The sequence below is a fragment of the Saccharothrix sp. S26 genome (genome assembly GCF_021390395.1).
Taxonomy (GTDB): domain Bacteria; phylum Actinomycetota; class Actinomycetes; order Mycobacteriales; family Pseudonocardiaceae; genus Actinosynnema.
The window spans coordinates 168657-398583 of record NZ_JAJUWT010000002.1 but is presented as its reverse complement, the minus strand read 5'-3'; the positions used below and the strand labels follow the sequence as shown (position 1 = coordinate 398583).

At 71.1% G+C, this 229927-nt stretch carries 219 protein-coding genes, 1 tRNA gene and 2 riboswitches (2 of these 222 only partly in view); of the genes, 84 read left to right on the top strand and 136 right to left on the bottom strand.

Going from position 1 to position 229927, the window contains the following annotated elements; genetic code table 11:
• Both LZG04_RS04355 and LZG04_RS04350 read right to left on the bottom strand, forming a co-directional pair.
• Positions 1-1820 carry the 5' portion of a S9 family peptidase gene (locus LZG04_RS04355; protein ID WP_233813326.1) on the bottom strand. 91 nt of this gene lie to the left of the window's left edge, so only the first 1820 of its 1911 coding nucleotides appear in the window; the start codon lies at positions 1818-1820; its stop codon lies beyond the left edge, outside the window.
• A 53-nt stretch (positions 1821-1873) separates the two neighbouring features.
• Entirely contained in the window at positions 1874-2884 is a 1011-nt protein-coding gene (locus LZG04_RS04350) for a TerC family protein (RefSeq protein ID WP_233813324.1), read from the bottom strand.
• A 315-nt stretch (positions 2885-3199) separates the two neighbouring features.
• Between LZG04_RS04350 and LZG04_RS04345 the strand changes: the two genes are divergently transcribed.
• Both LZG04_RS04345 and LZG04_RS04340 read left to right on the top strand, forming a co-directional pair.
• Positions 3200-6058, top strand: a complete 2859-nt coding sequence (locus LZG04_RS04345; RefSeq protein ID WP_233813322.1) for an alpha/beta fold hydrolase — start codon at positions 3200-3202, stop codon at positions 6056-6058.
• Positions 6055-6981 carry an ABC transporter permease gene (locus LZG04_RS04340; RefSeq protein WP_233813320.1) on the top strand — a complete coding sequence of 309 codons (927 nt, stop codon included), beginning with the start codon at positions 6055-6057 and terminating at the stop codon, positions 6979-6981. Before LZG04_RS04345 ends, LZG04_RS04340 begins: the two co-directional genes overlap by 4 nt.
• 148 nt (positions 6982-7129) lie before the next feature.
• Here LZG04_RS04340 and LZG04_RS04335 read toward each other — a convergent pair whose 3' ends face one another.
• Positions 7130-7483 (bottom strand): MmcQ/YjbR family DNA-binding protein, encoded by a 354-nt coding sequence (locus tag LZG04_RS04335; RefSeq protein ID WP_233813318.1) that lies wholly within the window; start codon positions 7481-7483, stop codon positions 7130-7132.
• A gap of 27 nt (positions 7484-7510) precedes the next feature.
• On the opposite strand from LZG04_RS04335, the gene LZG04_RS04330 reads away from it, so the two are divergent.
• Positions 7511-7903, top strand: coding sequence for a hypothetical protein (locus LZG04_RS04330; RefSeq protein ID WP_233813316.1), 393 nt, complete (start codon positions 7511-7513; stop codon positions 7901-7903).
• Here the strand turns inward: LZG04_RS04330 and uvrB are convergent.
• Positions 7896-10085 (bottom strand): excinuclease ABC subunit UvrB, encoded by a 2190-nt coding sequence (gene uvrB, locus LZG04_RS04325; protein ID WP_233813314.1) that lies wholly within the window; start codon positions 10083-10085, stop codon positions 7896-7898. The two genes, LZG04_RS04330 and uvrB, sit on opposite strands and share 8 nt — an antisense overlap.
• 95 nt (positions 10086-10180) lie before the next feature.
• Between uvrB and LZG04_RS04320 the strand changes: the two genes are divergently transcribed.
• Positions 10181-10837, top strand: a complete 657-nt coding sequence (locus LZG04_RS04320) for a hypothetical protein (RefSeq protein ID WP_233813312.1) — start codon at positions 10181-10183, stop codon at positions 10835-10837.
• Between the two features lie 7 nt (positions 10838-10844).
• Here LZG04_RS04320 and LZG04_RS04315 read toward each other — a convergent pair whose 3' ends face one another.
• Entirely contained in the window at positions 10845-12113 is a 1269-nt protein-coding gene (locus LZG04_RS04315) for a DUF5685 family protein (RefSeq protein ID WP_233813310.1), read from the bottom strand.
• Positions 12114-12221: 108 nt separating this feature from the next.
• Here LZG04_RS04315 and LZG04_RS04310 point away from each other — a divergent pair, with 108 nt between their 5' ends.
• Positions 12222-12734 (top strand): DUF402 domain-containing protein, encoded by a 513-nt coding sequence (locus LZG04_RS04310; protein WP_233813529.1) that lies wholly within the window; start codon positions 12222-12224, stop codon positions 12732-12734.
• A 136-nt stretch (positions 12735-12870) separates the two neighbouring features.
• Positions 12871-13389, top strand: coding sequence for a DUF402 domain-containing protein (locus LZG04_RS04305; protein ID WP_233813308.1), 519 nt, complete (start codon positions 12871-12873; stop codon positions 13387-13389).
• Here LZG04_RS04305 and coaE read toward each other — a convergent pair.
• From coaE to rpsA, 3 genes are all read right to left on the bottom strand, one after another.
• Positions 13365-14540, bottom strand: coding sequence for a dephospho-CoA kinase (gene coaE / locus LZG04_RS04300; protein ID WP_233813305.1), 1176 nt, complete (start codon positions 14538-14540; stop codon positions 13365-13367). The genes LZG04_RS04305 and coaE overlap by 25 nt on opposite strands.
• 28 nt (positions 14541-14568) lie before the next feature.
• A complete protein-coding gene (locus LZG04_RS04295) occupies positions 14569-15177 on the bottom strand; it encodes a hypothetical protein (RefSeq protein WP_233813303.1) in 609 nt (202 codons plus the stop codon).
• 140 nt (positions 15178-15317) lie between these two features.
• Positions 15318-16811 (bottom strand): 30S ribosomal protein S1, encoded by a 1494-nt coding sequence (rpsA, locus tag LZG04_RS04290; RefSeq protein ID WP_158851991.1) that lies wholly within the window; start codon positions 16809-16811, stop codon positions 15318-15320.
• A 192-nt stretch (positions 16812-17003) separates the two neighbouring features.
• Between rpsA and LZG04_RS04285 the strand changes: the two genes are divergently transcribed.
• The 5 genes from LZG04_RS04285 (at position 17004) to LZG04_RS04265 (ending at position 21949) form a co-directional block, all read left to right on the top strand.
• On the top strand, positions 17004-17834 hold the full coding sequence (locus tag LZG04_RS04285) for a class I SAM-dependent methyltransferase (protein ID WP_233813300.1): 831 nt from the start codon (positions 17004-17006) through the stop codon (positions 17832-17834).
• A gap of 10 nt (positions 17835-17844) precedes the next feature.
• Complete coding sequence (locus LZG04_RS04280) at positions 17845-18768, top strand: GNAT family N-acetyltransferase (RefSeq protein ID WP_233813298.1); 924 nt, start codon at positions 17845-17847, stop codon at positions 18766-18768.
• Between the two features lie 81 nt (positions 18769-18849).
• Positions 18850-19467, top strand: coding sequence for an ATP-binding cassette domain-containing protein (locus LZG04_RS04275; protein WP_233813296.1), 618 nt, complete (start codon positions 18850-18852; stop codon positions 19465-19467).
• Positions 19464-21359 (top strand): YhgE/Pip domain-containing protein, encoded by a 1896-nt coding sequence (locus LZG04_RS04270; protein WP_233813294.1) that lies wholly within the window; start codon positions 19464-19466, stop codon positions 21357-21359. The genes LZG04_RS04275 and LZG04_RS04270 overlap by 4 nt, the downstream gene beginning before the upstream one ends.
• Complete coding sequence (locus LZG04_RS04265) at positions 21356-21949, top strand: TetR/AcrR family transcriptional regulator (RefSeq protein ID WP_233813292.1); 594 nt, start codon at positions 21356-21358, stop codon at positions 21947-21949. Before LZG04_RS04270 ends, LZG04_RS04265 begins: the two co-directional genes overlap by 4 nt.
• On the opposite strand, the gene LZG04_RS04260 is transcribed toward LZG04_RS04265, so the two are convergent.
• The 4 genes from LZG04_RS04260 to LZG04_RS04245 all read right to left on the bottom strand — a co-directional run bounded on the left by LZG04_RS04260 (position 21946) and on the right by LZG04_RS04245 (position 25097).
• Positions 21946-22539, bottom strand: coding sequence for a hypothetical protein (locus tag LZG04_RS04260; protein ID WP_233813290.1), 594 nt, complete (start codon positions 22537-22539; stop codon positions 21946-21948). The two genes, LZG04_RS04265 and LZG04_RS04260, sit on opposite strands and share 4 nt — an antisense overlap.
• A complete protein-coding gene (locus tag LZG04_RS04255) occupies positions 22536-23132 on the bottom strand; it encodes an AAA family ATPase (RefSeq protein WP_233813288.1) in 597 nt (198 codons plus the stop codon). Before LZG04_RS04255 ends, LZG04_RS04260 begins: the two co-directional genes overlap by 4 nt.
• A 9-nt stretch (positions 23133-23141) precedes the next feature.
• On the bottom strand, positions 23142-24434 hold the full coding sequence (locus tag LZG04_RS04250) for a Gfo/Idh/MocA family protein (RefSeq protein WP_233813286.1): 1293 nt from the start codon (positions 24432-24434) through the stop codon (positions 23142-23144).
• Positions 24435-24503: 69 nt separating this feature from the next.
• Entirely contained in the window at positions 24504-25097 is a 594-nt protein-coding gene (locus LZG04_RS04245) for a TetR/AcrR family transcriptional regulator (RefSeq protein WP_233813284.1), read from the bottom strand.
• A gap of 67 nt (positions 25098-25164) precedes the next feature.
• Between LZG04_RS04245 and LZG04_RS04240 the strand changes: the two genes are divergently transcribed.
• Positions 25165-25674, top strand: coding sequence for a DUF1453 domain-containing protein (locus LZG04_RS04240; protein ID WP_233813282.1), 510 nt, complete (start codon positions 25165-25167; stop codon positions 25672-25674).
• On the opposite strand, the gene LZG04_RS04235 is transcribed toward LZG04_RS04240, so the two are convergent.
• Both LZG04_RS04235 and LZG04_RS04230 read right to left on the bottom strand, forming a co-directional pair.
• Positions 25599-26900 carry a hypothetical protein gene (locus LZG04_RS04235; protein WP_233813280.1) on the bottom strand — a complete coding sequence of 434 codons (1302 nt, stop codon included), beginning with the start codon at positions 26898-26900 and terminating at the stop codon, positions 25599-25601. The two genes, LZG04_RS04240 and LZG04_RS04235, sit on opposite strands and share 76 nt — an antisense overlap.
• 14 nt (positions 26901-26914) lie before the next feature.
• Positions 26915-27418 (bottom strand): GNAT family N-acetyltransferase, encoded by a 504-nt coding sequence (locus LZG04_RS04230; protein ID WP_233813278.1) that lies wholly within the window; start codon positions 27416-27418, stop codon positions 26915-26917.
• 77 nt (positions 27419-27495) lie between these two features.
• On the opposite strand from LZG04_RS04230, the gene LZG04_RS04225 reads away from it, so the two are divergent.
• Together LZG04_RS04225 and LZG04_RS04220 are read left to right on the top strand one after the other, a co-directional pair.
• Positions 27496-27951: a helix-turn-helix domain-containing protein gene (locus tag LZG04_RS04225; protein ID WP_233813276.1), complete on the top strand. Its 456-nt coding sequence runs from the start codon at positions 27496-27498 to the stop codon at positions 27949-27951.
• Positions 27952-28365: 414 nt separating this feature from the next.
• Complete coding sequence (locus LZG04_RS04220; RefSeq protein WP_233813274.1) at positions 28366-28728, top strand: hypothetical protein; 363 nt, start codon at positions 28366-28368, stop codon at positions 28726-28728.
• A gap of 13 nt (positions 28729-28741) precedes the next feature.
• Here the strand turns inward: LZG04_RS04220 and polA are convergent, their stop codons facing one another.
• Positions 28742-31417, bottom strand: a complete 2676-nt coding sequence (gene polA / locus LZG04_RS04215) for a DNA polymerase I (protein ID WP_308198940.1) — start codon at positions 31415-31417, stop codon at positions 28742-28744.
• Positions 31418-31469: 52 nt separating this feature from the next.
• On the opposite strand from polA, the gene LZG04_RS04210 reads away from it, so the two are divergent.
• Entirely contained in the window at positions 31470-31892 is a 423-nt protein-coding gene (locus LZG04_RS04210; protein ID WP_233813272.1) for a hotdog fold thioesterase, read from the top strand.
• 61 nt (positions 31893-31953) lie between these two features.
• Entirely contained in the window at positions 31954-32508 is a 555-nt protein-coding gene (locus tag LZG04_RS04205; protein ID WP_233813270.1) for a DUF4352 domain-containing protein, read from the top strand.
• Between the two features lie 25 nt (positions 32509-32533).
• On the opposite strand, the gene LZG04_RS04200 is transcribed toward LZG04_RS04205, so the two are convergent.
• The 7 genes from LZG04_RS04200 to LZG04_RS04170 all read right to left on the bottom strand — a co-directional run bounded on the left by LZG04_RS04200 (position 32534) and on the right by LZG04_RS04170 (position 39490).
• A complete protein-coding gene (locus LZG04_RS04200) occupies positions 32534-33238 on the bottom strand; it encodes an ABC transporter ATP-binding protein (protein WP_233813267.1) in 705 nt (234 codons plus the stop codon).
• Positions 33228-33968 (bottom strand): ABC transporter ATP-binding protein, encoded by a 741-nt coding sequence (locus LZG04_RS04195; RefSeq protein ID WP_233813525.1) that lies wholly within the window; start codon positions 33966-33968, stop codon positions 33228-33230. Before LZG04_RS04195 ends, LZG04_RS04200 begins: the two co-directional genes overlap by 11 nt.
• A gap of 32 nt (positions 33969-34000) precedes the next feature.
• On the bottom strand, positions 34001-35167 hold the full coding sequence (locus tag LZG04_RS04190; protein ID WP_267934867.1) for a branched-chain amino acid ABC transporter permease: 1167 nt from the start codon (positions 35165-35167) through the stop codon (positions 34001-34003).
• On the bottom strand, positions 35164-36126 hold the full coding sequence (locus LZG04_RS04185) for a branched-chain amino acid ABC transporter permease (RefSeq protein WP_233813264.1): 963 nt from the start codon (positions 36124-36126) through the stop codon (positions 35164-35166). The genes LZG04_RS04190 and LZG04_RS04185 overlap by 4 nt, the downstream gene beginning before the upstream one ends.
• A gap of 125 nt (positions 36127-36251) precedes the next feature.
• Positions 36252-37427: a branched-chain amino acid ABC transporter substrate-binding protein gene (locus tag LZG04_RS04180; protein WP_233813262.1), complete on the bottom strand. Its 1176-nt coding sequence runs from the start codon at positions 37425-37427 to the stop codon at positions 36252-36254.
• A 279-nt stretch (positions 37428-37706) separates the two neighbouring features.
• Positions 37707-38312 (bottom strand): ANTAR domain-containing response regulator, encoded by a 606-nt coding sequence (locus LZG04_RS04175; RefSeq protein WP_053718528.1) that lies wholly within the window; start codon positions 38310-38312, stop codon positions 37707-37709.
• A 215-nt stretch (positions 38313-38527) separates the two neighbouring features.
• The gene (locus LZG04_RS04170; RefSeq protein ID WP_233813260.1) at positions 38528-39490 is read right to left on the bottom strand and encodes a hypothetical protein; all 963 of its coding nucleotides are present in this window, start codon (positions 39488-39490) and stop codon (positions 38528-38530) included.
• Between the two features lie 224 nt (positions 39491-39714).
• Between LZG04_RS04170 and LZG04_RS04165 the strand changes: the two genes are divergently transcribed.
• The 3 genes from LZG04_RS04165 (at position 39715) to LZG04_RS04155 (ending at position 42820) form a co-directional block, all read left to right on the top strand.
• Positions 39715-41304, top strand: coding sequence for a thiamine pyrophosphate-binding protein (locus LZG04_RS04165; protein WP_233813258.1), 1590 nt, complete (start codon positions 39715-39717; stop codon positions 41302-41304).
• A 10-nt stretch (positions 41305-41314) separates the two neighbouring features.
• Entirely contained in the window at positions 41315-41824 is a 510-nt protein-coding gene (locus LZG04_RS04160; RefSeq protein WP_233813256.1) for a DinB family protein, read from the top strand.
• 171 nt (positions 41825-41995) lie between these two features.
• Entirely contained in the window at positions 41996-42820 is an 825-nt protein-coding gene (locus LZG04_RS04155) for a serine protease (protein ID WP_233813254.1), read from the top strand.
• Here LZG04_RS04155 and LZG04_RS04150 read toward each other — a convergent pair.
• Positions 42817-44091, bottom strand: coding sequence for a PI-PLC domain-containing protein (locus LZG04_RS04150; protein WP_233813252.1), 1275 nt, complete (start codon positions 44089-44091; stop codon positions 42817-42819). The two genes, LZG04_RS04155 and LZG04_RS04150, sit on opposite strands and share 4 nt — an antisense overlap.
• Positions 44092-44181: 90 nt before the next feature.
• Here LZG04_RS04150 and LZG04_RS04145 point away from each other — a divergent pair, with 90 nt between their 5' ends.
• On the top strand, positions 44182-44601 hold the full coding sequence (locus LZG04_RS04145; protein WP_233813250.1) for a CoA-binding protein: 420 nt from the start codon (positions 44182-44184) through the stop codon (positions 44599-44601).
• Here LZG04_RS04145 and LZG04_RS04140 read toward each other — a convergent pair whose 3' ends face one another.
• Together LZG04_RS04140 and LZG04_RS04135 are read right to left on the bottom strand one after the other, a co-directional pair.
• A complete protein-coding gene (locus LZG04_RS04140) occupies positions 44602-45786 on the bottom strand; it encodes an MFS transporter (protein ID WP_233813248.1) in 1185 nt (394 codons plus the stop codon). It lies immediately after the preceding gene.
• A gap of 73 nt (positions 45787-45859) precedes the next feature.
• On the bottom strand, positions 45860-46243 hold the full coding sequence (locus LZG04_RS04135) for a RidA family protein (protein WP_233813246.1): 384 nt from the start codon (positions 46241-46243) through the stop codon (positions 45860-45862).
• Between the two features lie 91 nt (positions 46244-46334).
• On the opposite strand from LZG04_RS04135, the gene LZG04_RS04130 reads away from it, so the two are divergent.
• Together LZG04_RS04130 and LZG04_RS04120 are read left to right on the top strand one after the other, a co-directional pair.
• The gene (locus tag LZG04_RS04130; RefSeq protein WP_233813244.1) at positions 46335-47135 is read left to right on the top strand and encodes an alpha/beta fold hydrolase; all 801 of its coding nucleotides are present in this window, start codon (positions 46335-46337) and stop codon (positions 47133-47135) included.
• 91 nt (positions 47136-47226) lie between these two features.
• Positions 47227-49227, top strand: coding sequence for an NACHT domain-containing NTPase (locus tag LZG04_RS04120; RefSeq protein WP_267934860.1), 2001 nt, complete (start codon positions 47227-47229; stop codon positions 49225-49227).
• On the opposite strand, the gene LZG04_RS04115 is transcribed toward LZG04_RS04120, so the two are convergent.
• From LZG04_RS04115 to recQ, 3 genes are read right to left on the bottom strand one after another with little or no spacing between them, the layout of a single operon-like run.
• Complete coding sequence (locus LZG04_RS04115; RefSeq protein ID WP_233813242.1) at positions 49196-49636, bottom strand: hypothetical protein; 441 nt, start codon at positions 49634-49636, stop codon at positions 49196-49198. The two genes, LZG04_RS04120 and LZG04_RS04115, sit on opposite strands and share 32 nt — an antisense overlap.
• A gap of 60 nt (positions 49637-49696) precedes the next feature.
• The gene (locus LZG04_RS04110) at positions 49697-50494 is read right to left on the bottom strand and encodes a pentapeptide repeat-containing protein (RefSeq protein WP_233813240.1); all 798 of its coding nucleotides are present in this window, start codon (positions 50492-50494) and stop codon (positions 49697-49699) included.
• Positions 50491-52293, bottom strand: coding sequence for a DNA helicase RecQ (recQ, locus tag LZG04_RS04105; protein WP_233813238.1), 1803 nt, complete (start codon positions 52291-52293; stop codon positions 50491-50493). The genes LZG04_RS04110 and recQ overlap by 4 nt, the downstream gene beginning before the upstream one ends.
• Before the next feature lie 618 nt (positions 52294-52911).
• On the opposite strand from recQ, the gene LZG04_RS04100 reads away from it, so the two are divergent.
• The 9 genes from LZG04_RS04100 to LZG04_RS04060 all read left to right on the top strand — a co-directional run bounded on the left by LZG04_RS04100 (position 52912) and on the right by LZG04_RS04060 (position 64629).
• Positions 52912-54417 carry an ATP-binding protein gene (locus tag LZG04_RS04100; RefSeq protein WP_233813235.1) on the top strand — a complete coding sequence of 502 codons (1506 nt, stop codon included), beginning with the start codon at positions 52912-52914 and terminating at the stop codon, positions 54415-54417.
• Positions 54414-55415, top strand: a complete 1002-nt coding sequence (locus LZG04_RS04095) for a PD-(D/E)XK motif protein (protein WP_233813233.1) — start codon at positions 54414-54416, stop codon at positions 55413-55415. The genes LZG04_RS04100 and LZG04_RS04095 overlap by 4 nt, the downstream gene beginning before the upstream one ends.
• Entirely contained in the window at positions 55412-58267 is a 2856-nt protein-coding gene (locus LZG04_RS04090) for a Z1 domain-containing protein (protein ID WP_233813231.1), read from the top strand. The genes LZG04_RS04095 and LZG04_RS04090 overlap by 4 nt, the downstream gene beginning before the upstream one ends.
• An 80-nt stretch (positions 58268-58347) precedes the next feature.
• Complete coding sequence (locus LZG04_RS04085; protein ID WP_267934854.1) at positions 58348-59688, top strand: DNA cytosine methyltransferase; 1341 nt, start codon at positions 58348-58350, stop codon at positions 59686-59688.
• 101 nt (positions 59689-59789) lie between these two features.
• Entirely contained in the window at positions 59790-60428 is a 639-nt protein-coding gene (locus LZG04_RS04080) for a very short patch repair endonuclease (protein WP_233813229.1), read from the top strand.
• A 13-nt stretch (positions 60429-60441) separates the two neighbouring features.
• A complete protein-coding gene (locus tag LZG04_RS04075) occupies positions 60442-61047 on the top strand; it encodes a hypothetical protein (protein WP_233813226.1) in 606 nt (201 codons plus the stop codon).
• An 88-nt stretch (positions 61048-61135) separates the two neighbouring features.
• A complete protein-coding gene (locus LZG04_RS04070; protein WP_233813224.1) occupies positions 61136-62617 on the top strand; it encodes an ATP-binding protein in 1482 nt (493 codons plus the stop codon).
• Positions 62618-62783: 166 nt separating this feature from the next.
• Positions 62784-63626, top strand: coding sequence for an AraC family transcriptional regulator (locus tag LZG04_RS04065; protein ID WP_233813222.1), 843 nt, complete (start codon positions 62784-62786; stop codon positions 63624-63626).
• Between the two features lie 124 nt (positions 63627-63750).
• On the top strand, positions 63751-64629 hold the full coding sequence (locus tag LZG04_RS04060) for a carbohydrate-binding protein (protein ID WP_233813220.1): 879 nt from the start codon (positions 63751-63753) through the stop codon (positions 64627-64629).
• A gap of 224 nt (positions 64630-64853) precedes the next feature.
• Here LZG04_RS04060 and LZG04_RS04055 read toward each other — a convergent pair whose 3' ends face one another.
• Positions 64854-65006 carry a hypothetical protein gene (locus tag LZG04_RS04055; RefSeq protein ID WP_233813218.1) on the bottom strand — a complete coding sequence of 51 codons (153 nt, stop codon included), beginning with the start codon at positions 65004-65006 and terminating at the stop codon, positions 64854-64856.
• 419 nt (positions 65007-65425) lie between these two features.
• Between LZG04_RS04055 and LZG04_RS04050 the strand changes: the two genes are divergently transcribed.
• Positions 65426-65626 (top strand): cold-shock protein, encoded by a 201-nt coding sequence (locus tag LZG04_RS04050; RefSeq protein ID WP_106613936.1) that lies wholly within the window; start codon positions 65426-65428, stop codon positions 65624-65626.
• A gap of 257 nt (positions 65627-65883) precedes the next feature.
• Here LZG04_RS04050 and LZG04_RS04045 read toward each other — a convergent pair whose 3' ends face one another.
• From LZG04_RS04045 to LZG04_RS04025, 5 genes are all read right to left on the bottom strand, one after another.
• Positions 65884-66363, bottom strand: a complete 480-nt coding sequence (locus LZG04_RS04045; protein ID WP_233813217.1) for a YbaB/EbfC family nucleoid-associated protein — start codon at positions 66361-66363, stop codon at positions 65884-65886.
• A complete protein-coding gene (locus tag LZG04_RS04040; protein ID WP_233813215.1) occupies positions 66360-66845 on the bottom strand; it encodes a hypothetical protein in 486 nt (161 codons plus the stop codon). Before LZG04_RS04040 ends, LZG04_RS04045 begins: the two co-directional genes overlap by 4 nt.
• A 23-nt stretch (positions 66846-66868) precedes the next feature.
• Positions 66869-68227, bottom strand: a complete 1359-nt coding sequence (locus LZG04_RS04035; RefSeq protein WP_233813213.1) for a putative T7SS-secreted protein — start codon at positions 68225-68227, stop codon at positions 66869-66871.
• Positions 68227-68526: a WXG100 family type VII secretion target gene (locus tag LZG04_RS04030; protein ID WP_233813211.1), complete on the bottom strand. Its 300-nt coding sequence runs from the start codon at positions 68524-68526 to the stop codon at positions 68227-68229. The genes LZG04_RS04035 and LZG04_RS04030 overlap by 1 nt, the downstream gene beginning before the upstream one ends.
• A 128-nt stretch (positions 68527-68654) precedes the next feature.
• Positions 68655-69149: an Rrf2 family transcriptional regulator gene (locus tag LZG04_RS04025; RefSeq protein WP_233813209.1), complete on the bottom strand. Its 495-nt coding sequence runs from the start codon at positions 69147-69149 to the stop codon at positions 68655-68657.
• 83 nt (positions 69150-69232) lie between these two features.
• Between LZG04_RS04025 and LZG04_RS04020 the strand changes: the two genes are divergently transcribed.
• The gene (locus tag LZG04_RS04020; protein ID WP_233813207.1) at positions 69233-69976 is read left to right on the top strand and encodes an SDR family oxidoreductase; all 744 of its coding nucleotides are present in this window, start codon (positions 69233-69235) and stop codon (positions 69974-69976) included.
• A gap of 48 nt (positions 69977-70024) precedes the next feature.
• Here LZG04_RS04020 and LZG04_RS04015 read toward each other — a convergent pair whose 3' ends face one another.
• Both LZG04_RS04015 and LZG04_RS04010 read right to left on the bottom strand, forming a co-directional pair.
• A complete protein-coding gene (locus tag LZG04_RS04015) occupies positions 70025-72211 on the bottom strand; it encodes an MMPL family transporter (protein ID WP_233813205.1) in 2187 nt (728 codons plus the stop codon).
• Between the two features lie 5 nt (positions 72212-72216).
• Positions 72217-72789 carry a TetR/AcrR family transcriptional regulator gene (locus tag LZG04_RS04010; protein WP_233813203.1) on the bottom strand — a complete coding sequence of 191 codons (573 nt, stop codon included), beginning with the start codon at positions 72787-72789 and terminating at the stop codon, positions 72217-72219.
• 616 nt (positions 72790-73405) lie between these two features.
• On the opposite strand from LZG04_RS04010, the gene LZG04_RS04005 reads away from it, so the two are divergent.
• The 3 genes from LZG04_RS04005 to LZG04_RS03995 all read left to right on the top strand — a co-directional run bounded on the left by LZG04_RS04005 (position 73406) and on the right by LZG04_RS03995 (position 76255).
• Entirely contained in the window at positions 73406-74053 is a 648-nt protein-coding gene (locus tag LZG04_RS04005) for a TetR/AcrR family transcriptional regulator (protein WP_233813201.1), read from the top strand.
• A gap of 96 nt (positions 74054-74149) precedes the next feature.
• A complete protein-coding gene (locus LZG04_RS04000) occupies positions 74150-75130 on the top strand; it encodes an acyltransferase domain-containing protein (protein WP_267934848.1) in 981 nt (326 codons plus the stop codon).
• An 18-nt stretch (positions 75131-75148) separates the two neighbouring features.
• Positions 75149-76255 (top strand): transposase, encoded by a 1107-nt coding sequence (locus LZG04_RS03995; protein ID WP_233813197.1) that lies wholly within the window; start codon positions 75149-75151, stop codon positions 76253-76255.
• A 36-nt stretch (positions 76256-76291) separates the two neighbouring features.
• On the opposite strand, the gene LZG04_RS03990 is transcribed toward LZG04_RS03995, so the two are convergent.
• The 7 genes from LZG04_RS03990 to LZG04_RS03960 all read right to left on the bottom strand — a co-directional run bounded on the left by LZG04_RS03990 (position 76292) and on the right by LZG04_RS03960 (position 84448).
• Positions 76292-77320: a ketoacyl-ACP synthase III family protein gene (locus LZG04_RS03990; protein WP_233813195.1), complete on the bottom strand. Its 1029-nt coding sequence runs from the start codon at positions 77318-77320 to the stop codon at positions 76292-76294.
• Positions 77304-79472, bottom strand: a complete 2169-nt coding sequence (locus tag LZG04_RS03985; RefSeq protein ID WP_308198938.1) for an MMPL family transporter — start codon at positions 79470-79472, stop codon at positions 77304-77306. The genes LZG04_RS03990 and LZG04_RS03985 overlap by 17 nt, the downstream gene beginning before the upstream one ends.
• Positions 79473-79651: 179 nt before the next feature.
• On the bottom strand, positions 79652-80155 hold the full coding sequence (locus tag LZG04_RS03980; protein ID WP_233813191.1) for a nuclear transport factor 2 family protein: 504 nt from the start codon (positions 80153-80155) through the stop codon (positions 79652-79654).
• Between the two features lie 5 nt (positions 80156-80160).
• Entirely contained in the window at positions 80161-80889 is a 729-nt protein-coding gene (locus LZG04_RS03975) for a DUF4386 family protein (RefSeq protein WP_233813189.1), read from the bottom strand.
• Positions 80890-80899: 10 nt separating this feature from the next.
• Positions 80900-82114, bottom strand: coding sequence for a cytochrome P450 (locus LZG04_RS03970; RefSeq protein ID WP_233813188.1), 1215 nt, complete (start codon positions 82112-82114; stop codon positions 80900-80902).
• Entirely contained in the window at positions 82111-83529 is a 1419-nt protein-coding gene (locus tag LZG04_RS03965; RefSeq protein WP_233813186.1) for an NAD(P)/FAD-dependent oxidoreductase, read from the bottom strand. The genes LZG04_RS03970 and LZG04_RS03965 overlap by 4 nt, the downstream gene beginning before the upstream one ends.
• A complete protein-coding gene (locus LZG04_RS03960) occupies positions 83516-84448 on the bottom strand; it encodes a prenyltransferase (protein WP_233813183.1) in 933 nt (310 codons plus the stop codon). The genes LZG04_RS03965 and LZG04_RS03960 overlap by 14 nt, the downstream gene beginning before the upstream one ends.
• An 83-nt stretch (positions 84449-84531) precedes the next feature.
• Here LZG04_RS03960 and LZG04_RS03955 point away from each other — a divergent pair, with 83 nt between their 5' ends.
• Positions 84532-84951 carry a hypothetical protein gene (locus LZG04_RS03955; RefSeq protein ID WP_233813181.1) on the top strand — a complete coding sequence of 140 codons (420 nt, stop codon included), beginning with the start codon at positions 84532-84534 and terminating at the stop codon, positions 84949-84951.
• A 23-nt stretch (positions 84952-84974) separates the two neighbouring features.
• Here LZG04_RS03955 and LZG04_RS42325 read toward each other — a convergent pair whose 3' ends face one another.
• The 8 genes from LZG04_RS42325 to LZG04_RS03915 are packed head-to-tail and all read right to left on the bottom strand — an operon-like array spanning position 84975 to position 92307.
• Positions 84975-86471: a PEP-utilizing enzyme gene (locus LZG04_RS42325; RefSeq protein WP_233813179.1), complete on the bottom strand. Its 1497-nt coding sequence runs from the start codon at positions 86469-86471 to the stop codon at positions 84975-84977.
• Positions 86468-87469 carry an NAD(P)-dependent oxidoreductase gene (locus LZG04_RS03945; RefSeq protein ID WP_233813176.1) on the bottom strand — a complete coding sequence of 334 codons (1002 nt, stop codon included), beginning with the start codon at positions 87467-87469 and terminating at the stop codon, positions 86468-86470. Before LZG04_RS03945 ends, LZG04_RS42325 begins: the two co-directional genes overlap by 4 nt.
• Positions 87466-88521, bottom strand: a complete 1056-nt coding sequence (locus tag LZG04_RS03940) for an SDR family oxidoreductase (protein ID WP_233813174.1) — start codon at positions 88519-88521, stop codon at positions 87466-87468. Before LZG04_RS03940 ends, LZG04_RS03945 begins: the two co-directional genes overlap by 4 nt.
• Positions 88518-89381 carry an ACP S-malonyltransferase gene (locus LZG04_RS03935; protein WP_233813171.1) on the bottom strand — a complete coding sequence of 288 codons (864 nt, stop codon included), beginning with the start codon at positions 89379-89381 and terminating at the stop codon, positions 88518-88520. Before LZG04_RS03935 ends, LZG04_RS03940 begins: the two co-directional genes overlap by 4 nt.
• Positions 89378-90103 carry a 3-oxoacyl-ACP reductase family protein gene (locus LZG04_RS03930; protein ID WP_233813169.1) on the bottom strand — a complete coding sequence of 242 codons (726 nt, stop codon included), beginning with the start codon at positions 90101-90103 and terminating at the stop codon, positions 89378-89380. Before LZG04_RS03930 ends, LZG04_RS03935 begins: the two co-directional genes overlap by 4 nt.
• The gene (locus LZG04_RS03925) at positions 90100-90801 is read right to left on the bottom strand and encodes a hypothetical protein (protein ID WP_233813167.1); all 702 of its coding nucleotides are present in this window, start codon (positions 90799-90801) and stop codon (positions 90100-90102) included. Before LZG04_RS03925 ends, LZG04_RS03930 begins: the two co-directional genes overlap by 4 nt.
• Before the next feature lie 5 nt (positions 90802-90806).
• Positions 90807-91973, bottom strand: a complete 1167-nt coding sequence (locus tag LZG04_RS42320; protein ID WP_233813165.1) for a beta-ketoacyl synthase — start codon at positions 91971-91973, stop codon at positions 90807-90809.
• Entirely contained in the window at positions 91966-92307 is a 342-nt protein-coding gene (locus LZG04_RS03915) for a phosphopantetheine-binding protein (RefSeq protein WP_233813163.1), read from the bottom strand. Before LZG04_RS03915 ends, LZG04_RS42320 begins: the two co-directional genes overlap by 8 nt.
• 236 nt (positions 92308-92543) lie before the next feature.
• On the opposite strand from LZG04_RS03915, the gene LZG04_RS42315 reads away from it, so the two are divergent.
• The 3 genes from LZG04_RS42315 to LZG04_RS03900 are packed head-to-tail and all read left to right on the top strand — an operon-like array spanning position 92544 to position 96093.
• Positions 92544-93356: a MaoC/PaaZ C-terminal domain-containing protein gene (locus tag LZG04_RS42315; protein WP_233813161.1), complete on the top strand. Its 813-nt coding sequence runs from the start codon at positions 92544-92546 to the stop codon at positions 93354-93356.
• Positions 93356-95515 (top strand): pyruvate, phosphate dikinase, encoded by a 2160-nt coding sequence (locus LZG04_RS03905; RefSeq protein WP_233813159.1) that lies wholly within the window; start codon positions 93356-93358, stop codon positions 95513-95515. The genes LZG04_RS42315 and LZG04_RS03905 overlap by 1 nt, the downstream gene beginning before the upstream one ends.
• Positions 95512-96093, top strand: coding sequence for a hypothetical protein (locus tag LZG04_RS03900; protein WP_233813157.1), 582 nt, complete (start codon positions 95512-95514; stop codon positions 96091-96093). The genes LZG04_RS03905 and LZG04_RS03900 overlap by 4 nt, the downstream gene beginning before the upstream one ends.
• Positions 96094-96203: 110 nt before the next feature.
• On the opposite strand, the gene LZG04_RS03895 is transcribed toward LZG04_RS03900, so the two are convergent.
• The 6 genes from LZG04_RS03895 to LZG04_RS03870 are packed head-to-tail and all read right to left on the bottom strand — an operon-like array spanning position 96204 to position 100691.
• A complete protein-coding gene (locus LZG04_RS03895; RefSeq protein WP_233813155.1) occupies positions 96204-96659 on the bottom strand; it encodes an SRPBCC family protein in 456 nt (151 codons plus the stop codon).
• A 23-nt stretch (positions 96660-96682) separates the two neighbouring features.
• Positions 96683-97840 (bottom strand): NAD(P)/FAD-dependent oxidoreductase, encoded by a 1158-nt coding sequence (locus LZG04_RS03890; RefSeq protein ID WP_233813153.1) that lies wholly within the window; start codon positions 97838-97840, stop codon positions 96683-96685.
• Entirely contained in the window at positions 97837-98538 is a 702-nt protein-coding gene (locus tag LZG04_RS03885; protein WP_233813151.1) for a maleylpyruvate isomerase family mycothiol-dependent enzyme, read from the bottom strand. Before LZG04_RS03885 ends, LZG04_RS03890 begins: the two co-directional genes overlap by 4 nt.
• Complete coding sequence (locus tag LZG04_RS03880; protein WP_233813149.1) at positions 98535-99203, bottom strand: hypothetical protein; 669 nt, start codon at positions 99201-99203, stop codon at positions 98535-98537. The genes LZG04_RS03885 and LZG04_RS03880 overlap by 4 nt, the downstream gene beginning before the upstream one ends.
• Positions 99200-100357, bottom strand: a complete 1158-nt coding sequence (locus LZG04_RS42310) for a beta-ketoacyl synthase (protein ID WP_233813147.1) — start codon at positions 100355-100357, stop codon at positions 99200-99202. Before LZG04_RS42310 ends, LZG04_RS03880 begins: the two co-directional genes overlap by 4 nt.
• Positions 100350-100691, bottom strand: a complete 342-nt coding sequence (locus LZG04_RS03870) for a phosphopantetheine-binding protein (RefSeq protein WP_267934838.1) — start codon at positions 100689-100691, stop codon at positions 100350-100352. Before LZG04_RS03870 ends, LZG04_RS42310 begins: the two co-directional genes overlap by 8 nt.
• A gap of 189 nt (positions 100692-100880) precedes the next feature.
• Between LZG04_RS03870 and LZG04_RS03865 the strand changes: the two genes are divergently transcribed.
• From LZG04_RS03865 to LZG04_RS03850, 4 genes are read left to right on the top strand one after another with little or no spacing between them, the layout of a single operon-like run.
• Positions 100881-101852 (top strand): TIGR03564 family F420-dependent LLM class oxidoreductase, encoded by a 972-nt coding sequence (locus LZG04_RS03865; RefSeq protein WP_233813144.1) that lies wholly within the window; start codon positions 100881-100883, stop codon positions 101850-101852.
• Positions 101849-102280 carry an SCP2 sterol-binding domain-containing protein gene (locus LZG04_RS03860; RefSeq protein WP_233813142.1) on the top strand — a complete coding sequence of 144 codons (432 nt, stop codon included), beginning with the start codon at positions 101849-101851 and terminating at the stop codon, positions 102278-102280. The genes LZG04_RS03865 and LZG04_RS03860 overlap by 4 nt, the downstream gene beginning before the upstream one ends.
• A 19-nt stretch (positions 102281-102299) precedes the next feature.
• Positions 102300-102677, top strand: coding sequence for a DUF4267 domain-containing protein (locus tag LZG04_RS03855; RefSeq protein WP_233813140.1), 378 nt, complete (start codon positions 102300-102302; stop codon positions 102675-102677).
• A 59-nt stretch (positions 102678-102736) separates the two neighbouring features.
• Positions 102737-103741, top strand: a complete 1005-nt coding sequence (locus LZG04_RS03850) for a copper resistance D family protein (RefSeq protein ID WP_233813138.1) — start codon at positions 102737-102739, stop codon at positions 103739-103741.
• Here the strand turns inward: LZG04_RS03850 and LZG04_RS03845 are convergent.
• The 3 genes from LZG04_RS03845 to LZG04_RS03835 form a co-directional block, all read right to left on the bottom strand.
• Positions 103731-104231: a transposase gene (locus LZG04_RS03845; RefSeq protein ID WP_233813136.1), complete on the bottom strand. Its 501-nt coding sequence runs from the start codon at positions 104229-104231 to the stop codon at positions 103731-103733. The two genes, LZG04_RS03850 and LZG04_RS03845, sit on opposite strands and share 11 nt — an antisense overlap.
• A gap of 1071 nt (positions 104232-105302) precedes the next feature.
• On the bottom strand, positions 105303-105587 hold the full coding sequence (locus tag LZG04_RS03840) for a hypothetical protein (protein WP_233813134.1): 285 nt from the start codon (positions 105585-105587) through the stop codon (positions 105303-105305).
• A gap of 247 nt (positions 105588-105834) precedes the next feature.
• Entirely contained in the window at positions 105835-107493 is a 1659-nt protein-coding gene (locus tag LZG04_RS03835) for a hypothetical protein (protein WP_233813132.1), read from the bottom strand.
• Between the two features lie 158 nt (positions 107494-107651).
• Between LZG04_RS03835 and LZG04_RS03830 the strand changes: the two genes are divergently transcribed.
• Complete coding sequence (locus LZG04_RS03830) at positions 107652-108224, top strand: NUDIX hydrolase (RefSeq protein ID WP_233813130.1); 573 nt, start codon at positions 107652-107654, stop codon at positions 108222-108224.
• Here the strand turns inward: LZG04_RS03830 and LZG04_RS03825 are convergent.
• Both LZG04_RS03825 and LZG04_RS03820 read right to left on the bottom strand, forming a co-directional pair.
• Positions 108192-109211 carry a tetratricopeptide repeat protein gene (locus LZG04_RS03825; protein ID WP_233813128.1) on the bottom strand — a complete coding sequence of 340 codons (1020 nt, stop codon included), beginning with the start codon at positions 109209-109211 and terminating at the stop codon, positions 108192-108194. The two genes, LZG04_RS03830 and LZG04_RS03825, sit on opposite strands and share 33 nt — an antisense overlap.
• Positions 109212-109514: 303 nt before the next feature.
• The gene (locus LZG04_RS03820; RefSeq protein WP_233813126.1) at positions 109515-109889 is read right to left on the bottom strand and encodes a hypothetical protein; all 375 of its coding nucleotides are present in this window, start codon (positions 109887-109889) and stop codon (positions 109515-109517) included.
• 151 nt (positions 109890-110040) lie between these two features.
• Between LZG04_RS03820 and LZG04_RS03815 the strand changes: the two genes are divergently transcribed.
• From LZG04_RS03815 to LZG04_RS03795, 5 genes are read left to right on the top strand one after another with little or no spacing between them, the layout of a single operon-like run.
• Positions 110041-110310 carry a helix-turn-helix domain-containing protein gene (locus tag LZG04_RS03815; protein ID WP_233813124.1) on the top strand — a complete coding sequence of 90 codons (270 nt, stop codon included), beginning with the start codon at positions 110041-110043 and terminating at the stop codon, positions 110308-110310.
• 20 nt (positions 110311-110330) lie between these two features.
• Positions 110331-110651 carry a WhiB family transcriptional regulator gene (locus tag LZG04_RS03810; RefSeq protein WP_308198954.1) on the top strand — a complete coding sequence of 107 codons (321 nt, stop codon included), beginning with the start codon at positions 110331-110333 and terminating at the stop codon, positions 110649-110651.
• The gene (locus LZG04_RS03805; RefSeq protein ID WP_233813120.1) at positions 110648-110977 is read left to right on the top strand and encodes a hypothetical protein; all 330 of its coding nucleotides are present in this window, start codon (positions 110648-110650) and stop codon (positions 110975-110977) included. Before LZG04_RS03810 ends, LZG04_RS03805 begins: the two co-directional genes overlap by 4 nt.
• A gap of 14 nt (positions 110978-110991) precedes the next feature.
• A complete protein-coding gene (locus LZG04_RS03800; RefSeq protein WP_233813519.1) occupies positions 110992-111762 on the top strand; it encodes a hypothetical protein in 771 nt (256 codons plus the stop codon).
• The gene (locus LZG04_RS03795; protein WP_233813118.1) at positions 111759-113876 is read left to right on the top strand and encodes an FtsK/SpoIIIE domain-containing protein; all 2118 of its coding nucleotides are present in this window, start codon (positions 111759-111761) and stop codon (positions 113874-113876) included. The genes LZG04_RS03800 and LZG04_RS03795 overlap by 4 nt, the downstream gene beginning before the upstream one ends.
• A 243-nt stretch (positions 113877-114119) precedes the next feature.
• Here LZG04_RS03795 and LZG04_RS03790 read toward each other — a convergent pair whose 3' ends face one another.
• Positions 114120-114671 carry a hypothetical protein gene (locus LZG04_RS03790; protein ID WP_233813116.1) on the bottom strand — a complete coding sequence of 184 codons (552 nt, stop codon included), beginning with the start codon at positions 114669-114671 and terminating at the stop codon, positions 114120-114122.
• Positions 114661-114984 carry a hypothetical protein gene (locus LZG04_RS03785; protein ID WP_233813115.1) on the bottom strand — a complete coding sequence of 108 codons (324 nt, stop codon included), beginning with the start codon at positions 114982-114984 and terminating at the stop codon, positions 114661-114663. The genes LZG04_RS03790 and LZG04_RS03785 overlap by 11 nt, the downstream gene beginning before the upstream one ends.
• 327 nt (positions 114985-115311) lie before the next feature.
• On the opposite strand from LZG04_RS03785, the gene LZG04_RS03780 reads away from it, so the two are divergent.
• Positions 115312-116466 carry a hypothetical protein gene (locus LZG04_RS03780; protein WP_233813113.1) on the top strand — a complete coding sequence of 385 codons (1155 nt, stop codon included), beginning with the start codon at positions 115312-115314 and terminating at the stop codon, positions 116464-116466.
• Positions 116467-116468: 2 nt separating this feature from the next.
• On the opposite strand, the gene xerC is transcribed toward LZG04_RS03780, so the two are convergent.
• From xerC to LZG04_RS03765, 3 genes are all read right to left on the bottom strand, one after another.
• Entirely contained in the window at positions 116469-117746 is a 1278-nt protein-coding gene (xerC, locus tag LZG04_RS03775; protein WP_233813110.1) for a tyrosine recombinase XerC, read from the bottom strand.
• Positions 117747-117812: 66 nt separating this feature from the next.
• Positions 117813-117886: transfer RNA gene (locus LZG04_RS03770), tRNA-Leu, on the bottom strand.
• A 68-nt stretch (positions 117887-117954) separates the two neighbouring features.
• The gene (locus LZG04_RS03765; RefSeq protein WP_233813108.1) at positions 117955-118236 is read right to left on the bottom strand and encodes a metal-sensitive transcriptional regulator; all 282 of its coding nucleotides are present in this window, start codon (positions 118234-118236) and stop codon (positions 117955-117957) included.
• 275 nt (positions 118237-118511) lie between these two features.
• Between LZG04_RS03765 and LZG04_RS03760 the strand changes: the two genes are divergently transcribed.
• On the top strand, positions 118512-118853 hold the full coding sequence (locus LZG04_RS03760) for an Lsr2 family protein (RefSeq protein WP_015104119.1): 342 nt from the start codon (positions 118512-118514) through the stop codon (positions 118851-118853).
• Positions 118854-118908: 55 nt separating this feature from the next.
• On the opposite strand, the gene pabB is transcribed toward LZG04_RS03760, so the two are convergent.
• The 3 genes from pabB to LZG04_RS03745 all read right to left on the bottom strand — a co-directional run bounded on the left by pabB (position 118909) and on the right by LZG04_RS03745 (position 122487).
• Positions 118909-120927, bottom strand: coding sequence for an aminodeoxychorismate synthase component I (gene pabB, locus LZG04_RS03755; protein WP_233813106.1), 2019 nt, complete (start codon positions 120925-120927; stop codon positions 118909-118911).
• A 118-nt stretch (positions 120928-121045) separates the two neighbouring features.
• Positions 121046-121987 carry a hypothetical protein gene (locus LZG04_RS03750; RefSeq protein WP_233813104.1) on the bottom strand — a complete coding sequence of 314 codons (942 nt, stop codon included), beginning with the start codon at positions 121985-121987 and terminating at the stop codon, positions 121046-121048.
• Positions 121984-122487, bottom strand: coding sequence for a SigE family RNA polymerase sigma factor (locus LZG04_RS03745; RefSeq protein WP_233813102.1), 504 nt, complete (start codon positions 122485-122487; stop codon positions 121984-121986). The genes LZG04_RS03750 and LZG04_RS03745 overlap by 4 nt, the downstream gene beginning before the upstream one ends.
• A gap of 118 nt (positions 122488-122605) precedes the next feature.
• Between LZG04_RS03745 and LZG04_RS03740 the strand changes: the two genes are divergently transcribed.
• From LZG04_RS03740 to LZG04_RS03725, 4 genes are all read left to right on the top strand, one after another.
• A complete protein-coding gene (locus tag LZG04_RS03740; protein ID WP_233813517.1) occupies positions 122606-123811 on the top strand; it encodes a metallophosphoesterase in 1206 nt (401 codons plus the stop codon).
• A 95-nt stretch (positions 123812-123906) separates the two neighbouring features.
• Positions 123907-125076: a type III PLP-dependent enzyme gene (locus tag LZG04_RS03735; RefSeq protein ID WP_233813100.1), complete on the top strand. Its 1170-nt coding sequence runs from the start codon at positions 123907-123909 to the stop codon at positions 125074-125076.
• A 55-nt stretch (positions 125077-125131) separates the two neighbouring features.
• A complete protein-coding gene (gene speD / locus LZG04_RS03730; RefSeq protein WP_233813098.1) occupies positions 125132-125545 on the top strand; it encodes an adenosylmethionine decarboxylase in 414 nt (137 codons plus the stop codon).
• Complete coding sequence (locus LZG04_RS03725) at positions 125542-126384, top strand: spermidine synthase (protein ID WP_233813096.1); 843 nt, start codon at positions 125542-125544, stop codon at positions 126382-126384. Before speD ends, LZG04_RS03725 begins: the two co-directional genes overlap by 4 nt.
• 53 nt (positions 126385-126437) lie before the next feature.
• On the opposite strand, the gene LZG04_RS03720 is transcribed toward LZG04_RS03725, so the two are convergent.
• On the bottom strand, positions 126438-128498 hold the full coding sequence (locus tag LZG04_RS03720) for a S9 family peptidase (protein ID WP_233813094.1): 2061 nt from the start codon (positions 128496-128498) through the stop codon (positions 126438-126440).
• 301 nt (positions 128499-128799) lie between these two features.
• Here LZG04_RS03720 and LZG04_RS03715 point away from each other — a divergent pair, with 301 nt between their 5' ends.
• The 3 genes from LZG04_RS03715 to LZG04_RS03705 all read left to right on the top strand — a co-directional run bounded on the left by LZG04_RS03715 (position 128800) and on the right by LZG04_RS03705 (position 130875).
• Positions 128800-129330 carry a hypothetical protein gene (locus LZG04_RS03715; protein ID WP_233813092.1) on the top strand — a complete coding sequence of 177 codons (531 nt, stop codon included), beginning with the start codon at positions 128800-128802 and terminating at the stop codon, positions 129328-129330.
• A 122-nt stretch (positions 129331-129452) separates the two neighbouring features.
• Entirely contained in the window at positions 129453-130172 is a 720-nt protein-coding gene (locus LZG04_RS03710; protein WP_233813090.1) for a hypothetical protein, read from the top strand.
• Between the two features lie 64 nt (positions 130173-130236).
• Positions 130237-130875 (top strand): hypothetical protein, encoded by a 639-nt coding sequence (locus LZG04_RS03705; protein WP_233813088.1) that lies wholly within the window; start codon positions 130237-130239, stop codon positions 130873-130875.
• A 67-nt stretch (positions 130876-130942) separates the two neighbouring features.
• Here the strand turns inward: LZG04_RS03705 and LZG04_RS03700 are convergent, their stop codons facing one another.
• The 9 genes from LZG04_RS03700 to LZG04_RS03660 form a co-directional block, all read right to left on the bottom strand.
• On the bottom strand, positions 130943-131548 hold the full coding sequence (locus LZG04_RS03700) for a malonic semialdehyde reductase (protein ID WP_233813086.1): 606 nt from the start codon (positions 131546-131548) through the stop codon (positions 130943-130945).
• Between the two features lie 79 nt (positions 131549-131627).
• A complete protein-coding gene (gene glyA / locus LZG04_RS03695) occupies positions 131628-132893 on the bottom strand; it encodes a serine hydroxymethyltransferase (protein WP_233813084.1) in 1266 nt (421 codons plus the stop codon).
• Between the two features lie 14 nt (positions 132894-132907).
• Positions 132908-134008 (bottom strand): glycine cleavage system aminomethyltransferase GcvT, encoded by a 1101-nt coding sequence (gene gcvT, locus LZG04_RS03690; RefSeq protein ID WP_374202786.1) that lies wholly within the window; start codon positions 134006-134008, stop codon positions 132908-132910.
• Between the two features lie 125 nt (positions 134009-134133).
• Positions 134134-134232: riboswitch (glycine riboswitch) on the bottom strand.
• A riboswitch (glycine riboswitch) is annotated at positions 134233-134320 on the bottom strand.
• Positions 134321-134382: 62 nt separating this feature from the next.
• On the bottom strand, positions 134383-134685 hold the full coding sequence (locus tag LZG04_RS03685; RefSeq protein ID WP_233813082.1) for a DUF3817 domain-containing protein: 303 nt from the start codon (positions 134683-134685) through the stop codon (positions 134383-134385).
• A gap of 15 nt (positions 134686-134700) precedes the next feature.
• Entirely contained in the window at positions 134701-135096 is a 396-nt protein-coding gene (locus tag LZG04_RS03680; RefSeq protein ID WP_233813080.1) for a hypothetical protein, read from the bottom strand.
• Positions 135097-135207: 111 nt separating this feature from the next.
• Entirely contained in the window at positions 135208-135696 is a 489-nt protein-coding gene (locus tag LZG04_RS03675; RefSeq protein ID WP_077006273.1) for a transcriptional regulator, read from the bottom strand.
• Positions 135697-135897: 201 nt separating this feature from the next.
• Complete coding sequence (locus LZG04_RS03670) at positions 135898-136059, bottom strand: hypothetical protein (RefSeq protein ID WP_181319924.1); 162 nt, start codon at positions 136057-136059, stop codon at positions 135898-135900.
• Positions 136060-136679: 620 nt separating this feature from the next.
• Complete coding sequence (locus LZG04_RS03665) at positions 136680-137804, bottom strand: CaiB/BaiF CoA-transferase family protein (protein ID WP_233813077.1); 1125 nt, start codon at positions 137802-137804, stop codon at positions 136680-136682.
• Complete coding sequence (locus LZG04_RS03660) at positions 137804-138928, bottom strand: acyl-CoA dehydrogenase family protein (RefSeq protein ID WP_374202785.1); 1125 nt, start codon at positions 138926-138928, stop codon at positions 137804-137806. The genes LZG04_RS03665 and LZG04_RS03660 overlap by 1 nt, the downstream gene beginning before the upstream one ends.
• 128 nt (positions 138929-139056) lie before the next feature.
• Between LZG04_RS03660 and LZG04_RS03655 the strand changes: the two genes are divergently transcribed.
• The 3 genes from LZG04_RS03655 to LZG04_RS03645 are packed head-to-tail and all read left to right on the top strand — an operon-like array spanning position 139057 to position 142831.
• Complete coding sequence (locus LZG04_RS03655; RefSeq protein ID WP_233813073.1) at positions 139057-139509, top strand: GNAT family N-acetyltransferase; 453 nt, start codon at positions 139057-139059, stop codon at positions 139507-139509.
• 56 nt (positions 139510-139565) lie between these two features.
• Entirely contained in the window at positions 139566-140768 is a 1203-nt protein-coding gene (locus LZG04_RS03650) for an acetyl-CoA C-acetyltransferase (protein ID WP_233813071.1), read from the top strand.
• Entirely contained in the window at positions 140768-142831 is a 2064-nt protein-coding gene (locus LZG04_RS03645) for a 3-hydroxyacyl-CoA dehydrogenase NAD-binding domain-containing protein (RefSeq protein WP_233813069.1), read from the top strand. The genes LZG04_RS03650 and LZG04_RS03645 overlap by 1 nt, the downstream gene beginning before the upstream one ends.
• Positions 142832-142958: 127 nt before the next feature.
• Here the strand turns inward: LZG04_RS03645 and LZG04_RS03640 are convergent, their stop codons facing one another.
• From LZG04_RS03640 to LZG04_RS03630, 3 genes are all read right to left on the bottom strand, one after another.
• A complete protein-coding gene (locus LZG04_RS03640; protein ID WP_233813066.1) occupies positions 142959-146348 on the bottom strand; it encodes a phosphodiester glycosidase family protein in 3390 nt (1129 codons plus the stop codon).
• Between the two features lie 101 nt (positions 146349-146449).
• Positions 146450-147442, bottom strand: coding sequence for an AraC family transcriptional regulator (locus LZG04_RS03635; RefSeq protein WP_233813064.1), 993 nt, complete (start codon positions 147440-147442; stop codon positions 146450-146452).
• A gap of 248 nt (positions 147443-147690) precedes the next feature.
• A complete protein-coding gene (locus LZG04_RS03630) occupies positions 147691-148236 on the bottom strand; it encodes a DM13 domain-containing protein (protein WP_233813062.1) in 546 nt (181 codons plus the stop codon).
• A 122-nt stretch (positions 148237-148358) separates the two neighbouring features.
• Here LZG04_RS03630 and LZG04_RS03625 point away from each other — a divergent pair, with 122 nt between their 5' ends.
• The 5 genes from LZG04_RS03625 (at position 148359) to LZG04_RS03605 (ending at position 152552) form a co-directional block, all read left to right on the top strand.
• A complete protein-coding gene (locus tag LZG04_RS03625) occupies positions 148359-148754 on the top strand; it encodes a hypothetical protein (protein WP_233813060.1) in 396 nt (131 codons plus the stop codon).
• Positions 148751-149851 (top strand): winged helix DNA-binding domain-containing protein, encoded by a 1101-nt coding sequence (locus tag LZG04_RS03620; RefSeq protein ID WP_233813058.1) that lies wholly within the window; start codon positions 148751-148753, stop codon positions 149849-149851. Before LZG04_RS03625 ends, LZG04_RS03620 begins: the two co-directional genes overlap by 4 nt.
• Before the next feature lie 73 nt (positions 149852-149924).
• The gene (locus LZG04_RS03615) at positions 149925-150308 is read left to right on the top strand and encodes a hypothetical protein (RefSeq protein WP_233813056.1); all 384 of its coding nucleotides are present in this window, start codon (positions 149925-149927) and stop codon (positions 150306-150308) included.
• Between the two features lie 77 nt (positions 150309-150385).
• Positions 150386-151483, top strand: a complete 1098-nt coding sequence (locus tag LZG04_RS03610) for a GNAT family N-acetyltransferase (protein ID WP_233813054.1) — start codon at positions 150386-150388, stop codon at positions 151481-151483.
• A gap of 37 nt (positions 151484-151520) precedes the next feature.
• On the top strand, positions 151521-152552 hold the full coding sequence (locus tag LZG04_RS03605; protein ID WP_233813052.1) for a LacI family DNA-binding transcriptional regulator: 1032 nt from the start codon (positions 151521-151523) through the stop codon (positions 152550-152552).
• 58 nt (positions 152553-152610) lie between these two features.
• On the opposite strand, the gene LZG04_RS03600 is transcribed toward LZG04_RS03605, so the two are convergent.
• The 13 genes from LZG04_RS03600 to LZG04_RS03540 form a co-directional block, all read right to left on the bottom strand.
• A complete protein-coding gene (locus LZG04_RS03600; protein ID WP_233813049.1) occupies positions 152611-154029 on the bottom strand; it encodes a GH1 family beta-glucosidase in 1419 nt (472 codons plus the stop codon).
• Positions 154030-154037: 8 nt separating this feature from the next.
• Positions 154038-154880 (bottom strand): carbohydrate ABC transporter permease, encoded by an 843-nt coding sequence (locus LZG04_RS03595; protein WP_233813047.1) that lies wholly within the window; start codon positions 154878-154880, stop codon positions 154038-154040.
• Positions 154877-155791: a carbohydrate ABC transporter permease gene (locus LZG04_RS03590; protein ID WP_233813513.1), complete on the bottom strand. Its 915-nt coding sequence runs from the start codon at positions 155789-155791 to the stop codon at positions 154877-154879. Before LZG04_RS03590 ends, LZG04_RS03595 begins: the two co-directional genes overlap by 4 nt.
• 65 nt (positions 155792-155856) lie before the next feature.
• Positions 155857-157128, bottom strand: a complete 1272-nt coding sequence (locus tag LZG04_RS03585) for an extracellular solute-binding protein (protein ID WP_233813045.1) — start codon at positions 157126-157128, stop codon at positions 155857-155859.
• 628 nt (positions 157129-157756) lie between these two features.
• On the bottom strand, positions 157757-160273 hold the full coding sequence (locus tag LZG04_RS03580) for an ABC transporter permease (protein WP_233813043.1): 2517 nt from the start codon (positions 160271-160273) through the stop codon (positions 157757-157759).
• A 4-nt stretch (positions 160274-160277) separates the two neighbouring features.
• Positions 160278-161030 (bottom strand): ABC transporter ATP-binding protein, encoded by a 753-nt coding sequence (locus LZG04_RS03575; RefSeq protein WP_233813041.1) that lies wholly within the window; start codon positions 161028-161030, stop codon positions 160278-160280.
• A 378-nt stretch (positions 161031-161408) separates the two neighbouring features.
• On the bottom strand, positions 161409-164402 hold the full coding sequence (locus LZG04_RS03570; RefSeq protein WP_233813039.1) for a helix-turn-helix transcriptional regulator: 2994 nt from the start codon (positions 164400-164402) through the stop codon (positions 161409-161411).
• Between the two features lie 11 nt (positions 164403-164413).
• Positions 164414-164602: a hypothetical protein gene (locus tag LZG04_RS03565; protein ID WP_233813037.1), complete on the bottom strand. Its 189-nt coding sequence runs from the start codon at positions 164600-164602 to the stop codon at positions 164414-164416.
• A gap of 181 nt (positions 164603-164783) precedes the next feature.
• Entirely contained in the window at positions 164784-167120 is a 2337-nt protein-coding gene (locus tag LZG04_RS03560; protein WP_233813035.1) for a chitinase C-terminal domain-containing protein, read from the bottom strand.
• Positions 167121-167223: 103 nt separating this feature from the next.
• Positions 167224-170079 (bottom strand): BTAD domain-containing putative transcriptional regulator, encoded by a 2856-nt coding sequence (locus LZG04_RS03555; RefSeq protein ID WP_233813032.1) that lies wholly within the window; start codon positions 170077-170079, stop codon positions 167224-167226.
• 372 nt (positions 170080-170451) lie between these two features.
• Positions 170452-171102, bottom strand: coding sequence for a DedA family protein (locus LZG04_RS03550; RefSeq protein ID WP_233813030.1), 651 nt, complete (start codon positions 171100-171102; stop codon positions 170452-170454).
• Positions 171103-171281: 179 nt separating this feature from the next.
• Positions 171282-171473, bottom strand: a complete 192-nt coding sequence (locus LZG04_RS03545; RefSeq protein ID WP_267934817.1) for a DUF397 domain-containing protein — start codon at positions 171471-171473, stop codon at positions 171282-171284.
• 17 nt (positions 171474-171490) lie between these two features.
• Complete coding sequence (locus tag LZG04_RS03540) at positions 171491-172339, bottom strand: helix-turn-helix transcriptional regulator (protein ID WP_233813025.1); 849 nt, start codon at positions 172337-172339, stop codon at positions 171491-171493.
• 166 nt (positions 172340-172505) lie between these two features.
• On the opposite strand from LZG04_RS03540, the gene LZG04_RS03535 reads away from it, so the two are divergent.
• Positions 172506-172829 carry a hypothetical protein gene (locus tag LZG04_RS03535; RefSeq protein WP_053715465.1) on the top strand — a complete coding sequence of 108 codons (324 nt, stop codon included), beginning with the start codon at positions 172506-172508 and terminating at the stop codon, positions 172827-172829.
• Positions 172830-173102: 273 nt separating this feature from the next.
• Here LZG04_RS03535 and LZG04_RS03530 read toward each other — a convergent pair whose 3' ends face one another.
• From LZG04_RS03530 to gndA, 3 genes are all read right to left on the bottom strand, one after another.
• Positions 173103-175307, bottom strand: a complete 2205-nt coding sequence (locus tag LZG04_RS03530; RefSeq protein WP_233813022.1) for a SulP family inorganic anion transporter — start codon at positions 175305-175307, stop codon at positions 173103-173105.
• Positions 175308-175619: 312 nt separating this feature from the next.
• On the bottom strand, positions 175620-176237 hold the full coding sequence (locus tag LZG04_RS03525) for a rhomboid-like protein (protein WP_233813020.1): 618 nt from the start codon (positions 176235-176237) through the stop codon (positions 175620-175622).
• 24 nt (positions 176238-176261) lie between these two features.
• Complete coding sequence (gene gndA, locus LZG04_RS03520; protein WP_233813018.1) at positions 176262-177701, bottom strand: NADP-dependent phosphogluconate dehydrogenase; 1440 nt, start codon at positions 177699-177701, stop codon at positions 176262-176264.
• 121 nt (positions 177702-177822) lie between these two features.
• On the opposite strand from gndA, the gene LZG04_RS03515 reads away from it, so the two are divergent.
• Positions 177823-178830 carry a LacI family DNA-binding transcriptional regulator gene (locus tag LZG04_RS03515; RefSeq protein WP_233813016.1) on the top strand — a complete coding sequence of 336 codons (1008 nt, stop codon included), beginning with the start codon at positions 177823-177825 and terminating at the stop codon, positions 178828-178830.
• 168 nt (positions 178831-178998) lie between these two features.
• A complete protein-coding gene (locus LZG04_RS03510; RefSeq protein WP_233813014.1) occupies positions 178999-180879 on the top strand; it encodes a ricin-type beta-trefoil lectin domain protein in 1881 nt (626 codons plus the stop codon).
• A 94-nt stretch (positions 180880-180973) separates the two neighbouring features.
• Here LZG04_RS03510 and LZG04_RS03505 read toward each other — a convergent pair whose 3' ends face one another.
• Positions 180974-182746 carry a sigma-70 family RNA polymerase sigma factor gene (locus tag LZG04_RS03505; RefSeq protein ID WP_233813011.1) on the bottom strand — a complete coding sequence of 591 codons (1773 nt, stop codon included), beginning with the start codon at positions 182744-182746 and terminating at the stop codon, positions 180974-180976.
• A gap of 69 nt (positions 182747-182815) precedes the next feature.
• Positions 182816-183436 (bottom strand): LysE family translocator, encoded by a 621-nt coding sequence (locus LZG04_RS03500; RefSeq protein ID WP_233813009.1) that lies wholly within the window; start codon positions 183434-183436, stop codon positions 182816-182818.
• 41 nt (positions 183437-183477) lie between these two features.
• Between LZG04_RS03500 and LZG04_RS03495 the strand changes: the two genes are divergently transcribed.
• Positions 183478-183984, top strand: a complete 507-nt coding sequence (locus tag LZG04_RS03495; RefSeq protein WP_233813006.1) for an Lrp/AsnC family transcriptional regulator — start codon at positions 183478-183480, stop codon at positions 183982-183984.
• A gap of 10 nt (positions 183985-183994) precedes the next feature.
• Positions 183995-185380, top strand: a complete 1386-nt coding sequence (locus LZG04_RS03490) for an aminotransferase class V-fold PLP-dependent enzyme (RefSeq protein ID WP_233813004.1) — start codon at positions 183995-183997, stop codon at positions 185378-185380.
• Here the strand turns inward: LZG04_RS03490 and LZG04_RS03485 are convergent.
• From LZG04_RS03485 to pyk, 3 genes are read right to left on the bottom strand one after another with little or no spacing between them, the layout of a single operon-like run.
• Positions 185370-185930, bottom strand: a complete 561-nt coding sequence (locus LZG04_RS03485) for a Uma2 family endonuclease (protein ID WP_233813002.1) — start codon at positions 185928-185930, stop codon at positions 185370-185372. The two genes, LZG04_RS03490 and LZG04_RS03485, sit on opposite strands and share 11 nt — an antisense overlap.
• Before the next feature lie 47 nt (positions 185931-185977).
• Complete coding sequence (gene tesB / locus LZG04_RS03480; protein WP_374202784.1) at positions 185978-186901, bottom strand: acyl-CoA thioesterase II; 924 nt, start codon at positions 186899-186901, stop codon at positions 185978-185980.
• 8 nt (positions 186902-186909) lie between these two features.
• Entirely contained in the window at positions 186910-188334 is a 1425-nt protein-coding gene (gene pyk / locus LZG04_RS03475) for a pyruvate kinase (protein WP_233813000.1), read from the bottom strand.
• 82 nt (positions 188335-188416) lie between these two features.
• Here pyk and LZG04_RS03470 point away from each other — a divergent pair, with 82 nt between their 5' ends.
• A complete protein-coding gene (locus LZG04_RS03470; protein WP_233812998.1) occupies positions 188417-188761 on the top strand; it encodes a VanZ family protein in 345 nt (114 codons plus the stop codon).
• A 24-nt stretch (positions 188762-188785) separates the two neighbouring features.
• Here the strand turns inward: LZG04_RS03470 and LZG04_RS03465 are convergent, their stop codons facing one another.
• Positions 188786-189442, bottom strand: a complete 657-nt coding sequence (locus tag LZG04_RS03465) for a DUF2461 domain-containing protein (RefSeq protein ID WP_233813509.1) — start codon at positions 189440-189442, stop codon at positions 188786-188788.
• A 93-nt stretch (positions 189443-189535) separates the two neighbouring features.
• On the opposite strand from LZG04_RS03465, the gene LZG04_RS42305 reads away from it, so the two are divergent.
• Positions 189536-191491 carry a helicase-associated domain-containing protein gene (locus LZG04_RS42305; RefSeq protein ID WP_308198932.1) on the top strand — a complete coding sequence of 652 codons (1956 nt, stop codon included), beginning with the start codon at positions 189536-189538 and terminating at the stop codon, positions 191489-191491.
• A 133-nt stretch (positions 191492-191624) separates the two neighbouring features.
• On the opposite strand, the gene LZG04_RS03455 is transcribed toward LZG04_RS42305, so the two are convergent.
• From LZG04_RS03455 to LZG04_RS03440, 4 genes are all read right to left on the bottom strand, one after another.
• On the bottom strand, positions 191625-191990 hold the full coding sequence (locus LZG04_RS03455) for a carboxypeptidase-like regulatory domain-containing protein (protein ID WP_233812996.1): 366 nt from the start codon (positions 191988-191990) through the stop codon (positions 191625-191627).
• Positions 191991-192072: 82 nt separating this feature from the next.
• Positions 192073-193002 carry a trypsin-like serine protease gene (locus LZG04_RS03450; RefSeq protein WP_233812994.1) on the bottom strand — a complete coding sequence of 310 codons (930 nt, stop codon included), beginning with the start codon at positions 193000-193002 and terminating at the stop codon, positions 192073-192075.
• A 198-nt stretch (positions 193003-193200) separates the two neighbouring features.
• Positions 193201-193368, bottom strand: coding sequence for a DUF397 domain-containing protein (locus tag LZG04_RS03445; protein ID WP_233812992.1), 168 nt, complete (start codon positions 193366-193368; stop codon positions 193201-193203).
• 9 nt (positions 193369-193377) lie between these two features.
• A complete protein-coding gene (locus tag LZG04_RS03440) occupies positions 193378-194238 on the bottom strand; it encodes a helix-turn-helix transcriptional regulator (protein WP_233812990.1) in 861 nt (286 codons plus the stop codon).
• Positions 194239-194342: 104 nt separating this feature from the next.
• On the opposite strand from LZG04_RS03440, the gene LZG04_RS03435 reads away from it, so the two are divergent.
• Complete coding sequence (locus tag LZG04_RS03435; protein ID WP_233812988.1) at positions 194343-194540, top strand: hypothetical protein; 198 nt, start codon at positions 194343-194345, stop codon at positions 194538-194540.
• 64 nt (positions 194541-194604) lie between these two features.
• Here the strand turns inward: LZG04_RS03435 and LZG04_RS03430 are convergent, their stop codons facing one another.
• The 3 genes from LZG04_RS03430 to dctA all read right to left on the bottom strand — a co-directional run bounded on the left by LZG04_RS03430 (position 194605) and on the right by dctA (position 202364).
• Positions 194605-196110: a glutamate synthase subunit beta gene (locus tag LZG04_RS03430; protein ID WP_233812986.1), complete on the bottom strand. Its 1506-nt coding sequence runs from the start codon at positions 196108-196110 to the stop codon at positions 194605-194607.
• Positions 196103-200641 carry a glutamate synthase large subunit gene (gene gltB, locus LZG04_RS03425; RefSeq protein ID WP_233812984.1) on the bottom strand — a complete coding sequence of 1513 codons (4539 nt, stop codon included), beginning with the start codon at positions 200639-200641 and terminating at the stop codon, positions 196103-196105. Before gltB ends, LZG04_RS03430 begins: the two co-directional genes overlap by 8 nt.
• A 352-nt stretch (positions 200642-200993) precedes the next feature.
• Positions 200994-202364: a C4-dicarboxylate transporter DctA gene (gene dctA, locus LZG04_RS03420; protein ID WP_233812982.1), complete on the bottom strand. Its 1371-nt coding sequence runs from the start codon at positions 202362-202364 to the stop codon at positions 200994-200996.
• Between the two features lie 143 nt (positions 202365-202507).
• On the opposite strand from dctA, the gene LZG04_RS03415 reads away from it, so the two are divergent.
• Positions 202508-203452 (top strand): TAXI family TRAP transporter solute-binding subunit, encoded by a 945-nt coding sequence (locus tag LZG04_RS03415; RefSeq protein WP_233812980.1) that lies wholly within the window; start codon positions 202508-202510, stop codon positions 203450-203452.
• Between the two features lie 917 nt (positions 203453-204369).
• Here LZG04_RS03415 and LZG04_RS03410 read toward each other — a convergent pair.
• Entirely contained in the window at positions 204370-205725 is a 1356-nt protein-coding gene (locus tag LZG04_RS03410) for a HAMP domain-containing sensor histidine kinase (protein ID WP_233812978.1), read from the bottom strand.
• Positions 205726-205800: 75 nt separating this feature from the next.
• Here LZG04_RS03410 and LZG04_RS03405 point away from each other — a divergent pair, with 75 nt between their 5' ends.
• On the top strand, positions 205801-206331 hold the full coding sequence (locus LZG04_RS03405) for a hypothetical protein (protein WP_233812976.1): 531 nt from the start codon (positions 205801-205803) through the stop codon (positions 206329-206331).
• 7 nt (positions 206332-206338) lie between these two features.
• Here LZG04_RS03405 and LZG04_RS03400 read toward each other — a convergent pair whose 3' ends face one another.
• The 8 genes from LZG04_RS03400 to LZG04_RS03365 all read right to left on the bottom strand — a co-directional run bounded on the left by LZG04_RS03400 (position 206339) and on the right by LZG04_RS03365 (position 213841).
• Positions 206339-207004, bottom strand: coding sequence for a response regulator transcription factor (locus LZG04_RS03400; protein WP_233812974.1), 666 nt, complete (start codon positions 207002-207004; stop codon positions 206339-206341).
• 5 nt (positions 207005-207009) lie between these two features.
• On the bottom strand, positions 207010-208011 hold the full coding sequence (gene lgt, locus LZG04_RS03395) for a prolipoprotein diacylglyceryl transferase (RefSeq protein WP_233812972.1): 1002 nt from the start codon (positions 208009-208011) through the stop codon (positions 207010-207012).
• A gap of 35 nt (positions 208012-208046) precedes the next feature.
• Positions 208047-208631, bottom strand: coding sequence for a Uma2 family endonuclease (locus tag LZG04_RS03390; protein ID WP_233812970.1), 585 nt, complete (start codon positions 208629-208631; stop codon positions 208047-208049).
• A gap of 150 nt (positions 208632-208781) precedes the next feature.
• Complete coding sequence (trpA, locus tag LZG04_RS03385; RefSeq protein WP_233812968.1) at positions 208782-209567, bottom strand: tryptophan synthase subunit alpha; 786 nt, start codon at positions 209565-209567, stop codon at positions 208782-208784.
• Positions 209564-210787, bottom strand: coding sequence for a tryptophan synthase subunit beta (gene trpB / locus LZG04_RS03380; protein ID WP_233812966.1), 1224 nt, complete (start codon positions 210785-210787; stop codon positions 209564-209566). The genes trpA and trpB overlap by 4 nt, the downstream gene beginning before the upstream one ends.
• Positions 210788-210808: 21 nt before the next feature.
• Complete coding sequence (trpC, locus tag LZG04_RS03375; RefSeq protein ID WP_233812964.1) at positions 210809-211618, bottom strand: indole-3-glycerol phosphate synthase TrpC; 810 nt, start codon at positions 211616-211618, stop codon at positions 210809-210811.
• A gap of 209 nt (positions 211619-211827) precedes the next feature.
• Positions 211828-212307, bottom strand: coding sequence for a Trp biosynthesis-associated membrane protein (locus tag LZG04_RS03370; protein WP_233812962.1), 480 nt, complete (start codon positions 212305-212307; stop codon positions 211828-211830).
• Positions 212300-213841, bottom strand: a complete 1542-nt coding sequence (locus LZG04_RS03365; RefSeq protein ID WP_233812960.1) for an anthranilate synthase component I — start codon at positions 213839-213841, stop codon at positions 212300-212302. Before LZG04_RS03365 ends, LZG04_RS03370 begins: the two co-directional genes overlap by 8 nt.
• A 95-nt stretch (positions 213842-213936) precedes the next feature.
• On the opposite strand from LZG04_RS03365, the gene LZG04_RS03360 reads away from it, so the two are divergent.
• Positions 213937-214551 carry a TetR family transcriptional regulator gene (locus tag LZG04_RS03360; protein WP_233812958.1) on the top strand — a complete coding sequence of 205 codons (615 nt, stop codon included), beginning with the start codon at positions 213937-213939 and terminating at the stop codon, positions 214549-214551.
• 7 nt (positions 214552-214558) lie between these two features.
• Here LZG04_RS03360 and hisI read toward each other — a convergent pair whose 3' ends face one another.
• From hisI to hisF, 3 genes are read right to left on the bottom strand one after another with little or no spacing between them, the layout of a single operon-like run.
• On the bottom strand, positions 214559-214912 hold the full coding sequence (gene hisI / locus LZG04_RS03355; RefSeq protein WP_233812955.1) for a phosphoribosyl-AMP cyclohydrolase: 354 nt from the start codon (positions 214910-214912) through the stop codon (positions 214559-214561).
• On the bottom strand, positions 214909-215286 hold the full coding sequence (locus tag LZG04_RS03350) for a hypothetical protein (protein WP_233812953.1): 378 nt from the start codon (positions 215284-215286) through the stop codon (positions 214909-214911). Before LZG04_RS03350 ends, hisI begins: the two co-directional genes overlap by 4 nt.
• Complete coding sequence (hisF, locus tag LZG04_RS03345; protein ID WP_233812951.1) at positions 215286-216059, bottom strand: imidazole glycerol phosphate synthase subunit HisF; 774 nt, start codon at positions 216057-216059, stop codon at positions 215286-215288. The genes LZG04_RS03350 and hisF overlap by 1 nt, the downstream gene beginning before the upstream one ends.
• A 328-nt stretch (positions 216060-216387) precedes the next feature.
• On the opposite strand from hisF, the gene LZG04_RS03340 reads away from it, so the two are divergent.
• The 3 genes from LZG04_RS03340 (at position 216388) to LZG04_RS03330 (ending at position 217815) form a co-directional block, all read left to right on the top strand.
• The gene (locus LZG04_RS03340; protein ID WP_033437808.1) at positions 216388-216591 is read left to right on the top strand and encodes a cold-shock protein; all 204 of its coding nucleotides are present in this window, start codon (positions 216388-216390) and stop codon (positions 216589-216591) included.
• Positions 216592-216674: 83 nt separating this feature from the next.
• The gene (locus LZG04_RS03335; protein ID WP_233812948.1) at positions 216675-217040 is read left to right on the top strand and encodes a PPOX class F420-dependent oxidoreductase; all 366 of its coding nucleotides are present in this window, start codon (positions 216675-216677) and stop codon (positions 217038-217040) included.
• A gap of 49 nt (positions 217041-217089) precedes the next feature.
• Positions 217090-217815 (top strand): Clp protease N-terminal domain-containing protein, encoded by a 726-nt coding sequence (locus LZG04_RS03330; RefSeq protein WP_233812946.1) that lies wholly within the window; start codon positions 217090-217092, stop codon positions 217813-217815.
• Here the strand turns inward: LZG04_RS03330 and priA are convergent.
• From priA to LZG04_RS03305, 5 genes are all read right to left on the bottom strand, one after another.
• Positions 217778-218512, bottom strand: a complete 735-nt coding sequence (gene priA / locus LZG04_RS03325; RefSeq protein ID WP_233812944.1) for a bifunctional 1-(5-phosphoribosyl)-5-((5-phosphoribosylamino)methylideneamino)imidazole-4-carboxamide isomerase/phosphoribosylanthranilate isomerase PriA — start codon at positions 218510-218512, stop codon at positions 217778-217780. The two genes, LZG04_RS03330 and priA, sit on opposite strands and share 38 nt — an antisense overlap.
• Positions 218513-218521: 9 nt before the next feature.
• Positions 218522-219157: an imidazole glycerol phosphate synthase subunit HisH gene (gene hisH / locus LZG04_RS03320; protein ID WP_233812942.1), complete on the bottom strand. Its 636-nt coding sequence runs from the start codon at positions 219155-219157 to the stop codon at positions 218522-218524.
• A gap of 178 nt (positions 219158-219335) precedes the next feature.
• Positions 219336-219806 carry a hypothetical protein gene (locus tag LZG04_RS03315; RefSeq protein ID WP_233812940.1) on the bottom strand — a complete coding sequence of 157 codons (471 nt, stop codon included), beginning with the start codon at positions 219804-219806 and terminating at the stop codon, positions 219336-219338.
• A gap of 9 nt (positions 219807-219815) precedes the next feature.
• On the bottom strand, positions 219816-220715 hold the full coding sequence (locus LZG04_RS03310; RefSeq protein ID WP_233812938.1) for a transketolase family protein: 900 nt from the start codon (positions 220713-220715) through the stop codon (positions 219816-219818).
• Entirely contained in the window at positions 220712-221407 is a 696-nt protein-coding gene (locus LZG04_RS03305) for a transketolase (RefSeq protein WP_233812937.1), read from the bottom strand. The genes LZG04_RS03310 and LZG04_RS03305 overlap by 4 nt, the downstream gene beginning before the upstream one ends.
• Positions 221408-221460: 53 nt before the next feature.
• Here LZG04_RS03305 and soxR point away from each other — a divergent pair, with 53 nt between their 5' ends.
• Entirely contained in the window at positions 221461-221922 is a 462-nt protein-coding gene (soxR, locus tag LZG04_RS03300; protein ID WP_233812935.1) for a redox-sensitive transcriptional activator SoxR, read from the top strand.
• A 51-nt stretch (positions 221923-221973) separates the two neighbouring features.
• Positions 221974-222489: an RNA 2'-phosphotransferase gene (locus LZG04_RS03295; RefSeq protein ID WP_233813507.1), complete on the top strand. Its 516-nt coding sequence runs from the start codon at positions 221974-221976 to the stop codon at positions 222487-222489.
• Here the strand turns inward: LZG04_RS03295 and LZG04_RS03290 are convergent.
• From LZG04_RS03290 to hisD, 5 genes are all read right to left on the bottom strand, one after another.
• On the bottom strand, positions 222461-223051 hold the full coding sequence (locus LZG04_RS03290) for a TetR/AcrR family transcriptional regulator (protein ID WP_233812932.1): 591 nt from the start codon (positions 223049-223051) through the stop codon (positions 222461-222463). The two genes, LZG04_RS03295 and LZG04_RS03290, sit on opposite strands and share 29 nt — an antisense overlap.
• A 144-nt stretch (positions 223052-223195) precedes the next feature.
• On the bottom strand, positions 223196-223351 hold the full coding sequence (locus LZG04_RS03285; RefSeq protein WP_233812930.1) for a hypothetical protein: 156 nt from the start codon (positions 223349-223351) through the stop codon (positions 223196-223198).
• Positions 223352-223951: an imidazoleglycerol-phosphate dehydratase HisB gene (gene hisB / locus LZG04_RS03280; protein ID WP_233812927.1), complete on the bottom strand. Its 600-nt coding sequence runs from the start codon at positions 223949-223951 to the stop codon at positions 223352-223354.
• On the bottom strand, positions 223948-225051 hold the full coding sequence (locus LZG04_RS03275; RefSeq protein ID WP_233812925.1) for a histidinol-phosphate transaminase: 1104 nt from the start codon (positions 225049-225051) through the stop codon (positions 223948-223950). The genes hisB and LZG04_RS03275 overlap by 4 nt, the downstream gene beginning before the upstream one ends.
• Positions 225048-226364 (bottom strand): histidinol dehydrogenase, encoded by a 1317-nt coding sequence (hisD, locus tag LZG04_RS03270; protein ID WP_233812923.1) that lies wholly within the window; start codon positions 226362-226364, stop codon positions 225048-225050. Before hisD ends, LZG04_RS03275 begins: the two co-directional genes overlap by 4 nt.
• 173 nt (positions 226365-226537) lie before the next feature.
• Here hisD and LZG04_RS03265 point away from each other — a divergent pair, with 173 nt between their 5' ends.
• The gene (locus LZG04_RS03265) at positions 226538-227851 is read left to right on the top strand and encodes a M14 family metallopeptidase (protein ID WP_233812921.1); all 1314 of its coding nucleotides are present in this window, start codon (positions 226538-226540) and stop codon (positions 227849-227851) included.
• On the opposite strand, the gene LZG04_RS03260 is transcribed toward LZG04_RS03265, so the two are convergent.
• Entirely contained in the window at positions 227832-228962 is a 1131-nt protein-coding gene (locus tag LZG04_RS03260; RefSeq protein ID WP_233812919.1) for an aminotransferase class V-fold PLP-dependent enzyme, read from the bottom strand. The two genes, LZG04_RS03265 and LZG04_RS03260, sit on opposite strands and share 20 nt — an antisense overlap.
• Positions 228963-229022: 60 nt before the next feature.
• Positions 229023-229927: the 3' portion of an ABC transporter substrate-binding protein gene (locus tag LZG04_RS03255; protein WP_233812917.1), read on the bottom strand. It continues 640 nt past the right edge of the window; only the last 905 of its 1545 coding nucleotides appear in the window; its start codon lies off the right edge, out of view; the stop codon is at positions 229023-229025.

Below are 229927 nucleotides of genomic sequence, written 5' to 3'. Positions count from 1 at the left end.
TCGCCGGGGAACAGCAGCATCTCGGCCTCGACGCCGTTGCGGCGCAGCGCGACGTACATCCGCTGCGCCTGCTCCAGCGGGCAGCGCCAGTCGTGCTCGGAGTGCACCACCATGAACGGCATGGTGATCTTCTCGGCGTAGGTCAGCGGGCTCATCGAGCGCTGCGCCTCCAGCCCCGGCCCGCAGTAGGCGTCGGTGAAGAACCAGCCGATGTCCGACGACCCGGCGAACGAGTCCCACGCGTTGACGGCGCGCTCGCTCCACGCGGCGCGGAAGCGCTCGCCGTGGTGCGCGGCCAGCCAGGAGGTCATGAAGCCGCCGTAGGAGCCGCCCATCACGCCCACGCGGTCGGCGTCGAGCTCGGGCCGCTCCAGCGCGACGTCCAGCACGGCGAGGATGTCGTCCACGTCGACCGTGCCGAAGCCGCCGATCACGGCCTGGCCGTGCGCTTGGCCGTACCCGGCGGACCCGCGCGGGTTGGGCAGCACGACCGCGTAACCGGCCGCGGCGTAGACCTGGGCCTCGTCGAAGAAGCCCCAGCCGTGGTACATGAACGGCCCGCCGTGCACGGCCAGCAGCACCGGGTGCGGGCCCTCGCCCTCGGGCAGCACGAGCCAGCCGTGCACCGGGTAGCCGTCCGGGGCCGTGCCGGTCAGCTCCACCGACGGCCGCAGCGGCACGGTCGAGCCGAAGTCGGTCAGCGTGCCGCCGCCGACCAGCTCCACCTCGCCGGGGTTGTCCGAGGTGGACACCACGGCCACGACCCGGTCGCCGTCGGCGGCGAACGACTTCACCTCGGCCCGCTCGCCCGCGAGCAGCTCCAGGTCGTCCAGCACGGCGTCGTCGGCGTCGAGCGGCACGCGGCGCAGCTCGACCGCGCCCCGGTGGCGCACCGCCACGAGCACGCCCGCGTCGGTCACCACCGGCGGGCCGGCGGCCTTCTCGCAGTCGACGGTCTCGGTGTCGGTGAGCCGCACGAGCCCGGCGCCGTCGAACCGCCACAGGCTCGTGTTGCGCGCGACGGGCGACGTGCCGGGCGCGTGCTCGGGCGAGTAGAACAGCACGCCGCCGCCGGGCAGCGCGACCGGGAGCATGGCCGCGCCGGGTGCGGCCACGACCAGCTCGGGCTCGCCGCCGGCGGCGGGCACGCGGTAGACGTCGTTGTGGAACGCCTCGGCCGCGCCGAGGTCGCGTTCGGCCAGGAACAGCACGGCCTCGCCGTCGGCGGTCCAGGCCGGGTCCGCGACGGAGAACGTGCCGTCGGTCAGCTCGACCGGCTCGGCCCCGGGCTCCAGGGCGTCGACGGTGAACAACCGGGCGTGCCGGTCGGCGGTGAACCCGAGGTCGTCGATCCGGTAGTCCAGCCGCGTGATGTGCCGCGGCGCCTCGGCGTCCGGCGTCGGTGCTTCCCCGCCCTCGACGAGCGGCGCGCCGTAGCGGCCGGGTTCGGCGACCCGCGAGGTGAACGCGATCCGGCGTGAGTCCGGCGCCCACACCGGCGTGCCCGCGCCGAGCCGCAGGTCGGTGAGCGCCCGCGCCTCGCCGCCGTCGGACGGCATCACGTGCAGCTGCGGTGCCTTGCCGCGCTCGGTGACGCGCAGGAACGCGACCCAGCGGCCGTCCGGGGAGATCCGGGGTGCCAGGTCGCGTTCCGCCCACGTCCACCGGCTCGTCCCGCCGCCGTCCAGGGCGACGCGGTGCAGCCCACCCCGGTAGGCGTTCGCGGCGACGTCGGGGGTGGTGACGTTCACCAGGACGAGGTCCCCTCGCACCGACACGGAGCCGGGCTGGGTCAACGACTGCAAGTCATCGGGGCGCACGCCTCAGCACGTTACCCCAACGATCCTTAGCAAGGCTCACGAGCTTTTGACGCTCACAGATGGTCACCGGGGGCGGCGACCTGCTTGACCGCCTCGGGGTGGCGACGCACCTTGACCAGGCTGGCGATCGTGGTGATGGCCAGCACGCCCACGATCACCGACAGCGACACCTCGATGCCGATCGTCGGCACGTGCAGCGGCTCACCGCCGTTGAGGAACGGCAGCGAGTTGGTGTGCAGCGCCTCCAGGATCAGCTTCACGCCGATGAAGCCGAGGATCACCGACAGGCCGATCGACAGGTACACCAGCTTGTTCAGCAGGCCGCCGAGCAGGAAGTACAGCTGCCGCAGGCCCATCAGCGCGAACGCGTTCGCGGTGAAGACCAGGAACGGCTCCTTGGTCAGGCCGAAGATCGCCGGGATGGAGTCGAGCGCGAACAGCAGGTCCGTGGTGCCGATGGCGACGATGACGATGAACATCGGCGTGACGAACCGCTTGCCGTCGATCTTCACGAACGACCGGCCGTCGCGGTAGCCGTCGGTCACCGGGTACACCTTGCGCACGAAACGCAGGGCGACGTTCTCCTTGTACTCCTCTTCCTCCTCGTTGTGGTCGGTGCGCGCCAGCTTGTAGCCGGTGTAGATGAGGAACGCGCCGAAGAGGTAGAAGACCCAGCTGAACTGCGCGATGACCGCCGCGCCGACGGCGATGAAGATGCCGCGCATGACCAGCGCCATCAGGATGCCGATCAGCAGCACCTTGTGCTGGTGGATCGCGGGCACCTTGAAGGTGGTCATGATGATCAGGAAGATGAACAGGTTGTCGACGCTCAGCGAGTACTCGGTGATGTACCCGGCGAAGAACTCGCCCGCGTAGACACCGCCCGAGAACATCCAGATGCCGATGCCGAACAGGATCGCGACAGCCACGTAGAAGGTGACCCACCGGGCGGCTTCGCCGATGGTGACCTCGTGCGGTTTGCGGTCGACGATGAAGAGGTCGATGGCCAACAGGACCATCAGGCCGGCGATCGTGGCGAACCACAGCCACACGGGGACAGACATTGATTAACCCTCCGGTGCATCGCGCGCACGCCAATGACCGGAGGTCTCCTCCGCCGGTGTGAAACCACCGACCGGCGGCACCGGGAACCTCACGCCAGGCTCCGTGCTGACGACACCGCCGCGAGGGAGTACTCCCCTCCACGCACACACAGTCTCACGCATGACCGCGGTCCCGCGCCAGCGGAGGTGATCAGACGCACCCGACCGGGCCGCGGGGACCAGCGGCTTTCGGTCAACGGAACCAGTCGGTTCCGCTGAGAGCGCGAGGCGGTGCTGACCGCTCGTTCTCAGCCAATCACGCCTAAGGTCAACTCCGTGGCCTCCCTCAACCGCCTCCGCGGCAGGTGGTCGCTCCCCGCGCTCGTCGTGCTGGTCGCCCTGGTGGGCGCCATCGTGGTCTTCACGCGCCAGGGGGACGACCCCGTCCCGGTGAGCACCCGCGAAGCGGTGATCGACGTGCCGGAAAGTCCGGACAGCGACCGCACCGTGCAGATCGACACCACCCTGTACCTGCCCGAACGCACACCCGCGCCCGCCATCCTGCTGCCGCACGGCTTCGGCGGCAGCAAGGCGAGCGTCGCCTCCCAGGCCACCGAGCTGGCCCAGCGGGGGTTCGTCGTGCTGGCCTACTCGGCGCGCGGCTTCGGCCGCAGCACGGGCCAGATCGCGCTCAACTCGCTCGACCACGAGGTCCGCGACGCGCAGAAGCTGCTCGACTGGCTGGCCACCCGGGAAGAGGTGCTCACCGACGGCGGCGGCGACCCGAAGGTGGGCGTGACCGGCGGCTCGTACGGCGGCGCGCTGGCGCTGTCGCTGGCCGGCGTCGACCCCCGGGTCGACACCATCGCCCCCGTCATCACCTACAACGACCTGGCCCAGGCGCTGCTGCCGAACTCGGCGCGGACCGACGGCGTGGACGGCGAGACCCCGGCGGCCGGCGCGTTCGCCGACGACGGCGTGTTCAAGCGGTCGTGGGCGGGCATCTTCTTCTCCGCGGGCCTGTCGGGCGCGGACGCGACCAACCCCGGCCAGGAGGCCGCCGAGCCCGGTCAGGACGACGACAGCCAGGGCCTGGACAACGCCGCCGCCGCGGTCACCGCGCCGCAGCAGCAGGCGGGAGACCCGCGACCGGCCGGGCCGGTCAACGGCGCGTGCGGCCGGTTCCAGGCCGACGTGTGCGCCGCCTACACCGAGGTCGCGACCACCGGCAAGGCCGGGCCGCAGACGCTGGAGGTGCTGCGCCGGGCGTCGCCGTCGACGGTGACGAACAAGATCACCCAGCCGACGCTGCTGGTGCAGGGCGAGCAGGACACCCTGTTCGGCCTCGACCAGGCCGACGCCAACGCCCGCCAGATCGCCGCGAACGGCGCGAAGGTCAAGGTCGTCTGGTACGCGGGCGGTCACGACGGCGGCTCTCCCGGCCCCGAGCTGCGCGGGCAGATCGCCGACTGGATGGAGTTCCACCTGCAGGGCAGGGGTGCCGACCCCGGCACCGGCTTCGAGTACACGGTCGTCGGCGCGTTCCGCAGCAGCGGCGCGCCGTCGTTGCGCACCGTGGTCGCGCCGAGCTACCCGGGCCTGGGCGGCTCGGGGGCGACGCAGCGCCGGGACGTGCCGCTGACCGGCCGCGAGCAGGTCGTGGTGAACCCCGCGGGCGGCAACCCCGCGTCGGTGTCCAGCCTGCCCGGCCTCGGGTCGGTGGTGGCGCGCTCCAGCTCGCTGTCGTCGCGGCTGGCGATCGACATGCCCGGCCAGGCCGCCGTGTTCCAGAGCGAGCCGCAGACCGCGCAGACGCTGCTGACCGGCTCGTCCACGGTGCGGCTGCGCGTGGCGGCCGTGCCCGGCCAGCCCGTGCCCGCCGACGGCGCGGTGCTGTTCGTGAAGCTGTACGACGCCGACGCCAACGGCGTGCGGACGCTGCCCGGCTCGGCGGTCGCGCCGGTGCGCGTGACCGACCTGCCCGCCGACGGCACGCCGGTCGAGGTGACCGTGACGCTGCCCGGCGCGGTGCGCCCGATCGAGGCCGACCACCGGCTGCAACTGGTCGTGTCGACCACCGACATGGCCTACGCCAACGCCGCGGAGCCCGCCGCCTACCGGGTCTCGCTGGCCGCGCCGGAGCTGTCGGTTCCGGTGGTGCCGGGCGTGAACGCGACCAGCGAGGTGCCGGTCGGCGCGCTGTGGGGCATCGCGATCGTGCTGGTCGTGTGCGTCATCGCGGCCGTGGTGGCGTGGTTCCGCCGCCGGCTGACCGCGGACGTCGACCCGGAGCTCGAGTCGGTGCCGCTGGTGATCGAGAACCTGACCAAGTCCTACCCCGGTGGGCTCACCGCGGTGAAGGACCTGTCGTTCCGGGTGGAGCACGGCCAGGTGCTGGGCCTGCTCGGGCCCAACGGCGCGGGCAAGACCACGACGCTGCGCATGCTGATGGGCCTGATCCGACCCACCGAGGGCGGGATCAGGGTGTTCGGCCACCGGGTCAGCCCGGGTGCGCCGGTGCTGTCGCGGATCGGGTCGTTCGTCGAGGGCTCCGGCTTCCTGCCGCACCTGTCCGGCGCGGAGAACCTGCGGCTGTACTGGGCGGCCACCGGCCGTCCGCTGGAGCAGGCGCACGTCGAGGAGGCCCTGGAGATCGCCGGCCTGGGCAACGCCGTGCACCGGCGCGTGCGGACCTACAGCCAGGGCATGCGGCAGCGGCTGGCGATCGCGCAGGCCATGCTCGGCCTGCCCGACCTGCTCGTGTTGGACGAGCCGACCAACGGGCTCGACCCGCCCCAGATCCACCAGATGCGCGAGGTGCTGCGCCGTTACGCGGCGGCGGGGCGGACCGTGCTGGTGTCGTCCCACCTGCTCGCCGAGGTCGAGCAGACGTGCACGCACGTGGTCGTGATGCACAAGGGGACGCTGGTCGCGGCCGGTCCGGTCGACGAGATCGCGACGGGCAGCGGCGAGGCGACCTTCCGGGTCGACCGGCCCGAGGAAGCCGCGACGGTGCTGCGCGGGCTGGCGGGCGTGCACGACGTGCACGTGGACGGCGAACAGGTCCACGCGAGCCTCAACGGCACCCCGCGTGCGACGGCGTTGCAGGCGCTCGTGGCGGCGGGCGTGGCCGTGGACCAGGCCGGCCCGCGCCGGCGGTTGGAAGACGCGTTCCTGGAGTTGGTGGGCGAATGAGCGAGAACGGTGTGCACACCGACCCGGCGGCGATCGCCGACCTGACCGACGCGGCGCGGGCCGAGCACTCGGCGGTCGCGGCGGACGGGTCGAAGGCCGGGTACCGGGCCGGGCGGACGTTGCCCGTGCGGGTGGAGCTGGTGCGGCAGTTGCGCCGCAGGCGGACGCAGTTGGTGCTGGGATTCCTGGTGCTGCTCCCGTTCATCCTGGTGGTGGCGTTCGAGCTGGGGCAGGCGTCGCCGAACCGGCGGGCGGGCGGGTTCGTCGACCTGGCCACGGCCAGCGGCGTGAACTTCGTGATCCTGACGCTGTTCGTCAGCGGCAGCTTCCTGTTGCCGATGATCGTGGCGCTGTTCTTCGGTGACACGATCGCGAGCGAGGCGTCGTGGTCGTCGTTGAAGTACTTGCTGGCCGCGCCGATCCCCCGGCACCGGCTGCTGCGCCGCAAGGCCCTGGCGTCCGGGCTGATGTCGGTGTTCGCGCTGGCGCTGCTGCCCGCGGTGGCGCTGGTCGTCGGCGTGGTCTGGTACGGGGCGGGCGAGGCGGTGTCGCCGACCGGTGAGGCCGCGTCGTTCGGGGCCGGGGTGTACGGGGTGGCGCTGGCCGTCGTCTACATCTCGATCCACCTGTTCTGGGTGGCCGGGCTCGCGCTGTACCTGTCGGTGTCGACCGACGCGCCGCTGGGCGCGGTGGGCGGCGCCGTGCTGGCGTCGATCCTGTCGCAGATCCTCGACCAGATCACGGCGTTGGAGGGGCTGCGGGACTACCTGCCGACGCACTACGCGTTGGCGTGGGCCGACCTGCTGTCGTCCGACGTGGACTGGTCGGGGATGGCGAAGGGCACGTTCTCGGCGCTGGCGTACGGGGCGTTCTTCACGCTGCTGGCGGCGCGGAAGTTCGCGCGCAAGGACATCACCAGCTGACGTCGTGCTTCGCCGGACGGCGCACCCGGGACGCTCCGGGTGCGCCGTTCGTCGTTACGGCCAGTGGAACTTCGCCGATCGGGCGGCGTCGGGTGGAACGTGATGACCAACGTCCACTGAGACCGGAGGCGGCCGGCACAGCCCTCCGCTAGGACAACGCCGGTCGCTTCGACTTCGGCAGTCTGGCCACGATGAGGTCGTAGGAGAGGTCCAGCAGTTCGCGCACCTCGTCGGCCGGGACCGCACCGTCGAGGTGGACCCGGTTCCACCCGTAGCGGCCGATGTAGGCGCTGACGGCGATGTCCTCCGGGTACCGCTCGCGCCACTGGCCGGCCTCTTCGGCGGTGGCGCCGGACTTTACGCCGACCGTGCCGCCGTCCAGGCCGATGAACGCGAAGATCTTGCCGCCGACCTTGCAGCACAGCTCCCCGTCACCGAACGGGTAGGTCTCCTCGGCGCCGGGCTTGGCGAGGCAGTGCTCGATCACGTCGTCCAACGTCATGGCATCACGCTCATCTAGGGTGCTCGGGTGACTTTCTACACGGACGAGGAAGGTCGGACGCTGCGCACGGCCGTCTTCGGTGCGATGGTGCTGGTGTCGACCGCGGAACCGGGTGCGTTGGACGAGGAGAGCCACGCGGGGATCCGGGCGATGACGGCGTTCCCGCCGCGGCTGCGGGAGGTGCTCGGGGCGGCCCCGCCCGAGCTGCCCGCCGGGTCCACGGCCGACGTGGAGGCCGGCGTGCTCCGGGCCCTGCGGCGCTCGGTGGACATCCTGGCCGCCAAGGCGCCCGAGGACGCCGAGGCGTTCCCCGCGACCGTGGTGGCGGTCTGCGAGGAGGTCGCCTCGGCGGACGGGCGCGTCGGCGCGGCCGAGAACGCCGTGCTGGGCCGGATCCGCGCCACCGTCACGGCTACTTGACGCCCGCCGCGTCCATGCCGCGCAGTTCCTTCTTCAGGTCCTGGATTTCGTCGCGCAGGCGGGCGGCCAGTTCGAACTGGAGCTCGCGGGCGGCGTTCATCATCTGGTCGGTCAGCTGTTGGACCAGGTCGGCCAGTTCCGAGCGGGCCATGGTGGAGGTGTCGCGGTCGGCCAGGACGCCCGAGCTGGTGCGGCCGGACGCGCCCGGGTCGCCGGTCGGCTTCTTGCCGCGCGAGGTGTTGCGGCCCGAGCCACCCGGGGCGATGGCGTCCTCGGCCTCGGCGTAGACCTGCTCGAGGATGTCGGTGATCTTCTTGCGCAGCGGCTGGGGGTCCAGGCCGCGTTCCTCGTTGTAGGCGATCTGCTTGGCGCGGCGGCGGTTGGTCTCGTCGATCGCGTGCTGCATCGAGTCGGTGATCCGGTCCGCGTACATGTGGACCTCGCCGGAGACGTTGCGGGCCGCGCGGCCGATGGTCTGGATCAGGCTGGTGCCCGAGCGCAGGAAGCCCTCCTTGTCCGCGTCCAGGATCGCGACCAGGGAGACCTCCGGCAGGTCGAGGCCCTCGCGGAGCAGGTTGATGCCGATCAGCACGTCGTACTCGCCCAGGCGCAGCTGGCGCAGCAGCTCGACGCGGCGCAGCGTGTCGACCTCCGAGTGCAGGTAGCGGACGCGGATGCCCAGTTCGAGCAGGTAGTCGGTGAGGTCCTCGGCCATCTTCTTGGTCAGCGTGGTGACCAGGACGCGCTCGTCGCGCTCGGCGCGCACCCGGATCTCGTGCACCAGGTCGTCGATCTGCCCCTCGGTCGGCTTGACCACGACCTCCGGGTCGACCAGGCCGGTCGGGCGGATGACCTGCTCGACGAACTCGCCGCCGGCCTGACCCATCTCGTACGGGCCGGGGGTGGCCGACAGGTAGACGGTCTGGCCGATCCGGTCGGCGAACTCCTCCCACGTCAGCGGGCGGTTGTCCAGGGCGCTGGGCAGGCGGAAGCCGTGCTCGACCAGGTTGCGCTTGCGCGACGCGTCACCCTCGTACATGCCGCCGATCTGCGGCACGGTCACGTGGGACTCGTCGATGACCAGCAGGAAGTCGTCCGGGAAGTAGTCGATCAGGGTCGCGGGCGCGGTGCCGGGACCGCGGTCGTCGATGTGGCGCGAGTAGTTCTCGATGCCGTTGCAGAAGCCGACCTGGCGCATCATCTCGATGTCGTAGGACGTGCGCATGCGCAGCCGCTGCGCCTCCAGGAGCTTGCCCTGGCGTTCGAGCGTGGCCAGCCGGTCGGCCAGCTCCAGCTCGATGTTGCGGATCGCCTTCTCCATGCGCTCCGGGCCCGCCACGTAGTGGGTGGCCGGGAAGATGCGCAGCTCGTCGACCTCCTTGACCACGTCACCGGTCAGGGGGTGCAGGTAGTAGAGCTTGTCGATCTCGTCGCCGAAGAACTCGACCCGCAGCGCCAGCTCCTCGTACGCCGGGATGATCTCCACGGTGTCGCCGCGCACGCGGAACGTGCCGCGGTTGAACGCGATGTCGTTGCGCGTGTACTGGACGTCGACCAACGCGCGCAGCAGCAGGTCGCGCTCGACCTCCGCGCCCACCTCCAGCTTGATCGACCGGTCCAGGTACGACTGCGGCGTGCCCAGGCCGTAGATGCACGACACGGACGCGACCACGATCACGTCACGCCTGGTGAGCAGGCTCATCGTGGCCGAGTGGCGCAGCCGCTCGACGTCCTCGTTGATCGAGGAGTCCTTCTCGATGTAGGTGTCGGTCTGCGGGATGTACGCCTCGGGCTGGTAGTAGTCGTAGTAGCTGACGAAGTACTCCACCGCGTTGTCCGGGAAGAACCCCTTCAGCTCGTTGGCCAGCTGCGCGGCCAGCGTCTTGTTCGGCGCCATCACCAGCGTGGGGCGCTGCACCTTCTCCACCAGCCACGCCGTGGTGGCCGACTTGCCCGTGCCGGTCGCGCCCAGCAGCACGACGTCCTTCTCCCCGGCGTGGATGCGCCGTTCGAGCTCCGCGATCGCCGCGGGCTGGTCGCCCGCGGGCTGGTAGTCGCTGACCACGCGGAACTTCCCGTCGGTGCGGGGGATGTCACCGACGGGACGATGCGACGAGTGCGCCTTGACCGGGATCTCGGTTGGGAATGCCACGGGTACGACGGTACGCCGGGGGTACGACATTTTCCGATCCGGCCCAGGTCAGGGGTCCGCGGGGCCGGTGGCAGCTTCCGGCCGCGGCGCGGCGGCGGGCCGGTCGGCGACGCCACACTGCGCTCATGCGTGCCCTCCCCTGGTTGTTCCTGGTCGTGCTGGCGGCCGTGTCCGGTTGCGCCCGCGCCGACGCGCCGGACCCCGAGCCCGACCTCATCGAGGAGTACTGGGAGTCGGCGTCGGTCGAGCACGACCGCCTCCCCGGCTACGGCGCGGCCCCGGAGGACCGGCAGGCCGACCTCGCCGCCCACTACTCGCCCGAACAGCTCGTGTCCCGGCTGATGAGCGTGTTCGAGTGCACCGACCGAGCCGACACCCGACCACGCGGCTTCGACACCTCCTGCGACCTCGGCCCGGCGGCTCAGCGCGCGGTGCGGGACGCGGGCGGCGACCCCCGGCACGTCTCCGGCCGCGTGCTGCTGGTCAAGCGCTCGGACGGCGGGCTGGAGCTGATGACCCTGTTCCTCGCCAACGGCAAGGCGATCGACGCCTCGGGCGGCACCTACTCCAGCCTCGACGAGTTCCGCGCGGGCAACGACCTGCTCGACGCCGACGACGTGATCCTGGCGCCGAGCGACCTCACCAAGACCGACGGCGACAACCGGCTCGTCACCGTCTACGGCCGCACGCCGTGGGACGGCAGGCCGTGGCTGCTCGGCGGTGCCGGCGTGGTGGTGCTGGTCGTCGTGTCACTGCTGGTCCGCCGCCGGGCGCGGTCGTGACGGCGGGTCAGCAGTTGCAGTCGCAGCAACCGCAGTCGCAGTCGCAGCCGGGTCCGCAGTCGCAGTTGCACCACGCCTCGCGCGGCTTGCCGCTGAACGGGCCGGGGTACGGGTCGCGGCAGCAGTACTGGCACGTGCCGCACTGGTAGAGGACGGCCAGGCAGCCCAGGAACGCGCCGCGGGTCACCGGCGGCCGGTGCAGCTTGGGCCAGGACCACAGGCCGCTGCCGGGCGGGGGCGGCTCGTCGGCCCGCCTGCGCTTCTTGCCGCCCTTCGGCGGGACGGGCGGACCACCGCGACCGGGGGCCGACGGTGGCGGCACGGGGCCGGGCGGCGGCACGGAGCCGGGGCCGTGCGGACCGGCGGGCGAACCCGGGTGGCCGTACGGGCCGGGACGGCCCTGCGGGTGACCGTGTGGACCGTGCGAGCGGGGGTCGCCGAACGCGCGGCGGATCGACTCCCGCACCTCGTGCACCAGCAGGACGTGCACGAGCCGGTCGTCGGCGAACTCCACCTCCGCCATGGCGAGCTTGATGCCCAGCGCCGCGTCCTCGCACAGCCGCCGGGCCTCCTCCAGCGTCGTGCCGGTGACGACCAGCGGGTTCCACGCGCCGGACGCCCGGTCGGCCGCCAGGTCCTCGACTGCGTCCAGCAGGTGCGCCAAGCGCCCGAACAGCCGTCCGACCTCGCGCAACGGGGCCGCGTTCGCCGGACGCCCGGCCAGCACCGCGGTCTGCGCCACGGCCTCGGCCGCCGCCGTCTCGGTCGGCTCGGTCACCGCCAGCACCGACGAGCCCAGGCCCGCGGCGGCCTCCACCGCCGACTGCCGCCGCACCGCGTCCACCAGCAGCGCCGTGTCGAACCCCAGGTCGAGCCCGGTTTCGGTCGCCTGCGCCGCCCACCGCCGCGCCACCTGCCTGCCCACGCCGCGCATCGGGGCCCGCGCGAACACGCCGTCCCGGTCGGCCACGTGGTCGCCGACCTTGGCCGACGCCAGCACCAGGGACACCGAGGCGGCCAGGCGCGCGCCCGCCCCCACGGCGACGTCCGCCGACTGCATCCCCCTCAGGGCGCACGGCCCCGCGGAACGCCGCGACCGACCCGACTGCGCCTCCACCAACGCGGAGATGACGAGGCCGTCGTAGTTGGTGACCACGCGGGCGAGGTGGCCGTGGTCGTCGCGCAGCGCCAGGCACAGCCCGCACAGGTGCGCCAGCCACGACTCCCGCAGCTCAGGGCCCAGGCGGTTGCGGCAGGGCCGGATGATGCCGAACATGGCGGGAAGAGTAAGCGATCATCCTACTTTCGGGTGACAGAAAGGAGCGATTCGACGGTGTCGGTGCCTAAGGTCGGCGCTGTGACGTCGAGCACCGCCGGGACCCGCATGCACATCCACCCGCCCAAGATCGAGTACTTCGACCTCGACGCGAAGAGCAACACCGATCCCAAGGGCCACCTGCGCGGGGTCGAGGAGTACCGGCTGACCCGGCACGGCCTCTACATGTCCCGCCCGGTGCCGGGCCACCCGCACCTGTCGCACTTCGAGTCGTGGCTGCTGCCCGCGCACGGCCTGCGCGTCACCCGCCAGTCGTGGCACCCGGGCCACGAGCGCGACTACGACCTGTACGTGGACGTGGTCGAGATCAGCTCCAGCGGCTCCGTGTGGAAGACCGTCGACCTCTACCTGGACCTCGTCGTGCGCACGGGCCGCAGCGTGACCGTGCTGGACACCGACGAGCTGCTGACCGCGCTCGACCACGGGCTCATCCAGGCCGACCGGGCGCAGTGGGCGCTGGAGACGACCTACCGCGCGGTCGCCGGGATCGCCGCGCACGGGCACGACGCCGTGCGCTGGCTCGCCTCCCTCGGAACGATCACCACCTGGCGTCGGCGGTAATACAGAGGGTCACACTCGCAGGTCAACCGCCATCCGAGTCCGTCACCCGATAGAGACCGCTTCCACCACAGACCGTGACATAACGAATCAAACCTGTTAGTTACCAAGGACACATCTGCGTCTACCCTCGGGTCACGTGGGAGCGGTCATCACACCTCAGCTCGTCGACGTGGTCGACACCGTCAGCGCAGTTCGCAGCTACTCCAGCGGCACGTCGCGGCACCTGTCCACGTGCCGGGTCGAGCCGTGGGGGCTGCGGCTGGAGTGCCCGACGCCGGAGGATCCGTTCTCCGATTCGGAGGTCACCTGGTTGATGCCCGCGCTCGGCCTCCGGCTGACCCACCAGCGGCCCCGGTCCCGGCACGCGCGCAGCGGCCCCAGCGTGCTCAGCGCGGTCCGCGTGCAGCGCGACGGCCGCACGTGGCGCACCACCGACCTGCTGCTCGGCCTGGCCGTGCCCGGCGGCACGACCGCGCGGATCGTGCGCTGCGAGGAGTTCGCCGCCGCCGTCGCCGGGCGGGTCCTCGGCCCCGGTGACGCCGACCAGGCGTTGCGCACCGTGCACCGCACCCTGGAAGAGGTCAGCCTCCACCGCCACGACCTCGGCACGTGGCTGACCCACCGGGGCATCTACGACGTCTGGCCGTCCCTGTAGAACGCGTCCACGCGCGCGGTCGCGGCGGCCATCCACGGCTCCTTGGCCTCGCCGTAGGCGAACCCGTCCGCGTCACCCCGGTGCTTGTCCGAGAGCTCCCGCTTGAGCGCCGCGTACTCCTCCCGCGCCGCCGCGTCCGCCCGCAGCCAGTCGCGGAACCGGATCGCCCAAGTCCACGCCGGACCGCCCTCCACCCGGACGTGCAGGTTCACCCGCCGTCCCGGGTCCGCGCCCGCGTGCAGCCGCTTGTGCCAGTCCTGCGGCGCGTCGCCCTCGTGCCTCACGGCGTCCTCGCCGACCCCCAACGACGGGAAACCGGCCTGCGCCAGCGCCTCCTCCAGCTCCGCGGCCTCGTCCAGCGACTTCACGCCGAGCTGGAAGTCCAGCACGTCCTTCGCCGCCAGGCCGGGCACGGACGTGGAGCCGATGTGCTCGACCGCGCGGCCGCCGGCGGCGAGCCGGATGCGTGCGGCGACCCGTTCGGCCTGGGCGGGCCAGGTCTCGTCATACGGCACCACGATCGGCGCGCCGGCGGCGTAGCGGCGCAGCCGGATGTTCGACTCGTACCGCACCAGCCGGTCCGCCCACAGCGCGTCCACGCGGGCCAGCACCAGGTCGGGCGTGCCCGAGTTGTCCAGCCACACGTCCGCCACGGCGCGGCGGCGACCGTCGTCGGCCTGCGCGGCGATGCGCCGGCGCGCGTCGTCCTCGGCCACGCCCCGGTCTCGCAGCCGGACCAGCCGCTGGTCCAGGTCCGCGTGCACGATCACCACCAGGTGGTACAGCGGGGCCATGTCCTTCTCCACCAGCAACGGGACGTCGTGCACGATGATCGCGTCCTCGGGCGCGGCGGCGATCAGCTCGCCCGTGCGGGCCGCGATCCTCGGGTGCGTGATGCCGTTGAGCGTGGCCAGGGCCCGTTCGTCGCCGAACACCTTCGCCGCGAGCGCGGGCCGGTTCAGCGCGCCGTCCGGGCCGAGGACGTCCGCGCCGAACGCCTCCACGACCTCGCGCAGGCCGTCGGTGCCGGGTTCGACCACCTCGCGGGCCAGCCGGTCGGCGTCGATCACCACCGCGCCGTGCTCGGCGAGCCTGCCCGCCACCGTCGACTTGCCCGACCCGATGCCACCGGAGAGCCCCACGCGCAACATGGCGACCAGCCTGCCACGCGAGGGATCTTCAGGCTCCCTCGATGGGGGTCATCGACTGCTGGGCCAGCGCCGCCAGGAAGCCGGCGATCGCGTCGTCCGGCAGCACGCCCGCCTTCGCGCGGGCCACGTACGTGGTCTTGCCCAGCGACCCGATGACCAGCCGCTCGTCCTTCGTGCTGACGAACTGGCCCTTCTTCTTGCCCACGTCGACCTCGCGGACCGTCGCGCCTTCCTTGCGCTCCAGGTCGACGCTCTCGGTGACGCGGGCGGCCGCGGTCGGCTCGTCGGTGTAGGCGGCCAGGCCGATGACGACCTGCGCGGCGCCGAGGGGCTGGCGCTCCGGCACGGCGTAGTAGCAGTCGATCTTGCCGGTGCGGCCCAGCGACGGCTCCGGGATGCCGATGATGGTCTTCAGCTCGCCGGGCAGCTCGCGGCCGAGCTTCTGGTGGAACACCTCGACCGGGACGACCAGCTCGCAGTCGTCGGGGATCGGCCGGTCCACCATCTGCGGGATCCGGCTGATCGTGGTCGGCGGCACGATCGTCGGGATCTGCGGCTGCGTCACGGGCTGCGGCTTCACCGCGGCGCAGCCCGCGCACACGAGCGCCACCATCGCCGCCACCACTGCCGTCCGCATGCTCATAGCATTCTCAACTTAGCGCACGCCAACGCCAACTCACCCCCGAAGGAGTGAACGACGATCGCCCCCCGCCCGAGGTGGGCGAGGGGCGATCGTGTCGTTCAGTCAACCGGCGAGGATCCGCCGGCCGGTGCTGCTCAGGCGCCGCCCGACAGCTTCTCGCGCAGCGCGGCGAGCTGCTCGTCGCTGGCCAGCGTGCCACCGGCCTGAGCCGGGGCGCCCGTGCTGGACGACGCGGCGGCCGGGGCCTCGCCACCGGACGAGTAGTTGGTCTCGCCCGCGGCCTCTTCCTCGGCCGCGGCGGCCTTGGCGACCTGCTTCATGTGGGCCTCGTAGCGCGTGTGGGCCTCGGCGTACTGCCGCTCCCACTCCTCGCGCTGCTTGTCGAAGCCTTCCTGCCACTCCTGGGTCTCCGGGTCGAAGCCCTCGGGGTAGATGTAGTTGCCCTGGTCGTCGTACTCGGCGGCCATGCCGTACTGGGTCGGGTCGAACTCGGAGTCGACCGTGAAGCCCTCGTTGGCCTGCTTGAGCGACAGCGAGATGCGGCGGCGGTCCAGGTCGATGTCGATGACCTTGACCATGACGTCGTCGCCGACCTGCACGACCTGCTCCGGGATCTCGACGTGGCGCTCGGCCAGCTCGGAGATGTGGACCAGGCCCTCGATGCCCTCGTCCACCCGGACGAACGCGCCGAACGGGACGAGCTTGGTGACCTTGCCCGGCACGATCTGGCCGATCGCGTGGGTGCGGGCGAACTGGCGCCACGGGTCTTCCTGCGTCGCCTTGAGCGACAGCGACACGCGCTCGCGCTCCATGTCGACGTCCAGGACCTCGACCGTGACCTCCTGGCCGACCTCGACGACCTCGGACGGGTGGTCGATGTGCTTCCAGGACAGCTCCGAGACGTGCACCAGGCCGTCCACGCCACCCAGGTCCACGAAGGCACCGAAGTTGACGATGGAGGACACGACGCCCTTGCGGACCTGGCCCTTCTGCAGCTGGTTGAGGAACTCGCTGCGGACCTCGGACTGCGTCTGCTCCAGCCAGGCGCGGCGGGACAGGACCACGTTGTTGCGGTTCTTGTCCAGCTCGATGATCTTGGCTTCGAGCTCGCGGCCGACGTAGGGCTGCAGGTCGCGCACGCGGCGCATCTCGACCAGGGACGCGGGGAGGAAGCCGCGCAGGCCGATGTCCAGGATCAGGCCGCCCTTGACGACCTCGATGACCGTGCCCTTGACGGGCTCGTCCTTCTCCTTGAGGGCCTCGATGGTGCCCCAGGCGCGCTCGTACTGGGCGCGCTTCTTGGAGAGGATCAGCCGACCTTCCTTGTCCTCCTTCTGGAGAACAAGAGCCTCGACCTCGTCACCGACCTTGACGACCTCGTTCGGGTCGACGTCGTGCTTGATCGACAACTCGCGCGAGGGGATGACGCCCTCGGTCTTGTAGCCGATGTCGAGCAGGACCTCGTCCCGGTCGACCTTGACGATGGTGCCCTCGACGATATCGCCATCGTTGAAGTACTTGATCGTCTTGTCGATGGCGGCGAGGAAGTCCTCCTCCGTCCCGATATCGTTGATGGCGACCTGCTTCGGCGCAGCGGCAACCGGGACAGTGGTGGTGTCGGTGGACATTAGGTAGGTGGCTCCGGTACGGATTGGGGTTTGTGGCCTGCGGGTTCAACGCTTGCGCGACAGGGCTCGCCCCACCGGGAAGACCGACTCACCTGGTGATCACCGATCAGGACAGCGCGAACCCACTACGCGGGCGATATCGTACGCGGCTTCGAGCCCGACGGGCAAACCGGCACCCTTGAATGGAGCAGTGTGTCCGACCAGCACGCGAGCGCCGAACTGGCGCTCGGCACCACCGGCATCGCCAAGCGGGGCGTGGACGCGGCCGAGTCGCGCGCGGCCAACCGCATGTGGTGGGACGCCGACGCCGACGACTACCACGCCGAGCACGGCGACTTCCTGGGCTCCGCCGACTTCGTCTGGTGCCCCGAGGGCGTCCGCGAGGAAGAGGTCGGCTACCTCGGTGACGTGCGCGGACGCCGCGTCCTGGAGGTCGGCTGCGGCTCCGCGCCGTGCGCGCGGTGGCTCGCGTCACAGGGCGCGCGCCCGGTGGCGTTCGACATCTCGGCCGGGATGCTGAGGCACGCGGTGGCGGCGAACGCGGCCACCGGCCTGGCCGTGCCGCTGGTGCAGGCCAGCGCCGACCAGCTGCCGTTCGCGTCGGGCAGCTTCGACGCGGCCTGCTCGTCGTTCGGCGCGGTGCCGTTCGTGGCGGACGTGGGCGAGGTGTTCGCGGAGGTGGCCCGGGTGCTGCGGCCGGGCGCACCCTGGGTGTTCTCCGTGACTCACCCGATCAGGTGGATTTTCCCGGACGACCCGGGGCCGGGTGGGCTGACCGTGACGCAGTCGTACTTCGACCGCACGCCGTACGTCGAGGTGGACGACACCGGCCGGGCGACCTACGTCGAACACCACCGGACCACCGGGGACTACGTGCGGGCGCTCGTCGGCGCGGGCCTGGAGCTGCTGGACGTGGTGGAACCGGAGTGGCCGGCGGGGCACACCCGCACGTGGGGCCAGTGGAGCCCGCTGCGCGGCCGCCTGTTCCCGGGCACCGCGATCTTCCGCGCCCGCAAGCCGTAGCCTGCCTGGCATGACCGTCGGTCAAGGGCTGATGGAGGCGCAGAGCGCGCGCTTCGCGAGCGTCGACCCGCTGCTGCCGGCGGTGGTCGCGCCGCCGGACGGCGACGTCATCACCGCCGCGCTGCCGGACGGCACGAGGGTCGCGGGCGTGCTCCAGCGCCAGGTGCACGACCGCCGGTCGCCCGCCCGGCTCTGGTCGGCCACCGAGGTGTGGGAGCTGACGCCGCTGCTGGGCAACGCGGGCGCGCCGGGCATGGACGCGCTGCTGCGGGCCTGGCGCAAGCGGATGGACCTGCTCGGGCCGGCGGAGCGCGACTCGGCGTGCGTGCTGACCTGGCCCAGCCGGGACGCCGAGGCGACCAGGGCGCTGCTGGACCACGGCCTGGTGCCGCTGACCGTGATCGCGGTGCGGCAGGCCCCTCCCCCGCCGGTGACCGGCGGCGCGACGATCCGCCGGGCCACGCCCGCCGACCTGGAGGCGGTGCTGGCGCTGGCGCTGGCGGAGCTGCGCTACTCGTCCATGGTCGGTTCGACGGTGCACCGGCCGGACGCGGCGGCGCTCAAGCGGCGGACGCTGGCCGAGCGGCTGGCCGCGGGCGGCCCGGCGTGGCTGGCCGAGCGCGACGGCATCGCGGTGGCGCTGGCCGAGTGCGCGGTGGTGACGTCGGAGCCGGGCAACTGGACGGCCACGAGGCTGCCGCCGGGCCGCTGGGGGTACGTGAACTGCGTCTCCGTGCTGCCGGGCGCGCGTGGCTCGGGGGTGGGTCGGCAGCTGATGGCGCACGCGCACGGCGAGCTGCACCGGCTGGGCACGGTCGGCACGTACCTCTACTACAACCCGCCGAACCCGCTGTCCTCGGTGTTCTGGCCGCGACAGGGCTATCGTCCACTGTGGACGATGTGGGAGGTGCGCCCGGCCGGGGCGCTGCGCTAGGCGTCACACCTCGTCGAGTTGCGAGGAACCCTCACCCGGATCACTATTTGAACTGACCGGTCAGTTCAAAGGAGGTCCGCGGTGCGCATCCACGCTCGGCGCGTCGGCGTCACCGGGCCGCACGGCCCGCTGCTCAAGCCCACGTCACTGCTGGTGGAGCCGGGTGAGCTGGTGCTGGTCGCGGGCGACCCCGGCGCCGGGCACACCGCGCTGGCCCTGGTGCTGTCGGGGCGCATGCGCCCCAGCACCGGCGAGGTCTCCCCCTCGGCCGCCGACCTGCGCAAGCACGTCGTGCTGGTGGACTCGCCGGACGTGAGCGAGCCCGAGGCGTCCTTGCCGCTGGCCGGCGTGGTCGGCGAGGAGCTGGCCGTCAACGGCGCCCGCAGCGGGCGCAAGGCGGTGGCCGACTGGCTGGTCGAGCGCGGCGCGGAAGAGCACCTGGACCACCGGTTCGAGCAGGTCCCGGCCGCCACGCGGTGCGCGCTGATGCTGGAGCTGGCCGCCGGCCGCCCCGGCGCGACGACCCTGGTGCTCGACAGCCCCGACCGCTACCACGGCGACCCGAAGGGCTGGGTGGAGCTGGCGCGCCGGCACGTGACGCCCGACCGGTCCGTCGTCGTCCTGTGCACCACCACCAGCGCCGCCGTGCTCGACGTGCCCGTCGCGCGCATCGGCGCGGACAACGAGGAGTCCGAGTGACCGCCCTCCGGATGGCGTTCAACGAGCTGCGCCGGGTCACCTCCGGCAAGCTGCCCAAGCTCGCCGTGCTGGCCCTGACGCTCGTGCCGCTGCTCTACGCGGCCCTGTACCTGTACGCCAACAAAGACCCGTACGCGCACCTCAACCAGGTGCCCGCCGCGCTGGTCGTGGAGGACGAGGGCGCCACCGCGAGCGACGGCACGCGCCTGGACGCGGGCCGCGAGGTGGCCGACGAGCTGGTCGACGGCGACCGGTTCGACTGGCACCGGGTGGACGCCGAGCAGGCCGAGGCGGGCGTGCGCGACGGCACCTACACGTTCGCGCTGACCTTGCCCCAGGACTTCTCGCGGGCCCTGCTGTCGTCCGGCGACTTCACGCCCCGGCAGGGCGTGATCGTGCTGACCACCAACGACGCGAACAACTACCTCGGCTCCACGATCGCCAACCAGGTCGTGGCCGAGGTGCGCCGGTCGGTGTCGGTGAAGGTCGGCGCGGAGGCGGCGGACAAGCTCCTCCTGGGCTTCTCCACGATCCGGCAGAAGACCGCCGAGGCGGCCGACGGCGCGACCAAGCTCGCCTCCGGCCAGCAGGACGCCTACGCCGGCGCGCAGCAGCTCGCCGACGGGACCGCGCCGCTGGCCGCCGGGGCGGCGCAGGTGTCGTCCGGCCTCACGCAGCTGCGCGACTCGACCGCGGACCTGCCGGTGAAGTCGCAGCAGTTGGCGTCGGGCGCGAAGCAGGTCGCGGACGGCAACGAGACCGTGGCCCGGACCGCCGAGGACTACGCCGCCAAGGCGCAGGACCTGGTCAACCGGCTGGACGCGGTCAACGGCGACGTGGCGGCGAAGCTGCGCGCGGCCGGGTTCACCGAGGAGCAGGTGCAACGCGTGCTCGGCGTGCTGGGCGAGGCGCGCCGGCCCGTGGACGACGCCAACGGCAAGGTGCAGGGCACGGCCGCGCAACTGCGCGCGCTCGCCGACGGCGCCAAGCAGGTCTCCGACGGCGCGGCGCAGCTCGCCGCGAGCACGCCCGCGTTGACCAGCGCCATCACCCGCCTCAACGACGGCGCGGCGCAGGTGTCGTCCGGCGCGGCGCAGGTGCGCGACGGCGCGGCCCGGCTGCGCGACGGCGAGGCGCAGCTGGTGGACGGCTCGAACCGACTGCGCGACGGCCTGGCCGCCGGCGTGTCGCAGATCCCCAACCCCGACGACCCGACCCGCGAGTCGACCGCGCAGACCATCGGCGACCCGGTGAACGTACGCGGGGTGAGCCAGACGTCCGCGGGCAGCTACGGCGCGGGCCTGGCGCCGTTCTTCCTCGGCCTGGCCACCTGGATCGGCGCTTTCGTGCTGTTCCTGCTGCTCAAGCCGCTGCCCAGGCGCGGGCTGGCGACCGGGCAGTCGGCGCTGCGGGTGGCGCTCGGCGGGTGGCTGCCCGGCGTGCTGCTGGGCGCGGCGCAGGTCGTGGTGATGTACGCGGTGGTCACGCTGGTGGTGGACATCCGACCGTCGCACCCGCTGGGCGCGCTGGCGTTCCTGCTCCTGGTGTCGGCGACGTTCGTGGCCGTGCTGCACGCGTTGAACGCCCTGTTCGGGGCGGTGGGCAAGTTCATCGGCCTGGTGCTGCTGATCCTGCAACTGGTCAGCGCGGGCGGCACGTTCCCGTGGCAGACGATCCCGGTGCCGCTGTACCCGCTGCACTACGGGCTGCCCATGGGCTACGCCGTGGACGGTCTGCGGCACCTCATGTACGGCGGGTCGCTGGGCGGCGTGGGCCGGGACGCCCTGATCCTGGTCTGCTACCTGGCGGGAAGCCTTGCCTTGGCGACGCTCGCCGCGTACAAGCAGCGGGTGTGGACTCCCAGCCGCCTCAAGCCGGAGCTGGCGCTGTGACCGGCCCGCGCCCCGGCCGCACCGCCGTGACCAAGCAGAAGCTGTTCGACGCCGCCCTGCGGCTGGTCGGCGAGCGGGGCGCGGCCGGCGTCACGGTGGACGAGATCGCCGCCGAGGCGGGCGTCGCCAAGGGCACCGTGTACTACAACTTCGCCAGCAAGGACGCGCTGGTCGACGCCCTGCTGCGGCACGGCGTCGACCTGCTGGCCGCGCGGCTGCGGGCCGCCGAGGAGGAGGCCGACACGTCGTCGGCGATGGCGTCGCTGGTGGACGGGATGCTCGGGTTCTTCGCCGAGTACCCGGCGTTCGGCCAGTTGCTGGTCTCCGAGCTGTGGCGCACGCCGGGCCAGTGGCACGACACGTTGAGCCTGCTGCGCGACGACATCGTGTCCATCGTGCGCGGCCAGATGCAGCGGCTGTCCGACGCGGGCCGACTGCCCGACGGCGTCCAGGTGGGCACGGCGTCGGCCGCGTTGTTCGGCACGCTGCTGGTGATCGCCCTGGACTGGCAGGTCTTCCAGCCCGAACGCAGCCGCGACGAGGTCCGCGAGTCGGTGTTGTCCCTCGTCCGGGGCCTGCGGCCGGGTTAGTGCCGCATCACCCACGTGTCGACCTCGCCGACCTGGTGGACCGACGGCGGGCGGCCGTCCAGGGCGCGGTGGACGGCGGTGAGGACGCCGGTCGAGGTTTCCTCGTGGCTGAGCCAGCGGGTGCTGTCGCCGTGGCAGGTGAAGCCCAGCACGACCTGTTGGGTCGGGTGGCCGTCCAGCGCCGGGTCGGGCAGGCCGCGGACCGGGTGGACGGCGCCGCTGTCGTGCACCTCGACCACCGGGGCGCGCGGTGCCAGCAGGGGTGCGATGGCGCGCAGGACCGCTTCCCGGTAGCTCGCGTGCACCCACGCCACCAGGAGGTCGGCGGGCCCGGTGACGACCTCGCGGACCCGGTCGGCCAGTTCGGCCGGTCTGGCCCAGTCCGCCGCCACGGCGATCCGCGAACCCTGCCCGGTGGTCGCGTGGGGCACGTGGGCACGCCCGCGCAGGGCCGCCTTGGCGGCGGTGCCCAGCGCGCCGTCGGGCCGGCGGCTGGGCAGGACCACCCGCCAGCCCTGCGCCACCAACTCGTCGGCGCACCCCTTCAGCATCCCCGTGCCGCCCAGCACCAACGCCGTCCGCTCGCTCATCGCACCGACTCCTCGCCGCGTTCGGCGGCCCGCCGCAAGGGGCCCGACCGCCACTGGTCGACCTCACGCTGCCCGCGCAGCCGCACCACGGCGACCCGGTCGGCGTGCTCACCCGCCAGCACCGCGCGGACCCGTTCGCCGGTGCGCGTGTGCGACTTCCACGCCCACCGCAGCAGGTGCTCGGGATCGGTGAACACCGTGCGCAGCGGCGGTTCGACGTTGCCGTTCCACAGCTGTCGGCGGCGCAGCCGGCGCACCACCGTCCGGACCGTCACCCGCCGCATCACCACGTGCCGCGGGTGGTCCAGCCACACCAGCGTGTCGGCGTGCTCCAGCAGCAGCGGCCGCGCCAGGCGGTACTGCCACTCGGTGACCCACGCCTCGCCCTTGACGAACCGGCGCACGTCGTCCTCGAACTCCGGCCTCGTGGTCCACTGTGGACCGTGGTACAGCGAGTCCATCTCCACATAGGACAGGCCGAGGACGCGGGCGACGGAACCGGCCAGGGTCGATTTCCCGGCACCGGACGTGCCCGCCACGAGCACCCGGCGCGGCGGGTGCGGCAACTCGTCGGCTGGTCCCAGGAGCGGCATCGAGCCAGGCTACCGCCAACCGGGGTCGAACAGCTCCGCCACGCGCACGGCCTGCCCGGTCTCCAGGCTCCGGTTCGCGGCGAACCCCGTGGCCAGCGACAACGCCCCGTCGCGGTGCGTGGCGCGGCGGCCGAGCGGGTCCGGTTGGCCGGGCGGCCCGTACAGCACCTCGGTCATCCGCGCGTCCGCGCCGCCGTGCCCGGCCCCGCCCGCCTCCAGCCCGACCTCGACGGCCCGCTCGAACAGGGGCTGCACGGTCAGCCGCACGTGCCCGGGTTCGGGGTTGGCCTCCTTGCCGTGCACGGCGGGCTGCTGGCCGCTGACCCAGCTGTTCTCCACCACCTCCAGCTCCAGCCGGCCGCGGCTGCCGTTGACCATCAGCCGGTAGCCCTCCCACGGCGAGTAGGCCGTCAGGTGGTAGGTCAGGTTCGCCCCGTTGGCGTAGCGGACCAGCACCGACATGTCGTCCTCAATGGACACGCCGGGCGCGAACGGGTTCTGGTCGCGGTGGTAGCCGTCGTGGTGCTCGGCGTCGAGGTAGAGCCGGCGCAGCCAGTCGTCGCGCTCGATGTGCAGCGCGAACGGGTCGTCCAGCGCCTGCGGGGAGCCGTGCACCCGGTCGTAGGGCCGGTGGTGGCCGTGGCGCTTGCCGTTCTCGTCGCCGTAGAAGAACAGCCGCCCCTGCGCGTAGACGACCTCCGGCGCCGCGTCGACCCACCAGTTGAGCAGGTCGAAGTGGTGGGTGGCCTTGTGCACCAGCAGGCCGCCGGAGCAGGCCTTCTCGCGGTGCCAGCGCCGGAAGTAGTCCGCTCCGTGACGGACGTCGAGCAGCCACTCGAAGTGCACCGAGCCGATCTCGCCGACCGCGCCGCCGGCCAGCAGCTCGCGGACCTTCTCGTGCACGGGGTTGTACCGGTAGTTGAACGTGACGGTGACGCGGCCGTCGGTGCGCCGCACCGCGTCGAAGACCTTGCCGACGCCCGTCGGGTCGACCGTCATCGGCTTCTCGGTCACCACGTCGCAACCCGCGTCCAGCGCCTCCACGATGTAGGTGTCGTGGTGGCGGTCGACCGTGCACACCACGACGACGTCGACCCGCTCGTCGGCGATCATCCGCAGGAAGTCCTCGGCGGCGTAGGTCGGCACCGGCCGGTCGAGGCGTTCGTTGTGCGCGGCCATGCGGGCGGGGTTGACGTCGCAGAACGCCACCAGCTCCCCCTGCTCCGCGTACCGGACGATCGCCTCGACGTGCAGCTCGGCGCGTGCGCCGGTGCCCACGACCGCGTAACGCCTGCGTGCCATGCGCGCCTCCTGGTAAGCGTTTTCCACCACGCTATCCCGCGCCGGCCGCACACCGTCAAGGGGCGATCCTCAGCCGTCGACCAACGACGCCAGGTGCCTGCGCAGCACGGCGCGCATGACGTCCGGCGTGGTGAGGTCGGGGTGCAGGACGCCGTTCACGGCGAGGCCGTCGAGGAGCGAGGTGAGCCGCTCGGTCTCCACCCCGGCATCCGGCACCCCGGACTCGGCCAGGACCTTGCCGACCAGCACGCGCATCCCCTCGTGCAACCGCCGTGCCGCCGGCCTCAGCGTCGACCGGGTGCGCGCGGCGGTGGTGAAGGCGAGCCAGATCTCCGACTCGTCGCGCCGGTCGGGGTCCAGCGGCAGCAGTTCGCCGAGCAGGTCCTCGACGGCCCGCACCCGCTCGTCGCGCGTCGTCGCCGACCGGGCCCGCGCGACGTGGGCGAGGACGCGCCGTTCGAGCCGGTCGGTGAGCTCCTCCAGCGCGAACCGGAGCAGCTCGTCGTGGTCGGCGAAGTAGTGCCGGACCGAGCCGATGGCGAGCCCGGCCTCGGCGGCGACGTTGCGCAGCGACGCCTGGTCGAGGCCGTGCCGGCGGACGACGCGGAACACGGCCTCGGCCACCTCGCGGCGACGGGCCTCGGGATCGACGACCTTGGGCACCGCCTCTTTCTAGCACATCCGTGCTAGGTTATTTAGCACAGGTATGCCATGAAACGAGGGGGGCGTCGTGCCGACTTGGGTGTTGATCGCCGTGGCGGTGGTCGCGGTGGTGGTGAAGCGGTTCTGCGGCGAGCGGGTGAACGCGCGCGACCTCGCCGGGCCGCCCGCGGTGCTGGTGGGGCTCGGGGTGTACGGGCTGGTGGACGTGCACCTGACCGCGGTCGACTGGGCGTGGCTGGTCGCGGGCTCGGCGGTCGGCCTGGGACTGGGCGTGGCGCGCGGCGCGACGGTCCGGGTCTTCACGCGCGACGGCGTGCCGTGGCAGCGGTACACACCGTGGACGCTGCTGGTGTGGGCCGGCTCGTTCGCCGTGAGCTTGGCGCTGGGCCTCGCCGCGTCCTCCGCCGGCACGCCCGCGGACGCCCGCCCGTTGACGCTGTCGATCGGGATCGGCCTGCTCGGCGAGGCGATCCCGATCGGCGTGCGCCTGCTGCGGTCCGCTCAGCAGGCCGGGAACAAACGGCGGGTGCTGTTCGGCTCGGTGTGGGCGGCGGGGTCGGTGAACCGGCAGCCGTAGTCCGGCGCGGCCACGGCGGCCGGGTCGTCCACCACGTCCGCGGCGGGCCGGCGGCCGGTGTCCGCCCACCGCACCAGGTCGTCCCAGGCCGCACCGACCTCGTTCGGGCTGAACTCGCAGTGGCCGACCGCGCGGATCGCCCGCTGCGCGAGCAGGTGGCCGCGGCCGTGGCGCTCGACGTCGCGCTCGTAGGCCTGCTCCATCGAGAACGGCACGAACAGGTCGCCCAGGCCGTGCAGCGACAGCACCGGCGCGGTCGGGCGGCCGGCGATGCGCGGCACCTCGGTCAACGTCGGCGTCACGCGGGCCTTCGGGTTCTCCGGCAGCACCCGCTGGACCACGCGGTTGACGTCGACCGGCGCGTTCGGCTCGTAGCGGGTCAGGACGTTGGTGGCGACCTGGCCGGGGTCGGCCGCCAGCCCTTCGCCGGCGGTCGGCACCGCGAGGCCGAACAGGAAGTCCTTCCAGTACGCGAGCGCGGGCGCGGCACCGGGGCGCGGGCCGCCGCTGCGGTTGGTCACGATCGCGGCGAACTGCGCGCCGCGCTCGTTCGGCGTGCCGGTCAGCCCGAGCTCGGCCTGGATGCGCGGCACCACCGCGGTCAGGTAGTCGGCGGGCGCGGGCCACGCGCGGATGCCGCTCAGCGCCTGCGCGGTGACGTTGTAGTCGAGGAAGAAGTCGACCAGCTCCTGGTCGCCCAGCACCCCGCACATCGGCAGGGCGGCCCGGTAGAAGCCGGGGAACTGCTCCAGCGACCGGCCGATGACGTGGCCGCCCATGGAGACGCCCGCGATGAACACCTCGCGCGGCCTGCCGACCAGCTCGCCGAAGTGCCGGGCCAGGGCGTGCGTGCTCAGGACGCCGGCCTTCACGTCGTAGCTGTTGGCGTAGTAGCTGGACGCGGCCCAGGCAAAGCCCTGGTCGAGCAGCTTCTGGCGCAGGCCGTAGGCGGGCGGGTCGACGGTGAGCACGGTGCTCGCGCCGCGGTAGCCGTGCGCCCACATGGCCAGGCGGCCGTTCCAGCGCGGCGGCACCTCGATGGTGTAGGCGGCGTGCTCGTGCACGCCCTGCAACACCCGTGACGGCTGCCCGCCGACCTGCGCGGGCGGCAACGGCGGGTTGTCGATGGTGTAGCCGGGCAGCGGCTGCTCGCCGGGCGGCGTCGAGGCCGCGGCCGGAGGAGCCAGCAGGACCAGGACGAGCGCCACGCCGAAGATCCGTCGCATGTCGCCCATTGTGCTCACCACCGCAGGTCGGCCACCAGCTCTTCGTGGGTCAACCGGTAGTTCAACGGATAGCTGACCCGCACCACGTCGTCCTCCTCGCGGGTCAGGCGCGCACCGGGGAAGACGCGGGCGACCAGGCGCAGCATCGGTTCGTTCTCGCCCAGGACGTCGCCGTGCAGCTCGGCGTAGCGCAGGTCGGTGGCCAGCCGCCCGAGGGCGTGCACGAGCTGGGTGCCCACACCCCGGCGCTGCCACGGGTCGACCACGGCGAGCGCGATCTCGGCGGTGTCGTCGCCCGTGGCGATCAGGCGGGCGATGCCTATGGGCGCGCGGTGGCACTCGGCGACGACGGCGACCTTGCGGCGGCCGTCGAGGTCGGTCAGCCGGCGGCGCATGGACGCGGTGAGGCGGGGCACCGGGGCGTGGAAGCGCAGGTAGCGGCTGTGCGCGGACAGGCCGTGGAACACGGTGTCGACGGCGTGGCCCGCCTCGGCGGCGTGCAGTTCGCGGACTCTCATGGCGGACGCCCCTTGGGTTCGGATTCCGAACCCTAGCTGGATCCGTTTTTCGAACGCAAGGGGTATCCTCGGACGGCATGGCCCACGTGAAGGTTGCCGACGAGCTGTGCACCGTGTCGCTGCCCGCCGCCCTGCTGGGCGAGCGGTGGACGTTGTTGCTGCTCCGGCAGGCGTTCCTGGGCACGCGGCGGTTCGAGGACTTCCAGACCTCCATGGACATCTCGCGCAGCGTGCTGACCGAGCGCCTGGGCACGCTCGTCGAGGAGGGCATCCTGCGCCGTGAGGCGTACAAGGACGTGCGGACGCGGTACGAGTACCGGCTGACCGAGAAGGGCCTGGACCTCTACCCGGTGCTGATGGCGCTGCGGAAGTGGGGCGACCGGTGGATGGCGCCGGAGGAGGGCCCGTCGTTCGGCCTGCACCACCGCACGTGCGGGGGCGACGTCGGCGTGCACGTGTCGTGCGAGGGGTGCGGCGCGGAGTTGACCGCGCGGGACGTCCGCGTCACGCCGCTGCGCGACGCACGGGCGTGACGCCAAGACCCGTTCCACGGCCGGGACGACGTGGTCGGCCGCCCGCACGTCCCTGGCGCTGAACGCGGAGACCCGCGTCGGCCAACCGGTCACCGCCGCGGCGAGCCACCGGGCGGCGCGCCGCGGCACGCCGATCGGCGGGGACAGCCGCGACCACCGGCGAACACCCGAGCCCCGAGGCAGGGCCGTCCGCACCACCCGTGCCAGTGACGCCCGCACCGGTCAACGGCACGAAAAAGCGTCACCAATCGTGTGCGTTACCGTGGCGGATCATCTCGTTCCGGTGATTTCACCGTTCTACCGGACAAGGGCTCGACACTCCATTCGGGCATTGCCGACCCGGAAAGGCGACTCCTATATTCGGTCGAGCTCGGCACGATAAACCGAGCATTCCCCCGACGAGGAGAAAAACCCATGATGAAGTCGGCAAAGGCGCTGGCGGTGACGGCACTGGGTCTCGCGCTCGCGTTCGGCCCGACGGTCGCCGCCTCCGCGGCGCCCGCCACGCCGGACACCGCGACCACCGCCTCGGCGAGCCCGCGGTCCGAGTACCTGGGTGGCGTGAACCTCTGGGAGTTCTGCCGGAAGCTGGGTCACCGCGACGTCACCAACGAGGCTCCGCACACCGTCTACACCTGGTACTGCGTCCGCGAGGACGACAGCCTCGAGGACATCAACATGTACGCCGCCTGTCAGTGGCAGCACAACAAGCAATGGGCCAAGCCCGCCTTCTGGGACCAGGACGACGAGTACAGCTGGTACTGCTACCTCGACTGATCGGGGCCCATTCTCAGTGGGCGGCGGCATCCCAGGAACGGCCGACGCCCACTGAGACGTCCAACTCCACCGACAATGCGTACGCGCCGCCCATCTGCGCGCGGACCAACGCCTCCACCTGTTCCCGCTCGCCCTCGGCGATTTCCAGCACGAGTTCGTCGTGCACCTGCAACAGCATCCGCGACCGCAGTCCCGATTCCCGCAGCGCCCGGAACACGCCGAGCATCGCGACCTTGATGATGTCCGCCGCGCTGCCCTGGATCGGCGCGTTCAACGCCATCCGCTCGGCCATCTCCCGACGCTGCCGGTTGTCGCTGGTCAGGTCGGGCAGGTAACGCCGACGGCCCAGGATGGTCTCGGTGTAGCCCTTCTTCCGCGCGTCCTCCACCACGGCGTGCAGGTAGTCGCGCACGCCGCCGAACCGGGCGAAGTACGCCTCCTTCTGCTCGCGCGCCTCCGCCGCCGAGATCCGCAACTGCTGCGCCAGCCCGTACTCCGACAGCCCGTAGGCCAGCCCGTACGACATGGCCTTCACCCGGCGGCGCTGCTCGGCGGTGACCTCCGAGGTCGGCACCGAGAACGCGCGGGACGCCACGAACGTGTGCAGGTCCTCCCCGCTGCGGAACGCCTCGATCAGGCCCTCGTCCTCGGACAGGTGCGCCATGATCCGCATCTCGATTTGGCTGTAGTCCGCGGTCATCAGCTCGGCGTAGCCCGGCCCGACCACGAACGCCTCGCGGATCCGCCTGCCCTCGTCGGTGCGGATGGGGATGTTCTGCAGGTTCGGGTCGGTGGAGGACAACCGCCCGGTCGCCGCGATCGTCTGGTGGAACGTGGTGTGGATGCGGCCGTCGTCGGCCACCGACTTGAGCAGCCCGTCGACGGTCGACTTGAGCCTGGTGACGTCCCGGTGCGCGAGCAGGTGCTGGAGGAACGGGTGCTGGGTGGCCTCGAACAGGTTCTGCAACGCGTCCGCGTCGGTCGTGTACCCGGTCTTGGTCTTCTTCGTCTTCGGCATCTGGAGCTCGTCGAACAGCACGGTCTGGAGCTGCTTGGGCGAGCCGAGGTTGATCTCCTTGCCGATCACCGAGTACGCGTCCTGCGCGGCCTGCTTCACGCCCGCCGCGAAGTGCGCCTCCAGCGCCGCGAGGTGCTCGGCGTCGATCGCGATGCCGACCGCCTCCACCTCGTCGAGCACCATCATCAGCGGCAGCTCCAGCTCCGCCAGCAGCGTCTCCTGGCCGGTGGCGACCAGCTCGGCGTCCAGCGCGTCGGCCAGCTCGGCCACCGCGAACGCCCGCACGATCGCCGCCTGCGCGGTCTTCTGCCGCTCCTCTTCCTCGTCGGCCAGCAGGGACAGCTGGCCGTCGTCGGGCTCCTCGGCCCGCAGCTCGCGCTTGAGGTAGCGCAGCGCCAGGTCGTCCAGCGCGAACGACCGCTGGCCGGGCCGCACCAGGTAGGCGGCCAGCGCAGTGTCGCTGGTCACCCCGCGCAGCGCCCAGCCGCGTGCCCGCAACGCCCGCAGCGGCAGCTTCAGGTCGTGCGCGGCCTTGGGCCTCGACTCGTCGGCCAGCCACGCGGCCAGCGCGTTCTCGTCGGCCTCGGTCAGCGCCGCGACCTCGACGTACCCGCCCTCGCCGCCGACCGCGGCCAGCGCCAGGCCCTCCAGGTCGCCGCCCGAGGCGCGGAACGCGAGGCCGACCCGGCCCGAGCGCGCGTGCGCGTCCAGCCACGCCGCCAGCTCGCCCGCGGGCACCGCGCCGCCGCTGACCGTGAAGCCCTCCTCGGCCTCCGGCTCGGCGGTGGACAGGGTGGAGAACAGCCGGTCCCGCAGCACCCGGAACTCCAGCTCGTCGAACAGCCGGTGCACGGCGTCGCGGTCCCACGGCCTGGCCTCCAGCTCGGCCGGGCCCACGGGCAGCTCCACGTCCCGCACCAGCTCGGTGAGCTGCCGGTTCAGCATGATGTTGGCCAGGTTGGCGCGCAGCGCCTCGCCGACCTTGCCCGGCACCTCGTCGATGTGGTCGATCAGGCCGTTGAGCGAGCCGAACTGGGTGAGCAGCTTCACGATCGTCTTCGGGCCGACGCCGGGGGTGTTGGGCAGGTTGTCCGACGAGTCGCCGCGCACCGCCGCGTAGTCGGCGTACAGCTCCGGCGGCACGCCCTGCTTCTCCAGCACCAGCTCGGGGGTGTAGCGGGCCAGCTCGGAGACGCCCTTGACCGGGTACAGCACCGTCACCTTGTCCGTGACCAGCTGCAACGCGTCGCGGTCGCCGGTGCAGATGAGCACCTCGAAGCCCAGCTCGGTGGCCTGGGTGGTGAGCGTGGCGATCAGGTCGTCGGCCTCGTAGTTGGCCTTGGACAGCACCGGGATGTTCAGCGTGCCCAGCACGTCCTCGATCAGGCTCACCTGGCCGCGGAACTCGTCCGGCGTCTCGCTGCGACCGGCCTTGTACTCGGCGTAGGCCTCGGTGCGGAACGTCTTGCGCGAGACGTCGAACGCCACCGCCACGTGCGTCGGCTTCTCGTCGCGCAGCAGGTTGATGAGCATCGACGTGAAGCCGTAGACCGCGTTGGTGGTCTGGCCCGTGCCCGTCTGGAAGTTCTCCTTGGGCAGCGCGAAGAAGGCGCGGTAGGCCATGGAGTGACCGTCGACCAGCAGCAGGCGGGAGGCTTCTGAAGTGCTCACGCGGCGAGTCTAGGGTGGGGGTCCGACAGTTCTGCACCGACTGGAGCAACCCGTGACGCCAGCACCCGAGGACATCCCCGGCGCCGACCAGGACGTCGCCCACGAGCAGCTGACCTCGAAGCTCGGCATCGAGATCACCCGATGGGATGCCGACCGGCTCGTGGGGACGATGCCGGTGAAGGGCAACCGCCAGCCGTACGGGCTGCTGCACGGCGGCGCGAACGCGGTGCTGGCCGAGACGCTGGGCTCGGTCGCGGCGGCCATGCACGCGGCGCCGGACCGGCTGGCCGTGGGTTTGGAGCTGTCGTGCACCCACCACCGGGGCGTCACCGAAGGCGTCGTCACGGGCGTGTGCACGCCGATCCACCGGGGCCGCAGCACCGCCACCTACGAGATCGTCATCACCGACGACCAGGGTCGGCGCGCCTGCACGGCCCGGCTGACGTGCTTCCTGAAAGATGCCCCGAAGGTGTGAAGGTGCGGTTCGGCCGCCAGGGGTGTGCAATTCAGGGTGACGCGGTGAGTCGGAGGTGGGCGTGCGGCGCGTGGTGGCGGTGATGGCCGTGGTGCTGGCGGCGGCCGGGTGCGGTGGCACCCCGGTGGTCGCGGGACCGGAGACGACGGCGACCTCGGCGGCGACCTACCCGGTGCCCCCGCAGACCGTGCGGCCGGACGAGAAGCCGCTGAAGATCCCCACCACCTCGGACGGCGACACGGCGTTCACGCTGCTCGGGCTCACCGCCGAGATGCCGACGCTGATCGGCAGCCACGCCGAGTTCCACGCCAAGGGCCAGTTCGTCCGGATCCGGCTGAGCGTGATCAACAACGGCCGCAGCAGCGTGTCGTTCGCCGCCCGCCGGCACGTGCTGGTCGACGACCAGCAGGTCGAGCACGAGGTGGACACGCAGGCCATGACCATCAAGCGGCAGCCGGAGACGATCGACCTGGGCGCGAACGTGCGCCTGGAGTACGACGTCTACTACGACCTGCCCAAGGAGGCCAAGCCGCTGGCCCTGCGCGTGTACGGCGGGCCGACGCTGACCGACCTGAAGGACGAGTCGAGCACGGAGATCCCGCTGGCCCAGCCGTAGCCGGGCCGGCGGGACCCCCGCACGCTCAGTGACCGCCGAGGTACGCCGCGCGCACCTGGGGGTCGTCCAGCAGCTCCGGCCCGGGCGCGCTCTTCACGACCCGGCCGGTCTCCAGCACGTACGCGCGGTGCGACAGCTTGAGCGCCTGCTGCGCGTTCTGCTCGACCAGCAGCACGGTCGTGCCGCGCTCGTTGATCGTCTTGATGATCTCGAAGATCTGCGCGATGAGCTTGGGCGCGAGGCCCATCGACGGCTCGTCCAGCAGGAGCACCTTCGGCTTGGTCATCAACGCCCGGCCGATGGCGATCATCTGCTGCTCGCCGCCGGACATCGTGCCGCCGAACTGGTTCTTGCGCTCCGCCAGCCGCGGGAACAGCTCGTAGACCTCGGCCAGGTCGGCGTCGAGCGAGTCCTTGCGGGTGTAGGCGCCCATCAGCAGGTTCTCCTGCACCGTCATGCCGGGGAACACGCCGCGGCCTTCCGGTGACTGGCCGATGCCCGCGATGACCCGCTTGTGGCCGGGCATCTTGGAGATGTCCTCGCCGTCGAACAGCACCTGGCCGCTGGTCATCGGCCGCAGCCCGGAGATCGTCTTCAGCGTGGTCGTCTTGCCCGCGCCGTTGGCGCCGATGAGCGAGACGATCTCACCGTCCTCCACGTGCAGGCTGATGCCCTTGATCGCGGCGATCTTGCCGTAGTGGACGTGCATGTCCTTGACCTCAAGAAGCATCTTCGGACACCCCCAGGTACGCCTCGATGACCTTCGGGTTGTTCTGCACCTCTTGCGGCAGCCCTTCTGCGATCAACTGGCCGAAGTCCAGCACCGCGACGCGGTCGCTGACGCCCATGACCAGGCTCATGTCGTGCTCGATCAGCAGCACCGTCCGGCCGCTGTCGCGGATCTTGCGGATCAGCGCCTGCAGCGATTCCTTCTCGGCCGGGTTCATGCCGGCCGCGGGCTCGTCCAGCAGCAGCAGCTTCGGGTCCGTGGCCAGCGCGCGGGCGATCTCGAGCCGCCGCTGGTCGCCGTAGGGCAGGTTCTTCGCGGTCTCGCTCATCCGGCCGGGGATGCCGACGAAGTCGAGCAGCTCCCGGGCCAGCTCGCGGCCGCGCTTCTCCTCCTTGCGGTGCCAGGGCAGGTTGAGCGTCGCGCCGATCGCACCGGTCTTGTGGTGCGCGTCCGCGCCCACCATCACGTTCTCCAGCGCCGACATGTTGTGGAACAGCCGGATGTTCTGGAACGTGCGGGCGATGCCCCGCTTGGTGATCTTGAACCGCTTGGTGCCGTCGATCCGCTCGCCGTTGAACAGCACCTGGCCCTCGGAGGGCTGGTACACGCCGGTGACCACGTTGAACACCGTGGTCTTGCCCGCGCCGTTGGGGCCGATCAGGGCGAAGATCTCCCCCGCGGCGATGCTGAGCTTCGCCTCGCGCAGGGCGACCACGCCGCCGAAGCGCATGGTCACGTTGTCCAGCTGAAGGGCGGGAGTGCTCACTTGGCCGCCTCCGTCGTCGAGACATCGGTGTCCGGACCCGCGACCTCGGCGCCCATGGTGCCCATGCCGCCGGTGCCCTCGTGCAGCTCGGCCTTGCGCCTGCGGGAGGGCAGCAGGCCCTCCGGCCGCAGGGCCATCATCAGCACCAGCACGCCGCCGAACAGCAGGATGCGGTACTCGGCCGGGTCCTTGCCCAGCGCGTCCTTCAGCCAGCCGACCTCGCGGAACCGCTCGGGCAGCCAGGCGATGACGAACGCGCCCAGCATGACGCCGGGCAGGTTGCCCGAGCCACCGAGCACGACCGCGGCGAGGATGGTCGCGGACAGGATGAACGGGAACGTGTTCGGCTCGATGAACACGGCCTTGCCCGCGTAGATGCCGCCGGCCAGACCGCCGATCATGGCGCCGATGGCGAACGCGAGCAGCTTGAACTTGAACGTCGGCACGCCCATCAGCTCGGCCGCGTCCTCGTCCTCGCGGATCGCCGCCCACGCGCGGCCGACCCGGCTCTTCTGCAACCGCACCGAGAAGATGATCACCAGCACGATGGCGATCAGCATCAGGTAGTAGTACGGCGCGGGCAGCACGCCGAACTCCACGCCGATCGACGGCATGTCGGTCGGGTGCGGCACGTTGGTGATGCCGCGCGCGCCGCCGATCTCGTCGCTGTTGTTCGCGGTGATGCGGACGATCTCACCGAAGCCGAGCGTCACGATCGCCAGGTAGTCGCCGCGCAGGCGCAGCGTCGGCGCGCCGAGGATGACGCCCGACACGGCGGCCAGCGCGATGCCGAACACGACGGTGGCCCAGTAGTTCCAGCCGTACTGGGTGCCGAAGTAGGCCACCGAGTAGCCGCCGATCGCGAAGAACGCGACGAAGCCGAGGTCGAGCAGGCCGGCCTGGCCGACCACCACGTTCAACCCGATGGCCAGCAGGATGTAGGTGCCGATCGGGTAGATCAGCACCGTGGTCCAGTCCGACCCGGGCGACATGAACTCGCCGATCACCGGCGCGGGCAGGATCAGCGCGAACACGATCGCGCCCAGGTACACCAGGTACCGCTGCCACACCTTGGCGTGTTCCCACCACTCGCGGGCGCCGTCGAACAGGGCGCCCACGCGCCTCAACGGGTTCGCGTTGCCAGTCACTCCGTTGCCTTTCATGCGCGGGCCTTCTGCAGGGATTCGCCGAGGATGCCGGTGGGGCGGAACATCAGCACGACCACCAGCACGGTGAACGCGATCACGTCCTTCCACTGCGATCCCAGGAAGATCGCGCCCCAGTTCTCGATGAGGCCGAGCACGATTCCGCCGAGCAGCGCGCCGCGCAGGTTGCCGATCCCGCCGAGCACGGCGGCGGTGAACGCCTTGATGCCGAGCACGAAACCGACGTTGAAGACGGTGTTCTCGAACTCCATGAGGTACAGCGCGCCCGCGACACCCGCCATCGCGCCACCGAGCAGGAACGTCACCCGCACGATGTTGTCGATGCTGACGCCCATCAGCACGGCGGCCTCGGGGTCCTGGGCCGTGGCGCGGATGCCGCGACCGATCTTGGTCTTGTTCACCAGGCGGTCCAGCGCGATCATCATGATGACCGCGGCGACCACCACGATGATGTGGTCGGTGCGGACGGCCGCGTTGCCGATGGTGAACACCGTGTCCCGGTCGACGATGCGCGCCGCGGACTGCTGGTTGCGGCCCGGCTTGCCGGTCAGCCAGGGGATGATCACGAGCGCGAACAGCTCTTGCAGGAACAGCGAGGCGCCGATCGCGGAGATCAGCGCGGTGAGCCGGGTGGCGCCTTTTCTGCGCAGCGGCCGGTAGGCCACGAGCTCCAGCAGCATCGCGGCGCCGCCGGAGATCGCCGCGGACGCCACGATGATCAACAGCATCACGCCGAACAGCGCGATCCCGGTCAGCGGCGACGCGGGCGCGATGGCCGTGATCACCACGAGCGACGTGAACGTGCCGATCATGAAGATCTCGGAATGCGCGAAGTTGATCAGACGCAGCACGCCGTAGACCATCGTGTAGCCGAGGGCGACGAGCGCGTAGATGGAGCCGAACACCAGCCCGCCCACCGTACTGGGCAGGAACTGGTTGAGGAAATCATCAAGCATGACAGGTTTGCCTCACGAGACGGGCGGGGAGAGAAACTTCGCCATAATGGTGGGGAGCGGGAGCTGTCGTTCCCACGACACTCCCGCTCCCCAGCGCGCCAGCTTGCTTACCTGATCCGTCCGGATCAGCCCTCGAGCTTCGCTTCCTCCGCGGCACCCAGCAGCTTCACCTTGCCGTTGACGACCTGGTAGATGAAGATCGCGTTGTTCTCGGGCTCGCCGTTCGCCTTGAACTTGATCGGCTTGGAGACGCCTTCGAAGCTGACGGTCTTCAGGAACTCGTTGATCTTCTCGCCGGTGGTGTTGCCGGCCTCGACGGCCTTGATGAACGCGGTCGCGGCGTCGTAGCCCTCGGTCGCGTAGATCGCCGGGTCGACGTTGGCGCTCTTCTTGTAGTTGTCGAAGAACGTCTTCAGCGCGCCGGTCACGTCGGGCGTCGGGATGTTGCACGGGCAGGCCAGGACGGCGCCCTCGGCCGCCTCGGGGCCCGCGCCGGTGACGAGCTGCTGGTCGAGCGAGCCGTCACCGGAGGCGAACGTGGTCTTCACGCCACCGTCGCGCAGCTGCTTGAGCAGCCGGCCGGCCTGCGCGTAGTAACCGCCGAAGACGATCACGTCGGGGTTCGCCGCGGCGACCTTCGTGACCGTGGACGAGTAGTCGGACGCGTCCTTGGCGAACTTGTCGCGCTCGACGGTCACGTTCGCCTTCTCGAAGGACTGGGCGACGGCGTCGGCCAGGCCGACGCTGTACTCCTGGTCGTCGGACAGGACGAACGCCTTCTTCGGGCTCTTCGCCTTCACCAGAAAGTCGACGATGCCGGGGCCCTGGTCGGCGTCGTTGGCGACGACGCGGTGCCAGTAGGTCCAGCCGTTCTCCGCGAGACCGGGGTTCGTGGCCGACGCCGAGACGCTGGGGATCTTGCTCTCCTCCAGCTGCTGGCCGATGGCCTTGGACTCACCGGAGAAGGCCGGGCCGATGAGGGCCGCGATCTTGTCCTGGGTGATGGCCTTCGTGATCAACGAGGTGGCCTGGTCGGCCTTGCCCTGGCTGTCGTACTGCACCAGCTCGATCTTGACCTTCGGGTTCTTGGCGTTGTACTCCTCGACCGCCATCACGGCCCCGTTCCGGGGCGGGATCACGATCGCCGCGTTCTCACCGGTGAGGTCACCCATGAACCCGATCTTGACCGAGGTGACGTCGCCACCCGCGTCGCCACTGCCGCCGCCTCCAGCGCAAGCCGCGAGCACCAGCGACGAAGCCGCCGCCAGCGCCAGAACTCGGCCGAGTCGTGCTCCTGACACCGGAATACCTCCCATGACACCAACCATCCCGCCGGTAGGCGGAGCCCTCACACGAGGGCGTGGGTTAGGGCAGGAACGTAGCTTCAGATGAAGTCGGTGAACAGGTGGTCTTACTGCTCTGTGTCCACATCGTGACGGTAGTCACCGGAAAATGGTCCAACGTTAACAAGCTTAAATCCAGCTCAAATCGCCGCAGGTCACAAGGTCAATGCGAACAGTAACCAAGAATGACCTCCAGCCACCGTCCGATACTCGAACGGGTATCACTGCCGGGGATACTCACCCGAAGTTTTCGATGACGGCTTCGGCCACGGCCTTCATGGTCGTGCGCCGATCCATCGCCGTGCGCTGCACCCAGCGGAATGCCTCGGGCTCCGACAGGCCCTGCTTGGTCATCAGCAGCCCCTTGGCGCGTTCGACGACCTTGCGCGTCTCCAGCCGCTCGGTGAGCCCGGCGACCTCGTTCTCCAGCGCCTGAAGCTCGGCGAACCGGCTCATCGCCAGCTCGATCGCGGGCACCAGGTCGCGCTTGGCGAACGGCTTCACCAGGTACGCCATCGCACCGGCGTCGCGCGCGCGCTCCACGAGGTCGCGCTGGCTGAACGCGGTGAGGATCACGACCGGGGCGATGCGCTTGCCCGCGATCACCGACGCGGCCTCGATGCCGTCGACCTTGGGCATCTTCACGTCCATGATGACCAGGTCGGGGCGCAGCTCGGTGGCCAGCGTGACCGCTTCGTCGCCGTCGGCGGCCTGCCCGGCCACCTCGTACCCCTCTTCGCGCAGCATCTCGACCAGGTCGAGGCGGATGAGAGCTTCGTCCTCGGCCACGAGCACGCGCCGGGGCGCGACCTCGGGCTGGGCCTCGGCAGCCTGATGGGTCACCGGGGTCCTCCTGACACTTCGACGGCGGCTCGACGCGGTCGCGTCGGACGAAACCGCAGTCTACCGGCGTGCGCCGCCCGGTCCGCGCGGTTGGGCCGTGATCACGGCCACCGGCGCCGACTTCGTCGGATCGGACGGCCCGGCTCCGCCGAACGCCGAGGGTGAACGCCTCCCCGGGCAGGTGTCACCCGCCCGGGGAGACTCGGCTCACCCCGTCATCGGACCGCCTGCGGCGGCTCCCACCACCCCGTGACGCCGCGCGGCCACTGCATCGCGGCCAGCGCGGGCTCGTGCTCGGGGTCGGGTCCCTCGACCTCCCGGAGGTACAGGTCGTACCACCCGGTGGACAGGCCGAGGCCGCCGCCGGCGCTGGGCGTCTCCGCGGCGCCGGGCAGGCCGAACACGGGGTGCAGCAGGCGGTCGGCGACGTTCGGCACGCCCAGGCTCGCGGGCCACTCGACCCACCACCGGTCGCCCTGCGCCAGCGCCCGCACCCACGGCGCGGCGCTGAACAGGTGGTACCTCCGCAGCACCGCGCTGCCCACGCCCGTCGGGTACGGCGTCTCGGCCAGATGGTCGCGCTCGACCGCGGTGAGCGGGCCGTCGATGAACGTCCCGCCCAGGTCGCGCCCCTCCAGCAGGTTGCGCACGTACTTCATCCCGTCGGCCCACGCCCGCTCGTCCACGCCCGCGAGGTGCACCGCCGCGTCCAGCCCGACCAGCCGCAGCTCCACCGACCGCGGGTGGTGGGTGACGCGCAGCCCCGGCACGCCCGCCACCCACGACTCGTCGTGGCGCGGCAGCAGCTCGTACAGCAGCGGGCCGAGGGCGTGCTCGGTGAGGTGCACGCGCGGGCGTTCGCCCGGCTCCATGGCGCGGAACGCGTGCGCCGGCCGCAACATGCTGGCGGGCGGGCGCAGTTGCAGGTGCCCGCCCGCGTCCAGGCCCGCGCGCAGCAGCACGCACTCCAGCGCGCGTTGGTCGTCGCCCTCGGCGTCGGGCAGGAACAGGCCGCGCACGTCGGCCTTGCCGCGCAGGGCGTCGACCACGCGTTCACGCCGGTCGTCGGGCAGGTCGTGCAGCACCGCCTTCACCGCGGGCACGGCCTGGGTGAGGTTCTCGCCGGTGTAGCTCCGGCGGAGGTCGACCAGTTGCTCGGTCAACGACGATCGCGCCATGGCAGTCCTCGCTCCCGCCGCCCGGCTCGGCGCAGACAAGGACGCGTCACGCGTCGGTCGATGGTCTTCGGTGGTACTCCATGAGCAGGGGTGCCCCCACCCCGCGGCGGATCGCGCCACCCGGGTGCCGGGGGGTGGCTCCAGCCTCACGTCTGCTCACGCACGCCGCTTCCGAAGATAGCGCACCGTTGCCCGGGAGGCGTCGCGTCCCTAGCGTCTGGCTCATGGTGAGCGGGGCGGAGCGGTTGCTGGGTGTGCTGGCCGCGCACGGCGTCGAGGTCGTGTTCGGGTTGCCCGGCGTGCACAACCTGCCCGTGTGGGAGGCGCTGCGCACCTCCGGCATCCGGCTGGTCGGCGTCCGGCACGAGCAGACGGCGGTCTACGCGGCCGACGGCTACGCCCGCGCCACCGGCCGGCTGGGCGTGGCGCTGGTGACGACCGGGCCCGGCGCGGCGAACTGCCTGGGCGCGACCGGCGAGGCGTACGCGTCGGGGTCGCCGGTGCTGGTGATCGCCACCGACATCCCGTCCACGCTGCGCCGCCCCGGCGAGTACCGGGGCACGCTGCACGAGACGCGCGACCAGCGGGCGATGTTCCTGCCGGTGGTGAAGGGCGGCTGGACGCTGCGGGCGGCCGAGTCGATCGGCGTCTACGCCGACAGCGCCGCGCTGCTGGCCGCCACCGCGCCGCAGGGACCGGTGTACCTGGGCGTGCCGACCGACTTCCTCACCGCGGACGCCGGCGTGTGGAACCGCATCCCGACCCGCGCGCCGTCCGTGCCCGACGTGACGCCGGGGGTGGAGCTGGTGTCCGCCGCCGAACGGCCGCTGATCTGGGCGGGCGGCGGGGCCGCGCGGTCCGGCGCGGGTGCGGCGGTGGGCGAGTTGGCCGCGCGGATCGGCGCGCCGATCGTCACCACCTACGGCGGGCGCGGCCTGGTCGACCACCCTCACGTGGTGCACGGGCCCGTGCACCTGCCGGAGGTCGGCGCGCTGTGGGACGAGGCGGACCTCGTGATCGGGGTGGGCAGCGACTTCGACGGGATGATGACCCAGAACTGGCGGCAACCCGCGCCGCCGCGGCTGCTGAACGTCAACGTGGAGGCGATCCGCAACTACCGGCCCGACGTGACGCTGCGCGGTGACGCGCGGGGGGTGGTGTCGGCGTTGGCCGCCGCCGTGCCCGCGCGGCCCGACGGTGGCGTGGCGGAGCGGGTCGCCGAGCTGAACGGCCTGGTGCGCAAGGCGGTGGAGGCCGACGAGCCGCGGGCCGTGCCGCTGCTGGAGGCGCTGGAGGGCCACCGGGTGGTGGCCGACATGTGCGTGGCCGGGTACTGGGTCGGCGGGTTCGGGCGGATCACCCGACCGCGCGCGCTGGCCTACCCGGTGGGGTGGGGCACGCTCGGCTTCGGGTTCCCCGCCGCCCTGGGCGCGGCCGTGACCGGGCGGGTGGTGGCGGTGTGCGGCGACGGCGGGTTCCTGTTCGCGGTGGGCGACCTCGCCACGGCCGCGCAGGAGCGGTTGCCGGTGACCGTGGTGCTGGTGGACGACGGCGGGTACGGGATGCTGCGGCACGACCAGGTGCGGGCCGGGCACGAGCCGTTCGGGGTGGACCTGCGGTCGCCGGACTTCGTGGCGCTGGCGGGCAGCTTCGGCGTCGAGGCGTCCGTTGTGGACGGTTTCGGCGCGCGGTTCCGCGCCCGGCTGGACGAGTACGCGGCGCGGTCGGGCCCGAACGTGCTCGTGGTGCGCGGTGAGGCGTTGAAGCCACCGGTGACCACGTCCCCGCGCTGGTACCGCCGCGAGGTGTCGTAGGGTATCGAACATGAGTTCGAATGAACGCGTGTGGCCCACGCCCGCCGCGCACGACGAGCTGCGGCTGCTGACCGAGTTCCTGACGTTCCTGCGCCTGACCGCCGTGTCCAAGGTGGAGGGACTGAGCTGGGAGGACGCCTCGGCGACGCCGATCCCGACCTCGCCGGTGGTGAGCGCGCTGGGCGTGCTGCGCCACCTCACGGCGGTCGAGCGCTGGTGGCTGTCGATCGAGGCGGGCGGCGTGGACCTGCCGTCGCTGTGGGGCGAGGACGCGGACGCGTCGTGGCGGCTGCACGAGGGCGACACGGTCGAGTCGGTCATCGCCGAGTACCGCGCCGAGTGGGCGCGCTCGGCGGCGGCGCTCGAGGGCCTGGGCCCGGATGACAAGACCCGCGGCGACCACGACGGCAAGGGCCGCACGGTCCGCTGGGTGCTGGCCCACCTGGTGCAGGAGACCGGGCGGCACGTCGGCCACCTGGACTTCCTGCGCGAGCTGGCGGACGGCGAGAAGGGCGAATGACCGGCCCCGCCTGGTGAACCCGACCGGGCGACCGTTGACGGCGAGCGGATCTGCCTGGGGCCCCTCGCGGCGCGTGGTCGGGTGTCGTCCCGAGGGCCCGTCGGGCGGGGCATGACGCTTGTGGGTGAACGGGCGTGCGGCGGTCGGTCGCGGCTGTTTGGATCAGCGTCCATGCGCCACCTGGTAGCGGTGCTCGCCGCGCTCGTGCTGTCCGTGTCCGCCGTGCCCGCCTCCGCCGCCCCGTCGGCTCCCCCGCGCACCGAGGTCGACTTCACCGGGACCGTGTCGTTGAGCGGCTGCTCGGGCGCGGTGGTCCGGCCGCCGTCCTACCAGCTCTCCGACCCGGCGCTGGTGATGACCAACGGGCACTGCGTGCGGTTCATGGAGCCCGATGAGGTCATGGTGGACGTGCCGTCGGACCGCAAGTTCACGCTGATCGCGGCGGACGGCGCGGGCAACCTCGGCACCCTGCGCGCGTCGGCGCTGGTCTACGCCACGATGTCGCGCACCGACCTCGCGCTGTACCGGCTCGGCACCACCTACGGCGAGGTGGAGGCGATGGGCGGCCGGGCGTTGGAGCTGTCGCCGGAACGCCCCGGCGACGGCATCGGGATCCGGGTGGTGTCGGGCTACTGGCGGCACATCTACCAGTGCGAGGTCGACGGTTACGTGCACGAGCTGCGCGAGGGCCGGTGGACCTGGAAGGGCTCGATGCGCTACACCGAGGCGTGCCGCACCAAGGGCGGCACGTCCGGCTCGCCCGTCGTGGACGCGACCACCGGCAAGGTGGTCGCGATCAACAACACCGGCAACGAGGACGGCGAGCGGTGCACGGACAACAACCCGTGCGAGGTCGACGAGCAGGGCAACGTGACCGTGCGCCGGGGCATCGGGTACGGCCAGCAGACCCACCTGGCGGTGGCGTGCCTGACCGGGCGCGGCCGGGTGGACCTGACCGCGCCCGGCTGCGGGCTGCCGCGTCCGGCCGGGAGCTAGAACCGCTCGGTCGACAGCGCCGCCACCGCGGCCATCGGGTCGCCCAGGTGGTAGTGGTCCACGGCCAGGTAGGTCGGGGTCTTGCGGGCGGCGGGCTCGCAGAACCGGCGGGCCCGGTCGGCGAGCTTGCCGTTGTCGGTGGTCGCGGTGGCGGTGACCGGGACGTCGCGGAAGTGGTTCATCACGAACAGCGGCCGGAAGCCCGGCTCGGTGCGGGTCAGCGGCGTGCTCCAGCGGCTGTGGCAGGACCAGTCGGACGCGCCCAGGCCGGGGCCCATGGACCAGTGGTTCTCCACCGTCCACTCCGGCTGGTACATCACGCCGAAGCTGTCGCGCGGCACCGCGTCGCCCGACCGGCCGTGGTCGGTGAAGATCAGCAGGCGGTCGTTCGCGGCGCGCAGGGCGTCCAGCGTCGGCCAGCCGTGGGTCCGCACGCCGGCCCGGTCCGGGCGGAACAGGACGTCCTCCAGGCCGGTGACGCGGCCCAGCTCGGCGCGCAGCAGCTCGGCGGGCGCGTAGTCCTCCAGGAAGATCGTGACGAACTCGCCCGGGTTGCGGCCCAGGAAGTCCACGATCCGCTGCACGTCCACCCACAGCGCGACCGGGCGGCTGACCCACGTGCAGCTGTTGTGGCACAGGATCGCGCCGTCCGGCGTCTGGTGCACGTCCAGCTGGAAACCGCGCACGCCGTCGCGGAGCTGCTGCTCGATGCCGCGGGCCTGGTTGGGCGCGAGGTTGACCAGCGGCGGGGCGAAGCCGCCGTCCACGCCGTTGGCGTAGGCATTGTGGGCGGTGAGGAAGGTGACCTGGTCCAGCCGCCGCTGCCCCTCCGGCGGGACGGGCGTGCGGCGCGGTGACACCGGGGTGAGGTACCACAGGTCGGCCCCCGTGCCGATGCGCACCTGGTCCGTGCCGGAGGCGATCAGGTAGCGGTCCGAGCCGGGGACCTTGAGCCGGTGGCGGTCGCCGTCGGGCAGCACGTCCCACTGGGCGTCGGCGCTGCCGCACGCCACCATCACCGCCTGGTCGCCGCTGCGGCCCAGGCACTGCGCGCCCTCGCGCAGCGTGCGGCCGGACAGGGTCCACTGCTGGTGGTCCTCGTCGCCCTTGGGCCTGCGCTGGAGCACGGAGGTGCCCGAGACGCCGGCGTTGAGGCCGGTGGTGGCGCTCTGCACGTAGTAGAGGCCGTCGGCGGGCGCGGCCTGGGCGGTGAGCGGTGTCGTCAGGGCCGCGACGAGCGCGGCGATCAGGGCCGGTCGGGTGGCGCGCATCAAGATGTCCTCTCGAAGGCTCCGCGGCGGCGGGCAGTCCACAGGGTAAACGCGAAATCCCTTCACGTCAGCCCGTCCTACGCTGGTGCCATGACCGAACCGTGGGGTGACCCCGACAAGATCCGCCGCATCCTCGCCGAGGGCGCGACCTGGGCCGTGGTGGGGCTGGCCGACCACCCGCAGCGCGCCGCCTACGGCGTGGCGAAGTTCCTCCAGCAGCGCGGCAAGCGCATCGTGCCCGTGCACCCCGACGCGCCCACCGTGCACGGCGAGCAGGGCTACGCGTCGCTGGCCGACATCCCGTTCCCGGTCGACGTGGTCGACGTGTTCCGCCGGTCCGAGGCGGCGGGCCGGTTCGCCGACGAGGCCGTGGAGATCGGCGCGAAGGCGGTGTGGTTCCAGCTCGACGTGATCGACGAGGCCGCCTACGAGCGGGCCACGGCGGCGGGGCTGGACGTGGTCATGGACCGCTGCCCCGCCATCGAGTGGTCCGCGCACGGGCCGCGCTGATCAGCGCCGGGCCGCCGGGAAACCGTGCGCGCGGGCGGCCACGACCACGACCAGTGCGGGCACGAGGAGCGCCAGCGCGCTCCACGGCAACGAACCCGCGCCGAGCCGGTCGAGCAGCAGGCCGCCCGCGACACCCCCGCCCGCCATGGCCGCGTTCCACAACGTGACCAGCAGGGCCTGCGCGTTGTCCGCGGCCTCGCCGCCCGCGTCACCGGCCGCCGTGGTCAGCAGGGTCGGCACGCCGCCGAACGCCAGGCCCCACAGCGCCACGGCCACGTGGACCAGGGGCGTGAGGGCCAACGCGGTCACCGCGACCGCGAACAGCACGGCGGCGGCGATCATGAGCACGCGCAGGCGGCGGTCGATGTGCGCGCCGACGACCCAGATGCCCGCCACCGACGCCACGCCGAACACGAGCAGCACCGCGTCGACCCGGTCGGCCAGGCCCAGCCGCGCCAGGTAGGCCGCGATGTAGGTGTAGAGGATCGTGTGCGCGAGCACGAACACCAGCGTCACGACCATCACCGACGCCACACCGGGCAGCGCGAGCGTCCGCCGGACCGGGATGCGACCGCCGCGCGGCTGACCGGGCCGGTCCGGCACGACCGCCGCGGTCCAGGCGAGCAGCACGACCGCCAGCGCCGTCATCGCCCAGAACGACGCGCGCCAGCCCAGCGCGCCGCCGAGGAACGTGCCCGCGGGCACGCCGAGCGACAGCGCGACCGGGATGCCGGCCATGACCAGCGCGGTGGCCTTGCCGCGCAGGTGGTCGGGCGCGACCCGGCGGGCGTACCCGGCCAGCAGCGCCCACACCACCCCCGCGGCCACGCCGGCGACGAACCGGGCCACGAGCGTGAGCGGGAAGTGCGCGGACACGGCGGTGACGGTGTTGGCCAGGGCGAACCCGGCCACCCCGGTCAGCAGCAAGCGCTTGCGCGGCCAGGTGGACGTCACGGCGGACAGCGGGATCGCCGCCGTGACCGTGCCGAGCGCGTAGACGGTGACGAGTTGGCCGGTCGTGGACTCGCTCACGCCCAGGCCCGCGCTCATGCCGCGCAGCACGCCGGCGGGCAGGGCCTCGGTGAGGACGGTGGTGAACGCGGCCGTGGCCAACGCGAGCAGCGGTCGCAGGGGCAGCTTGTCCGCGCTCGGCGCGGTGTCGGTGCGAGGTGCGGTGATGCGCATGCCCCGCATGGTCGAACCTGACACCGGTGGCACATTCAACCGGCGATCGGCGTGACCCGGCGCACACCCGCCGCTAGCGGGCCCGGCGGTGGGCCGTCACCTCGATCTCGATGCGCATCCTCGGGTCGGCCAGGCCGCACTCCAGCATCGTCGCGGCCGGGCGCACCTCGCCGAACGCCGCGCGCAGCACCGGCCAGCACGGCTCGAAGTCCTTCGCGTCGGGCAGGTAGTAGGTCACGCGCACCACGTCGGTGAACCCGCTGTCCGCCTCGGCCAGCGCCGCGCCGATGTTGACCAAACACTGCTCGGCCTGCGCCACCACGTCGTCGGGAATGGTCATGGTCGCGTAGTCGAAGCCGGTGGTGCCGGAGACGTGCACCCAGTCGCCGTCGACCACGGCCCGCGCGTAGCCGACCTGCTCCTCGAACGTGGAACCGGACAGGATCACTCGCCTCATGGCCTCACCCTAGGCCGCGCGCACCCCGATCCCGCAGCGGTTTCCGCTCGGTGATGGCGGGCGCGCGGAGCCGGTCAGTACCCTGCCGCCCATGCCGGTCGTCGCGCTCAACGGGATCAACCTCAGCTACCACGTGGAGGGCGAGGGCGACCTCGTCGTGATGGTGATGGGCACCGGCAGCCCGGGGCGGGTGTGGCACGCGCACCAGGTGCCCGCGCTGCGCGGAGCCGGGTTCCGGGTGGCGACCGTGGACAACCGGGGCATCCCGCCGACCGACGAGTGCGCGTCCGGGATGGTCATCGACGACCTGGTCGGCGACGTGGCGGCGTTGATCTCCTCGCTCGGCGGGCGGGCGCACGTCGTCGGCACGTCCATGGGCGCGCGGGTGACGCAGGAGCTGGCGCTGGCCCGGCCGGACCTCGTGTCGAAGGCCGTGATGCTCGCGACCGCGGGCCGCAACGACCCCGTGCAGACGGCGTTGTCACGGGGTGAGCGCGCGCTGCACGACCAGGGGATCACCCTGCCTTCGCAGTACTTCGCGGCGATGAACGCGGTGCTGAACCTGTCCCCCGCGACGCTGCGCGACCCCGTGGGCGTGCGGGACTGGCTGGACGTCTTCGAGTTCACCGGGTCCGCGGTGAGCAAGGGCGTGCGGGCGCAGATGGAGATGAACGAGTTCGACAACCGGCTCGACGCCTACCGCGCCATCACCGTGCCGTGCCTGGTGGTCGGGTTCGCCGACGACCGCGTGCTGCCACCGCACCTGGCGCGCGAGGTGGCCGACGCCATCCCCGGCGCGCGGTACGAGGAGGTGGCCGACGCGGGCCACTTCGGCTTCCTCGAACAGCCCGCCGCGGTCAACCGGCTGCTGGTGGACTTCCTCAAGGGCTGAGCACCGACCGTGACCGGTCGACCACGTTAACCCGCCTACCCCCGCGCCGCGAACGCCGTTACGGTCGATCGCGACCTTGGTGGGAGGGCACATGGACGCGCGACGGCTCGGCCGCACCACCCGCCTGGTCGCCCTGGCCGTGGTCGGCGGCGTGACCTGCCTGGTGCTCGTCCCCGTCGCGATTAACGCCGCCACCGGCGGTTCGGCGCTGCCGGTGCTCGGACCGCACGCCCGGTGGCTGTGGCCGGCGCTGGTCGCGCTGTCCGCGCTCACCGCGTGCCTCGCCGCGTGGGACCGGCTCCGCGCGCTGCTGCTGCGCCGGCGTCCCGCGCACCCGGCCAACCGGCGGGCCGCGCTGGACCGGGTCGAGCGGTTCGTGCGGGCGCGGGTGGACGGGTCGTTGGCCGAGCAACTGCGGCTCAAGCTCGGTGTCGTGCCCCGGGTCGGGCCGCGCCTGCCGGCCCGCCTGCGCCACCCGCTGGTCGTCCTCGGCGAGCCGGGCGCGGGCAAGACGACGTCGCTGCTGGAGCTGGCCGAGGCGCTGCTGGCGCGGGCCGCGCTCGACCCCGTCCGGCCGATCCCGGTGGTGGTGGACCTCGCCGGGTGGCGGCGTGACGACGACTTCGGCGTGTGGCTGCTGGACGTGCTGGCGCGGCGGTACCGGATCGCGCCGCGCGTCGGCCGGGCGTGGCTGCGCGAGCGCAACCTCGTGCTGCTGTTCGACGGGTTGGACGAGCTGGCGCCCGCCGACCGGGTCGAGTGCCTGGCCTGGATCACCGCGCTGAACGTGCCGCAGGTCGTGCTGTGCACCGCGAGCGACGAGCACGAGCACCTGCCCCGCCGCACCGTCGTGCGGGTGGAACCGTTGTCGCGCACCGTGGTGCAGGAGCTGATCGCCGCGTGCGCGCCGCGGTTGGACGGGCTGCACGACGAGCTGGAGAAGAACCCGGACCTGTGGGACGAGCTGCGCACGCCGCTCGCGTTCGGCCTGCTGGCGTTGGCGTACCGGGCCGGGCGCGCGGAGTACCGGGGCGTGCTGGACACCTACCTGGTGGAGTCGGCGGCCCGGGGCGCGGTACGTCCGGAGCGGACGGTGCGCGCGCTGCGGTTCCTGGCCCGCATCGCGCGGCGCAAGCACGACCTGCTGGCCCGGTCGCGGCTGCCGGCGCGGCACGTGTGGCTGGACTTCGTCGGGCCGGAGGTGGTGTGGCGGCTGTTCCGGCGGACCGCACCGGGCGCGTTGGCGGGTGCGGCGACGGCGTCGTGCTTCGTGGCGGGCGTGCGGCTGGGGCTGGTGGCGGCCGGGGTCGTCGCGGTGGCGGCGGTTCTGGTGCCGCGCAGCTCGTTCCGGGTGACCCGTGGCGATCCGAGCCGGGGAAACCTGTGGGCGGCAACGGGTTTCGCGGCCGGCGCGGTCGTGACCGGCGGGGTGGCGGCACTGGGCGCGCTGCTGGGCGCGCAGGTCGCGCGGTCACCGGCGGCGGTCGGGTACGGGGTGGTCGTCGTGGTCGCGTTGCTCGTCGGGTACGGCGTCACGCGTGACCGGTACTGGGCGGTGGTGTGCGCGCTCGTGCCCGCCGGGGTGATGGTGGTGACCGGGCCGTCGCCGGAGCTGCTGTCCGGGTTGGGCGTCGGGCTCGGGTCCGGCGCGGTGGTGGGCGCGTTCATCGGCGGTCTGCGCGAGGTGTGGCGCGGGGTGCGGGTCGGGCCGGTCACCGGGCTGCGCTGGCTGCCGGCGGCGGGCGCGGTCGGCGTGGGGCTGGCGGCGCTGGCCGGTGCGGGCGTGCGGCCGGCGGAGTGGGGCGCGGTGACCGGTCTGCTGGTCGGCCTCGCCGTCACGCCGATCGTCGACCGGCCGTGGCACCCGGTCGCCGAACTGCTCGCCCGGCCGCTCGCGCTGGACGAGCTCCCGTTGCGCCGCAAGGCGGTCCTGGCGTCCGCGCGGGACCGCGTGCTGCTGGTCGACGAGCACCGGTTCCCGCACGACCTGGTCCGCGACCACCTCGCCGGGTGCGACGCGGCGGAGCTGGCCGCGACCGTCGAGCGCCGACGCGGCGAGCTCAGGCCCAGCGGGTCCGGCCCCACGGCTTGAACACCGACAGCACGGTGTTGAAGGTGTAGAGCGCCAACGACACGCACGAGGCCGCCAGCACGTCACCGCCCGCCGTGCCCACGACGCCGTCCGCCGCCTCGTGCAGGCCCGAGCGCAGCGCGAACGTCGTGGCGACCACGGCGACGACGGTCAGCACGAACTTCACCAGCACCCACTTGTGCTTCACCAGGCCCCACTTCGTGCGCAGCGACAGCACCACGCCGGTGCCGAGCGCGCCCAGCGCCAGCGGCAGCACCACGAGGTCGCCGAGCAGTTCCATCGCCTGGTAGAGCTGCGGCGCGTCGAACGCCGCCAGAGCCAGCACGAGCATCCCCACCGTGACGCCCAGCCAGCCCACCGACGAGATGACGTGCAGCAGCAGCCACGTCTTGCGCGCTTTCGGTCTCATGGCGCACAGCGTGGCTTCGCCCACCCCGTCACCGCGTCGGCCCGGCAGCGGCTCCCGCGCCTACGCCCGACGACGTACCCAGTGCGCCGGGCGGGTCACCGACCCGGGCAGCTTCGTGGCCTCGTCACCCCTCGCCGCGTCCACCTGGGCCTGGGTGAGGAAGAAGCCGCCGGTCAGGTTCGCACCCGACAGGTCGGCCCCGCGCAGGTCCGCGCCGATGAAGTCGACCAGCCGCAGGTCCGCGTTCACCAGCTTCGCGCCGATGAGGTAGGCGCCGCGCAGGTTGGACGCCCGCAGGTTCGCGCCCTTGAGGTCCTTGCCGATCAGGTCCGCGCCCCGGCGGTTCTTGCCCTTGCCCCGGGTCAGCTCGCTGGCGCGCAGCAGCAGGGCGTTGGCGCGCTCCCAGTGCGGGCCGACGTCCAGCGTCCGCAGCTGTTCGGGGGTGCCGGTGGTGAGGTCCTCGATCGTCTTCTTCAGCTCGCGGACGGCGGGGTGCAGGGCGCGGGCCGGTTCCAGCCCCAGCGCCTCGGTGAGGTACCAGAGCAGCTCGTGCAACTGCCGCATGACCGGGAACACGTCGAACATCGCCTGGGCGGACGCCGGGTCGTCGCGCCAGCTCGTCCCGCCGAACGTCACCTGCGCCACCTGCTGGCCCGCGCCGAAGCAGTCGTACACCGTGCAGCCGGTGAAGCCGGTGTCCCTCAGCTTCGTGTGGATGCCGCAGCGGAAGTCGTCCCGCAGGTTCGGGCACGGCGTGCGGGCGGGTTTGTCGATCGCGAAGTCGACCGACTTGGCGAACGCGGGCACCACGCAGCACAGGGCGAAGCAGCGCGTGCAGTCGGCGCGGAGGTCGTTCATGCGCTCAACGTGTCCAGGATCTGCTGACCGTACTTGGCGAGCTTGTTCTCGCCGACGCCGCTGATCGCGCTCAGCTCGTCCAACGTCGACGGTGTGGTGGCGGCGATCTGCCGCAGCGTGGCGTCGTTGAAGATGATGTACGGCGGGACGCCCTGCTCGCGCGCCTGCGCCGTGCGCCACGTGCGCAGCTTCTCGAACACCGGTGCGGCCTCGGCGGGCAGGTCCACCGGCGCGCTCTTGGCCGCCTTGGCGGTCTTGACCTTGGCCGCGCGCTCCGGCTCGCGCCGCATCAGCACCTTGCGGCCCTGGTAGAGCACCTCGTCGCTCGCGGGGTTGGTGACGAGCATGGAGTACTCCCCCTCGATCGAGAGGAGGCCCTGCGCCAGGAGTTGGCGGACCACGCCGCGCCAGCCGCTCTCGTTCAGCTCCGTGCCGATGCCGAAGACCTTCAGCTGGTCGTGGTCGTGCTGGATGACCCTGGCGGTCTTGCGGCCGAGCAGGATGTCGATCGTCTGGCCCGCGCCGAACTTCTGCCCTCGCTCCTTGCGCAACCGCACGATCGTGGACAGCACCTTCTGCGCGGGCACGGTGCCGTCCCACGTCTCGGGCGGGGCCAGGCACGTGTCGCAGTTGCCGCACGGCGTAGAGGACTGGCCGAAGTAGTCGAGCAGTCGCACGCGGCGGCACTCGACGGTCTCGCACAGGGCGAGCATCGCGTCCAGGTGGGCCATGAGCTTGCGGCGGTGCTGCTGGTCGCCCTCGGAGTCGTCGATCATCTTGCGCTGCTGCACGACGTCCTGCAGGCCGTAGGCGAGCCAGGCGGTGGACGGCAGCCCGTCGCGGCCCGCGCGGCCCGTCTCCTGGTAGTAGCCCTCCACGGACTTCGGCAGGTCGAGGTGGGCGACGAACCTCACGTCCGGCTTGTCGATGCCCATGCCGAACGCGATGGTGGCGACCATCACCAGGCCGTCCTCGCGCAGGAACCGCGACTGGTTGCGCGCGCGGGTGCCCGCGTCCAGGCCCGCGTGGTAGGGCAGGGCCGGGATGCCGTTCTGGGTCAGGAACTCCGCGGTCTTCTCCACCGAGTTGCGCGACAGGCAGTAGACGATGCCCGCGTCGCCCGCGTGCTCGGTGCGCAGCAGCTCCAGCAACTGCTTCTTCGGCTCGTTCTTGGGCACGATCCGGTACTGGATGTTCGGGCGGTCGAAGCTGGACACGAAGTGCTTGGCGTCACCGAGGTTGAGGCGTTCGGCGATCTCGGCGTGCGTGGCCGGCGTGGCGGTCGCGGTGAGCGCGATGCGCGGCACCTGCGGCCACCGCTCGTGCAGGTGCGACAGCGCCAGGTACTCGGGCCGGAAGTCGTGGCCCCACTGGGAGACGCAGTGCGCCTCGTCGATGGCGAACAGGGCGATCCTGCCGCGTTCCAGCAGCCGGGTGGTCTGCTCGGTGCGCAGGCGCTCCGGGGCGAGGTAGAGCAGGTCCAGCTCGCCGGCCAGGAACTCGGCCTCCACCAGCGCCCGCTCGTCGGGGAACTGCGTCGAGTTGAGGAACCCGGCCCGCACCCCGAGGTCGCGCAGCGCGTCCACCTGGTCCTGCATCAACGCGATCAACGGCGAGACGACGACACCGGTCCCCTCACGCACCAGGGAGGGGATCTGGTAGCACAACGACTTCCCGCCCCCGGTGGGCATGAGCACCAACGCGTCCCCGCCCGAGACGACGTGGTCGACGATCTCCTGCTGGTCCCCGCGGAAGGACTCGTACCCGAAAATCCTTCGCAGCACCTCTTGCGAAGCCATCGCGCGATCCTAACGGACCCCTCCGACACTCCCTCCGGTCCGACCCTTGAACACGTTGCGCCGATGCCACCGGAAGTACCCCGCCGACCTCGGCCTGGGAGTCCGACCCCTGGCCGCCGTGCGCACCATCGGGCCTGATCGGAGCCTGCTGTCCGACGTCCTCATCGCCACACTCGCCCGCCGCGACCCGGTCGGTGACCCATTGCCGCAGCACGTCGACTCCGGCAAGAACTCGGAGCGAAAGTCGCACCGGTGCCGCCGCGAGGAGCCGACCGGACGCCGGGTCGTGCGAGAGGACGGACCGCGATGTGAATTCGTCTCGCCGCAGACTCCGAGACGAACCCTTGCCATCAGCGAGGAGTCGGATCAACGGACCCTTACCGACCTGGGTCGACACGAGCATCGCCGAGGTCAACTCCAGACCGAACAGACGACTCGCTGCTCATCAACGAACTGGGCGGGGCATTATAATGGACTGAGGCTCAGCCCGATACTCGAGTTGGCGACATCATCTTGGTAACTTCGGCTAACGAAAAGGCCACCGTCGGCTATATCGGGTACAGCGCGGCTTGTCGCACCAGCGAGCCGGTGCACCTGACAGGAGTAGGGGTGGAGCCTGTGACCGAGTGGAGCCTGACCGTACCGACCGAGGGAAGCATCGAGCTACCACCCGACCCTCGGGCGATGGACGCCATCGGTCGCAACCACTCGCTGCCGACGGCTCTCGCCGACCTGGTCGACAACTCGATCGACGCGGGCGCGACACATGTCCTCGTGCGAATCGTCAAGGTCGGCGAGCGCCTGACCTCGCTCTACGTGGTCGATGACGGAAACGGCATGTCGCCCGACGCGATCGACTCCGCGATGACCGTGGGCGGCCGACGTGAGTACGGCGACGGCGACCTCGGCCACTTCGGGTTGGGCCTCAAAGCCGCGTCGTTCAGCCAGGCCAGGATCCTGACGGTGATGTCGCGGAGCGCGGGCCACGAAGCGGTCGGACGGCGTTGGCGCTTGGCGGCCGACGGCGGCCGCAGCTTCGCCTGCGACGTGGTTCCCCGTCGATTCGCCGAGTCGGAACTGGATCGGGACTGGGGCGTCGAACTGCGTGGCAGCGGGACGGTGATCCGCTGGGACGACGTGGTCGCGTTCCCCGTCACCGACGACCCGCGTCGGACCGACGAGTTCATCGACCACATGATCACCAACGCGTGTCAGCACATCGGCATGGTCTTCCACCGATTCCTCGAACAAGACCGGTTGAGCGTCGACTTCGACGTGCACGAGGTCGACACCGGGTTCGTGGGACCACCGATCCCTGTCACGCCGCTGAACCCGTTCGGTTACGCGCGATCCGGTCGACCCGACTTCCCTCAGACCTTGACGGCCGAGGAAGGTGACCTGAAATTGGCCTTCCGCTGTCACCTATGGCCCGGTCAGTCGGGGAATCCTTCGTTCCAGCTGACCGGGAACCCGGTCAGCCACCAAGGGCTTTACTTCTACCGGCGGGACCGCCTCCTGCAAGCCGGCGGCTGGGAGGGTGTGCACGCGCCCAATCCGAAGCTCCGGCTCGCTCGGGTCGAGGTGGACATCGACAACGACATCATCGGCCTGTTCCGCATGAATCCGGAAAAGTCGCGGGTGAACGTCGGACCGGAGTTCGCCCGGTTGGCGGCCTCCGCCAGATCAGCCGACGGTATGAGCCTCGACAAGTACTTCGACCTGGCCGAGGCGGTGTACACCGAGTCGAGGAAGCGCTCGACCAAGCGGACGCCCATGGTGTACCCGGGCGCGGGCCTGCCGCCCCGCGTGCGCGATACGATCAAGCGCGAGATCCCGGAGAAATCCGGCGAGGAACCCATCGACATACGCTGGGACACGTTCACGGACGACCTACTGTTCCACGTCGACCGCGACAGGCGCACCCTATGGCTGAACAAGCGCTACCGCAGGATGCTGCTGGGCGGCAAGCACGGCGGCCTGAATGACCTCCCGCTGGTGAAGTCGTTGCTCTACCTTCTGGTCTCGAACGTGTTCGAGGGCAGTCACCTAGGACCGAAGGACAAGGACAACATCGCGCTGTGGCAGACGATCCTGACGGCTGCGGCACGGGCTGAACGCCAATGAACGCAGACCCGAGGATCGACGAGCGCCACGTCTCTGCCGAGAACTTCGACCGCATGCTCGACAGCGGGGTTCCTGTCACGCTCGCGGTCGCCGGGGCACCGGACACGTTCATCTTCATCGAGCCCCGGGTGCCGGAGCTCGGTCTGAGGGTCGCGGTCTCGGGCAAAGCGGACGCACCCGACACCAAGTTGCGCAACATCCTCGCGCGAATCGCCCTGCGTGACGGGAAGCAATTCTTCGAGGTGGTCGTCACCGCTCGGGACCTCTTCCACGACGCCTACCCGATCCTCTGCTCGGTAGCGGACCGGGTCCAGCTCGGCGGCCTGTCGCCCGCTCGGGCACTGCACGCGACCTTGGACCGCATGTCCTCGTTGTTGCGGACGCCCGAAGCCTTGACCCGGGAACGTGAGATCGGCTTGTTCGGGGAATTGCTCGTTCTCGGCGGTCTGATCGAGCGGCTGGGTGCCGTGAAGGTGGTCGAGGCATGGCGTGGGAGCTTGGCGGAGGAGCACGACTTCGGACTGCCCGAACTCGACGTGGAGGTCAAGACGACGACCTCCGAGTCGAGGACGCACTGGATCGAGTCGTTGACCCAACTGGTGCCCAAGGAAGGGCGTCCGCTCTGGCTGGTTTCGCACCAGCTCACCTCGGCGGGCGTGGGAACAGGGTCGAGCCTCCCCGGCCTCGTCGACGCCGTTTCCGCACAACTCGGCCCCGGTCGACACCAGGGCGACTTCGAGGACGCACTCGCCCGTTCCGGCTGGCGGGACGATTATCGGGAACGGCTGACCACGCGCTGGGCCCGGCGATCCGCGAGCCGCGGTTACCACGTGACCGGCCCCTTCCCGCGCCTCACTCCGGACGACCTGCGAGACCGGGGTGTCGTCATCGACCGCATACCGACGATCCGCTACCGGATCGATCTCGATGGCTTCGCGGACGAGGACAAGACGCCGGGCATCATCCGCTCGGCCTGCGACTTCCAAGGATGGACATGATCACCCCATTCGTCCGGGCCTACACCAGCGCGCTGCGCGCCATGGAGGGCGACACCCCACGAGCCCTGGTCAAGCGCGCCGCGTTGGAAGCCGAAGACCTCGATCCCGGCCTCGACGTGTCGGAAGGACGGCTGAGGGAGCACCTCGCAGTGGCCGATCCCAACGACAAGCTCCGGCTCGATCTGCACATGAACCTCGCCAAGTGGGACAACGCCCCAGTCGAGGGCAACTCTTGGACCACCGGCACCGAGCCGAACACGGAGGAGCGCCGGTCACGGGTGATCGAGGCGCTGGGGCTCGACTCGGAGACCGCTGCCGAGATCGCTCGCCACTTCCCCCTCGCCAAGGGCGACGGCACCACGGTCATCGCAGGCCCGTGGGAGCCGTGGTACACCGACGAAGTCAAGAAGGCGCGCGACTTCTACTGGGGACATTACGCCGACTACCTGCACAAACAGCGCCGTTGGGATGCCGACGCGATCGTCAACCTGGACACAGCGACCACGCGGGTCGTCGAGCGCCTGATCGACCCGTCCCGAGCTAAGGCGGGGCAGACAAAAGGGCTCGTGGTCGGGTACGTGCAGAGCGGCAAGACCGCCAACTTCACCGGTGTGATCGCCAAAGCGATCGACGCCGGCTACCGCCTCGTCATCGTGATGACAGGCACCACCAACATCCTGCGCGAACAAACCCAGCGCCGGGTGGACATGGAGTTGGTCGGCCGGGAGAACATCCTCCGCGGCAGCGACGAGAGCGACCCCGACGCGGCCCAGTTCATCGACTACCTGGACGACGAGGACTGGGTAGCCGACCGTTTCGTCCGGCACGGCGCGTGGCCGTCGCAGATCGGCAGGCCCGACATCCACCGGATGACCAACCGCAGATTCGACTACCGACGCCTCCAACAGGGACGATCCGCGCTGGAGTTCGAGCGTCGGGATCGCACGAAGCCGTTGTGGCACCCCGACAACCTGTTCACCAGCGACGCCCGTTTGATCATCGTCAAGAAGAACGCCAGTGTCCTCAACAACCTCGTCAAGGACTTGAAAAACACCGCGGACCGCCTGGAGAACATCCCCGCGCTGATCATCGACGACGAGTCCGACCAGGCGTCGGTCAACACGACCGATCCGCGGAAGTGGCTCGAGGACAAGAAGGACCGGACCGCGATCAACGAGCACCTGTCCAACCTGCTGGCACTGCTCCCGCGTGCCCAGTACATCGGTTACACGGCCACCCCGTTCGCGAACGTCTTCGTCGACCCGACGGACGCGGAGGACATCTTCCCCAAGGACTACCTCATCTCCCTGGAACGGCCGCTCGGCTATATGGGTGCGGAGGACTTCCACGACCTCGACCTCGACCCCGATGTCGAGCGGACCTTCCGCAACTCGAAGGAGATGGCGCACCTCCGACTGCTGGACGACCGCCAGGACGAGGACGACGCCGAACTCCAGGTGGCGCTCGACTCGTTCGTCCTCACCGCCGCCCTCAAGCTGTACCGGGAAGCTGAGGGCTCCGGTCCGTTCAAGCACCACACGATGCTGGTGCACGAAACGATGCGAAAGGCAGGCCAGCGGTCGCGCGCGGAGACCATCCAGGAACTGTGGCGGACTGCCGGTTACCTGAGTGGACGCGCCCACAGCCGGCTCCGGACGCTGTTCGAAGACGACTTCGCACCGGTGGCGGAAGCGCTCGATCTGAAGCACCCGATGCCATCGAAGTTCGACGACCTGACCCGGTTCCTGGGGGAGGCTGCCCGCAGGATCGCGCCCAACGGCAACCCCGTGCTGGTGGTGAACAGCGACAAGGACATCGAGCAGGAGGACTTGGACTTCGACAAGAGGTCCGTGTGGCGAGTGCTGGTCGGCGGGAACAAGCTCGCTCGCGGCTTCACCGTCGAAGGTCTCACCATCACCTACTACTCCCGCAAGGTCGGACACGCCGAAGCTCTGATGCAAATGGGGAGGTGGTTCGGCTTCCGCAAGGGGTACCGCGACCTGGTCCGCCTGTTCATCACCCCCGGCGTCCGGGACGCGTTCGAAGCCGCCTGCCGCGATGAAGAACACTTCCGGGAGGAGCTGCGCCAGTACGCCGTCATGGTCGACGGGCGCCCGCTGTTCACGCCCGAAGACATCCCTCCGCTCGTCGCCCGGCACGGGCTTCGGCCGACCGCCGCGAACAAGATGTACAACGCCAAACTGGTGGAGCGGCGAACCCGTACCAAGGAGCCGAGCTCGGGTTATCCGTTGCTCACCGATCAAGCAGCGCTCGACCACAACATCGACGCCTTCGTGCCGCTGCTGGAGGCCGCGCGGCAGGTCACCTCCCTCACGGACGGTCGCCGGTCCTTCGAAGCCTTCCTCGGTGAAGTGTCCCACGAGGACATGGTGTCCGTCCTGCGCGATCTGAAGTGGGCGACGCCGGAGACGTTCGCCGCAGACCTCGCCTGGATAGCGAGCCTGCCCAAGGAGCTGATCGACCGCTGGGACGTCGTGTTCCCCCAGCAGAAGACCGGCAAGCGGGTCAATCTCCGAGGCATCGGCGAGTTCACCGTCCACGGCCGGACCACGCTTGGAGACCACAGCATCCGCGGCAACTCTGAAACAGCGCACCGCGTCGCGATCGCCAGCATCCCGGGCAGGACTCCGACCTCGGGTTGTGCGATCGTCTACCCGGTGATGAAGAAGGACAAGCTCAAGCTAGACATCGCGACTGATGGCCACCCGACCGGCGTGGTCATGGCATTCAGGCTGCAACTGCCGGATGGCACGCTCCCGCTCGATCGCAAACCCTTGGTGTACCAGGTGGCCATTCCGGACAAGCCTTACTACGCGCTCGTCGACGCGTGAGCGAATCTTCTCGTCCTGCAAGGCGGACAACCCGCATACCTCGCGGTGACGACGGCCGACGGCGCGGTAGGCTCCCGCGCATGTCGGCTGAACCGGATCTGCCGGGACGCACGTCGGTGGAGCTGTTCGCGGGCGGCGGGGGCCTGGCGATGGCCGTGCACCGCTCGGGGTTCCGGCCGTTGCTGCTCAACGAGTTCGTCAGGTACGCGTGCGACACCCTCGAGGCCAACGTGGCTGCCCCGCGCGGCGAAGAAGAACGCATCCCCGAACCCGGTGAACGGATCCCCTTGGTTCGCGGTGATGTTCGCGACCTCAAGATGGGCTACCTCGAAGGTGCCGTCGACCTGCTCGCCGGCGGCCCTCCATGCCAGCCGTTCAGCTTGGGGGGCGTCGCGAAGGGCGACGAGGACAAGCGGAACATGTTCCCCGAGATGTTCCGCGCCATCCGGGAGATCAAGCCCAAGGCGTTCATCTGCGAAAACGTCCGCGGTCTGCTCAGACCCTCGTTCAGGCCTTACTTCGACTACATCACCCGCGAGTTGGAGTTCCCGTTCGAGGAGCGCGACCCCGAGGCCAGCTGGCTCCAGCACGACGCTATCCTCAAGCTGAAAGAGCAGCGCGGGAACGTCAAACCCACCGAACGGTACCAGGTTTTCACGTTTCCCGTGAATGCTGCCGACTACGGTGTGCCTCAGATTCGGAACCGCATCATCATCGTCGGTTTCCGAGGCGACCTGGACATCGACGCGGAGTTGCTACGACAGGCCGTCAAGCCGACTCATTCCGAGAGAGCGCTTATCCGCTCGATGCAGTCGGGCGAGTATTGGGAACGCCACAAAGGTATCGACCGGCGTACCGATGTACCGGAACATGTCAGGGAATACATCATGGGCAGGTCGGAGGCCGTCCTGCCGCTCGAGGAGGCTTCGGACGGGATGAAGCCTTGGCGGACCCTGAGGGACGCCCTGGCCGGTGACTCGGATACCGAACCGCTCCCCGATGTCCCCTGGACCCGACTGGACCGACGGCAGTACGACGACATGCCCAAGGAGCACATCGGCTGGCCGGATGCGGGCATCTACCCCGGCCACACGCCGAATTATTTGGATCGTCCCGCGAAGACGGTCAAGGCGGGTGTCCACGGTGTCCCGGGCGGCGAGTCGGTGATGCTGACCGACACTTTGATCGGCACCGATGCCGACGCTCCTCCCGTCAACAAACCGAGCGCCTACCCCTACCACCACCGGTACATGACGGTCCGCGAGACCGCACGGGTGATGACCTTCCCCGATGATTGGGAACTGTGCGGTCCTCGTGGCGAGCAGATGAAACAACTCGGCAACGCCGTCCCGGTCCTGTTGGGCGAGGTGTTCGCGAAGGCGGTTTCGACGGTTCTCGACGACGCCGAGAAACGACCGTGAGCCGTCAGTCCACGAGAGCTTGGAAACCCAAGGCCAACCGGGCGAGAGCACTGGTCGACGCCGAACAGGACAGGGCGGCCGGTGGCGCCCATCGCCGTGTCGTGGACCTGGGTTCCGGACGAACCGCTAAGGGCACCGTCGTGCTGAGGATGTCCGAGGGATCGGGGATCATCCGCGCGTACCTGCGGTGGCGGGACCAGGACCGCGCGATCTCGAGATCACTGGGTGCGGTCGAGCACGGCACGCGATCGGCGAACCTCACCGAAGGGTGGGAGAGGGCTCGCGCGCTGGGTCTGGTGCGCGACGAGGCGCTCCCGGACGAGTCGTGGGCGTCGTCGCGTGAGGTGCGAGCCTCGATGAGGGGTAATCGGGGTCGGGACACCACCCCCGAGCTTCGACTGCGCGCCGCGCTCCACGCCCACGGCCTGAGATATCGGGTATCGGTACGACCGCTGCCGGAACTGCGGAGGACCGCCGATATCGTCTTCACCAAAGAGCGGCTGGCGGTGTTCGTGGACGGCTGCTTCTGGCACGGCTGTCCAGAACACCACCGTCCGGCGAAGAAGAACTCCGAGTTCTGGGGGACGAAGATCCTCGACAACAAGCGACGCGACGCCGAGACCAACCAAGCCCTGATCGAGCACGGGTGGACGGTGATCCGGTGCTGGGAGCACGAGGATACGGATGCCGTCGTGGATCAGGTCGTCACGGCACTGGGTCGTGCCACAGCGCAGCGCTGAAGAAGGGGGATGCATGCCGGACATCACCGTACCGAAGGAAATCAGGGACTCCGTCATCCGCGAGCTCTACCGTCAAGTGGGGTCGTTGGACTGGGAAGGGGTGCCCGCCCGCGAGCGGACCGCCTACTACACCCGGTGGGTCGAGGACGAGGCGATCGGTGGGGAGTTGGCGGACTACTACACAGCGGAGGGCATGCGCGTCTGGCTTAAGGACGGCCCGTTGAAGGAGTACGCCCGAGCCCTCGAGAACATCGGCTCCTACGCCCCGTACGCGACGAAGAGACTGTCGCCTCCTGACGAGTTCATCGCCGAGTTGGTCGGTGACGAGTGGCGGATCAAGCCCGGCTCGGTCAAGGAGAAGCCGATGCACTGCTTGATCACAGACCAGGTGCGGGAACGCTACGTCTGTTGGGGTCGACCGCGCACATTCAGGGATCTGCTGTGGGCGGCGGTCAACAACGCGGTCACCGCACGGTCCAAGCCCCTCATCGTGGTGTACGTGACCGACGACCGGGAAGTCGAGGAGCGGCAGAAGCGACAGCACGAACGGATCGCGAGGCACTGCTCGTTGGATCTCGCTTACGTGCGTCGCCGCCTCGAAGCGCTGCCGCCGGCTTGACCGTTCCAGCCCGATTCGAAATCGTTCCACCTCTCGCCGGCCGTCAGATGACGGGCGTACTCACCTTGGAACCGTGCATGATGGCTGTATGGGGGAACTCTCGGGTGACGAGGCGAAAGCGCTTGCCGGCGGTTTGCGGCGGTTGGTGCAGGTGGCGGCGGGCCTCGTCGAGCAGGACGGCGACTCCTCGCCTTTGATCCGGCGGGTGCGGGAGCACCTCGGGTGTGAGTTGGCGCAGGTCCTGTCGGTCGCCACGCGGTTCGAGGTGTGGGAGCACGTCAACTTGCACCGGGGGGTCGAGGCGTACCTCGCGGAGCACACGCAGGCTGCCGAGTGGTTCGGGGTCGGTGGGCACCACCGCGGCCACGAGGACATCATGGGGATGCTCCTGGCGGCACGGCACTCCGCCGGGTACGCGCTCGGGTCGGCCGACTACGCGACGGCGGCGGTCGGGCCGGAGGACAGCGTCGAGGTCGTGCAGCTGGGGTTGGTGCCGACGCGCGCGCCCGACGGGACGCCGGTGCTGGTGGGCATCCGCGGGCCCAACGACTTCGGGCCGCCCGCGTGCCGGTTGGAGGTGCTCGCGGCCGATCGGGCGGCGGCACGGGCGGTCGGCGCGCAGGTCGAGCGGTTGATGCGGGAGCACGACGTGTTCCGGCGGCAGGTGCTGGCGTTCGGGGTGAGCGAGCACCGGGGCAACGAGCTGGTGACCTTCCTGCCCCGCCCCGCGCTGGACGCCGACGACGTGGTGCTGCCCGACGGCGTGCTGGACTCGATCGAGGAGCACGTCGTCGGCATCGCCGAGCACGCCGAACGGCTGCTCGCGGCGGGACAGCACCTCAAGCGCGGCCTGCTGCTGCACGGCCCGCCCGGCACCGGCAAGACGCACACCGTCCGCTACCTGATGAGCCGGCTGCGCGACTGCACGGTGATCCTGCTGACCGGGCAGGCGATGCGGTTGATCGGGCAGGCGGCGGCGCTGGCCCGGCGGTTGCAGCCGTCGATGGTCGTGGTGGAGGACGTCGACCTGGTCGCCATGGACCGGGGTTTCGCGGGCGGCGCCACGAACCCGCTGCTGTTCACCCTGCTCGACGCCATGGACGGGGTCGGGGCGGACGCGGACGTCACGTTCGTGCTCACCACGAACCGGGCCGAGGAGCTGGAACGCGCGCTGGCCGACCGGCCGGGACGGATCGACCTGGCGATCGAGGTGCCCCGGCCCGACGCGGACGGCCGCCGCAGGCTGGTCGAGCTGTACGGCCGGGGCGTCGACCTGCGCGCGGACCTCGGGCCGGTGGTCGAGGCGACCGAGGGCGTCACGGCGTCGTTCATCAAGGAGCTGCTGCGGCGGGCCGTGCTGAACGCGGTGCGGGCCGACGGCTCGGGCGGCGTGCCGGTGATCGGCGACGAGCTCGCGGACGTGGCACGCGCCATGGCCGGCGAACGCGCCTCGCTCACCGGTGTGCTGCTCGGCGGCGCGGAAGGCCCTCCGCCCTCGGGTGGCGGTCCGGGCGAGCCGCGCCCCGGCCTGGCCCCGCCGGGGCCCACCTCGACCAGGTACCGGTCCTGAGCGCCTGAGAGCCGCCCGGCGATTCCCACCACCTCCCGTCCCGTGCCATGGTGGTCCTGACCGAAATTGGTCTGGACCTTCAACGGAGAGGGGATCGGCGACGATGCGCGGCACGACCGTGTTACCGGGAACGCCCTGCCGAGCGCCACGCGACGGCGAGCTGCCCTTGCACCGGCTGGAGGTGCCGGTGCCCGACGCGCTGCCGTTCGCGGTCGGCACGTTCGAGACCATCGGCCCGATGTCGCGCGCGTCGTTCCCGCACCGGCACACGTTCCACGAGATCGTGCACGTCACCGGCGGCACCGGCACGCACGTGGTCGACCTGGCCCGCTGGGAGCTGCGCCCGCCGCACCTGTGCGTGATCGCGCCCGGCCAGGTGCACCACTGGGACGACGCCCGCGACCTGGAGGGCTCGGTGCTGCTGTTCACCGACGACTTCCTGCTCGACCACCCCGCCGACCGCGACCTGCTGCGCCGGCTGAGCGAACGGCCGTGGCTGACGCTGGACGAGCCGACGCACGCCCGGATCAGCCGGTCGATCGCCGAGCTGCACGACGAGTACCGGCGCGGCGAACCGGGCGTGGACACGGTGCTCCGCGCGCTGCTGCACGTCCTGGTGGTGCTCATCGTGCGCGCGGCCCGGCTGCCCGCGACACCGGCCGCCCCGCCGCCCGCCCGGCCCGGCGCGGTGGCGGAGGAGTTCGTGCGGCTGTCCGCCCGCACGGACCACCGCCTGTGGTCCGTGCGGGCGTACGCGGAACGGATCGGCGTCACCCCGGGCTACCTGACCGAGGCGGTGAAGGCGGCCACCGGGCGCACGCCGTCGCAGCTGGTCCGCCAGGCGCGCACGCAGGAAGCGCAACGGCTGCTGGCGAAGACCGAGCTGACCGTGCGGCAGGTGGGCCACCGGGTCGGGTTCGACGACCCCGCCTACTTCTGCCGCTTCTTCCGCCGCGAGACGGGCCTGAGCCCCGGCGGGTTCCGCCGCGCGGCCGGGCGTTCACAGTGAGCGCGACGCGCAACGCCGACCGCGAGGATCACCACGAACAGCGGTTCCAGTCCATCGTCCGCGGCCGGGCGCCGTCCGTACGTTCGTGGTGATTCCCCAACCGACGCCCCACGAGGAGCAAGGCATGGACGCACCCACGGACGGCGACCCCGGCACGACCGAGCAACCCCTCGGCGACGAGACGAACGCCCGCCCGCTGAGCCGCAAGACGGTGCTGCGCGCCGCGGTCGCCGCGGGGGTCGCGCTGCCGGTGGCGATGATGGGCGTGCCCGCGCTGGCCCGCACCATCGGCGCGAACGGCGGTCCGCTGGAGCTGACGCCGGCGTGCGACGACGGCGACGACCCGACCCCGCCGCAGACCGAGGGCCCGTACTTCAAGCCCAACTCGCCGCGCCGCACGTCGCTGGTCGACGCGAACACACCGGGCACCAGGCTGACCGTCACCGGCTACGTGTTCGGCCTGGCGTGCCTGCCTCTCGGCAACGTGCTGATGGACTTCTGGCAGGCCGACGTCAACGGCGTGTACGACAACACCGGCTTCCGGTTCCGCGGCCACCAGTTCACCAACCCGGACGGCACGTTCACGCTCACCACGATCGTGCCCGGCCTCTACCCCGGCCGCACCCGGCACATCCACGTGAAGCTTCAGGCGCCGGGACGGCCCGTGCTCACCACCCAGCTGTACTTCCCGGGCGAGCCGCGCAACAACACCGACACCATCTTCGACCCGCGGCTGCTGATGGAGGTGCGCAACGTCGGCAGCGGCCGTGAGGCGAAGTTCGACTTCGTGCTGAACGTGCCGCAGAGCACCACCACCCGGCCGACCTCCGGCACGACCACCACCCCGTCCTCGCCGGGCGGCGGCACGTGGGCGGTCGGCACGAACTACGCGATCGGCGCGACCGTCACCTACAACGGCGTCGGGTACGTGTGCTTGCAGGGGCACCTCGCCCAGCCGGGCTGGGAACCACCGAACGTGCCCGCGTTGTGGCGCGCGGAGTGACCGCGGCCCGACGCCCGTGAAGGGAACCCCTCGGTGTTGCGGAGGCGCCGGGGGGTTTCCCGCGCACAGGGGTGGGTGCGGGGGTCGCGCTGGGGTTCCCACCGCGCGTGGCCGCGGTCATGTTCGGCCCGGACAGCACGGCTCGCGATCGACGTGGACGACCTGGCGATCGGGACCGCGCCGCCGCCCGTCCCACCGGTGAGCCCGACCTGGGAACGCGCTGGTCAGGACGTGCGGCCGGTGCCCTGCGGCGGCACGTCGGCCGGCTCGCGGAACAGGTCGGTGTAGGACCGCTGCTCCTCGCGGCGGGGGCCGCTCGCGTCCTCGGGGCGGTCCGTGTCCGGGTGGCTGAACAGCACTTGGTACGTGGATGACATGTGGTTCCGACTTTCTCCGCGTCCCGTGCGTGCTCACGGCCGGCGGTGCCGGTCCGGAGCCCTCGCACGGCGCGAGGGTGTGGGGGTTCGCAAGACAGGAACTTCCCCGGTGACGCCCACGGTACACATCAGGGGGCGGTGACCGCCACAGCGTTACGCCGAAACCACTCGTCCACTGTAGACGTGCACCCGCCGACTCGAGTGACCTGGGTCACTGCGGACGGCTGCCGGGAACAAACCCCGGACGCCACGCCGTTGCACCGGGTGGTCGTCAATTTTGTGTCCGTGTTTCCATCGAAGTTTCGCGGGAATGATGTTGCGGACGAAGTTCTTCCTTTGGGTTGCCGGAGAAGTCTCGTCTGAAATCCGACCCGACGTCCCGACCGGGGCGACGCACCGGCACCGCCGAAGGAGAAATCATGACTCAGGGAACCGTGAAGTGGTTCAACTCGGAGAAGGGCTTCGGCTTCCTCGCCCGCGAGGACGGCCCGGACGTCTTCGTGCACTACTCGGAGATCGAGGGCAACGGCTACCGCAGCCTCGAGGAGAACCAGCGCGTCGAGTTCGACGTCAACCAGGGCCCGAAGGGGCCCCAGGCCGTCGGCGTCCGCGCCCTCTGACCCACCCCGCTTGCTCCTACCGGCCGTGACGCCGGCGGAGACCGTGAACCCGTCGCCCCCCGCTCCCGCTCCCGGGACCGGGGGGCGACGGGTTTCGCCACCCCTCGATCGGGACGACCGAACGCGGCGCATCACCCGTCCGGCGAAGTCTTCCGCTCCAGCGGTGGAAAACCACCGCTCCACAGTGGACCCGTCGTCGCGCCGGCCGGTGCCGCCCGCCGAACAGATTCACGCCGACGGCTGAACACCCCGCGCCCTCACCAGGCGTCGTGGCTCCGGTAGGCGGGCATCGGCTCCTCGTCCTCCACCGGCGCGACTCGCCGGATCACGCGGGGTGGCACGGCGACCGGTGGTTCGCCCGGCGGCTCGTCGCCGAACACCCGCCGGTCCTCGGCGAGCACCTGGTCGAGCAGCTTCGTGTCGCCCAGCGCGGAGCGGACGACCTCGGCCTGCCGCCGCGCCGCGTCCGCGCGGGCCAGCGCGATCACGCGCAGCGTGGCCGACGACAGCGCGGCCGGGTCCGTCGTGCGCACGGCCGGGCCGAACGAGATCGACTTCACCGCGCCGTCCGACCCGGCGACCACGCTCACCAGGCCGTCGCCGGAGGTCGCCGTGCCGACCACGTCCCGCAGCCCTTCGGTCATGCGCCGCAACGACTCCGCGCGCAGCCGGTTGTCGGCCGCGGCCGTGTCCAGTGCCTCGATGCGGCGCACGAGGATGTCGGCGGACTCCGTCACCGGGATGCCCCTTCGTCCGGTCGGATGGTCTTCAGGAACGCCTGGAAGTCGCCCACCAGGTCCTCGAACTGCTCGGGCGTCGCGCTGAGCACGATCTCCAGCACCGCCCGCCTGCGCTCGTCGCGCACGTCCGCCAGGGCCAGGAACACCTGGAGCTGCACCAGCTCCACCGGTCGCCCGTCGATCGGCGCGGTCAGCCGCAGCACCTGCGTGTAGCCCGACTCCAGCTCGTTGCGCCGGCCGACCTCCACCCGGCCGACACCGCGTTCCAGCCGGGCCGCGGCCTGCTCGGCGAGCTGCGCCAAGGTGGCGTCGTCCGCCCGGACCTCGCCGGTGATCGTGATGTTGGGGGTGAACCCCGCGCCGGGGGCCGGGCGCAGCGCGACGAACGCCGCCTGCGGCGCGCCGACCTCGTCGGGCGGCGCGGACAGCCACCCGTCGGGCAACGAGAACTCGATCGGCACCGGAAGGGTGGTGGCCATGGCTGGTGTCCTCCTGGGGTGGTTCATCGGCCGAACAGGCGGCCGATCGCGCGCCCGGCGTGCTCCACGCCGCGGCCGACGTCCTTGGCGATCTCGCCCACGTCGTCCGCGACGTCGACCACCGTCTCCACGACCTCGACCGGGTCGACGCTGACGTCGAACCCGACCTTGCCACCCACGCCGAACGCGAGCCCCACCGACCCTCCGACGTGGAACTTGCCGTCCTCACCCATACCGAACTGCCCGCTGGCGTGCCCGCCGATGCCCGCCCACGCCTCGCCGTTCACGCCCGCGCCGACGCCCGCCACCTCCGCGCCGGCCTGACCGGACACCTTGGCCCCCGCGAACGCCTCGGCGTTGCCCTTCGCGCCCAGCACGCCGATCGAGCCCTTGACCTCGCCGGCGACGCCGATCGTGCCCTCGGCGCTGCCGGACACGCTCGCGTGCTGCCCGAGCTTGATCTCACCGTCGGCGTACCCGCTGGCCAGGTAGGCACCGGCGTGCGCGCCGACGGAGACGCCCGCGTAGCTCGCGGTCGCCGTGTACCCGGCGTCCGCGCCGAGCACGGACCCGCCGATGCGGCCCTGCCCCGAGAGGGGCCCGGCCGTGAAGTCGCCGTCCTTCTCGCCGTGCGCGACGTCGACATGCCCGTCGTCGCCCCACTCGCGCTCGTGCAGGTCGATGCCGATCTTCTCGGCGATCTCCCCGAGCGCGTCGGTGAGCAGGCGCTTGGACTCGCTGCCGGACTTGCTCTCGTACGAGCGCCCGTCGACGCCGTACTGCCAGCCGCCGGTGTCCTCGCCGTCCTCGTCCTTCTCGCGATGCGCCGCGCCGAAGGTCTTCTTGCCGAACGACTTCTTGTAGCCGCCCTTGCCGTCGGACTCCCAGCCCAGCGCCTTGGCGACCACGTCGCCGATGCCGGCCAGGCCGTGCCGGGCGTCGTCGAGCACCTTCTGCGCCTGGGCCGTGCCCGCCTGGCCGGGATCCTGGAACGGGCCGGGCGTGCCCGAGAGCGCCGCCACGGCGTGCTCGGCGGCGGCCAGCCGGGTCGCGGCCTGCGCTTCCAGGTACAGCTCGACGGCGCGTTGCGCCTCGCGCTGGCTCGCGACCAGCGCGTCGCCGTAGTCGGCCAGCAGCTGCCCGCCCCCGCCGAGGTCCTCCCCCGCCTGGGACCACCGCGGCGGTTCGGCCCGCAACGCCGACCGGAACGCGCCACCGGCCGCGCCGCTCCAGCCGCCCGGGTCGATCCGGCCCAGGTCCTCGCCGACGGCGACGACCATCCGCAACGTCCGCACGACCTGCCGCAGGTCGCCGGAGATCAGCTCGGGCTCGCCGGGGACGAGCGCCTTGGGGTCGGTGGTCTCGCCGAGCCGTGCCGCCATCAGGACACCGGCCCGTGCGGGTTGAGCCGGCCGAAGACGTCCGCGCGCTCACCGTCCACGTCCACGTAGGACGTTGCGGCCGCACGCAGCCCGATGGCGTGCTCCTCCGCTTCTTGGCGCAGCCGCTGCACGTGGGCGCGCATCTCCTCGATGAACGACTCCCACGCGCCGGCGACCCCGGCGTGCCCGTACTCGCCGCTGGGACCGCACCACACCATGCCCGCGGTCCTGTCGCCGACGTCGCCGATCTGCCCGGCCGCCCGCCGCAGCTCGTCGGGCACCGCCCCGAACCCGCTCATGTCCGCCTCACCTGTCCACTCGGCACCACGCCGTCAGACGGCGCGGGCCCGTCGGCCGTTCCCAGGGGTACACCTATAGCGGTAGGCGCAGCGCCCGCGCAGACGTTCGGCGGAATCCGGTTCGCGGGTCAGGGTGCCCGGCGGGGTGCGGGCGCCATCGCGGCGAGGATGCCGCGGGTGCGGGCCGGCGCGGTGGGCGGCAGCTCGGCGAGCACGTCGGCGAGCGACTCGGCGGCCAGGGTGCGCCGCCACGCGTCGTGCGCGTCGGCCATCTTCGCGGCGAGCACGCACGTGTCCCGGCAGTCCTGCGGCGGCAGCGCACCCCGGCCGCGTTGCCGGATCTCCTGGCACTCGTACGGCGAGGTAGCGCCGTCGACGGCCTCCACCACCTGGAGCAACGTGATCTCCGAGGCGGGGCGGGCGAGCCGGAAGCCGCCGCGCGGACCGGTCGTGGCGGCCAGCACGCCCGCCTTCACCAGCGCCTGCAACTGCTTGGCCAGGTAGGGCGCGGGCAGGTCGTAGTACGCCGCGAGCTGGGCCGCCGACGCGGTGGCCCCCGGTTCGAGCTGCGCCAGGGTCGTCGCGCAGTGCAGTACCCACTCCGTGCTCACAGGCAGCTTCACCCGGCCAGTCTATCCAAGATATTGCGGATCTGTTTAGTCCGAGATACGTTCGCGGTGGACACCGGAAGCGGAAAGGGATCGTCATGCGGATCGCAGTCGCCGGGGCGACCGGCAACATCGGCTCACTCACCGTCGCCGTGCTGGAGCGCGAAGGGCACGAGGTCGTGCGCATCAGCCGCGCGGCCGGCGTGGACCTGCTGTCCGGCGAAGGGCTCGACGCGGCGCTGAACGGGGTCGACGCGGTGGTGGACGCCGTCAACGTGCCCTCGGCGGACCGCGCCGAGACCGTGCGGCTGTTCAGCACGATGACGCGCACCCTGCTCGACGCCGAGGCGCGGGCGGGCGTGCGGCACCACGTGCTGCTGTCGATCGTCGGCATCGCCGACATCGAGGGCAACGTGCACTACGCGGGCAAGCGCGAGCAGGAACGCCTGGTCACCGAAGGTCCCGTGCCGTGGACGATCGTGCCGGCCACGCAGTTCCACGACTTCGCCGAGATGGTCGCGGGCTGGACCGAGCAGGACGGTGTCGCCACCATCGCGCCGCTGCTCGTGCAGCCGATCGCGCCGCAGGACGTGGCCGAGGTCCTCGCCGAGGTCGCGGTCGGCGAGCCGCGGGGGCGTTACGCGGACGTGGCGGGACCGGAGACGCAGGACCTGGTCGACATGGCCCGGCGCACGCACCAGGCGCGGGGCCGGGACGTGCGCCTGGTGCCGACGTGGTCGGGCGTGTTCGGCCCGGAGATGGCCGGGAACGCGCTGCTGCCGGGCGCGAACGCCCGCATCGCGCCGACCACGTTCGAGGAGTGGCTGGCCAAGTCGGTGTGAGGGCCGGGACCGGTCCGGCGCCTCGTCTCGGCGCCGGACCGGTCGCGGTCACCGGGTCGCGTCGACCAGCACCTTGCGGTCCTCCTCCAGCGCCGCGCCCTCGACGTCGAGCGCGGGCAGGCGGCGCAGCCACTTCGGCAGCCACCACGCCTTCTCGCCCAGCAGGGCCAGCGCGGCGGGCACGAGGACCATCCGGACCACGAACGCGTCCACCAGGATGCCGATGGCCAGCGCGAACGCGATGGACTTCATCGGGCCCTCGCCCGCGGGCACGAAGCCCGCGAACACCGAGAACATGATCAGCGCGGCGGCCACGACCACGGGCGCGGCCTGGCGGAAACCGGTGCCGATCGCGGCCGGCGGCGGCTTGCCGTGGTGGTGCGCCTCGTGCATCCGGGACACCAGGAAGATCTGGTAGTCCATGGCCAGGCCGAACAGGATGCCCACCATCAGGATCGGGGTGAGGCTGAGCAGCGGCCCGGTGCCGTCGAGGTTGACCGCGTCGGCCAGCCACCCCCACTGGAACACCGCGACCGTCGCGCCGAGCGACGCGCCGATGGTGAGCAGGAAGCCCAGCACGCCCACCAGCGGCACCAGGATCGACCGGAACACCAGCACCAGCAGCACCAGGGCCAGGCCCACGACCAGCGCCAGGTAGACCGGCATGGCCTCGTCCAGCGCGACGGCGACGTCCACGCTGACCGCGGTCGCGCCGGTGACGTAGGTCGTCGCGCCGTCCACGTCGGCCAGCCGGGCGCGCAGGTCGGTGACCAGCTGCTCGGTCTCCGCGGTGGCCGGGCCCGACTTCGGGATCACGGTGAGCATCGCGGCCGTGCCGTCGGCGTTGGGCGTCGGGGGCGTGACCAGCGCGACGTCGTCGGCGGTCTGGATGGACGGCACGGCCGACGCGGCGGTCGCGGCGGCGTTCCCGCCCTCGAAAAGCACGACCAGCGGGCCGTTGAAGCCCTCGCCGAAGCCGTCGGTGAGCAGCTTCTCGGCGCGCGCCTGGCTGGAGTCGGCGGGCGGCGCGGCGACCAGCGTCGTCTCCATCGACAGCACCGGCACGGCGATCGCGCCCAGGCCCACCACGGCCAGCAGCAGCGCGACGACCCGGTTGCGGGTGACCGCGCCGATCCAGCCGCGGAAGAAGCCGCGTTCGTGCGCCTCGGCGTCTTCGGGGGTCCTGGCGGGGGTCTCGGTGGAGGTCTCGGCGGGGGCGGTGCGCTGCTTGCGCGGCAGCACGCGGCGGCCGAGGTAGCCGAGCACGGCGGGCACGAGCGTGACGGCGACGAGCACCGCGACCACGATCGTCAACGCGGCGGCGACCCCCATCTGGGTCAGGAACGGGATGCCGACCACGGCCAGGCCGGCCAGCGCGATGACCACGGTCAGGCCCGCGGTCACGACGGCGGAACCCGCGGTGCCCACGGCCGTGCCGATGGCGTCACCCACGTCCCGGCCCCGGCGCAGCTCCTGCCGGTAGCGGTTGATGATGAACAGCGCGTAGTCGATGCCGACCGCCAGGCCGAGCATCGCGGCCAGGATCGGGGTGGTGGACTGCAGGTCCATGAAGCCGGTGGCGATGGTGACGCCCAGCGCGCCGATGCCCACGCCGACCGCGGCGGTCAGCAGGTTCATGCCGGCCAGGACGAGCGAGCCGTAGGTGACCGCGAGGACCAGCAGCGCGATGATCACGCCGATGACCTCGGCGGGGCCGCCGACGTGCGGCGGGGCCTGGGTGGCCTCACCGGTCGCCTCGACGGTCAGCCCGGTCACGCCCCGCGTGGCGTCGAAGAGCGCGGTGCGCTGCTCCTCGGTGACGTCGCCGGGCTCGGCCTCGTAGGTGACCGTGCTGTAGGCGACGTCCTGGGCGGCGTTGACGGTGGGTGCTTTCGGGTCGAGCGGGTTGCTCGCCGACGTGACGCCGGGCAGCGTCCCCAGCTCGCGCACCAGCTCGGCGACCTTGGGCGCGTTCTCGGGCGAGGTCACCCGCTGCCCGTCCGGCGCCCGCACGACCACGCGAGCCGTCGCGCCGCCGCCCGCGCCGAACTCCTCGGAGATCTTGTCCAGGGCCGTGGTGGACTCCTGGCCGGGGATGGAGAACGACCCGGAGGTCGTGCCGGCCAGGGTGCTCGCGCCGAGCGCCGTGCCGCCGAGCACGAGCAGCCACAGCAGGACGACGACCAGGCGGCGGCGGTGCGCGCCGAAGCCGAGTCGGTAGAGCAGACGTGCCATGGGGGTCAGGCCTCCGGGTGGGATGGGTCGCGGTGCCCGAGCGCGTCGAGGCAGGTGGCGATGATGTGCGGCCGCCACGCGGTCTTCTCGCCCGTGTGGTTGGCGGCCAGGCTGAGCACGGCCAGGGCGCTGAGCATGCCGATGACGCGGACCAGCCGTTCGGTGTCGCCGGTGCCCTCACCGGTGCCGAACACGGCGAGCACGTGCTGCGACAACGCGTCCAACCGCTCGCCGTCCACGTCGTCGGCGCCCAGCGAGCTGATCGCCCGGGTCTCCAACGCGATCAACCCGGGCCGGTCCAACGCGAAGTCGACCAACAACTCCACCGCCCGCCGGTCCCGCCGCGGTCCGGCCGGCACCTGTGCCGCCTGGTCGAACAGCGCCCGGCTGTGACTTCGCCCCACGTCCCGCGCGGCCTCGAACAACGCCTGCTTGCTGGGGTAGTGGTGCAACAACCCGGCCTTCGACAACCCGACCGCGTCGGCCAGGTCCTTCAACGACGTGTGATCGAACCCGTGCCGTGCGAACAACCCGGCCACGCGGTCCAGCAACTGGTCGTCGGTCAACGCTCGAGCCATACCTCCACGTTACGCAACAACCAACCGATCCGGTCGGTATCCCGACCGATCCGGTAGGTGCGTTCCATCACTCCCGGATCGCACAGCCCAACCCGTTCGGAACCACGTGCGGGGCCACGACGACAGCGACGACCCCTGACCGTCACGAGGCGCGGCGGACTGGGTCGAGCCGGCGGAGCTCGACGCCGGGGACCGGCCAGGGACCACGAGCGGTCGGTGGCCGGGTGCCACCGCCAGGACCACCGCGAAGGTGGCCGGCCCGCACCCCACCAGACCACCGGTCTTCCTCGAGTGCTTCGGAGGCGCGGTTCCGGGCCGTCGAAGTCGTCCGCGGGGCGGACTCCCACCGGTCATCCGGAGTGGACAGAGCGAAGACCTTGTGGCGCCGAGGTTCCGCGTCCGGCCGACGGACGGCACGTGCCGCGAACCCACCGGATGCAGCAGCGGCGGCTTTGCCGTTCGACCCCACGACGAAGGCCCCTTCGGTCATGATGGGACGCCCGGCCAGTCGGGCGAACGTCGGAGGCCGATGCCCGACAACCACAGAAATAGTGATCTGCGCCACAACGATCGGCCCTACCTGACAGGTGTCAGGTTCGGGGTTAAGCTCATTCCGATGTCCGAACAGCAGAGGCGTGGCCAGTCGACTTCCCGCTTGTCGTTCAGCGAGCGAGGAGCGGTTATCCGTGCCGCGGCGACCGAGGTCTTCGCGGCACAGGGGTACGACCAGGCCTCAATGCGGAAGATCGCGCGCGCTGCCGGCATCACCACGCCGGGGTTGTACGACCACTTCAAGTCCAAGACGGACCTGTACATCAGCGTTGTGCAGCACCATGCCGGGGCCCTGATCAGCCACTGGGCCGACCCGGCGGACGCCACCACGATGGAGGAGCTCTTCCATCGCACCACGGAGGTGTTCTTCAACTGGATCGCCGACAACGAAGCCGGTTGGCGCATCCTCTTTCTCGACAAACCGGCCGATCAGGCCGCGAAGGACGTGCACGACCAGGTCGAACGGATGGCCACCGAGGCGATGGCCATGCTCCTGCACAAGATGCCGCCGCTCGACCTGCCGAGCGAACTCGAACGTGAGCGTGCCACTCGCGCACTCGCGGAGTCGATCCAGGGGGCCGGCAACGCGTTGGTCGCCTGGTGGTGGAAAAACCGGGACGTACCAAAAGAGACGATTGTAAGGTTGAACTCCGAACTCGTGTGGAACGGGCTCAAGAACCTCGTCGATCCCAAGAAGGACCAGACCGACTGAGTTTCCTCGGCGCGCTCCGCTGAAGATCGCTTGGAAAACCGTTCGACGGACGGTGTCTTCAGCGTGCACGAAACATGCGGCTGTTGGGGAGACCGTATGTCTGGGCAGAACGTTTCGCTGATCTTTCCGGGCCAGGGCGCTCAGCACCACGGAATGGGTGTGGGGCTGTACCGCGACGAGCCGGTTTTCCGGGCCGCGATGGACTCGTTCTTCGCGGCGCTCGACACCGACGGTGACCAGTTGAGGGACGAATGGCTCTCGGCTGTTCCCGGTCCGCTCTTCGACGACGCGTCACGGGCGCAACCGCTGCTGTTCGGACTCGGCTACTCGCTGGGTGCGGCGGTCATCGCGCGTGGTGTCACGCCGTCGTCGTTGATCGGGCACAGCGTGGGTGAGCTGGCCGCCGCGGCGGTCGCGAAGGTGTTCGACGTCGGCGACGCCGGCCGCATCATGGCCGGGCGGAGCCGGGCCATGACCAAGACCGTGCCCGGTGGCATGGTCGCGGTCGCCGGCGCGGTCGGTGACGTGGTGCCCCACCTCGTCGGTGACGTGGTGGTCGGGGCCGTCAACACGCCACGTCAGGTGGTGCTGACCGGTCCCGCGGAAGAGCTCCAGGCCGTGGTGCGGGCGTTGACCGCCCACGGGTTCGCATGTCAGCCGGCGCGTGCCCGGCAGGCGTTCCACAGCCCCGTCTGCGCCGGGGCCGCAGTCGAGTTCGAGGCCGCGTTCGACGGTGTGCGGCTGTCCACGCCCGAGATCACCGTCGTGTCGACGAGGACCGGCCTGCCGGTCGGTCCGGAGCAGGCGCGGACGCCCGAGTTCTGGGCCGCGCAGCTCGCCCTGCCCGTCCAGTTCTGGGCGGCGCTCGACACGCTGCTCGCCGTGGACGGCACGCACGTGCTGCTCGAGGCCGGGCCGGGAGGGAGTTGCGCGGCGATGACGCGCAGGCATCCCGCCGTGCGGGAGAAACGCGCGAAGGTCCTCCCCCTCCTGCCCCCAGCGGGCCAGGATCCGGGCTTGGACGTCGATGTCTTCGACAGAACCTTGACGCAGTTGGCGACAGTTCTGCACGTCTGATCAGATCCTGGGGGAAAAATGACTTCGACCGAGGCCCACGATTACGAACGATGGCTCAGGAAGGTCTACAACGAGATCGCGGTGAACTTCGGCAGGGCCGAACCGCGCCGCCGGATGTGGACCTACCTGCTCGGCCTCCCCAGCGCCACCAGCGAGGGCCGGCGCAACGGCAACCAGTTCGGCACCTACGACGGCGAGCAGCGTGCCGACGGCGTGCAGCGACTGTTGACCAGCGCCCAGTGGGACGAGGAGGCCGTCCGCAACGACCTCCGCGCGATGATCACTCGGATCGGCGGTGCTTCCGGCGGAGCGCTCTTCGTCAGCGAGGTGGCGTTCCCGAAGAAGGGCAGCCAGGCGGTCGCCGCGGAGCGCCAGTACTGCGTCGAGACCGAGAAGCACGAGAACTGCCAGATCGGGATAATCCTGTTCTACCTCACGGCGAGCGGCCAGGGGTTCGTGCTCGACCGCGACCTGTACCTGCCCAAGATCTGGGCGGACGACCGGGCGAGGCGTTGGCGCGCGGGCATACCGGACGACGTCGTGTACCGCAGCAAGTCGGTCATCGCGGCCGAGATGGTGGAACGCACGATCCGCGCCGGCATCGTGCCGCGGTGGGTCGGGCACTCGATCCAGTGCCCGGACAAGCAGACGTTCCGGCGGATCATGCAGCGCAACCAGGTCCCGCACGTCATGTCGGTCACGCCGGGCGAGCTCTCCCGGTTACGGCCGGATCGCGCGGACGGTCCCGGTGCGCCGCGGACGGTCGGCGGCACACCGGTGCGGGAGACACTCCTGTGCGGCGGCACCTCGCTGTCCCGGTCGCGGCTGGCGAGCCCGACACCCGAGGGCTTCGGCAACTTCCACGTCGTCGCCTCGGGTGAGGAGCAGGCGCATTACCTCGCGTTCACCAGGCAGGACACCAAACTCGCCGAGATCGCTCCGGTGATCGAGGTGCTGCGCAACTCGCGCGCCTACTGCCGCAAGGCGAAGCAGGAGATCGGGCTCGGCTACTACGAGGTGCGCAGCTGGCGCGGCTGGTACCGGCACATCACGTTGGTGATCGCCGGGTACACGGCGCTGGAGATGGCTCGCGCCGAGTCACAGCTCTCGCTCGTCCACGTGTGACGGAGTCCCAGCACGCCCCTCGTGGCGTGCTGGGAGCTACCAGGCAGGAACCGAACGGACCTCGACCACCGCGCAGGACCACGAGAATCCCGCGCCGGTGCCGACCAGCAGGCACAGCTGGCCCGGCCGGGCCTTGCCCGACGTGACCAGGTGGTCGAGCCCCGCGATCTGGTCCCCCGCACCGAGATGCCCCACCTGCCGGGCCCACGGCCACGTCGACCTGTCCGGGTCGACCCCGAGCCTCCGGAAGAGCCCCAGGTCCAGGCGCCGCCGCCCGAACGCGGGCAACACGAACCAGTCGATCTCGTCGAGCTTCACGCCGGCGTCGGCCAGCGCCTTGTTGACCACCTCGTCCTGACCGGCGTCGACCCTGTCGATCGCGAACTGCATGCCGACGCGCTCGACGAACTGCTGCTTGCGCGTCTCGAGGCTCATCGGCTGCGGTGCCACGTGGGCACCGTCCTCGAACGGGTCCGTGCCGCGGTGCATCTGCTCCAGGTCCGCGTCGGACACCATCGCGAGGGACAGCAGCCGGGCCAGGCCATCCTTCTTGGACAGCAGAACCGCCGTTCCGCCGTCGGCGTAGACCGTGCCGGGATCGGTGTTCCAGCGGTCGAACCCCGGCGGGCAGAACTTGTCGCCCGTCGTCACGAGCACGAGCGCGTCGTCCGCGCACCCCGCTAGGTGGTGCCGGCCCAGGTGGATCGCCGCCATGCCGCCATTCGACATCTGCCGCACGTCGATCGCCGGAGCGCGTCCGCCGACGGACTCGCGCTGCACGAACGACGCCGCGGGCCACATCTCCCGGCCCTGGTAGTACATGTTGGCGTGCAGCACGAGCTCGACCCGGTCCGCACCGCCGCCGTTGCGGGCCAGCGCCTCGCGTGCCGCCCACGCCGCCATCTCCGCGGGCGACTCGTCCCCGGCCACCCTGACCGCCTCGACCTGGCAGCGGCGGAAGCTCTTCTGGTGGAACAGTCCCGCGTGGACGGCGCTCTCGGCGTCGACGGCCGGCGGGAGCCAGACCGCCGTGGCCGCGACGAACACGTCACCGTTCGGCGGCATCGGTCAGCACCTTCCGCTCCCGCCGGGCCCCCGGCTCGTCGTCGATGGACTCGGAGAGGTGGACCTTCGCGTGCAACCGGCGCAGGAAGCCCGGCGCCCACCAGTTCGCCCTGCCCATCATGGACATGAGCGCGGGCACGAGCGCCGACCGGATCAGGGTGGCGTCCATCAGGATCGCCAGCACGATGCCGAGGCCCGCCATCTGGATGATCGACACCTTCGAGGCGATCAGGCCGGCGAACACGATCGCCAGCAGCAGGGCCGCGGAGGTGAACACCGCGCCCGTCTTCTTGATGCCCTCGACGACGGCGAGGTTGTTGTCGCCGGTGCGGTCGTACTCTTCCTTGATCCGCGCCACCAGGAACAACTCGTAGTCCATCGACAACCCGAAGGCGGCGCAGAACATCAGCACCGGCATGGCGTTGTCGAGGTACCCGGACGAGGTGAACCCGAGCAGGCCCTCGAGGTTGCCGTCCTGGAAGCCCCACACCATCACGCCGAACGTGGCGGTGAGGCTCAACAGGTTCAGGAACAGCGCCTTGATCGGCACGACCAGGCTGCCGGTCAGCAGGAACACCAGCACCAGCGTGAAGATCATGATCAGTGCGAGCGCGATCGGCAGCCGCTCGGCGATGACCTGCTTGTTGTCGACCAGCCGGGCGGACTCGCCGCCGACCAACGCGCCGTGCTCCCGGCCTGCCGCGCGGATGCTCCCGACCGCGTCGGCGGCCTCGCCGGAGAAGACCTCGATGTTCGGGCGCAGCAACACCGTCAGGTACGAGGACTTCTCGGTGGACGTGGCCTCGCGGATGCCCGGCACCGGGGTCCCGAGCGCGCCCTTCTCGTAGATGCCCTCGGCACCGCGCACGATGCTGACCTGCGAGATCGAGGAGATCTTCGCGGCCAGCTCGCCGAGCGCCCGCTGGTCGGCCTCGTCGCGGCCGAGGTCCGGCAGGTAGACGCTGACCGGGAAGGCCGTGTTGCCGGAGAAGTTGTCACGGATCTGCCGGCCGACGTCGCGCACCGACGCGTCCTGCGGGAGCACCCTGTCGTCGGACTTGCCGATGGCGATGTGGAAGAACGGCAGGGCGAGCAGCGCCAGGCCGACGACGCCCACCGCCGCGACCGGGAAGCGCCGGCGGATGGTCCAGCGGGACAGGCGTTCCCAGCTGCGCTCGCTGGGGTTGATGGACGGCAGCCGGTGCAGCGAGCCCTTCTCGACGTTGTGCCCGAGCAGCCTGAGCATCGCGGGCAGCACGACCAGGGCGCCGAGCATCGCGACCAGGACCACCGGCACCGCCGCGTACCCGAAGGACCGCAGGAACGGCAGGGGGAACAGCAGCAACGTGCCGAGCGAGAGCGCGACGGTGATGCCGCTGTAGAGCACGGTCCGGCCGGCCGTGCGCATCGTCCGGCTCACCGCGTCGGGAACCGCGTGCCCGTTGGCCAGTTCCTCGCGGTACCGGGTGACCATGAGCAGGCCGTAGTCGATGCCGAGGCCGAGGGCCAGGGCACTGGTCAGGTTCAGCGAGAAGATCGAGACTTCGGTGAACTCGGTGAGCGCGCGCAGCACGAACAGCGTCGCAGCGGCGGACAGCGCGCCCATCGCGATGGGCAGCAGGGCCGCCACGATGCTGCGGAACACGAACAGCAGCAGGATCATGCTGATCGGGATCGCGATCGCCTCGGCGATCAGCATGTCCGCCATGATCTGGTCCTGGATCGCGCGGAACACCTCGGCGTTGCCGCCGATCTGCACCTTCACCGCGCCCTGCCGCGAGTCGTAGCGCTCGTGCATGCCGCGCAGCCACTCGCTCTTGTCGTTCTGCGAGCCGTCGAGTTCGACGATCACGATGGCGGACCTGCCGTCGTTGCTGCGCAGACCGCCCTGCTGCGGGTTCTCCCAGTAGCTGACGACCGACTTGACCGCGCTGTCGTCCTTCAAGTCGGTCGCGACCCGGCTGCCCGCCGCGGCGGCCTCCGGATCATCGACGGAACCGGAGCCCGCCGTCACCAGGAACACGGCGTCCGACTCGCCGACTTTGAAATCCCGCTTCAGCTCGTCGGTCGTCGCCACCGATTCCGTGCCGTTGGCGTCGAATCCACCGCCCGAAAGATGGGGAATGACCCCGACACCTGTGACGAGTGTCACCAGCAGGATTGCGGCGGCGGAGAAGAGGACGACTTTCGATCTCTTTTGCCCAAGATCTTTCACGTGACTCAGCCGCTCCCCTGCCTGGCCTGATCGTGATCAGTAGTCAGTTGACGACGCTACCGGCCACCGCCGCCACGACTCCAGCCCGAAATGCGCTCCCACAGCCATATACGCAGTTAGGTTCCGCGCTTCCCGGAGCGCTTCGCCGACACCGCCACCTTGAGGTTGAACGCGCCCGTCATGATCTTCTCGACAATGCTTCCGGGCGGCGGCAGCAGTTGCAACTGCTGTGCGAGGTCCATGCTGTCCATATAAGCGTCCATCCGGGTGATGAGACCGTTCTCGACGGTGAAGAACTCGGCCATCCGGGCGGTCCACGGCCGACCGTTGGCGCTGAGCCCGTTGAACTTCCCACCGGTGAAGGTGCCGGCCAGGGTGACCTGGACGGCCACCCGCCCGGCGCTGTCGGAGACGATGGCGTCGATCGTCGTCCGCGCGTCGGGAAACGCGCCGTAGAACGACCGCAGGTGCGGGCCGAGCTCGGTCTTGGCCCGCATCTCGCCCTTGAGCGGCAGGAACTCCACGCCGTCGGGGTGCCAGCACGCGAGCACGCCGTCGATGTCGTGCCGGTTGTACGCCTCGTAGAGCCGCTTCACCACGGCGATCGCGGGATCGGTCACGGTGGTCACCCCCTCACCGCCGAGGGAGCGACCGGGCTTTCTGCGGCCGCGCGCACCTGGCGCACACCGGCAGCGAACAGCCACACGAACCCGAGCATCGAGAACAGCAGGAACATCAGCGTGGTCACCAGGAACGACGACCCCAGCAGGTAGATCAGGCAACCGGTGACGAGGCCGCCGAGTCCCGCGGTCACGCCGAGCATGCCGATCCAGCGCGGGTAGAACGCGTCGCGCAGCATCGCGAGCGAGTACAGCGGCATCGCGACGCCGAAGAACAGCGCGTACCACAGACCGAGCATCGCCAGCAGCAGCAACAGGATCAAGTACGCCACCGGGTACGCCGCGGCTTTGCCGGCCTCGTCGGCGGCGACGTAGAAGTCCGCGATGTGCTTGGTGGTGAAGCCGTCGACGCCCATCAGCACGATCATCACGGCGGCCGAGAGGATCGCCGAGCCGTTGGCGTAGCGGACGAGGTCGGGCCGGTCGACGTGCTTGAGCGTCCTGCCGATCGCGAGCATCGCGAACATGTCGAGCACCACCGCGATCGAGATGCCCAGGTGCAGCGGGATCCACAGGTTGCCGGACTCGTGCACCTCCTTCATGAACGGTTCGGTGGGCACGTCCTGGTGCGGGTGCAGCATGTTGACGACGACGGAGAGGACCGTGCCCCCGATCGCGAGCCAGCCGCCCAGCTTCAGCTCACGCGCCGTGATCTTTGACCCAGAAGCAGACACTGTCAGCCTTTCATCCCAGCGTGAGCGGGAGCTTGTCGAGGGAACGGAGGATCGCCGTGTCGCGCCACACCGGTTCACCACCGATGCGGACGTCCGGGAACCTCTTCGCCAGCGCGGAGAACACGATCTCCGCCTCGGTCTTGGCGAGCGCGGCGCCCAGGCAGAAGTGCGGGCCGTGTGCGAACGTCATGTGCCGGTTGGCGTTGGCGCGGGTCAGGTCGAGGCGGTCGGGCTCGGGGAAGACGCCGGGGTCGCGGTTCGACCCGCCGAGCAGCACCACGACCATCTCGCCCTTGCGGATCGTCGTGCCCGCGACGTCGATGTCCTCCATCGCCTTGCGGGCGGTGACCTGCACGGGCGCCTCGTGGCGCAGCAGCTCGTCGACCGCACCGGAGACGATGCCCGGCTCGCGCCGCAACCGCTCGAACTGGTCGCGGTTGGTCAGCAGCGAGTGCACGCCGTTGGCCAGGTGGTTCATGGTCGTCTCGTAGCCGACCGTCACCAGCAGCACGCACATGAAGATGATCTCGAAGCTGTCCGACGCGCGTCCCTCGGCGTGCGCCTGGATCAGCGCGCTGACGAGGTCGTTGCGCGGCTGGTCGAGCCTCGACTCGAGGATGTCGACGAACCGGTTGCTGATCTCCAGCATCGACTCGCCCGCGAGGTTCACCCGCTCGCTCGGCGCGTCCCACTCGAGCAGGCCCGCGAGCGCCCAGCCCTTGTCGTAGAAGAACTTCTGGTCCTCCGGGGTACTCGCGCCGAGGATCTCGGTGACCACCCTGATCGTCATCGGGTAGGCGAGGTCGCTCATGAACTCCATCTCGCCGCGGGTGCCGAGCGAGGCGTCCAGCAGCTCGTTCGCGATCTGCTCGATGCGACCGCGGAAGTTCGTCACGATGCGCGGCGTGAACGTCGTCGAGACGATGCTGCGCAACCGGCGGTGCGCCGGGTCGTCGAGGAAGTAGTAGAAGCCCTGCATGATCTGGTCGACGGTCTCGTTGGCCGCGTGCTGGCGCTCCAGGAAGTTCGACCCCGGCCGCACGTGCCACTTGCTGCTCTTGAGCACCTCGACCACGTCGTCGTAGCGCGGGACGACGTACGCGTTGAAGCCCTCGTGCCAGAAGATCCGGTGGTTCTCCCGCAGCTCCTGGTACTTGGGGTACGGGTTCTTCCGGAACTCCGGGTCGGTCAGGTCGAAGTCGACCGTCTCCACCACCGCGCTCATGATGTCTCCTCCTGCTTCAGGTCCCCTGCCCACACCTCTCCGCCGGACCGCGCTGCGGCCGCGCCTCCCGCGGGTTTGGGCAGCGGGGCGTACTTCGGCCGCCGCATCAGGTACTGGCGTTCGATCTCCATGCCGATCCGCTTCGCGACGATCCCCAGCACCCGCGGCACCGTGAACCGCCGGTCGCGCACCAGGAGCCGAGCCGCCTTGAGCATCAGGCCCGGTGTGAGCACGGCGTACGGGGACGCGCGGTGCGAGAGCACCTCGTCGATGAACATCTGCCGCACCCGGTCGTCCGCCGCGATGCAGCGCAGCATCTCGCGCTCCAAGGGGTCCATGTCGCCCGCCTTCGCGAGGTCCCAGGCGAGCCAGTACATCGGGGTCGCGTCCCGGTCGCGCCACTTCCACCACGCGCGCATGGCCTTGTCCACGGCGGCGGTGTCACGGAAGTCGACCGCGGACAGGTCCGCCGCCATGCGTTCGGCCTGCCGCAACGCGTCCGAGATGCCCTGTCCGACCGTCGGGTCCTTGAAGTGCCCGGAGTCACCGACGAGCGCCCAGCCGGGGCCGGCCGACTCACGGAAGTAGCCGGGCACGTAGGCGGTGCCGACGAGCGAGCTGACGCGCCTGGCCCGGGCCAGGAACGGCCGCAGCGGCACGCACGCGGCCACCGCCTCGTCGTAGCTTTCGGGCAGCCTGCGCTTGAACGCGGCGAAGTGCTCGAGACCGGGTGACACCATGACGGTGAACCTGTCGCTGTCGGACTGGAAGCCGAGCGTCAAGTCGGGGCCGGTGCGGTAGTGGTGCACGGCGGCGGGGCCCTCCTCGACAGCGCCCTCGTAGTCCGCCCAGTACACGAACCGCTGGTTCTCGGTGACGTTGTAGGTGCGGGCGCCGACCAGGTCGCTCACCTTGGAGTTGCGGCCGTCCGCGCCGACCAGCAACGTCGTCGCCACGACCTCGGTGGCGCCCGCCGACTTGAGCTGGACACCGCTGACCCGGCCACCCGCGTCCTTCAGCACGCCGACGAGCGAGGTGCGCAGCCGGACGTCAACGCCCTCCTTCTCGGCGATGTCGACGAGGAACTTGTCCAGGAGGTTGCGGCTGATGCTGATGCCACCGGGCGGCCAGTCCTCGTGCGCCTTGACCACCGAGTCGAGGCTGATCCCGTCGTAGATCGGGCGCATCGCCGTCAGGAACGGCGCCCCGGTGCTCACGAGGTCGTCGAGGATGCCGAGCTTCTGCATGCACCGCACGCCACTGACCTGGATCAGGTGGGTGGACAGCGTGTCGCTCGGGAACTTCACCCGGTCGACGAGCATGACGGACACGCCGGCACGGGCGAGGTGGATGGCGAGCGAGGCGCCCGCGATCCTGGCTCCGACGATGACGACATCCGGGTCATGCGAGGACATTCACGACCACCAACCCGAGAACGGCGAGGCGCAGGGCGAAGAAGCCGTAGTTGCGCTTGTTGCGCCACTGGCCCCGCAGCCCGTTGCGCAGCACGTAGAACTGGAACGCCCAGGCGGGCAGGAGGGCGACTACCGCCCAGTGACTCATGACACCGAACGCGACGGCGCCGATGGTCAGCAGCCACGTGGAGCAGAAGACGACCGCCACGAAGACCTTGTTGCCCCGCACGGAGGTCAGTGCCGCGACCGTCCGCCGCCCGACCTTGCGGTCGTCCTCGGCGTCGGCGCTGTTGGAGCAGATCAGGACCTGCACGAGCCAGGTGCCGAACAGGATCCCCTGCACGACCGCGACCGCGTCGAGCCGCTGCAACGACGCGGCGTACGGCAGCCACACGCTGGCCGCGAGCGTCACGCCGGTCAGGGTTTCGCCGCCACCGACGATCCGGTAGCTGAAGTTGATGCCGGCCGAGTACTGTGCGCCGAGCACCACGACGCCGAGGCCGCCGACGAACGCCCACCATGGCCGGAAGTCGGCCACCACGGCGAACCCGACGATGCAGGCCACGGCGAGCCCCGCGGTGACGAACGCGAAGGTCTGCGCCTGCCGCACGGTGAGGTGCCCGTGCACCAGCGGTTTGACCTGGCTGCGGTTGCGTTCCGGCGCGTAGTTGCGCAGGTCGCTGCCGTCCTTGAAGCCGGTGATGTCGTCGAACGCGTGGGTCGCCCACATGCCGACCGCGATGGCCGCGAAGAACAGCAGGCACAGCAGGCTCGACCGCACGTCGAGCACTCCTGTGCCGATCACCAGCGACCAGGCGAGCACCGGGCCGAGCCAGATCTCGAACAGGCTCGCCTTGCCGAGTCTCGCGAACGCCCCGACCCGTTGCGCCGGGGACAACACGGCTGACGAGGTCGTCATCGTACCGGTCCTTTCCGCAAGAGCATTCCCATGCCCGCACTTGTGCCGGTCCGACGGCGCCTTCCCGGCCTACAGTCGGTCTCGTGAACCAACACCTCCGCGCCGCCGCCGCCGGACTGGCGGGCACCGCCGGCTACACGTTGCTCAGCAGGGCGTTGAAGGCTCGCGCCGCCGACCACCACGAGTCCGTGCAGCCGGTGACGGTCGCCGCCGCGCTCACCACGGGCGCCGAGGTGCGGCCCCGCGGCCCGCTGAACTTCGCGCTGCACTGGGGCTACGGCGCCTGGGGCGGTGTCGCCCGCGGGCTGCTCGAGCGGCGCGGCCTGAGCGGCTGGCGCGCCGAGGCCGCCCACCTCGCCGTGGTCTGGTTGCCGTGGCGGCTGTTGCTGCGCGCCAAGCGCGGGCACCGCACCAGGCCGTCCGCCCTCGCGCTCGACTTCGCCAAGCACTCGGTGTACGTCCTGGTGACCGGCGCGGTGCACCGCGGGATCAGGCAGCGGTGAGGCGGTCCTCGGGGTCGGCATGATCAGCTCGCCGCCTGCTGCGCCCGCGAGATCGTGACGGCCCCGGTCCACCCGTCGACCACGGCGTGCTTGCCGAGGTCGACGTCGGGCACGGAGACCCCTGCCACGAAGGGGATGCCGAGCTCGCGGCAGACGATGGCGACGTGCGAGAGCACGCTGCCGTACTTGCTCACCACGCCGTCGGGCAGCACTGCGAGGACGTAGTTGCCGTCGACGCGGTCCCCGACGACGATGCGGCCCTCTTCACCGTCGCTTTCCCGCACCAGCGTGCCCTCGGCCCAGCCGGGGGCGAGCGCGGTGCCGGTGTCCGCCGCCGTGCGGCGGGGACGCCGTGCCTCGGTCAGGCCGCGGCTCTGGTGGTGCAGGTCGGTCGGGTAGTCGAGCGCGGCCGCCTCGGCGAGCTCCTCGGAGCGCTGGGCGGCGAGCCGCTTGCGCTCCACGGAGCCGGCCGACCGGAGCTCGTGCACGCCGAGCATCGCGGCCTCCTCGGGCTCCGCGCCGAACGCACCGCGGTCGAGCAGGACGCGGGTGCAGTGCAGCGCCCGCAGCCCGATCTCCTTGGACTTCTCCCGCTCCCCCAGCCCGAGGCCCATGAACTTGACCATGCGCTCGTAGACGGGGCCGAGAGCGGTGCCGAACGGCACGCCGACGTGGTCGGGCACGACCTCGGGCCTGGCCTGGGCGGGCTTGGCCCGCAGCAGCGACGCGGCGGACGAGAGGCTGGCCGAACCGAACCGGGCGAACGCCGGGGTCGCATCGGCGACCTCGTAGTTGTTCATCCGGTCGAGGTCCACGGTCAGCGCGCCGGCACCGGCACTGCTGTTCTGACCGTCGTCCTCGCGGTGCGCGCTGGCGCGCAACAGCTCCAGCGCGGTGCCCTCGTCGTACTGCGTCTGCAGGATCCGCTTGGCGGCCGCCGACGCGACGAACGCGACGCAGGTCGTGCGGATGTGCAGCGCCCACGCCGACCGTCCCGCGCGGATGGCCGCCTCGACCGCGACACCGCTCTGCCAGGCGCCGCCGGATTCGACGGCGTCCATCGTGGCCTGCTCGGCGGCGGCGAGGTCGGCGTGCGCGCGGCCGAACGCCTCGGCGTTGGAGGCCAAGAACTTGAGCCCGCCCGCGAGCCTGCTCAGCCGGTGCAACTGGCTCGGGCGCTTCTCCCGCTTCACGTCCGGTGCCGGGCCACCGAGCAGCAACTCCCAGATGTCCTCGGGAGCCACCAGCGGCAGTTCGTCCGCGAGCCGCTCGACCGTCGTCATGTTGAAGAACGGTCGGAAGCCGAAGTAGCTCACGAAGTGCGGACGCGCGCCGCGGGGGCGTTCGCGGCCGAACTTGTCGGCAGCGGCGCGGAAGCCCTGCTCCATGCCCGCGCCGATGATCGACCAGGTGAGCGGTGACAGCAGTTCCGGAGCGACCTCGCGGAAGTTGTGGCCGCTGTGCACCGAGTTGCGGTCGGTGAACGGCGTGTCGAGCGAGAAGCTCGGAAGAGTGGTCACGGCAGACGCTCCCGCAGTCGAGAGAATTCGTAGTCGAGCGCCTCCACGAGGTAGCTCCTGTCGGCGGGTGCGGTGACCCTGCCCGTCTCGAGCAACTCGTCGAGGCAGCGCAGCTCGAGGTCCCACACGGCGTTGCAGTAGTCGAAGACCTCGCGCTCCATCGGCAGGTCGAGCCAGCTCGGCCGGACGATCGCGCCGATGGCGCGGGCGAGCCTCGCGCTGCGGATCCGCTTGGCCCGCACGCCGAACCTCGCGTTGATCAGGTCGAAGATCTCCGCGTAGGTCGGCGACTTGGGGTCGACCGCCCACACCGACGACCCACCGGTGCCGAACCGCACCCGGTCCACGATCACCTGGGTCGCGAAGTCCAGCGGGCACGACCAGTAGCGGTTGGACCCGACCACCGGCAGCGGCCAGCCGCCCGCGAGCAGCCGCAGCAGTTCGAACAACGCCTGCGGTGGCGCCGAGCGGTCCGCACCGTCCTGCGTGGCGACGACGTGGCCGGCGCGCACGATGTCGACCGGCAGGCCGGACGCCTTCGCGAGCTTCTCGCCGTGCAGCTTCGCCCACTCGTAGAAGTTGCGGTGCCGCATGGTGTCCGGGATCAGGTCGCTGCGCAGCCGCTGCTTCACGTCACCGACGGCGAGCAGGCTGGACACCAGCACGACGTTGCGCAGGTTCGGGCACGCCTGGGCGAACCTCAGCACGCCACGCAGCGGTACTACGTGCTCCGCCTGGGCGTCCGACAGCGAGATCGACAGGTTGAACCCGCCGGTCGCGACGACGATCGAGGTGACCTCGGCGGCGAGCGACGAGGCCTCGTCCTCGGCCAAGCCGAGACCGGCCCGGCGCGCGTCACCCACGTGCACCTTGGCGTAGGACTCGATGTGCGGGGCCGGCCTGCGCACGAGGCCGTGCACCTCGAGGTCGTGGCCGGCCGCGGACTCGGCGAGCGCCGATCCGAGGTGGCCACCGGCTCCAACGATCAGGACGCTCATGCAGGCCACCCCGCGTAGTAACTGCCGATCTTCGGCGGATCGTCGTGCAGCGGCATGCCCAGCGTCTTCACCAGGCTGCGCACGGAGACCTCGCGGCCCAGGCCCGTTCCGGTGTAGACGGTCCGGGAGGCGAAGTACCGCAGGCCGATCACCGCGGCGTTGCGCGGGTGCTCGTCGAGCCGGTCCGCCTGCAGCGAGATCGCCTTGAGCCAGTTCGGGGGCATCCGCACCGGGCGCGGGAACGACTGCGGTTCGCGTTGCGCCGCGACCGACGCCTCGCGGATGAACGACTCGACGAACGGCGCGGCCGCCGCCTGCCCGATGTTGTGCACGTCGACCAGGTCCTGCTGGGTGCCGTCGACGAGCTCGACGAGCCTCGCGGCGACGAGGTCGCGCGGGCAGACGTCGAGGCGGGCACCCGTGCTGTACGGCAGGACCTTGAACCAGCCGCTGGTGATCAGCCTGGCGAGCGGGACCTTCTTGGCACCGCTGCCACCCTCGCCGGACACGGGGTCGAGGTCGCCGGACAGCGCGGGGATGCGCGCGATCACCGACGGCACGTCGTACTTGCGTGCGGCGCGGGCCACGGCCCACTCGCCGCGCAGCTTGCTGCGCTCGTACTTGGTGAGCTTCTCCTTCTCCTCCAGGAGGACCTCGCCGACCTCGTCGCCGGACTCGTAGCCGACGTAGAGCGAACCGGCGTGCACGAGCTTCGCGCCGAGCCTGCGGGCCAGTTCCGCACCCTGCTCCGCGCCGTCAATGTTGATCTTGGCGAGTCGCGACCACGGTGCCGACCACGCCACGTCGCCCGCGACGTTGAGCACGACGCGCACACGTCCGCGCAGGTCGTCGACCTGGCGATCGGTCAGGCCCCAGTTCGGCAGCCTCAGGTCCCCCTCCACCGCCTCGACCTCGGCGCCGCTGCGGCGGGCGAGGGACCGGCCGCGCTGCTCGAAGTCCCGGCCGCGGATCACCGCGACGACGGGCTCGCGCAGCCTGCGGAGCACCGCCAGGCCGAGGAAGCCGGTGCCCCCGGACATCAGTACGGTCATTGCGCTGCCTCCAAAGCAACGAACTTCACGATGCTCTCCCGCTTGGCGAGCCTCGCGAGGGTGGTGCCCGGACCCGCGTCCCACAGCTGTTCGACACCGAGTCCCCGCACCGTCCGCGTCGCGTCCAGCCAGCGGACGGGCAGCAGGAGCGCGCGGATGACGAGCTCCCGGATCAGAGCGGGGTCGTCGTGCACCTGCCCGTCCACCGAGGACACGAACGGGACGCTCGGCGCCCGGAACTCGACGGCCTCGACCGCTTCGCGCCACCGCGGGATGGCGCCGTGCATGAGCGGGCTGTGGAACGAGCCGCCGATCGGCAGCACCTCCACGAGGGCGCCGATCTCCTTGGCCACCTCGACGCACGCCTCGACCGCGGCCACGTCACCGGACAGCACGGTCTGTCGACTGCCGTTCAGGCCGGCGATCTCGATCACACCGCCGGAGCGCGCCACGGCCTGCCGGCGCAACCACTCCACGCCAGTGACGTCGGTGCCCATCACCGCGATCATGGAGCCGCGGCGCTCGGCCTGCTGCGCGTGGCAGATCTCGCCGCGTCGCTGCGCGAGCACGAAACCGTCGTGCGGGTCGAGCACGCCGGCGAACGCCGCGGCGGTGAGCTCACCCAGGCTGTGGCCGAGCACGACGGGCACGCCGGCGGTGCCGAAAGCCGCCTCGGCCGAGGCGATTCCGGCCGCGTAGGTCGCGGGCTGCGACACCGACGTGTCGCCGAGGTCGAGCGACTCCGGGTCGGTGGCACCCAGGAACTCCGCCACCAGCGGGTGCGCGCGGTGCTCGCGCAGCGCGGCGACCGTGGCGTCCTTCTTGTTGCCCTGTCCGGGGAAGGCGATGCCGGGGATCATGAGATCGACAGCCCTCCGTCGATGGAGAGCACCTGGCCGGTCATGTAACCGGCGTCGAGGAGCAGGCCGACGCCCTCGGCGATCTCGTCCGGCGTGCCGAAGCGGCGCACCGCGGTGCGGTCGAGGAAACCCTGGCGGATCGCGTCCGGGACCTCGTCGGTCAGCCTGGTCTCCATGAAACCGGGCGACAACGCGTTCACCGTGACGTTGCGCTTGCCGCACTCGAGCGCGAGCGACCGGGTGAAACCGATGACGCCCGCCTTCGACGCGGAGTACGCGGTCTGGCCGCGGCTGCCGATGATCCCCGCGGGGGAGACGACGTTGATGATCCGGCCCCAGCGCCGGCTGAGCATGCCGGCGACGACGGCGCGGCACGTGTGGAACGTGCCGATCAGGTTCGTCTGGATGGTCGCCTGCCAGTCTTCGACGGACTGCGTCGCCATCAGGCCGTCCCGCCGGATCGCGCCGGAGTTCACCAGCACCGACACCCCACCGAGCTCCGCGGTGACCTGCTCGTTCATCACGCGCACGGAGTCCCAGTCGCCGACGTCCGCGCGGACCACGGTGGACGGGTTCGTCAGGTCGGCCTGCACCTTGCGGGCGCCGTCCTCGTTGCCCGAGTAGTGCAGCGCGACCCGGAAGCCCCTGGCGTCCAGCAGTTTCGCGATCGAGGCGCCCAGCGCGCCGGACGCTCCGGTGACGAGTGCGACGTCCTTGCTCACGTCGTCCCGCCCACCAACGCGGTCCGGGTGGCCGCGATGTAGTCCTGCATCGCGGCCAGCGCCGTCGTGCCGGCGGGGTGGTTCGCGGCCGAGCGCACGAGCTGACCGGCCTTCCTGGTGCCGTCGCCCTTGGCCAGCACGACCGCCGCCGCGGACGAGTCACCCTCGTGCGCGAGGAGGTGGTGCTCGCCGTCGGGCATGTCGTACGCGACGACCATGGCCACGTCCGCGGTGCCGTCCGCGATCGTCGAGATCGCCACCGAGGTGATCATCGACAATGAGTCGGCCCCGCCGATGTAGTGCATGCACGGACCGCGGAACCCGGTGGTGATCGCGATGTTGCAGATCGGGTTGTTCGGCATGCGCCGCAACCAGTCCGTCGGGTTCGCCGGGTGCGTGTAGAAGTGGCTGAGCCGCTCGACGCGGTCCTCGGACTCCACCTCGGCGTAGTCCGGCACCGGCACCGACGGGTCCCAGCTGCTCACCGTGAAGAGGGCGAACCGCTCCGGGTCACCCTGGCCGAAGCGCCTGTTCAGCTCGACGGCGGCCACGTACGGCGCGTAGAACGTCCGGTCCAGCAACCGCCGGACCGGTCGCTGGCCCACCTTCTTCGAGTATTCGACGAGATCTTCCGGCAGTTCGTCGGCACCGAGTGCGGCGACGACCGAGAAGTCGTCCGCATTTGCGATTTCACGCACGCCGTTCACCCCCTGCCGATCACGAGCGACGCGTTGTGGCCGCCGAATCCGAAACTGTTGTTCACGATCTTGTCGAGCTTCATCTCGCGCGCACCGTTCGGGATGTAGTCGAGATCGCAGCGCGGATCCGGGTTGACCAGGTTCACCGTCGGCGGAGCGATCTGATCGCGCAGCGCCAGCACGCAGAGAACCGTTTCCACGGCACCCGCGGAAGCCATGCTGTGCCCCAGCACGCCCTTTACCGAGCTGACCGGGATCCGCTCGGCGACCTCGTTGCCGAACGCCTGGCGGATCGCGAGCGTCTCGCACCAGTCGTTGTCGCGGGTGCTCGTGCCGTGCGCGTTGATGTAGTCGATGGCCGACGGGTCGAGCTCGGCGTCGTGCACGGCGCGGCTCATCGCGTACTGCGGCCCGAGCGCGTCCGGAGGGGAGGCCACCATGTGGTAGGCGTTCTGCGAGAACCCGAAGCCGTCGATGGTCGCGAGGCGGTCGGCGCCGCGCGCTCGGGCGTGCCGCTCGGACTCCAGCACGACGAACGCCGCGCCTTCCGCCAGCAGGAACCCGTCGCGGTTGGCGTCGAACGGGCACGACGCCTCCTCGGGCGGGCAGTCCCTCGCGGTCATCGCGTAGAGGCTGCAGAACGAGAAGTAGTCGATCTCGCGCAGCAGGCTGTCCGTACCGCCCGCGATGACGACGTCGGCCTCACCGGAGCGGATGAGCTTCGCGGCGGAACCGACGGCGAGCGCTCCACCCGCGCAGGCGCCGTAGAGCGCCGTCGTGCGCCGGGCACCGGTGGTCTCGGCCACCGCGCCGACGATGTCGGCGACCTTGCCCAGCTGCGCCGGACGTCCCGGCCCGGGCATCTGACGCTCGCCGTGGGTCGCGACGACCGCGATGTCGACGCCGGCCTCCGCACCGAGCCCCGCGTGCCGCATCGCCTCGCGAGCGGCGTGCTGACCGAACGCGATGGCGTGCGAGCCGTCGAGCGGCGCGGACTCGAGCGTCGGCACCGGGGCACCGACCCGCGTGGCCGCGTCGAAGAGCGGGAACCGCTGCAGGTACTGGCCGAAGCGCTTGCCGGCGGCGACGGCGTCCCACGTCTCCTCGGCGGACCAGCCCCCGGGCGTGACGGCCCCCAGCCCGGTGACCCAGACCGCGTCGCCGCTAGACACCGGCGCCCACCCGGTCGGCGATGAACTCCACGATGTTGCCGACCGACAAGCGGCGCGAGACCTCCGCCAGCTCCTGGTCCGACAGCTGACCACCGGTGCCGACGTCCGGCAGGAACCGCGCCAGCTCCGTCAACAGGTACTTGACCTCACCGTCGTTCACACCGATGCCGAACTCGCCCTTGAGCGCCAGGATCAGCTCCAGCAGGTCCAACGAATCCGCGTCCAGGTCATCCACCAAACGCGAGTCCAGCTCAATCGAGTCGGCGTCCAACTCCAAATGCTTCGCCATCTGGGTGCGCAGACGCTCGAAGATCTCGACACGAGTCACAGACATGGTGATTCTCCACCCCACGTACGACAATTGACACCGGCACGAGGAGTAGCCGGTACCGCGTACTAAACACCGCGCCGAGCAAGGGACTCAAACCTAGCTCCGCACTTAGGGGCAATCGCTGCTACAACCGCAGATACTGCCATCCGGGGCCACATCCGCACTTGTGGCTTCCCTGCCGTGTCGGGATTGGACGACCCTGACGGCCACTTCGAAATCCTTACTGCTGGGAGCTGCTCGTGGTGAATCGCCGATCGCTCGCCGGACGCCGGTTCTCGATCCCCGCGCTCCGCGTCGATGCCGGTGAGAGCGCTTTGTACGCCGCCGCCGTCGGTGACGAACCGAAGAGCGGCACCGCACCCGCGTTCTACGCGGTGCGCCTGGTCGCACCGCTGTGGCGGCTCATCTACCAGGCCCCGGAGCTCGGGACGGCCGACCAGCTGGTGCTGCACGCGGAGCAGAAGATGTTGTTCCACCGCGACATCCGCATCGACGAGGTCCTCGACGGGCACGCGGAGGTGCGGGACGTCGTCGGCTTCGGCTTCGGCGACGCGGCCATCATCCGGTGCTCCCTCGTGGACAGCGCCGGCTGTTCCGTCGTCACGATGGAGAGCACGCTCGCCGTCCAGGGCAGCAGCGGTTTCCCACCAGACCGGCGGCGCTTCACCCAGCCGGCCAGGAAGGACCTCGCGGTGGAGCTGAGCCAGTACTTCGGCGAGGAGACCCCGCAGCGGTACGCCGACGCGGCCGACGACCACAACCCGTTGCACCTCGACGACGAACTCGCTCGCCAGGCGGGGCATCCGCGCCGGATCGTGCACGGCATGTGCACGCTCGCGACCGGCATCAGCGGGCTGGTCACCAAGCTCCGCCGGAACCCGGACGCGCGGCTGTCCTACGTGCGCGCCCGGTTCACCAAGCCGGTGCTGCCGGACACCGCCGTCGACTTCACGGCGCACCGCTCCGGTTCGCCGAACACCTACCTCGTGTCGGCGAAGCACGGGGGCAAGGCCGTGCTGAAGAGCACTTGGTTCCGGATGGCGGGTCAGTGATGACGACCGGTCCGTACAGCGACTACCTCGGCGTTCCCGAGCTGCTGGGTTTGCAGCGCCCGCGGACCGACGTACCCGACGAGTACCTGTTCATCGTGACGCACCAGGCGCTGGAGCTGTGGTTCGCCGAGGCGCTGCACGAGATCGACCAGGTCATCGACGCGATGGGGCACGATCGGTTGACGGCCGCGCGCCACGGCGTGCGACGGCTGCACCGGATCGTGCGGTTGTGGCTCGCCCACATCGACGTGCTGGACACCATGCCGGCCAAGGAGTTCGCGGCGTTCCGGCCGGCCCTGGGCAACGCGAGCGGCCTGCAGTCGGGGCAGTTCCGCGAACTGGAGCTCGCGTCGGGGCTCGCCCGCGACGGCGTGCTGCGGATCGCGCGGGCCGTCGGCTCCGACGACGCGAACGTGCGCCGCCGGGCCGGGAACGCGTCGCTGCGGCGGGCGTTCCTCGACCTGCTCGACCGCGCCGGGACCACGGTCTCGCAGCTGTACCGACCGGAAGCGCCCGATGACGAGGTGCGCGCACTCGCGGAGGACCTCGTCGAGTACGACATGGTCTTCAGCCAGTGGCGTTACCGCCATTACCTGATGGTGCTGCACGCGATCGGCGTCGCGCCGGGAACTGCCGGCAGCGAAGGTTTCTCGTACCTGAGGAAGACCCTGGACAAGTGGTTCTTCCCCGAGCTCTGGAGCGCACGAAGCATGTCAGAGAAGCCGCCACCGGCGGCCGTCCCCCTCGTGGTCCCGCTCGACGGGTCCGTCACGGCCGACCGCGCCGTGCTGGGCGGCAAGGGCTGGGGCCTGCAGCAGATGAACCAGCTCGGCATCCCGGTGCCGCCCGCGTTCACGCTGACCACCCGCGCCTGCGAGGACTACTTCCTCCACGACCGCGTGCTGACCGACGAGGTCTGGACGCAGGTGCTCGGCCAGTTGGAGATGCTGGAGCGGCGCTCCGGGTTGCGGTTCGGCACCTCGCCGTCGCTGCTCGTGTCCGTGCGGTCCGGCGCCCCGGTGAGCATGCCGGGGATGATGGACACGATCCTCAACGTCGGCCTCACCCACGCGAGCGCGGACTGGCAGGTGGAGCAGCTCAGCGCACCGCTGCGCGAGGCGTTCCCCGACCTGCCGACGCTGGTCGCGCTGGACGCGGAGGGCTGCCGCGCGGAGGCGCTGGCACAGCTGCGCTCGGCGATCTGCCGCATCTTCGACTCGTGGCACAGCGATCGCGCGCGGACCTACCGGCAGGCCAACGCGATTCCCGACGACCTGGGCACCGCGGTCACCGTGCAGGCGATGGTGTTCGGCAACCGCGACGAGCTCTCCGGCACGGGTGTCTACATGACCCGCAACCCGATCACCGGTGAGGCCGCGCCGTTCGGCGAGTGGCTGCCGCGGGCCCAGGGCGAGGACCTGGTCGCCGGCAAGCGCACGCCGTTGCCACTGGCCGAGCTGAGCAACCAGCAGCCGGAGGTCTACCGGCAGCTGATCGCGATCGGGCAGCGGCTCGAACGCGCGCACCGCAACGTGCTGGAGATCGAGTTCACGGTCGAGTCCGGCGAGCTGTTCCTGTTGCAGGCCCGCAACTCCTCCAGCTCCGCGGTCGCCGCGGTGCACTGGGCGGTCGACCTGGTCCACGAAGGGCTGATCGACATCTCGGAGGCGCTGTCCCGCGTGCCCGCCGACTGGCTGCCCCCGACCACCGAGGACGCCGCCGTGGACGCGTCCGCCGTCGACGCCGTCGCGACGGGTCTCGGTGTGTCACCGGGCTTCGCGACCGGCTGGGTGGTCGACGACGCGGACGAGGCCGGCGACTTCGCCGACATCGGCAAGCCGGTGATCCTGGCCCGCCCGACCACCAGCCCGCACGACATCCACGGCTTCCTCGTCGCGGGCGCCGTCATCACCGAACGGGGCGGCAGCACGTCCCACGCGGCCGTCGTCAGCAGGCAGATCGGCCTGCCGTGCGTCGTCGGCTGCGGTGACGGCGTGGTGAAGAAGCTGCTGGGCAAGTTCGTCTCGGTGGACGGCTCGACCGGTGCCGTGTACGAGGGTGACCTCACCACCCGGCGAAAGGCGGCCCCACCGTCGCCGCAGATCGCATGTCTCCTTCGCTGGCGCAGCGAATCACAACCGGGGGAAGTCCTGTCATGACCACGACCGAAGAGTTCGACACCGCGGTGCTGTACAGCCTGCTCCTCAAGGGCAGGGCGAGCACGTCGAGCATCGCCGCCGCGATCGGTGCCACCGAGGACGCCACCGCCACCTTGCTGGAGGCGAGCGCCGCGAAGGGCCTGGTGCTGCTGCGCACCGGTCGGATCAGCGGCTGGCTGCTCACGCCCGAGGGCAGGGCGCACGTCGGCGACCGCATCGACACCGAGAAGTCCGCGGTGGACAGGGCGACGATGGGCGCGCTGTACGACGATGAGTTCCTCAGGCTCAACAGCCGGTTCAAGGAGCTGTGCACGCACTGGCAGCTCAAGGGCGGGAACGTCGAGTCCGAGCTGACCCGGATCCACGAAGCGAACCTGGTGCTGCTGGAGCGGTTCACCACGAGCGCCCCCCGGTTCGCGCGGTACGTCCCGCGGTTCGTCGGGGCGTACGACCGGTTCAGCGGTGGTGACGCCACGGCGCTGCTGCAACCGATGCGCGAGTCGTACCACGACGTGTGGCTCGAACTGCACGAGGACCTGTTGATCCTGCTGGACCGCCAGCGCGAAGAGGGCGACTAGGCAGGACTGGGCGACTGTGCGGAGAAGGCCCCTCGGTGATCACCGAGGGGCCTTCTCCGTCCGGCTCGAACCGCAGCTGGCGAGGGCACTTCTCCTTGAACGGCGAGAGCTCACCCCGAACGGGACTCCAGGAACGCCTTGGCCTTCGCCAGCTCGTCCGGTACGTCTTTGGCCAGCCACTTCCCGAAAGGCCGGTCGAGCAACCAGGCCAACGCCGGCGGGAACGTGAACGTCACCCGCCGCGTCACCCAGGTCCCGCCGTCGGCCTCCTCGAAGAGGAAGAACGCCGCGAAGGCCGCGATCTTGTCGGTGAACGCCGGCTCGGCGCTCCCGATGTCGATGCGCGACCTGTCGTCGGACAGCACGACCTTCTGCTTCGTCGCGGGACCGGGCAGTCCCAGCAGTGCGGGTCGGAACTTGAACGTCACGACGTTCCCGTCCCGCTTCACCCAGTGGATCTTGCCGAGCTTCGCGTCGACCTTCTGGTACTGCCTCAGGTCGAGGATGAACTCGATGATGTCCCCCGCAGGCCGGGCGATGTGCGCCCGTGCCTCGCCGTATGCCATGACCTACCTCCCCCTGCGCGTGGTCATGGCGTCGACACTACCCGTGACGCACCGGGCACGGGCGCGCGCTTGATCCGCTTGGCCGTCTTGCGCGCGATCAGGCCGATCTCGCGCAGGTGCCCGGTCAGCGGCGACGCGAACCCGACGAAGTGCAGGCCCTGGTCGGCCCAGTGCTGGTTCTCCTTGCCGTACTGCGGCGGCACGCCCCGGTCATCGAGCACCCCGAGCTGCCCCAGCACGTCGGCGAGCCCGGTCCGGTAGCCGGTGGCCGCGATGACCGCGTCCGCCTCGACCTGCCTGCCCGACTTGGTCACGACGCCGCGGTCGTACAGCTCCACCACTTCGTCGACGACCCCGACCCTGCCGGCGCGGACGGCGGGCACGAACACGCCGTCGTCCACGGCCGGGTTGACGCCGGTGCGCTTGAGCCTGCTGAACATGCCCTCGGTCGGGCGGCCGAGCGGGGTGTCGCCCAGGTCGCCCACGGACAGCCACTGGATGAGCCTGCCACCGAGGTCCTGCACCGCGGTCGGGGCGTGCCGGTTCGTGACCGACAGGCCCTGAAGCGGGATGTTGTACAGCTCGCGCGGCAGGAAGTTCGGCGGTGTGCGGACGGCGACGACGAGCTCGCCGGTCCTGCGCGACAACAGGTCCACCGCGATGTCGACACCGGACACACCGGGGCCGACGACGAGCACGCGCTTGCCCTCGAACGGCTCGGTGCGCCGGTAGTCGGCGGCGTGCAGCAGCTCACCGCGGTAGTCGTCCCGCCCTGGCCAGTCCGGGATGACCGGCTTGCCGTACAGCCCGGTCGCGACCACCACGTGCGCCGCCTCGAAGTCACCCTGGTCGGTGACGACGCGCCAAGGCGAGCCGCGTTCGACCCGCAGCACCTTCACCCCGGTGCGCACCTGGTCCCTGATCGGCGCGGCGTAGGAGTTCACGTACTCGACCAGGTCGTCGCGACCGACCCAGCGGCCGTAGCGCTTCGGCATCGGCTGGCCCGGCATGTGCGAGAGCCACCGCACCGAGTTGAGCCTGAGGTTGTCGTAGCGGCTCGCCCACGAGTGGCCGACCTCGGCGTTCTCGTCCAGCGCGATCGCCTCGACACCGTTGTCCCGCAGGCACCTCGTCACCGCGAGCCCGGCGACACCGGCACCGATCACGACGGTGTTCGTCATGCGTCCACCTTGCGGTAGATGTTCACGTTCTCGTCCAGGCCGAGCGGCCGTGGGTCGATCCGGCCGGTCGCGGCCAGCACGAAGTCGAGCGGGTCACCGGTGACGACGTCACCGCCACCGCGCACGGGAAGGCTTTCGACGCCGTCGAGTTCGAGGGTCGCGGGGCCCCAGCCCCACAGCCCGAGGGTCTCGGCGAGGTGGACGACGCTCGCGCGGAGTCCCGTGCCGCGGTCCGACGGGCGGCCGGTGGCGTGCCGGATGTCGTCGCCGTGCACGTAGAGCTCGTACCAGAGCACGAGAACTGCGCGGCGCAACGGTCCCGGGAACCCACCGGGTGCCCTGGCGACCCACGCGTCGTCGTCGAACCCGGCGAGCACCTGGCCGCACAGCCGGCCGGCGCGTTCCAGTTCCTTCGCCACCTTCGCCGGGTCGCGGTCGCGGCGGTCGGCCGCCTGGCGCGCGGTGACCTCCGGCAGGCCCTGGCCCTGCATCCGGCCGACGGCCACGTCGGCGAACAGGCCGGCGACGTGACCCGCGACGTCGCGGACCTCCCAGCCCTCGCACCGGCTCGGCGCGGTCCACTCCTGCTCGCCCAGCGACCGCACGAGGGATCCGAAGTTCTCGCAGTACTCCGCGATCCCGGCCATCACCTCGGTGCGGGGCAGCACGATCGGTGGCACGACCTGGCGCTGCCTCACGACCGCACCCCGATCGGGAGTACCAGCTCCAACGCCTCGAGCGCGGTCCGGCGTTCGCCGGCGACCGCGTCGACGAGTTCGAAGAGCCTCGGCAACACGTCGGGCCCGTCCTCGGCCGCGGTCAGCGAGATCGCGGCGGCCGTGCTGGGCGCGCGGTCGGACGGGTTGTTGCGATCGGTCTCGGCGACGTCATAGGCGACGACGAGCGCGAGCTTGGCCGCACCGGTCCGCAGGTCGTAGGCCGCCGCGGCGAGCGCCTGCGCGAGCGCGTCGGCGTCACCGACGAAGTGGGCGTTGGGGCCTCGGAAGCCCTCGACGATCGACACCTGGCACAGCGCGTTGTTGGAGAGCATGCGCAGCCAGCCGGTGGGGTTCGCGTCCTCGAGGATGTGCCTGCTGAGCCTGGCGTACTCGTCGCGGGAGCCGTCGGTCGGGAACGGCTGGTCGGGCATGTCGCCGTCCCACCCGCTCACGGTGTAGAGCGCGACGTCCTCGGGCGGGCACACCGGATTTCGCCGGTACACCGCGGCGACGGCCGCGAACGGGCCGTAGGACACCGCGTCGAGGAATCGCAGGATCTTGCGCGAGGCGAACGCCTTGACCTGCCCGCGCACGTCGTCCTGTTGTTCGGCCGCTGAGCAGACGGCCGCGACCTGAATGTTCATGACACCCGCCCGAAAATCAGGGAGGCACTGTGCCCACCGAACCCGAAGCTGTTGCTCAGCACGTGGTCGAACTCGATCTCACGAGCCTTCAACGGCACGTAGTCCAAATCGCACAGCGGATCCGGCTCGTACAGGTTCGAGGTCGGAGAAATGATTCCCGAACGCAGTGACTGGATGCTCAGCACCGCCTCGATCGCACCACACGCACCCATTGTGTGGCCGATCTGGCTCTTGTTCGAGCTGACCGGGAGAACGTCGGCGTGCGCGCCGAACACCTCGCGGATCGCGATCGTCTCCGACGAGTCGTTGTCCTTCGTGCTCGTGCCGTGAGCGTTCACGTAGCCGATGGCGGACGGGTCGAGCCGTGCGTCGCGCAACGCCTCGCGCATCGCGTCCGCCGGGCCTCGGCCGTCCGGGGGCGGCGCGAACATGTGGTAGGCGTTCTGCCGCAGGCCGAAGCCCTCCAGGACGGCGAGCGGCTCGGCTCCGCGGGCCCGCGCGTGCTCCTCCGACTCGAGGACCAGGAACGCCGCGCCCTCCGCCAGCACGAACCCGTCGCGCCGCACGTCGAAGGGGCAGGACGCCTCCTCGGGCGGGCACTCGCGCGTCGACATGACGTAGAGGCTGGAGAACGAGAAGTAGTCGAACGGCGTGACCAGCGCGTCGCAGCCGCCCGCGAGCGCGGTGGTGGCGCGGCCGCTCCTGATCAGCTTCGCCGCCGTCCCGATCGACTGGGCGCTGCCGGCGCAGGCGCCGTAGGGCGCGCTGTAGCTGCCGGCACCCGCGGCCTTGGCGACCTCGGAGGCGATGTCGGACACGCCAGTCACCCGGCCGGAGCCCTCCGGCGTCGGCAGCCTGCGCTCACCGTGGTTCGCGACGATCGCGGTGTCCACGGCGGCGAGACCGGCCCTGTCCATCGCCTGCCTCGCCGCGTGTACGCCGTACTCGAGCGAGAGCGAGTGCTCCGGGAGCGAGGACTCCTTGCCGGGCACCATCCCGGCGACCCGGCTCGACGAGGTGAACGTGGTGAACCGCTCGACCTCGCGGATGCAGGACTTGCCCGCCGAGACCGCGCTCCACGTCTCCTCGACGGACCAGCCCCCGGGCGTGACGGCCCCCAGCCCCGTGACCCAGACCGCGTCGCCGCTAGACACCGGCGCCCACCCGGTCGGCGATGAACTCCACGATGTTGCCCACCGACAAGCGGCGCGAGACCTCCGCCAACTCCTGGTCCGACAGCTGACCACCGGTGCCGACGTCCGGCAGGAACCGCGCCAGCTCCGTCAACAGGTACTTGACCTCACCGTCGTTCACACCGATGCCGAACTCGCCCTTGAGCGCCAGGATCAGCTCCAGCAGGTCCAACGAATCCGCGTCCAGGTCATCCACCAAACGCGAGTCCAGCTCAATCGAGTCGGCGTCCAACTCCAAATGCTTCGCCATCTGGGTGCGCAGACGCTCAAAGATCTCGACACGATTCACAGACATGTGGACTCACCTTCGGCAACGACGAAACACCACGACACAGCAGTCGACTAAACACCGTCCTCATCGGGAGCTCAAACCTACCTCCGCACTTGTGCTCAATCGGCTCTACAACCGCAGATAGCCCAGTCCGGCACCACATCCGCACTTGCCACTCGGCTACCTCCGACAAACGCACTAGCTTCGGCACTCGTGCGAATCGGCATCAATATCGACGGCGGTCGACGGCTCGACGAGCTGGTGCGCAAAGTCGTCGACGCCCACGAACGCGGGTACGTCAGCGCGTGGCTCCCGCAGAGCCCCGGCAGCGGACCGCGCCACAGCGGCGGCAACCGGAAGAGGCGCCACCAGCTCTTCGGCTACGACGCGCTGACCGCGCTCGCGGTCGCCGGCACCCGGATCTCGGGGATGGAGCTGGGGACGTGCGTCTTGCCCACGTTCCCGCGGCACCCGATGGTGATGGCGGAGCAGGCGCTCACCGTGCAGGCGTCCTACGACGGTCCGGTGACGCTGGGCATCGGCGTGTCGCACCGGCACGTCGTCGAGGACCAGTGGGGCTACACCTACGACCGCACCGCGCACCGGATGCGCGAGTACGTCGAGGTCCTCAACGAGCTCTTCGCCACCGGCACGGTCTTCTACGAAGGTGACACGGTCACCGCGCGGGGGGCGCTGTCCTTCGACGTGCCGCGACCGATCCCGATCCTCGTGGCCGCGCTCGGCCCCCGGATGCTCGACGTCGCCGGCTCCCTGACCGACGGCGTGATCACGTGGATGACCGGGCCGAAGACCCTGGAGGAGCACACGGTTCCGCGCCTCACGGCGGCCGCGTCGAAGGCCGGTCGCCCGCAGCCCCGCGTAGTGGCGAGCCTCCCGGTGTGCGTCACGGACGACGCGAGCGCGGCACGGGACTTGGCGCAGCGGATGTTCCTCATCTACCGCGCGCTGCCGAACTACAAGGCCATGTTGGACAAGGAGAACGCCGAGCACGGCGGTGACATCGCGCTGGTCGGTACCGAGGACCAGGTGGCGGGCGCCCTCAAACGGCTCGGTGACATCGGCGTCACGGACCTCAACGCGCTGGTGATCGGTTCCGAGACCGAGCAGGAACGCACGCACGCGGTGCTCACGTCGTCGACCACCCGCGAGGAGACCCCGAGATGACCGACCAGAACACCGTGGCGTTCCACGAGATCAAGCAGGCGATCACCGGACTGGACGCCGACGGCGTCGATGCCTACGCCGCCGACCGCCCCGGCGGGGCGCAAGCCCTGCTCGACCTCGTGTTCGCCAACCTGCCCGGCGCGTTCCTGCCGGAGCGGGCGGGAGACCAGAACATCAGCTTCCAGTACGTCATCACCTCGGGCGGCGAGATCCACCGCTACCACGCGGTGGTCAGCGACGGCGTCTGCACGGCGGGCCGGGGCGACGTCGAGTCGCCGAACGTCACCATGACCATGGACTTGGCGGTGTTCCTCCAGGTCCTCGTCGGCACGATGGCACCGGTCCGCGCGTTCCTGACGCGCAAGATCAAGGTTTCCGGCGAGATGATGGCGGCGACGAAGTTCGAGAGCTGGTTCGCCCGCCCGTGACTGTGCACTTGGGAGAATGATGAAGATCCATCCGGTCCGGCTGCTCACCTACGGCGTGGTCGGGGTGCGCGTCATCGTAGCGGGCATGTTCGCGTTCGCGCCGCAGAGCACGATGGCGAAGCTCTTCGGTTCGAACGGCACCAGCCGCCGCTCACGGGCCATCGCCGCCGCGTACGCGGCGCGCGACCTCACGCTCGGCGCAGGTCTGCTGCTCGCGCTCGCCAAGAGGCGCGACGAGAAGATGTGGATGGCGGCGGGCACGGCGTGCGACGTCGCGGACCTGGCCGGGATCATCGCGACCGGCGGCAAGCCCGGGCAGTGGCGGATGGTCGCCGGGATGCTCGGCATCATCGCGACCGACACGGTGCTGACCGCGAAGGTCGAACAGACGCGGTAGTGCCGCTGCCGGACGCCCGGAGCCGGCGCCCGGCGCGCCCCCACTCGAGGAGACCAGCCGTGCTGCTGCACCGTCCGGCCACCCGTGACGGCGTCGTCCGGGCCCCACGGCTCTCCCCGCTGGGCTGGTTCGTCGCGGCCGCCCTCACGGCTGTCGTGGGCGGCACGGCGTTGACCGCGGCGAACGTGCTCGCCGGCCTCTCGGCGGGCCCGTTCGTCACCTACGCCCTGCCCGTCACGCGGGTGCTGATGAACCTCGGCTCCGTACTCGTCGTCGGCTGTGCGCTGGTGCCGGTGCTCGCCGGCCGTGCGGTCCGCGGCGCGACCGTCGGGGGTGTCGTGGCGGCGTCGACCGCGGCGATAGCGGCGCTGACCCTGCTGGTGCTGCAGGTGGCCGAACTGCGGTGGCAGGTCACCGTGCCGAACGTGGTGCGCTACGTCGAACGGGTCGTCGTCGGCCAGTCGTTGCTGGCAGTGGTGGTGCTCGCCGCGGGGTGCATCGGGGTGGGCGCGGTGGCGTTGCGGCGGCCCGGGCTGATCCCGGCCGAGCTGCGGTTCGTGCTGGCGTTGTGCGCGGTGGTGCCGTTGCCGCTCACCGGGCACGCCCGCGGCTCCGAGTACAGCGACGTCACCGTCCTGACGCTGCAGGCCCACGTGCTCGCCGCGGCCGCGTGGACCGGTGGTCTGCTGGCCGTCACGGTGCTCTTGGCCCGTCTGCCGGCGGTGCTCTCGGTGGCGCTGCCCCGGTTTTCCTCGCTGGCCACCATCGCGATCGCCGTCGTCGTGGTCAGCGGGCTGGTCAACGCCGCGGTGGAGCTGGGCACCACGCCCGACGTCGGGCTCGCCGGCTTCTTCACCACGGCGTACGGCTGGACCAGCTTGGCGAAGGTGGCCTGCGCGGCGGTGGTGGCCGCGATCGGCGGCACCATCCGGACGCGGCTGCTCCCCGCTGTCGTGGCGCGCCGGCCCACCGCGTTCGTGGGGCTGGCGGCGCTGGAGATCGGGGTGCTCGGGATCTGCTACGGGCTGGGCACCGTGCTGTCGCGCGCCGCCGTCATCGCCTGAGCTGGTGCTGCGTCAGCAACCTTGATCGATGACCGGTCCAGGTGCGGATGGGTGAGTCGACGGCGGCGTTCCGCTCGACGTGGCCGCGGTGGTGGGTGCCGTTGAGGGCGAAGCGGCGCAGGGCGGTGACCTCGGGCCTCGACCCGTTCAGGCAGGCGCTGCGAGTCGGCAGGAACACCGACTCGACGTCGTCGGCAGCGGTCCAGTCGCGGACGTCGGGGTGACGGTGGGGCGAGGAGTTGCGCATCACCAGGTGGAGGCGTCGGCTCGGCCACCGTGCCCGCAGGCTGCTGAGCCGTTCCAGAAACTCACCGTGCCACTTGCGACAGCGGATCTTTCCGGTGGTCGGGTCGAGGGCGGCGAGCACGTGCACCACGCCGTGGCGGCGGTTGCGGGTGGCCCGTGATCGCGGTGGTGAGCCGGTCGGCCGCCAGGCCGTGCCCTTGCGGGAGCGCAGGTTGAGCGGCCCGAGCTCGTCGACGCAGACCACCCGTCGACGCGCTCGGGCGGGTGGACGGTTCGCAGAGGTCTGGGATCCGGTCATCTCGGGTCCGGCGCCGCGAACCCACGCTCGTTGACCGCGTGGATCACATCACGCACGCAAACGGGGCTGACCTGCATCAACGAGGTGATGTCGGGCATCGTTCGGCCGTGTGTCGACATCACGACCACGATAGTCCGACGCAGTCACACCGGACCTTTCGCGGGCCGACCGATCCTGGCGAACTCGCGTCCCTCCTCCACCGGACGAACGCCCCCGGAGGACGACGACCCACGACCACCTCCCGCTCGACAGGGGAGGATCGGCCCCGGCCCGGCAGCCGGCACTGTCCAAGCGCGTGACGAAGCGATCATGACGCCGTCGACACGCATACAGCGAGTCCTCTTCCACCCTGGCCGGCGCAGCCCGCTCCCCCAGGACATCGACCAAGCCGAACAACGCGGAAACCGACAGCACCCCGACGAGCCGAGAGCGCCGACCCCGACGACCCGTTCACCCAATGGCCGGCTGCGGCAGCGCCACGACGACTTGCAGACCGAACGACGTCCCGCTCTCGACCGACTCGCCGCACTCGACACCCAGGACACCACTCAACCCCGACGGCCGGACGAGGCCAAGCCGGACCTACGGGACAGACTCCCCCACTCGGCGCTCGGCCTGCACCTGACACCGGCGAACCTGCCCCGACGCCGCTCCGAACCGACCGCCGAAGATCGCGGTCCATCACCACACGCTCGAAGCCACGCTGGTGATCACATCGCCCGACGACAACGTTCCCGCACCACCCGCTGCCACCACCGCACCGCAGCAGCCGGATGCTCCGCCCCACACACCCGCCACACCAGCGATATCGCAGGTAGGCACCAATGTGATTGCGGTACGTGCCCCCGGTGCGACTCGAACGCACACTGGACGGATTTTGAGTCGGCTACGCGCAGAGGTATCTGTCGCCACCTGGGCTTCCGACGCCTCGACGCGCAGCCGACGCGCTACTCAGGTCGACGGTGACGCCGTTTCATGGACAAGCTCATGGACAACGATCAAGATCGACTTTGTTGCTTAGGCTGGGCGAGCAACCACTGACAGCACTGCATCAGTCTTTGCCACTTTTCTATGCAAATTCTGCAACACCTTAGCAAAATCAGCACCACGCAGCGCAGCATAGTTCACTTTGAACTTCTTCAACACGTCCAGCTGAAGGCGATAGTACTCTTTATCTCGGATCAAGACGCCGATCTCGATCAGCGCATCGCGCGTAGCATGCGCAATGGGATTGGATCCGATAATCAACTTGTCGAGGAGTTCCCAGTAGGCAGAGGGGACTTCGCGGGTACTGCCACGCATCGAAGTTAGGATACGTCTGATCCAGAAGAGCAGTTCGTACGCAACCTGCGGATCAATATATGCGCCCATCTCGGGAATTTCAGTACTATACGGCGACCATTGGTACCAAGAATTTGGCCACTGAATTGATAGACAGTCGGCGGGATACGAAGAAACTTTCAACTGTGGCTCATGAACTACTTCATCGCGAACAATAATGACAACACCGTGATTCTCGGATCCTCCTGACGCGATGAAATTATCGCCTTCAAGATGCAGTTCTCGAGCAATAAGGACTACTCCAGGACCGAATTGAACCCGAACCCGCAGGTGACGAGATGTTTACGGCCGCATTAGCAGATATGACACAGTCGGACAAGGGGGCCGTTAGTTCAAGAACGCCAACCGGTTCTTCGATCATAAAAACCATGCTATAGCCAACACCGGCAGAACCGTCTTCCGGGATATCCGCCAGCGTAAGCGAAGCAGGATTATTCCCATCGCTATAATATCCGATAGGAGCACTTCCGGACGCCGCGAGTCGATGTGACCTGATAATCCCATCCACCAACGATTCATCGAGCAATTTGGCTGCACGGATAGAGTCTTTGGAGAAGTCAACTTCGGGACTTAGGTCGAAAAGGAAGTGAGCATAAAATGGGCCTTCAGGGGAGCATTGTGAGAGCAACTGCTCTTTGCTCATACCTACTACGGCGACAGTCTCCGACGTTACAACGAAAGCACGCACGTAGTCTTCGAAAACGGCATTAGAGAACTTCTTGCCGATCAAAAACGGATGATCGTTTACGAAGCTTTCGATCTGCTCTTCATATGCAACTCGTTCGTCTCCATCGAGGACCGCCGGATAGACTACTTCAAATTTTCCATCGAGGATGACACGGAGGATACGTAACGTTTGTTCTTCGCGACCATATAAAACGGCCGATTTTTCAGCCGATAACCGCAGCGCTTTCTTGATACGTGGGCGTACTTTGTCACTTTCTCGATCCAAGATGCCTTCAACAATCTGCCGGAGCAACTTACCTCTAGTAACCGCAGCGGGATGATCTCCAACGAGAGTAGTTATGCCTTTCTCACCTTGAGGGTTATCTACAGCGAGCCTCTCCGCCAACGCAAGAAGAACCGGTGGATACCCAAGAAAGCTACCAGCCTCGGCCCAGAATTGACGAGGCTCCCCACCTTCGAAACCCAACGCTTCCGATAGTTCGGAGAATACATCGTCACGAAACTTCGCGAACGGTACCGGGTGATCTCGGTGTACTCTATAAGGCTTCTTGTCCACCTCTTTCCGATCTAGTGTTTTATCAATTAACTCTGCACTCTGCTGGTGGGTCAGAGGATGAATACGCGAAATCGACGTACGCATGCCGGCATCGTCAAGAATCAGATACGCGTCTTCGATGGCTTCACGACGCCCTAAAATGACAACCTGGCCGTGCGGGTTCGCTTCTTTCATGAACTCGGCAAGATCTTCCAGAAAGGCAAAGAAGTTATTTCTGCCTGCGAGGAGCCGCGCCTCGTCCAAACTGTCCAATACCACTGAACGCTCGCCAGCCAAAAGAGCCGATATAAAAGACGGAGCCTCTTTCCATCCGAGCACTCTGGGCAGAAGCCCGGTGAGAGTATTGCTACCTACTTGCAGATGCGCCAAGTCCACGAGTGGCGCGTTGAGTTGGTACGCAAGCGCCGACGCTGCCGCCGACTTCCCCCCAGCTCCAGGAGCAGTAACCAGCACGATGTGCTGCTCCCCAACTCCGGCCTCGGCTGTGACATCAGGCCAGACATAGGCGGAATCCGGTTTTGCGTCTACCACGAATCCCACATGTGGCGCAACGACGTTCGGCACGTCACCATGCCATGCAGGAAGTTTTTCAGCCATTTGCAGTAATGGAAGCCTATCTGCCATCGCAGCAGTCTACAGGCGAGCGCATAAGGATCAAACTGGTGACCTTAACTCGCAGTGTCAGGTCGAACGCACATCGTGCACAACTACCGAGCGCATCTATTAATAGGTAATCAAACACCTGCAATCCCACCGCAAACAGCATGCGGTACTATTCGACCATGACTCAAGATTCAGAAAGACTCCAATGGAAGGTCCACGGTGAGCGAGCGATCTATGCCAACCAGTGGGTCACAGTCGATCTTGTGGACGTTGAACCTCCCGATGGGAGCCGGTTTGAACATCACGTCGTCAAGCTACATCACGTAGCCGTTGCGCTACTGTTGAATGACCGGGAAGAAGTACTGACGCTATGGCGCTATCGCTTCGCCGTAGACCAGTGGGGTTATGAGCTCATCGGTGGACTGGTTGAGGAAGGCGAAGATCCGGCGACTACGGCTGCGAGGGAAGCCGAAGAGGAGACCGGTTGGCGACCGATTGGCGAGCCAGAGCATATCGCTACTTTTCAGCCGTTGCCCGGCATGGTCGACGCGCCGGTGAACGCCTACATCTGGCGGCAGGCAGAGAAGGTCGGCGAGCCGACCGATGCTGAGGAAGCTGCGAGGATCGAGTGGATTCCGATTGATCGGATGCTGGAGCTGATCAAGCGCGGTGAGGTGCTTGGGTCGGGGGCGATTGTGCCGATATTGTTCTACTTGGCTTCACGCAATGCCGGGTCCGCCGATCTCGGGTAGTTGAAGCTTGGCTAGGCGCTGGCGTTGGCGGTCGGAGCCGATGCGGGAGGCTAGTTGGCGGGCCTTGGCTGCGTAGCTCAGTGCGCCTTTGCTGTCGCCTGCGGTGGCGTAGGCGAAGGCTAGGTCGGCGTACATGTGGAGTTGAGCGCGGATGGCGGAGTGTGGGGACGTTTCCAGTTCCCGCACTGCCGCTTCGAGGTTGGTGACGGCATTGTGGTCGGCGAGTCGTACGAGTGCGCTGCCGCGCCATCTGGCTAGGTGGCCGTCGTTGAGGAGCAGGTGAGGCAGTTCGGGATCGATCGGGTTCGGTGGTAGAAGGGCTTGTGCCTCATCGAAGGCGCGTAGGGACTCGTCGTGGTGCCCGGCCGCTGCGAGTCCTTCTCCGTGTGCTGCGGCCAGCCAGCTTCGGAGGAGGGACGGGGCGCGGTTCTCGGCAACGTAGCGCGCGTACTCCAGCAACTCGACTGCGGCGACCGGTTCGCCGATGTCCAGGAGGATCACGGCTTGCTGCGCTGTGGCGTGCGCCAGGAGATGCGGTGAGTCTGCTTCGCGGGCGGATACCTTGGCGTCTTCGTGGTACTGCCAGGCTTGGAGTTGGGAACCTCGGTCGAGTGCTGTCCAGCCGGCGAGGGTGCGGGCGTCGGTGAGGATGGCGGCCAGGCGTTCGCGGAGTTGGGTGCTCACGCTGAACGTCTTGACGCTTTCCATTTGGCGGACGAGGTTGTTCAGTTGGTCGAGGACGACGACTGCACCGAAGCGTGCGTCGGAGTTGCGCAGGTCGTTGACTTGGCGTTGGAAGAGGTCGAGTGTCTCGCGGTCGATGTTCCGTGCGATGATCAGGCGGTCGCGGAGTTCTTCGGCCGATTCGTTGAGGTGTTCGGGTGGGAAGCCCAGTTCTTCGTTGGTTCGGCCGTAGAACTTGCGGAAGAGGCGTTGATAGCCAGGGTCGGTGACTTCTACCCGGCCGTTCTCCCAGCGGGACAGCATGACCGAGAGGGCTGACTGGCTGGCTACGGGTATGCCTAGTGCCTGTCCTCGGGTGAGGAAGTAGCGTACGACCTGTGCTTGGGTGCGTCCGGACTCTCGTCGGACGGCTTGAAGTCGTGTGATCGGTCGGTCGGCTCGGCGTTGTCCTGCCACGTTGTCCCCCGTCCCCTGAGGCCGTGACCTGCGGACTTAACTCCACCTAACACGGGTGGCGTTAGCCGCTGACAATTATTTCGTCCCCCTGTTCGGCGGTTTGCTGTTGTCATGACAGCGACGCAGGAACCGCCGAACGACTGCCGCGAACTAGTCCTTTCGTCGCGACTCGTCGTCAAGTCGGTTGGTGAGCGTGCCGAGTTGGGCGCGCAGTCCACGAATCTCACGGATGATGGTGTTCAGCAGCGGGATGACCGGGTTGTCGACCTGTGCCGCGGTCGGGTCTGCTTCCGGCGGGTTTTGGCCGGTGAGAACCGCGGTCAGGTGCTGCGGGTGCCAGTCGAGCGCCATCGACAGCGCTTCGAGGGTGCGCGGGTTGCGTCGGCGTTGGATTCGGCCTTGCTGGATCTCTCGCACGATGGCGAGCGAGACGCCCGACTTCTCGGCAAGTTCACGTTGCTTCAGAGCCAGCTCGTTCGCGCGGGCGTTGACTGCCTCCGCGACTGCCGACCAATCCTCTTTCACGTACGCCTCCGTGCTCCGCCCTCAGCGCCGACGTTAGCGCGCGGTTCGGACGGATTCCGGAGCCATGACTGAGATCAGCGGTGATTGACCGATAATCAACGCTTATGTCAGCGCTCCGAGCGGTGAAATCAGTCTTTCGGAGGCGTGACTAATGAGTACAACCAGCTCGCCCACCTTCTACACGGTGCCGGAGGCTGCCCGCCTCATGCGCATCGACCCGTCCACGCTGTACCGGGCGATTCGGGAGGACGCCTTCCCGGCTGTCCGGGTGCGGACGCGGTACGTCGTCCCGGCACGAGCGGTCGAGGAGATGGTCCGGCGGGCGGTCGATTCGGGCGGCGTGGTCGACGTGGCCGGTATGGCAGCCGAGCGGCGGACGGCTCGTGAGGTCGAGCGGCTGACCGGGGGTGCCGCGTGGTGAACCCGGAGGAGTACTTGGAGGTGATCGCGGCGGATCTTGACCGGTTCGCGGCGGTGCCGGATGAGGTGTTGTGGGAGATCGTCACGTTGGACGGGCGGTGCCTGTGGTTGGTGCCGGCCGACGAGGTGCCCGAGTGGGACGAGGAGGAGTCCACCGATCGGGAGTTGGCTGCCCGATTGTGCGTGGAGTGCCCGGTACGGCGTGCGTGCTTGGAACTGGAGTTGCGTACGGCCGGTGCTGACACGGTCGGTGTGTGGGGTGGGCTGTCTGAGGAGGAGCGGCGTGCCCTGTACCCGGTGTGGCTGGCGCGGCGTGGCCGGATGGGTGGGCCGTCGTCATGACGATCAACCTGACGGTTACGCAGGTGCTCGCCGGGGCCGGTGTGTTGTTGGCGTTGGTGATGGTGTGGCGGGCCGGTTCGCGCAGGGCGAAGGCTGCGGCGGACACGGCACGGGCCGGTGCGCGGTTGCTGTCGCTCACGGGTCGGGTGCTCGTGACGGCCGGCGTCATCGTGGGTGTGCAGTGGCTGGTGATCATGAACGGTCGGGACTCCACGTTGCTGTGGGTGGTGCTCGGTCTGCCGGCGCTGTTCTCGGCCTACACGCTCACCAGGGCACTGACGGTGACTGCAGTGGACGGGCCGCGTCGCAGGGGTGGTCGACGGTGAGCACACCGAAGGGTGTGGGAAGGGTGGTCGCCTTCGGGCGGCCACCCGCCGCGCCGGACGAGAACACGGCAGCGAGGCTCGCGCGGGAGGCTGTCGAAGCGGCTGAGCTGCGGGCGCACCAGGCGCGGCCGGACGTGGTGGCGTTGCGGGTGGAGCGTGTGCGGGCGCAGGTCGACCGGCTGTGTTGGGCAGGGATCGTGCTCGGTCTCGGGTTCACCATGGCCAACGTCCAGCACTTCGCGTCGGCCGGTGCGACGGTCTGGTCACTGCCGTGGCTGGCTGCCTGGCTGCTCGATCCCACGGTGTCGCTCGTGTTGCTGGCGATCCTGCGGGCGGAGCAGGTGACGGCGCGGTATCGGGTGCGGACGGGGCCGTGGGTGCGGCGGGCGAAGTGGTTCACGCTCGCGGCCACCTACGTCATGAACACCTGGGCGTCGTACGCGGCGGGGTCGTTGTCGGGGATCGTGCTGCACTCGGTCCCGCCGCTGGTGGTGTTCGTGGCGGCGGAGGCGGTCACGGACCTGCGGGACAAGCTGACCGAAGCGGTCTCGGCTGCGTTCACGGAAGCCGACCGGCGTGCTCCGGCGGCCGTTCATGAACCACGGTCGCGAACGAAGACCAGGAGGACCACGTTCGAGGAGTACCTGTCGGCCGCACGCGCAGCGTGGACACCAGGGACCACGGTGACGCCGTCGTGGGTACGTGAGGTCACCGGGTGCTCGCGCGGGCTGTCCTCGCGGCTCGCCGCCACGCTCGTCCGTGAGGTGAGCGGAAGTGGGTCATGAACGGTAGGGAGGTCGTGAGCGCGGTTCTGGAAGGCGAGTTCGTGAACGACGGGGCGCCGCTGCGGCGGGCGTCGTGGGCACGGCGGCTGACGGACTGGTGGCTGCGATCGCCGCGTGTGCCCAGTGCCCTGAAGTCACGACGGCTCCTGGCGCAGGCCGTCAAGGATTTCGTGGTGGCGGTGCTGCGGTCACCGTTCAGGTTCGTTGGTGCGGTTGCGCGTGGGCTCGTGGTCGCGCTGCGGTGGTGGCGGTCGTGGGTCCGGGTGGCCGACTACCGGGCGGCTGCGGAGCAGTCCGAGAAGTTGGCGGACAAGTTCACCGACATCCGGGCGCTGGGGCTGTTCCGGTGGAAGGTCACCGGTGCCACCTTCGCGGCCACAGGTGTGGCGTTCGCGGTGGTCGATCTCGTGTACGGGCATCGGGTGCTGTGGATCGGCGGTGGGGCGGTCGCGGTCGCGCTGGCGGTGCTCGGTCGCCGTAAGGACGGCTCGCCGGGGCGCAAGCCGGTGTTGGCCGGACCGCGCACGCTCACGTGGACGATGGACCCGCAGGTGCTCGTGGACGCGTTCCGGGACGCGAAGCTCATCGGCAAGGACGAGTCGCTGCGGCTGGTCGAGCGAGCCACGCGCCAGGGTGACGGGTGGGCGGTCACCGTGGACCTGCCCGCCACGCGCAAAGCGGCCGACGTGGTGAAGAACCGAGAGGCGTTGGCGTCGGCGCTCGCGGTGGACGAGGTGCAGCTCATCGTGGAGCGCGTACGCGGTAACGGCGGCCACGCGGGCAGGGTCGCGCTGTGGGTGGCCGACGAAGACCCCTACGGCTCCCCTCCACTGCGGACGCCGTTGTTGACGGTGGAGCGGTGGGACGCGTGGCGGCCGGTGCCGTTCGGTCGTGACGCGCGGCAGCGGCGGGTGGACTTGCCGTTGGTGTGGACGTCGTTGCTCGTAGGTGCGATCCCCAGGCAGGGCAAGACTTTCGCGGCACGGTTGGCAGCCGCGGGCTTGATCCTTGACCCGCACACACGGCTCTACGTGGCCGACTTCAAGGCCGGAAAGGACTGGCACGCAGCGGCACAAGTCGCCCACCGATTCATGGCCGGCGACGAACCGGCGCACGTCCTGGCGCTCGTGGACTGGCTCGTGGAACTCGTGGCGGAGGTGCAGGGCCGCTATCGGCGGATGCAGGAGCTTGACGACGAGGTGTGCCCGGAATCGAAGATCACGCCGAACATGTCCCGAGACCCGAGTCTCGACATGCCGGTGACCGCGATCTTCATTGACGAAGTGCAGATCCCGCTGGAGGACCGGACACCGCTGGAGGTGCAGGACAAGAAGCTCACCGCAGGCGAGTACGTGGGCGAGCTGCTGACATGGCTCGCACGCAAAGGACCGGCCGCTGGCATCGTGCTCGTGCTGGCGACTCAGCGGCCGGACAGCAAGACCATTCCCAGCAACCTGCGGGCGGTCCTGGGCTCGCGGTTCGCGCTGCGGGTCATGGACTGGCGCGACAGCAACATCGTGTTGGGCGAGCAGATGAACACACGCGGCTACGACAGCAGCCGACTACTGGCCACGCACAAGGGCGTCGGCATCCTCCGACCGGACGGGGAGACCACCGCCGGAGCCGACGTGTTGGCCACCACTGTGCGGACCTACTACATGCCCAATGAGGACTGGCGAGCCATCTGCGCCCGTGGGCGCGCGCTACGGGAGGCAGAGGGCACCCTGTCCGGTCACGCGGCCGGACAGGACAACCGACCGATGCTCGACCACGCCGCAGTGGCGAAGGCAGTTGGGACGGTCGCCGAACGCACGGCCGACGTGGAGGTGCCCGAACCGCTGGCGTCCGTCGTGGACTACCTCGGTGACGATCTCCAACCGGGCCGACGAGAGTTCGTGCCCACGGCGGAACTGGTGGCCGCGCTGGACGTCGAGCCGACCGCGTTCGGTCTGCGCATGGGCGAACTCGGGTGCCGGCCGACCCGCGACCGGATCACCACCGACGACGGCACACGTCAGGTACGCGGCTACCTCGTCGCCGACATCCGGGCGGCCCTGACCGCCCTCCGGGAAGGCTCGATCGTGGACGGTGAGGTGGTCGAGGATGACCGCTGACCCGTCCCGCACCCCGTCCCACGCCGGTGAACCCGTCCCACCGGCTGTGACACCTCCCAAACCGGCCCTCACCAGCACAAACAAGCTCTTGTGACGGGCCGGAGGTGGGACGGGACACCCGTCCCGGACAGGCGAAACGGCCGTGTGCGGTGCCATCCGAGTGGATGGTTCGCACACGGCCGTCCCGTCCCACGGGTACCGGGGGAGGCGTCCGGCACCCCATGCCCAACCGTCAAGGCGCGGTCAACGACGGTTGGAGGTTTCCAACAGACCCGCCAACTCCGGGCCGCTCATCAGCCCGTCACACTCCACCGGCGACACCAGCCACTGAGTCCGGTGCCCTTCCACCACGGTCGGTGGCAGCGGCAGCATCGCGTTCCGGGGGAAGACCAACTTCTCGTCCAACCCCTCCGCCGACGACACCACGAACACCGCCGACTCGATCATCAGACCCAGCGTCGGAACCGGAAGCATCACCACCGGCGTCGGCGACGCGCGGAACGCCTCCGTCCCAACCAGCCACCGCGCCGGCTCAGGCTCCACCACGACCGCAGTCATCAGCGTCCCGACCACGGCCAACGCCGACCGCGTGACGCCACCGTCCGACACCGGCCACAACCGCCGGACCTCCTCCGGGTCCACCGTCGCCATAGCCGGTGACGACAACGCCAGCGCGTCACACTCCGCGTCCGTGACCGGGTCGACGTAGCCGTCACCGACCCACAACGCACCCGGCACCACCGGCCACCCACGCCCCACGCACTCCAGCGCGGTCTCCAGACCGTTACTCCACACCCTTGCCCCCGACCCAGAAGATCCGGGGAATCGCGGTCCCACCGGCCCGGAAGAAGATCAGCGCGTTCTCCGCCGACTGCAGACCCATACGCATCCCGCCGTGCACGCCGATCACCTCCACACCCTTCTTGGTGGTGATCCCCCACGCCACGATCTGCAAGTCCTCCGGAGGCCCGAACGTCTCCTGCACCACCGCGAACACACGCGGAGCCTGATCGTCCACGAACTCCTGCACCTCACGGACGACCTTCGGGTCATCGAACAGCGAGACGGGCTTCGCGCCACCCTCGTCATCCACCAACGTCACCGTCATGACTGCCTTCCCTCTGCTCCTCGCGGACCTGGCGCACCTCGTCACACGCCCACACCGCGACTTGAGCGCTCTCCTCGCATTGCCGGACGTACCGCCTCCCGATGACGACGACGTAGAGCACAGGGAGCACGAGCCACACCACGAACAGCACGACTCCGCCGGGGTCACCCGCCAACTCTCCCCACACGACGATCACCACCTTCGACGATTCGCTGACTTCAGCTTCCCGAGTGACGCGGAAGTGGTAAACGACCTGCCATAGACCTAGCTGGACCTATGGGGGCATAGACTGGTCAGCGCTGACATCGGCGACATGGAGATCATCCGATGGAGTCAGGGCACCGACGCACACTGCTGGGCGAGCTGCTCCACGAACGCGGGCTCACCGCCGAGGAGTTCAGCGAGCAAGCCAACCGGTACGCGTACCAACACGGCATCGACGCAACGCTGAGCGCTCGCCACGTCCACCGCCTCGCTTCCGGGCAACGCGCCGACGGCCGGCCCCTCGGAGCACCGCGACCGGGCACCAAACGGCTGCTTGAGGAAATGCTCGGTGTCCCGATCGACCGTCTGCTGAAGCCCGTAGCGCCCGCACGCTCCGAAGCGCAAGCGTGGTCGGCCGAGGCGTTGGACCTGCGGGCGCGAATCAGGTCCGGTCGAGCCGTCGATCAGGAGACCGTGTCACTGCTTCAGCAGAAACTCGACCTCACGCGGGTCATCGATCGACGGCTGGGCGCATCGGCGTTGCTCGGCGAGTTACGGGCGCAGATCAGCCAGATGTGGAGCTTGCTCGGGAACATCCTCGACCAACAGGTGAGAATCGCGCTCGCGCGGGTGCTGGTCGACGCGTCCACGCTTGCGGGCTGGCAGTCGCTTGACCAGGGTTTCCTGCGGGAATCGTGGGAGCACTACAACCAGGCACGAAGCGCGGCACGGGTGGCGGAATCACGTGCTCTGGAGGCTTACGCCTGCGCCGGCCAGGCCGTCGTGCTGCTCGACATAGGCGAGGTGGAATCCGCAGTCGAGTTGACTCGCTACGCGTGCGCTGTTGCGGAACACCGCGCGCCAGGGCTGCTCACCTCGTGGCTGCTGGCCGGTCACGGTGAAGCGCTCGCTGCGGCAGGTGACCGAGACGGAAGCCTCCGGGCATTCGACCACGCTGAGTGGATCATGCCCGCCGATTCCGCCGACGCGGAAGCCCCGTATCTCGTGTTCGACGGAACGCACCTCACCAGGTGGCGAGGTAGTGCGCTTGCGCGACTCGGAGAACCTGAGGCGGTGGACGTGCTGTCCAGCGCGCTCGACCGGCTGCACCCGGATTTCGCACGAGCGGAAACGGCGCTGCGGGTCGACTTGGTGCAGGTGTTGTCGGTGCACGGCGAACGGGGGGACGCATCCGCACACGCTGAACGAGCACGACTTCTCGCCGCGCAGGTCGGGTCAACCCGCCAGCGCCGAAGGTTGGAAGCCCTAACCGGCTGAGGTCACGCGCGTGCCCGCTTCGGCATCCGCGACCCCAGGATTTCCGCTGCCTTGCGGTCCGAGGCCGCGACCCACGCGGCGTAGACCCGCAATGTGGTCGCGCCTCCCCCACCGTGCCCAAGACGGCCGGCGACCGTGCGGAGGTCCACACCGGCGGTCAGCAATTCGGTCGCCGAGTAGTGGCGCAGGGCGTGCAGGTGCGTGTCGATCTTGAGCCTGGTCGCCATGTCCTTGTACCGCTGGGTCACGGCGTTGGGCGAGTACGGCTCCTTGTGGTCGAGCGTCCGCGTGCCGCTGAACACGAACAGGTCTTCGGTGAACTCACCACCCACCGAACGCACCCGTTCGGCCACGCGCTCACGGTGCTCGCGGAGCAGCGCGACGGTTTCCGAGCCCAGCGCGATCCGGCGGTTCTGGTGGGTCTTGGTGTCCTTCTCCTTGCCACCCACCCAGTTACGGCGCAGGTCGATGACCTCAGCGTCCAAGTCCACCCGGTTGAAGCGGAGCCCGCACAGCTCCCCGCGACGCATCCCCGTGGTCATGACCAACCACACGAGGGTGCCCCAGTCGTCATCCATCCGGAACGCCTCTTCGACAAGCCGCGCGGCCTCAGCGGAGGTAGGCGGGTCCGGCTCCGGTGGCTTCTGCTTCGGGCGACGCGCCAGCTTTGCGGGGTTGAGGGTGATCCAGTCCCAGCGCGCCGCCGCGTTCATGGTGCCGCTGATGATCGAGTGGATCTGACGCACGGTGGACGCGGCCATGCCCTTGCAGACGTGCGGCTTGCACTTCTCCGCCAAGCAGTCGTGGTCACCCTCGGCGTTGTGCTTCTCGATGAACGGCTTGCGGTCGCAGCGGACGCGGCACCGGCGAAGCTCCGTGTAGAAGCTCTCCAACTCCAGCGCGCCCAGCTTGTTGACCGCGATCGCCCCGAGAGCCGGCTTGATGGTCCGCTCGATGTACCCGACGTAGGTCTTACGTGTGCTGTCCTCAAGTTCGTTCGTCGCGAGCCACCGGTCTATGGCGTGGTCGAGCCGAACCGCCGATGGCGTCGAACGCAGCTTGTCCACCTGGACGACGAGCTCGTTGCGCTTCTTCTCGGCGCGCTTCCACGCTGCCTTGCTGGTGCCCTGGATGGTCTCCCGAAGGTAGACCCGCTTACCTGTGACGGGGTCGAGTCCGGCGTAGACCTTGACCTGCAGAGGTCCCCCCGCTGCCCGATCTCCCCGCGCCGGCGACCCTCCGGAACGCGTGCAGCACTCATAGCCCCTGGTTACTCGCACCCAGGGCCGCACCCACTGATCAACTAATGATCAACATCTTCGGTTGTAACGCCTGGTCAGGCGCAGTGCCCCCGGTGCGACTCGAACGCACACTGGACGGATTTTGAGTCCGCTGCCTCTGCCGATTGGGCTACGGGGGCCGGCGGGAGCACTGTACTCGATCAGGTCGCCCGGCCGCCGTTCGGGGTGGCGGCCGGGGCGGTGGTGGTCAGGAGCGGACCAGGCGGCTGATCGCGGCGGAGGCTTCGGCGATCTTCTCGTCCGCCACCTCGCCACCCTCGGCGACGGCCTGGGCCACGCAGTGCTTCAGGTGCTCGTCCAGCAGGCCGAGTGAGACCGCCTGCAACGCCTTCGTGGCGGCGGAGATCTGGGTCAGCACGTCGATGCAGTACTCGTCGTTCTCGACCATCCGCTGGAGGCCCCGGACCTGGCCCTCGATGCGGCGCAATCGCTTGAGGTACGCGTCCTTGTCCGCCGTGTAACCGTGCATCGCTCCCGACCTTCCCTACCCTGGGCGGGTATCCGCACCCCAGGATAGGCCACTCGACCGGGTGTGACGGGCACCACGGGGTGACGGCGGGCGGGGCCGCACATTTCGGCTCGGTGCGGTTTGTGTCGCGAAATGACCCGTCCGGGGGCATCAGTCACATTTTCACCGCGAAAGGTTAGGCGATATTCCGCTGGTGCACTATGGTGTCGAGCTAAGCGTGTGGCGCAGAACAAGTCGAGGGCAGCACGCGCTATGCGAGCACACACGGAGGAACAGTGGCACAGCAGACCGTCGTCCAACTCATCGACGACCTCGACGGCAGCGAAGCCGCCGAGACCGTGACCTTCGCGCTGGACGGTGTGGAGTACTCCATCGACCTCTCGAAGGACAATGCGGACAAGCTCCGCGAGTCCCTGGCCGACTTCGTCGCCAAGGCGCGCCGCGCCGGCGGCCGCAAGCAGCGCAAGGGCACCGGCAAGAGCACGGTAAAGGCTGGTGACAAGGCTCAGGCCCAGGCGATTCGGGACTGGGCGCGCGCGCAGGGCCACCAGATCTCCGACCGGGGCCGCATTCCCCAGGGCCTGGTCGTGCAGTTCCAGGAAGCCCACGCTTCCTGACCCGCGTCGTTTCCCCCTGCGGCGGCCCGGCGCCACCGCAGGGGGAAACAGCAGTTCAGGGGCTGTCCGGGCGGCCCGGGAACCCGACGCCCACCAGCCTGAGCAGCGCGGTCGCCTTGACCGCCGTCTCCTCGAATTCCTCCTCCGGGTCGGACAGCGCGATGACCGCGCCCCCGACCCCGAAACTCACCTTGTCGCGGTCCACCACCAGCGTCCTGATGACGATGCTGAAGTCGGCCGTTCCGGAGAGTGAGAAGTAACCGAGGGCCCCGGAGTACACACCGCGGGGCCCGGCTTCCAGCCCGTCGATGATCTGCATTGTCCGGATCTTGGGCGCGCCCGTCATCGACCCGCCGGGGAACGCCGCCCTAACCACCCGGGTGGCGGAACTACCGGAACGCAGACGAGCCTGAACGGTGCTCACGAGCTGGTGCACTGTCGCGTAGCTCTCCACCTCGAAGATCCTGGGCACCCGCACGCTGCCGACTTCCGCGCAATGGCCCAGATCATTGCGGACCAAGTCGACGATCATGAGGTTCTCCGCGCGGTCCTTCGCGCTGGCAGCCAAGGCCCTGCGCAAACCGTCGTCCTCGGCGGCGGTCGCCCCGCGGGGGCGGGTGCCCTTGATTGGCTCCGATTCGACGACACCCCGACGGTCGACCCGGATGAACCGCTCGGGTGAGGTGCTGAGCACGGACAGCACACCGAAGCGGAGCAGCGCCCCGAACGGCGCGGGGCTTTCCGCGCGCAGGAACCGGTAGGCGTCCCACGGGTCGAGCGTGCCGCGCCACGTCACGGTGTTCGTCAAGCACACCTCGTAGCTCTCGCCCGCGGTGATGGCCTCCTGGCACGCCGCGACCAGCTTCAAGTACTGCGCACGGCTGTGTCGGGCCCGCACGGAGTCCGCCCGCGCCCGGCGCGGCGGGGCCTGCGGCACGGCGGTGAAATGGCGCAGGAAATCGGCCGTTCGGCCCAACCAGCCGTCCTCGTCGGACAACGCCAACAGGTACACGCACCGCGAAACGTGGTCGAAAACCAGCGCCCGGTCGGCGAACACGAATGCCGCGTCCGGTTGCTCCGAACGGTGGGCCGCCTCACCGCCGCACTCGGCCTTCAGCTCGTACCCGAGGTAGCCCACCCAGCCGAGCGCGAACTCGAACGGCACGTCGGGCGGCGCCACCCGCCACGCCGCCAGGTCGGCCTCCAGCCAGTCGAAGAACGGCCCGGGGTGCGTCACCCCGTCCACCGTCACCTCGCCGGTCCACACGTCGTACGTCGCCACCCGCGCCAGCGGCCCGGACGCGTCACCCATCACGGAGAACCGGCCCCGGTCGCCGACGAGGCTGCTGTCCAGCCAGAACGCGTGCTCGGACGCCCCGTGCAGGGCCGCGTGGACGTCCTCCGGCGGCGGGTGCGCGTCCACCCGCCGCACGAGCACCTCGCGCACGGGCCGAGGGGGAGGAGGTGCCGTCGGCGGGGGCAGGGCGGGTGCGGCGGCCGACGCGTCGGTCAGGTCGCGGAAGTTGGCCAGCAGCTGGTGGCCGTGCGACGTGCACACCGACTCGGGGTGGAACTGCACGCCCCACGCGGGCCGCGACCGGTGCCGCACGCCCATCAGCACGTCGTCGGACTCGGCCCAGGCGATCGGCTCCAGCGACGGCGGCAGGTCCGACACGGCCAGCGAGTGGTAGCGCACGACGGGCAGCGGGGACGGCAGGCCGGCGAACACGTCCACGCCGGTGTGCCGCACCTCGTCCACCACGCCGTGCCGGGGCGTGACCAGGCCCACGGACGCGCCGTGCGCGAGGCACAGCCCCTGGTGGCCCAGGCAGACGCCCAGCAGGGGGATGTCGGCGTGCTCGACCACCTCGCGGCACAGGCCGAAGTCGGCGGCGCGCTGCGGTCGGCCGGGGCCGGGCGAGATGACCACGTTGTCGAACCGCCGCAGGTCGGACAGCCGGAACCGCGGGTCGTCGTTGGTGATGACGACCGGTTCGCGCCCGTTCACCTGCGTGAGGTACTGGAAGAGGTTGAAGGTGAACGAGTCGTGGTTGTCGATGAGCAGCGTCCGCATGGCAAACAGCACGGTACCTGCACGAACACCCGGATGGAGTACCCCCGGACGAGGGAGGAGGACACCGAAGAGGCCGGGCGCGCGTGCCGCCCGGCCTCCCCGTCCCCGGCAGTGGCTCTCAGTCCAGGTGGAACTTCGGGTCCGCGGCGATCGCCGCCAGCTGCTGCGCCGTGAGGGGCAGCTCGGCCATGGCGGGGTGGCCGGAGTTCCGGTACTCGCGGGACTGCCCGACGATCACCAGCGTGCCGTCGTCGAACCGGTGGAACGCGGCCTGCTCCAGGCCGTTCGCGCCCCCGTCGCCGGTGACGACCGCGACCTTCGCGCCGCCCGCGTCGACCAGGTCGCACCGCCCGTCGCCCTCCACCGGGTACGGCCGGCTGGTCGCCATCCCGCAGCCGGGCCGGTCACCGACGCGCGAGTTGCCCTTCGTCTCGACCTGGATCCACAGGTGCCCGACGCCCGGCACGTCGGCGCGCTCCACCGGCGTGTAGGCCAGGTACTCCCAGACCTCCAGGGCGCCGGCGTAGTCGGCGAACTGCGACTGGGTGCGGGTCATCGGCCCGTAGTCGGGGAAGCCGATCCGGGTCTTGTCCTGTGCCCGCAGGCCGCCCGGCAACGACGAGATCAGGTCGTTGAGCACGGCGACGCTCTTGTCCGCCCGCGGCCCGCTGGTCGCGGTCCGGTCGGTCTGCCCGTTCGGCCACGGGGTGCTCGTGGAGGTGCCCGAGGGCCGCCCGGTGGTCGTCGGCCCCGTGGTCGTCGGCCCGGTGGTCGCTGAGGACGGCTTCGACGGCGGCCCGTCGGTCGGCGTGACCGACGGCCGGGACGACTGCCCTCCCGCCACCGGGGCACCACCGCCACCGGACAGGTTCGGCACCAGCACGGCGCCGACGGCGATCGCCACCACGGCGAGGCCGGCCAACCCGCCGCCCCACGTCGCCTGCCTGCGGCGCTGCGCACGGCGGGCGCGGTCCAGCGCAGCCTCGGGGCTCATGGGTGGCGGCGGGCTGCTCGCCACCATCACATCCTGCAACGCGCTCTTCAGCTCGTGCTCGTTCATCGCACCTTTTCTCCCTGCTGAGGGGTGATCAGGCCGCGCAGCGTCTGCAGCCCCCGCGCGGCCTGGCTCTTCACCGTTCCTTCGGAGCAGTTCAACGCCCTGGCGGTCTCCTCGACCGACAGGTCTTCCCAGTACCGGAGCACGAGCACGGCGCGTTGCCTGGGCGGCACGGCCGCCAGCGCCTCCAGCAGCACCAGCCGGTCCTCGGCCGAGCCGCGTGAGACGTCCGCCACGTCGGTGGTCGTCTCGCTCACCCGTTCCTTGCGGAACCAGCCGCGACGCAGGTCGGACACGAACGTCCGGACGAGCGTCCGGCGGGTGTAGGCGTCGAGTGCCTCGTGCCGGTTGATCCGCCGCCAGGCCACGTAGAGCTTGGCGAACGTGGCCTGCACCAGGTCCTCGGCACGGTGCCAGTCACCGCACAGCAGGTACGCCGTGCCGCGCATGGCCTCGGACCGCGCCGCGAAGTACTCCGCGAACGCGGTGTCCCGATCACTCATCTGTCCTCCCCCGTGCTGCGGTACGCGGTAATCACGCCAGCGGGACGCCGACGGGTTGCATCCCGGCGGCGGGATTCGTGGAAACTGGTCACATCACCACTCGGGAGGCCCCGCCTTGTTGTTCTTCGTGCTGTTCGCGGTCGTGATGGGCGCGGCCCACTACTACATCTGGGCGCGGGCCGTGCGGGCCACGACCCGACCCGGACGCGGTCGCCGGGTCGGCACCGGGGTGGTCGTCTTCCTCTACCTGCTGCTGATGGCGGCGCTGGCGGTGGGCAGCGCGGGCGGGCCGTTCGGGGCGCTCGTGGCGTGGCCGGGGTTCATCTGGCTGGCGGGCGCGTTCTACCTCGCCCTGATCCTGGCCGTGCTGGAGATCCCCCGGCTGGTGCTCAACCGCACGGCGCGCGTGCCCGAGGCGCCGGTCACCGTCGGCGCGCCGGACGTGCCATCGGGCACCACGCCGCAGGAGCAGCCCGCCGACCCGGGTCGGCGGTTGTTCATCGCCCGGTCGCTCGCCGTCGCGGGCGGCGTGGCCGCGACGGGCGTCGTCGGCTTCGGGACCACGCAGGCACTCGGCGACCCGGTGGTCAAGCGCGTGCCCGTGACGCTGGGCAAGCTCGACCAGCGGCTGTCGGGCTACCGGATCGCGGTGGTGAGCGACATCCACCTCGGGCCGCTGCTCGGCCGCGGGCACACCGAGCGGATCGTGCGGATGATCAACGAGCAGCGGGTGGACCTCGTGGCGGTGGTCGGCGACCTCGTCGACGGCACGGTGGACGAGCTGGGCGAGGCGGCGGCTCCGCTGCGCGACCTCGTGAGCACGCACGGCAGCTTCTTCGTCACCGGCAACCACGAGTACTACTCCGGCGCCGAGCCGTGGCTGGCGGAGCTGGAGCGGCTCGGCGTCAACCCGTTGCGCAACGAGCGGCTGCGGATCGAGCGGGCCGGCGCGTCGTTCGACCTCGCGGGCGTCAACGACGTCACCGGCGAGGCGTTCCAGGACGGCCCGGACTTCGCCCGCGCGCTGGACGGCCGCGACACCTCCACGCCCGTGGTGCTGCTGGCGCACCAGCCGGTGCAGGTCCACGAGGCCGCCAAGCACGGCGTGGACCTGCAGTTGTCCGGTCACACGCACGGCGGGCAGATGTTCCCGTTCCACCTCGCGGTCGGCTTGCAGCAGCCGGTGCGCAGCGGGCTGGAGACCGTCGACGGCACGCAGGTCTACACCAGCAACGGGGTCGGGTTCTGGGGTCCGCCGGTGCGCGTCGGCGCGGCCCCGGACATCACCGTCGTGGAGTTGCATCACAAGTTCGCCCGCCGATAGCGCATTTTTCGCCCGCACCACCTAGAGTGGACGGCCGTGCCCGAACACGGTCAGACCGTGCCTGATCACGGTTGCGGAGGGGGACCCCTAGCGAGATGACGACGAGCTTTGCCGACGAACGGCTCCGCGAGGCAATGGCTCGTATTCGTCGTTTCCTGGACCACGACCAACCGGACACGCCCTGCCTGGTCATCGACCTGCCGACGGTGCGCGACCGGTTCGCGGCGATCCGCGCGGCGCTGCCGCGGGTGGGGATCTTCTACGCGGTCAAGGCCAACCCGACGCCCGACGTGGTCGGGCTGCTGGCCGCCGAGGGGTCGAGCTTCGACGTCGCCAGCCCCGCCGAGATCGACCTGTGCCTGGCCCGCGGCGCGGCGCCGGAGGCGATCTCCTACAGCAACCCGATCAAGAAGGCACGGGACATCGCCTACGCCCACGGGCGCGGCGTGCGACTCTTCGTGTCCGACAGCGAACAGGACGTGCGCGCGCTGGCCGAGCACGCGCCCGGCGCGTCGGTGCTGCTGCGGATCCTGGTCAACAGCAAGGGTTCCACCTACCCGTTCGGCAAGAAGTTCGGCTGCTCGCCCGAGATGGCGACGGATCTCCTGCGGTTGGCCGCCCAACTGGGCCTCGTTCCGCTGGGCGTGGCATTCCACGCGGGGTCGCAACAGCTCGACCCGCACGGCTGGGACGGCGCGATCGCCGACGCCGCCGACGTCATCGGCAAGCTGCGCGCCGAGGGCCTCTCGCCGACCACGGTCAACCTGGGCGGCGGCCTGCCCGCGGGCTACCTGACGCAGCCGCCGCCGCTGGCGGAGTACGCCGCCGCCATCACCGCGGCCATCGCCCGCCACTTCGGCGACTTCACGCCCGAGGTGATGATCGAGCCGGGACGCGCTATCGTGGCGGAGTCGGGCCTGATCCGCTCCGAAGTGGTGCTGGTGTCCCGAAAGTCCTATTCGGACGAACGCCGCTGGGTCTTCCTCGACATCGGCCGTTACGGCGGCCTCGCGGAGACCGAGGGCGAGGCCATCGCGTACCCGCTGGTCACCAGCAAGGACGGTGGCCCCGTCGGCCCGGTCGTGCTGGCCGGTCCCACGTGCGACGCGGACGACGTGCTGTACCAGAACACGTGCTACGAGCTGCCGCTGGACCTGCGCGCGGGCGACCACGTCGACCTGCTCGGCGCGGGCGCCTACACGGCCAGCTACTCGTCGGTGGCGTTCAACGGCTTCCCGCCGTTGGCCACGCACTGCGTGCGATGAGCGCGCCCCTGCTGTCCGCTGCTGTGCCCCCTCCTGAAGATGTTTGGAGTGATTGATGTCCGAACTCCCGTGCGAATCCGAGCCGGTTGGCTTGTTCGCAGGACAGCACGTGCTCGCCGAGCTCGAAGGCGTGAGCCCGGAACTGCTCGACGACGAGCAGTTCCTGCGACACGCGCTCGGCGAGGCGCTCACCCAGGCTGACGCCACGGTGTTGGAGGTGGTCTCCAAGCAGTTCGAGCCGCAAGGGGTCACCGTGCTGGCCCTGTTGTCGGAGTCGCACGCGTCCATCCACACGTACCCGGAAGTCGGTGCCGTGTTCGTGGACGTGTTCACGTGCGGTACGCGTGCCAAGCCCGCGCTCGCGGTGCAGTTGTTGGCCGAGGCCCTGGGTGCGGTGTCGGCGCGGACGGACATGATCAGCCGGGGCCACCGCGTCCCGGCGCTCGTCGGTGAGGAGAAAGCGTCTTGATCCGCGAACCACTCGCGGCCGGCATGACCAGGCACTGGGACGTCTCGGAGGTCGTGGTCGACACGCGCACCGAGTTCCAGCACCTGGTGATCGCCCGCACCGCCCAGGGGCTGTCGCTGTTCTGCGACGACGACCGGCAGAGCACCGAGTTCAGCCAGCTGACCTACCACGAGGCGCTGATGGTCCCGGCGCTGCTGCTGGCCGACCGCGTCGACCGCGTGCTGGTCATCGGGTCGTCGGAGGGCGTGGTGTGCCAGATGGCGGTGGCCGCGGGCGCGTCGGTGGTCGACCACATCGACATCGACTCGCAGGCCGTGCGGCTGTGCGCCGAGCACCTGCCCTACGGCTACACGCTCGACGAGCTGGCGCTGGCGGAGAAGGGCGAAGGCCCGATCCGCGTGCAGTACATCGACGGCTACGAGTACATCCGGACGACGTCCGAGCGTTACGACATCGTCCTGGTGGACCTGCCCGACGAGCGCGAGGAGGAGGCGCAGCACAACCGGCTGTACGGCGCCGAGTTCCTGGCGCTGTGCAAGGCGCTGCTGACGCCGGGCGGCGTCGTGGTGTCCCAGGCGGGCTGCCAGACGATGTGGCGCAACACCACGCTGATCCGCATGTGGCAGCGGTTCAACGAGGTGTTCGGCACGGTCGCGTACTACGGCTCCGACGAGCACGAGTGGGCGTACCTGTTCGGGCGCGCCGACGAGGTGGCCGACCCGACCGCGCTGATGGTCGAGCGCCTGCCCGCGTGCGGCTACCAGCCGGAGACGATCGACGACCTGGCCCTGGTCGGCAACTCGATCCCGCCGTACCTGGTGCGCCACTCGTTGGCCTGACACCAGGCGTGACCGGGGCCGTCCTCCTCGCGGGGACGGCCCCGTCCGTCGTCTCAGGCCAGGGCGCGGCGCAGGAAGTCGACCTGGAGCAGGAGCAGGTTCTCGGCCACCTGTTCCTGCGGGGTCATGTGGGTCACGCCGGACAGCGGCAGCACGGTGTGCGGCCGGCCGGCGGCCAGCAGCGCCGACGACAGGCGCAGGGTGTGCGCGGCCACCACGTTGTCGTCCGCCAGGCCGTGCACGATCATCAGCGGGCGCTCCAGCTTCGGCGCGTCGGCGATGAGCGAGTTGGCCTCGTACACCTCGGGCTTCTCGGCCGGGTGGCCCAGGTAGCGCTCGGTGTAGTGGGTGTCGTAGAGCCGCCAGTCGGTGACCGGCGCGCCCGCGATGCCCGCGTGGAACACGTCCGGGCGGCGCAGCACGGCCAGCGCCGCCAGGTAGCCGCCGTAGGACCAGCCGCGGATGCCGACGCGGGCCAGGTCGAGGTCGGGTTCGGTCGCCGCGACCGCGTGCAGCGCGTCCACCTGGTCCTCCAGGGTGGCCCCGGCGAAGTCGAACGCGATCTCCCGCTCCCACGCCGGACCGCGACCGGGCGTGCCGCGGCCGTCCACGACGAGGACCGCGAAACCCTGGTCGGCCAGCCACTGCGAGGTCAGGTAGGCGTTGCGGGCCGACACCACGCGCTGGGCGTGCGGGCCGCCGTACGGGTCGAGCAGCACGGGCAGCTTGGTGCCCGGCACGTGGTCGCGCGGGAACAGCAGCGCCGCCCGCAGGTCGCGTTCGCCGACGGTGAGCAGCCGGACGTCGGGCGTCAGCACGGGCGTCTCGGCGAACGAGCCGATCCCGCCACCGGTGGACACGGTGACCTCCGGCCCGAAGTGGTCCATCGACGAGCGGGACAGCACCAGCACGCCGCCGCCGCGGGTCGCGCCGTGCACACCGTCCTGTGTGGACACTCGGGTGACGTGGTCGGCGTCGACCAGGAACACGTGCGTCTGGGTGGGGTCGTCCGTGGACGCGGTGAGCAGCACGCCGTCCTCGGCCACGTCGAGCACCGAGCGGACCTGGAAGCCGTCCGGCGTCCACGGCCGGTCGCCGACCACGAGCCGGTTCGCGTCGCCGACCGGCAGCACGCGCAGCAGCTCGCCGGCCGGGGTCCAGCGCGGCGCGCCCGGCACGACCTCCAGCCAGTGCGGGTCGGTGTCGTCGGCGACGACCTCGGTGGACCCGGTCGCCACGTCGACGGCCAGCACCAGCACCCGGCGCTGGTCGCGCGACTGCACCTGCACCAGCGGCTTGCCGTGCGAGGTCCACGAGACCGTGGTGACGTACGGGAACGCCTCGCGGTCCCACGTCACGTCGGTCCGGCCGGCCCCGAAGACGGCCAGTTCCACCACCGCGTTGGCCTCGCCCGCGGCGGGGTAGGCGATCTCGGCGGCGGGCGTGCCGGGGTTCGCCGGGTCGGCGATGTGCCAGCGCGGCACGGGCCCGTTGTCCACGCGGGCGGCCAGCACGTGCTCGCCGTCCGGGGAGAACCAGTAACCCCGGTAACGGCCCATCTCCTCGGCCGCGATGAACTCCGCGAGGCCCCACGTGACGTCCGGGCCGTCCGGCGCCGCGACGACCCGGTCCGCGCCGGTCTCCAGGTCCACCACGTGCAGCGCGCCGTCGGCCACGTAGCCGACCTTGCGGCCGGTCGGGTCCAGCCGGGGGTCGATGGCCGCGCCGGCGACCGGCAGCTCGCGCACGGCGGCGGTGGCCGGCTCGACCACGAACAGCCTGCCGGACAAGGCGAACACGACCTGCCGGGCGGCGCTGTCGGTGGCGTAGCCGACGATGCCGGCGGCCGACTCGCGGGTGCGCTCCCGGCGGGCCCGTTCCTCCGGGGACAGGTCCTCGGGATCGGTCAGCAGCACGCCGGGGTCGGCCAGCAGCGTCTCGGCGCGGGTCGCGGTGTCGAACGCCCACAGGCCGTTCGCCCGGCTCGTGGCCGTGGCGGTGCGGAGGAAGTACACCTTCGAGCCGTCCGGCGCCACGGTGAACGTCCGGGGTGCGCCGAGGGTGAACCGCTGGGTGCGCGCGTGTTGGCGCGGGAAGGAGATCTCGTTGCCCACCGGGACACCCTATGTCCCCCGTGCGGGTTCCCGGGGCCGGGTGAAAGGAGCGGGCGTGCCGTGATCGGCGCGCGGCACCTTTGGCGCGGCTTTATGGTGAGGTCGTGGAGTCGGACGACACGCGCGCGTTGCACCGAACCATGATCGTGGTCGACGTGGAGAAATTTACCCACGAAAGCCGCACGAATGCGGATCAACTCGTGGTCCGGGCCGCGCTCTACCGGTCGTTGCGGCGGGCGTTCCGCGAATCCGGCATCCGTGGGAGCAGTGCCACCGGGAGGACCGCGGCGACGGCGTCTTCGTGCTGGTGCCGCCGGAGGTGCCGAAGGCGCTCGTGGTCGAGCGGCTGCCGACCGCGCTGGCCGGGGCGTTGGCCGAGCACAACGCCACGCACCACGCGGCGGAACGGGTGCGGGTGCGCCTGGCGGTGCACGCGGGCGAGGTGCACCCGGACCGCCACGGCTACACGTCCGCGTCGATCAACCTGGCGTTCCGCCTGGTCGACGCCGGGCAGGTCAGGGACGCCCTCGCGCGGTCGTCCGGGGTGGTGGCGCTGGTGCTCTCGTCGTGGATCCACGACGAGGTGGCGCGGCACAGCCGGGTCGTCGACCCGCGCACGTTCCGGCCGGTCGACGTGAAGGTCAAGGACACCACCGCCACCGCGTGGGTCGGCCTGCCGGACGACCCCTACCCGCCGGTGTCGGCCCGGACCGCGGCACGCGGGCGCGTGGTGGCGGCAGTCGTCCCGGCGATCGCCGCGCTGTCGTTGTGGACGTTCACCGCGGACGCGCCCGGCACGCGTGGCGCGGAGGTGAGCGGCATCGGCGCGTAATTCACCGCCGATCGGGAATTCCTCGCCCAGGTGGTCAACCGGATGACCGGGAAATACCTCTCCCGCAACGGGGCCTATACCCATCCGGACGATTCGGAGAAGATCGGCGAGGACATCTACCAATGGACTGCGCGGACTCCGACAACCCCGGCCACCACGTGGTGCCGGCGCCGGCGGGCGGCGGTTGGACGATCCGCAGCAGCGTGCGGGCCGACCTGTGCCTGACCGCGGCCGGCGAGCCGGACACCGACCAGCACTTCCAGCTCTGCCGGCCGGGAGACGAACACCAGTCGTGGCGGCTGCGGCGCATCCGCGGCCAGGCGCCGCACGTCGTGGTGGTCGAGAACCGGGGCGCCGGCGGGTGCCTGGCCCACCAGGGCGGGCGGCCGGAGGAGCACGTCCAGATCTTCCGGCGCGACTGCCGACCGCTCGCCGACCACGACGTCGGTTGGTCGATCCGGCCCTACGACCTGCCGGGGCGTCGGCCGTGCGGCGAGCTGTGGCGCGGTCGGGTCCGCAACAACGGCACCGGGCCGCACCTGGCCGACGCCGACCAGGGCGCGTACCAGGCGGGGGGCGCGTCCGCGGTGTCGATCGTGGCGGTCGGCGAGTCGGCGCACGGGTGCGAGGTGTCGATCTCCGGGCTGCCCGGGACGTGGGTCGCCGAGTCGTCGGCCGACGAGCGGTGGGTGCGGCTGCACACCGAAGGGGACTTCAGCCGGTGCCTGGCCGCGGAGGGCGGCGCGGTGGCGACGCGGCGGTGCGACCGGAGCCGGGCGCAGCAGTGGGAGCTGGGGTGGTCGCGGACCCCTGTCCTGGCCGGCGCTCCCGGAGACGGCTGAACCGCGGCGGCGGGAGGGCCGTAGTCGTCGGTGGAGCGATTGACGGACCGAGGAGGAGTTGAGCGTGATCCGACGAAACCGCATCGCCATCGCCGTCGCGGGCGGCATGGCGGCCGTGCTCGCGCTGGTCGTGTGGACTTCCAACGCCACCGGCCTGCAAGGCAGGACGGTCGCGCAGACGGGGCAGGTGGGTGCGGCGGCCCAGGGCGACTACGGCGACGTCCCCACGCCCCTGGCCCCTCCGACCAGCGAGGAGGCGGCGCCCGTGGAGGAGCCCGCGGCGCAGGCCGCGCCCGCGCCGTCCGGTCCGCAGGTCACGTTGGTGGGCAAGAGCGTGCCCAAGATGGGCGAGGTCGTGCAGGACGGCGACGGCCGCACGCTGTACCGCTTCGACAAGGACACGCCGGACCCGGCGAAGTCCAACTGCGAGGCCCAGTGCGCGGTGACGTGGCCTCCGGTGCTGTCCAACGGCACGCCGCAGTTGCAGGGCGTCGACCCGGCGCTCGTGTCGACGGTGAAGCGGGCCGACGGCTCCGAGCAGGTGACCCTGGACGGCTGGCCGCTCTACACCTACGCCAAGGACGAGGCGCCCGGCCAGTGGAAGGGCCAGGGCGTCGGCGGCACCTGGTTCGTCGTGCAGCCCGACGGCAAGCGCAACGTCGAGTGCCTGCCGCCGGGGGTGACGCCACCGCCCTCGGCGTGAGTCCACTGTGGCACGCCCCGATCCCCCGGCCCGGGGTTGGCCGGGGGATTCGGGCGTCCCGCAGCGGTCAGACGGTCCGGACGACCTGGTCGAAGCCCAGGCGCGGGTTGCGCGGGTGGGTGCCGGAGTGGTCCGGGTGGCCGATGTTGACGATCACCAGCGGCAGCTGGTTGGTGTCGGCGAAGAACTCGCGGCGCACACCCTCGGCGTCGAAGCCGCTCATCGGCCCGGCGGCCAGACCGGCCGCGCGGACGCCGATGATGAAGTAGCCGGCCTGGAGCAGGGCGCTGGTCCTGGCCGCCTCGGTGCGCCGGGCGTCGTCGGCGAACACCGCCTTCGCGCCCGCGAAGTGCGGGAACGTCGTGGCCAGGTGCTCGTGGAAGTCGGTGTCGGCGGCCAGGATCGCGGTGACCGGGGCGGCGACGGTCTTGGCCCGGTTGCCCTCCGACAGGTGCGGCGCGAGGCGGGCCTTGGCCTCCTGGCTGCGGACGTACACCACGCGCAGCGGCTGGCTGTTCATCGCCGTCGGACCCCACTTCACGAGGTCGTGCACGGCGCGCAGCTCGTCGTCGGTCACCGGCTCGTCGGTGAACGCGTTGGCCGTGCGGGCCTCGCGGAACAGCAGGTCCTGTGCCTCACGCGGGAGCGCCAGCGTGTCGAGGGTCGTGGTCATGGTGCCTCTTTCGGTTGTCCCGTGCGCGGATCGCGCACGGGACAACCTCGGCCATGCCTGACCTATTTCGTGTCGCGGTTCACAGGGTCGGGTACAGCGGGTGCTTGGCGGCCAGCACCTCGACCCGCGCGCGCAGCTCGGCCAGGTCCGGCGAGGGCTGCAACGCCGCCGCGATGATGTCCGCCACCTCGGTGAAGTCCGCCGCGCCGAAGCCGCGGGTGGCCAGCGCGGGCGTGCCGACGCGCAGGCCGGAGGTCACCATCGGCGGGCGCGGGTCGTTGGGCACCGCGTTGCGGTTGACCGTGATGCCGACCTCGTGCAACCGGTCCTCGGCCTGCTTGCCGTCCAGTTCGGACGCCACCAGGTCCACCAGCACGAGGTGCACGTCCGTGCCGCCGGTGAGCACCTTCACACCCGCCGCGGCGGCGTCGGGCTGCGAGAGCCGGTCGGCGAGGATCTTCGCGCCCTCGACCGTGCGGCGCTGGCGGTCGGCGAACTCCGGGGACGCGGCGTGCTTGAACGCCACCGCCTTGCCCGCGATCACGTGCTCCAGCGGACCGCCCTGCTGGCCCGGGAACACCGCCGAGTTGATCTTCTTCGCGAGGTCGGCGTCGTTGGTCAGGATCACGCCGCCGCGCGGGCCGCCGAGCGTCTTGTGCGTGGTCGTCGTCACGACGTGGGCGTGCGGCACCGGGCTCGGGTGCAGGCCCGCCGCCACCAGGCCGGCGAAGTGCGCCATGTCCACCATCAGGTACGCGCCCACCGAGTCGGCGATGCGCCGGAACTCCGCGAAGTCCAGCTGACGCGGGTACGCCGACCAGCCGGCCACGATCAGCTTCGGCCGGTGCTCGGTCGCCAGCCGCTCCACCTCGGCCATGTCGACCCGGCCGTCCTCCGCCGACACGTGGTAGGGCACCACGTTGTAGAGCTTGCCGGAGAAGTTGATCCGCATGCCGTGGGTGAGGTGGCCGCCGTGGGCGAGGTCGAGGCCCAGGATCGTGTCGCCCGGCTGGAGCAGGGCGAACATCGCGCACGCGTTGGCCTGCGCGCCCGAGTGCGGCTGCACGTTCGCGAAACCCGCGCCGAACAGCGCCTTGACCCGCTCGATCGCCAGCCGCTCGATCACGTCGACGTTCTCGCAGCCGCCGTAGTAGCGCCGGCCGGGGTAGCCCTCGGCGTACTTGTTGGTCAGCACCGAGCCCTGCGCCTGGAGCACCGACACCGGCGTGAAGTTCTCCGAGGCGATCATCTCCAGCGTGCTCTGCTGCCGGTGCAGCTCGGCGGCGACGGCGTCGGCGACCTCCGGGTCGAACTCCGCGAGGGAGGTGTTGAAGTGCTCGGACATGTGTTGGGTCTCCCTTACGAGGTGCGCTTGTAGAAGGGCAGTGCGACGACTTCGACCGGCTCGTGCCTGCCCCGGACGTCCACCGACAGCTCCGTGCCGGGCTCGGTGTGGCCGACCGCCACGTACGCCATGGCCACCGAGTGCCCGAGGGTCGGCGACAGCGCGCCGCTGGTGACCTCGCCGATCCGCTCGCCCGAGGCGTCCAGCACCGGGTAGCCGTGCCGGGGCGCGCGGCGCGAGGCGGTCTTCAGGCCGACCAGCACCTGGTCCACGCCCCGCTCGGCGACGGCGGCCAGGGCGTCGCGGCCGACGAAGTCGCCCGGCTTGTCCAGCTTCACCACCCGGCCGAGGTTCGCGTGGAACGGCGTGCGGTCGCGGCCCAGCTCGTTGCCGTACAGCGGCATGCCCGCCTCCAGCCGCAGCGTGTCGCGGCAGCCCAGGCCCGCGGGCTTGAGGTCGTGCGGGGCGCCCGCCTCCAGCAGGGCCTGCCACACGTGCGCGGCGTCGTCCGGCGCGACGAACAGCTCGAAGCCGTCCTCGCCGGTGTAGCCCGTGCGGGCGAGCAGCACCGGCTTGCCCGCGACCTCGGTCGGGTACGACGCGTAGTACTTCACCGCGCCCAGGTCGGTGGGCGTGAGGCCGGCGAGGATCGCGGTGGCGTTCGGGCCCTGCACGGCGAGCAGCGCGTAGTCGGCGGACTTGTCCTCGACGGCGGTGTCGAAGCCCTTCGCCCGCTCGACCAGGGCGTCGTGCACGACGGCGGCGTTCGAGGCGTTGGCCACGACGAGGTACTCGGTGTCGCCGGTGCGGTAGACGATCAGGTCGTCGATCACGCCGCCGTCGGCCTCGCAGATCATCGTGTACCGGGCGCGGCCGACGCCGATCGCGGAGGCGTGGCCGACCAGGGCGTGGTCCAGCGCCGCGCCCGCCTCCGGGCCGGTGAGCAGGATCTCACCCATGTGGGTCAGGTCGAACAGGCCCGCCGACGTGCGCACCGCGCGGTGCTCGGCCAGCTCGCTGTCGTAGCGCAGCGGCATCCGCCAGCCCGCGAAGTCGGTGAACATGGCGCCCAGCGCCTCGTGCTCGGCGTGCAGGGGCGTGCGGCGGCTTTCCATCAGGCGGGTCCTCCCTGGGTGCGGGCATGCGGAGGCGCCGACCGGTCGGGTCGGCGCGCGGGCACGTCCGAGAGATTCACGAGCGAAAGGATGACACGGCCCATCGGAGACTCCTCGTCGAGTGAGCCTCCCCCTCTGCCATGAGCCTGAGAGCTTCGCCACCGGGTGAGGGCGGCTTGCACCGTGGGCGAGGCGCACCGGGTGCGCCTGCTTTCCAGAGTTGCCTTCGTCGGGCGGTACCTGTGCCTGAGAGATTCCGGGGAGGAGTTGCTCCTTCGGCGCCCCGGTCGGGGACTCTCCCGCTCGACATCGACGGCCGTGTTCAGTTGGTACCGCCAGACGCTAGGGGTGCCGGTGGGCGGGGTCAACCCCGGTCACAGGCTCTTCTCGGCCCGGACGCTCTCGACCACCTTGCGCTCGGCGTAGAACGACACGAACGGGATCGTGCCCGCGAGCAGCACCAGCACCGTGCCCTTGATCGACCAGCGGGCCTTCAGCGCGAGGTCCACCGTGAGCACCAGGTAGATCGCGTACAGGAAGCCGTGCACCGGGCCGACGACCTGCATCATGCCCTCGTTGCCGCCCGCGTACTTGGCGATCATCGCGACCACGAGCAGCAGCAGGCCGACACCGACCACGTAAGCCATGAACCGGAACCTGGTCAACGCGCCGCTCATCGCCCTACCTTCGCCTCACCGCTGGTCCCGCGCGTGCAGCTCGGCGAGCATGCGGTTGTAGGCCGCCAGCTCCTCGTCCTCGTCGTCACGTGCGGGCGCTCCGACGGGCTCCACGGTAACGACCGGCCGCGACGGCACGGCCACCGGCTCCGGCGCGGCCTCGTCGGCGGCGCCCGTCGCGGTGGCGGCCTCGGCCTTGCGGCGGGCGTCCAGCTTGCGGATGCGCCACACCATGAACGCGGGGAAGAGGCCGAACAGCGGCCACTGGAAGACGTAACCCAGGTTCTGGAACGTGCCGCCGGCCTCGGAGAACCGCTCCCACTGCCAGTACGCCAGGCCGCAGCACACGACCAGCGACGCCAGGCAGGCGGCCACGATCGCCAGCCGCTGGGGGGTGAGGAGGCCTCGCACGCCTCAAGAGTACTTCGTGCCTCGCACGGGGCAGGGGCTCCCCGCACAGGAGCCCGCCCCTTCGAAGGTGAGGGCTCCAAGACCTCAGGAGCCCGCCCCGACTCGTCGGAACTAGGCCACGCCGTCCCGGCGTTGCCTCTGCAGCCTGGCCACGCACCAGGCCGCCGCGCTGCCCCGACGCAGGTGCTGGAGCACCGTCATCGGGCCGAGGCGACGACCGAGGTCGGCGGGCGTGAGCCCGGCCGCCCGGTAGTCCAGAGCGCGCTGGTCCAACGGGCTGATGCCCGCGTCCCACCACTGCTCCGCCTCGGACAGGTCGCCCACCAGCTGCCAGTAGCTGGCGGCGGCCGCGAGCAGGGCCTCGGGCACCTCGGGCGCCCGCTTCCGCATCGCCGCCACGTAGGCCGGGTCCGCGGACTCGACCTTCACCAGGCCGCGCGGACCGCCGTTCGCGCGCTGCACGGGGATCCCCGGCGCGGACGGCGGGGCTTCCGCGAGCCACGCGTCCTTGATCCGGTTCACCTCCTGCAGCTCGGCGTCGTCCGAGCGCTCAGCCGCCCACTGCCGCAGCAGCTCGTCGACTCCGGAGTCCTCGACCATTCTGCCTCCTCGTCGGTCGAAGATCAGCCAATGCGACGCACCGTATTAGCGGGTACCGACAACCGCTAGACCCCGGTTTGTCTAAAACCCTGTTACCAGGGCGTTATAGCCCTCATTCCACCCGTACGGTGCAACGCCGGGGGCGCATAGTCACCGATCGTGACCGCATTGAGCGGAGTTCAAGGGGGTGCGGGGAGGGATCTAGGCGAAGAGGCTGCGGACGAAGGTGATGATCGACTCCGCGCCGGACTGGAGCCACCCGAGCGCGGTCCTCACCGCCTCGGCCGACTCGTTCGGCTGGGTGATCAGGAGGAACAGCACCAGCGCGACCGCCGCCAGCGTCACCACCTTCTTGACGTTCACTGATCGGTCTCCGTCCGTGTCACTGGGCAGGGCGGCCCGACGCCGCTCCGGTCGTGTCAACGGCCATGGTCCCTCATTCACCCGGATGATGACGATCGAACGCGCCGCCATCCCTCGACCGGTCGCACGACCACCACGCAACCACGCCTGACGAGGGCCGATCGTCACCCGAACGGACGATCAAGGGGACCTGTGGTCCCGCCGATCACCAAGGTACGGGCGCTCGCCCACCCCCCAGCACGGACACCGAGGTTCTTCAGACACCGCCATCTCTTCGCAGCCCATCACCTGATTGCGCCGAGGCACGCACCGAGCGTGACAAAGGCCGATGGCGGCTGCCACTCAATTCCGGTCCCCCTTCAGGTGATTTCCCGCGCCCTTTTCCGGCCGGCTCGGCACGGGCTGGAGCGGACGGCGGGCAGGCGATCACCCCGGCGCGAACGGCAGGGGCCGGACCGGGTGAGGCAGGCATCAGCCCGATCACCGCGCTCCAACCGGCCCGCACCGGACCTGGCGGCGGCCGACCACCCCGACACGCGCCGGACCGGTGGCGCGCCAACGTCAGGCGGGCACCCCCAGCCCACCCAGCACCCACCGGACCTGGCGGCACACCACCGGCGTCAACCGATCACCCCGGCCCGCCGCAGCTCGGCGATCTCGTCCTCACCGAGCCCCAGCTCACCCAGTACCTCGATCGTGTGTTCACCCACCGCGGGCGGTGGGCCCGGGGTGGTGCTGGGTGTGCGTTCGAAGCGCGGGGCGGGCGCGGGCTGCGGCAGGCCGTCCACCTCGACGAACGTCCCCCGCCCGACGTTGTGCGCGTACCCGGGGGCCTCACCGGGTGCCAGCACGGGCGCGAGGCACGCGTCGGTGCCCTCCGCCAACGCCGCCCACTCGTCCCTCGTCCGGGTGGCGACGGCGGCGGCGATGCGGGTGCGCAGCTCCGGCCAGTTCGCCGGGTCGTGCCGGCTCGGCAGGCCGGCGTCGGCCAGCCCGAGCACGTCGAGCAGCTCGGCGTAGAACTTCTCCTCCAGCGCCCCGATGCTGACGAACCGGCCGTCGGCGGCCTCGTACACGTCGTAGAACGGCGCGCCGCCGTCGAGCAGGTTCTCCCCGCGCCCACCGGGCCACGCGCCGGCCGACGACATCCCGTGCAGGAAGGTGGTCAGCAGCGCCGCCCCGTCGACCATGGCCGCGTCCACCACCTGCCCGCGCCCGGACCGCTCCCGCTCGTACAGCGCGGCCAGCACGCCCAGCGCCAGCAGAAGCCCCCCGCCGCCGAAGTCGCCGACGATGTTGAGCGGCACGGTCGGTGGCGCGCCCGCCCGGCCGATCGGCTCCAGCGCGCCCGCCACCGCGATGTAGTTGATGTCGTGCCCGGCGCGGTCGGCCAGCGGGCCGTCCTGGCCCCACCCGGTCATCCGCCCGTAGACCAGCCGCGGGTTGCGGGCCAGGCACTGCGCCGGGCCGATGCCCAGCCGTTCGGTCACGCCCGGCCGGAAGCCCTCGACCAGCACGTCCGCGCCCTCGACCAGCCGGAGCACCAGCTGTGCGCCCTCGGGGCGGCGCAGGTCCACCCCGATCGACCGCCGCCCGCGACCCAGCAGCGGCACCTCGGTGGCACCGCCGACGCGGTCCACCCGGACCACCGACGCGCCGAGGTCGGCCAGCACCATGCAGCCGAACGGCGCGGGCGCGAGGCCCGCCAGCTCGACGACCTTCAACCCCTCCAGCGGCCCGGGCACTAGAGCGACCTCGCGATGATTTCCTTCATGATCTCGTTCGTCCCGCCGTAGATCTTCTGCACGCGCGCGTCCGCCCACGCGCGCGCGATCGGGTACTCGGCCATGTAGCCGTAGCCGCCGAACAGCTGCACGCACTCGTCCACGACCCGGCACAGCCGCTCGGTGGCCCACCACTTGGCCATCGCCGCGGTGGGCACGTCGAGGCGGCCCGCCAGGTGGTCCCGCACGCACTCGTCCACGAAGGCCCTGGTCACGCGGGCCTCGGTGGCGCACTCGGCGAGCTTGAACCGGGTGTTCTGGAACTTGATCAGCTCGCGGCCGAACGCCGTGCGGTCCTTGACGTAGGCCAGCGTGAGGTCCACCGCCGCCTCGATGCCCGCCACCGACGCCACCGCGATGATCAGCCGCTCCTGCGGGAGCTGCTGCATCAGCTGGATGAACCCCTGGCCCTCGCCGGTGCCCAGCAGGTTCTCCGCCGGCACGCGGACGTCGTCGAAGAACAGCTCGGCGGTGTCCTGGCCGTGCATGCCGACCTTGTCCAGCACCCGGCCGCGGCGGAAGCCCGGGGCCCGCGCGGTCTCCACGACCAGCAGCGAGATGCCGGTCGCGCCCTGGCTGGGGTCGCTCTTGGCGACGACGATCACCAGGTCTGCCTGCGCGCCGTTGGTGATGAACGTCTTGGAGCCCGACAGCACGTACTCGTCACCGCGCCGCAGCGCCCGCGTCTTGATGTTCTGCAGGTCGGAGCCGCCGCCGGGCTCGGACATGGCGATCGCGCCGACGTACTCGCCGGAGGCCATCTTCGGTAGCCACCGCCGCTTCTGCTCCTCGGTGCCGTAGGCGTTGAGGTAGTGGGCGACGATGCCGCTGTGCACGCTGTTGCCCCAGGCGCTGTCACCGCACCGCGCCTGCTCCTCCAGCAGCACGGCCTCGTGCGCGAACGTCCCGCCGCCACCGCCGTACTCCTCGGGGATGGACAGGCAGAGCAGGCCGACCTCGCCCGCCTTGCGCCAGAAGTCGCGGTCCACCTGCTTCTGCGCGGCCCAGCGCTCCTGGTGCGGCACCACCTCCCGGTCGAAGAACGTGCGGGCCAGCTCGCGCAGCTGGTCCAGGTCCTCGGTCATCCATGCGGAACGGCGAGTCGGCATGGCTCGACGTTGCCACCGGCGTGGCCGGACCGCCATGACCGCAGCGCGTCAGGCTGACGGGTGATCGTGAGCGGATCGGTCAGGGTGTGCGGGACACTGGGGTCATGCGACTGCGGCGGCTCGGGCCCGACGACTGGGCGACGTGGCGCGCCATCCGGCTCACCGCGCTGCGCAGCGACCCCGAGGCGTTCGGCTCCACCTTGGCGGTCGAGGAGGCGTTCGACGAGGCGCGGTGGCGGGAGGAGCTGACGCCGGGGCACGGCGTGCGGGTCGTGGCCGAGGAGCCGGAGCCGGTGGGCCTGGTGGCGGGCGTGCCGCACGAAGACCACTCGGACGTGTTGTACCTGTACTCCATGTGGGTCAAGCCGGAGTTCCGGCGGCGGGGTGTCGGCGAGGCGCTGGTGCGGGACGTGCTGGTCTGGGCGCGGGCGAACGGGTGGGCGCGGGTGCGGTTGCGCGTGTTCCGGGACAACGCGACGGCCCGGCGGCTGTACGCGCGGCTCGGGTTCGCGGGCGAGGGCGAGACCATGGACCACCCGCTGACCCCGGTGAGCTAATAAGTCACCTCGCGCGGTCATGGGCAGGCGACCCGCCCGTGGTTACCGTTGAGTACATGAGCGAAGCCTTGATCTTCGACGCGGTGCGCACACCGCGTGGCAGGGGAAAGCGCGGATCGCTGCACAGCGTCAAGCCGATCACCCTCGCCTCCGGGGTGCTCGCGGCGCTGGCGCGGCGCAACGACCTCGACACCTCCGCGGTGGACGACGTCGTGTTCGGCGTGGTGTCACCGGTCGGCGAGCAGGGCGCGGACATCGCCCGCACGGCGGTGCTGGCGGCCGGGTGGGACCTGCGGCCGGCGGGCGTGCAGCTCAACCGGTTCTGCGCGTCGGGCCTGGAGTCGGTGAACCTGGCGGCGGCCAAGGTGGCGTCCGGGTTCGAGGACCTGGTGGTGGCGGGCGGCGTCGAGTCGATGTCACGGGTGCCGATGGGGTCCGACGGCGGCGCGTGGATGGCCGACCCCGAGACCAACATGGCGGTCAACTTCGTGCCACAGGGCGTGAGCGCCGACCTCATCGCCACGCTGGAGGGGTTCACCCGCGAGGACGTCGACGCCTACGCGTTGCGCTCGCAGCAGCGGGCGACGCTGGCGCGGGACAAGGGCTGGTTCGACCGGTCGCTGGTGGCCGTGGTCGACCAGAACGGCTCGGTCGTGCTCGACCACGACGAGGCGATCCGCCCGGAGACCACGATGGAGGCGCTGTCCAGGCTCAAGCCCAGCTTCGCCTTCCACGGCGACCTGGGCTTCGACGCCGTCGCCATCGACCGGTACCCGACCGTGGAGCGGATCGACCACGTCCACACGCCGGGCAACTCGTCGCAGATCGTGGACGGCGCGGCGGCCATGCTGATCGGCAACGAGCGCGTCGGCCGCGAGCTGGGCCTCACACCCCGCGCGCGGATCATCGCGACCGCGGTCGTCGGCTCCGAGCCCACGATCATGCTCACCGGTCCCGCCCCGGCCGCGCGCAAGGCGCTGGACAAGGCGCGGCTGACCGTCGAGGACATCGACCTGTTCGAGATCAACGAGGCGTTCTCGTCGGTGGTGCTGAAGTTCCAGCGCGAGCTCGACCTGCCCGACGACAAGGTCAACGTCAACGGCGGCGCGATCGCGCTGGGCCACCCGCTCGGCGCGACCGGCTGCATGATCCTCGGCACCCTGCTCGACGAGCTGGAGCGCCGGGACCTGCGGCGCGGGCTGGCCACGTTGTGCGTGGGCGGCGGCATGGGCATCGCGACGATCATCGAGAGGGTCTGATGGCTATCCACTTCGAGCGGGACGACGAGGGGGTCGTCACCCTCACGATGGACATGTCCGGCTCGGCGAACGTGATGAACGCCGAGTACCACCGGGACATGGGCGAGGCGGTCGCGCGGCTGGAGGCCGAGCGCGACGACATCACCGGCGTGGTGCTGACGTCGGCCAAGAAGACGTTCTTCGCGGGCGGCGACCTGAACCTGCTGATCACGATCACGCCGGAGAACGCGGGCGAGGCGCTCGGGTTCCTGGAGGAGATCAAGGGCCAGCTGCGGCGGTTGGAGCTGCTGGGCAAGCCGGTCGTGGCCGCGATCAACGGCAGCGCGCTGGGCGGCGGCCTGGAGATCGCGCTGGCGTGCCACCACCGGGTGGTGCTGGACGACGACAAGATCAAGCTCGGGTTGCCCGAGGCGACGCTGGGCCTGCTGCCCGGCGGCGGTGGCGTGACGCGGATGGTGCGGCTGCTGGGCGTGCAGCCGGCGTTGCCGTTGCTGATGGAGGGCAAGCAGCTGCGCCCGGCGCGGGCGTTGCAGGCCGGGATCGTGCACGAGCTGGCGTCCTCGCGCGAGGAGCTGATCGCCAAGGCGCGGGCGTGGATCAAGGAGAACCCCGCGCCGCAGCAACCGTGGGACAAGCCCGGGTACACCGTGCCGGACGTGCGGGTCGGCGACCCGAACCTGTACGGGCTGCTGGCCGCCGCGCCCGCCGTGCTGCGGAAGAAGACGCACGGCGTGTACCCCGCGCCGGAGAAGGTGCTGGCCGCGGCGGTCGAGGGCGCGCTGGTCGACTTCGACACCGCGTTGCAGGTCGAGGCGCGGTACTTCGTGGAGCTGGCCGCGGGCCAGGTCTCGAAGAACATGATCAGCACGTTCTGGTTCCAGCTCAACGAGATCAACGCGGGCGGGTCGCGGCCGGCCGGGGTCGAGCGGTCGAAGGTGGCCAAGGTCGGCGTGCTCGGCGCGGGCATGATGGGCGCGGGCATCGCCGAGGTCAGCGCGAAGGCCGGGATCGAGGTCGTGCTCAAGGACGTGACGCTGGAGGCGGCCCGGCGCGGCGCCGGTGACACGCCGGGCATCACGCCGACCGACTCCGACGCCGACCTGGCGGGCTGCGACCTGGTGATCGAGGCGGTGTTCGAGAACCGGGAGCTGAAGAACCAGGTGCTGCCCGCGGCGGAGTCGGCGGCGCTGCCGGACGCGGTGATCGCGTCGAACACGTCGACGTTGCCGATCACCGGGTTGGCGTCGGCGGTGGCCGACCCGGCGCGGTTCATCGGGCTGCACTTCTTCTCGCCGGTGCCCAAGATGCGGCTGGTGGAGATCATCCGCGGGGAGAAGACGTCGGACGAGACGCTGGCGCGGGCGTTCGACTACGTGCTGCAGATCGGGAAGACGCCGATCGTGGTCAACGACAGCCGGGGCTTCTACACCTCGCGCACGTTCGGCACGTACGTGACCGAGGCCGTGTCGATGGTCGCGGAGGGCGTGTCGCCGGCGTTGATCGAGAACGTGGCACGGCGTGCGGGCATGGCGGTCGGGCCGCTGGCGGTGTCGGACGAGGTCACGTTGACGTTGCAGCTCAAGATCCGCGACCAGGCGCTGGCCGACGACCCCGCCGCGTCCGGCGCGCTGGCCGACCACCCGGCGTTCAAGGTGCTGGAGGAGCTGGTCGCCGAGGGGCGCACGGGCAAGTCCGGTGGGGCGGGGTTCTACGAGTACCCCGAGGGCGGCCGGAAGTTCCTGTGGCCGGGGCTGGCGCGGTACGCGCGGGCCGACGCGGGCGTGACGGAGCAGGACGTCGAGGACCGGTTGCTGTTCATCCAGTCGCTGGAGACGGTGCGGTGCCTGGACGAGGGCGTGCTGACGTCGGTCGGTGACGCGAACGTGGGCAGCGTGTTCGGCTTCGGCTTCGCACCGTGGAGCGGCGGCACCGTCCAGTTCATCAACTCCTACGGCCTGACGGAGTTCGTGGAGCGGGCCGACTACCTGGCCGACACCTACGGCGAGCGCTTCCGCCCACCGTCCTCCCTCCGCGACCGCGCCACCACCAACACCCCCTTCTAACCCGAGAGTCCTACACCCGCGCCGCGAGAGTCCTACGTTCACGACCCCCGAGTTCAACGCTCAGTGTTGAACTCGGGGGTGCCGAACGTAGGACTCTCGCGGCGTGAACGTAGGACTCTCGCGGGGGTTAGGCGGTGGTCACGGAGGCGCGTTCGGTCACGCCGTTCACGGTCACCGCGATGGTCACGCGGCCCGGGCGCACGGCGGTCAGCACGCCGGTCGCCGGGTCGAGCCACGCCACGTGCCACGGGCGCAGACCGGTGACCGGGCCCACGTGCAGGTTCGGCGACCCCGACCAGTCCGCCGTCACCGGGTAGGCGACCGGAACCCGGCGTGAGCCCTGGGTGATCCACGCGGTGACCCGGGTCGGGCTGCCCATGCGGGTGGTGGGCTCGGCGGTCAGCGCCACCCCGTCCACGTGCGGGCGGACCTCGGCGGCCAGCCAGTCGTCGGCGCCGCGGCGCGGGTCCACTCCCAGCAACGTCCAGCCGGTGAAGCCGCCCCGACCCGCCTCGCCCGCGGGTGCCTTGCCCGAGTTGCCGTTGACCAGGTACGGCACGCCGTCCACCCGTGACGCGTGGAACAGGCCCACGTGGGCGCCGATGAACGCCGCGCCCTTGCCGGTCGCGCGCCGGAACTCCGCCAGCCAGTCCTCGACCACGTCGGCCTCCATCCGGTCCGACAGCTGGCTGCCCTTGGTCGGCGTCGGGTCGCGCGGCGGGTGGTGCTCCACCACGACGAGCGAGTGCACGGCGGAGTGGTCGCGCACCGCGTCACGCAGCATCACGGCCTGGTCGAACCCACCGCCGCGCACCGTCCCCGTGGACGAGTCCAGCAGCACGAACCGCGTGCCCTTGTGGTCGAACACCCGGTTGGTCGCGCCGAACTCGCGCCGGAAGTTCTCGATCGTGCCCGGCCCCATGATCTCGTGGTTGCCCGGCACGTAGTACCAGGGCAGCTCGTCACCGAGCTCCTCGGTCAGCACCCGCCGCGCCAGCGCCAGGTCCGCGGGCGACGCCTCGTCCACGAAGTCGCCGTTCACGACGAGGAAGTCCGGCCGCTGCGCCTTGATCTCGCGTAACGTCCGCCGGGCGGCACGCACCAGCTCGCTGTCCGGGGCACGGGCCACGAACTGCGCGTCGGACATCACCGCGAACCGCCACGGCCGGTCGGCCACCGTGCCGTCCTGCACCACGAGCCGGTCGGCGACCTCCGGGGCCGCCGGCAGGTCGACCGCGGGCGGCACCTTGGCCACGATGTCGTCCACGACCACCTCGCCGGTGTACTGCCGGTCAGCCTTGGTCTCGATCGTGTAGAACCTGTTCACCCGCAACGGGAACGCGAGCCCGGACGGCACCGGCACCTCCAGGTACCGCCACCCCGTCCAGGTGATGTAAGGCCCGTAGAGCGACCGGCTCAGCCCCGACGAGTCGGTGACGGTGAACGCCGTCCACTCGCCGCGACCGTGCCCGTGGACCCACGCGCCGAGCGCCAGCGGCTGCCCCGGCACGTCGATCGGCCGGGGCGGGATCGCGTAGGCCGTCCGCGTGCCGGTGGACTTGGAGAAGTCGTACGACATCCGCAGTCCCGCGCCGGTGTGCCCCTCGGACACCGGCGTCACCGCCCCGGAGCCGCGCGCCGAGCCGAACGTCCACGCCGCGCCGTCGTCGAACCCGGCGACCAGCCGTTCCTCCAGCCCCACGGTCACGGGCACGCGCACCTCGTGCGACCCGACCCGCGCCACGACCGTCGTCGCACCCGGCCGCACCGCCGTGACCCGCAGCGAGCCGTCGTCGCCGGGCACGACGTCGATCACCGAGCGGTCGTAGTCCAGCGCCAGGTCCGCGGGCTCGACCGGCGCGGTGAACCCGTCGCCGTCGCGGCCGACCACGCCGAACCCGCTCGTGCCGCCCACCTCGGGCAGGCTGAGCCGGTCGGTGGTCGCCGACAGCCCGGCCAGCGCGCCCAGCACGGTCAGCTCCACCTCGCCGGTCACGCCGCCGCGCTGCGCCACGGCCTTCGTCGTGCCGGGGCGCGACGCGTGGAACACGCCGTCCTGGTCCACCCGGCCCACGTCGGCGCGGGACGTCCGCCACCGGTGCGAGTCGTCGTGCGCCGGGCCGTAGGTCTCGTCGTGCCCGTCGGCCACCAGCCGCCGGGTCAGGCCGGGGAACACGCGGTCCGGGTGGCCGCCCGGCACGGTGTCCGACCCCGGCGCGGCACGCGGGCCGATGGCCGTGCGCACCCAGAAGCCGGTGAGCGCGCCGCTGCCGGTCGGCGCGTAGAGCGCGAGCCCGTTGGGCACGGGCCGCTCGCCGCCGTCGGACGGGGTGTTCTCCACCAGCACGTGCTCCGCGCCGGGCGTGCGGGCGACCAGCGTGGACGAGCCGCCGCCGTCGAGGTTGAGGGCGTTGTGCGCGCCCATCTCCCGGAGGATCGCGGCCACGTCCTGGAGGTTGAGCCCGAGCAGGTACGCGCCCTGGCGGCCGTCCACGGTGAGCAGGAACATCTTCTTGCCGTCGGCGGAGAACCCGACCGCCGTGCGCGGGTGCAGCGGGTCCGAAGGTGCGACGACCTCGCCGTCCTTGAGCAGCAGTTGGTTCCCGCCGATCGCGGCGCGCAGCGCGCTGCCGTCGTCGGCCTTCGTGGTGTGCTCCACCACGACCCGCTCCCCCACGGCCAACGCGGCGAGGGCGTCCGCGCCCGCCTCCCGGCCGACGAGCACCTGGCCGTCGGCGGGGATCGGGTCGTCGCCCGCCCGGTCGCGCCGTTCGGCGACCACGCCCGCGCGCACCACGACCTCGGTCACGCGCGACGCGCCCTGCACGGCCCGCGCCCTGCTGTAGGAGCCCCAGACCGGGTCGAACAGGCCCACGCCACCGGTTTCGACGGCGGCGCTGTTGAGCTGGTCGAGCCGGATGGACGTGCCGTCGTCGCGGACCACCTTCCCGTCGAAGAACACCTCCATCACCCGGCCGACGCCCGCCGCGTCGAGGCCGACCGCGCGGCGGTGGCCGGCGGCGGGCGACTTGACCGTGCGACCGTCCTGGACGCCGACGCCGCGCGGGGCGTCGGAGTTGTTGATGTCGAAGAAGTCGCCGTTGACGGCGGCGACCGCGCGGGTCCGGTCGGCTTGCGCGGACAGCGGTTCGGCGGCGGCGACGTGGCCCGGGTACAGGTAGTCGACCTTCGTTCCCGCGGTGAGGTCGACGGTAAGCGCGTCGCCCCGGATCCAGCCGCCCGCGCCGCCCGGCTCGTACCAGTCGAACGAGCTCAGCGACACGCCCGGCGCGACCGGGCGGGTGGTGCGGGCGGTCTCGATGCGGCGGGCGGGGTCGACGGCGGGTGCGACCGCGACACCGGGCAGGTCGACCAGGGACGGCGGCTCGGCGTGAGCTGCGGCCGTCGAGGCGAAGACCGGGGACGGCGGCGGCTCGGCGTGCGCCGCGGGCGTGGCGGCAGCCAGGGCGAAGACCAGCGCCGCGGCCAGGGCGGTGGGGCGAGGGCGTGGGAACACGGGCACTCCCGCGGGTTCGGTGAGGAACTTACGCGGTGTAAGTCCACCGTGTTGACGATTCGCCGGACACGGCCGTTCGGCCGCATTCACGGCCGGTCAGGTCAGCCAACCGACCCGCCGCGGTAGGTGCCAGGGCTGGTGCCGGTCCATCGCTTGAACGCCCGGTGAAATGCGCTCGCCTCGGAGAAGCCCAGCCGCAGCGCCAGTTCCTCCACCGACTCGCCGCCGCGCACCAGGCTCGCCACCGCCTGGTCGCGCAGCAGTTGCTCGCGCACCTCGCGGAACGACGTGCCCTCGGCGGCCAGCTTCCGCCGCAGCGTCGGCGCGCTCATCCCCAGCCGCGCCGCGACGTTCTCCAGCCCCACCACGCCGCCGCCGAGCATCCGCCGCACCTGGCTGGACGCGTCCGCGCCGTAATCGCGCCGCGACAGCAGTTCGGCGGGGGAATTGCGCAGGAACCGCTTCAACGCGGCTTCGTCCTGCACCACGGGCATCCGCAGGAATCGCGCGTCGAAGGACAACGTGGTGGTGGGTGCGGAAAACCGCAGCGGCGCACCGAAGATCAGGTGGTATTCCGCGCCGTGCGGCGGTTCGGGATAGGCCAGGTCGACCCCGCGCAACGGGATGCGCCGCCCGATCAACCACGACGAGAAGCGGTGCCACAGCACCAGCAGCGACTCGACCAGGAACCGGTCGGGGTCGTCCACGCCCTCCGTCGACAGGATGAACGCGGCCACGCCGCCGTGCTCGCCCAGCGTCATCGCCGGCCGCACGTCGAACAGCCCGTAGAACGCCAGGCCGCGCCGCAACGCGTCCTCCAGTGACGCGCAGTGCACGGCGAGCAGGCACATGGTCGGGAACGTCCCGCGCTTGCTCGGCCGCGGCCCCAGGCCCATGAACTCGTCGTCCAGCGCGTCCCACAGGGCTTGGACCAGCTTGGTGTACTGGGCGGGCGTGACGCGGGCGCGCTCGTCGGCGAGCAGGGCCTCGCCGATGCCGGCCGCCGCGAGCAGGCCGGTGACGTCGTGACCGCGCCGCACCGCGCCACGCAGGGCAGCGTTGACGTAGTGGATGGCGATGGTCCTGGTGAGCATCACTCACAGTGTGCATCACGACCGCGCACCGGCCGTGTGCGGCGGCGCGGAACGGGGAGAGAGCGCCGCGCCGCCGCCAACGGTTGGCCCACCCCAGTGAGCCGGCTCCTCGTCGATGGGGCATCCGCCCGCCCACCAACGAGGGACGTTGTGGTGCCCACCACTCTATGTGGTCTAGACCAGATACGTCAATACGGCGAAAAGGTCATGAACGGCCCACACCACCGCGCATTTGTTTCCCCTATGTGTCAGCCCTGTTCCAACGGCGCTGCCCCGAAACCGGCGGAAAACCTCTTGCACCAGATCACGACGCTGCGCACGGCCGTCAGGTCGACGCCGGCGGGCACCTCGTAGACCTGGTTGCCGCGATTGGCCTTCAGTTCACCGAGGTTCGTGAAACCGGAGCCGAACGCGCTCTCCGACGAGTCCGCCGGCTTGTCCGACAGGTACACGTACAGGTCCGGGCCGTCACTGGTGTCCAACGCCTCGAACTGCACGGCGTGCCCGCCGCCGGGCAGCCGGACCAGCGTCGCGGTGCCGGTCGTCGCGTGCTCCAGCGAGCGGAACGGCCCCGAGGCCAGCGCGACCGGGCCCTCGGGCGCCGCCGACGTCGTCGTGACCGCCGCCGACGTCGTGGCCGCCGCCGAGGTCGTCGTGGTCGCGGCCGGCACCAGCAGCGCCTCGTCCGCGGTCCGGTCGGTGACCAGCCGCCACGGCTGGAACAGGTACAGCCCCACCACCAGGGCGACCACCAGCACGCCCGCCACCCCGATCACCACTACCCGCTTGGACATCTCACGCCTTCCGGACTCGACTGGTTCTCCGGACAACTCTGGCGAACCGGGCGCCGGTCGGCGGGCGAAACCCGCTTACGAAGTTCTGACGTCCGCGGCTCCCGCGTTGTTAGGGTCGCCACGTGGGTGAACGGGCCGGGTTGGCGATCGTGTGCGCGCTCATGGTGGGCTGCGCCGCGTTCGGCCCGTTCCCGCACCCGGTGCCGCTGCTGTTCGCGATCGCGGCCGTCGGCGCGGCCAACGCCGCGTTCCCGCTGATGCGCACCTTCGGGTCCGCCCTGCTCGGCGGGGTCGCGGCGGCCAGCATCGGGCTGGCCTCCGTGCCGTTCGTGACCTGCTCCTCGGACAAGTTCACGGACGTGTTCACCTGTTCGGGTGACGCACCCACCTGGCACATGACCGGCGCGGTGCTCGTCGCCGGGCTCTCCGGCGCGGGTCTGGTGCTGGCGCGAGTGCTCGGCACGGCGGTGTTGGAACGCAGGCTCGCGGCCGTGCGGGCGAGGGAGGAGCACCGGTGAGCGTGACCTGGCGGCAGGTGGCGGCCTGGCGCACCCGCCGGCACGCCCTGGACGAGCGGCGGCCCGCCGACGAGGCGTTCACCGTGGTGTCGCGGCTGTGCGGGCTGCACGCCCAGCTGATGTCCTCGGCCGAGGCGACCTTGCGCGCCCGCGTCGACGGGCTCGCCGACGATGCCGTCGACCAGGCCCTGTGGACCGACCGCACGCTGGTCAAGACGTGGTCGATGCGCGGCACGCTGCACCTGCTGCCCGCCGCCGAGTACCCGCTCTGGCAGGCCGGGTTCGCCACCTACCGGCACTACCTCAAGCCGGTGTGGCTGCGGAACTTCCACCTCACCGCCGACGAGCTGACAGCGCTGGTCGACGCGGTGGGCGAGGCGTTGCACGACCGCGTGCTGACCCGTGCCGAGCTGGCCGACGAGGTCGCCGCGCGCACGTCGCCGCACCTCGGCGAGAAGCTGCGGGAGAGCTGGGGCGCCTACCTCAAGCCCGCGTCGTTCCAGGGCAGGTTGTTGTTCGGGCCCGGTGAGGGGCAGTTCGTCCGGTTCACCAGCCCGCGCACGTGGCTGGGGGTCGACCCGGCGGCCGTCGAGGGCGCGGTCGAGGCGATCGCGCTGCGGTTCCTGGCCCAGCAGGGGCCCGCGACCAGGGAGGACTTCGCCCGCTGGTGGGGCGTGAGCCCGGCCGACGGCGGGCGCGTGTTCAAGGCGCTGGGCGAGCGGATCGTGCCGCTGGACGTCGAGGGCGTGCCCCACTGGGCACGCGCGGAGGACGTGGAGAGCTTGCGCGAGGCGGAGCCGGTGAAGACCGTGCGCCTGCTGCCGGCGTTCGACCAGTACGTCGTGGCGGCGACACGCCACGCCACCCACCTTCTCGATGGTGGGATACCCGAAAAGGTGTATCGACCGCAGGGATGGCTGTCCCCGGTACTCATGGTGAACGGAATGCTGGCCGGGGTCTGGTCGCAGGAGCGCAAGGGCGGTCGGCTGAGCGTCACCGTGGAGCCGTTCCGCTCGTTGTCCGCTGCGGCACGGAAAGCCGTGCTCAGCGAGGTGGACCGGCTGCCCGGCCCGGCAGAGGTGCACTGGGTCGACTGAGACCGCCCCGACGGGCGGTACTGTTCAGCCGCTCACCGTTGCGCCACAAGTGCGTTCTGTTAGGAGGCTTGCTGTGCGGGTGCTGTGGGCCACGTGCGGCTTGGCCGTGGCGGCGTCGGCGCTGATCGGTGTCCTCATCGGGGTGTACATCGACGGGGTGAACGACGAGCAGCAGGCCGAGACCCCGGCGTCGACCTGGATCACCGGCAGGCCGGCGACCAGCAGCTCCACCACGCCGCCGAGCTCGGTCACCGCCGACGCGGTGTCGTCGCCGCGGACCTCGACGACCGCGGTCCGGCCCACCACCACGACGACGACCCCGCCGCCGGCGCCGCCACCACCGCCGCAGACGCCGACCGAGGCCCCGCCGACGACCACCACGACCACCGCGGTGAAGAACACCGAGTGGCCGTGCAGCCCGCTCAACCCGCTGCCGCCGCCGCACTGCCGGGACTGAGCGCGGACGGGCCAACGCTCACGTCGCCGAAACGCCCGCGTCCCCCCACCGCAACGTGCGGGCCGCAGCCTGGTCGCATGGACACCACACCGAAGACCTGGCGACTGCGCGTGGAGCTGGACGACAGCCCGGGCGCGCTGGCTCGGGTGACCATCCGGCTGGCCGACCAGGACTGCAACGTCCTGGCCCTGTCGGTGATCCCGGTGCCCGGCGGCGTCCTCGACGAGCTCGTGGTCCAGGCCGCGCCCGGCCTGCTGCCCGCCGACCTGGTGGCCGCGGTGCGCGCCGAGGGCGGCCGGTGCGTCGGCATCACCGCCGCCGACCTGCGGGACCTCGTCGACGCGCCCACGGCGGCGTTGCGCGCCGCCGCCCTGGCCTCGCACGACCCCGACGCGATCGGCGAGGCCCTGCGCGTCGTCACGGGCGCCGACTCGGTCACCGTCGTCCCCGCCGACGCCGCCTCACCGACCTCGGCGGACCAGGCGCGGGTGGTCGACTTCCGGGCGACGCCGCAGGCGACGCAGCTCTACCGGGCGCGTCGCGGCTGGTCGCCGTTCACCCAGGTGGAGCTGACCCGCGGGCAGGCGTTGATCGACCTGCTCGCCGCCCGGGGCGAGGCGGATCCCCGGCCGACCGCGCTGCTCACCGACGACGGCATGGCGCTGGTGCTGCGGCCCGGCCGCGCGGGCGACGAGGAGGCGATCGCCGACCTGCACTCCCGCTGCTCGATGGGCACCCTGTTCAACCGCTACCACGCGGGCATGCGGACCGTGCCCCGGCGGTGGCTGCACCGGCTGCTCAGCCCGCCGCGCGGCACCACCGTGGTGGCCCAGTGCGCGGACCGGGTGGTGGCCATGGGCCAGCTCATCCCGATGTCCACGCCGGCGGGCGCGGAGGTGTCGTTGCTGGTGGAGGACGGCTGGCAGGGTCGCGGGGTGGGCACCGCGCTGCTCGGCGCGCTGGCCGGCGTGGCACGGGCGGGCGGCCGCCGGGAGCTGGTCGGCTGGTGCCTGCCCGGCGAGACCGGCCTCGTCCGCACCGCGGCCCGGGCCGGGCTGCCGACCTCGGTGCGCCGCGAGGACGGGCTGCTGCGGGTGTCGATCACCGCGAGCGGTCCGCGCGTCACCGATCCGGGTCGTTCTGAGAGCGCTTCCCGGCAGGTCGCCTCGGGCTAAGCTGGGCCCGTAGGGCGATCGTCGAGGAGTGGTGCTCGTGTCGGTTCAATCGCACTCAGGCGCGCGGCCCACGCTGGAGGACGTGGCGGCCAAGGCCGGCGTTTCCCGTGCGACGGCGTCACGGGTGCTCAACGCGTCGCCCAGGGTGAGCCCGGAGGCGCACGAGGCGGTCACGGCGGCGGTGATGGAGCTGGGCTACCAGCCCAACCAGGCGGCGCGGGCGCTGGTGACCCGGCGTTCGGGCGCGGTGGCCGTGGTGTTCTCCGAACCCGAGCCCAAGATCTTCGACGACCCGCACTTCGCGTGGCTGATCCGCTCGGCGGCGCGGTCGCTGGCCGACGCCGACGTGCAGATGGTGCTGATGCTGGTGCACTCGACGCAGGACCAGGCGCGGGCCGAGCGGTTCCTGGCGGGCGGGCACGTGGACGGCGCGCTGCTGTTCGCGCCGCACAAGGGCGACCAGTTGCCGACCGTGGCGCGCAAGCTGCCGCTGCCGGTGGTGTACGCGGGCCGGCCGTGGGGCTCGCTGCGCGGCCTGCACACCGTGGACCACGACAACGAGGGCGGCGGCCTGCTGGCCACCGAGCACCTGATCTCGTTGGGGCGCAAGAGGATCGTGTCGGTGACCGGCCCGCTGGACGAGCACTCGGCGATGGACCGGCTGGCCGGCTGGCGCACGGCGGTCGGCGCGGACGACGAGACCACGGCGTTGATGACCGAGGACGGCGGCTTCTCCCGCGAGGGCGGCAAGCGGGCCATGCGGGCGCTGCTGGAGCGGGTGCCTGACCTCGACGCGGCGTTCGTGGCGTCCGACCACATGGCGGCGGGCGTGCTGGACGCGTTGCACGAGGCGGGCAGGCGGGTGCCGCAGGACGTGGCCATCGTCGGGTTCGACGACCACCCGATGATCGCGCCGCACACCATGCCGTCGTTGACCAGCGTGCGGCAGGACACCAGCGCCCAGGTCCGCCACATGGTGACCCACCTGCTGCGGCTGCTGCGCGGCGAGACGATCCGGGCTCGGCGCGAGGTGCTGCCGACGGTGCTGGTCCGGCGCGAGTCCGCGTAGCCCGCGCCGGTTGCCGGGCGGGGGCCGCCGCGGCGACATGCGGCCCCCGACCGACCGGTCACGGCAGGTCGTAGCCGGTGGCCGGGACGGCGTTGGCCCCGATCACCTCGGCCAACGTCCTGCCGCTCCGCTTCACCGTGCGCACCTGGGTGTCGTAGTCCACGTGCACGATGCCGAACCGCTGGCTGTACCCCGCGGCCCACTCGAAGTTGTCCAGCAGCGACCACGCGAAGTAGCCGCGCACGTCCACGCCCGCCGCGATGGCCTCGTGCACCGCGCGCAGGTGGTCGACCAGGTACCGGGTGCGCGCCTCGTCCACCACCTGGCCGTCCTCGACCACGTCCGGCCACGCCGAGCCGTTCTCCGTGATCACCAGCGGCAGGCCGACGTCGCGCCGCAACCGGGTCAGCAGCGCGGTGAGGCCGCTCGCGTCGACCTCCCAGCCGAAGCCGGTCACCTCGCCGCGCGGCGGCAGGAAGTCCACGCCCCGCAGGCCCGGGAACGGCCCGTCGCCGACCGCGAGCGGGTCGGCCGCCGGGGCGACGCGGGTCGGGCTGTAGTAGTTCACGCCCATCCAGTCGATCGGCGCGGCGATCACGTCCAGGTCGCCGTCGTGCACCGCGGCCGTCCAGTCGCCCAGCCACGCCGTGTCCTCGACGACGTCCCGCGGGTAGCCGCGGCCGCCCAGCGGGTCGAGGAACAGGCGGTTCTGCAATCCGTCGACCTTGCGTGCCGCGTCCAACTGCGAGTCGTCGTCCACCGTCAACGCGCAGAAGTTCAGCACGATGGACAGCTCGTGGTCGTCCGGCGCCTGGTCCCGCATCACCTGCACGGCCAGGCCGTGGCCGAGCAGGAGGTGGTGCGCGGCTTCCAGCGACCCCTTCGGGTCGACCACGCCGGGCGCGTGGATGCCGTTGGCGTACCCGAGGAACGCCGAGCACCACGGCTCGTTCAACGTGGTCCACTGCCGCACCCGGTCACCCAGGTGCTCGTGCGCGAGCGCCGCGTACTCGGCGAACCGGTAGGCGGTGTCGCGGTTGCGCCAACCGCCGACGTCCTCCAGCGCCTGCGGCAGGTCCCAGTGGTACAGCGTGACCACCGGCTCGATCTCCCGGGCCAGCAGCTCGTCCACCAGCCGGTCGTAGAACGCCAGCCCCCGGGGTTCCACCCGGCCCGCGCCGAGCGGCTGGATGCGCGGCCACGCCAGCGAGAACCGGTACGCGCCCAGCCCCAGCTCCGCCATCAGCGCCACGTCGGCGGGGTAGCGGTGGTAGTGGTCGCACGCCGGCTCGCCGGTGTCGCCGCCGAGCACCGCGCCCGGCCTGGCCGCGAACGTGTCCCAAATGGACGGTCCGCGGCCGTCGACCCCGGTCGCCCCCTCGATCTGGAAGGACGCCGTCGCGGCACCCCACCGGAAACCCGGTGGGAAGCGCAGCAGGTCCCGCCCGACCTCGGTGCCCGGGTCGGTTGTCGTCATCTGCCAGTTCACCCCTTCACAGCGCCCTGCATGATCCCGCCGACGATCTGCCGCGCCAGCAGCACGAAGATCGCCACCACCGGCAGCACCGCGAGCGACGCGCCGGACAGCATGAGCGAGTAGTCGGTGTAGTAACCGCTTGCCAACGTCGACAATGCCACCTGGACCGTGGGGCTGTCGTTGGGGTCCAGCACGATCAGCGGCCAGAAGAAGTCGTTCCACGCGGTCATGAACGTGAACATGCCCATCACGGCCGCCTGCGGCCGCACCGCCGGGAACGCCACGTGCCAGAACGTCTTGAGCACCGAGCAGCCGTCCACCCGGGCGGCCTCGACCAGCTCGTGCGGCACCGACTCCTCGCACGCCTGCCGCATCCAGAACACCGAGAACGCGCCGATCAGCGCGGGCACGATCACCGCCTGCAACGTGCCGTACCAGTCCAGGTCCGACATCAGCATGTAGAGCGGGATCACGCCGAGCTGCGTGGGCACCATCGACGTGCCGACCACGACCAGGAACAACGCGTCGCCGCCGCGGAAGCGCAGCCGGGCGAACGCGAACCCGGCCAGCGTGCCCAGCACGACGTTGCTGATCGCCACCGTGCCCGCGACCACGAGCGAGTTCTGCATCGCGAGCCAGAAGTCGACGGTGTCGAACACCCTGGTCAGGTTGTCGAACAGGTTCCCGCCCGGCACCAGGGACGGCACCGCGTCGCCCAGCGCCGAGTTGTCCTTGCTGGCGATGAGGAACGAGTAGTACAGCGGGAACACCGACGCGAGCAGGATCACCACCAGCAGCGCGTACGCGATCGGCCCCGACCTCGTGAGGCGCTTCGTGCCCACCGGCCTCATCCCTTCGCCGCGATGCGCCGCGCCACCGCGAAGTTCACGACCGCGACCACCAGGATCACCAGGAACAACACCCACGCGATGGCCGCGGAGTAGCCCGCGTCGAACAACCGGAAGCCCTTCTCGTACAGGTACATCACCAGGGTCTGGAACTGCCGGTCGTCACCGCCGGTGCCGGTGGCCGTGCCGCCCGGGTCGAACAGCTGCGGTTCCACGAACAGCTGCATGCCGCCGATGGTCGACACGATGACGGTGAACAGGATCGTCGGCCGGATGCTCGGCACCGTGATCGACCAGAACACCCGCCACCGCGACGCGCCGTCCAGCATCGCCGACTCGTACATGTCCTTGGGCACCGACTGCATCGCGGCCAGGTAGATCAGCGCGTTGTAGCCGGTCCAGCGCCACATCACCATCGAGCTGATCGCCAGGTGCGACGCCCACGTCTCGGCGCGCCAGTCCACCGGGTCGACGCCGACGAGGCCCAGCACGGCGTTGACGATGCCGAAGTCGCGGCCGAACAACTGCGCGAACACCAGCGCCACCGCCGCCACCGAGATCACGTTGGGCAGCAGCACGCCCGCCCGCCAGAACGCCCGGCCGCGCAGGCCGCGGTCGAGCAGGGCGGCCAGGCCGAGCGCGGCGAACAGCTGCGGGACCGTGGAGAGCAGGAACAGGCTGACGGTGTTGCCCAGCGCGTTCCAGAAGTTCTCGTCGGACAGCAGCTCGGCGTAGTTGGCCAGGCCGGTGAAGCCCTGGTCGCCCTCGATGAGCTGCCACTCGTGCAGCGAGACCCAAGCGGTGTACAGCAGCGGGTAGAGGCCGAAGATCCCGAAGACCACGAAGAACGGCGCGATGATGAGGTACGGCGTGTACTTCGTGTCCAGCCGGCCGAGCTTGTCCCGCCACGACAGGCGTTGCGCCGACGGCGGGACGGGCTCCGTGCCGCGCCCCGCCGTCGCCCGGTGCGGTGCGACCGTCACTTGGCGGCGTCCCGCGCTTCGCGGACGGCCTGGTCGAACGCGTCCGAAGTGGACTGCTTGCCGGTCTCCACGCGCGACAGGGCGTTGTTGAACACCGGGGTCACCTTGGAGTCCTTCGTGCCGCGGTAGGTGGGCTTGAGGCTTTCTGCGGAGTCACCGAAGATCTGGCCGACCGGCGCGGAGTTGAAGTACTCGTTGGTCGTCGCGGTGACCTCGGGGTCCTGGTACGCGGCGGGCTCGCTGGGCAGGTTGCCGGTCTCCTTGAAAATCCGCTTCTGCTGCTCGGGCGCGGTCAGCCACTTGGCCAGCTCGTAGGCTTCCTTCGGGTGCTTGGTCTGCTTGGGCACGGCCAGGAACGACCCGCCCCAGTTGCCGCCGCCACCGGGCGCGGCGGCCACGTCCCACTTGCCCGTCGCCTCGTCCCCGGCACCGGCCTTGATCAGCGCGAGCGCCCACGCCGGGCAGGTCGTGGTGGCGAAGGACGCCTGCTTGAGCGCGACGTTCCAGTCCTGGCTGAACGGGGCCAGCGCACCGGTCTGCTTCTTCTCGCCGAGGCTCGCGGCCAACGTGAACGCCTGCTTCACCTTGTCGTTCTTGTCGCCGATGAAGGAGTCGTCGGCCTTGGCGAAGTAGCCTTCCTCGGTCTGGTCGAGGATCGCCTTGTAGACGTTCTGCGCGGTGTCGACGAACTTCTTGTCCGGCACCTTCCCGCTGAACGCGTCCGCGACCTCGAGGTAGTCCTCCCAGGTGGGCCACAGCTTGCCGACCTCCTCGCGGTCGGTCGGCAGGCCCGCCGCCTCGAACAGGTCACGCCGGTAGCACAGCGCGAGGCTGCCCATGTCGGTGCCGAGGCCGAGCACGAAGTTCCCGCCGTCGGTGGTGCCCTGGTTCCACTTCCAGGCCGCCCACTGGCCCTGCAGCTCCTTGGCGCCGTAGTCCGCGAGGTTGACGAACTTGTCCTTGGACTGGCGGAACTGCGTGATGTTGCCTTCCTCGATCGCCACGATGTCGGCCGCACCCCGACCACCCGCGAGCTGCGTGGCGAGCTGCGTGTGGTGCTGCTCCATCTTGACCGTGCGCTGCTCGATCTCGATGCCCGGGTGCGCCGCCTGGTACTCCTTGATCAGGTTGGTGTAACCGAAGTCGGAGAAGACCCCGATCGACAGCTTGACCTTGCCGTCCCCCGCGTCACCTCCCCCACCACCGCACGCGGCCACCAGCGCCAGCGCGGTGATCGACGCCGTCCAACCGACCAGAGTCCTGCTCATCCGTCCTCCTCGACGCGCTCGCCGGGCGGGAACCCGACGCCATGAGAGCGCTCTCACGGTCGCGAGTCCCGGTCCCCGACGTCAACCCGCCAAGTACCGGTCGACACCGTTCCGCAACATTCTGAAGCGCTCTTGTGCCCCGCAGTGACCACACATGACGTTGCGTGAACCCGCCGGCAGCCCATCAAGGCCGGGTGGCCCGGCCCTCGCTCGGGCCACCCAACACCCTGTTAGAGGCAACTACAGCCCAGACGTGACGCGCGCTCGCAAGAAAATCTGTAACCCACCCACAACGGACCCGCCACCCACCTCCGAGGCCCGATTTGACATGGGTTCGGGTGCTTTGGCCTGCCTGGAGTGCCCGTACGGGCCCCATGTCAAATCGAGCCGGACTCTCCCCCGGCCTTGCACCCCCGGACTGCACCCCCGGACTGCACCCCCGGACTGCACCCCCGGACTTGGCCCTCGCCCCCACACCCGAGCGTTCAACTCGGGGGTCCTGAACGTAGGACTCTCGCGTTCCGAACGTAGGACACACGCGTTCTGAACGTAGGACTCACCCGACGCGAACGTAGGACTCACGCTCCGGCGGTCCGCCCCTCCCCCGAAGAGGAGCGGACCGCCTCTTTCACGCCTCGGCCATCCCCGCGACGACCGAGGTCCGAGCGGCACGCCGCGCCGGCAGCGCGGCGGCCAGGATCGCGGCCACGACAGCACCCGCCAACATCACGCCGATCTGCCCGAACGGCACCACCAGGTCCACCGAGATCGTGTCGTTGGACAACGCCTCCGTGATCACCCACCCGAACCCGATGCCGAGCAGCAACCCGATCGCCGCACCCATCAGCGCCATCAGCACCGACTCGACCACCAGCATCAACCGCAACTGGCCCTTCGTCAGCCCCAGCGCCCGCAGCAGCGCCGACTCCCGCGTCCGCTCCAGCACCGACAACGTCAACGTGTTGGCGATGCCGAACAACGCGATCACCACGGCCAACCCGATCAACGCCCAGATGAACCCGAGCACCTGGTTGAGCTGCTGGTTGAGCTGCTCCTTGGTCTCCGCCGCGCTGTCCACCACCGCCAACGGGGACGGGTCGGTGACCTTCTCCACCGCCGCACGCCCGTTGGCCACGCCGTCCTTGAGCTTGACCAGGATGCTCTCGTACCCCTCGGCCGCCTGCGGGAACCGCGACGACGTCTCCATCGTCATGATCCCGTCGGACAGCCGCTGCCCCTCGACGATCGCGACGACCTTCAGCTCCTGCGCCTGCCCCTGGCCCGGTTTCACCGTCACCACCTGGCCGACCGCGACACCCTGCCGCTTGGCGTACTGGGCGTTCACCGCCACCGTCCCGTCACCGAGGTCGTCGAGCGACCCGCTGGTCACCGTGGGCCGGAACAGGGTGCCGATCGCGTCACGCGGCACGCCGGTGAAGTACTCGCGCTCCCCGTACACGACAGTGGTCGGCGCGACCCGGTCCACCTCCGGCACGTCGGCCAACTGCTCGGCCAGCTCCTTGGGCAGCGGCCGGCCGTAGACGGCGGACGTCACGGTGTAGTCGGCGGGCATCCGCTGGTCGATCTCGGCGTTGGCGGTCTCCTTGGCGCTGTTGGCGACCACGGTCACCAGCGACACGATCGTCACGCCGATCATCAGCGCCGCCGTGGTCGCGGCGGTGCGCTTGGGGTTGCGGCCGGCGTTGGCCGACGCCAGCTTGGCGGGCACGCCCAGCACCGCCCGCGGCAGCGCGCCGAGCACCCGGTTGACCGGGCCCACCAGCAGCGGACCGAGCACGAGCACCGCGGCCAGCAGCGCCATCGTGCCCGCGCCGCTGACGAACATCGCCGCGTCCTCGTCCTCGATGCCCATGCCGAACACGATCCCGCCGACACCGATCACGCCGAACAGCACGGCGGTCAGCACGCGCACCACGCTGGTCCGGGAGACCTCCTCGCCGCTGTCGGGCTGGCTGCGCAGCGCGGCCACCGGCGCGACCCGGGTCGCCTTGCGGGCGGGCAGCACCGCGGCGAGCACGGTCACCAGCGTGCCGACCGCGAACGACGCGGCCACCGTCGTCGCCGTCACGGGCAGCAGCACGGTGCCGCCGCCCTCGCCGAACGAGAAGATCACGCGTTGCAGCAGCGCGGACACCCCGATGCCGCCGAACAGGCCGATCACCGACGCGGCCAGGCCCATCACCAGCGCCTCGGCCAGCACGCCCCGGAACACCTGGGCCCGGCTCGCGCCGACGCACCGCATCAGCGCCAGCTCGCGGGTGCGCTGGGCGACCAGGATGGTGAACGTGTTGTAGATGACCATGGCCGCCACGACGAGCGCGATGATCGCGAACGCCAGCAGCACCGTGGTGAACTCGCCGGACTGCTGCTCGACCCGTTCGAGGGTCTCCCGGGTCAGCTCCTCACCGCTCTGGATCTTGAAGCCGCTGTCCCCGATGGCCTTGCGGACGTTGTCCACGACCTGCTGCTGGGTGAACCCGGCCGCCGCCGTCGCCACCACCTGGTACGGCGGCCGTTCCGGTTCCAGCGCCTGGAACGCCGCCGCGGTCAGCCCGACGTGGTCGTAGCCGGACAGCGACACCTGGTTCGTGCCCTGCTGGTAGGTGCCGACCAGCGTGTACGTGTGCCGCTGGTCCCCCTCGCCCAGCAGCACGACCGGTTGGCCGATCGTCAGCTTGGAGGTGGACGCGGTGCGCTTGTCGACGGCGATCTCGTCGTCCTTGGTGGGGTAACGCCCGTCGACGAGGTCGAACTCGTTGAGCTTCTCGTTGCTCGCCAGCGGGACGGCCCACGCGGACTTGGCCTTGCCGTTGGCCGCGACCAGCGGCACGGTCTGGAAGTCGCGCGGGTCGGCGGCCGCCACGCCCGGCGCCTGCCGGATCTTCGCCAGCGTCTCCGGGGTGATGCCGGGGATCTCGTCCGGTGAGGACGATTCGCCGGACACGGTGACGGAGACGTCGACGTTGCGCGCGCCCTTGGCGAACTCGTCGCGCAGGCTCGCGGTCATGGCGTCGCCGAGCACCAGCGTGCCGGTCACGAAGGCGACGCCGAGGGCGATGGCCACCGAGGACAGCACGAGCCGCGCGGTGCGGGCCTTGAGGCCCGCGATGATCGTGCGCAGCATCAGGTCACGCCCCCAGGTGCTTGAGCGCGGACAGCACCGAGTCGGCGGTCGGGTTGTCGATCTCGCCGGCGAGGTGGCCGTCGGCCATGAGCACCACGCGGTCGGCGTAGGAGGCGGCGACCGGGTCGTGCGTCACCATGATCACGGTCTGGCCGAGCTTGCGCACGGACATGCGCAGGAAGTCGAGCACCTCCGCGCCGGAGCGCGAGTCGAGGTTGCCGGTGGGCTCGTCGGCGAACACCACGTCGGGCCGGGCGACCAGGGCGCGGGCGCAGGCCACGCGCTGCTGCTGGCCGCCGGACAGCTCGGTCGGCTTGTGCTTGAGCCGGTCGCGCAGGCCGAGCACGTCCACGATGGTGTCGAACCACTCGCGGTCGGGCTTGCGGCCGGCCAGTTCGAGGCCGAGCAGGATGTTGGCCTCGGCGGTGAGCGTGGGCAGCAGGTTGAACGCCTGGAAGACGAACCCGACCCGGTCGCGGCGCAGCCGGGTCAGCTCCTTGTCACCCAGCGAGGTGATCTCGGTGCCGCCGATGTTCACGCTGCCGCCGTCGACGTTGTCGAGGCCGGCCAGGCAGTGCATCAGCGTGGACTTGCCGGAGCCGGAGGGGCCCATGATGGCGGTGAACCTGCCCGCCGCGAACTCGACGCTGACTCCGTCGAGCGCCCGCACGGCGGTGTCGCCCTTGCCGTACACCTTCACCAGGTTCGCGGCGGCTACAGCGGTGCGGGTCCCGACGTCGGACACCAGTGCGGACATGCTCCCTCAATTCCTCGACTCTCGCGGACGTCGAGAAAGCTATGGGGCAGGCGCGTCGGCGGTCGTCACCTCGGCGGCGGAACCGGACGTCAACCGACGGGATGACGCCCCCTAGTCCCCCGGTCTGACCCCCGCGAGTCCTACGTTCAGATCGCGAGTGTCCTACATTCGGAACGCGAGTGTCCTACGTTCAGAACGCGAGAGTCCTACGTTCAGAACACCCGAATTCAACGCTCACGACCGGGCCGGACCGTTCCGAGCGTTGAACTCGGGGATCCTGAACGTAGGACTCACGCGACGCGAACGTAGGACACGCGCGTTCTGAACGTAGGACACGCGCGTTCTGAACGTAGGACACTCGCGTTCTGGAGGTTGGACTCACGCGGGGTCGGGTTGGGAGGGCAGGTCGAGCAGGCCGCGGTCGAAGGCGTTGGCGACGGCCTCGGCACGGCGGCTCGCGCCCAGCTTCGACATGATCCGGCTCAGGTGCACGCTGACGGTCTTCTCCGAGATGTACAGCTCCTCGCCGACCTGCCGGTTGGTGCGGCCCAGCGCGACCAGCTCCAGCACCGACCGCTCCCGCGGCGTGAACGGGTCCACCCGGTCACGCGGCCCCACGTCGCGCAACGCCACCCTGGCCCGCCGCGCCACCAGGTCGAGCGCCTCGCGCAACGGCGCCGCGCCCAGCTCGTCGGCCACCGCGCTGGCCAGCCGCAGCTCCGCCGCCGCCTCCTCGCGCCGGTCCGCGCCCAGCAGCGCCTCGGCCAGCCGCCACCGGCTCACGGCCTGCTCGAACACCGACCCGAAGCCGAACGCGTCCACCACGCCCCGCCACAGCTGCGGATCACCCGGCCCGGTCAGCCTCGACTCCTCCGCCGCCACCCGCAGCAGCCACGCCCGCCCCTCGGGCCCCAATGAACCCGAACGCGGCAGGCCCAGCTCGGCCGTGGTGCGCGCGTAGTCGCCCAGCTCCCGACCCGCCCGCACGGCGTGCTCCTCGGCCGCCCGGTCCTTGCGCCGCCGCGCCCGGGCCGCGATCTCCCCGTGCCCGGCCACGCCGAGGGCGGCCAGCCGGATGCCGGCCAGCAGCCACTCCCCCTCCTTGCGCGACCAGCTGATGGCGTCCGCGACCCGCTCCACGGCCAGCTCGGGCTGCCCGCGCCACAACGCCAGCTCCGCGCCCGTGCCACCGGTGATCAACGCGATCTGCAGGTCGCGGTGCCAGTCCGCGCGCAGCTCCCGGATCATCCGCTCGGCCTGGTCGAACTCGCCGCGGCTGACCGCCACGTGCGTGCCCGCCGCCGCGAGCCGCGCCGACACCGTGCTCGACACGCGCAGGCCGGGCGGTTCGGCGGCGGTCGCCGCGCTGTCCCACTCGCCGCGGTAGTACTTGGTCAGCACCTGGAGGATGCGCAGCTCCAGCCCGAACGAGCTCCACGTCAGGCCGGTCGCCTTGGCCCGCGCCACGCCCTCGTCGAACACCCGCCCGGCCTCGTCCAGCTCACCGAGGTCGTAGTGGTGCAGGCCGAGGAAATACCGGGCCCGCAGCTCGGTGCTGACCGCGTCGACCTCCATCGCGCACGCCACGGCCGCCGTCAGGTGCTCGCGCGCCCGCGATACCTGCCCGTCTGGCTCGTCCAGCAGGCCCAACGTGGTCAACGCGTCGGCCACGGCCGACTCCGCGCCCGCCGCACGACCGTCCGCCACGGCCATCTCGGCCCGTTCGCGCGCCTCGACGTACTTGCGGTCGTGCCGCAGCGCCGCCGCCCACACCGCCAGCACCCACGCGCGGGCCGGGCTCGCGGGCCGGTCCCGGACCAGCCGCCACGCCTCCTCCACCGCGTGGTACTTCTCGTCGTCGGTGCCGTCGATCACCTGCAACGCCTGGGCGAAGCGCCGCCACATCTCGGCGGCCTGCTCGGGGTCGGACCCGTCCACGACGGTGGTGCCGGTGCGGGCGAACGCGATGGCCCGCTCGGGCTGGCCCGCCGTGCCCGCCGCCCACGACGCGCTGCGCAACAACGACAACTCGGTCGAACCCGGCGGGCGCTGCTCGGCGGGCACGGCGTGCCACAGCTTCAGCGCCTGCTCCAGGTGCCGCAACGACTCGGCGGGCGCGCCCGCGGCCCGCGCCTCCTGCCCGGCCTCGACCGAAGCGCGCAGCGCACGGGCCAGGTCGTGCGACTCCAGGCTGTGGTGGGCCAGCGCGGCGGCGGCGCCCCGGTCGTCGGAGGAGTCCAGCCGGTCCGCGTACGCGGAGTGCAGCCGTACGCGCTCACCGGGCAGGAGGTCGTTGTAGACGGTCTCGCGCAGCAACGCGTGCCGGAACGTGTAGACCTCCGCGCCGTCGACCAGCAGCACGTGGTGCTGCACGGCCTCGCGCAGCGCCGCGTCGAGCACCACGTCGTCCATGCCGGCCACGGCGCGCAGCAGGTCGTGGCGCACGGACCGGCCGCCGACCGACGCGACCCGCACCACGCGCTGGGCGTCCGGGGAGAGGCGTTCGATGCGGGCCAGCAGCACCTCGGCGAGCGTCCAGGGCACCTCGCGGTCACCGCAGGCGGCGACCGCGATCAGCTCCTCGGCGAAGAACGGGTTGCCGTCGGAGCGCTCGGCGACCTCCAGGACCAGCTCGTCGGACAGGTCGTCGGCCAGCGCGGCGACGAACGAGCGCGCGTCGATCGCGCTCAACGGGGTCAGGTCGAGCCGCCGCACGGCGGGCAGCCGCACCAGTTCGTTGAGCAGGGGACGCAGCGGGTGGCTGCGGTGCAGGTCGTCGGACCGGTAGGTGCCCACCACCAGCAACCGCTGCGACCGCAGCCGTGAGAGCAGGAAGGACAGCAGGTAGCGGGTGGAGGCGTCGGCCCAGTGCAGGTCCTCCAGCACCAGCAGCACGGGCCGGGACTCGGCCAGCTCGCCGAGCAGGCCGTGCACGGCGTCGAACAGCTGGAGCTGGCCGAGGTCCTGCTCGGGACGGCGGCCGACCAGGTGCGACGGCAGGCCGGAGACCGACGTGCTGCCGTCCAGGCCGGTGGGCAGCGCGAGCTCCGGCAGCAGCAGGCCCAGCGCGGGCCGGGCCGCGACGTCGAGCAGACCGGCCTGCCGCACCTGCCCCAACGCCTCGGTGAAGGGCAGGTACGGCAGGCCGGTCTCGCCGACGTCCAGGCAGCGGCCGGTGAGCACGAGCGCGTCACCCGCCGTGGCGGCCAGCTCGTCCACCAGCCTGGTCTTGCCCACGCCCGCGTCGCCGGCCAGCAGGATCGCACCCGCCTGCCCGCGCGCGGCCTCGTCCAGGGCGGTGCGCAGCCTGGTCATCTCCCGGCTACGCGCCACCAAGGGGATTCCGGAACCAAGGCGTGCCACACCAGGCATGTTGTCACACCTCAGGCGGCGTCGCGGTGGCCATTCCCGGTATCGGGCGCCTCCGGGCCGGACCCGTGGCCCAGCCGCCGCCACCAGGACCGCTTCACCGGGCTCGTCCGCCGGCTGACCCGGTAGTGCGCCGCGTCCTCGCGCAGCGCGGCCTGCCGGTAGCCGATCTCGGCCTTCAGGGACTCGGGCGTCCACTCCATGACCTGCTCCTCGTGTCGTCCTGCTTCTCTCTGGTGACACGAAGAGTCGTCCTGAGGTGGGGGCACGGGCATCGGGTGTTCACGTGGGTTGCCGGGTTGGTCCCCTTACCCGCCGCCGTAAGGGGTGGCAGACGGCGGGTAAGGGATGCCTCAGGCGCACGTCAGGGCACGTCAGGAGCCCTCAGCAGGCGCCGAGGTCGCGCCAGACGCCCCACTCGCCGGTCGTGCCCGGCTCGTCGCCCTGCGTCCACCACTTCGCCTGCCAGCGCTTGCCCCGGTGCGAGACCTCGTTGCCGCCGTTGTAGACCTTGGCGCGGTCCCACGCGGGCACGGTGCAGCTGGGCTGGTTGGTCGTCGTGGTCGTGGTGGTGGTCGTGCTGGTCGTGCTGGTCGGGTCCGGGCCGCCGCCACCGCGCGGGTGGTCGGAGGCGATGGCGTAGGACTGGCCGCCGAAGGTGAGCTTGAAGTTCGACGGTGACGCGATGGGCAGTTGGTAGCTCAGCGCGACGTCCACCGACGCGCCGGGCGCGAGCGACTGCCAGGTCGGCAACGTCAGCTCGACGTGCTGGAAGTCGCCCTTGAGCCCGCCGACGTTGCTGCCGGAGTGGCCCTTGGCGGTGACCCGCAACCCGAAGCCGGACTGGTCGGCCATGCTGTCGGGCGCGCTGGTGCCGTAGTCGAACTCGATCTTCGTGCCGCCCGGGAGGGTGGTGGTCGAGTTGTTGGTGATCTTCAGCTTCGGCGTGATCGGGTAGTTGTTGTCACCGAGCGCGAACCCGGACACGGTGGCGCTGACGTTGAGCACCTGGCTCGGCGTGGCGCCGGCGGCCTTGCGCGCGCCGTACGGGGCCGCGCCGCGCAACCCCTCGTTGATCTTGGTGAGCAGGGTGTCGCCGACCGTGTACTGGCCCTTGGCGCTGTCGAACCGGTAGTCGCCCGCCAGCTCCCAGATCATGATGCCGCCGATGCCCTTGTCCACCACGTACTTCGCCTTGGCGGCGATGGACTGCTCGTCCTCGGTGGACAGGAACACCTTCTTCTCGGCGTTCCACAGCCACGGCGAGGCGAGGGTGCTGTCGTAGAAGCGGTTGTAGGAGCCGGAGATCCGGTCGGTCGGGTCGTTGGCCGGGTCCAGGCCGTGCTGGGCCAGGTAGTCCGGCGTGATCTCGTTCTCCAGGTTCTTGGCGTGCCACATGGGGTTCACGCCCGACGGCACCTCGGCGCCACCAGCGGTGGAGTCGTGCCACAGGTTGTCGATGCCGACCGCGCCGTTGCCGCACGGCGTGGTGGAGCCGACGCTGGAGCCCGTGCCGGGCGGGCACTTCGTCTGGTCGGGCAGCGCGGCCCGGCCCCACAGGCCGTTCGTGCCGCCGGTGACGCCCTGCCAGCCGCGGCTGTAGAACGGCACGCCGATGTTGATCCGGCCGGCCTGCATCGCGCCGCGGTAGTAGTGGTAGGCCCAGTCGGTGTTCAGGTAGCCCATGCCCTCGTACTGCGGCGCGGTGTAGACGCCGCCGGCGGCCAGCTCGCCGTCCTTGCCGTCGTCGTAGAGCGCGGCGTTCGGGCCGACGAAGTGGTTCCACGAGCCGTGCAGGTCGTAGCTCATCACGTTGAGGTAGTCGAGGTAGCGGGTGACCTGGTAGGCCTCCTGCCCGCGCAGCAGCCAGCCCGAGGCGGGCACGGCGGCGGTGAGCAGGTAGTGCTTGCCGTCCTGCGCCGAGGCGCGGTCCAGCTTCTCCCGCAGCGCCTTCATGATCTTCTCGTAGCCGGCCCAGAGCGTGCCCCGGTTGGCGTTGGAGATCCAGAAGTCGTCCGGGTTGCCGGCGTGGTTGTTCGACGTGGCGTACTCGTAGTCGATGTCCACGCCGTTGAAGCCGTACTTGCGGATGAAGTCCACGGCGGAGTCGGCGAAGGCGTCCACAGTGGCCTGTGGCTGGGCGCCGAGCTTGTAGAAGCCGCCGGAGGCGTTGCGCGTGCCGTCGGCGTTGAAGAAGCCGCCCGTCTCCGCCCAGCCGCCGACCGAGATCAGCGTCTTCACGTTCGGGTACTGCTTCTTGTACTTGTTGAGCAGGTTGAAGTGCCCCTTGTACGGCAGGGACGGGTCGAGCTCGACGCCCGGCCACGTCATGCCGGTGGAGGCGTTGTCCGGGCCGTCGGGCCCCGCGGACACGCGGTTCTGCGCGTCGATGTGCGCGAACGCGTAGTTGAGGTGGGTGACCTTGGACCACGGGATGTCGGACGCGAGGTAGGCGGGCGCGCCGTTGCGGCCGGTGCGCCAACTGGTGAAGTAGCCGATGACGCGGCGGGAGTGGTCGCTCCCCAGCGATTCGCGGCCTTCGGTGTCGTAGACGGAGCAGTACGGCACGGCGACGCCGGGGGTCTGGTAGAGGCCGTCGGGACGGCACTCCTCCCCCGCGGCGGCGGCGCTGGGCGACGACGGGGACACGACGGCGACGACGAGTCCGGCCACCGCGGCGAGCAACGCCACGAGCGGCGACAACCTGGTTCTCCTGGGCAAGACCGGCACACCTCCTGCACGAGGCGGCGGCCACGACGCAGCTCCCGAACCGTAAATAGGTCTAGACCTCTCTGTCAATAGGTCCAGACCACGTGGGGGTTCGTCAGACCGCCGTGGTGGCGCGGGCGCGGGCCAGCCGGCCCCGCACCTGGTCGGCCTCCGGCGCGCCCAGCTCGGTGAACAGCGCCAGCGCCCGCTGCCAGTGCGCGACCGCGCCGGGCAGGCCCTGCCGGTCGAACACCGTGGCCAGCCGGTCGTGCGCCATCGCCTGGTGGTACGGGCTGGCCGCGGCCGACGCGACCGACAACGCCGTGCGCGCCGACGTGACGGCCTGCGCGCCCTCGCCCGACTCCAGCAGCACCGTCGCGAGGTCCGTGTGGCAGGTCGACTCACCGCACTGCTCGCCGACCTCCCGGTACATCGTCACCGCCGCCCGCAGCCACGTCTCGGCCTCGTCGTAGCGGCGCGACGCCAGGTGCAGCAGCCCGAGGTTGTGGTGGGCGTTGGCCTCGGCCCACCGCGACCCGGCCGCCCGGCTCACCTCCAGCGCCTCCCGGTAGGACGCCTCCGACTCGTCCACCCGACCCAGGAACTGCAACATGTCCGCGACCGTGGTCAGGGCCCTGGCCTGCGCGTTCACGTCACCGGACGCCCGCGCCACCTCCAATGCCTCGCGGTGGCGGGCCAGCGACTCGTCCATCCGCTGGAACTGGGCCAGCGCGATGCCGAGGTTGAACAGCATCACGAACCTGGCCTCCGGGTCGCCCAACCTCGTGGCCGCCTCCAGCGCGGCCTCCGTCGTGCGCAACCACGTCGTGCGGTCCGCCCGCAGCCACAGGAACCGCGACAGCGTGTACGGCAACTGCCAGGCGTGCACCAGCCACTTCGGGTCCGAACCGGGTGCGGCGGCCAGCTCGGCGGCGGCGATGATGTTGCCCTGCTCGGCGTCCAGCCACGCGATCGCCTCGGCCGACCCGGTCAGCTTCGGCACCTCCGCCGGCACGTGCTCGGGCGCGACCCGCACGCTGCTGCCGCGCGTCACCGGCAGCCGGCCGTCGGCCAGGTCCGCGCAGTGCAGGTAGTAGTCGAGCATCCGGCCGGTCGCCTCGTGCCGCTCCGGCGTGGGCAGCTCGGCGGCCAGCGTGCGCATGTAGACGCGCACCAGGTCGTGCGCCCCGTACCGGCCGGGCTCGTTGACCGACAGCAGGTTCGCCGCCGTCAACGCGTCCAGCGCGCGCTGCGCGTCGCCGACCCGCGCCTGCGCCATCGCGGCGGCCACGAACGCCGTCACGTCCGGGCCGGGGTGCAGGCCCAGCAGCGCCAGCAGCCGCGCCGGCAGCGGTGGCAGGGCCCGGCGTGACGCGTCCAGCGCCGCCCGCACCGTGGAGTCCTCGTCCTCCAGGCCCAGGGCGGCCAGCCGGCCGTGCTCGTCGTCCAGCTCGGCGACGAGTTCGGCCACCCGCAACGTCGGCGCGACCGCCAACCGGGCCGCGGCGATCCGCAGCGCCAGCGGCAGCCCGTCGCACAGCACGGCCAGCCTGCGCAGCGCGGCGGCCTCCGTGGCGTCACGGCCGGCGACCCGGCTGACCACCGCCACCGACGCGTCCGGGTCCAGCATGTCCAGCTCGACCAGCCGCGCCTCGGCGTGCGCGACCAGCCCGACCAACCGCCGGCGGGACGTCACCAGCACGCACGACGGCGGTCCGGGCAGCAGCGGCAGCAGCTCGGTCGAGCCGCGCGCGTTGTCCAGCATCACCACCATCCGCCGGTCCGCGATGAGCGTGCGGAACAGCGCCGACCGCTCCTCCACCGTCACCGGGATGTCCGGCGACGGCACGCCCAGCGTGCGCAGGAACCGGCTCAGCACCTCGCCCGCGCCCAACGGCTCCTGGTTCGGGTCGTAGCCGTGCAGGTCGACGTAGAGCTGGCCGTCCGGGAAGTCCTCGCGCACGCGTTGCGCCCAGTGCAGGGCCAGCGCGGTCTTGCCGACGCCCGCGGGGCCCGTGACGACGAGGACCAGCCCGCCCTCCGGGTAGGAGGCCAGCAGGCCGTCCAGGCGCTTGAGCTCGTCGTCGCGGCCGATCAGGGACGCCGAGGCGCGCGGCAGCTGGGCGGGCGTGATGGCGGGCGGTGACTCGCCGGCCGGGCGCAGCGCCATCGGCCGGGTCGGGCGGTCCGGCTCCGGGTTCTCCCCCGCCAGCACGGCCTGCTGGAGCTTGCGCAGCTCCGGGCCCGGCTCGACGCCCAGCTCCTCCACCAGCACCCGGCGCGCCTCGCGGTAGACGGCCAGCGCCTCGGCCTGCCGGCCCGCCTGGCACAGCGCGCGCATCAGCAGGCCGTGCCCCCGTTCCCGCAACGGGTGCTCGCCGACCAGCGTGGTCAGGGACGGCACCAGCTCCGCGCCCCGGCCGATCAGCAGCAGCAGCTCGGCCCGCTCCTCCAGCACGGCGAGCCTGCGTTCGACCAGCCGACCGCGCTCGACCTCGGCGAACAGGCCCGCGACACCGCCCAGCGGCTCGCCGCGCCACAGGCCCAGCGCCTCGTCCAGCGCGGTGGCGGCCGAGATCAGGTCGCCGGACCCGCGCAGCCGGGCCGCCTCCGCCACGCCGCGCTCGAACTCGTCCAGGTCGACCTGCTGCGGGTCGACGCGCAGCAGGTAGCCGTCGCCGACGGAGGTCAGCAGCTCGGCCGGCGCGCGACGGGCCCGGCTGGGCTCCAGCGCACGCCGCAGCCCGGCCACGTAGGTCTGCACCAGGTTGACCGCGCTGGTGGGCGTGTTGTCGCCCCACACGGCCCCGATGATCTGGTCGCGGCTGACCGGCGTGTTGCGGGCCAGCAGCAGCACCGCCAGCACGGCACGCTGCTTGGCGGCGCCGAGGTCGACCTCACCGCCGCCGCGCACCGCCCGGAGCAGGCCGAGCACCTCGAACCGCAAGCGCTCGCCGTCGCCGTCTGCCACCGACCGATCCTTCGTAGAGACGTTGAGAACCCCAGACCGAGCCTAGGAGATCACTTCAGTCCGGCTCCAGTCGTCCTGTAGCCGCATTCTTACGCTAAGCGTGTCCGATCAACCACACAGGGCGAACCCCGGTGAGCGAGGTTGGACCAGACAGCGGAACATCCGCTGCTCTCCCTGAACGACGAGGGCAGGCCGGCGTGCAAGGGGCATCCAGCCCGCGGCGGCGGAACGCCGGCCCGCCCTCGTCCCCTTCTCCACCCGGAGACGGGTCGTCCGGTAGGGGACGGCCCAGCTCCATTGCCCTCCCCCCAGTGGAAGGGGCCGCGACCGGGACCGAACCCCCGGACGCGGCCCCTTCGACTACGTCCGGGGTCAGGCGACCTCTTCCAGCTCGCGCGGCTCGGCCGTGGGCTTGGCGGTCTTGCGGCGGCGGCGCAGGGTGAGGACGACGGCGACGACGGCGGCGATGGCCATCAGGGCCCACATCGCGCCGTTGAAGACCGACTCGATGTACTTCGCCGACGCGCCGGCGGCCGAGCCGATGCCGATGTGCAGCGCCGACCAGCTCACCGCGCCCGCGATCGACGCGGGCAGGAACCGGCGGTACTCCAGCTTCGACGCGCCCGCCGACGCGGGCACCAGGGTCCGCACCACGGGCATGAACCGGGCGAAGAACACCGCCCACGCGCCCCGCTTGCGCAACAACGCGCCCGCTTTGTCCCAGTGCTCCTGGCCGAGCTTGCGCACCACCTTGCTGTCGCGCAGCCGGTCGCCGTACCGGCGGCCCAGGAAGTAGCCGATACTGTCGCCCGCCACCGCGCACACCGACACCACCAGCCACATCACCAGGAACCGCGGCACGCTGGTGACCGTCGTGGCGGCCAGCAGCAGCGCGCTCTCCCCCGGCGCGATGAAGCCCACGCCCAGCGTGCACTCCGCCAACGTCAGCGCGCCCGTCACCGCGAGCACGGCGGGCTGCGGCAGACCGGCGAGCCCTTCCAGGGCGTCGGTCAGCAAGGCCATGGTTCATCCCCCTGTGGATCATGACGAGCACCGGAGTGCAGGCTAAGGGGAAGTCCACCGCAACCACGCCAGGGGGCGCATCGGACCGAGGGCTGACCGGTCACCAGACCATGGTCGTACGGGCAGGTGGTCGAAAGTCAGGGCCTCGCGGCACAGCCCCGAGGTGAACGGACGCCGGCTCAGCGGCGGTCGAATGCGCCGCCCTTCGCCGTGCCCACGAAACGGGACCACTGCGTGACACCGAAGTTCAACTCGCCGCCGGTTCGGTTCTTCGAATCACGCACGCCCGCCCTGTTCGGGTCGAGCGCGATTTCCACGCACTCCGGACCACCCGCGGACGACCGCGTGCTCTTGCGCCACTGGCGTTGCATGGCAGTTCACCTCGGATTCAGGCGAGCTCGCGCGCCACCCGCCCGATCAGCGCGGACGAGGCGGCCGGGTCGAGCGATTCGGCGCTGAGCCGAGCGAACATGTCGGAATACCTGGCGACGTCGGAGGGCTGTTCCCAATAAACGTCGCCCTTCGGGCTTTCGATGTATACCACGGCCGGATCCGACTGCTCGGGAAACGACAGGATGACGAACGGGCCGTCCATCGCAGCGTGACCGCCCGCCTCGAAAGGGACCACCTGGAGGGTGATGTTCGGGAGTTTTCCGACTTCGTCGAGTCGCCTCAGCTGCTCGACCATCACCTCCCGGCCGCCCACCAGCCTCCGCAAGGCTGCTTCGTCGACGACCGCGTGCAGGCTCAGCGGGTCGTCCTCGACCAGCAGCGCCTGGCGTGCCTTGCGCAGCTCCACCCGGCGGTCGACCTCGGCCGGCGCGGCGTCCGGCAGCACGGCCCCGATCAACGCCCTGGTGTACGCCTCGGACTGGAGCAGGCCGGGCACCATCAGACCCTGGTAGGTGCGCACCCGCTCGGCATCGGCCTCGAAGCCGACGTAACGGCCGGGCGCGATGTCGCCGAACTCGTCCCACCACGCCCGCCGCCGCGCGTCCCGCGCCAACTGCACCAGCTCGTCCAGCGTGGCCCGGTCCGCGCCGTAGGCCGAGAGCATGTCGCGGACGTCGCGCGGCGTGACGCCGACCCGGCCGGTCTCGATGCGGCTGATCTTGGACGCCGAGCACTCCAGCCGCCCGGCGACGTCCTCGATGGTGAGGTCGGCCGCCTCGCGCAGCCTGCGCAGCTCGCTGACCAGCCTTCGCTTGCGCAGCGTCGGGCTGCTGCCCCGTGGCATGCGGACACCTTTCGTCGAGACCCCGACCCGGGGGCCGCAGACCAGTCTGTGGGCGTGCGCCGACGGAGCAAAGTGACGTCATCCATTCGTGTACTGCAACTTGCAGACGGCCGGTCGCGGTAACAGGCTGCGATGAGCACACCGCCCCAGGGAAGGAGCGCTGAAGGTGTCCACCACCGTCTTCAGCCAGCTCGACCGGTCCCTCCGAGAACACCTGGCCACGCTGGTCCGCCTCGCGTCGACCGGCGACGACGAGACGGCGGTCGAACTGGCCCGCTGCGAACTGCCCAGGGTGGTGACCGCGGTCAAGGCCCTGCTCGACGAGCACACCCCCGACGAGCACGGCCGCTGCCCCACCTGCCGCACCCGCCGCTGGAGCCGCCGCCTGCCCTCGCCGTGCCGGGCCTACCTCGGCGCGCAGCTCGCGCTGACCGTCGGCGGCGACGAACCGTCCGGCAACCACCGCAAGCACCTGCGCAGCGTCGGCTAGCCCCAACCCAGCCCCGGTCGGGCGACGCGCCTCCCCCGCCATCGAGCCCCACCAGCGCCGCCCGACCCCACCCGAGCCCGCACCCGAACCGACCCCGCGCCCCCGACCGGGACCGGCTCGGTGTCGAGGCTCGGCACGGGGTGGTCGGTCCGGTGAGGGGGCCGACCACCCCGTGTTGAATTGCGCCGCCTCCGGCGTCGCGGGCGACCTCGCGGAGGGGGTCCAGGCGAGGGTGGGCGAGCAGGGGTGGGGCGAGGAGGGGGTGGCGGGGGGTTAGGCGCAGACTGGGTGGAGGCCGTCGTGGTCCGGGTCGACCAGGTAGACGCGGGCGGCGGAGATGTCGAAGTACATGCCGACCAGGCGCAGGGAGCCGGTGGTGACGGCCTCGCGCACGCTGCGGTAGGCCATCAGGTTGTCCAGTTGCTGGGCGACGTTGGCCACCGACAGGCGCTCCACCACCGGCAGGTCCGACTCGCCCGCGTGGAACCGGATCAGGCTCGGCTCGACCGCCTTCAGCCACGTGTGCAGTTGCGTGCCCGGCCGGGTGGAGCCGTTCACCACCGCCTTCATCGCGCCGCAGTCCGAGTGGCCGCACACCGCGATCGTCTCGACCGCCAGCACCTCCACCGCGTACTCGATCGCCGCGCCCACCGAGTCGTCGCCGTCCAACGGCACGAGGTTGCCGATGTTGCGCACGCAGAACAGGTCGCCCGGCCCGCTCGTGGTGATCAGGTTCGGCACCACGCGCGAGTCGGCGCACGTGATGAACAGCTGCCGGGGGCGTTGGCCCCGCGCGGCCAGCTCGGCCAGGAACGGGCGGACCAACGGCGCGGTGGAGCGCTCGAACTCGCGCATGCCGCGCATCATCGGGTCGACGTCCGCGCGCGGCCGGGGCACGGTGACGGTGCGGTTGCGCTGCCAGTGCGACCACGGCGCGAACCACCTCGGCAACGGCGACAGCGGCGTCTTGCGCAGCGCGGGGATGCCCTTGCGCGCCTTGCTGAACCACGTGTCGTGCACCTCGTCCACCTCGACGTGGCCGCCCAGCCGCTCGTAGCCGGCGCGCCAGTCGTCGATCGCCTCGTACGCGCCGTGGTCGAGGAAGTCGATGTGCAGCTCCAGCACCACGCGCTGCCCCAGCGGGATGGCGCGCAGCCCGCGCACCAGCCGCCCGGCACCGAAGAACACCAGCGAGCCGCGGATCACCACGCGCCAGCCGTCGGGCTCCTGCTCGACGCGCACCGAGGCCCGGGTCAGCCGGTGCAACGACCGCAGCGCCGCCGCCGCGACACCGAGCAGCACGCCTTCCACCAGGCCCAGCACCACCACGCCCGCCAGGGTGACCGCGTAGGCGGAGAACTCGCCGTGCCGCCACAACGCGCGCATCCGGCGCACGCTCACCAGCCGCACGCCCACCACCAGCAGCACACCGGCCAGCGCGGCCAGCGGGATCAGCTCCAGCACCGAGCCCAGCGCGATCACGAACAACGCGATCCACACGCCGTGCAGCACGGTCGACGCGCGGGTGCGCGCGCCCGCGGCCACGTTGGTCGAGCCGCGGGCGATGCCACCCGCGATCGGCAGCCCGCCCAGCGCGCCCGTGACGACGTTGGCGGTGCCCTGCGCGATCAGCTCCCGGTCGAGGTCCGCGCGCGGCCCGGTGTGCAGCTTGTCGACCGCGACCGCGGACAGCAACGACTCCATGCTGGCCACCACGGCCACGGTGAGCACGGCGAACGCGATCCCGCCGAAGCTGCCCGACGGCAGCTCCGGCAGCACGACCTGGCTGAGCACCTCGCCGGGCAGGTGCACCCGGGCCACGTCGAGCCCGCTCGTCGCGAGCGTCGCGACCAGCACGGCCACCAGCGGCGCGGGCACGACGCCGGCGCGCGGCACCAGCGGCCACAGCAGCAGCGCGGCGATCGCCAGCGCGCCGACCAGGACGGCCGACCACCGCACCTCCGTCGTGGCCACCTTGGCGAGGTTGTCCAGCACCGAGGTGGCCGCCGTGCCGCCGAGCACCACCGACAGCTGCCCGACCGCGATGCTCAGGCCGATGCCCGCCAGCATCCCGTGCACCACGGCCGGTGAGAGGGACAACGCCATCCGGCCGAGCTTGGCCAGGCCGAACAGCAGTTGCAGCGCGCCCGCGGCGAGCGTGATGGCCGCCGTGGCGGGCCAGCCGTACTCGGCGACGAGCCCGGCGGTGATCACCACCAGGCCGGTGGCGGCGCCGCTGATCTGCAACGGCGCGCCGGACAGGGAGCCGGCCACGATGCCGCCGACCACGCCGGAGATCAGCCCGGCCATCAGCGGCGCTCCGGTCGCGGCGGCCACGCCGAGCGAGAGCGGCACGGCGACCAGGAACACCACCACCGACGCGGGCAGGTCGTGCCGCAGCACGGTGGCGAGGCCGCCCGGGGGTCCTGCCGTGGTGTGCTCGCCTGCGTGGGACTTGGTGGGGCGCGGGCGGTTCATGCTCGGTCCTTCCTTCGGGCAAGGGGGTATCGCCCCGCGCGGTGCGCGGGGTGTCGTTCGAGGAGGGGGGCCTAGTGACGCGCTAAGGGCGGCAGCAGGCGCGGCCAGAAGGCGAGTCGGAACTCGGCCCCGGCGCGGTGGTGAGGGTTCGCCACGGTGGCACCTCCGTGTCGGCACAGGGAGAACGTGTCGGCACAGCCCGCGTCGCACAGGTCGCGTCCCCACCATGATGACGGAGGAAGGGGGCGCTCTGACAGCGGTTCCACCCGGTCGTGTTGATCACGAACGGGGTCGTCACCCCTGGTGACGGAGTTACCGCCCGACGGCCGCGTAGGCGCGGGCGACCGCGAAGGTGCCGCCGCACAGTCCGATGAGGACGGCCGCGACGTGGCCGAGCGCGGCGAACTCGGGCACCGCGCCGTGCCACTCGGCGGTCGCCAGCGGGTACGCGACGAGCAGCGCCAGCCACGGCACGCGCAGCACCACCGGGCTCAACACGGTGATGGCGCCGGCCGCGGTGAACGCCACGTAGCCGGCGCCGACGTCGACCACGTCGGTCAGGTCGGTCGGGTAGACACCCGAAGAGATGACGAGAGCCGTCAAGAGCACCGCGCCGACGTGTCCCAAGAGGACGACCGCGACCGCCCGCCACGGGCCGACCTCGCGTTCCAGCGCGCCGAGGCAGACCACCGCGGCGACCACGGCGAGCCCGGTGGCGACCAGCCCGTCGCCGTCGGGGTCGAGCACGAACGCGCTGCCCAGCAAGGCGTTGACCGGGTGGTCGGCGAGGTTGGCCGCGTTGGTGCTCAGCGACCGGCGCACCTGCGCCGACATGCCGTCGGCGAACACGAACCGCATCAGCAGCGCGAGCCCCGCCACGGCCGACAGGTAGCCGGCCGTGACGGGGTGGCGGCGGAAATGCTCACGCACCCGGCCATGATCGGGCCGGGTGGGTCAGGCGTCCACTTGAGACCTGTCACCCGACCAGAGGGTGTGGAAGCTGCCCTCGCGGTCGGTGCGGCGGTAGGTGTGCGCGCCGAAGAAGTCGCGCAGGCCCTGGATGAGCGACGCGGGCAGGCGCTCGGACCGCAGCCCGTCGTAGTACGCCAGCGCGGAGACGAAGCCGGGCACGGGCACGCCCGCGGTCACCGCCTTCACCACGACCCGCCGCCACGCCTCCTCGGCCGACTTCACCGCGTCGCGGAAGTAGTCGTCCACGAGCAGCGACGCCAGCTCCGGCTCCTTGTCGTAGGCCTCGCGGATGCGGTCGAGGAACCGGGCCCGGATGATGCAGCCGCCGCGCCAGATCGTGGCCATCGCGCCCAGGTCGAGGTCCCAGCCGTACTCGGCGCTCGCCGCGCGCATCTGGTCGAAGCCCTGCGCGTACGCCACGACCTTCGACGCGTACAGCGCCTGCCGCACGTCCTCGACCAGCGAGTCGGTCGCGTCGGCGGCGACCTCGGCGGGCCCGAACGCCGACCGCACCGCCTGCCGCTGGCCCGCCCGGCCCGACAGCGACCGGGCGAAGACGGCCTCGGCGATGCCGGTCACCGGCACGCCCAGCTCCAGCGCCTCCTGCACGGTCCAGCGGCCGGTGCCCTTCTGCTCGGCCTCGTCGGCGATCACGTCGACCAGCGCGGACCCGGTCTCGGCGTCGACGTGGCCGAGCACCTCGGCGGTGATCTCGACCAGGTAGGACTCCAGGTCGCCGCTGTTCCAGCCGCGGAAGACCTCGGCGACCTCGGCGGGGGCCAGGCCGCCGACGCGGTGCAGCAGGTCGTAGGCCTCGGCGATGAGCTGCATGTCGGCGTACTCGATGCCGTTGTGCACCATCTTCACGAAGTGCCCGGCCCCGTCCGGCCCGACGTGCACGCAGCACGGCACGCCGTCGACCTTGGCCGCGATGTCCTCCAGCACGGGCCCGAGGTGCTGGTAGGACTCCTTCGACCCGCCCGGCATGATCGAGGGGCCGTTGAGCGCGCCCTCCTCGCCGCCGGAGATGCCCGTGCCGACGAAGTGCAGCCCGGCCTCCTTCAGGGCGGCCTCGCGGCGGCGGGTGTCGGCGTAGTGGGCGTTGCCGCCGTCGATCACCATGTCGCCGGGCTCCAGCAGGGGCACCAGCTCGTCGATGACGGCGTCGGTGGGCGCGCCCGCCTTGACCATGATGATGATCTGGCGGGGCGTCTGGAGGCTCGCGACGAGCTCTTCCAGCGTCTCGGCGGGCACGAAGTCGCCCTCGTGGCCGTGGTCGGCGATCAGCGCTTTGGTGCGGGCGTGGCTGCGGTTGTGCACGGCGACGCGGTAGCCGTGCCGGGCGAGGTTGCGCGCCAGGTTGCTGCCCATGACGGCGAGCCCGGTGACGGCGATCCGCGCGGGTGCCTCGGAGGTGGTCATCTGCACAGCGTGCCCAATTCCGCGCGCGAACGCACGTGTCCCGAACCCCTGGGCACCGTTGCGCGCTGCGGCGTCGATCACTCCTGTAACATCGTGAAACAGTCGTGGAACGGGGGCGTGGATGGCCAGGGCGACGGTGCGGGACGTGGCACGGGCCACCGGGCTGTCCATCGCGACGGTGTCGCGGGTGCTCAACGGCCAGGCCAACGTCGCCGCGCACACCCGCGAGCTGGTGCTCGAGGCCGTGGCGGGGTTGGGCGGCGAGGCGCCGCGGACGCGGGGCGCGAAGCCGGCGGGCCCGGTCTGCGTGCGCTGCCCGTACCTGCTCACCGACTACTTCGGGCTGATCGTCTCCAGCGTCGCCGAGACGCTGGCCCGGCACGGCAGGCAGGTCGTGCTCAGCGCGGGCGTGTCGGCGCAGCGCGAGCCGGTGCTGTCGGGCCTGGCGGGCCGGTCGGACGTGGGCGGCGCGGTCCTGATCCTGCCGCCGGAGCCGGCCGAGGAGCTGGTCCGGCTGCGCGACCGCCGGTTCCCGTTCGTGGTGGTCGACCCGCGCACGGAGCTGCCGCGCGACGTGGCGTCGGTGTCGGCGGCGCACTTCGCGGGCGCGCGGCGGCTGATGGCGCACCTGGTGGAGCTGGGCCACCGGCGGATCGGGATCATCGGCGGCCCGCGCGACTGGCTGGCGGCCGACGGCAGGCTCGCCGGGTACGCGGCGGCGTTGTCCGACGTGGGCGTGCTGCCGTCGGCGGAGCTGCTGCGGCACGTGGACGAGCCGACCGAGGCCAACGGCTACCTGGTCGCCCGCGACCTGCTGGGCCTGGCGGACCGGCCGACGGCGCTGGCCGCGTTCAACGACAAGATGGCCGTCGGCGCGTTGCGCGCGGCCCGCGAGCTGGGGCTGGACGTGCCGGACCAGGTGTCGATCGCCGGTTTCGACGACCTCGACCTCAGCCGGGCCACGTGGCCGGAGCTGACCACCGTGCGGCAGCCGTTGCAGGAGATGGGCCGGATGGCCGTGACGCTGCTGATGCGGTTGTTGGACCGGCACGAGTTGGAAGCGCTGCACGTGGAGCTGGCCACGGAACTGGTGGTCAGGGCGTCCACAGGGCCCGCGCCGCGCGTTTGACGCACCCGCGTTCCACCTCCCTTTTCACGGTATTTCCCGGTCTGAATGCACGACCTTGACACGGGTTCGGCGCCCATTGTTTCCTTCACCTGCGGACAAGTTCCACAAATGTTCCACTTTGTTTCAGACTGCCGACCCCTGCCCACAACGTCGTGAAAGGAGTCCGGGGTGCCCTCTTCCCACCGTCGGGCTTTCGCCAGCGCCGGCATAACGTTGATCACGTTCGCCGCCGCCCTCGCCGCCTCGCAGCCGGCCGCCGCCGCGGGCGAGACCGTGAACGTCTACCTGACCACCACCTCCGACAGCGGCGGCCGCACGGTCACCCGCGGCCTCCAGCAGCAGCCGTCGATCGCGTTCAGCTCCAACGGCGGCAGCGCGACCCACACCATCACCGTCAACGAGGGCACGACCTACCAGCAGTTCGAGGGCGGCGGCGCGTCGATCACCGACACCACCGCCTACCTGCTGCGCGGCGGTCCGGTCTCGGCCGCCACCCGGGACGCGGTCATGCGCAAGCTGTTCCACCCGGTCGACGGCATCGGCCTGTCGTTCGTGCGCAACCCGATCGGCGCGTCCGACCTGTCCCGGCCCGGCCACGTCTCGCTCGACGACACGTGCTGCGACCTCAACGACTGGGGCGCGAACGGCTACGACACGAACGTGCGGCTGCTGACCCAGCAGGCCAAGCAGCTCAACCCGCAGCTCCGGGTCAAGGGCGTGCCGTGGAGCGCGCCGGGCTGGATGAAGGACAACGGCCGCATGGACCAGATGGGCTGGCTCAAGTGGGAGTACGCGCCGATGTACGCGCAGTACTTCGTGAAGTACGTGCAGAGCTACCAGGCCGCGGGCATCCCGGTCGACTACGTGTCCGTGCAGAACGAGCCGAACTGCTGCCAGGCGTCCAACCCGACCGCGATGAACTACCCCGGCATGAGCTGGAACCCGGCGGGCCTGGTCGAGTTCACCAAGAACAACCTCTACCCGGCGTTCCGCGCGGCGGGCATCACCACCAAGGTGCTGGTGCACGACTGGAACTACGGCGACTACGCCAACTTCGGCTCCGGCGTGCTGGGCGACGCGGGCGTGCGCAACGACCCGCTGTTCGGCGGCATCGCGTGGCACGGCTACTTCGGTGACCCCGCAGTCGGCACGCAGGTGCGCGACCAGTACCCGGCCGTGAAGCAGTTCAGCACCGAGCACTCCGGCGGCACGTGGATCGCCAACCAGCACAACGAGGACATGGCCGACATCGTCAACTACGCCCGCAACTGGAGCTCCAGCCTGGTGAAGTGGAGCCTGGCGCTCAACCAGGACATGGGGCCCCACAACGGCGGCTGCGGCACGTGCACCGGTCTGATCACCGTGCAGGAGGGCGGCTCGCGGGCCGGCCAGGTCGACTACACGATCGAGTACTACACGACCGGGCACCTGACGAAGTTCGTCAAGCCGGGCGCGTACCGGATCGACTCGACCGCCAACGGCGCGGTGCAGAACGTCGCCTACCGCAACCCGGACGGCTCCAAGGCCCTGATCGCGCACAACGGCGGCACATCGGCCCAGTCGATCCGGGTGAACTGGGGCAACCAGTCGTTCACCTACGCCCTGCCCGCCCGCACGTCGGCGACGTTCACCTGGCAGGGCACGCCCGGTTCCGGCAACCCCGGCGGCAGCGGCGGCGCGATCACCGGCCTGGCCGGGAAGTGCGTCGACGTGGCGGGTGGGAGCAACGCGGACGGCGCGGCCGTGCAGCTGTACTCGTGCAACGGCACGGCGGCGCAGCAGTGGTCGCGGCCCGGTGACGGCACGTTGCGCGCGCTCGGCAAGTGCCTGGACATCAAGGACCGCGGCACGGCCGACGGCGCGCAGTTGCAGCTGTGGAGCTGCGCGGGCGGCGCGAACCAGCAGTGGACCTACACGTCGGGCCGCGACCTGGTGAACCCGGCGACCGGCAAGTGCGTGGACGTCACGGGCAACACCAGCGCCGACGGCACCCGGTTGCAGATCTGGACGTGCACGGGCGGCGCGAACCAGAAGTGGACCATCGCCTGATCGCCCTCGCCGTGCCCGGCCCGCCGCCGCTCGACCGGCGGCGGGCCGGCACCGCGGAGCGCCCGACGCCGCACGACCGGCGTCGGGCGCTCGCCTAACCGGTGGCGCGATAGGCCTCGCCGGCCCGGTTGGGCGTCCCCCCGGGCACGTACAGCCCCGTGCCCGGCTTGTCGGCGGGGAGCGCGAACCACGCGTAGCGCTCCAGGTAGGGCAGGTTTTCGAGCATCCGTGAGGACGCGCCGGCGAAGTCGGCCAACTGCCGCGCGTCCGGGTACCGCACCGCGCCGCCGGAGAAGTCCATCAGCGAGTACTCGGTGAGCCAGATCGGCAGGCCGTACCGGGCGTGCACGGCGTCCAAGTAGCTCTTCAGGTGCCCCACGGCGGCCGGGCCGAAGTCCGAGCCGTACCAGTGCAGGGTGATGAAGTCGACCCGCAGCCCACGGTCGCGCGCGCCCGCCAGGAACCGGTCGAGCCAACCGCCCGCCTTGTCACCGCTGTGCGCGACGGCCGGGCTGCCCAGGCGCATCCCGGTCGCCTGGAGCTGCGGCCACAGGTCCAGCGCCTGTTCCACGGTCATGTTCGACTGCTCGGCGAGGTCCGGCTCGTTGAAGCCGAGCAGGGTGGTGCCCTGCCCGCGGACCGCCTGGAGGTTCGCCGGGGTCACCGCCTTGGCTCCCCAGATCATCGGCACGTACTCCACGCCGGGTGGCGGCTGCACGTTCTCCCTGGTCGGGGCCCAGTTGTAGAACCAGCCCGCGCCGACGTCGGCCAACGCGGCCGTGACGCCGTCGAAGTGCCAGGTGCTGACGCCCTTCTTCACCGACTTGGCGACCGGCGCGGGTTCGACGGGTGCTGCTGTCGTCGTGGTGGTGGTTGTCGTGGTTGTGGTGGTGGTGGTCGTTGTTGTCGTCGTGGGCGGGACGGTCGAGGGCATCCGCGTGGTCGTGACGGCGACCGGGGCGGCCATCGGCGTGGGCGTCGGAGTCCGTTCGACGGGCAGCAGCACGACCGCGCCCGCCACCGCCGCCACGGCCGCCGCCGCGATCAACGGCTTGGTGGCGGCGTTCGCCCAGAAGCCCTTCTTCACCACCGCGACCACGGGTTGCGCGGCCAGGTCGAACCCGGCGGGCAGCGGCACGAGCGGGATGCGGGCCAGCAGGCCGTCCACCGCCGCGAGGTCGTCGAAACCGCGGGCGCACCGGGCGCACTCCCGCGCGTGCCGCACGATCCGCTTGCGCCACAACGCGCTGGGCCGCCCGTCCCAGTCGGCGACCACCTCGGCCAGCGCGCCGCAGCGCGGCCCGGCGAGCACCCGGACGACCACCCGTGCCCCGTCGAGCTGGGCCTTCATCCGCTGCACCCGCACGGCCGCGTGCTGCGGCGTGAGGTCCAACGCCTCGGCCAGCTCGGCGCGGGTGATCCGGCCGACCTGCTCCAGCCACCACAGCGACAGCAGCTCGCGCTCGTCGTCACCGATCCACCGGGTGGCCGACAGGACCTCCCGGCGCTGGCCGGTGAGCTGGAGCCGGGTGATGGCCAGGTCGGCGAAGTCCGCGCCCGGGTCGGGCAGGTCGGCCGGTTCGGCGTCGGCCAGCGGCGGCCTGGTCCGGTGGTGGTCGCGCACCTGGTTCATCGCGATGGCCAGCAGCCACGACCGGAACGCCTCGGGCTCGCGCAGCTTCGACAGGCCGTTCAGCGCGCGGAGCATGGTCTCCTGCACCACGTCGTCGGTGTCCGGGTGGCCCGCCAGCGCGTGCCCCACCACGTTGTAGACCAACGGCAGGTAGGCGGCCACGAGCGCGTCCAGCGCGCCGGGCTCGCCCCGCTGCGCGGCCGTCACCGCCGCCGCGTCCCCTGGTGTGCGCATACCGTTCCTCTCGGCCGAGTTCGGGCTTACCTCACCGGAGACTCGTCGGACGCGCCACGATAACGAGAATCAGGCGGCGAGCACCGTGGCCGCCATGCCGATCAGCGCCGTGCCGCACAACCGCTCGAACACCGGCCGCACCTTCGGCCGGGCCAGCAGCGCCGACAGCCGCCCGGCCAGCGGCACGACGACCGCCCAGAAGCAGGCGAACACGCCGACGGCGACCGCCGACAGCAGCGCGGCCTGCGGCAGCGGCGGCGAGGCCGGGTCCATGGCCTGCGGCACCAGGCTCAGGAACGTCAGCATCACCTTCGGGTTGAGCAGGTCGCACAGCACGCCGCGCAGGAACAGCGACCGGTCCGACTTCGGCGCCCGCCTGATCGGCCCGCCGCGCCGGGCCGCGCGCAGCGTGGTGACGCCCAGGTACGCCAGGTACAGGGCGCCGACCGCCTTGACCGCCAGCAACGCCGCCGGGGCCGCGGCGACCAGCGCGGACAGCCCCACCGTGGCCAGCAGGGCGTGCACGAGCAGCCCGGTCACCACCCCGGCCGCGGTGAGCGCGCCGTAGCGCACGCCGCGCACGGCGTTGCCGGTGATCAGCACGAAGTCCGGGCCGGGCACGACGGTGATCACGACCAGGGCGAGCAGGAAGGAGGTCCAAGCGATGTGCACGGCCGCATCCTGCGTCACGCGTTCGGGTGTATTCCACCTGACGGTTACAGTGTTCGGTTGTGAGCGAGACAGCCGAACTGGATTCGGTCGACTGGCTGATCCTGGAGGCGTTGCAGAACGACGCGACGCTGCCGAACCGGAGCCTGGCCGAGCTGGTCGGCATCGCGCCGTCGACGTGCCTGCACCGGGTGCGCCGGCTGCGCGAGCTGGGCGTGATCACCGGCTTCCACGCCGTGGTCGACCCGCGGACCACGGGCCTGCCGCTGGAGGCCGTGGTGTCGGTCAACGTGCGGCCGCACACCCGGCCGGTGGTGGCGGCGTTCCGGCGGTTCGTGATGGCGCAGCCGGAGACGCGGTCGCTGTTCCACGTCAGCGGGCAGGCCGACTTCCTGGTGCACATCGCGGTGGCCGACAGCACGCACCTGCAGGCGTTCCTGATGGACAAGATCGCCTCGCGCGCGGAGGTGCGGAACCTGACCAGCTCGGTGGTGCTGGAGCGGGTCGAGACCCGGGCCCTGACGCCGCCGGACGACCAGCGCCCGACCCACCGCAGGCGGCGCGTATAGATTGCCGGCCATGGATCCCGAGGAGTTCCGCCGGATCGGTCACGAGGTCGTCGACTGGATCGCCGACTACCGCTCGCGCGTCGAGGGCTTCCCCGTCAGGTCGTCGGTCGAGCCGGGGTGGGTGCGGGGCCGGTTGGCCGGTCTGCCGGAGCGCGGCGAGGGTTTCGACGGGCTGCTCGCGGACCTGGACCGGGTCGTGCTGCCGGGCACGACCCACTGGCAGCACCCCGGCTTCTTCGCGTACTTCCCGGCCAACGCCTCGCTGCCGTCGGTGCTCGGCGACCTGCTGTCGGCGGGCCTGGGCGTGCAGGGCATGTTGTGGTCCACCTCGCCCGCCGCGACCGAGGTCGAGCAGCACCTGATGGACGAGCTGGTGGGCGCGTTCGGCCTGCCGCCGTCGTTCGTGGGCGGGGGCGTCATCCAGGACACCGCGTCGTCGGCGGCGCTGGTCGCGGTGCTCGCCGCCCTGCACCGGGCGTCGGGCGGGAAGTGGCGGCAGTCCGGGGTGGACGGGACCGAGACGGTGTACGTGTCGTCGCAGACGCACTCGTCGCTGGAGCGGGCCGCCCGGATGGCGGGGCTCGGCGAGCAGGCCGTGCGGGCGGTCGCCGTGGACTCGCGGCTGGCCATGCGGGTGGACGACCTGGCGTCGCGCCTGCGGTCCGACGTGGCCGTGGGCCGGCGGCCGGTGCTGGTGTGCGCGACCGTCGGCACCACGGGCACGGGCGCGGTGGACCCGGTGCGGGAGATCGCCGAGCTGTGCGCCGAGCACGGGATCTGGCTGCACGTGGACGCGGCGTGGGCCGGCCCGGCGGCGCTGTGCCCGGAGTTCCGCCACCTGTTCGACGGCGTGGACCGGGCCGACTCGTTCACCGCGAACGCCCACAAGTGGATGCTGACCGCGTTCGACCTGTCCCTGTTCTGGACGGCTCACCCGGACGTCCTGGTCGACGCCCTGACGATCCTGCCGGAGTACCTGCGCAACACGGCCACCGACTCGGGCGCGGTCGTGGACTACCGCGACTGGCAGATCCCCCTGGGCCGCCGTTTCCGGGCGCTGAAGCTGTGGTCGGTGCTGCGCTGGTACGGCCTGGAGGGCATCCGCGCCCACGTGCGTGGCCACGTGGAGCTGGCGACCCTGCTCGAATCGTGGGTCGAGGCATCCGACGACTGGGAGCTCGTCGTGCCGCGCTCGCTGTCCCTGGTGACCATCGCCCACCGCTCCGGCGACGACGCCACCCGTGCCGCGATGGACCGCGTCAACGCCTCCGGCAACGCGTTCATCACCCACACCGTGGTCGACGGCCGGTTCGCGGTCCGCGTGGCGATCGGCGCGGAGGCGACCAAGGAACACCACGTGCGGGCGCTGTGGGACGCCCTGCGGCTCAGGGGTTGATCAGCTCGTCGAGGTCGACGGTGACCGGGAAAGGCTCGGGAACCTCGACCTTCCCCGTGCCGTGTGCGATTTGCTTGTACCTGCCGGCGACGAGGCTGAACGCGATGAGCGTGACCGGCTCGTCCAGTTCGACCACCCAGTAGTGCGGGATACCGACCTTGGCGTACTCGATCGGCTTGAAGACGCGGTCTGTGCGGCCCGTTCCCGGCGACACGATCTCCACCGCCAAGTGCAGGTCGTCGGGGTCGAACCGACTCGGGTGCTCCCAGTAGCGCTCGGCCCGCACCACTACGACATCTGGAGCGCGCAGTGAGAGCGGAGGCCCGGGGTCTATCACGACATCGACGTCCTGGACCGCCACCACGCCCGCAGGCAATTGCTCTTTCAGGCAGCTTCGGAGGTTCGCCATCGCCACTTGGTGCTTCGGTGCCGGCCTGGGGGCCACCAGCAAAACTCCTTCGACCAGCTCGAAGTGGCGCGACTTGTCCTCCGGAAGCGCGTCCCACTCCTCAAGCGTGAACAAGTGGTCAGGCCAGGGCATGGTGCTCATCGCGGCCACCTCTCTTGCTCTATTGACTGCATAGCGTAGCCGGTCGACTACAGAACCCGGAGCAGGCCCTCCTGCACCACGGTAGCCACCAGGTGGCCGTCGTGGCTGTAGAAACGGCCCGTGGCCAGGCCGCGCGCGCCCGAAGCGGACGGTGAGGCGCAGTCGTAGAGGAACCACTCGTCGGCCCGGAACCGGCGGTGGAACCACATGGCGTGGTCCAGGCTCGCACCCAGGACCTTGTCGGTCCCCCAGTAGACGCCGTGGCGCACCAGGACCGAGTCGAGCAACGTCATGTCCGACGCGTAAGCCAGCACGCACACGTGCAGCAGGTCGTCGTCCGGCAGCTTGCCGTCCGCCCTCATCCACACCTGGCTGCGCGCCTCGCCCGGACCGTCCTCGCGGGCCCGCCACGGCGGCTCGGTGACGTAACGGATGTCGATCGGCCGCGGCAGGCGGGCCATGCCCACCTTCTCCAGGTACCCGGCCGCCGACTCGGCGTAGGTCGGCAGCGAGTCCGGCGGCGGCACGGACGGCATCGGTTCCTGGTGGTCCAGGCCCGGCTCGTCGAGCTGGAACGACGCGGACAACGCGAAGATCGCCTTGCCGTGCTGCACGGCGACGACGCGGCGGGTGGTGAACGAGCGGCCGTCCCGGATGCGGTCGACCTCGTAGACGATCGGCACGGTCGGGTCGCCGCCGCGGATGAAGTACGAGTGCAGCGAGTGCACCCGGCGCTCGGGCGGCACGGTCCGCCCGGCGGCCACCAGGGCCTGGCCTGCGACCTGCCCGCCGAACACCCGCACGGGCGACTCGGCGGGTGACACGCCGCGGAAGATGTTCTCCTCGATGCGCTCCAGGTCGAGCAGCGCGACGAGGCGGTCGAGCACGGGCTGCCCGTGGGGCACGCCGTCGGCGTCCAGCGGAACGTCCGAGAACTCGGCGGTTGCCGCGGCACGGGCAGCCTCGGTCACTTCATCTCCTAAGCGTGGTCGTCCTCCCCCAGGCGGTGCACCCGGATGAGGTTCGTCGAGCCGATCGTGCCAGGCGGCGAGCCCGCCACGACCACGACGAGGTCGCCGGGCTGGTACCGGCCGATGTCGATCATCGACAGGTCCACCTGGCGGACCATCTCGTCCGTCGAGTCCACCTTAGGCACCAGGAACGTCTCGGTGCCCCAGGTGAGAGAAAGCTGACTGCGCACGCTGGGCTCCGGCGTGAACGCCAGCAGCGGCAGCGGGGTGTGCAGGCGGGCCAACCGGCGCACGGTGTCACCGGACTGGGTGAACGCGACGAGCGCCTTCGCGTTCAGCCGCTCACCGATGTCACGCGCCGCGTAGGAGATCACGCCGCGCTTGGTGCGCGGGACGTGCGTCAGCGGCGGGACCACGGTGGACTCGGTCTCGACGGCCACGATGATGCGGCTCATGGTCTTGACCGACTCGATGGCGTAGCGGCCGACCGACGTCTCGCCGGACAGCATCAGCGCGTCCGCGCCGTCGAGCACCGCGTTGGCGACGTCCGAGGTCTCGGCGCGGGTCGGCCGGGAGTTCGTGATCATCGAGTCGAGCATCTGGGTGGCCACGATCACCGGCTTGGCGTTCTCGCGGGCGATCTGGATGGCCCGCTTCTGCACCAGCGGCACGTGCTCCAGGGGCAGCTCGACGCCCAGGTCGCCGCGGGCGACCATGACGCCGTCGAAGGCGAGCACGATCGCTTCGAGGTTGTCGACCGCCTCGGGCTTCTCGATCTTGGCGATCACCGGCTTGCGGCCGTGGCCGACGCGGTCCATGACCTGGTGGACCAGGTCGATGTCCGCGGGCGAGCGCACGAACGACAGCGCGATGAAGTCCACGCCGAGGTTGAGGGCGAACTCGAGGTCCTCGATGTCCTTCTCGGACAGCGCGGGCACGGACACGTCCATGCCGGGCAGCGAGAGACCCTTGTTGTTGCTGACGGGGCCGCCCTCGGTGACCTCGCAGACCACGTCGGGGCCGTCGACCTCGATGACGGTCAGGCCCACCTTGCCGTCGTCCACCAGCAGCCGGTCGCCCGCCTTGGCGTCCTGCGCCAGCTGCTTGTAGGTGGTGGAGACCCGGTCGTGGGTGCCCTCGACGTCCTCGACGGTCACCCGCACGACGTCGCCGGTGCGCCACTCGACGGGGCCGTGGGCGAACCGGCCGAGCCGGATCTTCGGTCCCTGGAGGTCGGCCAGAATGCCGACCGCGCGGCCCGACGCTTCGGCCGCGTTGCGGACGAGGTCGTAGACCTGCTTGTGGTCGGCATGGCTGCCGTGGCTGAAGTTCATCCGGGCAACGTCCATACCGGCCGCCACCAGCTCGTTGACCTTGTCCTCGGTCGCGGTGGCAGGACCCATCGTACAGACGATCTTCGCGCGTCGACTCACGTCTAGTCAGAGTAGTCCCTGTCACTGGACCGATCAGGATGTACCGGGAAGTAATCTCCTCGAAACAGGCAGAATCTGTCCCGTGGGCTCCAGAATCCTTCCGTTCGTGGTCGCGGCGTCGCTCAGCGTCATCGTGCTGTTCACCCCGGCTTCAGGTGTGCCCACGGCCCCTCCGGGCACCGACAAGGTGGTGCACTTCCTGCTGTTCGCCCTGCTCATGGCCACCGGGACGTACGCGCGGCTGCCGTCCGGACCACTGGCGATCGTCCTGTTGGGTTACGCCGCGGTCTCGGAAGTGTTGCAGTGGCTCATCACCGTGCTGAACCGCAGCGGAGACGTCCTGGACGCCCTCGTGGACGTGGCCGGCGTCGCGGTCGCCTACCTCGTCGTGCACTGGCGGAGCCGCGGGACGGCCCACCGGGTGTGACGGGTTCGGGTTCCCGCCGACCGGTCAGCGGCGGAAGCCGACCTCGGTCAGGCCGATGTGGTCGGCGCACCAGTCGACCAGGGGCGTGACCTGTCGCCAGGCGTCGCGGACGCGGTCGAGGCAGCCGGGCTCGTGCAGCACGTCGTCGGGCGGCCACACCTTGGCCACGTACACGCGCTTGTGCTTGAGCAGCTCGATGCGGGGGTGGTCGGGGTCGAGGCCGCGGGGCGCGCGCTTGAGCTTGTCGCCGCGCAGCTCCCAGCCCGCCTTGGCGAGCTTCGCGAGCACCTTCTCCAGCGCACGTCCCCGCACGTCGTCGGCGACCGACTCGCGGTAGCGGGCGAGCTGGTCGGACGCCATGGCGAACGACCCGCCCGCCACGAACACGCCCTCGGTGCCGATCTGCACGTAGTGCGCGCCGCCGCCGCGGCCGAGTTCGACCACGCCGCCGCAGTGGTTTTTGTAGGGGGTCTTGTCCTTGCTGAACCGCACGTCCCGATAGGGCCGAAAGACCTTTCCCTTGCCGAACTCGGGCTCCAGCGCGGCCAGCAACGCCTCCATGGGCTCGCGCACATCACGCTGGTAGACGTGCTTGTTGTCGTCCCAGTACGCCTTGGAGTTGTCCGCGACGAGTCCGTCGTAGAAGTCGATGGCGTGTTCGCCGAAGCCGGTGAATTCCACGGGGGACAGCTTACGTTCCTCCATTCGTGGCTCATTCGAACGCTCTATCGCAACGCATGACCGAGCCGTCACGTTCTGTGCATAATCGGCCGGGTGGGTAGGAAATCGGCGCTGGCCGGATGGCTGCGCGAGCTCGACGCGGGGCAGATCCGGGACATCTTGGCGCTGCGCGAGGACGCCGCCGGCCGCCGGCCCCGTTCGCTGCGGGAGCTGGCGGACGAGCTGACCTCGACGGCGTCGTTGCGCGCGGCGGTCGACGGGCTCGACCAGGCTTGCCGGGACGTGCTGGACGCGGTGGTGCGGCTGGGCGACGAGGCCGCAGTGGACGTCCTGGCCGCGCGGTTGCGCTGCCAGGGCAAGTCGTCGCGGGCCGAGCTGAGGCGGGTGTTGGCCCAGTTGCGCGCCAGGGCGCTGGTGTGGCCGGCGGAGGGCCGCCTGGTCACCGCGCCGGGCCTGCGCCCCCTGGCCGACGACCCGCCGCGCCGCATCACGCCCGCGCCCCGCCCGCCGCGCCGCGCGCCGCAGGACCGGGGTTTCGCCGACCGGGCCGCCATCACGCCCGCGACGTCCACTGTGGACGGCGTCACGCGCCTGGTCGACCTGTGCGACGTCGACGTGGTGGCGTGCCGGGGCGGTGTGGGGTTGCGGGAGCTGCGTCGGATCGCGGGCGTGCTGAGGGCGGACGAGAACCGGACCCGGCTGTGGGTGGGGCTGGCCGTGGAGGCGCGGTTGCTCGCGGTGGACGAGGGCAGGCTCGTGCCGACGGTCCGCTCGGACGCGTGGCGCGCCTCCTCGCCCGCGGACCGGCTGGCCGCGGTGGCGTCGGCGTGGCCGCGGATGTCGTGGGAGCCGGGCAGGCAGCGGCCGGTGTCGGCGGAGGCGTCCTCGGCGGACGCCGGCGAGCGGACCAGGCACGGCCTGCTGGAGCGGTACGCGCGGTTGGCCGAGGACGAGGCGTACGAGCACCGGCACGAGGTGGTGGCGGAGCTGGTGTGGGCCCGGCCGGCCGCGCACGGGCGCGCGGCGACCGAGGCGGCGCTGGTGGAGGCCGAGTCGGTGGGGTTGGTGGCGCTGGGCGCGGCGACCGCGTTGGGCCGCGCGGTCCTGGCGGGCGGGGTGGCGGAGGTCGCCGAGGTGGCGAGCCGGTTCGTGCCGCCCGCCGCGACGACGGCTCACCTGCGGCCGGACCTGACCGCCGTGGTGGCCGGGCTGCCGTCACGGGAGCTGAGCGCCGTGCTGGACCTGGCGGCGGACGCCGCGGCGGGCGGGTGGCGGTTCAGCGGCGCGAGCGTGCGGCGGGCGTTGGACGCGGGCCACGAGCCGGACGCGTTGCTGGCCCGGTTGGCGTCGGTGAGCGAGCACGGCGTGCCGCCGACGTTGGCGCACCTGGTGCGGGAGGTGGCGCGGCAGCACGGCCGGATCACCGTGACGCCGGTGGCGTGCTGCGTGCGGGCGGAGGACCCGGCGCTGGTGGCGGAGATGGCCGCGCACCCGCTGTTGGCGCAGCTGTCGTTGCAGCCGTTGGGACCGACGGTGCTGGCGTCGGTGAAGCCGGCCGACGCGACCGTGGCGCTGCTGCGGGCGGCCGGGTACGCGCCGACGACGTCGTCGGCGGACGGCACGGCGGTGGTGGGACGGGTGCCGCGGCGGCGCGTGGAGCCGCCGCCGGTCCGCGGGTCGGCCGCCGGGTCGCGGACGCCGTTGACCGAGCAGGAGCTGGCGGGGCTGGCGGCGGCGCTGGTGGAGCGGCCGAGACCGAAGTTCGTGCTGCCGCGCGCGGAGTCGCAGCGGATCGGCACGGCACGCCTGCTGCGGGACCAGTCGCTGGTGCTGCGCGATTCGGAGGTCGTGCTGCTGGCGGAGGCGTTGGTGAGCCGCACGTCGGTGGAGATCGCGGTGGCGAACGGCCCGCGCACCACGGTGAAGCACGTGATCACGCCCGTGGACCACGCGGCGGGCAACCTCAAGGCCAACTGCGCCCCGCGCGGCGAGCGCCGCGAGTTCCCGGTCAGCCGGATCCGGTCGGTGCGCGCGGTGACCGGGGTCTGACGCGCCAGGGCACGGCATCCCGGCTTCCCGGTCCGGCGGGCCGTGGCCGGACCCTTCGCGCGTCCGCGTGACGGCGAGCCGCCCCGGCCCGGATCAGCGGGTCGGGGCGGCGGGGTGTTCCAGCGGGCAGGCGTCAGGGCAGGCGCAGGTCGAGGTGGTCGGTCCGGCCCGCCTCGGTGGTCGCCTCGGCCGGTGGGCCGGTGCGGTCGTCCCTGGTCGCGGTGAACTCGTAGCGGCCCGGGGTCAAGTGCCACTCGTAGCGGCCGTCCGGGCCGGACAGGACCGCCAGCTCCGGCACCGGGCGGGGCGGCGCGTCCAGCGACCTCGGCTGCACGAGCGCGCCGTCCACCGGCCAGCCGGCGGAGTCGGTGACCACGCCGGTGACGGTGGCCCGGGCGGTGGTGGGCGGTGGGGCGTCGGCGTCGGACGACGGGGCCTCCCCGCCGCACGCCCCGAGCGCCAGCACGCCGATCAGCAGCGCGAGGTGTGCGCGTCTCACGATCCGCTCCTCTCGGTCACCGCTGGGACGGAACGGGCGGCGTTCCCGGTTGCCGCACGCCGGCGAACCTCACCGGATCGGGTCAGCGCCAGCCGACGACCAGGTTGAACCGGCTCTCGGTGATGCGCGGCCCGCTGTTGTGGCCGTTGGAGCCGACGCCGTAGGCGTGGAACGCCAGCGAGCACCGGCCGGAGCAACCCGTCGACCCGGAGGCCCGCACGGTGTGCACGGAGCTGCCGCTGTTGCCGCCCACGGTGTCGTTGTCGTAGTACAGGCGCAGCGACGCGGTCTCCCGGACCTGGTCGGAGTGGGTCCACTGCTGCTGGGCCTTGTCGCCGGGGTAGCCCTGGACCGTCGTGGACGTGCCGGTCAGCGACGCCGTGGTCCAGTACGCGCCGTACCAGCCGGTGGTGTTGCCGACCGAGCAGTTCAGGGTCGCGCCGCCGTAGTCGGCGTCGGGGTTGCCGTCGGTGGTCCAGCCGGTGTTGGACCGCAGGGTCGCCGCGGTGCAGGAGCCGTACGGGTAGGTGGTCCCGTTCGCGCCCGGGTAGAACTTGAGCTGGCCGGTGTACCAGCCGCTGCTCTGGTTGTAGACGCAGTGCCCGGCGGTCAGCACGAGGCTCGCGCCGAACATCCAGCCGGTGCAGTGCAGCGATTCGACGCCGCCGACGGTCCGCGTGATCAGCACGGTGGCGCTGGCCGGGAAGCTGGTGGTCGGGTCGACCCGCACCCGGTTGTCCGCGCCGATGATCGACTGCACGCCGAGGTCGTCGCCGGTCGGCGAGGAGTAGCCCCGGATCTTGTGGCCGGCGGGCACGCGCTGCGCGCCGTACGCGGTCACGTCGGCCGGGACGCCCGTGCCCTCGTAGGCCGAGACGCCGCGCAACCCGGTGGACCGGGCCGCCGTCACCTCCGACCCGGTGTCGCTGGAGCCCAGCTCCACGCCTTTCGGCGTGCTCGCGGACGCCGCTGACACCACGCCGGCGGTCGCCAGCACAACGCTCGCGAGCACAATTCCAACCCGTGTCGAAGTTCTTTGGATAATCACCCGGAATCCCTTCAAGCGGAAACAGTTCTCGCCCGCTTGAGTCGTCCGGGAACTCGGATCGATACAGAAAAGGTAAAACTTCGGCCACTCGCCGGCTCAGCTGGTCACAACGGCCCACCGGACACCGCCCGATGCCCACCCGTGGCCGCGCGGCGACGAATATCAGGCCCGGCCCAACGCCTTCAACAAGTGGTCGAACGCCGCCGGGCTCACCCGCACCACGCCACCTTCCGGAACCTTGCTGTCCCGCACCGCCACCGACTCCGTCGTCCGCCACACCTCGACACAGTTGTTGCCACTCTCGGTGCTGTAGCTCGACCTGCGGAACACTGCTGCCTCCTAGCTGTAGTCGGCAGCAACTTTACGCAGGAACCTCCTCGTCTCCTCGAAGCTCAGCGCAGCACCGGTCAAGCGGGCCCACACCCGCTCCAATCGGCCCACGACCTGCTTGTCGTCGAGATAGCGCAGCTCGGCTTCGTTCTCGGTGTAGGCGAACTCCAGCGGTCCCGCCACACCGGGCGACGGGATGCGGAGCAGCACGAACCGGTCGCCGATCCAGCCGCTCTGCACCCGTGTCTTGAACGGCATGACCTGGAGGCTGACGTTGGGCAGCTTCGAGAGCTTGATCATGTAGTTGATCTGCTCGCGCATGACGTCAGGCGACCCGAACTGGCGGCGCAGCGACGACTCCGAGATCACGAACGCCACCTGCGGCGGGTTGGGCTTGTGGAAGATCTCCTGCCGGGCCAGCCGGGCTTGGACCCGCGCGTCCATGTCCCGGTCGTCATCGCTGAGCGCGTACAGCGCCCTGATGAAGGACTCGCACTGCAACAGCCCCGGCGGCACCTCGGTCTCGACCGTGCGGATGAGGTCGCAGTTCTCCTCCAGGTCGATCATGGTGCGGAACTGCTCGGCGTACATGCTCCGCACACCGGTCCACTTGCCGCGCTGGTGGTTGTTCCGGCGCAACTCCAACAACGCTTCGACGTGCGCCTCATCGGTGACGCCGAGGCCCTTGAGCAACAGGATCAGGTCGCCCGGCGTGATGCTGGACTGCCCCGCCTCCATGTCCGCCATGCGGCTCTGGCTCTTCTCGATGAGCGCGGCCGCCTGCGCCTGGGAGAGGCCCGCGCGTTCCCGCAGGAACGCGATCTCCTTGCCCAGCAACAACTTCTTCGCCGTCGGCGTGATCCTCGCCATGCGGCGAGCCTACCGCCGCGCCACCGGGCCACTGGTCACCCGATCGAGCGACTGCGCAAACTCCGATTATGCGATTGGATCGCATCCAAAGACGGGAGAGGTGGATGAGCGGCATCAAGGTGGACTCGTGGGTGGCGGTCGAGGGTGACTGCCACATCGACTTCGACGTGGTGGGGCAGGAGATCCAGTTCCGGCTGGGCGGCGTCCACGACGGCGGTCTCGACCTGATCCTCAGCGAGCGCGGGCTGGAGAAGCTCGCCGCCAAGGTCGGCGAGGCCCTGGCCCAGGTCCGGGACAAGTGAAAGGGCCGCCCCGACGTCGTTGTCGGGGCGGCCGGGTATCCAGCGAAACGGCGGTCCGAGGGGGTTACACGACGGCCAGCGGGAGCATGTTGGGGATCACCGGGGACGGCAGGTCCGACGAGCCGGTCAGGTAGCGGTCCACCGCGTTGGCCACCGAACGGCCCTCCGCGATCGCCCACACGACCAGCGAAGCGCCCCGGTGCGCGTCACCGCAGACGAACACGCCGGGCGACTGGGTCTGCCAGTCCGAGCCGCACGAGATCGTGCCGCGCGAGGTGAGCTGGATGCCCAGCTCGTCCAGCAGCCGCATGTGCTCGACGCCCTCGAAGCCGATGGCCAGCAGCACGAGGTCCGCCGGCAGCACCTCGACCTCTTCGGACGTCGGCACGACCTGGCGGCGGCCGGAGGCGTCCTTCTCCACGCGCACCTTGCGCAGTTGGATCTGCCGCACGTGCCCGTCGTCGTCGCCGATGAACTTCTCCACCGCGACGGCGAACTTCCGCTCCCCCGCCTCCTCGTGCGCGGGGTACGTGCGCAGGATCCAGGGCCACGTCGGCCACGGCGAGCGCGCGTCGTCCCGAGTGGACGGTGGCATCGGGTACTGGTCGAGCTGCAGCACCGAGGCCGCGCCCTGCCGCGACGCCGTGCCGTAGCAGTCCGCGCCGGTGTCGCCGCCGCCGATGATCACGACGTGCTTGCCGGCCGCGTCGATCCCGGCCGGGCCGTCGCCCTCGCACGCCCGGTTCGCCGGCACGAGGTGCTCCATCGCCAGGTGGATGCCATCGAGGGAACGCCCCGGCGTGGTCGTGTCGTCACGGCCGCGCAGCGCGCCGACCGCGAGCACCACCGCGTCGAACCGCGCCCGCAGCTCCTCCACGGTGAGGTCCACCCCGACCTCGCAGCCGGTGACGAACTTCGTGCCCTCCTTGCGGAGCTGCGCGAGCCGCCGGTCGAGGACCTTCTTCTCCATCTTGAACTCGGGGATGCCGTAGCGGAGCAGCCCGCCGAGCCGGTCGTCCCGCTCGAACACGGTGACCTCGTGGCCCGCGCGCGTCAGCTGCTGCGCCGCGGCCAGCCCGGCCGGGCCGGACCCGACGACCGCGACCTTGCGGCCCGACGACACCTGCGACTGCGTCGGCTTGACCAGCCCCTGGTCCCACGACACGTCGGCGATGGCCTGCTCGACCCGCTTGATCGCGACCGGGCCGCCCGCGTCGTGGCTGATCGACAGCACGCACGCCGCCTCGCACGGCGCGGGGCACAGCCGGCCGGTGAACTCGGGGAAGTTGTTCGTCGCGTGCAGCCGGTCCGACGCGGTCTCCCAGTCGCCCCGGCGCACCAGGTCGTTCCACTCGGGGATCAGGTTGCCCAGCGGGCACCCGGCCGACCCGGAGTGGCAGAACGGGATGCCGCAGTCCATGCAGCGCGTCGCCTGCGTGCGCACCTCCGCGTCCCGCTGCTCGGCGGGCACGTCGAGGTACACCTCGTTCCAGTCGCCGAGCCGCTCGGCGGCGGGCCGCTTCTTCGGCTCGGACCGGGAGTGCTTGAGGAAACCGTACGGGTCAGCCACGGGATGCCTCCATGATCGCCTGGTCGACGTCCCTGCCCTCCGCGCGGGCGAGCCTCATCGCTTCGAGCACGCGCTGGTAGTCACCGGGCATGACCTTGGTGAACGACGCGGAACGCCGGGGCCAGTCGCCGAGCAGCGACGCGGCCACCGCCGAACCGGTGAGCTGGTGGTGGCGCTCCACCACCTCGCGCAGCCAGCGCAGGTCCTCCGCGCCGGGCCGCTGGAGCTCGACCATCGCGGTGTTGACCGCGGCCGGGTCGAGTTCCAGCACGTACGCGATGCCGCCGGACATGCCCGCGGCCAGGTTGCGGCCGGTCGGCCCGAGCACCACGGCCCGGCCGCCGGTCATGTACTCGAACGCGTGGTCGCCCACGCCCTCGGCCACGGCCAGCGCGCCCGAGTTGCGCACGCAGAACCGCTCGCCGACCCGTCCGCGCAGGAAGATCTCGCCGGACGTGGCGCCGTAGCCGATCACGTTGCCCGCGATGACCTGCTGCTCGGCGGCGAACGGCGCGTCCGGGTGCGGCCGCACGATGATCCGGCCGCCGGACAGGCCCTTGCCGACGTAGTCGTTGGCGTCGCCGATCATCTCCAGCGTGACGCCGCGCGGGATGAACGCGCCCAGCGACTGGCCCGCCGAACCGGTGAACGTCACGTGGATCGTGTCGTCGGGCAGCCCGTCGCCGCCGAACCGGCGGGTGACCTCCGCGCCGAGCAGCGTGCCGACGGTGCGGTTGACGTTGCGCAACGGCAGTTCCAGCCGCACCGGGCGGGCGTCGTTGAGCGCCGCGTCGGCGAGTTGGAGCAGCGTGCGGTCCAGCGCCTGCGCCAGGCCGTGGTCCTGCTCGCGGACCTTGCGCTTGGCCGTGCGGTAAGGCGTCTCGGGCACCTCGAACACCGGCGTCAGGTCCAGCCCGGCCGCCTTCCAGTGCTCGACGGCCTCGTCGGTCTTGAGCAGCTCGGCGTGGCCCACGGCCTCGTCGATCGTGCGGAAACCCAGTGAGGCCAGCAGTTCCCGGACTTCCTGCGCGACGAAGTGGAAGAAGTTGACCACGTGGTCGACCTGGCCGGTGAAGCGCTTGCGCAGTTCGGGGTTCTGCGTGGCGATGCCGACCGGGCACGTGTCCAGGTGGCAGACGCGCATCATGATGCAGCCCTCGACGATCAGCGGCGCGGTCGCGAAGCCGAACTCCTCCGCGCCCAGCAGCGCGGCGACCACCACGTCCCGGCCGGTGCGCATCGCGCCGTCGACCTGCACCGTGATCCGGTCGCGCAACCCGTTGAGCAGCAACGTCTGCTGGGTCTCGGCCAGGCCGATCTCCCACGGCGTGCCCGCGTGCTTGAGCGAGTTCAGCGGCGACGCGCCGGTGCCGCCGTCGTGGCCGGAAATCAGCACCACGTCCGCGTGCGCCTTCGCCACACCCGCGGCGACCGTGCCGACGCCGACCTCGCTGACCAGCTTCACGTGCACGCGGGCCTGCTCGTTGGCGTTCTTCAGGTCGTGGATGAGCTGCGCCAGGTCCTCGATCGAGTAGATGTCGTGGTGCGGCGGCGGCGAGATCAGGCCGACGCCCGGCGTGGAGTGCCGGGTCCGCGCGATCCACGGGTACACCTTGTAGCCGGGCAGTTGGCCGCCCTCGCCGGGCTTCGCGCCCTGCGCCATCTTGATCTGGATGTCGCTGGCGTTGACCAGGTACTCGCTGGTGACGCCGAACCGGCCGGACGCGACCTGCTTGACCGCGCTGCGCCGCTCCGGGTCGTACAGGCGCTCGGGGTCCTCGCCGCCCTCGCCGCTGTTGGACCGGCCGCCGAGCCGGTTCATCGCGATGGCCAGCGTCTCGTGCGCCTCCGCGGAGATCGACCCGTAGGACATCGCGCCGGTGTTGAACCGCTTGACGATCGAGGAGACCGGCTCGACCTCGTCGATCGGAACGGGCGTGCGGCCCTCGGTGCGGAACGAGAACAGGCCGCGCAGCAGGCCGCCCTGGCGGGCCAGCTTCTCCACCTCGTCGGTGTAGCGCCGGTAGACCTCTTCCCGACCGGTCTTGGTGGCGTGCTGGAGCAGGAACACCGTCTCCGGCGTGAACAGGTGCAGCTCGCCCTCGCGGCGGTAGGCGTACTCGCCGCCCACCTCCAGCCTGCGGTGCGCCCGGTCGGTCGGGTTGTCCGGGTGGGCGCGGCGGTGGCGCTGCGCGACCTCCTCGGCCAGCACGTCGAGGTCCGCGCCGCCGAGCTTGGACACCGTGCCGGTGAAGTACTCGTCCAGCAGCTCCTTCGACAGGCCGACGGCCTCGAACACCTGTGCCGCCGTGTACGCGCCGACGGTCGAGATGCCCATCTTCGACATGATCTTCAGCGTGCCCTTGACCAGGGCCGTCACATAGTTCCGCACGGCCTTGCGCGGCTCGATGCCGGTCACCGCGCCGGTGCTGATCATGTCTTCGATCGTCTCGAACGCCAGGTACGGGTTCACCGCGGCCGCGCCGTAGCTCAGCAGCGCGGCGATGTGGTGCACCTCGCGGGCGTCACCGGACTCCACGACCAGCGCCACGCGCAGCCGCTCCTTGGTGCGCACCAGGTGGTGGTGCACCGCGGAGACCAGCAGCAGCGACGGGATGGGGGCCATCCGGTGGTCGGAGTCGCGGTCGGACAGCACGAGCGTGCGCGCGCCGTTCGCGATCGCCTCGGACGCCTCGCGGCGCACCCGCTCGATCGCCGCGGCCAGCGCCGCGCCGCCGCCGTCCACTTCGTACAGTCCGGATAGGACGGTGCAGGCGAATCCCGGCAGGTCGCCGTCGTCGTTGATGTGGATGAGCTTGGCCAGCTCGTCGTTGTCGATCACCGGGTAGGTCAGCTTGATGTGCCGGCAGCTGACCGGGCCCGGCTCCAGCAGGTTCTGCTCCGGGCCCATCACCCGCGACACGCTGGTGACGATCTCCTCGCGGATCGCGTCCAGCGGCGGGTTCGTGACCTGGGCGAAGTTCTGCACGAAGTAGTCGTAGAGCAGCCGGGAGCGCTGCGAGAGCGCCGCCACCGGGGTGTCGGTGCCCATCGAGCCCAGCGGCTCCGCGCCGTTGGTGGACATCGGGGCGAGCAGGATCCGGAGCTCCTCCTCGGTGTAGCCGAACGTGAGCTGGCGGCGCACCACGGACTCGTGGCTCTGCACCACGTGCTCGCGGTCGGCCAGGTCGGCCAGCTCCAGCAGGCCCGCGTGCAGCCACTCGTCGTAGGGCAGCTCGTCGGCCAGCTTCGACTTGACCTCGTCGTCCTCGACCAGGCGACCCTCGACCGTGTCGACCAGGAACATGCGGCCCGGCTGCAACCGGCCCTTCGCCACGACCTGGTCGGCGGGCACGTCGAGCACACCGGTCTCCGAGGCCAGCACCACGCGGCCGTCGGCGGTCTGCCACCAACGGGCCGGGCGCAGGCCGTTGCGGTCGAGCACCGCGCCGACCAGCGAACCGTCGGTGAACGTCACGCACGCCGGGCCGTCCCACGGCTCCATCAGGCTCGCGTGGAACTCGTAGAACGCGCGGCGCTTCGGGTCCATCGAGGTGTGGTTCTCCCACGCCTCCGGGATCATCATCAGCACCGCGTGCGGCAGGCTCCGGCCGCCCAGGTGCAGCAGCTCCAGCACCTCGTCGAAGCTCGCCGAGTCCGAGCCCTCCGGGTGGCAGATCGGGAACAGCCTGCTCAGGTCGCCCGGGATCAGGTCGGAGGCCAGCAGCGCCTCGCGGGCCCGCATCCGGTTCCGGTTGCCCCGGACGGTGTTGATCTCACCGTTGTGGGCGACGTACCGGAACGGGTGCGCCAGCGGCCACGACGGGAACGTGTTCGTGGAGAAGCGGGAGTGGACCAGGGCGATCGCGCTCGCCAGCCGCTCGTCGCGCAGGTCGGGGAAGAACGCGGGCAGTTGGCCCGTGGTCAGCATCCCCTTGTAGACGATCGTGCGCGACGACAACGACGGGAAGTACGTGCCGACGTCGGCCGCCGCGCTCTCGTGCTCGACCCGCTTGCGCAAGGCGAACGTGAGGCGGTCCAGCTCGACGCCCCGCCGGCCCGTCTCGCTCGTGACGAACAGCATCGCGAAGTGCGGCATCACCGACCGGGCGGTCGGGCCCACGCCCGCGTGGTCGGCCGCCGTGGGCACGTCGCGCCAACCCAGGACCTCGAGGCCCTCCTCGGCGGCGACGCGCTCGGCCAGCGCGACCGCCTTCGCGCGGTGCTCGGCGTCGGCGGGCAGGAACGCGATGCCCGCGGCGTACGCGCCCGCCTCCGGCAGCTCGAAGTCCAGCACGTCGCGCAGGAACGCGTCGGGCAGTTGCAGCAGGATCCCGGCGCCGTCGCCGCTGGTCGGTTCGGCGCCCGCGGCACCTCGGTGTTCCAGGTTGGCCAGCGCGGTGAGCGCGTCGACGACGATGTCGTGCGAGCGCCGGCCCTTGATGTCGGCGACCATCGCCACACCGCAAGCGTCACGTTCCGCGGCGGGGTCGTAGAGCCCCTGCGGGGACGGGATGGCGGAGAAGATCACTGCGCAGACCTCCTTCGTCGTCCTTGGTGAAAGAACGAGTCCTCGTGTCCAGGTCCTGGAATCCGGGTGCTGGGCACGGGACGACGATGGCCCGCGTGTTGACGAGACTTTAACAGTCGCGAAACGGATCCACACCATCCTTCGGGTGATCTCGGTCGGCGACTGGTAACGATTCGACCGGTCCGAGCGATACCCCGGCCGGCCTTGTTACGCGTTGTTAAGCATAACCGAGCACGACCCCCCGCGCGCGCTGGTGAGAGCCGGCCGACACTGCCCGGCATACCGGGAGTCTGGACGAACCCGCAGGTGAGCCCCCGTGCCGCGACCGGCACAGGGGCTCTGCGGCCCGACCTCAGCGCGTGCCGACGGCCGCCGGTTCACGCTCCGTGACGACCTCGTCACCGTGCTGGCGTTCCATGAGGGCGTCCACGTCGATCTGAGACGGGTTGTCCATCACTTCGCGCAACCGCTCGCGGTCCAACTGGCCCTGCCACCGTGCCACCACGAGGGTGCCGACGCCGTTGCCGATGACGTTGGTGATGGCCCGCGCCTCGGACATGAACCGGTCGATGCCCACGATCAGGGCGATGCCGACCGCCGGGATGGCGCTGTTGCCCTCGAACGCGCTCAGCGACGCCGCCAGCGTGACCAGGCCCGCGCCCGTGACGCCCGCCGCGCCCTTGCTGGCCAGCAGCATGAACAGCAGCAGCCCGATCTGGGTGCCCAGGCCGACGTCCGTGCCGGTCGCCTGGGCGATGAAGATCGCGCCCATGGTCAGGTAGATGCACGTGCCGTCGAGGTTGAACGAGTAGCCGGTCGGGATGGTCAGGCCGACCACCGACTTGTCCGCTCCCGCCGCCTCCAGCTTCACCAGCATCCGCGGCAGCACCGTCTCCGACGACGACGTGCCCAGCACGATCAGCAGCTCGTCCTTGATGTAGCGGAGGAACTTGAAGATCGAGAACCCGGCGTACAGCGCCACCCCGCCCAGCACCACCAGCACGAACAGCAGGCAGGTCGCGTAGAACGAGCCCATCAGCCACGCCAGCTTGCCCAGGATCGAGCCGCCGAACTTGCCGATCGTGTAGGCGATGCCGCCGAACGCGCCGATCGGGGCCGCGTACATGACGATCTTGATGACGCCGAACATCACCTTGGCCGTCGTGTCCAGCGCCGACACGACCTTCTCGCCGCGCTTGCCCATGCCCGCCACGGCCACCGCGACCAGGATCGCGACCACCAGCACCTGGATCAACTGGCCGTCGGTGAACGCGCCCAGGAACGACTTCGGCACCAGGCCGAGGATGAAGCCCGTGACGCCGGTCTCGGCGGTCTTGGCGTCGGCGAGCGTCTTCTCCGCCGCGCCGTCGTTGATCGGGATGGACGCGCCGTGGTGGCCCGGCTGGACCAGGTTGACCACGATCAGGCCGATCGCCAGCGCGACCGTCGTCATCGCGGTGAAGTACAGGATGGTCCGCAGCGCGAGGCCGCCCGCCTTGGCCAGGTTGCCCAGGCCCGCGATGCCGACCACGACCGTGCAGAAGATCGTCGGCGCGATGACCACCTTCACCAGCGCGATGAAGAAGTCGGCCAGCCACTTCATGCCCGAGGCCTGGGCCGGGAACGCGTACCCGACGATCACGCCCAGCACGATCGACACCAACACCCAGAAGTAGAGGTGCTTGTAGATCGGTTTGCGCTCACGTGTTTGCGCGCTGACCACGTCTCCTCCAAAGGGGGACCGTTGGGAGTTGGTTCGTGATCCTGAGCACAGCCCGCCGCCGCGACAAGGCGTGCGGCGGAAACTTCAGATCCCTCTGACGTAACACCCCGTTCACCCGGAGGGGTGGGGTTACGCTGCTGTTCGTGCAGGTGTCCCGGCGTTCGGTGCTGCGTGCCGCGGCGGTCGCGGCCGTGCCCGGCTGGGTGGCCGGCTGCACGTCCACCACCCCGCCCGAGTTGGCCGAGCTCGTCCTGGCGACCGGGCCGGACGGCGCGGTGTTCCGCGAGATCGGCGGCGCGCTGGCCGCGGCACTGGCCGACGAGCTGCCGTCGACCCGGGTCGTGGAGCGGCAGACCGCCGCGTCGGTGGAGAACGTCCGGCTGCTGCGGTCCGGGGAGGTCCACCTCGGACTGTCCTCTTTGGATCCTCTGGTGGACGGCGCGTTGCTCAGCGCCGAGGATCCGGGCGGCATCAGCGCGGTGGGTCGGCTCTACGACAGCTTCATGCAGGTCGCCGTGCCCGCGAACTCGCCGTTGCGGACGTTGTCCGACCTGGCCGGGCGGCCGGTGTCGTTCGGGCCGTCGGAGTCGGGCACGGAGTTCACCGCGACGAGGCTGCTGTCGTTGCTGGGGATCGAGGTGGACGCGCGCCGGATGGCCCACGCCGACGCCGCCGAGGAGCTGATCGCCGGCTCGCTGGACGCGTTCCTGGCCCTGACCGGCATCCCCACGCCCGCCATCGCGGACAACCTGGGCCGGTTCCCGTTGCGCCTGCTCGACCTGCCCGCCGAGGCCGAGAAACTGGCCGAGGCCTACCCGGGGCCCTACGTCCCGGCCACCATCCCCGCCACCACCTACGGCAACTTGGGCCCGTGCCACACGTTCGCGGTGCCGAACCTGCTGCTGGCGAGGACCTCCCTGGACGCCGACGTGGTAGAGGTGGTGACCCGCACGGTGTTCACCCAGTCATCCCGGATCGCCGCGGGCCACCCGGAAGCCAGCCGGATCAACGTCCGAACGGGCATCGCCACGGGCCAAGTCCCCCTGCACCGGGGCGCAGAACGCTGGTTCCGCTCCACCAAGCGCTGACCCGCCATACCCAATGCCACCCGGCCACCCCCAGGTTGCACCGCCTCACTGATGATCACCCATAGGTGCGAAACCCCAAGAATCCCGAAACTTTCCCCATACCATTGACGTTGCCGGGAAAGAAGGAGGCGGCACCCACGGCCAGCGCCAGCACCAGCCCACCCCCAAGCGCAACCGACAGCCAAGGCACCCGCCCGACTCGACACCGCCCGAACGCCCGAACGCCAGCCACACACCGCACGCCCCGCCCCACACGCACCACCCCCACACCGCACGACACGCCCCCGCGCCCCGCGACGCGCACCCACAGGCACCCGCCCCCGCGCGGACCGCAGGCGCTCGCGACCCAGCAGCCCCACGGCCGACCGCACACAGCGGCTGGGCAGCGGTTGGGCTGGGCAGCGGTTGGGCTGAGCTGGGTCACCGACTGGGCTGGGTCACCGACTGGGCTGGGTCACCGACTGGGCTGGGTCACCGACTGGGCTGGGTCACCGACTGGGCTGGGTCACCGACTGGGCTGGGTCACCGACTGGGCTGGGTCACCGACTGGGCTGGGCACCGACTGGGCTCGGCACCGACTGGGCTCGGCACCGACTGGGCTCGGCACCGACTGGGCTCGGCACCGACTGGGCTCGGCACCGGCTGGGCTTGGCGAGGGCGGTGCATACGCGGGTGGGTCGGGCGGGTGGGCCGGGCGGGGTGAGGGCTCAGGCAGGCGGTCGGGCGGCTCGGGGATGCGCCGCTGGTCGCCTGCACGAGCCGCGACCCCGCACGACGATCGACGGACCCCGGCCCGCCGCGGACAGGGCGTTGAGCTGGTGGTCGGCGTTTGAGCAGGCTCAAGCTGAGTGCCTGAGTGCCTGAGTGCCTGAGTGCCTGAGTGCCTGAGTGCCTGAGTGCCTGAGTGCCTGGGTGGCTCAGGTGCGGAGGTGGATGGTGGCGTCCAGGCCGTGGGGGTCGGCTGGGTGCAGGGTCAGGTGGCCGCCGGCCGATTCGATCAGTTCGGCGCAGATGGCCAGGCCCAGGCCGGTGCCGGGGATGTTCTGGTGGCGGGGTGCGCGCCAGAAGCGGCTCAGGGCGGCGGAGCGTTCGTCGGCCGAGAGGCCCGTGCCGTCGTCGGTCACGTGGAGTTCCACGTGGTCGTTGGTGGGGGTGGCCCAGATCTTCACCGCGGTGCCGCCGGAGAGGCGGATGGCGTTGCCGACCAGTTCGTCCAGCACGCTGCCCAGGCCGCCCGGTGGTTCGAGGACGCGCAGGCCCGGTGGGACGTCGACCTCCAGGCGCATGTCGCCGGCCAACGCGCGCCAGCCGGGGACGTGGGTGGCGAGCAGGCCGTCCAGGTCGACCGGTTCGGCGGCGGATGCGCTGTCGAGGCGCGTGGCGGCCAGGAGGGCGTCCAGGACGCGGCCCATTTCCTCGGCCTCGTCGACGGCGATGCGCTGCGCCTCACGGCCCTCGTCGTCGGTGACGTGGTGTGCCAGGTTGTCGACCGCGAGGCGCAGGCTGGCCAAGGGGTTGCGCAGCTGGTGGGAGGCGTCGGCGACGAACGCGCGTTGCCGGCGCAGGGCCCGGCCGACGACGTCGACCATCGCGTTGAAGCTCGCGGCCAGCCGGCGCAGTTCCGGGGGGCCGCCCAGCTCGTCCGCGCGGGCGTCGAGCCGGCCGCCCGCGACGGCGGCGGTGGCCTCGTCCAGGGTGCGGACCGGGCGCAGGACCCAGCGCGACATCGGCCACGCGACCGCGACCACGCCCAGCATGGGGATCAGGCCGATCAACGCCAGCACGCCCCACTGGCGCAGGATCGCCGAACGCAGGCCGCCGGTCGGGGAGATCGTCACGACGGCGGCCACGACCTCGCTGTCGCGGCCCACCGGCTCGACCACGACGAGGTTCACCTCCTCCCACGGCCACACCGACTGGTCGGTCTCACCCCGGTAGCCGCCGAACGCCGCCCGCAGGCCCACCTCGACGTGCTCGTCGGTCAACGGGAACGGGGTGCGTGACGACTCCAGCACCGTGCCGTCGGTGCCGACCAGGGCCGCCGAGATGCCGTAGAGCTGGTCGTAACGGACCAGCTCCTCGCGCAACGCGGTCAGGCGGCCCGAGGCCAGGGCGTTCTCCGCCAGCGACGCGAACCGGCTCGCGTCACCCAACCGGTCGAGGTAGGTCTCCTGGCTCTCCCGCTGCACGACCGCGAACGCCAGCGGCACGCCGAGGGCCGCGACCAGGGCGACCAACAGCGGCACGATGAGGACCAGCAGGCGGCGCAGCACGCGGAAGCAACCTCCCGGAGTGACGTGCGTCATAGTGGGTGCGGGCTGTTCCGGCCCGCGGAAGGGGGAATGAGCATGCTACGCAAGGTTGCGGTGTTGCTCGCGGCGGTGACCGCGTTCGCCGTGGTGGCACCGGTGACGGCGTCGGCCGCCCGGTCCGCCTGCACGCCGGTCGACTGGGGCTCGGGCGCGAAGTACGCGTCCCAGACCACGGCCGGGTTGCTGACGAACATCCGGGCGGGCCGGCAGGAGTGCTACGACCGGCTGGTGTTCGACTTCGCCGGCGTCAACGACGGCTACACGGTGCAGTACGTGCCCGAGGTGACCCACGAGGGGTCGGGCAAGCCGGTGCCGTTGCGGGGCGGCGCGAAGTTGCAGATCACGGTGCACTCGCCGGCCTACGACCAGGACGGCAACCCGACCTACACCTACGCGAACGCGGCGGAGCTGGTCGACGTCACGGGCTACCAGACGTTCCGGCAGGTCGCGTGGGCCGGGTCGTTCGAGGGGCAGACGACGGTCGGGCTCGGTGTGCGGGCCCTGCTGCCGTTCCGGGTGTTCACGCTGAGCAACCGGGTCGTGGTGGACGTCGCCCACGTGTGGTGACCGGCGGTCAGGTGTGGGCTGCCACCCGGTAGCCCACACCCCGGATCGTCTCGATGCGCACCGCGTCGCCGAGCTTGCCGCGCAGCGCGGCGATGTGGGTGTCCAGGGTGCGTGACGGTGCTTCCCAGTGCGCCTGCCACACCTGGTCCACGATCAGGTCACGGCTCACGACGGTGCCCGCGCGGCCGACCAGCAGGGCGAGCAGGTCGAACTCCTTGCGGGTCAGCGGCACCGGTTCGCCGTTGATCCTGGCTTCGCGGCCCGCCGGGTCGAGGGTGAGCGGGCCGAGCGTGATCTCGTGCTCGCGTGCGGCGGCACGGGCCGCGCGGGTGCGGCGGAGCACGGCTTCGATGCGGGCCAGCAGCTCGGCGGTGCCGAACGGCTTGACCACGTAGTCGTCCGCGCCGAGGCGCAGGCCGAGCACGCGTTCGCGCTCCTCGCCGCGGGCGGTGACGGTGATGATCGCGGTGCCGGTGCGGTGGCGGAGTTCGCGCAGCACGTCGAGGCCGTCGCCGTCGGGCAGGCCCAGGTCGAGCAGCACGACGTCCGCCGGTGGTGCGGTCAGCGCCGCGGCGGCCGTGCCCACGCGGTGGACCTCGTAGCCGGCGTGCCGCAGCGCGATGAGCAGCCCACGCGCCACCCGGTCGTCATCTTCGACGACGAGGATGCGCATGGCCCCTACTGGTCCGGCTTGTCGCCGGTGTCCGCGGGCTTCTCGGGCGCGGCCTTCGTGTCGGGGACGGTCGTCCCCTCGGCGTCGGTCTCCGGTTCGGCCCCGCTCGCGCGCGGGGAGTCGGGCGTCTCGGTCGAGGCGGACGGGTCCTCGCGCACGATGACCTCGCGGGGGCCCCTCTTCGCGGCGAGCAGGAAGTAGGCGACCGCGCCGAGGAACACCACGACCGAGGTGATGACGTTGATCCGCAGCCCGAACACCTCGGTGGCCGGGTCGGTGCGCATGAGCTCGATCCAGAACCGGCCGGCCGTGTAGCCCGCGACGTACAGCGCGAACACGCGGCCGTGGCCGAGCCGGAACTTCCGGTCGGCCCACACGATGAGCAGCGCCACGCCGAGGTTCCACAGCAGCTCGTAGAGGAACGTCGGGTGCACGATCTCGATCGGGGTGTGGTCCAGCGCCACGCCGCCCAGGTCGTCCTTGAAGCCGGTGTCCGGGTCGACGCGCTCGTAGATCTCCAGGCCCCACGGCAGCGTGGTGGGACCGCCGTAGAGCTCCTGGTTGAAGTAGTTGCCGAGGCGGCCGATGGCCTGCGCGGCGACGATGCCGGGCGCGAGCGCGTCCGCCATCGCGGGCAGCGGGATGCCCTTGCGCCGGCACCCGATCCACGCGCCCACGCCACCGAGCGCGATGGCACCCCAGATGCCCAGGCCGCCGTTCCAGATGGCCAGGGCTTCGAGCGGGTTGCGGCCCTCCCCGAAGTACTTGTGGTAGTCCGTCGCCACGTGGTAGAGCCGCCCGCCGACCAGGCCGAACGGGACCGCGAAGACGGCGATGTCGGTGACCTCGCCCTTCAGGCCGCCCCGCGCCACCCAGCGGCGCTCACCCCACCAGATGGCCAGGATGATGCCGAGGATGATGCACAGCGCGTAGGCGCGGATCGGGATCGGTCCCAGTTGCCACACGCCCTGGTCGGGGCTGGGGATCGTCGCGAGGTAAGTCGTCACCACGGCCACCACCGTAGTGGGTGCGGCCGTTCGTCCTACGACGACAGCTCGATTGTTACCGGGAAGGGTCGTTCCAGCTTCAGCACGCCGCCCTCACTGAGTGCAGCCTCCACGTACTCCCCTGCCCGCAACTCGAACATCGTCGCGGTGACCTCGCCGCCTTCCGGATCCACGACCAGGTAGAACGGAATACCGGCATCGGCGTAGAGCTTCCGCTTCAGCACCAGGTCGTTGACCCGGTTGCTGGGTGACAGCACCTCACCCGCCACTACCAGTTGCGCTGCCGGGAGAAGCAAGCCCTCTTCACCTGCCACGTTGACGGTGAAGTCCGGAATGAGCATCCGAGTGCCGGAAATCTCGAGGTTGAGCCCCGGGAGGGCCTCCAACCCCGGCGGGCAGGCGACGTCGAGAGCCGCGGCGATGCGGAAGAGCAAGCGCTGGTGGCGGAGGTTGCCGATCGGGCTCATGATCAGCGACCCGTCGACGAGTTCGACCCGCTGCGACGAGTCCTCCGGGAGCGCCATGACTTCGTCCAGCGTCCAGGGCCCGTCGTGTGCCAGCAGGGGGTGGGAGTACTCGTAGTCGGCCAGTGTCGTTCCGTATTCCGCCGGCAGGGCCATGCGTCATCACCTCCGGGGGCAGCCCGACGCACGCCAGTGTCGCACGTCGGGTCGTGGATGAGCTTGATCACGAGCCCAGGGTGCCGACGCACACCGACAATTTCGAGGCGCTGAGACCGCCGAACGGACTAGTTCACTCGAACGTGCGTGCTACACGGACGCTGCCGCTTGGCGCACCCCGCTGGCCAAGTCGACCGTCAGCGCTTCGACCGTCCCGTCCTGCACCGCGGACACGAACGCCGAGCCCACGATGACGCCGTCCGCGAACGCCGCCAGCTCCGCCGCCTGAGCGCCGTTGCGCACGCCCAGGCCGACGCCGATCGGCATGTCCGTGTGCTCACGCACCCGCTTGACCAGCGCCGGAGCCGCCGACGACACCACGTCGCGCGCACCGGTCACACCCATCACGGACGTCGCGTACAGGAAGCCGCGCGACGAGCGGGCCGTCAGCGAGATCCGCTCCTCCGTGGACGACGGGGCGACCAGGAAGATCCGGTCCAGGTCGTGGGCGTCCGTCGCCTCGATCCACGAAGCGCCCTCGTCCGGCACCAGGTCGGGCGTGATGACGCCCAGCCCACCGGCCGCCGCCAGGTCGCGCGCGAACCGGTCCACCCCGTAGGCCAGCACCGGGTTCCAGTACGTCATCACGACCGCGCGCCCACCGGCCGCGGCCACCGACTCGACCACGCCGAACAGGTCGCGCACCCGGAACCCGCCGCGCAGCGCCTGCTCGGCCGCGCGCTGGATCGTCACGCCGTCCATCACCGGGTCGGAGAACGGCAAGCCGACCTCCACGAGGTCGCACCCGGACGCCACCATCGTGCGCAGCACGTCCTTCGAGCCCTCGACCGTGGGGTACCCGGCGGGCAGGTACCCGATCAGGGCCGCCCGCGACTCCGCCCGACAAGCCGAGAAAACCGGATCAAGCCTGCTCACGACTCCACCCCCAGCCCGAACCACTTGATCGCGGTGTCCATGTCCTTGTCGCCGCGCCCGGACAGGTTGACCAGGATCAACCCCTCCGGGCCGAGCTCGCGGCCCAGCACCAGCGCGCCGGCCAGGGCGTGCGCCGACTCGACCGCCGGGATGATGCCCTCCTCGCGCGACAGCAGCGCGAACGCCTCCATCGCCTGGGCGTCGGTCACCGGCCGGTACTCGGCCCGTCCGCTGTCCTTGAGGAACGCGTGCTCGGGGCCGACGCCGGGGTAGTCCAGGCCGGCCGAGATGGAGTGCGCCTCGGCGATCTGCCCGTCTTCGTCCTGCAGCACGTAGGACATGGCGCCGTGCAGCGACCCGGGTGTGCCCGCGGTGAGCGTGGCGCCGTGCCGGGCGGTGTCGATGCCGTCGCCGCCGGGCTCCAGGCCGACCAGCCGCACGGACGGGTCGTCGATGAAGCCGTGGAAGATGCCGATGGCGTTGGACCCGCCGCCCACGCACGCGGCGACGACGTCGGGCAGCCGGCCCGCCTTGTCCAGGATCTGCTCGCGCGCCTCGATGCCGATGATCCGGTGGAAGTCGCGCACGAGCACCGGGAACGGGTGCGGCCCGGCGGCGGTGCCGAGCAGGTAGTGCGTGTCGTCGACGTTGGCGACCCAGTCGCGCAGCGCCTCGTTGATGGCGTCCTTGAGCGTGCGCGAACCGGTCTTGACCGGGATGACCCGCGCGCCGAGCAGCCGCATCCGGGCCACGTTGAGCGCCTGCCGCTCGGTGTCGACCTCGCCCATGTAGACGACGCAGTCCAGGCCCATCAGCGCGCAGGCGGTGGCGGTGGCGACGCCGTGCTGGCCCGCACCGGTCTCGGCGATGACCCGCTTCTTGCCCATGCGCTTGGTCAGCAGCGCCTGGCCCAGCACGTTGTTGATCTTGTGCGAGCCGGTGTGGTTGAGGTCCTCGCGCTTGAGGAAGATCCGCGCGCCGCCCGCGTGGGCGGCGAACTTCGGGGCCTCCGTGAGCAGCGACGGCCGCCCGGCGAAGTCGCGCAGCAGCCGGGCGAACTCGTCGAGGAACTCGGGGTCGACCCGCGCCTTCTCGTAGAACGCGGCGAGCTCGTCCACCGCGGCGATGAGCGCTTCCGGCATGAACCGGCCGCCCCACGGCCCGAAGTGGCCCCGCTCGTCCGGGTCGTGGGGTGTCGGAGCCAACTGGCCGCGCGCCATGCGCTCTCCTCCTACGGGGTCTTACCGGCTGGGCCGGGGACACGCGGGGTGCGACCCCGCCGTCACCAGCTTGTTCACCGCGACCTTGGGGTCGCCGCTGGTCACCAGGCTCTCGCCGACCAGCACCGCGTCGGCGCCCGCGCCCGCGTACGACATCAGGTCGCCCGGGCCGGTCACGCCGGACTCGGCGATCTTGATGGTGTCGAAGGGCAGGCCGGGCGCGATCCGCCCGAACACGTCCTTGTCCACTTCCAGGGTGTGCAGGTTGCGGGCGTTCACGCCGATGACGCTCGCACCCGCCTCCAACGCGCGGTCGGCCTCCTCGGCGGTGTGGACCTCGACCAGGGCCGTCATGCCCAGCGACTCCACCCGGTCGAGCAGGGAGACCAGCGCGTTCTGCTCCAGCGCCGCCACGATCAGCAGCACCAGGTCCGCGCCGTGCAGGCGTGCCTCGTGCACCTGATAGGGGCTCACGATGAAGTCCTTGCGCAGCAGCGGCACGCCCACCGCCGCGCGCACCGCGTCGAAGTCCTCGAGCGACCCGCCGAAGCGGCGTTGCTCGGTCAGCACGCTGATCGCCCGCGCGCCGCCCAGCTCGTACTGCACGGCGAGCTCCGCGGGCTCGGGGATGTCGGCCAGCTGCCCCTTGGACGGGCTGCGCCGCTTCACCTCGGCGATGACGCCGACGCCCGGCGAGCGCAGGATCGACATCACGTCCTGCGGCGGCGGCACCTTCGCCGCCTTCTCCCTGAGCACGTCGAACGGCAGTGCCGCCTCGCGCTCGGCGAGATCCTCGCGGACGCCCTCGATGATCGACTCCAGCACGGTCATCCGAGCACCTCGCTCGACTCCGTCAGACCTTCCGGTTCAGTCGCAAGCTCCCGCACGTCATGCTCCCCTTCCCGCCACGAGGATGCTAACCCCGCCGCGAACCGCGTCCGGCCACCGGGTGGGCACGTTCCCGCAGTTGACCAGGGCCCTTGCGAGCCGACGTGCGCAAACGTGCGGCGTCGGCGCGTCAGCGGGCCGTCAGCGCGGGGTCAGTCCCGCTCCGTGGGATCGTCGCCGCGTTCCAGGGCGTTCCACAGCTCCCGCTCCGGGTCGGCGGTCCGCTTGGCCGCGCCGGGCGTCTGGTAGCCGCCGCCCAGGCGTGGCATGGCCGATCCGCGCACGACGAGCAGTACGCCCGCGGCGACCGCCAGGGCCGCGCCCAGCAGCACGAGGCCGCGCCCCGTCACGGGCCCGTCGGCGTCCACCCCTTGGAACGCCGTTGCCGCGCCCGCCAGCAGCACGACCACGCCCAGCACCCGCCGCACCCAGCCGCCCAACGCCACCACGGCGGCGATGGCGGCCAGGAAGAGCAGCGCCAACGGGGTCAGCGCGGGCACGACCTCCCCGCCGCTTCGGTCCGCCGAAGCGTCCCAGGACAGCGCCGAAGCGCCCCACAACGCCAGCGCGCCGAGCAGCAGCAGCGCCACCACGATCCACAGTGGACGCCGGGCGGCCGACTCGTCAGACACGGGCCGGGTCCACCGCCGGGGCCATGGTCTGCGCGGTCGCGACCGCCGAGAGCACCGCGCCCGCCTTGTTCAGGCACTCGTTGTCCTCGGCGACCGGGTCCGAGTCGGCCACGATGCCGCCACCGGCCTGCACGTACGCCACGCCGTCGCGCACCAGGGCGGTGCGGATGGCGATCGCGGTGTCGGCGTCGCCCGCGAAGTCCAGGTAGCCGACGACGCCGCCGTACAGGCCGCGGCGGGTCGGTTCCAGCTCCTCGATCAGCTCCATCGCGCGCGGCTTGGGCGCGCCGGACAGGGTGCCCGCCGGGAAGCACGCCGCGACCGCGTCGAACGCCGTGCGGCCCTCGGCCAGCTCGCCGGTGACCGTGGAGACGATGTGCATGACGTGGCTGTACCGCTCGACCTTGAAGAAGTCGACCACGGTCACCGAGCCGGGCTTGCAGACCCGGCCCAGGTCGTTGCGGCCCAGGTCGACCAGCATCAGGTGCTCGGCGCGTTCCTTGTGGTCGGCCAGCAGGTCCTTCTCCAGCAGGGCGTCTTCCTCGTCGTCCACGCCCCTCCACCGGGTGCCCGCGATCGGGTGCGTGGTGGCCTTGCCGTCGCGCACCGTCACCAACGACTCCGGGCTGCACCCGACGATGTCGAAGTCGTCCAGCCGCAGCAGGTACATGTACGGGCTGGGGTTGGACGTGCGCAGCACGCGGTAGATGTCGAGCGGGTCGGCGGTGGTGCGCATCTCGAACCGCTGCGACAGCACGACCTGGAACGCCTCACCCGCCCGGATGGCCTCCTTGGCCTTCTCCACCACGGCGTAGTGCTCCTGCTGCGTGCGGCGACGGGTGAACTCCGGCTTGGGCCGGGCGAACACCGCGACCGTGGGCGGCGCGGGGCTCTGCAGGTCCTGCGTCATCGCGTCGAGCCGGGCCACCGCGTCGTCGTAGGCGGCGTCCACCCGTTCCGGTGAGTCGTCCCAGTTGATGGCGTTGGCGATGAGCGTGACGGTGCCCTCGTGGTGGTCGAGCGCGGCCAGGTCGGTGGCCAGCAGCATCACCAGCTCCGGCACCTTCAGGTCGTCCTCGGCCAGCGACGGCAGCCGCTCCAGCCGCCGCACGGCGTCGTAGCCGATGTAGCCGACCATCCCGCCGGTCAACGGGGGCAGGCCGGGCAGCGGGTCGGTGCGCAGCACCTCGATCGTCTCGCGCAGCGCCACCAGCGGGTCACCGCCCTCGGGCAGGCCGACGGGGTGCGGTCCGAGCCAGAACGCCTCGCCGCCGGTCGCGGTCAACGCGCCCGCGCTGCGCGCGCCGACGAACGACCAGCGCGACCAGGAGCGGCCGTTCTCGGCCGACTCGAACAGGAACGTGCCCGGCCGGTCCGCCGCGAGCTTGCGGTACAGCCCGACGGGCGTCTCCGCGTCCGCCAGCAGCCGCCGCACCACCGGGATGACCCGCCGCTGGGCGGCGAGCTCGCGGAACTCCTCGCGCGTCGGGCTGACCTCGCCCAGACCCGCACCTGCACCGATGACGCTCACCATGGCGACATTGTGCCGGTAGGACCCATCCGGATGTTCGACCGGTCCCTATTTCAACGTACGTTGAAAAACCGCCGGGCTTGACGCATGATGATGGCGTGAACCCCGGCTCCCACCAAACCGAACCCAAGCGCCGCGGCCGCCGGGCGGGCGGCGAGGACACCAAGGCCGCGTTGCTGGCCGCCGCGCGCGAGGTGTTCGTCGAACGCGGCTACGAGGGGGCCACCGTGCGCTCCATCGCCGCGCGGGCCGGCGTGGACGCGGCCATGGTCAACCACTGGTTCGGCAGCAAGGAAGGGCTGTTCGCCAAGGCCGTGCTGCAAGTGCCGATCGACCCGAACGTGCTGGTGGAACGCCTGCTCGACGGCCCCGACGAGGAGATCGGCGAGCGGATCGTGCGCAACTTCATCGGCATCTGGGACCCCATCGGCGGCGGCCAGTTCGCCGCGATGGTGCGCAGCGTGACGTCGCACAGCCAGGTCGCCGAGGTGCTGCGCGGCTTCTTCGTGCAGACCCTGATCAAGCGGGTCGTGCAGCACCTGGACGTGTCGGACCCGGAGCTGCGCGCGACCCTGGTGGCCAGCCAGATCTTCGGCATGGGCATGGTCCGGTACGTGGTGCGGTTCGAGCCGTTCGCCTCGGCGGACGTGGAGACGATGGTCAAGGCCATCGCACCCAACCTGCAGCGCTACCTGACCGGCGAGCTGGGCTGAGCCGCCCTCAGTCGGCCGGCCCCAGCAGCACCGTCGCGTCGAAGCAGGTCGCGTCACCGGTGTGGCAGGCGGCCCCGACCTGGTCCACGACCAGCAGCAGGGCGTCGCCGTCGCAGTCCAGCCGCACCTCGTGCACGTACTGCGCGTGCCCGGACGTCTCGCCCTTCACCCACAGCTGCTGACGGCTGCGCGAGTAGTACGTGGCGCGACGGGTGGTGAGCGTGCGGTGCAGGGCCTCGTCGTCCATCCACGCCACCATCAGCACCTCGCCGGTGCCGCGCCGCTGCACCACCGCGCACACCAGGCCGTCGGCGGTGCGCTTGAGCTGTGAGGCGATGGACGGGTCGAGCGCGCTGGTCAACGCTGTCCTCCGAGGAAGTGGATGCGGGCGGGCTTGGTGTTGAGCATCACCACGGCGAAGACGTGGGCGGCGGACAGCAGGCCCGACAGCACGCGGATCCACACCGGGCCCTGGTTGAGCACCGCGAGCAGGTGGATGAGCGCGACCAGGCCGAACACGAACGCGGCGGTCAGCCGGGCCGGGCGCAGGCCCGCCACCAGGCCGCCGACCGCCAGCAGCTCCAGCACCGCGACGATCACCGGGAACCTGATCCACGCGGAGTCGCCCTCGACCTGCCACTGGACCAGGCCCATGAGCACGAAGACCAAGCCGCCCGCCGCGCCGATGAGGATCGCCAGGAACGCCTCGGTGGGCGCGTTGCGCGGGTTGAGCATCACCGCACCTCCACGCCCGCGTCACGCAGGCCCTGCTTCACGTCGCCGATGCGCAGCGTGCCGAAGTGGAACACGCTCGCGGCCAGCACGGCGTCCGCGCCCTCGGCCACGGCCGGCGGGAAGTGCTCCACCGCGCCCGCGCCGCCGCTGGCGATCAGCGGCACGTCGACGACCTCGCGGGTGAGCCGGATGAGCTCCAGGTCGAACCCGGCCTTGGTGCCGTCGGCGTCCATGGAGTTCAGCAGGATCTCGCCGACGCCCAGCTCCTGGCCGCGCGCGGCCCACTCGACCGCGTCGATGCCGGTGCCCTTGCGGCCGCCGTGCGTGGTGACCTCGAAGCCCGACGGGGTGGGCCGTTCGCCCTCGGGGACGCGCCGCGCGTCCACCGACAGCACGATGCACTGGGCGCCGAAGCGGCGGGACAGCTCGCCCAGCAGCTCGGGCCGGGCGATCGCGGCCGTGTTCACGCTCACCTTGTCCGCGCCCGCGCGCAGCAGCTTGTCCACGTCCTCGGCGCTGCGCACGCCGCCGCCCACGGTCAGCGGGATGAACACCTGCTCGGCCGTGCGGCGGACGACGTCGAACGTGGTCTCCCGGTCGCTGGACGAGGCCGTCACGTCGAGGAACGTCAGCTCGTCCGCGCCCTCCGCGTCGTAGGCCCTGGCCAGCTCGACCGGGTCGCCCGCGTCGACGAGGTTGGTGAAGTTCACGCCCTTCACGACCCGGCCCCGGTCGACGTCCAGGCAGGGGATCACGCGCACCGCGACTGACATGCCCAAAAGCCTACGTGCAGGCCCTGAGCGGCCGGCTCCCGGTGCCTGAGCGTTGAATTCGGGGGTCCTGGAGGTAGGACTCTCGCGTTCTGGAGGTAGGACTCTCGCGGTAAACGTGGGGAGCGCGACACCTGAACGTGGGATTCGTGGCGTCCAGAGGGCGACGTGGCGGCCGAAGTGTGGTTCACTTGTGGAGGTCGCAAGTTTTGTGTTCGTGTCATCCACGCTCGCGAAACATTGTTTGAGCGTGTGATTCCTCAGGGTCAGCGTTTGGACCGGCCTCAGCGGGTGCGTTCGCCCCGTTGGTAGCTGTATGAGGAGTACAAAGATGGCGCAGGGCACCGTGAAGTGGTTCAACTCGGAGAAGGGCTTCGGCTTCATCTCCCCCGAGGATGGCGGCGCGGACGTGTTCGTCCACTACTCGGAGATCCAGAGCGGCGGCTACCGCAGCCTGGAGGAGAACCAGCGGGTGAGCTTCGACGTCGGCCAGGGCGCCAAGGGCCCCCAGGCGACGAACGTGACGGTCATCTGACCTGAGCGTCGCTCGTGACGAGCCCCGTTCCCCTCGTGGGAGCGGGGCTCTTTCGCGTCCGGGGGCGACTAACGTTGCCGGACATGGACCTCGCTGCCGGCAAGTACCTGCTGCTGACCACCTTCCGCAAGGACGGCACGCCCGTGCCCACCCCCGTCTGGGTGGCGGGCGGCAACGGCACGCTCTACGCGTGGTCCGTCGCCGACGCGGGCAAGGTCAAGCGGATCCGCCGCAGCGGCGACGTCCGGATCGGACCGTGCGACCTGCGCGGCAAGCCCACCGGCGAGCAGGTGCCGGCCACCGCGCGGCTGCTCGACCAGGCGGGCAGCGACCACGTCCGGTCGCTCATCGCCAAGAAGTACGGCGTGGTGGGCAAGGTCACCCTGTTCGGCAGCCGACTGCGCCGCGGCCGCGAGGGCACCATCGGCATCGAGATCAAGCCCGCCTAGCGTCAACCTCGGGTTGACCGCTCACGCCGCGTCAACCTACAGTTGACGGGTGGTAGCGCCGCCCGTCCAGCTCACGGACCTCATCGTCACCGTCGCCGCCGAGCACCCCGACGTGCTCGGCAGGCTGACCGCCGCCGTGCGGCTGAGCGGCCAGCTCGACGAGCTCGGCGACCACCTCATCGGCCACTTCGTGGACGAGGCGCGGCGGGCGGGCGCGAGCTGGACCGAGATCGGCGAGAGCCTCGGCGTCACCAAGCAGGCCGCGCAGAAGCGGTTCGTGCCCAAGGAGTCGCCGGACCTCAAGCCGAGCTTCGACCGCTACACCGACCGCGCCCGGCGGGTCATCGTGCTGGCCCGCCACCACGCCCGGTTCAGCGAGCACATCGGCACCGAGCACCTCCTGCTGGGCCTGCTCGACGAGTCCGGCGGCCTGGCCGCCAAGACGATCGCCGAGCTGGAGGCCGCGGAGGGCACCACGCGCATGGCCGTGCTCGGCGAGCTGGACGGCACGGTCCGGCAGCGCCCCGACCCGCAGCCGTTCACCGCGCACTGCAAGAAGGCGTTGGAGCTGGCCGTGCGGGCGTCGCTGCGCCACGGGCACACGTTCGTCGGCACCGAGCACCTGCTGCTCGGCCTGCTCGCCGAGGGCGAGGGCGCCGCGGCCAGGGCGCTCGACCGCACGGGCGTGACGGCGCAGGCCGCGGAGACCTACGTCGTCCGCGAGATCGAGTCCGCGATCAGCCGCGCACGGCGGCCAGCGCCTCGGGAAGCGTGAACGCGCCCGCGTAGAGCGCCTTGCCCACGATCGCGCCCTCGACGCCGTCCCGGGACAACGCCGCCAGCGCGACCAGGTCGTCCACGCTGGACACACCGCCGGAGGCGATCACCGGCGCGTCGGTGCGCGCGCACACCTCGCGCAGCAGGTCCACGTTCGGGCCCTGCAACGTGCCGTCCTTGCTCACGTCGGTGACCACGTAGCGGGCGCAGCCGTCGCGGTCCAGCCGCTCCAGCACCTCCCACAGGTCGCCGCCGTCCTTGGTCCAGCCGCGCGCGGCCACCCGGTGGCCCTGCTCGGTGATCCGCACGTCCAGCCCGACCGCGACCTTCTCGCCGTGCTCGGCGACGACCTTCGCGCACCACACCGGGTCCTCCAGCGCGGCGGTGCCCAGGTTCACCCGCGCGCAGCCGGTCGCCAGCGCCGCGGCCAGCGACGCGTCGTCGCGGATGCCGCCGGACAGCTCCACCTGGACGTCCAGCTCGCCGACCACGCGGGCCAGCAGCTCGCGGTTGCTACCGCGGCCGAACGCGGCGTCGAGGTCGACCAGGTGCACCCACTCCGCGCCGTCGCGCTGCCACGCGAGCGCGGCCTCCAGCGGGTCGCCGTAGTTGGTCTCGGTGCCGGCCTCGCCCTGCACGAGCCGAACGGCCAGGCCATCGGCCACGTCAACAGCCGGGAGCAGCGTGAAAGTCACGCGTTCAGCCTAGTTGAAGCTCTTGAGCCAGTTCTCCAGCAGGTGCGCCCCCGCGTCGCCGGACTTCTCCGGGTGGAACTGGGTCGCCCACAGGGGCCCGTTCTCCACCGCCGCGACGAACCGGTCGCCGCCGTGCTCGGCCCACGTCACCAGCGGCGCGCGCAGCGCGTCGGACGTCTCCAACTCCCACTTGCGCACGCCGTAGGAGTGCACGAAGTAGAAGCGGGTGTCCGGGTCGAGACCCGCGAACAGCCTGGTGTCCTCGGGCGCGCGGACGGTGTTCCAGCCCATGTGCGGCACGACGGGCGCCTCCAGCCGCTCCACGGTGCCCGGCCACTCGCCGCAGCCCTCGCTGAGCACGCCGTGCTCGATGCCCCGCTCGAACAGGATCTGCATGCCGACGCAGATGCCGAGCACGGGACGCCCGCCGGCCAGGCGCTGCCCGATGAGCCGGCCGCCCTTGATCGCGTCCAGGCCGGCCATGCACGCGGCGAACGCGCCGACCCCGGGCACCACGAGGCCGCCGGCGTCGAGCGCGGCCCGATGGTCGGCCGTCACCTCCACGTCCGCACCGACGCGCTGGAGCGCGCGCTCGGCGGAGCGGATGTTGCCGAATCCGTAGTCCAGCACAACGACCTTGGGCACCCGTCCAGCCTAGTCGCCGGACCGCGTACCAGGCGCGTGCGGTCCGCCACGCCCGCGAGGTCGCGTCGGGCGTTCGGGACTCATTCCCCGGCGATCACGCTCTTCGATCGTCGGGGAATCAGGCGCGAACGCCCGACTTCCGGGCGACCGAGCCCGCCGTCTGCGGAGCAGCGGCCATTCAACACAGTCCGCCTTGGGTGACCGGCACCACCGGCAACACGGTGTTGATCGGCAGGCCGGCGCGGTCGGGCAGGGCGGTCACCCACGTGTCGGCGCGGCCCTCGTCCACCAGGGACCGCACCTCGACGACGTCGGCGGGCAGGGCCGCGGGGCGCGGGCGGGCGTCCAGCCGCCACCAGCGCAGCAGGCCCACCAGCCGCCGTGCCGAGCCCGTGGACCCCGCCCGCTCGCCGTCGGTCCACACCTCGGCGTTGGCCGACCAGCGCAGCAGCAGCGCCGCCGCGCCGGTCTCCCGGACCTGCTCGGCCAGCCGCTGCGCCGCCGAGAACCCGATCTGCCTGCGCGGCAGCAGCACCGTCCCGGAAGCCACCGGGACCAGGGCCGCGGGGCCCGCGGCCGCGCGGTGCAGGTTCAACTGCAGTTCGGCGGTCGGCGCGGGTGTCCAGATCAGGGTTCTCGGCACGCTCACAGGCGGAGATCATGCCGCAGCGACCGGGTGGCCGAACATCCGACGCACGGCCGCGGCGACGCCGAGCACGTCCAGGTCGTGCGCCGAATCGTGGTCCTCCGCCGTGCCGTAGGCCCGCAGCTCGGCGTCACGCCGCACGCCCAGCGACCGCAGCCGGTGCGGCACGTCGGCCAGCGCCTCGGCCGCCAGGTGCGCCGACGTGCCCTCCAGGTACGGCTCGACCAGCAGCACGTCGGCCCGCTCCGCCCGGTCCACCGCCGCCCGCAGCCCGGCCGCGTCGAACGGCCGCACGGTGGTCGCGTAGAGCACGGTCACGTCGGCGTCCCGGGTGGCCGCCAGCACCGTGTCGAGCATCGGTCCCACCGCCACGACCACGCCCGACCGACCCCGCCTGACCTCGGTGAACCCCTCGACCACCGGGTGCGGCGCGGCGTTCTCCCGCAGCGAGAGCCGGATGTAGACGCGGTCCTCGCGCCGCAGCGCGTCCCGCACGATCGGCCCCACCTCGTCGGGGTGGCCGGGCACGCGGACCGTCCAGCCGGGCAGCGTGTCGAACAGCGCCACGTCACCGGGCGCCTGGTGCGTGCGGCCCCACACCGGGTCGTCGTAAGAGCCGCCGATGCTGACCAGCACGCCGCCCAGGTCCTGGTGGCCGAAGTCCAGCTTGATCTGCTCGAACGGCCGCTCCACCAGGAACGGCGCGTAGGTGTGCACGACCGGCCGCAGCCCGCTGAGCGCCAGGCCCGCGCCCACGCCGACCATGGCCTGCTCCCGGATGCCGACGTTGATCACCCGCTCGTGCGGCGTGAACACGTCCCGCGAGATCTCCGCCAGCACGACCGCGACCCGCGGGTCGTGCCGCATCACGTCCTCGACGGTGTCCACGAACACCTGCCGCATCGACGTCATCGCCGCTCCCCTTCGTCGACCTCCGCCACCACGACCAGCGGACGGCCGGGGTGGTCCTGCGTGAACGCCGCGTGCAGCGCGTCGTGGTCCCGCCCGTCCACTGTGGACGACTGCCAGCCCTCGACCTCGAACCGCCTGGCCACCCCGCCGGGCCAGCCGTGCGTGCCGGAGGCGTTGTCCACCACCACGGTCACCAGCCGGTCCAGGCCGAACCGCCCGGCCAGCGCGATCGCCTCGTGGTTGCTGCCCTCGTCCAGCTCGGCGTCCCCGACCAGCACGAACGTCCGCGCGGCGCGGTTTTGCAGGCGCAGGCCGAGCGCGGTGCCGACGGCGATCGGCAGGCCGTGCCCCAGCGAGCCGCTGCTGATCTCCACGCCGTTGACCAGCACGCGGTCCGGGTGCTGGCCCAGCGGCGAGTCCCACGCCGTCCAGTTGTCCAACGTGGACGGATCGAGGAAGCCCTTCGCGGCCAGCACGGCGTAGTACGCCATCGGCCCGTGCCCCTTGGACAGCAGGAACCGGTCGCGGTCCGGGTCGTCCACCCGGTCCGGTGACACGTCCAGCACCCTGTTGTAGAGCACCCACAGCACGTCCAGCGTGGACGCGGCGGCCCACTCGTGCTTCTCGTCCCCGGTCATCCGCCGGAACAGCGCGGGGATCTCCGCGAAGCCCGACATCTCCTTGACTGCCATGGGTCCACGAGACAACCTCGACTATGGTCGAGGTCAAGCACTATCATCCGATCGTGAGCAAGTTGCCGGACATGTTGACCATCGGCCAGGTGGCCGACCGCAGCGGGGTGCCGCACACCGCCTTGCGGTTCTACGAGGAACGCGGCCTGATCACGTCCGAGCGCACCTCGGGCAACCAGCGCCGCTACCCGCGGCACGTGCTGCGGCGGCTGGCGTTCATCCGCACCGCGCAGCGGGTGGGGCTGTCGCTGGAGGACGTGCACGCGGCGCTGGCGACCCTGCCGGACAACCGCACGCCGACCAAGTCGGACTGGAGCAGGCTGTCGGCGGCCTGGCAGGTGGAGCTGGACGCCCGGATCGACGCGCTACGGCGGCTGCGAGACCGGCTCACCTCGTGCATCGGGTGCGGGTGCCTGTCGCTGCGCAGCTGCACCCTGCACAACTTCGACGACGAGCAGGCCGCGGACGGGCCGGGCGCGCCCAAGCTCAAGCCCGCCGTCGAGGGCGGAACGTGAAATCGATTTGTGCCGCGTGCTGCACTTGAGGTCGTGCAAGAGAAGAAGCAGATGGTCCGCTTGTCCAAGCGGATGGCCAAGGTGCTCCGGCACGCGCCGCAGGAGGTCGGGCTGACGCTCGACGCGGCCGGCTGGGTGGACCTGGACGAGTTCGTCCGCGCCCTGGGCGTGACCCGGGAGCGGGTGCTGGAGGTGGTGTCGGACAACGACAAGCAGCGGTTCGCGATCGAGGACGGGCGCATCCGCGCCAGCCAGGGGCACACCGTGGCGGTGTCGCTCGACCTGCCGGTGGCCGAACCGCCCGCCGAGCTGTACCACGGGACGGTGAGCCGGTTCCTGCCCGACATCTTCCGCGACGGGCTGCGGCCGATGGCGCGCCACGACGTGCACCTGTCCGCGACCGTGGAGACGGCCGTGCGGGTCGGGTCACGCCGGGGCAAGCCGGTGGTGCTGGTCGTCGACGCCGCCGCCATGGCCGCCGACGGCCACGAGTTCCGGGTCAGCGCCAACGGGGTGTGGCTGGTGGCCGCCGTGCCGCCTAACTACCTGCGAGAACACGTCTCGTGAGCCAGTCCAGTCCCGCGACCACCTCGTCCGGGCCCAGGCCGCGCACCTGTCTTTGGTACTGGTAGACCTCCGGTGCCAGCGGCGCCATCAGGGCGTCCACCACGGCCGCCGGCGCGCCGTCCACCAGCGAGGCGACGTGCCGCCGCCAGAACCCGTAGGCACCCGCCCGGAACCGCGCCCGGCCCGTTTCCGCGCCCAGCACCAGGTGCAGGTGCCGTTCCAGCAGGCCGACCATCGTCCGGTAGAACGCGGCCAGCCGCTCGTCCGGCGGCGCGCCCGGACCCAGCGGCGGCGGCCCGGTGAGGATGCGGTCCTGGATCTCGGCCTCGTGCTCGTCCAGCAGTGCCTGCGCGATCGACGTCGTGTCCGGGTAGCGCCGGTAGAGCGTCGCCCGGCCCACGCCCGCGGCGCGCGCGATGTCCTCCATCGTCACGCCGACCGCCCCACCGGCGGCGGCGAACACCTCTTCCGCGGCGGCGAGCACGCGTGCCCGGTTGCGAGCGGCGTCGGCCCGCTCCCGGGGGCGACCGACGGTGATGGCGGCCTCAGCCGGTGACGACATGTGACCAACCATACGCAGACAGCCAAACCGCCCGCGCCCGACCGTCCTGAGCGTTGAACTCGGGGGTCGTGAACGTAGGACTCTCGCGTTCTGAACGTAGGACTCGCGCGCGAGTCCTACGTTCGGAACAGGCGAGTTGAACGCTCAGACGAGCCACAGGATGGCGGCGGCGACGGTGATCAGGGTCAGGACCAGCAGGACGATCGCCAGGCCCCGGGCCGTCTTCCAGGTGCTGTAGACGCCGCCGCCCAGGAAACCGGCCAGGGCGATCAGGCCGATGACCACGTACTCCTTCGGCATCTACAGGACGCCCTTGGTCGACGGCACGCCGCCCACGCGCGGGTCCGGTTCGACGGCCGCGCGCAGCGCCCGCGCGATCGCCTTGAACTGCGCCTCGGCGATGTGGTGCGGGTCGCGCCCGTACTCCACCCGCACGTGCAGCGCGATCCCCGCGTGGAACGCCAGCGAGTCGAACACGTGCCGGTTCAGCACGAACGGGTAGTTGCCGCCGATCGTGAAGGTGGTGAACTGCTCCGGCTCGCCCACGTGCACGCAGTACGGCCGCCCCGACACGTCCACCGCCGCGTGCGCCAGCGTCTCGTCCATCGGGATCCACGCGTCGCCGAACCGGCGGATGCCCGCCTTGTCCCCCAACGCCTCACGCAACGCCTGCCCGAGCACGATCGCCACGTCCTCCACGGTGTGGTGCGCGTCGATCTCCACGTCACCGGTCGCCCGCACCACCAGGTCCAGCGACCCGTGCACGCCCAGCGCGGTCAACATGTGGTCGTAGAACGGCACCCCCGTGGCGATCTCGACCTTCCCGGTCCCGTCGAGGTCCACCTCGACGTACACCGACGACTCCCTGGTGGTCCGCTCCACCTTGCCGACCCGGCTCACCGGCCAACCTCCTTGCTCGCCGCGAGGAACGCGTCGTTCTCCTCCGGAGTCCCGACCGTCACCCGCAGATGTCCGGCGATGCCGACGTCCCTGATCAGCACACCGCGCTCCAAATACGACCGCCACGTGGCGTGCGCGTCCTCGAACCACCCGAACAGCACGAAGTTCGCGTCGCTGGGCACCACCGAGAAGCCCAGGCCCGCGAGCGAGTCCACGACCCGGTCGCGCTCGGCGGCCAGCTTCGCCACCGACCCCAGCGTCTCCTCCGCGTGCCGCAACGACGCCCGCGCCGCCGCCTGCGTCAACGCCGACAGGTGGTACGGCAGCCGCACGAGCTGCAACGCGTCCACCACGGCGGGCGCGGCGGCGAGGTAGCCCAGCCGCCCGCCCGCGAACGCGAACGCCTTGCTCATGGTCCGGCTGACGATCAGCTTCGCCGGGTGCTCGTCCAGCAGCGCGACCGCGCTCGGCCGCGACGAGAACTCCGCGTACGCCTCGTCCACCACCACCATGCCGGGCGAGGCCTCGATCAGCACGCGCAGGTCGTCCACCGGCAGGCTCTGCCCGGTCGGGTTGTTCGGGCTGGTCACGAACACCACGTCGGGCGCGCGTTCGGCGATGATCTCCGCCGCCCGCTCCACGTCCAGCGAGAAGTCCGCGCGGCGGGGCGTCGGCGACCACTCGGTGCGGGTGCCGGCGGCGATGATCGGGTGCATCGAGTACGACGGCTCGAAGCCCAGCGCCGAGCGGCCCGGACCGCCGAACGCCTGGAGGATCTGCTGCAGGATCTCGTTGGACCCGTTCGCCGCCCACAGGTTCGCCGAGGTCAGCGGCACGCCCGTGGACGAGGCCAGGTAGGCGGCCAGGTCCTCGCGCAACGCCACCGCGTCCCGGTCCGGGTAGCGGTGCAGCTCGCCCGCGATGGCCGCAACCTCGCGCACCACGTCCTGCACGAGGGCGGGCGTGGGCGGGTACGGGTTCTCGTTCGTGTTCAGCCGCACGGGCACGTCGAGCTGAGGCGCGCCGTACGGCGTGCGGCCGCGCAGGTCCTCGCGCAGGGGGAGGTCGGCCTGCTCCACCCGGTCGCCGATCGGCCTCATCCGCGCAACCTCGCCGTCACGGCCTGGCCGTGCGCGGGCAGGTCCTCGGCGTTGGCCAGCGCCACGACGTGCGGCGCGACCTCGCGCAACGCGTCCTCGCTGTAGTCGATCACGTGGATGCCGCGCAGGAACGTCTGCACCGACAGCCCCGACGAGTGCCGCGCGCACCCGGCGGTGGGCAGCACGTGGTTGGACCCGGCGCAGTAGTCGCCCAGCGACACCGGCGAGTGCGGTCCGACGAAGATCGCGCCGGCGGCGCGCACGCGGGCGGCGACCTCGCGGGCGTCGGCCGTCTGGACCTCCAGGTGCTCGGCGGCGTAGGTGTCCACCACCCGCAGCCCCTCGTCCAGGCTCGACACCAGCACCGTGCCGGACTGCCGGCCGGTCAACGCCGTGCGCACGCGCTCGCGGTGCTTGGTCGCGTCCACCTGCCGCTCCAGCTCGGCGTCCACGGCGTCGGCCAGCTCCACCGACGTCGTCACCAGCACGCTCGCGGCCAGCGTGTCGTGCTCGGCCTGGCTGATCAGGTCGGCGGCCACGTGCACCGGGTCGGCCGTGTCGTCGGCCAGGATCGCGATCTCGGTCGGCCCGGCCTCGGAGTCGATGCCGATCAGGCCGCGCAGCAGCCGCTTGGCCGCGGTCAGGTAGATGTTGCCCGGACCGGTCACCAGGTCCGCCGGCTCCAGAGGCCGGCCGTCGGTGTCCGTGCCGCCGTAGGCCAGCAGCGCCACGGCGAGCGCGCCGCCCACGGCCCACACCTCGGTCACGCCCAGCAGCGCCGCGGCGGCCAGGACCGCCGGGTGCGGCAGGCCACCGAACTCCGCCTGCGGCGGCGAGCACACCACCAGCGACTCGACGCCCGCGATCTGCGCCGGCACCACGTTCATGACCACGCTGGACGGGTAGACCGCCAGGCCACCGGGCACGTACAGGCCCACCCGGGCCACCGGCACCCAGCGCTCGGTGACCGTGCCGCCGGGTGCGACCTGGGTCGTCGTGTCGACCCGGCGCTGGTCGGCGTGCACCTTGCGGGCGCGCGCGATGGACTCCTCCAACGCCGCCCGCACGGCCGGGTCCAGCCCGGACAGCGCGCGCTCCAGCTCGGACGCGGGCACGCGGACGGACTCCGGGCGCACCTTGTCGAACTTCTCGCCGTGCTCCAGCACGGCCTCGACACCCCGTTCGCGCACGTCGTCCACCAGCGGACGGACGTGATGCAGCACCGCGTCCACGTCGACCTCGGCGCGCGGGAGCGCGGCACGCAGTTCGGCGGGTGACGGGACACGACCTCGCAGGTCGATGCGGTTCAGCATGCCCCCAAGGGTAAGGCGTCGCCAATTCCGTCAACTGTCAGCCTGGACCTCGAGTGGTGAACCCGACAAACGGGGGCTACCTCGATCCGTGACCGACCGGCCACGCTGAGCACGCCCTCTTTTGGGCACCGCACGCATTCTCCGTCGCAAACCCTGCTGATGATGGAGGCTTGATGTTCACCAAGCGGCGCGGCCTCGTGGCCGCCGCGCTGGTCGCGAGCGTGGCCCTGGTGCTCCCCGCGCACCCCGGGTCGGCTCAGACGGCGACCGCGCAACCCACCGAGCGGACCGTGTTCGAGGTGACCGCACCCACGCCCGAGGCGCGGACCAAGGTCGCCCGGACCGGCGTCGACGTCCTGGGCCAGAGCGGCGACACGCTCACCGTGATCGCCGAACCCCGCCAGCAGTGGCTGCTGCGGGCCACGGGTCTGCCGATGAAGGCCTCCGGTGACGCGGACGCCCAGCTCGCGGGCCTGGGCAAGGCGGACTTCGCCGACCCCGGGCTCGGCACGCTGGACTTCCCGTCCGGCTACACCGGCTACCACAACTACGCCGAGATGGTCGCCGAGCTCAACCAGACGGTGAGCGACCACCCGAACCTCGTCACGCTGCGCAGCATCGGCAAGTCGTACCAGAACCGCGACCTGTGGATGATCAAGATCAGCGACAACCCGACGGTCGACGAGGCCGAGCCCGAGGTGCTGTTCACCTGCAACCAGCACGCCCGGGAGCACCTGACCGTGGAGATGTGCCTGCACATCATCAAGCGGTACACGGACAACTACGCGTCCAACTCGGCCATCAAGGGCGCGGTCGACAGCCGGGAGATCTGGGTCATCCCCAGCGTCAACCCCGACGGTGCCGAGTACGACATCGCGACCGGCTCGTTCCGGGCGTGGCGCAAGAACCGGCAGCCGAACTCGACCTCGACCGGCACCGACCCGAACCGCAACTGGGGCTACCAGTGGGGCTGCTGCGGCGGTTCCAGCGGCAGCGGGTCCAGCGAGACCTACCGCGGTCCGTCGGCGTTCTCCGCGCCGGAGACCGCCCGGGTCCGCGACTTCGTGAACACCCGCGTGGTGGGCGGTGTGCAGCAGATCAAGTCGCACATCGACTGGCACACGTTCTCGGAGCTGATCCTGTGGCCCTACGGCTACACCTACAACGACACCGCCGCGGGCCTGGACGCCACCGAGGCCAACGTCTTCCAGACCATGGGCAAGCGGATGGCGGCGTTGAACGGCTACACGCCGCAGCAGGCCAGCGACCTGTACATCACCGACGGCAGCGTGGACGACTGGATGTGGGCCGCGCACAAGATCTGGAGCTACACCTTCGAGATGTACCCGGCGTCGGCGAGCGGCACCAGCGGCTTCTACCCGCGCGACACCGTGATCGGAACGCAGACCTCGCGCAACGACACGGCGGTGCAGCTGTTCCTCGACTACTCCGACTGCGTCCCGCGCATCACCGGGCGCACCTGCTGACGGCCGCCACGGCCTGATCGACCCGCGCGGGCTCGACGAAGTAGTGCGGTGACGCCCTCACCACCTCGGCGAGCCCGCGCCGGGTCATGTCCAACAGCGTGGACGAGGCGCTGCTGACGGTGACCGTGACGCCGTCGCGGGCCAGCCGGTCGCGCACCTCGGCGGCCGGCACGCCGTCCACGGTGAACGTGACGATGCCGGCCTTGCGCACGCCCGGGTCGCGGACCGTGACGCCCGGCAGCGCGGCCAGCCCCTCACGCAGCCGACCCGCGCGCTCGCCGACCTCCCGTTCGATCACGTCCAGGCCCTTGGCCAGCGCGTACCTCGCCGCCGCGATGAGCCCCAGGCGGTCGGCGACGCTGCTCTCCCAGATCTCGTAGACCCGCGCGTCGTCCCGCAGCCGGATCTCGTCCGGCGCGACCCACTCGGCGCTGTGCAGGTCGACCAGCCGCGGGTTCATCCGGGCGGCGGCGTCACGGCGCACCACCAGCACGCCGGTGCCGCGCGGCCCCCGCAGCCACTTGCGGCCGGTGCCCGAGATCAGGTCGACGCCCAGCTCGTCGGCCCGCACCGGCATCTGCCCGATCGACTGGCACGCGTCCAGCAGCACCAGCGCGCCCACCTCGTGGGCGGCGTCGGCGACCTCACGGGCCGGGTTGACCAGGCCGCTGTTGGTCGGCACGTGCACCAGGGACACGAGCTTGACCCGCTCGTCCAGCATCTCCTTGAGCGCGGCCACGTCCACCTGCCCGAACTCGTCGGACGGCACCGCCTCGGCCGTCGCGCCGACCTCCCGCGCCCGGCGCAGGATCGGGATGGCCGTGCCCGCGTACTCGGCCTCGCTGAACAGCACCCGGTCGCCGGCCGCCAGCGGCACGGCGTCGAACGCGGTCAGCCACGACCTGGTGGCGCTGTCGGTGAAGGCGATCTCGTCCGGCGACGCGCCCAGCAGCTCGGCGAACACCCCGTACCCGGCCTCGATGTCGTCGGCGCGTTCCCGCGCGGCGACGTACCCGCCGACCTCCGCCTCCCGCCGCAGGTGGCCGATCACCTCGTCGAGCACCTCACGCGGTGGCAGGGAGGAACCGGCTGAGTCGAGGAAGATCGTCACTGCGTCCCCTTGGGCTGGTGGAAGCGCCACTATCGCCACCAGCATGCAACAAGAACGGGCCTAGCGGGGCGTCCACTTCTCCAGGTTCCACCACGGGCCCCACGACAACGCGCCGTGCACGTGCGGGTCCACGACCTCCTGGTAGCCGTTCCAGTTCTCCCGCACCACGTACGTGTGCTGCACCGCGGCCAGGACGACCATGCCCGGCGCGGCCACGTAGGCCCGCTGGAACTGCCGGTACGCCGCCGCCCGCTGCGCCGGGTCCAGCAGCGTGCGGCCGGTGTCCAGGGCCGCGTCGACCTGCGGGTTCGAGTAGCCCCACGGGTTGGGCGCGTGCAACTGCCGGTAGGTCATCAGGTCCGGGTCGAACGGCGTGCCGCCGCCGTGCAGCAGGGCGTCCACGCCGAGCCTCGGCGTGATCGCGTCCCAGCCCAGCCCGGCCAGTTGCACGTCGATGCCGACGGCCTTGGCGTCCGCGGCGAACGCGGTGGCCAGGTCGGCGCGCACCACGTCGCCGATCGGGTACATCAGCGTGAACCGGGCGACCACGCCGTCCCGCGCCCGGAGGCCGTCCGCGCCGCGCACCCAGCCCGCCTGGTCCAGCAGCAGCTCGGCCAGCGCCTTGTCGTAGGGGAACTCCGCGCCGGGCTCCACGAACTCCGGCAGCGCGTCCGGCACCGGCGTGCTCGCCACCGTGCCCTTGCCGCCGAGCAGGTTGTCCACCATGCCCTTGCGGTTCACCGCGTGGTTCAACGCCATCCGGATCGCGCTGTCACCCGTCACGGCGCCACTCGGCAGCGTGACCGCGCGCAGGTCGGCGGAACGGTGGGTGATCACCCTCATGCCGTTCGCCCCGCCGAACGACGCCGCCAACCGGGGCGGCAGCTCCGTGCCGTCGAACTCGCCCGCCTGCATCCGCTGCGCCCGCGTGTTGTCGTCGGGCACGAACACCACGGTCAGCTTGC

Coding starts and splice junctions, on each gene's coding strand:
- recQ (WP_233813238.1), bottom strand. CDS start 52,293: ATGGCTTCGCAAGAGGTGCTGCGAAGGATTTTCGGGTACGAGTCCTTC.
- LZG04_RS04230 (WP_233813278.1), bottom strand. CDS start 27,418: ATGAGAGTCCGCGAACTGCACGCCGCCGAGGCGGGCCACGCCGTCGAC.
- LZG04_RS03485 (WP_233813002.1), bottom strand. CDS start 185,930: ATGAGCACCATGCCCTGGCCTGACCACTTGTTCACGCTTGAGGAGTGG.
- LZG04_RS04055 (WP_233813218.1), bottom strand. CDS start 65,006: ATGTCATCCACGTACCAAGTGCTGTTCAGCCACCCGGACACGGACCGC.
- LZG04_RS03335 (WP_233812948.1), top strand. CDS start 216,675: ATGGACCTCGCTGCCGGCAAGTACCTGCTGCTGACCACCTTCCGCAAG.
- hisF (WP_233812951.1), bottom strand. CDS start 216,059: ATGTCAGTCGCGGTGCGCGTGATCCCCTGCCTGGACGTCGACCGGGGC.
- LZG04_RS03285 (WP_233812930.1), bottom strand. CDS start 223,351: ATGCCGAAGGAGTACGTGGTCATCGGCCTGATCGCCCTGGCCGGTTTC.
- LZG04_RS04020 (WP_233813207.1), top strand. CDS start 69,233: ATGCGGATCGCAGTCGCCGGGGCGACCGGCAACATCGGCTCACTCACC.
- glyA (WP_233813084.1), bottom strand. CDS start 132,893: ATGTCCGAGCACTTCAACACCTCCCTCGCGGAGTTCGACCCGGAGGTC.
- LZG04_RS04350 (WP_233813324.1), bottom strand. CDS start 2,884: ATGTCTGTCCCCGTGTGGCTGTGGTTCGCCACGATCGCCGGCCTGATG.
- LZG04_RS03995 (WP_233813197.1), top strand. CDS start 75,149: ATGACTTCGACCGAGGCCCACGATTACGAACGATGGCTCAGGAAGGTC.
- LZG04_RS03700 (WP_233813086.1), bottom strand. CDS start 131,548: ATGACCACGACCCTCGACACGCTGGCGCTCCCGCGTGAGGCACAGGAC.
- LZG04_RS03965 (WP_233813186.1), bottom strand. CDS start 83,529: ATGTCCTCGCATGACCCGGATGTCGTCATCGTCGGAGCCAGGATCGCG.
- LZG04_RS04015 (WP_233813205.1), bottom strand. CDS start 72,211: ATGGCACGTCTGCTCTACCGACTCGGCTTCGGCGCGCACCGCCGCCGC.
- LZG04_RS03785 (WP_233813115.1), bottom strand. CDS start 114,984: ATGACGGTGACGTTGGTGGATGACGAGGGTGGCGCGAAGCCCGTCTCG.
- gndA (WP_233813018.1), bottom strand. CDS start 177,701: ATGACCACCTCCGAGGCACCCGCGCGGATCGCCGTCACCGGGCTCGCC.
- LZG04_RS03860 (WP_233813142.1), top strand. CDS start 101,849: ATGACCGACCAGAACACCGTGGCGTTCCACGAGATCAAGCAGGCGATC.
- LZG04_RS03805 (WP_233813120.1), top strand. CDS start 110,648: ATGACGATCAACCTGACGGTTACGCAGGTGCTCGCCGGGGCCGGTGTG.
- LZG04_RS03490 (WP_233813004.1), top strand. CDS start 183,995: ATGGATCCCGAGGAGTTCCGCCGGATCGGTCACGAGGTCGTCGACTGG.
- LZG04_RS03440 (WP_233812990.1), bottom strand. CDS start 194,238: ATGGCGAGGATCACGCCGACGGCGAAGAAGTTGTTGCTGGGCAAGGAG.
- LZG04_RS03530 (WP_233813022.1), bottom strand. CDS start 175,307: ATGAACCGCCCGCGCCCCACCAAGTCCCACGCAGGCGAGCACACCACG.
- LZG04_RS03855 (WP_233813140.1), top strand. CDS start 102,300: ATGAAGATCCATCCGGTCCGGCTGCTCACCTACGGCGTGGTCGGGGTG.
- LZG04_RS04320 (WP_233813312.1), top strand. CDS start 10,181: ATGCGTGCCCTCCCCTGGTTGTTCCTGGTCGTGCTGGCGGCCGTGTCC.
- trpB (WP_233812966.1), bottom strand. CDS start 210,787: ATGGCGCGCGGCCAGTTGGCTCCGACACCCCACGACCCGGACGAGCGG.
- LZG04_RS03880 (WP_233813149.1), bottom strand. CDS start 99,203: ATGAACATTCAGGTCGCGGCCGTCTGCTCAGCGGCCGAACAACAGGAC.
- LZG04_RS03365 (WP_233812960.1), bottom strand. CDS start 213,841: ATGGTGAGCGTCATCGGTGCAGGTGCGGGTCTGGGCGAGGTCAGCCCG.
- LZG04_RS04040 (WP_233813215.1), bottom strand. CDS start 66,845: ATGGCCACCACCCTTCCGGTGCCGATCGAGTTCTCGTTGCCCGACGGG.
- LZG04_RS04225 (WP_233813276.1), top strand. CDS start 27,496: ATGGCCCACGTGAAGGTTGCCGACGAGCTGTGCACCGTGTCGCTGCCC.
- LZG04_RS04035 (WP_233813213.1), bottom strand. CDS start 68,227: ATGGCGGCACGGCTCGGCGAGACCACCGACCCCAAGGCGCTCGTCCCC.
- LZG04_RS03750 (WP_233813104.1), bottom strand. CDS start 121,987: ATGAACGAGCACGAGCTGAAGAGCGCGTTGCAGGATGTGATGGTGGCG.
- LZG04_RS04280 (WP_233813298.1), top strand. CDS start 17,845: ATGACCGTCGGTCAAGGGCTGATGGAGGCGCAGAGCGCGCGCTTCGCG.
- LZG04_RS04150 (WP_233813252.1), bottom strand. CDS start 44,091: ATGCGCGCCACCCGACCGGCCCTGATCGCCGCGCTCGTCGCGGCCCTG.
- LZG04_RS03305 (WP_233812937.1), bottom strand. CDS start 221,407: ATGGCAGTCAAGGAGATGTCGGGCTTCGCGGAGATCCCCGCGCTGTTC.
- LZG04_RS04235 (WP_233813280.1), bottom strand. CDS start 26,900: ATGCGACGGATCTTCGGCGTGGCGCTCGTCCTGGTCCTGCTGGCTCCT.
- LZG04_RS04135 (WP_233813246.1), bottom strand. CDS start 46,243: ATGAGGCGAGTGATCCTGTCCGGTTCCACGTTCGAGGAGCAGGTCGGC.
- hisD (WP_233812923.1), bottom strand. CDS start 226,364: ATGCTGAACCGCATCGACCTGCGAGGTCGTGTCCCGTCACCCGCCGAA.
- LZG04_RS03905 (WP_233813159.1), top strand. CDS start 93,356: ATGACGACCGGTCCGTACAGCGACTACCTCGGCGTTCCCGAGCTGCTG.
- LZG04_RS04185 (WP_233813264.1), bottom strand. CDS start 36,126: ATGCTTGATGATTTCCTCAACCAGTTCCTGCCCAGTACGGTGGGCGGG.
- LZG04_RS03350 (WP_233812953.1), bottom strand. CDS start 215,286: ATGCTCAACCCGCGCAACGCGCCCACCGAGGCGTTCCTGGCGATCCTC.
- LZG04_RS04110 (WP_233813240.1), bottom strand. CDS start 50,494: ATGAACGACCTCCGCGCCGACTGCACGCGCTGCTTCGCCCTGTGCTGC.
- LZG04_RS04115 (WP_233813242.1), bottom strand. CDS start 49,636: ATGAGACCGAAAGCGCGCAAGACGTGGCTGCTGCTGCACGTCATCTCG.
- LZG04_RS03545 (WP_267934817.1), bottom strand. CDS start 171,473: ATGCAACGCCAGTGGCGCAAGAGCACGCGGTCGTCCGCGGGTGGTCCG.
- LZG04_RS04310 (WP_233813529.1), top strand. CDS start 12,222: ATGCACATCCACCCGCCCAAGATCGAGTACTTCGACCTCGACGCGAAG.
- LZG04_RS03550 (WP_233813030.1), bottom strand. CDS start 171,102: ATGGCCTTGCTGACCGACGCCCTGGAAGGGCTCGCCGGTCTGCCGCAG.
- LZG04_RS04005 (WP_233813201.1), top strand. CDS start 73,406: ATGTCCGAACAGCAGAGGCGTGGCCAGTCGACTTCCCGCTTGTCGTTC.
- uvrB (WP_233813314.1), bottom strand. CDS start 10,085: ATGTCGTACCCCCGGCGTACCGTCGTACCCGTGGCATTCCCAACCGAG.
- LZG04_RS03935 (WP_233813171.1), bottom strand. CDS start 89,381: ATGATCCCCGGCATCGCCTTCCCCGGACAGGGCAACAAGAAGGACGCC.
- LZG04_RS03580 (WP_233813043.1), bottom strand. CDS start 160,273: ATGCTGCGCACGATCATCGCGGGCCTCAAGGCCCGCACCGCGCGGCTC.
- LZG04_RS04140 (WP_233813248.1), bottom strand. CDS start 45,786: ATGCGCATCACCGCACCTCGCACCGACACCGCGCCGAGCGCGGACAAG.
- LZG04_RS04250 (WP_233813286.1), bottom strand. CDS start 24,434: ATGGCACGCAGGCGTTACGCGGTCGTGGGCACCGGCGCACGCGCCGAG.
- LZG04_RS04160 (WP_233813256.1), top strand. CDS start 41,315: ATGAGTTCGAATGAACGCGTGTGGCCCACGCCCGCCGCGCACGACGAG.
- LZG04_RS04090 (WP_233813231.1), top strand. CDS start 55,412: ATGATCACCCCATTCGTCCGGGCCTACACCAGCGCGCTGCGCGCCATG.
- LZG04_RS04120 (WP_267934860.1), top strand. CDS start 47,227: ATGGACGCGCGACGGCTCGGCCGCACCACCCGCCTGGTCGCCCTGGCC.
- LZG04_RS03830 (WP_233813130.1), top strand. CDS start 107,652: ATGACTCAAGATTCAGAAAGACTCCAATGGAAGGTCCACGGTGAGCGA.
- LZG04_RS03990 (WP_233813195.1), bottom strand. CDS start 77,320: ATGCCGCCGAACGGTGACGTGTTCGTCGCGGCCACGGCGGTCTGGCTC.
- LZG04_RS03635 (WP_233813064.1), bottom strand. CDS start 147,442: ATGCTCACCAGGACCATCGCCATCCACTACGTCAACGCTGCCCTGCGT.
- LZG04_RS04165 (WP_233813258.1), top strand. CDS start 39,715: ATGGTGAGCGGGGCGGAGCGGTTGCTGGGTGTGCTGGCCGCGCACGGC.
- LZG04_RS03765 (WP_233813108.1), bottom strand. CDS start 118,236: ATGCACGGTTACACGGCGGACAAGGACGCGTACCTCAAGCGATTGCGC.
- LZG04_RS03825 (WP_233813128.1), bottom strand. CDS start 109,211: ATGCTGTCCCGCTGGGAGAACGGCCGGGTAGAAGTCACCGACCCTGGC.
- gcvT (WP_374202786.1), bottom strand. CDS start 134,008: ATGGAAAGCCGCCGCACGCCCCTGCACGCCGAGCACGAGGCGCTGGGC.
- LZG04_RS04200 (WP_233813267.1), bottom strand. CDS start 33,238: ATGCTTCTTGAGGTCAAGGACATGCACGTCCACTACGGCAAGATCGCC.
- LZG04_RS03890 (WP_233813153.1), bottom strand. CDS start 97,840: ATGACGAACACCGTCGTGATCGGTGCCGGTGTCGCCGGGCTCGCGGTG.
- LZG04_RS03840 (WP_233813134.1), bottom strand. CDS start 105,587: ATGCGTGGCAGTACCCGCGAAGTCCCCTCTGCCTACTGGGAACTCCTC.
- trpC (WP_233812964.1), bottom strand. CDS start 211,618: ATGACCGTGCTGGAGTCGATCATCGAGGGCGTCCGCGAGGATCTCGCC.
- LZG04_RS03400 (WP_233812974.1), bottom strand. CDS start 207,004: ATGCGCATCCTCGTCGTCGAAGATGACGACCGGGTGGCGCGTGGGCTG.
- LZG04_RS03870 (WP_267934838.1), bottom strand. CDS start 100,691: ATGTCTGTGAATCGTGTCGAGATCTTTGAGCGTCTGCGCACCCAGATG.
- LZG04_RS03815 (WP_233813124.1), top strand. CDS start 110,041: ATGAGTACAACCAGCTCGCCCACCTTCTACACGGTGCCGGAGGCTGCC.
- LZG04_RS03610 (WP_233813054.1), top strand. CDS start 150,386: ATGGACACCACACCGAAGACCTGGCGACTGCGCGTGGAGCTGGACGAC.
- LZG04_RS03630 (WP_233813062.1), bottom strand. CDS start 148,236: ATGTCCAAGCGGGTAGTGGTGATCGGGGTGGCGGGCGTGCTGGTGGTC.
- LZG04_RS03895 (WP_233813155.1), bottom strand. CDS start 96,659: ATGGCATACGGCGAGGCACGGGCGCACATCGCCCGGCCTGCGGGGGAC.
- LZG04_RS03295 (WP_233813507.1), top strand. CDS start 221,974: ATGGTCCGCTTGTCCAAGCGGATGGCCAAGGTGCTCCGGCACGCGCCG.
- pabB (WP_233813106.1), bottom strand. CDS start 120,927: ATGCGGACGCTGCTCATCGACAACCACGACTCGTTCACCTTCAACCTC.
- LZG04_RS03645 (WP_233813069.1), top strand. CDS start 140,768: ATGGCTATCCACTTCGAGCGGGACGACGAGGGGGTCGTCACCCTCACG.
- LZG04_RS04030 (WP_233813211.1), bottom strand. CDS start 68,526: ATGAGCGGGTTCGGGGCGGTGCCCGACGAGCTGCGGCGGGCGGCCGGG.
- LZG04_RS03540 (WP_233813025.1), bottom strand. CDS start 172,339: ATGCCACGGGGCAGCAGCCCGACGCTGCGCAAGCGAAGGCTGGTCAGC.
- LZG04_RS04220 (WP_233813274.1), top strand. CDS start 28,366: ATGATGAAGTCGGCAAAGGCGCTGGCGGTGACGGCACTGGGTCTCGCG.
- LZG04_RS03970 (WP_233813188.1), bottom strand. CDS start 82,114: ATGAGCGCGGTGGTGGAGACGGTCGACTTCGACCTGACCGACCCGGAG.
- LZG04_RS04145 (WP_233813250.1), top strand. CDS start 44,182: ATGACCGAACCGTGGGGTGACCCCGACAAGATCCGCCGCATCCTCGCC.
- LZG04_RS04295 (WP_233813303.1), bottom strand. CDS start 15,177: ATGCGGACGGCAGTGGTGGCGGCGATGGTGGCGCTCGTGTGCGCGGGC.
- rpsA (WP_158851991.1), bottom strand. CDS start 16,811: ATGTCCACCGACACCACCACTGTCCCGGTTGCCGCTGCGCCGAAGCAG.
- LZG04_RS03575 (WP_233813041.1), bottom strand. CDS start 161,030: ATGTCCGCACTGGTGTCCGACGTCGGGACCCGCACCGCTGTAGCCGCC.
- LZG04_RS03600 (WP_233813049.1), bottom strand. CDS start 154,029: ATGACGACAACCGACCCGGGCACCGAGGTCGGGCGGGACCTGCTGCGC.
- LZG04_RS03650 (WP_233813071.1), top strand. CDS start 139,566: ATGAGCGAAGCCTTGATCTTCGACGCGGTGCGCACACCGCGTGGCAGG.
- LZG04_RS03685 (WP_233813082.1), bottom strand. CDS start 134,685: ATGAGCGGCGCGTTGACCAGGTTCCGGTTCATGGCTTACGTGGTCGGT.
- LZG04_RS03960 (WP_233813183.1), bottom strand. CDS start 84,448: ATGACGACCTCGTCAGCCGTGTTGTCCCCGGCGCAACGGGTCGGGGCG.
- LZG04_RS03290 (WP_233812932.1), bottom strand. CDS start 223,051: ATGTCGTCACCGGCTGAGGCCGCCATCACCGTCGGTCGCCCCCGGGAG.
- LZG04_RS04050 (WP_106613936.1), top strand. CDS start 65,426: ATGACTCAGGGAACCGTGAAGTGGTTCAACTCGGAGAAGGGCTTCGGC.
- LZG04_RS04195 (WP_233813525.1), bottom strand. CDS start 33,968: ATGCGCTTCGGCGGCGTGGTCGCCCTGCGCGAGGCGAAGCTCAGCATC.
- LZG04_RS03515 (WP_233813016.1), top strand. CDS start 177,823: ATGGCCAGGGCGACGGTGCGGGACGTGGCACGGGCCACCGGGCTGTCC.
- LZG04_RS03655 (WP_233813073.1), top strand. CDS start 139,057: ATGCGACTGCGGCGGCTCGGGCCCGACGACTGGGCGACGTGGCGCGCC.
- LZG04_RS03340 (WP_033437808.1), top strand. CDS start 216,388: ATGGCGCAGGGCACCGTGAAGTGGTTCAACTCGGAGAAGGGCTTCGGC.
- LZG04_RS04335 (WP_233813318.1), bottom strand. CDS start 7,483: ATGACGTTGGACGACGTGATCGAGCACTGCCTCGCCAAGCCCGGCGCC.
- LZG04_RS03710 (WP_233813090.1), top strand. CDS start 129,453: ATGGACTGCGCGGACTCCGACAACCCCGGCCACCACGTGGTGCCGGCG.
- LZG04_RS03745 (WP_233813102.1), bottom strand. CDS start 122,487: ATGAGTGATCGGGACACCGCGTTCGCGGAGTACTTCGCGGCGCGGTCC.
- LZG04_RS03780 (WP_233813113.1), top strand. CDS start 115,312: ATGGAGTCAGGGCACCGACGCACACTGCTGGGCGAGCTGCTCCACGAA.
- LZG04_RS04010 (WP_233813203.1), bottom strand. CDS start 72,789: ATGGCTCGAGCGTTGACCGACGACCAGTTGCTGGACCGCGTGGCCGGG.
- LZG04_RS04260 (WP_233813290.1), bottom strand. CDS start 22,539: ATGAGCGAGCGGACGGCGTTGGTGCTGGGCGGCACGGGGATGCTGAAG.
- LZG04_RS03585 (WP_233813045.1), bottom strand. CDS start 157,128: ATGAGCAGGACTCTGGTCGGTTGGACGGCGTCGATCACCGCGCTGGCG.
- LZG04_RS03565 (WP_233813037.1), bottom strand. CDS start 164,602: ATGGAGTGGACGCCCGAGTCCCTGAAGGCCGAGATCGGCTACCGGCAG.
- LZG04_RS04340 (WP_233813320.1), top strand. CDS start 6,055: ATGAGCGAGAACGGTGTGCACACCGACCCGGCGGCGATCGCCGACCTG.
- LZG04_RS03835 (WP_233813132.1), bottom strand. CDS start 107,493: ATGGCAGATAGGCTTCCATTACTGCAAATGGCTGAAAAACTTCCTGCA.
- LZG04_RS03390 (WP_233812970.1), bottom strand. CDS start 208,631: ATGGCCCTGCCGGCGGAATACGGAACGACACTGGCCGACTACGAGTAC.
- LZG04_RS03940 (WP_233813174.1), bottom strand. CDS start 88,521: ATGACCGTACTGATGTCCGGGGGCACCGGCTTCCTCGGCCTGGCGGTG.
- LZG04_RS04255 (WP_233813288.1), bottom strand. CDS start 23,132: ATGCCGCTCCTGGGACCAGCCGACGAGTTGCCGCACCCGCCGCGCCGG.
- LZG04_RS04070 (WP_233813224.1), top strand. CDS start 61,136: ATGGGGGAACTCTCGGGTGACGAGGCGAAAGCGCTTGCCGGCGGTTTG.
- LZG04_RS04155 (WP_233813254.1), top strand. CDS start 41,996: ATGCGCCACCTGGTAGCGGTGCTCGCCGCGCTCGTGCTGTCCGTGTCC.
- LZG04_RS04095 (WP_233813233.1), top strand. CDS start 54,414: ATGAACGCAGACCCGAGGATCGACGAGCGCCACGTCTCTGCCGAGAAC.
- LZG04_RS03570 (WP_233813039.1), bottom strand. CDS start 164,402: ATGCCTGGTGTGGCACGCCTTGGTTCCGGAATCCCCTTGGTGGCGCGT.
- speD (WP_233813098.1), top strand. CDS start 125,132: ATGTCCGAACTCCCGTGCGAATCCGAGCCGGTTGGCTTGTTCGCAGGA.
- LZG04_RS03945 (WP_233813176.1), bottom strand. CDS start 87,469: ATGAGCGTCCTGATCGTTGGAGCCGGTGGCCACCTCGGATCGGCGCTC.
- LZG04_RS03660 (WP_374202785.1), bottom strand. CDS start 138,928: ATGACCGAGGACCTGGACCAGCTGCGCGAGCTGGCCCGCACGTTCTTC.
- LZG04_RS03265 (WP_233812921.1), top strand. CDS start 226,538: ATGTTCACCAAGCGGCGCGGCCTCGTGGCCGCCGCGCTGGTCGCGAGC.
- LZG04_RS04075 (WP_233813226.1), top strand. CDS start 60,442: ATGCCGGACATCACCGTACCGAAGGAAATCAGGGACTCCGTCATCCGC.
- LZG04_RS04060 (WP_233813220.1), top strand. CDS start 63,751: ATGGACGCACCCACGGACGGCGACCCCGGCACGACCGAGCAACCCCTC.
- LZG04_RS03795 (WP_233813118.1), top strand. CDS start 111,759: ATGAACGGTAGGGAGGTCGTGAGCGCGGTTCTGGAAGGCGAGTTCGTG.
- LZG04_RS04190 (WP_267934867.1), bottom strand. CDS start 35,167: ATGAAAGGCAACGGAGTGACTGGCAACGCGAACCCGTTGAGGCGCGTG.
- LZG04_RS03435 (WP_233812988.1), top strand. CDS start 194,343: ATGAGCGGCATCAAGGTGGACTCGTGGGTGGCGGTCGAGGGTGACTGC.
- LZG04_RS03275 (WP_233812925.1), bottom strand. CDS start 225,051: ATGAGGCCGATCGGCGACCGGGTGGAGCAGGCCGACCTCCCCCTGCGC.
- LZG04_RS03900 (WP_233813157.1), top strand. CDS start 95,512: ATGACCACGACCGAAGAGTTCGACACCGCGGTGCTGTACAGCCTGCTC.
- LZG04_RS04315 (WP_233813310.1), bottom strand. CDS start 12,113: ATGTTCGGCATCATCCGGCCCTGCCGCAACCGCCTGGGCCCTGAGCTG.
- LZG04_RS03405 (WP_233812976.1), top strand. CDS start 205,801: ATGCTACGCAAGGTTGCGGTGTTGCTCGCGGCGGTGACCGCGTTCGCC.
- LZG04_RS03735 (WP_233813100.1), top strand. CDS start 123,907: ATGACGACGAGCTTTGCCGACGAACGGCTCCGCGAGGCAATGGCTCGT.
- LZG04_RS03915 (WP_233813163.1), bottom strand. CDS start 92,307: ATGTCTGTGACTCGTGTCGAGATCTTCGAGCGTCTGCGCACCCAGATG.
- LZG04_RS04000 (WP_267934848.1), top strand. CDS start 74,150: ATGTCTGGGCAGAACGTTTCGCTGATCTTTCCGGGCCAGGGCGCTCAG.
- LZG04_RS03310 (WP_233812938.1), bottom strand. CDS start 220,715: ATGACGTCGATGCGGCAGGTGTTCGTGGACACCGTCGAGGACGTGATG.
- coaE (WP_233813305.1), bottom strand. CDS start 14,540: ATGTTGCGCGTGGGGCTCTCCGGTGGCATCGGGTCGGGCAAGTCGACG.
- LZG04_RS03505 (WP_233813011.1), bottom strand. CDS start 182,746: ATGCGCACACCAGGGGACGCGGCGGCGGTGACGGCCGCGCAGCGGGGC.
- LZG04_RS04170 (WP_233813260.1), bottom strand. CDS start 39,490: ATGGCGCGATCGTCGTTGACCGAGCAACTGGTCGACCTCCGCCGGAGC.
- LZG04_RS03595 (WP_233813047.1), bottom strand. CDS start 154,880: ATGAGGCCGGTGGGCACGAAGCGCCTCACGAGGTCGGGGCCGATCGCG.
- LZG04_RS04130 (WP_233813244.1), top strand. CDS start 46,335: ATGCCGGTCGTCGCGCTCAACGGGATCAACCTCAGCTACCACGTGGAG.
- LZG04_RS03675 (WP_077006273.1), bottom strand. CDS start 135,696: ATGGTCGAGGACTCCGGAGTCGACGAGCTGCTGCGGCAGTGGGCGGCT.
- LZG04_RS04085 (WP_267934854.1), top strand. CDS start 58,348: ATGTCGGCTGAACCGGATCTGCCGGGACGCACGTCGGTGGAGCTGTTC.